This is a genomic window from Inquilinus ginsengisoli (assembly GCF_031453975.1).
GTDB lineage: Bacteria > Pseudomonadota > Alphaproteobacteria > DSM-16000 > Inquilinaceae > Inquilinus > Inquilinus ginsengisoli_A.
Genome location: NZ_JAVDPW010000009.1, coordinates 56464 through 280005, shown reverse-complemented (window position 1 = coordinate 280005; position 223542 = coordinate 56464). Strand labels below are relative to the sequence as shown.

The 223542-nt window shown below is 69.3% G+C and carries 223 protein-coding genes, 2 tRNA genes, 1 pseudogene and 1 riboswitch (2 of these 227 cut by a window edge); of the genes and pseudogenes, 92 read left to right on the top strand and 134 right to left on the bottom strand.

All coding sequences use genetic code 11. The features are described from left to right. The 3 genes from mutS to E9232_RS25350 form a co-directional block, all read right to left on the bottom strand. A protein-coding gene (gene mutS / locus E9232_RS25360; protein ID WP_309799086.1) for a DNA mismatch repair protein MutS crosses the window boundary here: on the bottom strand, positions 1-848 show its 5' end (the start). 1777 nt of this gene lie to the left of the window's left edge; 848 of the gene's 2625 nt are visible here — the first part of the coding sequence; the start codon lies at positions 846-848; its stop codon lies off the left edge, out of view. 396 nt (positions 849-1244) lie between these two features. Beyond that, positions 1245-1733, bottom strand: coding sequence for a GNAT family N-acetyltransferase (locus E9232_RS25355; RefSeq protein WP_309798777.1), 489 nt, complete (start codon positions 1731-1733; stop codon positions 1245-1247). Positions 1734-1862: 129 nt separating this feature from the next. After that, positions 1863-2024, bottom strand: a complete 162-nt coding sequence (locus tag E9232_RS25350) for a hypothetical protein (RefSeq protein WP_309798775.1) — start codon at positions 2022-2024, stop codon at positions 1863-1865. A 499-nt stretch (positions 2025-2523) separates the two neighbouring features. On the opposite strand from E9232_RS25350, the gene E9232_RS25345 reads away from it, so the two are divergent. From E9232_RS25345 to E9232_RS25330, 4 genes are all read left to right on the top strand, one after another. After that, positions 2524-4809 carry an NADP-dependent malic enzyme gene (locus E9232_RS25345; RefSeq protein WP_309798773.1) on the top strand — a complete coding sequence of 762 codons (2286 nt, stop codon included), beginning with the start codon at positions 2524-2526 and terminating at the stop codon, positions 4807-4809. A gap of 126 nt (positions 4810-4935) precedes the next feature. Next, positions 4936-5484, top strand: a complete 549-nt coding sequence (gene ppa, locus E9232_RS25340; protein ID WP_309798771.1) for an inorganic diphosphatase — start codon at positions 4936-4938, stop codon at positions 5482-5484. 79 nt (positions 5485-5563) lie between these two features. Next, positions 5564-8044 (top strand): bifunctional acetate--CoA ligase family protein/GNAT family N-acetyltransferase, encoded by a 2481-nt coding sequence (locus E9232_RS25335; RefSeq protein WP_309798770.1) that lies wholly within the window; start codon positions 5564-5566, stop codon positions 8042-8044. A gap of 148 nt (positions 8045-8192) precedes the next feature. Beyond that, positions 8193-9557, top strand: a complete 1365-nt coding sequence (locus E9232_RS25330; RefSeq protein WP_309798768.1) for a transglycosylase SLT domain-containing protein — start codon at positions 8193-8195, stop codon at positions 9555-9557. Between the two features lie 77 nt (positions 9558-9634). Here E9232_RS25330 and E9232_RS25325 read toward each other — a convergent pair whose 3' ends face one another. The 11 genes from E9232_RS25325 to hrcA all read right to left on the bottom strand — a co-directional run bounded on the left by E9232_RS25325 (position 9635) and on the right by hrcA (position 19121). Continuing rightward, a complete protein-coding gene (locus E9232_RS25325; protein ID WP_309798766.1) occupies positions 9635-10219 on the bottom strand; it encodes a class I SAM-dependent methyltransferase in 585 nt (194 codons plus the stop codon). 68 nt (positions 10220-10287) lie between these two features. Then, a complete protein-coding gene (gene phoB, locus E9232_RS25320) occupies positions 10288-10995 on the bottom strand; it encodes a phosphate regulon transcriptional regulator PhoB (RefSeq protein WP_309798764.1) in 708 nt (235 codons plus the stop codon). Next, positions 10992-11723 (bottom strand): phosphate signaling complex protein PhoU, encoded by a 732-nt coding sequence (gene phoU / locus E9232_RS25315; protein ID WP_309798762.1) that lies wholly within the window; start codon positions 11721-11723, stop codon positions 10992-10994. The genes phoB and phoU overlap by 4 nt, the downstream gene beginning before the upstream one ends. Before the next feature lie 26 nt (positions 11724-11749). Continuing rightward, on the bottom strand, positions 11750-12583 hold the full coding sequence (gene pstB, locus E9232_RS25310; RefSeq protein ID WP_441723187.1) for a phosphate ABC transporter ATP-binding protein PstB: 834 nt from the start codon (positions 12581-12583) through the stop codon (positions 11750-11752). A gap of 5 nt (positions 12584-12588) precedes the next feature. Then, entirely contained in the window at positions 12589-13452 is an 864-nt protein-coding gene (gene pstA, locus E9232_RS25305; protein WP_309798760.1) for a phosphate ABC transporter permease PstA, read from the bottom strand. Between the two features lie 6 nt (positions 13453-13458). Continuing rightward, complete coding sequence (pstC, locus tag E9232_RS25300) at positions 13459-14409, bottom strand: phosphate ABC transporter permease subunit PstC (RefSeq protein ID WP_309798759.1); 951 nt, start codon at positions 14407-14409, stop codon at positions 13459-13461. 114 nt (positions 14410-14523) lie between these two features. After that, positions 14524-15585, bottom strand: coding sequence for a phosphate ABC transporter substrate-binding protein PstS (gene pstS / locus E9232_RS25295; protein ID WP_309798757.1), 1062 nt, complete (start codon positions 15583-15585; stop codon positions 14524-14526). A 99-nt stretch (positions 15586-15684) separates the two neighbouring features. Then, positions 15685-17151 (bottom strand): ATP-binding protein, encoded by a 1467-nt coding sequence (locus E9232_RS25290; protein WP_309798756.1) that lies wholly within the window; start codon positions 17149-17151, stop codon positions 15685-15687. Positions 17152-17275: 124 nt separating this feature from the next. Further along, positions 17276-17416 carry a hypothetical protein gene (locus tag E9232_RS25285; protein WP_309798754.1) on the bottom strand — a complete coding sequence of 47 codons (141 nt, stop codon included), beginning with the start codon at positions 17414-17416 and terminating at the stop codon, positions 17276-17278. After that, entirely contained in the window at positions 17413-18006 is a 594-nt protein-coding gene (gene grpE, locus E9232_RS25280) for a nucleotide exchange factor GrpE (RefSeq protein WP_309798752.1), read from the bottom strand. The genes E9232_RS25285 and grpE overlap by 4 nt, the downstream gene beginning before the upstream one ends. A 14-nt stretch (positions 18007-18020) precedes the next feature. Then, on the bottom strand, positions 18021-19121 hold the full coding sequence (hrcA, locus tag E9232_RS25275) for a heat-inducible transcriptional repressor HrcA (RefSeq protein ID WP_309798751.1): 1101 nt from the start codon (positions 19119-19121) through the stop codon (positions 18021-18023). A 115-nt stretch (positions 19122-19236) separates the two neighbouring features. Between hrcA and rph the strand changes: the two genes are divergently transcribed. The 5 genes from rph to E9232_RS25250 all read left to right on the top strand — a co-directional run bounded on the left by rph (position 19237) and on the right by E9232_RS25250 (position 26133). After that, positions 19237-19956, top strand: a complete 720-nt coding sequence (gene rph, locus E9232_RS25270) for a ribonuclease PH (RefSeq protein WP_309798750.1) — start codon at positions 19237-19239, stop codon at positions 19954-19956. 204 nt (positions 19957-20160) lie between these two features. Continuing rightward, positions 20161-22629 (top strand): HAD-IIIC family phosphatase, encoded by a 2469-nt coding sequence (locus E9232_RS25265; protein WP_309798748.1) that lies wholly within the window; start codon positions 20161-20163, stop codon positions 22627-22629. A gap of 11 nt (positions 22630-22640) precedes the next feature. After that, entirely contained in the window at positions 22641-24125 is a 1485-nt protein-coding gene (locus tag E9232_RS25260) for an SDR family NAD(P)-dependent oxidoreductase (protein ID WP_309798747.1), read from the top strand. Further along, positions 24125-25435 carry a DUF4910 domain-containing protein gene (locus E9232_RS25255; RefSeq protein ID WP_309798745.1) on the top strand — a complete coding sequence of 437 codons (1311 nt, stop codon included), beginning with the start codon at positions 24125-24127 and terminating at the stop codon, positions 25433-25435. Before E9232_RS25260 ends, E9232_RS25255 begins: the two co-directional genes overlap by 1 nt. A gap of 92 nt (positions 25436-25527) precedes the next feature. Further along, positions 25528-26133, top strand: a complete 606-nt coding sequence (locus E9232_RS25250) for a hypothetical protein (RefSeq protein WP_309798743.1) — start codon at positions 25528-25530, stop codon at positions 26131-26133. Here the strand turns inward: E9232_RS25250 and E9232_RS25245 are convergent. Together E9232_RS25245 and E9232_RS25240 are read right to left on the bottom strand one after the other, a co-directional pair. Continuing rightward, the gene (locus tag E9232_RS25245) at positions 26130-26642 is read right to left on the bottom strand and encodes an Mpo1 family 2-hydroxy fatty acid dioxygenase (RefSeq protein WP_309798741.1); all 513 of its coding nucleotides are present in this window, start codon (positions 26640-26642) and stop codon (positions 26130-26132) included. The two genes, E9232_RS25250 and E9232_RS25245, sit on opposite strands and share 4 nt — an antisense overlap. 56 nt (positions 26643-26698) lie before the next feature. Further along, a complete protein-coding gene (locus E9232_RS25240; protein WP_309798739.1) occupies positions 26699-27562 on the bottom strand; it encodes an NAD(P)-dependent oxidoreductase in 864 nt (287 codons plus the stop codon). Positions 27563-27655: 93 nt separating this feature from the next. Between E9232_RS25240 and rdgB the strand changes: the two genes are divergently transcribed. The 4 genes from rdgB (at position 27656) to E9232_RS25220 (ending at position 30233) form a co-directional block, all read left to right on the top strand. Further along, positions 27656-28285, top strand: coding sequence for an RdgB/HAM1 family non-canonical purine NTP pyrophosphatase (rdgB, locus tag E9232_RS25235; protein WP_309798737.1), 630 nt, complete (start codon positions 27656-27658; stop codon positions 28283-28285). A 92-nt stretch (positions 28286-28377) separates the two neighbouring features. Beyond that, positions 28378-29550, top strand: a complete 1173-nt coding sequence (hemW, locus tag E9232_RS25230; RefSeq protein ID WP_309798736.1) for a radical SAM family heme chaperone HemW — start codon at positions 28378-28380, stop codon at positions 29548-29550. Positions 29551-29634: 84 nt separating this feature from the next. After that, the gene (locus tag E9232_RS25225; protein WP_309798735.1) at positions 29635-29925 is read left to right on the top strand and encodes a CopG family ribbon-helix-helix protein; all 291 of its coding nucleotides are present in this window, start codon (positions 29635-29637) and stop codon (positions 29923-29925) included. Beyond that, positions 29922-30233: a type II toxin-antitoxin system RelE/ParE family toxin gene (locus E9232_RS25220; protein WP_309798732.1), complete on the top strand. Its 312-nt coding sequence runs from the start codon at positions 29922-29924 to the stop codon at positions 30231-30233. Before E9232_RS25225 ends, E9232_RS25220 begins: the two co-directional genes overlap by 4 nt. Positions 30234-30280: 47 nt before the next feature. Here the strand turns inward: E9232_RS25220 and E9232_RS25215 are convergent, their stop codons facing one another. Together E9232_RS25215 and E9232_RS25210 are read right to left on the bottom strand one after the other, a co-directional pair. Then, on the bottom strand, positions 30281-30931 hold the full coding sequence (locus tag E9232_RS25215) for a DUF899 domain-containing protein (RefSeq protein ID WP_309798730.1): 651 nt from the start codon (positions 30929-30931) through the stop codon (positions 30281-30283). A 94-nt stretch (positions 30932-31025) separates the two neighbouring features. Then, positions 31026-31673: a dihydrofolate reductase family protein gene (locus E9232_RS25210; protein WP_309798728.1), complete on the bottom strand. Its 648-nt coding sequence runs from the start codon at positions 31671-31673 to the stop codon at positions 31026-31028. A 142-nt stretch (positions 31674-31815) separates the two neighbouring features. Here E9232_RS25210 and E9232_RS25205 point away from each other — a divergent pair, with 142 nt between their 5' ends. The 5 genes from E9232_RS25205 to E9232_RS25185 all read left to right on the top strand — a co-directional run bounded on the left by E9232_RS25205 (position 31816) and on the right by E9232_RS25185 (position 37853). Then, a complete protein-coding gene (locus E9232_RS25205) occupies positions 31816-32181 on the top strand; it encodes a VOC family protein (RefSeq protein WP_309798726.1) in 366 nt (121 codons plus the stop codon). Positions 32182-32630: 449 nt separating this feature from the next. Next, on the top strand, positions 32631-35405 hold the full coding sequence (polA, locus tag E9232_RS25200; RefSeq protein ID WP_309798724.1) for a DNA polymerase I: 2775 nt from the start codon (positions 32631-32633) through the stop codon (positions 35403-35405). A gap of 282 nt (positions 35406-35687) precedes the next feature. Continuing rightward, complete coding sequence (locus E9232_RS25195) at positions 35688-36290, top strand: fasciclin domain-containing protein (protein ID WP_309798722.1); 603 nt, start codon at positions 35688-35690, stop codon at positions 36288-36290. 65 nt (positions 36291-36355) lie between these two features. After that, positions 36356-37180 (top strand): SDR family oxidoreductase, encoded by an 825-nt coding sequence (locus tag E9232_RS25190; RefSeq protein ID WP_309798720.1) that lies wholly within the window; start codon positions 36356-36358, stop codon positions 37178-37180. Positions 37181-37238: 58 nt separating this feature from the next. After that, positions 37239-37853, top strand: a complete 615-nt coding sequence (locus E9232_RS25185; protein ID WP_309798718.1) for a LysE family translocator — start codon at positions 37239-37241, stop codon at positions 37851-37853. Positions 37854-37867: 14 nt separating this feature from the next. On the opposite strand, the gene gshB is transcribed toward E9232_RS25185, so the two are convergent. The 4 genes from gshB to rsmI are packed head-to-tail and all read right to left on the bottom strand — an operon-like array spanning position 37868 to position 40809. After that, the gene (gene gshB / locus E9232_RS25180; RefSeq protein ID WP_309798717.1) at positions 37868-38818 is read right to left on the bottom strand and encodes a glutathione synthase; all 951 of its coding nucleotides are present in this window, start codon (positions 38816-38818) and stop codon (positions 37868-37870) included. 8 nt (positions 38819-38826) lie between these two features. Beyond that, positions 38827-39645: a SirB1 family protein gene (locus tag E9232_RS25175; protein ID WP_309798715.1), complete on the bottom strand. Its 819-nt coding sequence runs from the start codon at positions 39643-39645 to the stop codon at positions 38827-38829. Between the two features lie 5 nt (positions 39646-39650). Beyond that, entirely contained in the window at positions 39651-40055 is a 405-nt protein-coding gene (locus E9232_RS25170; protein WP_309798713.1) for a YraN family protein, read from the bottom strand. Continuing rightward, positions 40045-40809, bottom strand: a complete 765-nt coding sequence (rsmI, locus tag E9232_RS25165; RefSeq protein ID WP_309798711.1) for a 16S rRNA (cytidine(1402)-2'-O)-methyltransferase — start codon at positions 40807-40809, stop codon at positions 40045-40047. The genes E9232_RS25170 and rsmI overlap by 11 nt, the downstream gene beginning before the upstream one ends. A gap of 251 nt (positions 40810-41060) precedes the next feature. On the opposite strand from rsmI, the gene E9232_RS25160 reads away from it, so the two are divergent. Genes E9232_RS25160 through E9232_RS25150 form a run of 3 tightly spaced genes read left to right on the top strand, consistent with a single transcriptional unit; the run spans position 41061 to position 44477 of the window. Continuing rightward, positions 41061-42179 carry a penicillin-binding protein activator gene (locus E9232_RS25160; RefSeq protein WP_309798709.1) on the top strand — a complete coding sequence of 373 codons (1119 nt, stop codon included), beginning with the start codon at positions 41061-41063 and terminating at the stop codon, positions 42177-42179. Between the two features lie 52 nt (positions 42180-42231). Continuing rightward, positions 42232-43833, top strand: coding sequence for a CYTH and CHAD domain-containing protein (locus E9232_RS25155; RefSeq protein WP_309798707.1), 1602 nt, complete (start codon positions 42232-42234; stop codon positions 43831-43833). Positions 43834-43844: 11 nt separating this feature from the next. Then, entirely contained in the window at positions 43845-44477 is a 633-nt protein-coding gene (locus E9232_RS25150; protein WP_309798705.1) for a nucleotide-binding protein, read from the top strand. Positions 44478-44513: 36 nt separating this feature from the next. On the opposite strand, the gene E9232_RS25145 is transcribed toward E9232_RS25150, so the two are convergent. The 3 genes from E9232_RS25145 to E9232_RS25135 all read right to left on the bottom strand — a co-directional run bounded on the left by E9232_RS25145 (position 44514) and on the right by E9232_RS25135 (position 46550). Then, complete coding sequence (locus tag E9232_RS25145; RefSeq protein ID WP_309798703.1) at positions 44514-44708, bottom strand: hypothetical protein; 195 nt, start codon at positions 44706-44708, stop codon at positions 44514-44516. 236 nt (positions 44709-44944) lie between these two features. Then, a complete protein-coding gene (locus E9232_RS25140; protein WP_309798701.1) occupies positions 44945-45757 on the bottom strand; it encodes an ABC transporter permease in 813 nt (270 codons plus the stop codon). 4 nt (positions 45758-45761) lie between these two features. Next, entirely contained in the window at positions 45762-46550 is a 789-nt protein-coding gene (locus E9232_RS25135) for an ABC transporter permease (protein ID WP_309798699.1), read from the bottom strand. 117 nt (positions 46551-46667) lie between these two features. Here E9232_RS25135 and E9232_RS25130 point away from each other — a divergent pair, with 117 nt between their 5' ends. The 7 genes from E9232_RS25130 (at position 46668) to E9232_RS25100 (ending at position 54410) form a co-directional block, all read left to right on the top strand. After that, positions 46668-47231, top strand: a complete 564-nt coding sequence (locus E9232_RS25130) for a RecX family transcriptional regulator (RefSeq protein WP_309798698.1) — start codon at positions 46668-46670, stop codon at positions 47229-47231. 90 nt (positions 47232-47321) lie between these two features. Next, on the top strand, positions 47322-48818 hold the full coding sequence (gene glpK, locus E9232_RS25125; RefSeq protein ID WP_309798696.1) for a glycerol kinase GlpK: 1497 nt from the start codon (positions 47322-47324) through the stop codon (positions 48816-48818). Between the two features lie 143 nt (positions 48819-48961). Next, the gene (gene ugpB, locus E9232_RS25120; RefSeq protein ID WP_309798694.1) at positions 48962-50263 is read left to right on the top strand and encodes a sn-glycerol-3-phosphate ABC transporter substrate-binding protein UgpB; all 1302 of its coding nucleotides are present in this window, start codon (positions 48962-48964) and stop codon (positions 50261-50263) included. A 146-nt stretch (positions 50264-50409) separates the two neighbouring features. Next, on the top strand, positions 50410-51294 hold the full coding sequence (gene ugpA / locus E9232_RS25115) for a sn-glycerol-3-phosphate ABC transporter permease UgpA (protein WP_309798692.1): 885 nt from the start codon (positions 50410-50412) through the stop codon (positions 51292-51294). Beyond that, positions 51291-52139, top strand: a complete 849-nt coding sequence (gene ugpE, locus E9232_RS25110) for a sn-glycerol-3-phosphate ABC transporter permease UgpE (RefSeq protein ID WP_309798690.1) — start codon at positions 51291-51293, stop codon at positions 52137-52139. The genes ugpA and ugpE overlap by 4 nt, the downstream gene beginning before the upstream one ends. A gap of 146 nt (positions 52140-52285) precedes the next feature. After that, positions 52286-53368 carry a sn-glycerol-3-phosphate import ATP-binding protein UgpC gene (locus E9232_RS25105; protein WP_309798688.1) on the top strand — a complete coding sequence of 361 codons (1083 nt, stop codon included), beginning with the start codon at positions 52286-52288 and terminating at the stop codon, positions 53366-53368. Between the two features lie 208 nt (positions 53369-53576). Further along, positions 53577-54410 carry a class I SAM-dependent methyltransferase gene (locus E9232_RS25100; protein WP_309798686.1) on the top strand — a complete coding sequence of 278 codons (834 nt, stop codon included), beginning with the start codon at positions 53577-53579 and terminating at the stop codon, positions 54408-54410. Between the two features lie 84 nt (positions 54411-54494). Here the strand turns inward: E9232_RS25100 and E9232_RS25095 are convergent, their stop codons facing one another. The 3 genes from E9232_RS25095 to E9232_RS25085 form a co-directional block, all read right to left on the bottom strand. Further along, complete coding sequence (locus E9232_RS25095; RefSeq protein ID WP_309798684.1) at positions 54495-55118, bottom strand: hypothetical protein; 624 nt, start codon at positions 55116-55118, stop codon at positions 54495-54497. Positions 55119-55260: 142 nt separating this feature from the next. Next, positions 55261-55506 carry a hypothetical protein gene (locus E9232_RS25090; protein ID WP_309798682.1) on the bottom strand — a complete coding sequence of 82 codons (246 nt, stop codon included), beginning with the start codon at positions 55504-55506 and terminating at the stop codon, positions 55261-55263. A gap of 23 nt (positions 55507-55529) precedes the next feature. Continuing rightward, complete coding sequence (locus E9232_RS25085) at positions 55530-56186, bottom strand: peroxiredoxin (protein ID WP_309798680.1); 657 nt, start codon at positions 56184-56186, stop codon at positions 55530-55532. A 145-nt stretch (positions 56187-56331) separates the two neighbouring features. On the opposite strand from E9232_RS25085, the gene E9232_RS25080 reads away from it, so the two are divergent. Further along, a complete protein-coding gene (locus E9232_RS25080) occupies positions 56332-56898 on the top strand; it encodes an ankyrin repeat domain-containing protein (RefSeq protein ID WP_309798678.1) in 567 nt (188 codons plus the stop codon). A 527-nt stretch (positions 56899-57425) separates the two neighbouring features. Here E9232_RS25080 and E9232_RS25075 read toward each other — a convergent pair. Further along, positions 57426-60575 (bottom strand): efflux RND transporter permease subunit, encoded by a 3150-nt coding sequence (locus tag E9232_RS25075; RefSeq protein WP_309798676.1) that lies wholly within the window; start codon positions 60573-60575, stop codon positions 57426-57428. Beyond that, positions 60572-61723 (bottom strand): efflux RND transporter periplasmic adaptor subunit, encoded by a 1152-nt coding sequence (locus tag E9232_RS25070; protein ID WP_309798674.1) that lies wholly within the window; start codon positions 61721-61723, stop codon positions 60572-60574. Before E9232_RS25070 ends, E9232_RS25075 begins: the two co-directional genes overlap by 4 nt. Positions 61724-62186: 463 nt before the next feature. Here E9232_RS25070 and E9232_RS25065 point away from each other — a divergent pair, with 463 nt between their 5' ends. Continuing rightward, the gene (locus E9232_RS25065) at positions 62187-62822 is read left to right on the top strand and encodes a TetR family transcriptional regulator (protein ID WP_309798673.1); all 636 of its coding nucleotides are present in this window, start codon (positions 62187-62189) and stop codon (positions 62820-62822) included. Positions 62823-62844: 22 nt separating this feature from the next. Here the strand turns inward: E9232_RS25065 and E9232_RS25060 are convergent, their stop codons facing one another. The 4 genes from E9232_RS25060 to E9232_RS25045 all read right to left on the bottom strand — a co-directional run bounded on the left by E9232_RS25060 (position 62845) and on the right by E9232_RS25045 (position 68282). Then, positions 62845-63960 (bottom strand): glycosyltransferase family 2 protein, encoded by a 1116-nt coding sequence (locus E9232_RS25060; protein ID WP_309798671.1) that lies wholly within the window; start codon positions 63958-63960, stop codon positions 62845-62847. Continuing rightward, positions 63960-65567, bottom strand: a complete 1608-nt coding sequence (locus E9232_RS25055) for a glycosyltransferase family 39 protein (RefSeq protein ID WP_309798669.1) — start codon at positions 65565-65567, stop codon at positions 63960-63962. Before E9232_RS25055 ends, E9232_RS25060 begins: the two co-directional genes overlap by 1 nt. A gap of 148 nt (positions 65568-65715) precedes the next feature. Next, positions 65716-66579 carry a 4-(cytidine 5'-diphospho)-2-C-methyl-D-erythritol kinase gene (locus tag E9232_RS25050; RefSeq protein WP_309799082.1) on the bottom strand — a complete coding sequence of 288 codons (864 nt, stop codon included), beginning with the start codon at positions 66577-66579 and terminating at the stop codon, positions 65716-65718. Between the two features lie 2 nt (positions 66580-66581). After that, positions 66582-68282, bottom strand: coding sequence for a tetratricopeptide repeat protein (locus E9232_RS25045; RefSeq protein WP_309798667.1), 1701 nt, complete (start codon positions 68280-68282; stop codon positions 66582-66584). 200 nt (positions 68283-68482) lie between these two features. Between E9232_RS25045 and fabA the strand changes: the two genes are divergently transcribed. From fabA to E9232_RS25025, 4 genes are read left to right on the top strand one after another with little or no spacing between them, the layout of a single operon-like run. After that, positions 68483-68998, top strand: a complete 516-nt coding sequence (gene fabA / locus E9232_RS25040) for a 3-hydroxyacyl-[acyl-carrier-protein] dehydratase FabA (RefSeq protein ID WP_309798665.1) — start codon at positions 68483-68485, stop codon at positions 68996-68998. Between the two features lie 19 nt (positions 68999-69017). Further along, on the top strand, positions 69018-70235 hold the full coding sequence (gene fabB / locus E9232_RS25035; protein ID WP_309798663.1) for a beta-ketoacyl-ACP synthase I: 1218 nt from the start codon (positions 69018-69020) through the stop codon (positions 70233-70235). Next, positions 70232-71065: an enoyl-ACP reductase FabI gene (gene fabI, locus E9232_RS25030; protein WP_309798661.1), complete on the top strand. Its 834-nt coding sequence runs from the start codon at positions 70232-70234 to the stop codon at positions 71063-71065. Before fabB ends, fabI begins: the two co-directional genes overlap by 4 nt. A gap of 46 nt (positions 71066-71111) precedes the next feature. Further along, positions 71112-71687 carry a pyridoxamine 5'-phosphate oxidase family protein gene (locus E9232_RS25025; protein ID WP_309798659.1) on the top strand — a complete coding sequence of 192 codons (576 nt, stop codon included), beginning with the start codon at positions 71112-71114 and terminating at the stop codon, positions 71685-71687. Between the two features lie 87 nt (positions 71688-71774). On the opposite strand, the gene E9232_RS25020 is transcribed toward E9232_RS25025, so the two are convergent. From E9232_RS25020 to E9232_RS25010, 3 genes are all read right to left on the bottom strand, one after another. Continuing rightward, complete coding sequence (locus E9232_RS25020) at positions 71775-73064, bottom strand: cystathionine gamma-synthase family protein (RefSeq protein ID WP_309798657.1); 1290 nt, start codon at positions 73062-73064, stop codon at positions 71775-71777. A gap of 67 nt (positions 73065-73131) precedes the next feature. Beyond that, positions 73132-74157: a cytochrome d ubiquinol oxidase subunit II gene (locus E9232_RS25015; RefSeq protein ID WP_309798655.1), complete on the bottom strand. Its 1026-nt coding sequence runs from the start codon at positions 74155-74157 to the stop codon at positions 73132-73134. A gap of 4 nt (positions 74158-74161) precedes the next feature. Next, the gene (locus tag E9232_RS25010; protein WP_309798653.1) at positions 74162-75553 is read right to left on the bottom strand and encodes a cytochrome ubiquinol oxidase subunit I; all 1392 of its coding nucleotides are present in this window, start codon (positions 75551-75553) and stop codon (positions 74162-74164) included. A 196-nt stretch (positions 75554-75749) separates the two neighbouring features. Here E9232_RS25010 and E9232_RS25005 point away from each other — a divergent pair, with 196 nt between their 5' ends. Both E9232_RS25005 and E9232_RS25000 read left to right on the top strand, forming a co-directional pair. After that, on the top strand, positions 75750-76556 hold the full coding sequence (locus E9232_RS25005) for a HesA/MoeB/ThiF family protein (protein ID WP_309798650.1): 807 nt from the start codon (positions 75750-75752) through the stop codon (positions 76554-76556). Further along, positions 76549-76956 (top strand): DsrE/DsrF/DrsH-like family protein, encoded by a 408-nt coding sequence (locus E9232_RS25000; protein ID WP_309798648.1) that lies wholly within the window; start codon positions 76549-76551, stop codon positions 76954-76956. The genes E9232_RS25005 and E9232_RS25000 overlap by 8 nt, the downstream gene beginning before the upstream one ends. Here E9232_RS25000 and E9232_RS24995 read toward each other — a convergent pair whose 3' ends face one another. Both E9232_RS24995 and E9232_RS24990 read right to left on the bottom strand, forming a co-directional pair. Further along, complete coding sequence (locus E9232_RS24995) at positions 76957-77616, bottom strand: hypothetical protein (protein ID WP_309798646.1); 660 nt, start codon at positions 77614-77616, stop codon at positions 76957-76959. A gap of 105 nt (positions 77617-77721) precedes the next feature. Continuing rightward, on the bottom strand, positions 77722-78324 hold the full coding sequence (locus E9232_RS24990; protein ID WP_309798644.1) for a hypothetical protein: 603 nt from the start codon (positions 78322-78324) through the stop codon (positions 77722-77724). 186 nt (positions 78325-78510) lie between these two features. On the opposite strand from E9232_RS24990, the gene E9232_RS24985 reads away from it, so the two are divergent. Both E9232_RS24985 and E9232_RS24980 read left to right on the top strand, forming a co-directional pair. After that, positions 78511-79752: an efflux RND transporter periplasmic adaptor subunit gene (locus E9232_RS24985; RefSeq protein WP_309798640.1), complete on the top strand. Its 1242-nt coding sequence runs from the start codon at positions 78511-78513 to the stop codon at positions 79750-79752. A 3-nt stretch (positions 79753-79755) separates the two neighbouring features. Next, positions 79756-82938, top strand: coding sequence for an efflux RND transporter permease subunit (locus tag E9232_RS24980; RefSeq protein WP_309798638.1), 3183 nt, complete (start codon positions 79756-79758; stop codon positions 82936-82938). A gap of 15 nt (positions 82939-82953) precedes the next feature. On the opposite strand, the gene E9232_RS24975 is transcribed toward E9232_RS24980, so the two are convergent. Continuing rightward, positions 82954-83616: a hypothetical protein gene (locus E9232_RS24975; protein ID WP_309798636.1), complete on the bottom strand. Its 663-nt coding sequence runs from the start codon at positions 83614-83616 to the stop codon at positions 82954-82956. 138 nt (positions 83617-83754) lie between these two features. Between E9232_RS24975 and E9232_RS24970 the strand changes: the two genes are divergently transcribed. Then, positions 83755-85464 carry a DUF4344 domain-containing metallopeptidase gene (locus E9232_RS24970; protein ID WP_309798634.1) on the top strand — a complete coding sequence of 570 codons (1710 nt, stop codon included), beginning with the start codon at positions 83755-83757 and terminating at the stop codon, positions 85462-85464. Between the two features lie 83 nt (positions 85465-85547). Here E9232_RS24970 and E9232_RS24965 read toward each other — a convergent pair whose 3' ends face one another. The 9 genes from E9232_RS24965 to E9232_RS24925 all read right to left on the bottom strand — a co-directional run bounded on the left by E9232_RS24965 (position 85548) and on the right by E9232_RS24925 (position 93566). Further along, positions 85548-85952: an SH3 domain-containing protein gene (locus E9232_RS24965; protein ID WP_309798632.1), complete on the bottom strand. Its 405-nt coding sequence runs from the start codon at positions 85950-85952 to the stop codon at positions 85548-85550. 151 nt (positions 85953-86103) lie between these two features. Then, a complete protein-coding gene (gene metZ, locus E9232_RS24960) occupies positions 86104-87318 on the bottom strand; it encodes an O-succinylhomoserine sulfhydrylase (RefSeq protein ID WP_309798630.1) in 1215 nt (404 codons plus the stop codon). Between the two features lie 40 nt (positions 87319-87358). After that, positions 87359-87435: riboswitch (SAM riboswitch) on the bottom strand. Between the two features lie 92 nt (positions 87436-87527). Beyond that, positions 87528-87884: a hypothetical protein gene (locus E9232_RS24955; protein WP_309798628.1), complete on the bottom strand. Its 357-nt coding sequence runs from the start codon at positions 87882-87884 to the stop codon at positions 87528-87530. Positions 87885-87888: 4 nt separating this feature from the next. Continuing rightward, positions 87889-88335 (bottom strand): aconitase X swivel domain-containing protein, encoded by a 447-nt coding sequence (locus E9232_RS24950; RefSeq protein WP_309798626.1) that lies wholly within the window; start codon positions 88333-88335, stop codon positions 87889-87891. Then, the gene (locus E9232_RS24945; protein WP_309798624.1) at positions 88328-89587 is read right to left on the bottom strand and encodes an aconitase X; all 1260 of its coding nucleotides are present in this window, start codon (positions 89585-89587) and stop codon (positions 88328-88330) included. The genes E9232_RS24950 and E9232_RS24945 overlap by 8 nt, the downstream gene beginning before the upstream one ends. After that, the gene (locus tag E9232_RS24940) at positions 89584-90066 is read right to left on the bottom strand and encodes a GNAT family N-acetyltransferase (RefSeq protein WP_309798622.1); all 483 of its coding nucleotides are present in this window, start codon (positions 90064-90066) and stop codon (positions 89584-89586) included. Before E9232_RS24940 ends, E9232_RS24945 begins: the two co-directional genes overlap by 4 nt. A gap of 11 nt (positions 90067-90077) precedes the next feature. Beyond that, complete coding sequence (locus E9232_RS24935; RefSeq protein WP_309798620.1) at positions 90078-90947, bottom strand: ABC transporter permease; 870 nt, start codon at positions 90945-90947, stop codon at positions 90078-90080. Continuing rightward, the gene (locus tag E9232_RS24930; protein WP_309798618.1) at positions 90944-91894 is read right to left on the bottom strand and encodes an ABC transporter permease; all 951 of its coding nucleotides are present in this window, start codon (positions 91892-91894) and stop codon (positions 90944-90946) included. The genes E9232_RS24935 and E9232_RS24930 overlap by 4 nt, the downstream gene beginning before the upstream one ends. Positions 91895-92066: 172 nt before the next feature. Beyond that, complete coding sequence (locus E9232_RS24925; protein WP_309798614.1) at positions 92067-93566, bottom strand: ABC transporter substrate-binding protein; 1500 nt, start codon at positions 93564-93566, stop codon at positions 92067-92069. Between the two features lie 145 nt (positions 93567-93711). Between E9232_RS24925 and E9232_RS24920 the strand changes: the two genes are divergently transcribed. Both E9232_RS24920 and E9232_RS24915 read left to right on the top strand, forming a co-directional pair. Then, positions 93712-94812 carry an anhydro-N-acetylmuramic acid kinase gene (locus E9232_RS24920; RefSeq protein ID WP_309798612.1) on the top strand — a complete coding sequence of 367 codons (1101 nt, stop codon included), beginning with the start codon at positions 93712-93714 and terminating at the stop codon, positions 94810-94812. A gap of 28 nt (positions 94813-94840) precedes the next feature. Further along, a complete protein-coding gene (locus E9232_RS24915; RefSeq protein WP_309798611.1) occupies positions 94841-95857 on the top strand; it encodes a serine hydrolase domain-containing protein in 1017 nt (338 codons plus the stop codon). Positions 95858-95891: 34 nt separating this feature from the next. Here the strand turns inward: E9232_RS24915 and E9232_RS24910 are convergent, their stop codons facing one another. Then, positions 95892-98261 carry a beta strand repeat-containing protein gene (locus E9232_RS24910; protein ID WP_309798609.1) on the bottom strand — a complete coding sequence of 790 codons (2370 nt, stop codon included), beginning with the start codon at positions 98259-98261 and terminating at the stop codon, positions 95892-95894. Between the two features lie 531 nt (positions 98262-98792). Between E9232_RS24910 and E9232_RS24905 the strand changes: the two genes are divergently transcribed. Further along, entirely contained in the window at positions 98793-100535 is a 1743-nt protein-coding gene (locus tag E9232_RS24905; RefSeq protein ID WP_309798608.1) for a M2 family metallopeptidase, read from the top strand. Positions 100536-100689: 154 nt separating this feature from the next. On the opposite strand, the gene E9232_RS24900 is transcribed toward E9232_RS24905, so the two are convergent. The 3 genes from E9232_RS24900 to E9232_RS24890 all read right to left on the bottom strand — a co-directional run bounded on the left by E9232_RS24900 (position 100690) and on the right by E9232_RS24890 (position 103673). Continuing rightward, positions 100690-102060 carry a glutamine synthetase family protein gene (locus E9232_RS24900; protein ID WP_309798605.1) on the bottom strand — a complete coding sequence of 457 codons (1371 nt, stop codon included), beginning with the start codon at positions 102058-102060 and terminating at the stop codon, positions 100690-100692. A 13-nt stretch (positions 102061-102073) separates the two neighbouring features. Then, entirely contained in the window at positions 102074-103429 is a 1356-nt protein-coding gene (locus E9232_RS24895; protein WP_309798604.1) for an aspartate aminotransferase family protein, read from the bottom strand. A gap of 170 nt (positions 103430-103599) precedes the next feature. Next, positions 103600-103673: transfer RNA gene (locus E9232_RS24890), tRNA-Gly, on the bottom strand. 150 nt (positions 103674-103823) lie between these two features. On the opposite strand from E9232_RS24890, the gene recR reads away from it, so the two are divergent. Further along, the gene (recR, locus tag E9232_RS24885; RefSeq protein WP_309798602.1) at positions 103824-104414 is read left to right on the top strand and encodes a recombination mediator RecR; all 591 of its coding nucleotides are present in this window, start codon (positions 103824-103826) and stop codon (positions 104412-104414) included. Between the two features lie 12 nt (positions 104415-104426). Here the strand turns inward: recR and E9232_RS24880 are convergent, their stop codons facing one another. Both E9232_RS24880 and E9232_RS24875 read right to left on the bottom strand, forming a co-directional pair. Beyond that, positions 104427-104900 carry an SRPBCC family protein gene (locus E9232_RS24880; RefSeq protein WP_309798600.1) on the bottom strand — a complete coding sequence of 158 codons (474 nt, stop codon included), beginning with the start codon at positions 104898-104900 and terminating at the stop codon, positions 104427-104429. Continuing rightward, a complete protein-coding gene (locus E9232_RS24875) occupies positions 104897-105253 on the bottom strand; it encodes an ArsR/SmtB family transcription factor (protein WP_309798598.1) in 357 nt (118 codons plus the stop codon). The genes E9232_RS24880 and E9232_RS24875 overlap by 4 nt, the downstream gene beginning before the upstream one ends. A 321-nt stretch (positions 105254-105574) precedes the next feature. Here E9232_RS24875 and E9232_RS24870 point away from each other — a divergent pair, with 321 nt between their 5' ends. Next, a complete protein-coding gene (locus tag E9232_RS24870; RefSeq protein WP_309798597.1) occupies positions 105575-108163 on the top strand; it encodes a M10 family metallopeptidase C-terminal domain-containing protein in 2589 nt (862 codons plus the stop codon). A gap of 89 nt (positions 108164-108252) precedes the next feature. Here the strand turns inward: E9232_RS24870 and E9232_RS24865 are convergent, their stop codons facing one another. The 10 genes from E9232_RS24865 to E9232_RS24820 all read right to left on the bottom strand — a co-directional run bounded on the left by E9232_RS24865 (position 108253) and on the right by E9232_RS24820 (position 117591). Further along, on the bottom strand, positions 108253-109257 hold the full coding sequence (locus E9232_RS24865; RefSeq protein ID WP_309798596.1) for an ABC transporter substrate-binding protein: 1005 nt from the start codon (positions 109255-109257) through the stop codon (positions 108253-108255). A 35-nt stretch (positions 109258-109292) separates the two neighbouring features. Beyond that, positions 109293-110246, bottom strand: a complete 954-nt coding sequence (locus tag E9232_RS24860) for an ABC transporter permease (protein WP_309798594.1) — start codon at positions 110244-110246, stop codon at positions 109293-109295. After that, on the bottom strand, positions 110243-111163 hold the full coding sequence (locus tag E9232_RS24855; protein ID WP_309798592.1) for an ABC transporter permease: 921 nt from the start codon (positions 111161-111163) through the stop codon (positions 110243-110245). Before E9232_RS24855 ends, E9232_RS24860 begins: the two co-directional genes overlap by 4 nt. 229 nt (positions 111164-111392) lie before the next feature. Further along, on the bottom strand, positions 111393-112208 hold the full coding sequence (locus tag E9232_RS24850; protein ID WP_309798590.1) for an ABC transporter ATP-binding protein: 816 nt from the start codon (positions 112206-112208) through the stop codon (positions 111393-111395). 9 nt (positions 112209-112217) lie between these two features. Next, positions 112218-113474, bottom strand: coding sequence for a Zn-dependent hydrolase (locus E9232_RS24845; protein WP_309798588.1), 1257 nt, complete (start codon positions 113472-113474; stop codon positions 112218-112220). Between the two features lie 27 nt (positions 113475-113501). Continuing rightward, positions 113502-114026 (bottom strand): hypothetical protein, encoded by a 525-nt coding sequence (locus tag E9232_RS24840; protein ID WP_309798587.1) that lies wholly within the window; start codon positions 114024-114026, stop codon positions 113502-113504. A gap of 99 nt (positions 114027-114125) precedes the next feature. Next, positions 114126-115406 (bottom strand): NAD-dependent dihydropyrimidine dehydrogenase subunit PreA, encoded by a 1281-nt coding sequence (gene preA, locus E9232_RS24835; protein ID WP_309798585.1) that lies wholly within the window; start codon positions 115404-115406, stop codon positions 114126-114128. Positions 115407-115482: 76 nt separating this feature from the next. After that, the gene (locus tag E9232_RS24830) at positions 115483-115920 is read right to left on the bottom strand and encodes a PIN domain-containing protein (protein WP_309798583.1); all 438 of its coding nucleotides are present in this window, start codon (positions 115918-115920) and stop codon (positions 115483-115485) included. Positions 115921-115930: 10 nt separating this feature from the next. Further along, positions 115931-116194: a type II toxin-antitoxin system Phd/YefM family antitoxin gene (locus E9232_RS24825; protein ID WP_309798582.1), complete on the bottom strand. Its 264-nt coding sequence runs from the start codon at positions 116192-116194 to the stop codon at positions 115931-115933. 38 nt (positions 116195-116232) lie between these two features. Then, on the bottom strand, positions 116233-117591 hold the full coding sequence (locus E9232_RS24820; protein ID WP_309798580.1) for an NAD(P)-dependent oxidoreductase: 1359 nt from the start codon (positions 117589-117591) through the stop codon (positions 116233-116235). A 195-nt stretch (positions 117592-117786) separates the two neighbouring features. Between E9232_RS24820 and E9232_RS24815 the strand changes: the two genes are divergently transcribed. Further along, entirely contained in the window at positions 117787-118353 is a 567-nt protein-coding gene (locus E9232_RS24815) for a putative glycolipid-binding domain-containing protein (RefSeq protein WP_309798578.1), read from the top strand. A 7-nt stretch (positions 118354-118360) separates the two neighbouring features. On the opposite strand, the gene E9232_RS24810 is transcribed toward E9232_RS24815, so the two are convergent. Further along, complete coding sequence (locus E9232_RS24810) at positions 118361-119290, bottom strand: bifunctional helix-turn-helix transcriptional regulator/GNAT family N-acetyltransferase (RefSeq protein ID WP_309798576.1); 930 nt, start codon at positions 119288-119290, stop codon at positions 118361-118363. Between the two features lie 213 nt (positions 119291-119503). Here E9232_RS24810 and E9232_RS24805 point away from each other — a divergent pair, with 213 nt between their 5' ends. After that, complete coding sequence (locus E9232_RS24805) at positions 119504-120205, top strand: TetR/AcrR family transcriptional regulator (RefSeq protein WP_309798574.1); 702 nt, start codon at positions 119504-119506, stop codon at positions 120203-120205. A gap of 70 nt (positions 120206-120275) precedes the next feature. Next, on the top strand, positions 120276-120881 hold the full coding sequence (locus E9232_RS24800; RefSeq protein WP_309798573.1) for a hypothetical protein: 606 nt from the start codon (positions 120276-120278) through the stop codon (positions 120879-120881). Positions 120882-120902: 21 nt separating this feature from the next. Here the strand turns inward: E9232_RS24800 and E9232_RS24795 are convergent, their stop codons facing one another. Then, the gene (locus E9232_RS24795) at positions 120903-121379 is read right to left on the bottom strand and encodes a YHS domain-containing (seleno)protein (protein WP_309798571.1); all 477 of its coding nucleotides are present in this window, start codon (positions 121377-121379) and stop codon (positions 120903-120905) included. Positions 121380-121467: 88 nt separating this feature from the next. Next, the gene (locus E9232_RS24790; RefSeq protein ID WP_309798569.1) at positions 121468-122496 is read right to left on the bottom strand and encodes a S1C family serine protease; all 1029 of its coding nucleotides are present in this window, start codon (positions 122494-122496) and stop codon (positions 121468-121470) included. A 188-nt stretch (positions 122497-122684) separates the two neighbouring features. Between E9232_RS24790 and E9232_RS24785 the strand changes: the two genes are divergently transcribed. Both E9232_RS24785 and E9232_RS24780 read left to right on the top strand, forming a co-directional pair. Further along, positions 122685-123164 (top strand): Lrp/AsnC family transcriptional regulator, encoded by a 480-nt coding sequence (locus E9232_RS24785; protein ID WP_309798567.1) that lies wholly within the window; start codon positions 122685-122687, stop codon positions 123162-123164. 100 nt (positions 123165-123264) lie between these two features. Next, the gene (locus tag E9232_RS24780; RefSeq protein ID WP_309798565.1) at positions 123265-123795 is read left to right on the top strand and encodes a peptidylprolyl isomerase; all 531 of its coding nucleotides are present in this window, start codon (positions 123265-123267) and stop codon (positions 123793-123795) included. Positions 123796-123864: 69 nt separating this feature from the next. Here the strand turns inward: E9232_RS24780 and E9232_RS24775 are convergent, their stop codons facing one another. After that, positions 123865-124560, bottom strand: coding sequence for a hypothetical protein (locus tag E9232_RS24775; protein ID WP_309798564.1), 696 nt, complete (start codon positions 124558-124560; stop codon positions 123865-123867). Positions 124561-124722: 162 nt separating this feature from the next. On the opposite strand from E9232_RS24775, the gene E9232_RS24770 reads away from it, so the two are divergent. Continuing rightward, a complete protein-coding gene (locus tag E9232_RS24770; protein ID WP_309798562.1) occupies positions 124723-125724 on the top strand; it encodes a dipeptidase in 1002 nt (333 codons plus the stop codon). Here E9232_RS24770 and dmeF read toward each other — a convergent pair whose 3' ends face one another. From dmeF to E9232_RS24750, 4 genes are all read right to left on the bottom strand, one after another. After that, positions 125725-126705: a CDF family Co(II)/Ni(II) efflux transporter DmeF gene (gene dmeF / locus E9232_RS24765; protein ID WP_309798561.1), complete on the bottom strand. Its 981-nt coding sequence runs from the start codon at positions 126703-126705 to the stop codon at positions 125725-125727. Positions 126706-126722: 17 nt separating this feature from the next. After that, the gene (locus E9232_RS24760; RefSeq protein WP_309798559.1) at positions 126723-126902 is read right to left on the bottom strand and encodes a hypothetical protein; all 180 of its coding nucleotides are present in this window, start codon (positions 126900-126902) and stop codon (positions 126723-126725) included. Positions 126903-126943: 41 nt separating this feature from the next. Further along, positions 126944-127237 carry a metal-sensing transcriptional repressor gene (locus E9232_RS24755; protein WP_309798558.1) on the bottom strand — a complete coding sequence of 98 codons (294 nt, stop codon included), beginning with the start codon at positions 127235-127237 and terminating at the stop codon, positions 126944-126946. A gap of 185 nt (positions 127238-127422) precedes the next feature. Then, a complete protein-coding gene (locus E9232_RS24750; protein WP_309798556.1) occupies positions 127423-128085 on the bottom strand; it encodes a hypothetical protein in 663 nt (220 codons plus the stop codon). Positions 128086-128259: 174 nt separating this feature from the next. On the opposite strand from E9232_RS24750, the gene E9232_RS24745 reads away from it, so the two are divergent. After that, complete coding sequence (locus E9232_RS24745; protein WP_309798554.1) at positions 128260-129042, top strand: SDR family NAD(P)-dependent oxidoreductase; 783 nt, start codon at positions 128260-128262, stop codon at positions 129040-129042. Positions 129043-129060: 18 nt separating this feature from the next. Here the strand turns inward: E9232_RS24745 and E9232_RS24740 are convergent, their stop codons facing one another. After that, positions 129061-129987 carry a TauD/TfdA dioxygenase family protein gene (locus E9232_RS24740; protein ID WP_309798553.1) on the bottom strand — a complete coding sequence of 309 codons (927 nt, stop codon included), beginning with the start codon at positions 129985-129987 and terminating at the stop codon, positions 129061-129063. Positions 129988-130347: 360 nt separating this feature from the next. On the opposite strand from E9232_RS24740, the gene E9232_RS24735 reads away from it, so the two are divergent. Further along, positions 130348-132009 carry an MOSC domain-containing protein gene (locus E9232_RS24735; RefSeq protein WP_309798552.1) on the top strand — a complete coding sequence of 554 codons (1662 nt, stop codon included), beginning with the start codon at positions 130348-130350 and terminating at the stop codon, positions 132007-132009. A gap of 16 nt (positions 132010-132025) precedes the next feature. Here E9232_RS24735 and E9232_RS24730 read toward each other — a convergent pair whose 3' ends face one another. Then, the gene (locus E9232_RS24730) at positions 132026-132355 is read right to left on the bottom strand and encodes a hypothetical protein (protein ID WP_309798550.1); all 330 of its coding nucleotides are present in this window, start codon (positions 132353-132355) and stop codon (positions 132026-132028) included. Positions 132356-132473: 118 nt separating this feature from the next. Between E9232_RS24730 and E9232_RS24725 the strand changes: the two genes are divergently transcribed. Then, a complete protein-coding gene (locus E9232_RS24725; protein ID WP_309798549.1) occupies positions 132474-133163 on the top strand; it encodes a phosphatase PAP2 family protein in 690 nt (229 codons plus the stop codon). Continuing rightward, entirely contained in the window at positions 133160-134047 is an 888-nt protein-coding gene (locus E9232_RS24720; RefSeq protein ID WP_309798547.1) for an AEC family transporter, read from the top strand. The genes E9232_RS24725 and E9232_RS24720 overlap by 4 nt, the downstream gene beginning before the upstream one ends. A gap of 5 nt (positions 134048-134052) precedes the next feature. Here E9232_RS24720 and E9232_RS24715 read toward each other — a convergent pair whose 3' ends face one another. Beyond that, on the bottom strand, positions 134053-134226 hold the full coding sequence (locus E9232_RS24715) for a hypothetical protein (protein WP_309798545.1): 174 nt from the start codon (positions 134224-134226) through the stop codon (positions 134053-134055). 70 nt (positions 134227-134296) lie between these two features. On the opposite strand from E9232_RS24715, the gene E9232_RS24710 reads away from it, so the two are divergent. The 5 genes from E9232_RS24710 (at position 134297) to E9232_RS24690 (ending at position 138259) form a co-directional block, all read left to right on the top strand. Further along, complete coding sequence (locus E9232_RS24710) at positions 134297-134920, top strand: SCO family protein (RefSeq protein WP_309798543.1); 624 nt, start codon at positions 134297-134299, stop codon at positions 134918-134920. Positions 134921-135024: 104 nt separating this feature from the next. Further along, the gene (locus tag E9232_RS24705) at positions 135025-135510 is read left to right on the top strand and encodes a hypothetical protein (protein WP_309798541.1); all 486 of its coding nucleotides are present in this window, start codon (positions 135025-135027) and stop codon (positions 135508-135510) included. 171 nt (positions 135511-135681) lie between these two features. Beyond that, positions 135682-136431 carry an electron transfer flavoprotein subunit beta/FixA family protein gene (locus E9232_RS24700; protein WP_309798539.1) on the top strand — a complete coding sequence of 250 codons (750 nt, stop codon included), beginning with the start codon at positions 135682-135684 and terminating at the stop codon, positions 136429-136431. Positions 136432-136448: 17 nt separating this feature from the next. Continuing rightward, complete coding sequence (locus E9232_RS24695; protein WP_309798537.1) at positions 136449-137387, top strand: electron transfer flavoprotein subunit alpha/FixB family protein; 939 nt, start codon at positions 136449-136451, stop codon at positions 137385-137387. Between the two features lie 71 nt (positions 137388-137458). Next, a complete protein-coding gene (locus E9232_RS24690) occupies positions 137459-138259 on the top strand; it encodes a cytidylyltransferase domain-containing protein (protein ID WP_309798536.1) in 801 nt (266 codons plus the stop codon). Between the two features lie 70 nt (positions 138260-138329). On the opposite strand, the gene E9232_RS24685 is transcribed toward E9232_RS24690, so the two are convergent. The 8 genes from E9232_RS24685 to E9232_RS24650 all read right to left on the bottom strand — a co-directional run bounded on the left by E9232_RS24685 (position 138330) and on the right by E9232_RS24650 (position 148641). After that, on the bottom strand, positions 138330-138836 hold the full coding sequence (locus tag E9232_RS24685) for a PRC-barrel domain-containing protein (protein WP_309798534.1): 507 nt from the start codon (positions 138834-138836) through the stop codon (positions 138330-138332). Between the two features lie 206 nt (positions 138837-139042). After that, positions 139043-140332, bottom strand: coding sequence for a DUF4167 domain-containing protein (locus tag E9232_RS24680; RefSeq protein WP_309798532.1), 1290 nt, complete (start codon positions 140330-140332; stop codon positions 139043-139045). 148 nt (positions 140333-140480) lie between these two features. Continuing rightward, positions 140481-141347 carry a peptide chain release factor N(5)-glutamine methyltransferase gene (gene prmC, locus E9232_RS24675; protein ID WP_309798528.1) on the bottom strand — a complete coding sequence of 289 codons (867 nt, stop codon included), beginning with the start codon at positions 141345-141347 and terminating at the stop codon, positions 140481-140483. Positions 141348-141349: 2 nt separating this feature from the next. Continuing rightward, on the bottom strand, positions 141350-142429 hold the full coding sequence (gene prfA / locus E9232_RS24670; RefSeq protein WP_309798526.1) for a peptide chain release factor 1: 1080 nt from the start codon (positions 142427-142429) through the stop codon (positions 141350-141352). 74 nt (positions 142430-142503) lie between these two features. Further along, positions 142504-143643 carry a flavodoxin-dependent (E)-4-hydroxy-3-methylbut-2-enyl-diphosphate synthase gene (gene ispG, locus E9232_RS24665; RefSeq protein ID WP_309798524.1) on the bottom strand — a complete coding sequence of 380 codons (1140 nt, stop codon included), beginning with the start codon at positions 143641-143643 and terminating at the stop codon, positions 142504-142506. A 181-nt stretch (positions 143644-143824) separates the two neighbouring features. Beyond that, a complete protein-coding gene (locus E9232_RS24660) occupies positions 143825-144886 on the bottom strand; it encodes a helix-turn-helix domain-containing protein (protein ID WP_309798522.1) in 1062 nt (353 codons plus the stop codon). A 238-nt stretch (positions 144887-145124) separates the two neighbouring features. Beyond that, a complete protein-coding gene (ptsP, locus tag E9232_RS24655; RefSeq protein WP_309798520.1) occupies positions 145125-147407 on the bottom strand; it encodes a phosphoenolpyruvate--protein phosphotransferase in 2283 nt (760 codons plus the stop codon). Between the two features lie 13 nt (positions 147408-147420). After that, a complete protein-coding gene (locus E9232_RS24650; protein ID WP_309798518.1) occupies positions 147421-148641 on the bottom strand; it encodes an aspartate kinase in 1221 nt (406 codons plus the stop codon). 138 nt (positions 148642-148779) lie between these two features. Between E9232_RS24650 and ubiG the strand changes: the two genes are divergently transcribed. The 5 genes from ubiG (at position 148780) to E9232_RS24625 (ending at position 153790) form a co-directional block, all read left to right on the top strand. Beyond that, entirely contained in the window at positions 148780-149529 is a 750-nt protein-coding gene (gene ubiG, locus E9232_RS24645) for a bifunctional 2-polyprenyl-6-hydroxyphenol methylase/3-demethylubiquinol 3-O-methyltransferase UbiG (protein WP_309798516.1), read from the top strand. Between the two features lie 18 nt (positions 149530-149547). Continuing rightward, positions 149548-150423 carry an NAD-dependent epimerase/dehydratase family protein gene (locus E9232_RS24640; RefSeq protein WP_309798514.1) on the top strand — a complete coding sequence of 292 codons (876 nt, stop codon included), beginning with the start codon at positions 149548-149550 and terminating at the stop codon, positions 150421-150423. Positions 150424-150562: 139 nt separating this feature from the next. After that, positions 150563-151705: a glycosyltransferase family 4 protein gene (locus E9232_RS24635; protein ID WP_309798513.1), complete on the top strand. Its 1143-nt coding sequence runs from the start codon at positions 150563-150565 to the stop codon at positions 151703-151705. Beyond that, on the top strand, positions 151693-152649 hold the full coding sequence (locus E9232_RS24630; RefSeq protein WP_309798511.1) for an NAD-dependent epimerase/dehydratase family protein: 957 nt from the start codon (positions 151693-151695) through the stop codon (positions 152647-152649). Before E9232_RS24635 ends, E9232_RS24630 begins: the two co-directional genes overlap by 13 nt. Before the next feature lie 64 nt (positions 152650-152713). Continuing rightward, complete coding sequence (locus tag E9232_RS24625) at positions 152714-153790, top strand: acyltransferase family protein (protein ID WP_309798509.1); 1077 nt, start codon at positions 152714-152716, stop codon at positions 153788-153790. Between the two features lie 524 nt (positions 153791-154314). Here the strand turns inward: E9232_RS24625 and E9232_RS24620 are convergent. The 3 genes from E9232_RS24620 to E9232_RS24610 all read right to left on the bottom strand — a co-directional run bounded on the left by E9232_RS24620 (position 154315) and on the right by E9232_RS24610 (position 157304). Further along, the gene (locus tag E9232_RS24620) at positions 154315-155265 is read right to left on the bottom strand and encodes a Wzz/FepE/Etk N-terminal domain-containing protein (protein WP_309798507.1); all 951 of its coding nucleotides are present in this window, start codon (positions 155263-155265) and stop codon (positions 154315-154317) included. After that, positions 155262-156752, bottom strand: coding sequence for a hypothetical protein (locus E9232_RS24615; RefSeq protein ID WP_309798505.1), 1491 nt, complete (start codon positions 156750-156752; stop codon positions 155262-155264). Before E9232_RS24615 ends, E9232_RS24620 begins: the two co-directional genes overlap by 4 nt. 108 nt (positions 156753-156860) lie before the next feature. Beyond that, the gene (locus tag E9232_RS24610) at positions 156861-157304 is read right to left on the bottom strand and encodes a DUF1178 family protein (protein ID WP_309798503.1); all 444 of its coding nucleotides are present in this window, start codon (positions 157302-157304) and stop codon (positions 156861-156863) included. Between the two features lie 38 nt (positions 157305-157342). Here E9232_RS24610 and E9232_RS24605 point away from each other — a divergent pair, with 38 nt between their 5' ends. From E9232_RS24605 to E9232_RS24590, 4 genes are all read left to right on the top strand, one after another. After that, positions 157343-157936, top strand: coding sequence for a class I SAM-dependent methyltransferase (locus tag E9232_RS24605; protein WP_309798502.1), 594 nt, complete (start codon positions 157343-157345; stop codon positions 157934-157936). An 84-nt stretch (positions 157937-158020) separates the two neighbouring features. Continuing rightward, positions 158021-159025 (top strand): Gfo/Idh/MocA family protein, encoded by a 1005-nt coding sequence (locus E9232_RS24600; protein ID WP_309798500.1) that lies wholly within the window; start codon positions 158021-158023, stop codon positions 159023-159025. Then, positions 159022-159711 carry a gamma-glutamylcyclotransferase gene (locus E9232_RS24595; RefSeq protein WP_309798499.1) on the top strand — a complete coding sequence of 230 codons (690 nt, stop codon included), beginning with the start codon at positions 159022-159024 and terminating at the stop codon, positions 159709-159711. Before E9232_RS24600 ends, E9232_RS24595 begins: the two co-directional genes overlap by 4 nt. Before the next feature lie 96 nt (positions 159712-159807). After that, a complete protein-coding gene (locus E9232_RS24590) occupies positions 159808-160368 on the top strand; it encodes a methyltransferase family protein (protein ID WP_309798497.1) in 561 nt (186 codons plus the stop codon). Positions 160369-160413: 45 nt separating this feature from the next. Here E9232_RS24590 and E9232_RS24585 read toward each other — a convergent pair whose 3' ends face one another. The 4 genes from E9232_RS24585 to E9232_RS24570 all read right to left on the bottom strand — a co-directional run bounded on the left by E9232_RS24585 (position 160414) and on the right by E9232_RS24570 (position 163678). Continuing rightward, entirely contained in the window at positions 160414-162300 is a 1887-nt protein-coding gene (locus E9232_RS24585) for an ABC transporter ATP-binding protein (protein ID WP_309798496.1), read from the bottom strand. A gap of 111 nt (positions 162301-162411) precedes the next feature. Continuing rightward, complete coding sequence (locus tag E9232_RS24580) at positions 162412-162879, bottom strand: MarR family winged helix-turn-helix transcriptional regulator (protein WP_309798494.1); 468 nt, start codon at positions 162877-162879, stop codon at positions 162412-162414. After that, positions 162876-163319, bottom strand: coding sequence for an EVE domain-containing protein (locus E9232_RS24575; RefSeq protein ID WP_309798492.1), 444 nt, complete (start codon positions 163317-163319; stop codon positions 162876-162878). Before E9232_RS24575 ends, E9232_RS24580 begins: the two co-directional genes overlap by 4 nt. Continuing rightward, positions 163316-163678: a VOC family protein gene (locus E9232_RS24570; RefSeq protein WP_309798489.1), complete on the bottom strand. Its 363-nt coding sequence runs from the start codon at positions 163676-163678 to the stop codon at positions 163316-163318. The genes E9232_RS24575 and E9232_RS24570 overlap by 4 nt, the downstream gene beginning before the upstream one ends. A gap of 331 nt (positions 163679-164009) precedes the next feature. On the opposite strand from E9232_RS24570, the gene E9232_RS24565 reads away from it, so the two are divergent. Beyond that, entirely contained in the window at positions 164010-167069 is a 3060-nt protein-coding gene (locus E9232_RS24565; RefSeq protein WP_309798487.1) for a hypothetical protein, read from the top strand. A 7-nt stretch (positions 167070-167076) separates the two neighbouring features. On the opposite strand, the gene E9232_RS24560 is transcribed toward E9232_RS24565, so the two are convergent. The 6 genes from E9232_RS24560 to E9232_RS24535 form a co-directional block, all read right to left on the bottom strand. Next, positions 167077-167751 carry a DUF2278 family protein gene (locus E9232_RS24560; RefSeq protein WP_309798485.1) on the bottom strand — a complete coding sequence of 225 codons (675 nt, stop codon included), beginning with the start codon at positions 167749-167751 and terminating at the stop codon, positions 167077-167079. A 10-nt stretch (positions 167752-167761) separates the two neighbouring features. After that, entirely contained in the window at positions 167762-168613 is an 852-nt protein-coding gene (locus E9232_RS24555) for a carbon-nitrogen hydrolase family protein (protein WP_309798483.1), read from the bottom strand. A 23-nt stretch (positions 168614-168636) separates the two neighbouring features. Continuing rightward, positions 168637-168906: a glutaredoxin 3 gene (grxC, locus tag E9232_RS24550; protein ID WP_309798481.1), complete on the bottom strand. Its 270-nt coding sequence runs from the start codon at positions 168904-168906 to the stop codon at positions 168637-168639. Between the two features lie 110 nt (positions 168907-169016). Beyond that, positions 169017-169769, bottom strand: a complete 753-nt coding sequence (locus tag E9232_RS24545) for a ComF family protein (protein WP_309798479.1) — start codon at positions 169767-169769, stop codon at positions 169017-169019. A 9-nt stretch (positions 169770-169778) separates the two neighbouring features. Beyond that, positions 169779-171503, bottom strand: a complete 1725-nt coding sequence (gene ggt, locus E9232_RS24540; RefSeq protein ID WP_309798477.1) for a gamma-glutamyltransferase — start codon at positions 171501-171503, stop codon at positions 169779-169781. Between the two features lie 123 nt (positions 171504-171626). Continuing rightward, entirely contained in the window at positions 171627-172370 is a 744-nt protein-coding gene (locus tag E9232_RS24535; RefSeq protein WP_309798475.1) for an SDR family NAD(P)-dependent oxidoreductase, read from the bottom strand. A 102-nt stretch (positions 172371-172472) separates the two neighbouring features. Between E9232_RS24535 and E9232_RS24530 the strand changes: the two genes are divergently transcribed. Next, positions 172473-173369: a methyltransferase domain-containing protein gene (locus E9232_RS24530; protein WP_309798473.1), complete on the top strand. Its 897-nt coding sequence runs from the start codon at positions 172473-172475 to the stop codon at positions 173367-173369. A 252-nt stretch (positions 173370-173621) separates the two neighbouring features. On the opposite strand, the gene rimI is transcribed toward E9232_RS24530, so the two are convergent. Both rimI and tsaB read right to left on the bottom strand, forming a co-directional pair. Continuing rightward, positions 173622-174092: a ribosomal protein S18-alanine N-acetyltransferase gene (rimI, locus tag E9232_RS24525; protein WP_309798471.1), complete on the bottom strand. Its 471-nt coding sequence runs from the start codon at positions 174090-174092 to the stop codon at positions 173622-173624. Further along, a complete protein-coding gene (gene tsaB / locus E9232_RS24520) occupies positions 174089-174772 on the bottom strand; it encodes a tRNA (adenosine(37)-N6)-threonylcarbamoyltransferase complex dimerization subunit type 1 TsaB (protein ID WP_309798469.1) in 684 nt (227 codons plus the stop codon). Before tsaB ends, rimI begins: the two co-directional genes overlap by 4 nt. 69 nt (positions 174773-174841) lie before the next feature. Here tsaB and ddpX point away from each other — a divergent pair, with 69 nt between their 5' ends. Then, positions 174842-175393 (top strand): D-alanyl-D-alanine dipeptidase, encoded by a 552-nt coding sequence (ddpX, locus tag E9232_RS24515; protein ID WP_309798468.1) that lies wholly within the window; start codon positions 174842-174844, stop codon positions 175391-175393. A 4-nt stretch (positions 175394-175397) separates the two neighbouring features. Here ddpX and E9232_RS24510 read toward each other — a convergent pair whose 3' ends face one another. The 4 genes from E9232_RS24510 to mutY form a co-directional block, all read right to left on the bottom strand. Continuing rightward, positions 175398-175997: a malonic semialdehyde reductase gene (locus E9232_RS24510; RefSeq protein ID WP_309798466.1), complete on the bottom strand. Its 600-nt coding sequence runs from the start codon at positions 175995-175997 to the stop codon at positions 175398-175400. 22 nt (positions 175998-176019) lie between these two features. Beyond that, on the bottom strand, positions 176020-176853 hold the full coding sequence (locus E9232_RS24505; protein WP_309798464.1) for a glucosaminidase domain-containing protein: 834 nt from the start codon (positions 176851-176853) through the stop codon (positions 176020-176022). A 239-nt stretch (positions 176854-177092) separates the two neighbouring features. Next, positions 177093-177650, bottom strand: a complete 558-nt coding sequence (locus tag E9232_RS24500; protein WP_309798462.1) for a NifU family protein — start codon at positions 177648-177650, stop codon at positions 177093-177095. 213 nt (positions 177651-177863) lie between these two features. Further along, on the bottom strand, positions 177864-178943 hold the full coding sequence (gene mutY, locus E9232_RS24495) for an A/G-specific adenine glycosylase (RefSeq protein WP_309798461.1): 1080 nt from the start codon (positions 178941-178943) through the stop codon (positions 177864-177866). A gap of 96 nt (positions 178944-179039) precedes the next feature. Between mutY and E9232_RS24490 the strand changes: the two genes are divergently transcribed. Genes E9232_RS24490 through E9232_RS24475 form a run of 4 tightly spaced genes read left to right on the top strand, consistent with a single transcriptional unit; the run spans position 179040 to position 184487 of the window. After that, positions 179040-179504 carry a DUF721 domain-containing protein gene (locus E9232_RS24490; protein ID WP_309798459.1) on the top strand — a complete coding sequence of 155 codons (465 nt, stop codon included), beginning with the start codon at positions 179040-179042 and terminating at the stop codon, positions 179502-179504. A 25-nt stretch (positions 179505-179529) separates the two neighbouring features. Next, positions 179530-180156, top strand: a complete 627-nt coding sequence (locus E9232_RS24485; protein ID WP_309798458.1) for a DsbA family protein — start codon at positions 179530-179532, stop codon at positions 180154-180156. A gap of 19 nt (positions 180157-180175) precedes the next feature. Further along, entirely contained in the window at positions 180176-183655 is a 3480-nt protein-coding gene (gene smc, locus E9232_RS24480) for a chromosome segregation protein SMC (RefSeq protein WP_309798456.1), read from the top strand. Between the two features lie 58 nt (positions 183656-183713). Then, entirely contained in the window at positions 183714-184487 is a 774-nt protein-coding gene (locus tag E9232_RS24475) for a hypothetical protein (protein WP_309798455.1), read from the top strand. A 34-nt stretch (positions 184488-184521) separates the two neighbouring features. On the opposite strand, the gene E9232_RS24470 is transcribed toward E9232_RS24475, so the two are convergent. Together E9232_RS24470 and E9232_RS24465 are read right to left on the bottom strand one after the other, a co-directional pair. Then, a complete protein-coding gene (locus tag E9232_RS24470) occupies positions 184522-184725 on the bottom strand; it encodes a phospholipase domain-containing protein (protein ID WP_309798453.1) in 204 nt (67 codons plus the stop codon). 61 nt (positions 184726-184786) lie between these two features. Then, a pseudogene (locus E9232_RS24465) lies at positions 184787-184978 on the bottom strand (phospholipase domain-containing protein); the annotation flags it as partial. 130 nt (positions 184979-185108) lie between these two features. Between E9232_RS24465 and E9232_RS24460 the strand changes: the two are divergent. Beyond that, positions 185109-186281, top strand: a complete 1173-nt coding sequence (locus tag E9232_RS24460) for an enolase C-terminal domain-like protein (RefSeq protein WP_309798452.1) — start codon at positions 185109-185111, stop codon at positions 186279-186281. A 136-nt stretch (positions 186282-186417) separates the two neighbouring features. On the opposite strand, the gene E9232_RS24455 is transcribed toward E9232_RS24460, so the two are convergent. After that, positions 186418-187716 (bottom strand): hemolysin family protein, encoded by a 1299-nt coding sequence (locus E9232_RS24455; RefSeq protein ID WP_309798450.1) that lies wholly within the window; start codon positions 187714-187716, stop codon positions 186418-186420. A gap of 326 nt (positions 187717-188042) precedes the next feature. Here E9232_RS24455 and E9232_RS24450 point away from each other — a divergent pair, with 326 nt between their 5' ends. The 4 genes from E9232_RS24450 (at position 188043) to dapB (ending at position 192865) form a co-directional block, all read left to right on the top strand. Continuing rightward, complete coding sequence (locus E9232_RS24450) at positions 188043-188669, top strand: rhomboid family intramembrane serine protease (protein ID WP_309798448.1); 627 nt, start codon at positions 188043-188045, stop codon at positions 188667-188669. 162 nt (positions 188670-188831) lie between these two features. After that, a complete protein-coding gene (gene dnaK, locus E9232_RS24445; RefSeq protein ID WP_309798446.1) occupies positions 188832-190748 on the top strand; it encodes a molecular chaperone DnaK in 1917 nt (638 codons plus the stop codon). Positions 190749-190881: 133 nt separating this feature from the next. Further along, complete coding sequence (gene dnaJ / locus E9232_RS24440; protein WP_309798444.1) at positions 190882-192015, top strand: molecular chaperone DnaJ; 1134 nt, start codon at positions 190882-190884, stop codon at positions 192013-192015. Positions 192016-192067: 52 nt separating this feature from the next. Further along, entirely contained in the window at positions 192068-192865 is a 798-nt protein-coding gene (dapB, locus tag E9232_RS24435) for a 4-hydroxy-tetrahydrodipicolinate reductase (protein ID WP_309799080.1), read from the top strand. A 36-nt stretch (positions 192866-192901) separates the two neighbouring features. Here the strand turns inward: dapB and E9232_RS24430 are convergent, their stop codons facing one another. From E9232_RS24430 to E9232_RS24420, 3 genes are all read right to left on the bottom strand, one after another. Beyond that, a complete protein-coding gene (locus E9232_RS24430) occupies positions 192902-193783 on the bottom strand; it encodes a methylated-DNA--[protein]-cysteine S-methyltransferase (protein ID WP_309798440.1) in 882 nt (293 codons plus the stop codon). A gap of 64 nt (positions 193784-193847) precedes the next feature. Beyond that, positions 193848-194747, bottom strand: coding sequence for a creatininase family protein (locus E9232_RS24425; protein ID WP_309798438.1), 900 nt, complete (start codon positions 194745-194747; stop codon positions 193848-193850). 17 nt (positions 194748-194764) lie between these two features. Then, positions 194765-195355: a DUF2244 domain-containing protein gene (locus tag E9232_RS24420; RefSeq protein WP_309798436.1), complete on the bottom strand. Its 591-nt coding sequence runs from the start codon at positions 195353-195355 to the stop codon at positions 194765-194767. Between the two features lie 16 nt (positions 195356-195371). Between E9232_RS24420 and nth the strand changes: the two genes are divergently transcribed. After that, positions 195372-196016 (top strand): endonuclease III, encoded by a 645-nt coding sequence (gene nth / locus E9232_RS24415; RefSeq protein WP_309798434.1) that lies wholly within the window; start codon positions 195372-195374, stop codon positions 196014-196016. A gap of 339 nt (positions 196017-196355) precedes the next feature. Here nth and E9232_RS24410 read toward each other — a convergent pair whose 3' ends face one another. Then, entirely contained in the window at positions 196356-197909 is a 1554-nt protein-coding gene (locus E9232_RS24410) for a calcium-binding protein (protein ID WP_309798432.1), read from the bottom strand. A 204-nt stretch (positions 197910-198113) separates the two neighbouring features. Continuing rightward, positions 198114-198995: an N-formylglutamate amidohydrolase gene (locus tag E9232_RS24405; protein ID WP_309798430.1), complete on the bottom strand. Its 882-nt coding sequence runs from the start codon at positions 198993-198995 to the stop codon at positions 198114-198116. Between the two features lie 138 nt (positions 198996-199133). Between E9232_RS24405 and E9232_RS24400 the strand changes: the two genes are divergently transcribed. The 4 genes from E9232_RS24400 to E9232_RS24385 all read left to right on the top strand — a co-directional run bounded on the left by E9232_RS24400 (position 199134) and on the right by E9232_RS24385 (position 201411). Next, positions 199134-199208, top strand: a tRNA-Val gene (locus E9232_RS24400). A gap of 265 nt (positions 199209-199473) precedes the next feature. Continuing rightward, positions 199474-200250, top strand: a complete 777-nt coding sequence (locus E9232_RS24395; RefSeq protein WP_309798428.1) for a DNA-processing protein DprA — start codon at positions 199474-199476, stop codon at positions 200248-200250. A gap of 427 nt (positions 200251-200677) precedes the next feature. Then, positions 200678-200935 (top strand): hypothetical protein, encoded by a 258-nt coding sequence (locus E9232_RS24390; RefSeq protein ID WP_309798426.1) that lies wholly within the window; start codon positions 200678-200680, stop codon positions 200933-200935. A 26-nt stretch (positions 200936-200961) separates the two neighbouring features. After that, positions 200962-201411 (top strand): thermonuclease family protein, encoded by a 450-nt coding sequence (locus E9232_RS24385; protein ID WP_309798424.1) that lies wholly within the window; start codon positions 200962-200964, stop codon positions 201409-201411. 218 nt (positions 201412-201629) lie between these two features. Here the strand turns inward: E9232_RS24385 and E9232_RS24380 are convergent, their stop codons facing one another. Beyond that, positions 201630-201920 carry a hypothetical protein gene (locus E9232_RS24380; RefSeq protein WP_309798422.1) on the bottom strand — a complete coding sequence of 97 codons (291 nt, stop codon included), beginning with the start codon at positions 201918-201920 and terminating at the stop codon, positions 201630-201632. 790 nt (positions 201921-202710) lie between these two features. On the opposite strand from E9232_RS24380, the gene E9232_RS24375 reads away from it, so the two are divergent. The 5 genes from E9232_RS24375 to E9232_RS24355 all read left to right on the top strand — a co-directional run bounded on the left by E9232_RS24375 (position 202711) and on the right by E9232_RS24355 (position 206360). After that, a complete protein-coding gene (locus E9232_RS24375; protein ID WP_309798420.1) occupies positions 202711-203289 on the top strand; it encodes a hypothetical protein in 579 nt (192 codons plus the stop codon). A gap of 885 nt (positions 203290-204174) precedes the next feature. Continuing rightward, entirely contained in the window at positions 204175-204465 is a 291-nt protein-coding gene (locus tag E9232_RS24370; protein ID WP_309798418.1) for a hypothetical protein, read from the top strand. 499 nt (positions 204466-204964) lie between these two features. Further along, a complete protein-coding gene (locus E9232_RS24365; RefSeq protein WP_309798416.1) occupies positions 204965-205381 on the top strand; it encodes a hypothetical protein in 417 nt (138 codons plus the stop codon). A 20-nt stretch (positions 205382-205401) separates the two neighbouring features. Continuing rightward, entirely contained in the window at positions 205402-205851 is a 450-nt protein-coding gene (locus tag E9232_RS24360; RefSeq protein WP_309798414.1) for a helix-turn-helix domain-containing protein, read from the top strand. Between the two features lie 2 nt (positions 205852-205853). Further along, the gene (locus tag E9232_RS24355) at positions 205854-206360 is read left to right on the top strand and encodes a hypothetical protein (RefSeq protein ID WP_309798413.1); all 507 of its coding nucleotides are present in this window, start codon (positions 205854-205856) and stop codon (positions 206358-206360) included. Positions 206361-206406: 46 nt separating this feature from the next. Here the strand turns inward: E9232_RS24355 and E9232_RS24350 are convergent, their stop codons facing one another. From E9232_RS24350 to E9232_RS24325, 6 genes are all read right to left on the bottom strand, one after another. Beyond that, complete coding sequence (locus E9232_RS24350; protein WP_309798411.1) at positions 206407-206574, bottom strand: hypothetical protein; 168 nt, start codon at positions 206572-206574, stop codon at positions 206407-206409. Beyond that, positions 206571-206840 carry a hypothetical protein gene (locus E9232_RS24345; RefSeq protein WP_309798409.1) on the bottom strand — a complete coding sequence of 90 codons (270 nt, stop codon included), beginning with the start codon at positions 206838-206840 and terminating at the stop codon, positions 206571-206573. Before E9232_RS24345 ends, E9232_RS24350 begins: the two co-directional genes overlap by 4 nt. A gap of 69 nt (positions 206841-206909) precedes the next feature. Continuing rightward, entirely contained in the window at positions 206910-207131 is a 222-nt protein-coding gene (locus E9232_RS24340; RefSeq protein WP_309798408.1) for a hypothetical protein, read from the bottom strand. Then, the gene (locus E9232_RS24335) at positions 207128-207577 is read right to left on the bottom strand and encodes a structural protein (RefSeq protein WP_309798406.1); all 450 of its coding nucleotides are present in this window, start codon (positions 207575-207577) and stop codon (positions 207128-207130) included. The genes E9232_RS24340 and E9232_RS24335 overlap by 4 nt, the downstream gene beginning before the upstream one ends. A gap of 44 nt (positions 207578-207621) precedes the next feature. Further along, positions 207622-207897: a hypothetical protein gene (locus E9232_RS24330; RefSeq protein ID WP_309798404.1), complete on the bottom strand. Its 276-nt coding sequence runs from the start codon at positions 207895-207897 to the stop codon at positions 207622-207624. Next, entirely contained in the window at positions 207894-208232 is a 339-nt protein-coding gene (locus E9232_RS24325; RefSeq protein ID WP_309798402.1) for a hypothetical protein, read from the bottom strand. Before E9232_RS24325 ends, E9232_RS24330 begins: the two co-directional genes overlap by 4 nt. Positions 208233-208248: 16 nt before the next feature. On the opposite strand from E9232_RS24325, the gene E9232_RS24320 reads away from it, so the two are divergent. Both E9232_RS24320 and E9232_RS24315 read left to right on the top strand, forming a co-directional pair. After that, positions 208249-208554 (top strand): hypothetical protein, encoded by a 306-nt coding sequence (locus E9232_RS24320; RefSeq protein ID WP_309798400.1) that lies wholly within the window; start codon positions 208249-208251, stop codon positions 208552-208554. 77 nt (positions 208555-208631) lie between these two features. Beyond that, positions 208632-208796, top strand: coding sequence for a hypothetical protein (locus E9232_RS24315; protein WP_309798398.1), 165 nt, complete (start codon positions 208632-208634; stop codon positions 208794-208796). A gap of 5 nt (positions 208797-208801) precedes the next feature. Here E9232_RS24315 and E9232_RS24310 read toward each other — a convergent pair whose 3' ends face one another. The 16 genes from E9232_RS24310 to E9232_RS24235 all read right to left on the bottom strand — a co-directional run. Beyond that, positions 208802-209614, bottom strand: a complete 813-nt coding sequence (locus E9232_RS24310) for a hypothetical protein (protein ID WP_309798396.1) — start codon at positions 209612-209614, stop codon at positions 208802-208804. Further along, entirely contained in the window at positions 209614-211992 is a 2379-nt protein-coding gene (locus tag E9232_RS24305; protein ID WP_309798395.1) for a hypothetical protein, read from the bottom strand. The genes E9232_RS24310 and E9232_RS24305 overlap by 1 nt, the downstream gene beginning before the upstream one ends. Before the next feature lie 2 nt (positions 211993-211994). After that, positions 211995-212552 carry a gp53-like domain-containing protein gene (locus tag E9232_RS24300; RefSeq protein ID WP_309798393.1) on the bottom strand — a complete coding sequence of 186 codons (558 nt, stop codon included), beginning with the start codon at positions 212550-212552 and terminating at the stop codon, positions 211995-211997. A gap of 191 nt (positions 212553-212743) precedes the next feature. Next, on the bottom strand, positions 212744-214855 hold the full coding sequence (locus tag E9232_RS24295) for a hypothetical protein (RefSeq protein WP_309798391.1): 2112 nt from the start codon (positions 214853-214855) through the stop codon (positions 212744-212746). Beyond that, a complete protein-coding gene (locus E9232_RS24290; RefSeq protein WP_309798389.1) occupies positions 214855-216825 on the bottom strand; it encodes a hypothetical protein in 1971 nt (656 codons plus the stop codon). The genes E9232_RS24295 and E9232_RS24290 overlap by 1 nt, the downstream gene beginning before the upstream one ends. A 9-nt stretch (positions 216826-216834) precedes the next feature. Further along, on the bottom strand, positions 216835-217698 hold the full coding sequence (locus E9232_RS24285; protein WP_309798387.1) for a hypothetical protein: 864 nt from the start codon (positions 217696-217698) through the stop codon (positions 216835-216837). Position 217699: 1 nt separating this feature from the next. Then, complete coding sequence (locus E9232_RS24280) at positions 217700-218080, bottom strand: hypothetical protein (RefSeq protein WP_309798385.1); 381 nt, start codon at positions 218078-218080, stop codon at positions 217700-217702. Next, positions 218043-218348, bottom strand: a complete 306-nt coding sequence (locus tag E9232_RS24275) for a hypothetical protein (RefSeq protein WP_309798384.1) — start codon at positions 218346-218348, stop codon at positions 218043-218045. The genes E9232_RS24280 and E9232_RS24275 overlap by 38 nt, the downstream gene beginning before the upstream one ends. Position 218349: 1 nt before the next feature. Further along, positions 218350-219816, bottom strand: coding sequence for a hypothetical protein (locus tag E9232_RS24270; protein ID WP_309798382.1), 1467 nt, complete (start codon positions 219814-219816; stop codon positions 218350-218352). Next, complete coding sequence (locus tag E9232_RS24265; protein WP_309798380.1) at positions 219816-220094, bottom strand: hypothetical protein; 279 nt, start codon at positions 220092-220094, stop codon at positions 219816-219818. The genes E9232_RS24270 and E9232_RS24265 overlap by 1 nt, the downstream gene beginning before the upstream one ends. After that, positions 220094-220708 (bottom strand): phage adaptor protein, encoded by a 615-nt coding sequence (locus E9232_RS24260; RefSeq protein WP_309798377.1) that lies wholly within the window; start codon positions 220706-220708, stop codon positions 220094-220096. The genes E9232_RS24265 and E9232_RS24260 overlap by 1 nt, the downstream gene beginning before the upstream one ends. Beyond that, entirely contained in the window at positions 220708-221028 is a 321-nt protein-coding gene (locus E9232_RS24255) for a hypothetical protein (RefSeq protein ID WP_309798374.1), read from the bottom strand. Before E9232_RS24255 ends, E9232_RS24260 begins: the two co-directional genes overlap by 1 nt. Positions 221029-221093: 65 nt before the next feature. Beyond that, entirely contained in the window at positions 221094-222032 is a 939-nt protein-coding gene (locus E9232_RS24250) for a DUF5309 domain-containing protein (RefSeq protein WP_309798372.1), read from the bottom strand. A 6-nt stretch (positions 222033-222038) separates the two neighbouring features. Then, positions 222039-223052 carry a hypothetical protein gene (locus E9232_RS24245; RefSeq protein ID WP_309798369.1) on the bottom strand — a complete coding sequence of 338 codons (1014 nt, stop codon included), beginning with the start codon at positions 223050-223052 and terminating at the stop codon, positions 222039-222041. Then, positions 223045-223302: a hypothetical protein gene (locus E9232_RS24240; protein ID WP_309798367.1), complete on the bottom strand. Its 258-nt coding sequence runs from the start codon at positions 223300-223302 to the stop codon at positions 223045-223047. Before E9232_RS24240 ends, E9232_RS24245 begins: the two co-directional genes overlap by 8 nt. Further along, positions 223299-223542, bottom strand: the 3' portion of a protein-coding gene (locus tag E9232_RS24235) for a hypothetical protein (protein ID WP_309798365.1). The gene runs 281 nt beyond the window's last position; the window shows 244 of its 525 coding nt (coding positions 282-525); its start codon lies off the right edge, out of view; it ends in the stop codon at positions 223299-223301. Before E9232_RS24235 ends, E9232_RS24240 begins: the two co-directional genes overlap by 4 nt.

Sequence of the window (223542 nt, the reverse complement as noted above, 5' to 3'; positions counted from 1 at the left end):
CGGCGGTCGCCCGATAGGGTGCGGGTCAGTTCGAGGTTGCGGCGGGTGGCGACGTCGATCTCCATCACCGCGCCGCGCGGCAGGCGGCGGGGCGGCGACAGCCGCGGCAGCGCCTTCTGGGTCAGCTGGATGTAGTCGACCAGGGCGCCGGCGGCGGCGACCTCGGCCCGCTCGAAGCTGCCGAAGGCATCGAGGGTGCCGACCCGGAACAGATCCTGCAGCCGGCGCCGCCCGTTCTCGCTGTCGAAGCGGGCGCTGGGCTGCGGCGTCAGCCGCATCTTCCAGTCGCCGAGCAGCTCGAACAGCGCCGGATTCTGCAGCACCCGCTCGGGCAGCAGGATCTCGCTGGGGTCGAACCGGGCCAGCGCGGCGCCCAGCCGGTCGGGCGCGGTCGGCTCGGTCACCAGGTCGCCGGAGGAGATGTCGACCGCGGCGATCGCCAGGGTGCCCGCGACCTCGGCCAGCGCCACCAGGTGATTCGCGCTGCGCGGCTCCAAGAGGCCGTCCTCGGTCACCGTGCCCGGGGTGACCACGCGCACAACCTCGCGCCGCACCAGCGTCTTGCCGGAGCGCTTGCGCGCATCGTCCGGGCTTTCGGTCTGGTCGCACAGCGCCACCCGGAAGCCCAGCCGGATCAGCCGGGCCAGATAGGCCTCGTGGCTGTGCGCCGGCACCCCGGCCATCGGGATGTCGCCGCCCTGGTGCTGGCCGCGCTTGGTCAAGGCGATGTCGAGCGCCGCCGCGGCCTTGACCGCGTCGTCGAAGAACATCTCGTAGAAATCGCCCATGCGGAAGAACAGCAGGCAGTCCGGATGGGCCGCCTTGGCCTCCAGATACTGCGCCATCATCGGCGTGACGGGCGGTTCGGTCGTCGCGGGGGTGCTGCTGTCGGGCAAGGCTGTCGACACGGGGCTCGGGGATCGGATGGGCGAAGGGCGGACCTTAGCACGCCTTTCCCACACTTCTCACGCCCTTGCGTCGCCTTGCGACAGGTGGGGTACCGGGGCCGGAACGCGGTTGCGCCGCAGGGTGGTTTTCCCGGCGGCGCCCCGCCCGATCCCCGCGCCGAAGCCCACCGACCACAGGCGGCCGGCGATCCGGAACCGGATCCGCGGCGCCCCCTCCCCCATGGCGGATGGCGCCGCTGCGACTCGGATCATACTAAGATTGATAATCACTCTCAATCTCCATTGCCGATCGACGGGATGCGACGCGTCCGGGGCCGCCGGACAGGCGGCCCCGGGTCAGCGTTGCAGCACCCGGCGCATCACCAGCTCGTCGCCGAGCATTTCGCCGGTCTCGACGAAGCCCTCGGCGGCGTAGAGCCGGCGCGCCACCAGGTTGGCCGGGTCTACGCCGAGCATCACCCGCTCGCTGCGCGGCAGGCGGTCGAGGATGGCCAGCGTGGCGCGCAGGGCGGCGCGGCCGAAGCCGCGGCCCTGGAACCGGGCGTCGATCATCAGCCGGTAGATCCAGCGCCGGCCTTCATCCGGGTCGAGCGCGTGCATGACGAAGCCGACGACCCCACCATTGGTGGCATCGCAGACCCCGAGCGGCACGCACCAGGGCATCTCATCCGCCTCGGCGATGGATTCGGCGTTGGAGGCGACGAAGCCCGCCTGGTCGGGCAGCACCCGCAGCGAGGCGAACACGGCGCGATCCTGCGACGTGACCATGGGGACAAGCCGCACCGGCGGCGCTGCCGGCAGGGGCGGCGCGCGATATGCGTACATGTGATTTAGTTCCTATATAGCGTCGATAACCCAAGCCTCGCGCCCGACACGGAGGTCGGGCACAGGCCGGTGGGATCTAGCGACGGGAAGCGGCGGGGCAGTGCCCGAAGGCCCCGCCCCGCTCCCGTTTCAAGATCTGAGCCCGACGTCGCGTCTGAGGTATTCGCTCAGCGAATCGGTGTCGCGGGGTTTTCGGCGCGGCGTCACGAGGACGCGACCCAGCTCCGCAAACGCGACGACGATGAGCGACAGCGACGGACGGAAGGCACGCTTCTCGTTCGAAACGAACATGATGGTCTCCAAATCGGTTTGGAGGTTGATGAACCGTCCGGCCGACACGGGTCGGGCCGATGAGGGTCGGACCTGTAGCGGTCGGACGGGGCGAATCCGTCACGCGGAATGCGGGACGGAATGGGGTGGAAGGTTGAAGGACGAGGATCGGATGCGGAGGCGTCGGAAACGGCCCGTTGGGGTCCGTCCGGCGGTGTCGGCAGCGATCAGGTCAGTGCAGGGAAGCTATCAGGTCGTGAGTCGACGAGATCTGATCGTGCAGACGTTCAGGCGGTCTTGCCGCGGTAGAGATGAACATTGGTCATTGCACGATCCTCCCTGGAATTGGAGTAGAGCCGAGAGATACGGGATTGCCGCTGCGTTGCGCAAGCGGCCTCTTTTGGGTGCAGTGCGAAGAGATCTTGGCGTTGCAGAAGAGCCACAGTCGGAAGGGCTTGACGGTCGGTTGCGGCGAAGGTCCAGTGATCGGCCCCGCATCCACCCAGCGCCGCCGGACATCATGACCACATCATCGCTCGATGACGACGCCCTCGCCTTCCACGCCCAGGGCCGCCCCGGCAAGCTGGAGATCAGTGCGACCAAGCCGCTGACCACCCAGCGCGACCTGTCGCTGGCCTATTCCCCCGGGGTGGCGGCGCCCTGCCTGCGGATCCATGCCGATCCAGCGGCGGCCTACGACTACACCGCCAAGGGCAACATCGTCGCCGTGATCTCCAACGGCACCGCGGTGCTGGGCTTGGGCGACCTGGGCGCGCTGGCCAGCAAGCCGGTGATGGAGGGCAAGGCCGTCCTGTTCAAGCGCTTCGCCGACATCGACGGCATCGACCTCGAGGTCGACACCCGCGACGTCGACGAATTCGTCAACTGCGTGCGCTTCCTGGGGCCGTCCTTCGGCGGCATCAACCTCGAGGACATCAAGGCGCCGGACTGCTTCATCATCGAGGCCCGGCTGCGCGAGCTGCTCGACATCCCGGTGTTCCACGACGACCAGCACGGCACCGCGATCATCGCCGCGGCCGGGCTGATCAACGCGCTGGAGCTGACCGGCCGGACCATCGGCGACATCCGCATGGTGCTGAACGGCGCCGGCGCCGCGGCGATCGCCTGCGTCGAGCTGTTCAAGTCGCTGGGCACCCCGGCGCAGAACATCATCCTGTGCGACAGCAAGGGCGTGGTCTACCAGGGCCGCACCGAGGGCATGAACCAGTGGAAGGCGGCCCATGCCGTCGACACGCCGCACCGCACCCTGGCCGAGGCGGTGGCCGGGTCCGACGTCTTCATCGGCCTGTCGGTCAAGGGCGCGATGACGCCCGAGATGGTCCGGTCGATGGCGGACAAGCCGATCATCTTCGCCCTGGCCAACCCGGACCCGGAGATCGCGCCGGACGCGGTCAAGGCGGTGCGGTCGGACGCCATCATCGCCACCGGCCGGTCGGACTATCCCAACCAGGTCAACAACGTCCTGGGCTTCCCCTACATCTTCCGCGGCGCGCTGGACGTCCGCGCCCGCACCATCAACGAGGCGATGAAGCTGGCCGCCGCCCACGCGCTGGCCCGGCTGGCCCGCCAGGACGTGCCGGATGAGGTCGACAGCGCCTATTCCGGCCGCCGGCTGCGCTACGGCCCCGAATACATCATTCCGGTGCCGTTCGACCCGCGGCTGATCGAGGAGATCCCGCTGGCCGTCGCCCAGGCGGCGATGGAATCGGGCGTGGCGCGCAAGCCGATCACCGATGTCGCCGCCTATCGCCAGAGCCTGCGCCGCCGGCTGGACCCGACCGTCGACAAGCTGCAGCTGATCTTCGACAAGGTGGCGTCGGCCGACACCCGCGTGGTGTTCGCCGAGGGCGAGGAGGAGCGCACCATCCGCGCCGCCATCGCCTTCCGCGCCGCCGGCTACGGCACGCCGATCCTGATCGGGCGCGAGGAGCGGGTGCGGGAGACCATGGCCCGGATCGGCCTGCCCGAGGCCACCATCGCCGAGCTGGAGATCCACAACGCCCGGCTGTCGCGCCACAACGAACGCTACATCGACTTCGTGTGGCGCCGGCTGCAGCGCCAAGGGCTGCTGCAGCGCGACGTCGCCCGCATGGTCAACCAGGGCCGCAACATCTTCGCCGCCTGCATGGTCGCGCATGGCGACGCCGACGCCATGGTCACCGGCCTGACCCGCAACTTCACCACCTGCTTCGAGGAGATCACCCGCGTCATCGACCCGGCGCCGGACCATGTGCCCTTCGGCCTGTCGATGCTGACGGTGCGCGGCGGCACGGTGCTGATCGCCGACACCACGGTGCATGAGCGGCCGGACCCGGAACTGCTGGTCGACATCGCGCTGCAGGCCGCGGCCAAGGCGCGGGCGCTGGGGCATGAGCCGCGGCTGGCCTTCGTCTCCTCCTCCAATTTCGGCCAGCCGATGCGGGAGTTCACCCAGCGCATCCGCGACGCCGTCACCATCATGGACGCCCGCGCCAAGGCCGGCGGGGTCGATTTCGAATACGACGGCGAGATGACCGCCGAGGTCGCGCTCGATCATGAGCTGATGAAGCGGCTGTACCCCTTCGCCCGCCTGTCGGGACCTGCCAACCTGCTGATCATGCCGGCGCTGAACGCGGCCAATATCGGCGCCAAGATGCTCCAGAAGCTGGCCGGCGCCTCGCTGATCGGGCCGCTGATGTGCGGCCTGGAGAAGCCGGCGCAGGTGGTGCAGATGGGCGCGACGGTGACCGAGATCGTCACCGCCGCGGCGCTGGCCGCCTACGACGCGCTGCCGCAGCGGCGATAGTTCCCTCGCTGCAGCGCACAAAAAAGATGGGGTGATCCGCATCGGCGGAACGCCTCGGCACTAGCCCTGGGGCGCGGTCCGCATTATGGTCCGCGCCCATACCCCTTCGGAACGACCAGGGCCGTCATGGATATCAACAAGATCCCGGTGGGCGTGAACCCGCCCTTCGACGTCAACGTCCTCATCGAGAACCCGATGGGCGGGGTGCCGGTGAAGTACGAGCTCGACAAGGAGTCGGGCGCGATGTTCGTCGACCGCTTCCTGCACACCGCGATGGCCTATCCCGGCAATTACGGCTTCATCCCGCACACCCTGTCGGGTGACGGCGACCCGGTCGACGTCATCGTCGTCGGGCGCGAGCCGGTGATGCCGGGCGCCGTGCTGCGCGCCCGGCCGGTCGGCGTGCTGCTGATGGAGGACGAGGCCGGCGAGGACGAGAAGATCCTGGCGGTGCCGGTGTCGAAGCTGCACCCCTACTACGCCAAGGTGCAGAGCTACGAGGACCTGCAGGAGATCCTGCGCGACCAGATCTCTCACTTCTTCGCCCATTACAAGGACCTGGAAAAGGGCAAGTGGGTCCGGATCATGGGCTGGGACGGGCCGCAACGGGCCGCCGAGATGATCGTCGCCGGCATCGAGCGCGCCAAGGCCGACAAGAAGACCGCCGCCGAGTAAGCACCCCGACCGACATCGTCCTTGAGCCGCCCGGCCTGCTGGGCGACTCTCAGCGCACGGCCCCTGCCGGGAGCGCGCGATGTCGGTCCGCAACCTGGACGCCCTGTTCCGCCCGGCCTCGATCGCCCTGATCGGGGCCAGCCGCCGTCCGGGCTCGGTCGGCGCCGTGCTGGCCCGCAACCTTTTCGCCGGTGGCTTCGGCGGGCCGGTGATGGCGGTCAACCCCCGGATCCAGTCCTTCGGCGGCGCCCCGTCCTACCCCTCGGTCGCCGCCCTGCCGGTCGGGCCGGAGCTGGCGGTGATCGCCACCCCGCCGGCCACCGTGCCCGGGCTGATCGCCGAGCTGGGCGCCCGCGGCACCCGCGCCGCCGTGGTCGTCACCACCGGCCTCGATGCAGGCCCCGAAGGCGCGGGGCTGCGCCAGGCCATGCTGGACGCGGCCAGGCCGCATCTGCTGCGCATCGTCGGGCCCCATTGCCTGGGCCTGATGGCCCCGCATCACGGCGTCAACGCCAGCCTGGGCCATGTCGCGCCGCTGGCCGGCGACATCGCCTTCGTCAGCCAGTCCGGCGACATCGCCGCCGCGGTGCTGGACTGGGCCACCCATCGCGGCATCGGCTTCAGCCACGCGGTGTCGCTGGGCGACATGGCCGATGTCGATTTCGGCGACCTGCTGGACTGGCTGGCCGCCGATGGCCGCACCCGGGCGATCCTGCTGCATGTCGAGACCGTCACCCAGGCCCGGAAGTTCATGTCGGCCGGGCGCATCGCCGCCCGCACCAAGCCGGTGGTGGTGATCAAGGCCGGCCGCACCGGCGCCCTGGCCGGGCCGGACGCGGTCTACGACGCCGCTTTCCGCCGCGCCGGCATGCTGCGGGTGTTCGACCTGGCCGAGCTGTTCGACGCGGTCGAGACCCTGGCCGGCGGCCTGCGCGTCGACGGCGAGCGGCTGGCGATCCTGAGCAATGGCGGCGGCATCGGCGTGCTGGCGGCCGAGGCGCTGGCCGATGCCGGCGGCAGCGTGGCGGCCCTGTCGCCCGAGACCCTGGCCCGGCTGGACGTGGCGCTGCCGGGCCACAGCCTCGGCAACCCGGTCGATGCCATCGGCCCGGTCGACATCCGCGGCGACGCCACGGGCGAGCGCTATGCCCGCACACTCGATGCGTTGCTGGCCGATCCGGGCAAGGATGCCGTGCTGGTGCTGAACGGTCCCAGCGCGCTTGCCGATCCGATCCCCGCGGCGCGGGCGATGGTGCAGTCGGTGGCGCAGGCGACGGCGCGCAACGGCCGGCGGCCGCCCGTGCTGACCAGCTGGCTGGGAACCGGCGCCGCCGCCGTCGCGGCCAGACGCCTGCTGGCCGAGGCGCGGATCCCCGGCTACGCCACCCCCGGCCAGGCGGCGCGGGCGTTCATGCACCTCGCCCGCCATCGCCGGAACCAAAAGTCGCTGATGGAGACGCCGCCGGCCCTGCCGGAGGATTTCGTGCCCGACACCGAGGCGGCCCGGGCGGCGATCGCGGCTGCGTTGGTTGAGGGCCGGTCGACCCTGGCCGAATCGGAGGCCCGGTCGTTGCTGGAGGCCTATCGGATCCCGGTGGCGCCGGCCGGCAGCGCGGCGGGGTCGGAGGCGCACCCGCTGATCCTGGCTATCGGCGAGGATCCGCTGTTCGGCCCGATCCTGCGCTTCGGCCAGGGCGGCGCCGCCGCCGGGATGCTGGGCGACAGTGCCGTCGCCCTGCCGCCGCTGAACGCCGTGCTGGCGCGCGAGCTGATGGCCCGCGCCCGGGTCTGGCGGCTGCTGCAGGGCTATCCTGGCCGGCCGCCGCCCGACCTCGACGCCATCGCCCTGACCCTGGTGAAGCTGTCGCAGCTGGCCGCCGACCTGTCCGAGGTGGCCGCGCTCGAGATCAATCCCCTGCTGGCCGATGCCGCCGGCGTGCAGGCGCTGGACGCCCAAATCAGGGTGCGGCCGCCGTTGCCGGTGGGCACGCCGCGATTCGCCATCCGCCCCTACCCGCAGCGACTGGTCGAGCGGCTGGTGCTGCGCGACGGGCGCGAGATCGTGCTGCGGCCGGTGCGGCCGGAGGACGAGCCGGCGATTCGCGAGATGCTGCAGCGATCGGCCCCGGCCGATGTCCGGCTGCGCTTCTTCAGCACCATGCGCAGCTTCAGCCACGAATTCGCCGCCCGGCTGACCCAGATCGACTACGACCGCGAGATGGCGCTGGTGGCCGAGGCCGAGGAGGACGGGCGCAGGGTGCTGCTGGGGGCCGTGCGCATCATCGCCGACCCGGACAACGAGACCGCCGAATACGGCATCATGGTGCGGTCCGACCTGAAGGGCCACGGGCTGGGGTCCCGGCTGATGACCGAGATCATCGCCTATGCCCGCAGCCGCGGCCTGAAGCGGATCTACGGCGAGGTGCTGCGTGAAAACGTCACGATGCTGCGCATGGCGGGAGAGCTCGGCTTCGCCCGCGAAGATGTGGCCGACGAGCCCGGCATCGTGCATGTGACGATTTCGCTCGACGACCTGCCCGCTCTCGGTCAGCATTCCTGACAATTGTTCGACCGTCTGGGGGACAGGCTGGTCGGCGTTTTGTACTTTGAATGAAGGACTTATCCGTATACGTTAATCGCCTGCGTTAATGTTGGGGCCTGCGGCGCCGCCGTCGGTCTTTGCGATTCGGGGGAGCATGGAGGGGAATATGCCAGGGACAACCCGCTGGACCAGGGCTGTTGCGGCCACCGCGTTGCTTGCCGGCCTGCTGGCCGCCTGCGCCGAGGCGCCCAAGCCGAAGCCCGTGGTCGCGAGCGGCCCCTGGGGTGCCGAGATTCACGAGGCGTCGCGTCGCTTCGACGTGCCCGAGGCCTGGATCCGCGCCGTAATGCAGGTGGAAAGCGGCGGCCAGACCCATTGGAAGGGTGGCCAGCCGATCACCAGCACCGCCGGCGCCATGGGCCTGATGCAGGTGATGCCCGGCACGTATGACGAGCTGCGCTACCAGCACGGCCTGGGCGGCGATGCCTACAACCCGCGCGACAACATCATCGCCGGCGCGGCCTATATCCGCGACATGTACGACCTCTATGGCTATCCCGGCTTCCTCGGCGCCTACAATGCCGGGCCGGAACGCTATCGCCAATACGTCGAGGAAGGCCGGCCGCTGCCGCGCGAGACCCGGCGCTACATGGACATCATCGCGCCGCAGATCGCCGGCATCCTGCCCGGCAAGAGCGCGCCCGACCGCATGACCCAGTACGCGGCGGCCCAGATCGACCGGCAGATCCCGGCGACCCGCAACACCACCGTGGTCGCGGCGATGAAGCCGATCCCCGACGGCTCGTCGATGCGCGGCACCACCGTGGTCGCAGCCATGCAACCCATCCCCGATGGCTCGTCGATGCGTGGTGCGACCGTGGTCGCAGCCATGCAACCCATCCCCGATGGCTCGTCGATGCGTGGTGCGACCGTGGTCGCAGCCATGCAGCCGATCCCCGATGGCTCGTCGATGCGCGGCACCACCGTGGTCGCGGCGATGCAGCCGATCCCCGATGGGTCGAGCGCCTACCGCGCCGTGCAGCAGAATCCGGTGGCCGCCCTGGCCGCCCGGACGGTGCAGCCGGCCCCGGTGCAGATGCGGCCGATCCCCGACGCCGGCGCCGTCCAGGTCGCCACCGTGGCCCCGGCCGCCCGCACCGTCGTGGTGCCGGCCCCGGTCCGCATGGCCCCGATCCCCGACGGCAGCAGCCAGGTGGCCGCGGCAACCCCGGTGACGCGCAGCGTGCTGCCGCCGCCGGCCCGCATGGCGCCGATCCCGGACGCCCAGCCGGTGGCCCGCGCCCCGGCGCCCGAGGTCCGGGTCGCGGCGGCGGTTCCGGCTGCGCCGCCGGTCCGCGCCACCGCCGCCCCGACCCGCATGGCGCCGATCCCCGACGCCCCGCCGGTCCGCGTGGCCTCGGCCAAGGCCAACCGCCCGGCGATCCAGCAGGTCGCCGACGCCGGCGAGCCGCGCCGCCAGACCAACGGCCTGCCGGCCGGCTGGTTCGTTCCCAGCGCGCCGGGCAAGTAGGCCGGCGCTCCCTGCTCCCCAAAAAAGCCCGCGATGCCGGTCCGGCGTCGCGGGCTTTTTGCTGTCCGAAGCCGGGATCAGGTCGCGTCGATCATCCCCTTGCCGTCGCGGCGATAGCTCCAGGCGCCCGAGGGCGGCAGGCTGCGCCAGACGAAGTCGACCAAGCGCCCGCGCAGCCCCAGTTTGCGCCGCGGCAGCGGCGACAGGATCTGGTTGGTGATCTGCAGGAACTGGCCGGCCCGGCCCATCCGGGTGAAGGCAGCGTCGATGATGCGGCGCTGCAGCTCGAGCGGGAACCAGATGATCGGCAGGGTCGACACCACCGTCGACAGCCTGATGACACCGGCCGCCTCCAGCATCGTGCCGATGTCGGCAACGTCGCCCTCCAGCACCCGCACGCCCGGGAAGCGGCGGCGCAGCACGGCGCACAGCTCCGGCATCTTCTCGACCACGATCAGCTTCTCCGGCGGCAGTCCGGTCGCCAGCAGCTCCTCGGTGATGCTGCCGGTGCCGGCGCCGAGCTCCAGCACCGGGTCCTCGACCCGCGGGTCGACATGGCGGGCGAAGGCCCGGGCCAGAGCGGGGCTGGAGGGCGCCCAGGCCGCGATCTTGAGCGGCGACCGGAACCACAGCCGAAGGAACAGCCAGGAATCCTTGTTCATGCGACGCCTCCGAATCCGGGGTCGAGACTACGGGTCGGCACGATCATAAGAGCCCGCCTGGCGGCGGATCAGGCCTGGGCCTGGACGTCCAGCGAGTAGCCGGCCGAACGGACGGTGCGGATCAGGTCGATCTCGGTGTCGTCGTTCAGCGCCTTGCGCAGGCGGCGGATGTGCACGTCGACGGTGCGCGGCTCGACATAGACGTCGTGGCCCCAGACGATGTCGAGCAGCTGCTCGCGGCTGAACACCCGGCCGGGATGCTGCATGAAGTGGCGCAGCAGGCGGAACTCGGTGGGGCCGAGATGGACGTCGCGGTTGCCGCGGCGGACGCGGTGGCCGCCGAGATCCATGCTGAGATCGGCGTAGCTGAGCATGTCGCCGGCGCTGGACGGCGAGGTCCGGCGCAGCACCGCCTTGATCCGGGCCAGGAGTTCCGGCGTTGAGAACGGCTTGGCGACATAGTCGTCGGCGCCGGAATCGAGGCCGCGGACGCGATCCCCTTCCTCGCCGCGCGCGGTCAGCATGATCACCGGGATGTCGCGGGTCTTGGCGCCGCGGCGCAGCTGCCGGCAGACCTCGATGCCCGAGAGATGCGGCAGCATCCAGTCCAGCAGCACCAGGTCGGGGCGCTGCTCGCTGGCCAGCAGCAGCGCCTCTTCGCCGTCATAGGCGGCCAGGACGCGGAAGCCCTCGCGCTCCAGGTTGTAGGTCAGCAGGGTGACGAGGTCGACTTCGTCCTCGACCACCAGAACCAGCGGCTGAATGCCGGCCCTCATGGGCTATCCTCCGACTTTGCCTCGGGGATGACGACGGTGAAGGAGGATGAGTCGCCCTTGGGGCGCGCATCCTTGATCGGCTTGCCGGTGAGCAGGAAGTGGATCAGCTCGGCGATGTTGGTGGCGTGGTCGCCGATGCGCTCGATGTTCTTGGCGATGAACAGCACATGGGTGCAGGGCGTGATGTTGCGCGGATCCTCCATCATGTAGGTGAGGGTCTCGCGGAACAGGCTGGTGTAGAGGTCGTCGACCGATTCGTCCTGGCGCCAGGCGGACAACGCCTTCTCCAGGTCGCGCTCGGTGTAGGCGTCGAGCACGTCCTTGATGATCTGCTGCACCATCCGGCCCATGCGCGGCAGCGTCGCCACCGGCCGGACCACCGGCACCTGGGCCAGCGCCAGGGAGCGCTTGGCGATGTTGGCGGAATAGTCGCCGATCCGCTCCAGGTCCGAGGCGATGCGCAGGGCTGAGACCACCTCGCGCAGGTCGCCGGCGAAGGGCTGGCGCAGCGCCAGGATCTGCACCACCTGGGCGTCGATCGAGGTCTCGTAGGCGTCCATCTGCTCGTCGCTGCGCACCACCCGGCCGGCGAGGTCGGCGTCGCGGCGGACCACGGCCTGGATGGCGAGCTCGAGCTGGCTTTCGGCCAGGCCGCCCATCTGCACGATGGTGCGGCGCAGCGCCTCGAGCTCCTGATCGAAGGATTTGACGATATGTTCATTAGCCATGGTGCGGACCCTTCCTGACCGGGAGCTCAGCCGAAGCGGCCGGTGATGTAGCTGTGCGTCCGCTCGTTCTTCGGGCTGGTGAACAGCTCCGAAGTCTCGCCGAACTCGACCAGCTCGCCGAGATACATGAAGGCGGTGAAGTCGGCGGCGCGGGCCGCCTGCTGCATGTTGTGGGTGACGATCGCGATGGTGTAGTCGGTCTTCAGCTCGTCGATCAGCTCCTCGATCTTCGCGGTCGAGATCGGGTCGAGCGCCGAGGTCGGCTCGTCGAGCAGCAGCACGTCCGGCCGCATCGCGATGGTGCGGGCGATGCACAGGCGCTGCTGCTGTCCGCCGGACAGGCTGGTGCCGCTCTTCTTCAGCTTGTCCTTGACCTCGTCCCACAGCGCGGCGCGGCGCAGCGCCGCCTCGACCCGGCTGTCCATCTCGGCCTGGTCCAGCTTCTCGTACAGCCGGATGCCGAAGACGACGTTGTCGTAGATCGACATCGGGAACGGCGTCGGCTTCTGAAACACCATGCCGACCCGGGCGCGCAGCAGGTTGACGTCCTGCTTCGGCGCCAGGATGTTTTGGCCGTCCAGCAGCACTTCGCCGGTGGCGCGCTGCTTCGGGTACAGATCGTACATCCGGTTCAGGATGCGCAGCAGGGTCGACTTCCCGCAGCCCGAGGGACCGATGAAGGCGGTGACGCAGCGCTCGTACAGCGGCAGGTTGATCTTCTTCAGCGCCTCATGGTCCTCGTAGAAGAAGGACAGGTTGCGGACCGTGACCTTCTCGCGGAGGTCGCGGCCGAGGCCGGTCGGGCGGTCGACATTGATGTTCATGTCGAGCGTCGTCACCTGCGCACCATTGCCTGTCATGACCGTCAGCCCTGCTTGCTGCCGAGCGAGGAGAGCGCCCGGGCGATGATGTTGAGGAGGAGAATCGTCACGGTGATCAGGAGCGCCCCGCTCCAGGCCAGCTCGACCGATCGCGGATCGGTGCTGTTCAGCGTCATCTGGTAGATCGTCACCGGCAGGTTGGCGATCGCCTGCCCCATGTCCGCGCTCCAGAACTGGCTGCTGAACGAGGTGTAGAGCAGCGGCGCCGTCTCACCGCTGATGCGCGCGATCGCCAGCAGGACGCCGGTGATGATGCCGTTGCGCGCGGCGCGGTAGCAGACCTGGGTGACCACCTTCCATTGCGGCGAGCCCAGCGCCGACGCCGCCTCGCGCAGGGTGTTCGGCACCAGCCGCAGCATGTCCTCGGTGGTGCGGGTCACCACCGGGATCGCGATGATCGACAGCGCCACCGCCCCAGCCCAGCCCGAATAGTGGCCGAACAGGCCCGCGACCAGGACCTGGTAGACGAACAGGCCGATCACGATCGACGGGGCGCTGAGCAGGATGTCGTTGACGAAGCGGATGACCTCGGCGAGGCGGCTGGTCTTCCCGAACTCCGAGAGGTAGGTGCCGGCCATGATGCCGACGATGGTGCCGATCACCGTGCCGATCAGCGTCATCAGGAAGCTGCCGTAGATCGCGTTCAGCAGCCCGCCCCCGTCGGAGCCCGGCGCCGGGGTCGATTCCGTGAACAGGGTCACGCTGAGCGACCCGACGCCGTTGATGAAGAGCGTCGCCAGGATCCAGACCAGCCAGAGCAGTCCGAACAGCGCTGCACCGAGGGAGATGGTCAGCATCACCGCGTTGGTCGCCCGGCGGCGGGCGTAGCGGGCAGAGGCGATCTGCATGGCGGTCTAGCTCCCTGCCTTGCGCTGCAGCCGCATGAGCTGGAGCTTGGCCAATGCCAGGACGATGAAGGTGATGACGAACAGCGCCAGGCCGAGGGCGAGCAGGGCCGAGTTCAGCAGTTCGCTCGGATTCGAATTGGCCAGGTTGGCGATGGTCGCGGAGATCGTGGTGCCCGGCGCCAGGAGCGACGCGTTGATCTTGATGGCGCTGCCAACCACGAAGGCGACCGCCATGGTCTCGCCCAGTGCCCGGCCGAGGCCGAGCATGACGCCGCCGACCACGCCGGTGCGGCTGTAGGGCAGCACGACCTTCCACATCACTTCCCAGGTCGTCGCGCCCAGCCCGTAGGCGGATTCCTTGAGCAGCGGCGGCACCGTCTCGAACACGTCGCGGGTGATGGCGGTGATGAAGGGCAGGATCATGATCGCCAGGACGATGCCGGCGGTGAAGATGCCCTGGCCGTAGATCACGCCGGAGAACAGGAAGCCGATGCCCGGAAGCTGGCCCAGCGTCGCCTTCAGGAAAGGCAGGATCGTCTGCTGCAGCACCGGCCCCAGCACCAGAAAGCCCCAGATGCCGTAGATGATGCTGGGGATGCCGGCCAGGAGTTCGATCGCGATGCCGAAGGGCCGCTTGAGCATCGGCGGGCACAGCTCGGTCAGGAAGACGGCGATGCCGAAGCTGACCGGGACGGCGATGATCATGGCGATGACCGAGGTCACCACGGTGCCGTAGATCGGCGCCAGGCCACCGAAGATCTCCTTCGGCGGCTGCCAGGTCGGATCCACGAAGAAGCCGGGGCCGAAGGCCTGGAGCGCCGGCAGCGCGCCGACGGTCAGCGAGACGATGGCGCCGCCGAGCAGGATCAGGACCAGTACGGCGAAGGACTGCGTGGCCAGGCGGAAGATCGTATCCGCCGTGCGTTGGCGCCGGGCGACCCCCGCACCGATCCGCATTCCGATGTTCTGCGACGTCGCATCCACCATAAATCACCTTGCCCGGGAAGCAGGCGGCACCGTGCGGCCGGTTGTGACCCGCACGGTGCCGTATCGATCAGGAACCGGCTGCGATCACTTGGACGCGGTCCAGATCGCCTTGCCGTCGGTGGCCTTGATGTTGTCGGCCCAGGTCTTGTGAACCATGGTCACAACCGCTTCCGGCATCGCCACGTAGTCGAGGCTTTCCGCTTCCGGGGTGCCCTTGCCGTAGGCCCAGGCGAAGAACTGCAGTGCGGTGGCCGCGGCCGCGGCATCCTGCGGCTGCTTGTACATCAGGATGAAGCTGGCGCCGGTGATCGGCCAGCTCTCGGCACCCGGCTGGTTGGTCAGGATCACGTAGTAGCTCTTAGCGTTGGCCCAATCCGCGTTGGCGGCGGCGGCCTGGAAGGTCTTGATCGTCGGCTCGAGCGTCTTGCCGTCCTTGTTGACCATCCGGGCATAGGTCAGCTTGTTCTGCTTGACGTAGGCGTATTCGACGTAGCCGATGCCGCCTTCGGTCTGCTGGACGGCGCCGGCGACGCCGGCATTGCCCTTGCCGCCGAGCCCCGTCGGCCACTGCACCGAGGTGCTGGCGCCGATGGTGTCCTTGAACTTGGCGTTCACGCTGGACAGGTAGTTGGTGAACAGGAAGGTGGTGCCCGACCCGTCGGCGCGGTAGGCCGGAGCGATGTCGGTGCCCGGCAGCTTGAGGTCCGGGTTCAGCTTCTTGATCTTCTCGTCATCCCACTTGGTGATCTCGCCGAGATAGATCTCGGCGATGGTGTCACCGTCGAGCACGAGCTTGCCCGGCTCGATGCCCGGGATGTTCACGACCGGCACGACGCCGCCCATGACCATCGGGAACTGGACCAGCCCGGCGGCATCCAGGTCTTCGGCCTTCAGCGGCATGTCGGAGGCGCCGAAGGTGACGGTCTTGGCCTTGATCTGGTTGATGCCGCCGCCGGAACCGATCGCCTGGTAATTCAGGCCGACGCCGGTCTCTTTCTTATACGTGTCCGCCCACTTGGCGTAGACCGGGGCCGGGAAGGTGGCGCCGGCGCCGGTGATGTCGGCGGCCATGGCGGTGCCCCCGAGGAGCATGGCGGCAGCGCCGATCACCGCGCCGCGAAGGGTGGATCGTGAAAAGAGCTTCACGGGGATCTCCTGTGGTGGGTGGCGGCGACCCGGAATGTCGCCGGTCGAACGGCGAAGGCCGTATCCGTCCGCAGGCTATAGACGCCGGCACCGAAGCTTTTACGACAATTCGGTTACAGTTTTATGAAGGGCCCGGCCGCCGGCCTTTGCGCCTGGTGCTGCGGGCAGGTGCACCGTGAAGACGCTGCCGCGCCCGACCTCGCTGTCGATCTCCAGCCGGCCGCGATGGCGGCTGACGATGTGCTTGACGATGGCGAGGCCGAGGCCGGTGCCGCCGACGGCGCGGCTGCGCGCCGGGTCGATCCGGTAGAAGCGTTCGGTCAGCCGCGGCAGGTGTTCCCTGGCGATGCCGTCGCCCTGGTCGGTGACGGTGACGACCAGGCCCGGGCGCCGCCCTTCCTGGACGGTGCGGGCGGAGATGCCGACCACCGAATCCGGCCGGCTGTAGTTGATCGCGTTGGACACCAGGTTCTGGAACACCTGGTACAGCTGGTCCGAATCGCCGACCACTGCCGGCAGGTCGGGCGACAGGTCGAGTTCGAGCCGCTGGTTCTTGCGCTGAGCCTTCAGCTCCAGCGCGTCGGCCACTGCCTGCAGCAGCGGGCCGATCGTCACCCGCCCGGTCGGCGGCACATGCTCGTCGAGTTCGATCCGCGACAGCGACAGCAGGTCGTTGACCAGCCGCGACATGCGTTCGGCCTGCGCCTGCATGATGCCGAGGAAGCGCTCGCGCGCGGCCACGTCGTCGCGCGCCGGGCCGCGCAGCGTCTCGATGAAGCCCATCAGGCTGGACAGCGGCGTGCGCAGCTCGTGGCTGGCATTGGCCACGAAATCGGCACGCATCTGCTCGATGCGCTTGGAGATGGTGAGGTCGTAGAGCGTGACCAGCAGCGCCGGCTCCGGCCCGCCGCCCGGCTCGCGATGGGCCGCCTCGGGCGGGACGATCTCGGGCGAGACCGCGGTGTCGCGGCGCTCGAAGCGCTGGATGCGGACCTCGAACTCCCGTTCGATCGGCACCGGCAGGTTCAGGGGCACGGTCTGCACCGCACCGCCGGCCAGCACCGCATCGACCGCCGCCACGATCTCGGGATGGCGGATGGCGTCCGCCATGTCGCGGCCTAGCAGCCGGTCGCCGAACAGCCGCCCGGCGGCGCCGTTGGCGCGCAGCACGCTGCGATCGCCGGCCAGCACCAGAATCGGGTCCTCCTGCGCCTCCAGGATCTCCGACGCGGTCTGCAGCTCGACCGCCAGGGTGCGCTCGCGGCCGCGGGCGTGGCGCTGCAGCCGCAACAGGTGCAGGAACAGCACTTGGCCGATCTCGGTCGACGGCCGCGGCGGCGTCTCCGGCGCCTCCACCGTCGATGCCGCGATGTGGCGGCGCAGCAGTTCGAGGTCGCGCAGCAGGCGCCAGGCGAACAGGCCGGCGACGGCGACCACCGCCAGCACGCCGGCCGCAGCCAGCCAGACGCCGATTCCCCCCGCCCCCGCCGACAGGAACAGCGCCGCGATCACCAGGACGGCGATCGCGCCGATGCCAAGCAGATGACGGTAGATCGGACCGGCCATGCACGCGCCTCGAGCAGCGAGCCTAGGATACCGCGATCATGCGGGGGACGGCGAAGCTACGTGAGGGCGGTGACAGTTTCGTGTCGATTCCCTGCGGCATGCGGACCGCAGGGATGCGCCCGCCTCAGGATGGCTTGGACATGCCGGCGCCGACGCCGACATAGGGGCCCTGGGCGGGCTTGACCGCCGGGTCGCAGGCGGCGGCGAGCACCGCCACCGCGATCAGGGCCGACGCGAGACCGAGCCGCCGGTTCTTCATCGTCATTCCCCCTTGGCCACGCCGACCATGGCCGGGCGCAGCAGGCGTCCCTGCAGCACATAGCCGGGCTGGATCACCTGGATGATGGTGCCGGCCGGCTTGCCGCTGCCCGGCAGTTCGAACATCGCCTGGTGGAAGTTCGGGTCGAACACCTCCCCCACCGGCTCGATCCGGGTGACGCCGTTGCGCTCGAAGGCGGCCAGCAGCTGGCGCTCGGTGGCGGCGACGCCGTCCATCAGGGTCGCCAGGGCCTGGTCCTGCTCCACCGCCTCGGCCGGCACCGCATCGATGGCGCGGCGCATGTTGTCGGCGGCGTCCAGCAGCGACTTGGCGAAGCTGGAGATCGCGAACTTCGCCGTGTCCTCGCGCTCGCGCTCGGACCGGCGGCGGATGTTCTCGGTCTCGGCCAGCGCGCGCAGCGCCTGGTCCTTCAGCTTGGCGGTCTCGGCCTCCAGCGCGGCGATGCGGTCCTGCGCCTCGGCCAGTGCCGCCCCATCGTCACCGGCTTCGGATTCGGTCGCGGCGACACCCTCGACCGCGGGCTCCAGGCCCTCGGTCTCCGGCTCCGTCGCGTCCGGGCGGGGCTCGGGGGACATCGTCTTGCTCTGCATCATGCTACCTGGTTCGTGTTCTCGTTGGTCCACAGGAGACGCCCTATCATCTTCGCGGTGTAATCCACCATCGGGATGATGCGGGCGTAGTTCAGCCGCGTCGGCCCGATCACGCCGATGGCGCCCACCACGCGCTGGTCGCCGCCCTTGTAGGGGGCGATGATCATCGAGCAGCCGGTGTGGCTGAACAGGCCGTTCTCGGCGCCGATGAAGATCTGCACGCCCTCCGCGGCGTTGGCCGCGTCGAGCATCTTCAGCATCGACTCCTTGGTCTCCAGCACCTGGAACAGGCCGCGGATGCGATCGAGGTCCTCGAGCGCGGTGACGTCGCTGAGCAGGCGGGACTGGCCCTTGACGATCAGCGTGCCGCCCCCGCTGCCGCTCCAGGTGGCGAGGCCGGCCTCGACCACCTTGGTCGAGAGGGCGTCGAGCTGGGTGCGCTGCGCCTCGATCTCGGCCGTCACCTCGGTCCGGGCCTCGGCGATGGTGCGGCCGACGATGCGGGCGTTGAGGTAGTTGGTGACGTGGACGAAGGTCGAGGCCGGCAGCCCGAGCGGCACCTCCAGCACGCGGTTCTCGACCATGCCGTCCTCGGTGACCAGGACGACCAGCGCCCGGCCCGGCGACAGGTTGACGAATTCGATGTGCTTCAGCGGGCGGTCGGCCTTGGGCGCCAGCACCAGCCCGGCGCAGGCGGACAGGCCGGACAGGGTCGACGTCGCCTCCTCCAGCATCTCGGCGACGCCGCGGCCGGCCTGGGCGCATTGCGCCTCGATCGAGGCGCGCTCGCTCTCGCCGACATCGCCCAGCTGCATCAGCCCGTGCACGAACAGCCGCAACCCCGCATCGGTCGGCAGCCGGCCGGCCGAGGTGTGCGGCGCGTAGAGCAGCCCGGCCTCCTCGAGGTCGGCCATGACGTTGCGGATGGTGGCCGGCGACAGCGAGGCGCCGAGCCGGCGCGAGAGGGTGCGGCTGCCCACCGGCTCGCCGGACTGGACATAGGCGTCGACGATCAGGCGAAAGACCTCGCGGGATCGCTCATTGAGCTCCCGGAAGGCCTGGCCCGTCGATCGGGTCGAGAAGTCGTTCAATGCGTTCATGGCTGTCGCCACGCTATGTAGGCGCCGTTCGGCCCGAATCAACGCCCCGGGCTTTACGGGCAGGACCTGCGAGGATAGCGTGCGCGACCCTCGCCGAGAAACAGAAAGCCATCCCATGCGACCGTCCGGACGCGCCATCGACGCGCTGCGCGCCATCCGCCTCGAAACCAACGTCAACAAATATGCCGAAGGCTCCTGCCTGGTGAAGTTCGGCGACACCCATGTGCTGTGCACCGCATCGGTCGACGACCGCGTGCCGTCCTGGCTGAAGAACGGCGGCAAGGGCTGGGTCACGGCGGAGTACGGCATGCTGCCGCGCGCCACCGACCAGCGCACCGACCGCGAGGCCGCCCGCGGCAAGCAGACCGGCCGGACCCAGGAGATCCAGCGCCTGATCGGCCGGTCGCTGCGCGCCGTCACCGACCTCAAGGCGCTGGGCGAGATCCAGATCAAGGTCGATTGCGACGTGCTGCAGGCCGATGGCGGCACCCGCACCGCGTCGATCACCGGCGGCTATGTCGCGCTGGTGCTGGCGCTGCGCCACCTGGTCCAGATCCGCAAGCTCAAGGCGCTGCCGCTGATCGACAGCGTCGCCGCCATCTCCTGCGGCCTGTACCAGGGCCAGGCGGTGCTGGACCTCGACTATGCCGAGGATTCCAGCGCCCAGGCCGACGCCAACTTCGTCATCACCGGCAAGGGCGGGCTGGTCGAGGTGCAGGCGACGGCGGAGCAGACGCCGTTCACCCGCGCCGAGTTCGACGCGCTGATGGGCCTGGCGGAGCAGGGCACCGCCGAGCTGGCGGCGCTGCAGCGCGCGGCGCTGGGCGAGGCGTAAGGCCCACCATAGGCTTGGCCGACGACTCCCGGGGCTGGCCGACACGCCGGCCCCGTTCTCGTTCCCGCCCTGTCCCCTGCCCTGTTTTCGACAACGTCTCGGGGTAGTTCCGTTTCTGGCCGTTTGTCGTGTATTGAACTGCGGCCCCGGTTTCGGGCACCGTCGAGCCGGTATCCCTTCCCGATACTCATCGAGGCGCAGGCCATGCGTCAGGCATTCTTGCAGGCATTGCGCGACGTCCTGGGGCCGACCCCGGGCATCGCGGTGATCCATTCCTCGCTGGCCCGGCTGGTGCCGCCGCCGGGCTTCGGGCGCTGGGACGCGCTGTACGGCCTGCGCGCCCTGATCGATTCGGGTTGGACCGTGGCGCTGCCGTCCTTCACCTTCAGCTTCTGCGGCGGGCGGCCCTACCACCACGCCGACAGCCCGTCCGAGACCGGGGTGCTGGCCGACTGGCTGCTGACCGGCGATCGCAGCGCCCGGCGCACCGCCCACCCGATCTATTCCTTCGTCGTCGCCGGGCCCGAGGCCGAGCGCATCGCCGCCTGCCCGACGACCACCACTTTCGGCGCCGATTCGCCCTTCGGCCTGTTCGCCCGCGAGGACGCGACCACCGTCATGGCCGGCTGCGGCTGGGAGTACTGCACCCAGTTCCACCAGCCGGAGGAGACGGCCGCCGTCCCCTACCGCTATTTCAAGGACTTCGCCGGCACCGCGGATTATGGCGACGGCGCCCATGACGTGAAAGCGCGGATGTTCGTGCGCGACCTGGCGCTGAACCCCCGCAACGACTTCACCCCGGTGGTGGACCGCCTGCGCCGCGACGGCGCGATGGCCACCGCCTCGCTGTGGCGCGGCACGGTCGAGGCGGCGAGCACCGCCGCGATCGAGCGCATCTGCGACACCATGCTGGCCGCCGACAAGTTCGCCTTCGTCGAGAACGGCGCCGAGCTGGCCCATCGCCACGCCAAGCTGAAGCAGGCGGCGAAGCAGCCGCCGCTGCGGCTGGCGGTGCTGGGCAGCGCCAATGTCCACCACCTGACCGCCGCCCTGGCCGACCAGCTGTCGACCCTGCTGCCGGACCGCACCGCCGAGATCCACGAGGTGCCCTACGGCCAGCTGCGCCAGGCCCTGCTGGACCCGCGGTCGGAGCTGCGGCGCTTCGACCCCCAGATCTCCGTGTTCTGCGACCGGCTGGAGGACCTGGCCGGGCAGCCGTCGCTGGACGGGCTGGCCCCCGACCTGCTGCTCGACCTCGCGGCGGGCTATGCCGAGATGATCGCCGGCCATCACGCCGACAACGGCGGCTGGGTCGTGGTCCATCGCTTCGCAGTGCTGGGCCGCATGGCCGGCGGCATCGGCGACAAGGATGCGGCGGCGCTGATCGCCCGCGCCAACGCCATCCTGGACGAGCGGCTGGGCGGGCTGGACCGGCTGGTGTGGCTGGACCTGGCGGCCGAGGCCGGCGCCGCGGCGGTCCCCGTGCTCGACGCGCGGCTGTGGTATCTCGGCCGCTTCCCATTCTCCGAAGCCTTCAACCAGCGCCTGGCCGGGCGCTGGGCCGGCATCGCCCTGGCCGTGCTGGGCAAGAGCGCGCGGCTGGTGGTGCTGGACCTCGACAACACGATGTGGGGCGGGGTGCTGGGCGAGGAGGGCATCGCCGGGGTGCGCATCGGCGGCGACTATCCCGGCAACGCCTTCCTGGCCTTCCAGAAGGCGGTCAAGGCGCTGACCGAGCGCGGCATCGCCCTGGCGGTGTGCAGCAAGAACGACGAGGATCTGGCGCTGCAGGCGCTGGAGACCCTGCCGGCCATGCAGATCCGGTCCGGCGACATCGTCGCGCACCGCATCAACTGGCGACCGAAATCCGCGAACATCCAGGAGATCGCGGAGGAGCTGAGCCTGGGCCTGGAATCGGTGCTGTTCGTCGACGACAACCCGGTCGAGCGCGAGGCGGTGCGGCGCAACCTGCCCGGGGTCAAGGTGCTGGACCTGCCGGCCGACCCCGCGCTCTACGCCGACGCCCTCATGCGGTCGCCCTGGCTGGAGGTCGCGGCGGTCACCGCCGAGGACCGCAAGCGGGTCGGCAGCTACAGGGCGCGCCGCCAGATCGAGCAGCAGCGCACCACCGCCGCCAGCCTGGATGATTTCTACGCCAGCCTGCAGATGAAGCTGCACCTGCAGCCGCTGGACGACAGCCGCATCGCCCGGGCGGCGCAGCTGTGCCAGAAGACCAACCAGTTCAACACCACCACCCGCCGCTACGACCAGCGCGAGCTGCGCCAGATCGTCGACCAGGGCGGCGACGTCGTGGTGCTGGGGCTGGAGGACCGCTACAGCGAGCTCGAGAACATCGGCCTCTTGATCCTGAAGCAAGACGACGGCGCCCCCGGCGCCGGCGTGGTCGACAACTACCTGCTGTCCTGCCGCGTGCTGGGGCGGGGGCTGGAGACCGCGATCCTGGACTGGGCCGTCGGCCGCGCCGCCCATCGCGGCTGGTCGGTGCTGCGCGGGCCGATCATCGAGACCGAGCGCAACACCCCGGTGCGCAACGTCTTCCAGGATGCCGGCTTCGCCCGCGCGGATGACCGGCCGGACTGGGCCCGGCCGGTGACCGGCACGCCGGTGATGCCGCCCTGGCTGACCATCGTCGACACGACGACCCCGCAGTGACGGATCCCGCCATGACCACAGCTTCCCCCCGCGGCTTCGAGCAGTTCGAGGTCGGCGACACCGTCGTGTTCGACCGGGCCTTCAGCGCCGAGGAATGCGCCACCTTCAGCGCCCTGAGCGGGGACCACAGCCCGATCCACAATGATCCGGTCTATTCCGCGACCACGCCGTTCGGGCGGCCGATCGTGGCGATGCACCTGACCATGGCGCCGCTGTCGATGATCGCCGGCATGGTGTTTCCGGGGTCGTCCTCGCTGTGCCTGGGCGAGGAGGTCCGCGCCGTCGGCCCGGTCTATTTCGGCGACAGGCTGCGCTATTCCGCCCGGATCATCGGGGTGAACGCCAGCCACCATGTGCTGACCATCCGGGTGCTGGCCCTGCGTGAGGCCGAGGTGGTGCTGGACGTGACGATGCGGGTCCAGTCCCGCGATCCCACCGAACTGACGATTCCGGCCCTGCCGGTGTCGAAGGGCACCCAGCCGTCGCTGGCCGTGGTCACCGGCGCGACCGGCGAGATCGGCAGCGAGATCGCCCTGGCCCTGGCCCAGCGCGGCTGGTCGCTGCTGCTGCAGGGCCGCGGCGACGCAGCACGCCGCGACAAGCTGGGCCAGGCCTTGGACCGCTTCGGCATCCACACCGAATTCGTCGCCGCCGATCTCGCCACCGCGGCGGGACAGGGCGCGCTGGCCGAGGCGGTCACGCGGCAGGACCGCATCGGGCTGGTGGTGCACGCGGCGTCGCCCGGCGTCACCGCGCCGGTCGAGGAGCTGGTGGCGGTGAACTACACCGCGCTGAAGGCGGTGGCCGACGCCGCCTTGCCGAAGCTGCTGGAGCGGCAGGGCGGGGCCGTGCTGCTGCTGGGCACCCGCGCGGTCGAGATGTCACTGCCCGGCTGGGAAGCCTGTGCCGGGGCCAAGAGCATGGCCACCACCCTGGTCAACGGCATCGAGCGCCGCCATGCCGGCTTCGGCGTGCGCGGCCTGACCCTGTCGCCCAGCCTGGTGGCGACCCGGTTCTCGGCGGCGTTCCGCGACGATGCGCCGTCCCTGCTGCCGGGCGAGGTGGCCGAGGCGGCGGTGGCGATGGCCGAGGATCTGACCGCCACCGGCAACGCGGTGATGATGGAGCCCGGACGCAGCACGCGCGGGCAGTTCGGCTTCCACACCGCCCGCGCCGCCGAAGCGCCGGCGCCGGCCGCCTCGGCCGCCACCGCGACGCCGACAGCGGCGGCTCCGCAGCCGGCCGCGGCGGCCGCCTCTTCCTCCGCCGTCGCCGGCATCGTGCGGCGGACGCTGCGCCTGCCGGCCGGCGAGGACGTCAGCAACGCCGCCCTGGGCGTCACGCCGGGCTGGGATTCCCTGAAGCACATCGAGCTGTTGCTGCAGCTCGAGACCGGGCTGGGTATCCGCTTCAGTTCGGGCGAGATCAGCACCGTGCAGCGCTTCGGCGAGCTGGACGCCATCTGCCGCCGCAAGCTGACCGAGGAGGCCGCCTGATGGCCGACATCTCCGTCGCCACCCCGACCGCCACGGCCGAGGCCGGCCAGGGGATGCACGACTTCATCCGCGACCTGTTCCCGATCTGCCGCAGCCTGACCGGCGACGGCGTGCGCGAGACCCTGGCCTATATCAAGGGCCTGCTGCCCGGCCTGACCGTGCACGAGGTGCCGTCCGGCACCCAGGTGTTCGACTGGACCGTCCCGGACGAGTGGAACATCCGCAGCGCCCGGCTCATCGGCCCGTCGGGCGAGACCGTGGTCGATTTCGCCGAGCATAATTTGCATGTCGTCGGCTATTCCGAGCCGGTCGATGTCGAGCTGTCGCTGGAGGAGCTGCAGGCGCATCTCTACTCCACGCCCGAGCAGCCCGACGCCATCCCCTACATCACCTCCTACTACAAGCGGCGCTGGGGCTTCTGCCTGCCGCACCGGCAGCGCGAGGCCCTGCCGCAGGGCCGCTACCGCGCGGTGATCGACGCCACCCTGGCCCCCGGCCACCTGACCTATGGCGAGCTGATCATCCCGGGCGAGAGCGACCGCGAGATCCTGATCTCGACCTATGTCTGCCACCCCTCGATGGCGAACAACGAGCTGTCGGGCCCGGCGGTCACCACCTGGCTGGCGCGCTGGCTGTCCGAACGGCCGCGCAAATACACCTATCGCATCGTCTTCATCCCGGAGACGATCGGGTCGATCACCTACCTCTCACGCAACCTGCCGCAGATGAAGGCTGCGACCATCGCCGGCTTCAACGTCTCCTGCGTCGGCGACGACCGCTGCTATTCCTACCTGCCCAGCCGGCGAGGCGGCACCCTGGCCGACCGGGTGGCGCTGCATGTGCTGAAGCACATGGCGCCGGACCACCTCACCTACAGCTTCCTCGACCGCGGCAGCGACGAGCGGCAGTACTGCGCGCCGGGGGTCGACCTGCCGGTGTGCACCATCATGCGGTCGAAATACGGCTGCTATCCCGAATACCACAGCTCGCTGGACGACCTGTCGCTGGTGACCCCGACCGGGCTGCAGGGCGCCTACGACGCGCTGAAGGCCTGCCTGGTCTGCCTGGAAGGCAACACCACCCCCCGGGCCACGGTGCTGTGCGAGCCCCAGCTGGGCAAGCGCGGCCTGTACCCGACCCTGTCGGTGCGCGGATCGGCCATCATCACCCGGAACCTGACCAACCTGCTGGCCTATGCCGATGGCGACCACGACCTGCTGGCGATCGCCGACCTGATCGGCGCGCCGATGTGGGACCTGATCCCGTCGCTGGACGACCTGCGCAAACATGAGCTGATCACCGAGGCCTAGCCGCCCGCCGCGGCACCGCCTCAATCCCATCGGAAGGTGGGCCATGGGCTGGTGGCGGCCGGGCCTCGGGCCGCTTCGGACGGGAGGAACAGTTGGGCGCAGTTTCGCTCTGGCACTGGCTGATCATCCTGATGCTGTCGGGGCCGCTCGGCGCGGGCCCGGCCATGAACCGCGCCTTGTCCGAGACAGCCGACGCCCTGCGGATGGTGGCCCAGCTGCCCAACCCCGAGCGCCTGATCGACTATTCCCCGGGCAGCAGCGGCCTGGTGCTGTACCGGCTGCCCGGGAATACCTGCTTCCTGCGCAGCAACCTGCAGCCCGGCCAGACCAGCTGGATCCGGCGCGACGACCAGGGCCGGATCGAGATCACGGTCTCGGCCCCGGCGCTGGCCCGCACCGGCCGCCGCTTCGACCCCGCCGACGGGACGGCCCGGCTGCGGCTGGGCGGCAAGCCCGTCGCGGTGCCGGTGGCGTCGCCCGGCGCCCCGACCTGGCGCTTCACGCTGGACGACACCCCGGCGCTGCAGGCAGCACTCGACGCCGACACCCCTGAGGACCTGAGCTTCACCGCCATCCGCGGCGGCAAGCCAGTGTCGGACGAGACCCTGGCCGTCGCCACCGCCGACCTGTTCCAGGGCCTGCAGGGGCTGGATTCCTGCGCCATCGGCGCCGAACTGCCGGGCGTGGTCGGGCCTTAGGCGCGCGCTGCCGCCAGCGCCTCGACCCGGTGCTTCAGCCCGGGGCGCAGGCCGAGGGCGAAGGCGGTTTCGGCCATCAGGAACATCGGCCCGATCAGCAGCTGGAACAGGTTGGACAGGAAGGCCGGCCGCTTGCCCTCATAGGCGTGACCGACCAGTTGCAGCGCCCAGCCGCCCACGAACAGCACCGCGGCGACGGTCCAGGTGACCCAGGCCGCCCCGCCATCGACCACGAGATGGGCGATGATCAGCCCGGGGATCACCAGCACCGCCATGGCCAGGCCGAGGCCGAGGTCGAGCGCGATCCACAGCAGCCAGATCAGCAGCCCGACCAGATCGGCCAGCGTCACCGGCCAGCCGGCGACGGCGCCCAGCGGAACCGTGGCCAGCGCCACCAGCACCGCCAGGATGATCGCCGGGATGCCGAAGAAATGGGTCAGCCGGTTGCGGCCGTCGCGGTGGAAGCTGGTGTACATCGCCATCTGGCGATCGAAGAGATCCGAAGCCATGCGCGATCCTCCCCGCCAGGACGATAAACCCAAAGCGGGGAGTCGCGCGAGGCTCGTCAGTCTTGGAGGGCGAGCAGCAGGCTTGAGGTGTCGACCCGGCCGCCGGCCTTGGCCTGGACCGCGGCGTAGAACTGGTCGACCAGCGCCGTCACCGGCAGCCGGGCGCCGTTGTGCTTGGCTTCCGCGAAGCAGATGCCGAGGTCCTTGCGCATCCAGTCGATGGCGAAACCGAAGTCGAACTTGTTCTGCAGCATGGTCCGGCCGCGGTTTTCCATCTGCCAGCTCTGGGCCGCGCCCTTGGAGATGACGTCGAGCACCAGATTGCCGTCCAGTCCTGCCTTCTGGGCGAAGTTCAGCCCTTCCGACAGCGCCTGGACCAGGCCTGCGATGCAGATCTGGTTGACCATCTTGGTCAGCTGGCCGGCGCCGGCCGGGCCCATCAGGGTGCAGGCGCGGGCATAGGCGTCGATCACCGGCTTGGCCACGGCGAAGACCGGCTCGCGCCCGCCGCACATCACCGTCAGGGCGCCATTCTCGGCCCCGGCCTGGCCGCCGGAGACGGGGGCGTCGATGAAGCCGAAGCCGAGCTTGTCGGCCTCGGCCTCCAGCTCGCGGGCGATGTCGGCCGACGCGGTGGTGTGGTCGACCAGGATGGCGCTGCCCGACATGCCGGCGAAGGCGCCGTCCGGCCCCTTGACCACCGAGCGGATGTCGTCGTCGTTGCCGACGCACAGGAACACGATCGCGGCGTCCTTGGCCGCCTCGGCCGGGGTCGGCGCCGCGGTGCCGCCGTGCTTCTCGGCCCAGGCCTCGGCCCGCGCCGCGGTGCGGTTGAAGACGGTGACCTGGTGCCCCGCCTTGACCAGATGCCCCGCCATTGGCGCGCCCATCACGCCCATGCCCAGGAATGCGACCTTCATCGTGCTCGTCCACCCGTCATGCATTGGAGAGGACACAGTGCACCAACCGCGGCCTTTGATTCCAGCGTCGGGCGCGCGTATCTGATGTCCATCATGACGAACGCCGCCTCCCCCGCCCGCCGCTTCACCGGCGACCACCTGGTCATCGCCAGCCACAACAAGGGCAAGATCCCCGAGATCGCCGCCCTGCTGGAGGGCCGCGTGCCGCGCCTGACCTCGGCCGTGGAGCACGGCGTGCCGGAGCCGGAGGAGACCGGCGACAGCTACATCGCCAATGCCGAGCTGAAGGCCCGCTTCGTCACCGAAGCCACCGGCCTGCCGTCGCTGGCCGATGACAGCGGCGTGTCCGTCGGCGGCCTGGGCGGCGCGCCCGGCATCTATTCCGCCCGTTGGGCCGAGAAGCCGGACGGCAGTGGACGCGACTTCGCCTATGCCATGGAGCAGGTGCGGCTCAAGCTGGGCGACAACCCCGACCGCAGCGCCCGCTTCGTCTGCGCCCTGTCGCTGTGCTGGCCGGACGGCCATTGCGAGACGGTGGAGGGCGAGATTCGCGGCCAGCTGGTGTGGCCGGCGCGCGGGACCAAGGGCTTCGGCTACGACCCGATCTTCGTGCCGGACGGCCACAGCAGGACCTTCGGCGAGATGGAGTCGGCCGAGAAGCACGGCATGAGCCACCGCGCCGACGCCTTCCACAAGCTGGTGGCCCGCTGCTTCGCGCCGTGAGACAGAAGAACCCTCACAAACTTGACGTCATCCCCGCGAAAGCGGGGATCTCCTCGCGCCTGGGTCCGAAAGAGATTCCCGCTTTCGCGGGAATGACGGCGGAGGATCGGTCAACGGCGCCCGGCTTCGCCCTCTATGTCCACTGGCCGTTCTGCAAGTCGAAATGCCCGTATTGCGACTTCAATTCGCATGTCCGGGAGCAGGTGGAGCATGACCGCTGGCGCCGGGCGCTGGTGGCGGAGCTGGACCATTTCGCCGATCTGACGCCGGGGCGGACCCTGACCTCGATCTTCTTCGGCGGCGGCACCCCGTCGCTGATGCAGCCGGCCACGGTCGCGGCGGTGATCGACCGCGCCGCCGAACGCTGGGGCCTGGCGCCCGGCATCGAGATCACGCTGGAGGCCAACCCGACCTCGGTCGAATCAGGGCTGTTCGCCGGCTTCCGCGGCGCCGGAGTCAATCGCGTCTCGCTCGGCGTCCAGGCGCTGGACGAGCCGTCGCTGCGCTTCCTCGGCCGCAACCATTCCGCCGATGAAGCGCTGGCCGCCGTCGGCCTCGCCGCGCGCCATTTCGACCGCTTCTCCTTCGACCTGATCTATGCCCGGCCCGGCCAGACCGTGGCCGGCTGGACGGCGGAACTGCGCCGCGCGCTGGACCACGCCGTCGGCCACATCTCGGCCTATCAGCTGACCATCGAGCAGGGCACCCGCTTCCACACGCTCTATTCCCGCGGCGAGCTGGTGCTGCCGGACGAGGACACCCAGGCGGCCCTGTACGAGGCCACGGCCGAGGTGCTGGATACCGCGGGCCTGCCCGGCTACGAGATCTCGAACCACGCCCGGCCCGGCGAGGAATCACGCCACAACCTGACCTATTGGCGCTATGGCGACTATGTCGGCATCGGCCCCGGCGCGCATGGCCGGCTGACCCTCAACGACGGCAAATGGGGCACCCGCACCCACCGCGCGCCCGAGGTGTGGCTGGAGCGGGTCGAGGCCGCCGGCCATGCCGAGCACGGGCGCGAGGCGGTGCCGCCCGAGGCCCGGCGCGACGAGATGCTGATGATGGGGCTGCGCCTGGCCGAGGGCGTGGCCAAGTCCCGCATCGCCGACGAGATGGGCCGGCCCTTCGCCGAGGCGATCGACCGCCGCAACCTGGACCGGCTGATCGGCCACGGCTTCCTGGTCGAGGACGAAGCCCGCCTGACCGCTACCCCCGCCGGCCGCCAGCGCCTGGACGCGGTGCTGGCGGCGCTGCTGGGGTAGGACGAAGGGGTCCGAGGCTTGCCCGATGCCTGGGCCTACCCCATGTGTTACAGTGCACGCACTGGTAAACACATGGGTGCAGCGATGACCGACGCCACATTCACCTTCCGCGTCGACGATGAGTTGAAGGCCCGGTTCACGGATGCCGCCAAGGCGCAGGACCGCACCGGAGCCCAGTTGATCCGCGACTTCATGCGCGATTACGTCAAGCGCCGGGAAGACGAGGCCGAATACGACGTCTGGTATCGCCGGCAGGTGCAACTCGGGCTGGACTCGGCCGATGCCGGCCGGCTGGTGCCGGCCGACGAGGTGGAGGCCGAATTCGCCCGGCGCCGCGCCGAGACCGGGCGCAAGTTCGATGATGCCGGCTCGTGAGGCTGGCCTGGACGCCGGAAGCGATCACCGACCGCCGCGCCGTCTATGATCATGTCGCCGCTGCCAACCCACGCGCCGCCCAGGACCTCGATCGGCTGTTCCAGCACAAGATCGGCCGCCTGCTGTCGCATCCGCTGATCGGGCGACCGAGCCGGCGGCTGCAGGGCACCCGGGAGCTGGTCGTCCATCAGAACTATGTCGTCGCCTATGACGTGCGGGACGAAGTCGTCCGCATCCTGCGACTGCTCCACACGTCGCGCCTCTGGCCGCCTGCTCCGCCGGATGACGAGGACGATCGACAGGAGTGAGAAGCCGAACGGTGCCCGGCTGACAGAGGCAGGGACGGTCCGACCCCTCAATACTCGTCGTGCAGCCGGGTCCGGCTGTGCGTGGGGTCCTGCGGCCAGCCCTGGGGTGAATCCTCCCAGGCCTCCTGGCGGCCCCAGGGCGTGATGTCGAGCAGGCCGAAGGTGTTGGCCGGCTGCTCCACGCCGCGCCCGGAGGTGAAGTAGGTCCGGAAGATGCCGTCGTCCCGGCGCAGGAAGACGGACAGGCCGAAGCTGCTGCCACCGACCATGTCCTGATGGAAGGTCGTGCCGAAGCAGGAGACCCAGGGGAAACTCCATCCCATCCGGGCCTTCACCCGCTCGATCTCGGGCACCGTGGCCCGCGACACCACGACGAAGCTGGTCCGCCGCGCCCGCAGATGCTCGAGATTGCCGATATGGTCGCAGTACAGCGAGCAGCCGGGGCAGACATGGTCGGACCCGTGGTCCAGCATGTTGTGATAGACGACCAGCTGCGACCGCCCGTCGAACAGGTCGGCGAAGCTGAGCTCACCCGCGGTCGACTGGAAGGTGTAGGCCGTGTCGATCCGGGTCATCGGCAGGCGCCGGCGCCGCGCGTTGAGCGCATCCTGCGCCCGCATCAGCGCCTTCTCTTCCCTCAGGAAGGCGTCGCGCGCGGCCTGCCAGTCTTCGCGGGACACGATTTCGGGATAGGTCATCGGTTTCCTCCATCGGCAGGGCTCTTCACGGCCCTGGCTGTCGAGAAACGGTGAATTCGGCGATCCGGTCCCGAGATCGCGTCGGAATGTGCCGTCAGCCCTGCTTCGTGATGGTGAGATGGGTGGCGCGGGCCGAACTGACCTGGCCGGTGCAGGCATAGCCCAGGACGGCGAGATCGAGCCCGGCGAACAGGTTCTCGCCGCTGCCCAGCAGCACCGGCGCCTGGGCGAGGTGCATCTCGTCGATCAGCCCTTTGCTGAGATACTGCCGCACGGTGGCGACGCCGCCGCCGACCCGGACGTCCTTGCCATCAGCCGCCTCCCGCGCCTGGCGCAGCGCCGAGTCGATGCCGTCGGTGACGAAGTGGAAGGTTGTGCCGCCCTGCATGACCAGCGGCGCACGGGCGTGGTGGGTCAGGACGAAGACCGGCGTGTGATAGACGGGGTTGTCGCCCCACCAGCCCTTCCAGCTGTCGTCCGGCCACGGCCCACGGATCGGCCCGAACATGTTCCGGCCCAGGATCCAGGCGCCGATATTCTCGAAGCTGCGCGCGGCGAAATCCTCGTCCACGCCGGTCTCGCCGCCTTCCTTGCCGAACATCTTCTGGAAGGTGCGGGTGGGGAAGGCCCATTGCGGCAGCACCATGCCGCCCTTGCCGAACGGGTTCTCGAGGCTCTGCTCCAGTGCGGCGCCGTAACCGTCGACGGACAGGGAGAAGGCGCGGACAACGAGCTTGGACATGATGGCGTTTCCCCTCAAGTGACGTTGCTAACCAGTTTCTTATTATAACTAGTTATATAGTGCAATCAGTTTTCTCGCGTACTGTCCCTGCCCCCGCTGTCTGGGCTATCCTCTCGGTCGAACTCACCGGGGAGGCAATCCCATGCCGACGGTCCGGTACATCGTCCACGACGTCGACCAGGCGGTCGCGTTCTATAGGGACAGCCTGGGGTTCCGGCTGCAGCAGCAGTTCGGGCCGAACATGGCGATCCTCGAGCGGGATGGGCTGACACTGTGGGTCGCCGGCCCCGGCGCCTCGGCCAGCCGCCCGATGCCGGACGGCCGCAAGCCCGAATCCGGCGGCTGGAACCGATTCGTGCTGCAGGTCGACGACCTGACGGCCCTGGTCGCCGATCTGCGCGGGCGCGGCGTCCGGTTCCGCAACGACATCGTCACCGGCCCCGGCGGCCAGCAGATCCTGTGCGAGGATCCGTCCGGGAACGTGGTCGAGCTGTTCCAGCCGGCCTGAGCGGACGCCCCGACCGGCTGGCCGTCGCTCACACCCTTGCGCAGATGAGCCGCCCGCCGTTGTTGTGCAGCCCGTCCTTGCGCCGAGACAGGTAGCGTCGGTTCAGATCCTCCGGCTCTCAGCTCTCGACCTCGCGGAAGCCAGAGGGCGAACAGCCGCTCCCGCAGCACGGCCGGATCGAATGAGGTGATCATCGGCTCACCGAGCGCAGCTGAGGCCCTGGAACGTGGAACGGGCGGATCGGAACTCGGCGGCGGTTTGCTGGTCGGGTCGCGATCAGCCTCGTCCCACCCTCATAGCCGACACACGAAGAACGGCAAACAGGCCCGGGCTGCGGCAACCTGACGGTGCCGTTCCGACGCGGCGGAACGGGGGCCCGCCCGACCGGGTGGACACCCGCGGCCCGGCGCGGCATGGTCGCGCTCTGTTCCCGTGCCGGAGATCCCGCGATGTCGACCACGCCGAAGACCTATTATCTGATCGACGGCTCCGGCTACATCTTCCGCGCCTTCCATGCGCTGCCGATGATGATGCGCAAGTCGGACGGGCTGCCGGTGAACGCGGTCTATGGCTTCACCAACATGCTGATCCGCCTCTTGGCCGATCTCGACGCCGACCATCTCGCGGTGATCTACGACGCGTCGGAGCGCGGCTTCCGCAACGAGATCTACCCCGCCTACAAGGCCCAGCGCCCCCCGGCGCCGGAAGAGCTGGTGCCGCAGTTCCCGCTGATCCGTGCCACCAGCGAGGCCTTCAACCTGCCGGGCATCGAGGTCGACGGCTTCGAGGCCGACGACATCATCGCCACCTACGCCCGGATGGCGCGCGAGGAGGGGTCGCGCGTCGTCATCGTCTCCTCCGACAAGGACATGATGCAGCTGGTGGGCGACGGCGTGACCATGCTGGACCCGATCAAGAACAAGCCGATCGACGCCGCCGAGGTGATGGAGAAGTTCGGCGTGATGCCGGACCGGGTGGTCGACGTGCAGTCCCTGGCCGGCGACAGCGTCGACAACGTGCCGGGCGTGCCCGGCATCGGTATCAAGACCGCGGCGCAGCTGATCACCGAGTACGGCGACCTCGATTCGCTGCTGGCCCGGGCCGGCGAGATCAAGCAGCCGAAGCGGCGCGAATCGCTGATCGAATTCGCCGAGCAGGCACGGATCAGCCGCCAGCTGGTGCGGCTGCGCACCGACGCGCCGGTGCCGGTCGGGCTGGAGGGCCTGGTGGCGCGGCCGCCGAACCGGCAGAAGCTGATCGGGTTCCTGGAGGAGATGGAGTTCCGCACCACCCTCGCCCGGGTCGAGGCGTCGTTCGACAAGCTGGGCGACACCGGCGGCGGCGAGCCCGACCTGTCGGCCCCGGGCAAGCCTGAGGCGATCGCCCAGGCCTATGAGCTGGTGCAGGATTCGGCGGCGCTGCAGCGCTGGGCCGATGCCGCGGTCCAGGCCGGGGTGCTGGCGATCGACACCGAGACCAATTCGCTGGACGCCGAGGCCGCCGTGCTGTGCGGCATCTCGCTGGCCACCGCGCCGGGCCGCGCCTGCTACATCCCGCTGGCCCATGTCGGCGGCGACGGCGACGGGCTGGCGCTGGGCGGCGACGCGCCGGCGCAGATCGCGATGGACGAGGTCCGCCGCATCCTGGGCCCGGTGCTGGTCGACCCGTCGGTGCTGAAGGTCGGCCACAACCTGAAATACGACGCCCATGTGCTGGGCCGGCCGCATGTCGGCCTGCCGATCACGCCGTGGGACGACACCATGCTGATCTCCTACGTCCTCGACGGCGGGGCGCATGGCCACGGCATGGACGAGCTGTCGGAGCTGCACCTGCAGCACCGCACCATCCCCTATTCCGCGGTCTGCGGCACCGGCAAGACCGCCATCACCTTCGACAAGGTGCCGCTGGACAAGGCCCTGGCCTATGCCGCGGAGGATGCCGACATCACCCTGCGGCTGCACATGCTGCTGAAGCCGCGGCTGGTGGCCGAGCGCATGGCGACGGTCTACGAGACCATCGAACGGCCGCTGGTCGGCGTCATCGCTGACATGGAGATGGCGGGGATCAAGGTCGACCGCACCACCCTGTCCCGGCTGTCCGGCGAATTCGCCCAGCGCATGGCGGCGCTGGAGGCCGAGATCCACGTCCTGGCCTTGGGCGCGTTCAACGTCGGCAGCCCGAAGCAGCTGGGCGAGGTGCTGTTCGAGCGCCTGGGCCTGCCCGGCGGCAAGAAGAGCAGCAAGACCGGCGCCTATTCCACCGATTCGAGCGTGCTGGAGCTGCTGGCGGCCCAGGGCCACGACATCGCCACCAAGATCCTGGAATGGCGCCAGCTGGCCAAGCTGAAGGGCACCTACACCGACGCGCTGCAGGCCCAGATCAACGAGCAGAGCCAGCGGGTCCACACCTCGTTCTCGCTGGCCGCGACCAACACCGGCCGGCTGTCCTCGAACGAGCCGAACCTGCAGAACATCCCGATCCGCACCGAGGAGGGGCGCAAGATCCGCTACGCCTTCGTGGCGGAGCCGGGCAACCGGCTGATCTCGGTCGACTACAGCCAGATCGAGCTGCGGCTGGTGGCGCAGATCGCCGATGTGTCGCTGCTGAAGCAGGCCTTCCTCGACGGCACCGACATCCACGCCATGACCGCGTCCCAGGTGTTCGGCGTGCCGCTGGCGGAGATGACGCCGGATGTGCGGCGCAAGGCCAAGGCGATCAATTTCGGCATCATCTACGGCATCTCCGGCTTCGGCCTGGCGGCGCAGCTGGGCATTCCGCAGGGGGAGGCGGCCGCCTTCATCCGGGCCTATCTCGACCGGCTGCCGGAGCTGAAGGTGTGGATGGACGAGACCAAGCGCATCGCCCGCGAGCGCGGCTGGGTCGAGACCCTGTTCGGCCGCAAATGCCACATGCCCGGGATCAAGGACCCCAACCCGGCCCGCCGCGCCTTCGCCGAGCGCCAGGCGATCAACGCCCCGATCCAGGGCACCGCGGCCGACATCATCAAGCGCGCCATGGCCAGGCTGCCCGGCGCCCTGGCAGCGGAAGGGCTGCAGGCCCGCATGCTGCTGCAGGTGCATGACGAACTGCTGTTCGAGGCGCCGGAGGCCGAGGCCAGGCGCACCGCCGAGGTGGCGCAACGGGTGATGCAGGGCGCCGCCGTGCTGGACGTGCCGCTGATCGCCGAAGCCGGCATCGGCCTCAGCTGGGCCGAGGCGCATTGAGGCTGCGGGCCGGGGCGGCGTCCTTTGTACTCCCGACTCCACTCCCAAGCTGTCATGCCACGGCTTGACCGTGGCATCCAGGGGCGGCCAGAGCCACAGGTTGGAGAGGATTTGGGGGCCCCTCGGCGCCGCAATAATATTACTCAGACGCGGCAGAATCCGTCTTTCTTGAAGCGCGCGCCATCCGGTACCAACCCGCCCGCGTAACCCCTGCCGACGAGTTTCTCGTCCGCCCGCGGCGCAACGCCGCCGGACGCGACCGAACCAGGGATGGAGACAACCATGAAATCCGCAATGAAGGCGTCCGTCTGCGCCGTCGCGCTCGCCGGCCTGTTCGCCATCGCCGGCTGCTCCGGCAAGATGACCAACCCAGCCTCGGCGACGACCACCGAGAAGACCGTGACCGTCGGCGGCGCGCCGATGTACCCGAGCAAGACCATCGTCGAGAACGCGGTCAATTCGGCCGACCACACCACGCTGGTCGCGGCGGTCAAGGCCGCCGGCCTGGTCGACACCCTGAACAGCCCCGGGCCCTTCACCGTCTTCGCCCCGACCAACGCCGCCTTCGACAAGCTGCCGGCCGGCACGGTCGACACCCTGGTGATGCCGAAGAACAAGAAGCTGCTGACCAGCATCCTGACCTATCACGTCGTCCCCGGCCGCTACGATTCCGCGGCGCTGCAGGGCCTGATCACCCAGGGCGGCGGCTGGGCCAAGCTGCCGACCGCCGACGGCAAGCACATGCTGACGGTGAAGCCGGCGATGGGCGGCGGCATCGAGATGGTCGACGAAAAGGGCGGCGTGTCGATGGTCACCATCGCCGACGTCACCCAGTCGAACGGCGTGATCCACGTCGTCGACACCGTGCTGATGCCGAAGAAGTAGGTCGGGTGGAGGGGGCCTGACGCGGCCCCTTCCCTTTCCGACGCCGCCCGCCTTAGGCTGGCGGCATGACCGACACCATCGACTTCGCTGGCCAGGCGGTCTTCGTCGCCGGCGGCACCAGCGGCATCAATCTGGGCATCGCGCTGGGCTTCGCCCGCGCCGGCGCCCGCGTCGCGGTGATGAGCCGCAGCCCGGAGAAGGTGGAGGCCGCGGTGGCGCAGCTGCGTGCGGCCGGGGCCGAGGCCCTGGGCGCCGCCGCGGATGTCCGCGACTACGCCGCGACCGAGGCCGCGCTGCAGGCCGCGCATGACGCTTTCGGCGACCTCGACGTGCTTGTCTCCGGCGCCGCCGGCAACTTCCCGGCCCCGGCGCTGGGCATGTCGGCCAACGGCTTCAAATCGGTGATCGACATCGACCTGCTGGGCAGCTTCAACGTGCTGCGCGCGGCGCACGCCTTCCTGCGCAAGCCGGGGGCGTCGGTGATCAACATCTCGGCCCCGCAGGCCGAATCGCCGATGCTGATGCAGGCCCATGTCTGCGCCGCCAAGGCCGGCGTCGACATGCTGACCCGGGTGCTGGCGATGGAATGGGGCCGCGACGGCATCCGCATCAACTCGATCATCCCCGGCCCGATCCACGATACCGAGGGCATGGCCCGGCTGGCGCCGACGCCGCAGGCCCGCGCCCTGGTCCAGCGCAGCGTGCCGCTGGGCCGCATGGGAACGGCCGACGACATCGCCCGCGCCTGCCGCCTGCTGTCCTCGCCGCTGGCCGCCTACATCACCGGCACGGTGCTGCCGGTCGACGGCGGCTGGTCGCTGGGCGGCGCCAGCGCCTCGATGGGCGTGATCGCCGAGGCCGCGATGGCGGCGGCGGCCAGGAAGCCCTGACCTCTTTCCTGCCGATGCGCGCCTTGATACCGTGACGGACATCGGTCCGGAGGATTCCATGTCCGTCGAGATCTACCTCACCTATATCGCCGCCTGCGTCCTGATCGCGATCATCCCGGGGCCGTCGGTGTCGCTGATCATCGCCAACAGCCTGACCCACGGCACCCGCGCCGGCCTGTTGAACATCGCCGGCGGGCAGCTCGGCCTGCTGGCCATGCTGGGCGTCCTGACCGTCGGCCTGGCCGCGGTGGTGGAGGCGATGGGCGTGTGGTTCGACTGGCTGCGCCTGGCCGGCGCCGCCTATCTGGTCTGGATCGGCTGGAAACTGCTGCGTGCGCCCGACGCCCTGGCCGAGGGCACGCAGGCCAAGCCGCCGCGCGGCGGCTTCTTCCTGCAGGGCCTGCTGGTGGCGCTGAGCAACCCGAAGATGCTGCTGTTCTTCGGCGCCTTCATTCCCCAGTTCGTGCAGCCCGGCGGCAACCAGTCCGCCCAGGTCCTGCTGCTGGGCGCCACCGCCCTCGTGGTCGCGGCACTGTCCGACGGCATGTACGCCGTGCTGACCGGGCGGGCCGGCAAGATGCTGTCGCGCCGTCGGGTGCGGCTGGTGTCGCGCACCGGTGGCGTCTGCCTGATCGGCGGCGGCGTCTGGCTGGCCCTCGCCCGGGCGCGGTAAGCGAGGCCCCCGCCCTACCCCATCGCCGCCCGTCGCGCCTCGATCGCGTCCCACAGGATCGCCTCGATCTTCACCCCGTCGAGGCGGTTGATCTCGTGGATGCCGGTCGGCGACGTCACGTTGATCTCGGTCAGGTAGTCGCCGATCACGTCGATGCCGACGAAGATCTGGCCGGTGGCGCGCAGGTCCGGGCCGATGCGGGCGCAGATCTCGCGCTCGCGCTCGGTCAGCACGGTCTTCTGCGCCTTGCCGCCGACATGCAGGTTGGCCCGCGCCTCGCCCTCCGACGGCACGCGGCTGACGGCGCCGACCGGCTCGCCCTCGACCAGGATGATGCGCTTGTCGCCCTTCCGGATTTCCGGGAGGTAGCGCTGGATCATGATCGGCTCGCGGTACATCCGCTCGTAGAGCTCGAGCAGCGAGACCAGGTTCTCGTCGTCGGCGCGGATGCGGAACACCCCGGCGCCGCCATTGCCGTAGAGCGGCTTGACGATGATGTCGCCATGCTCCTGCCGGAAGGCGCGGATCTCGTCGCGGTCCGAGGTGATCAGGGTCGGCGGCATCAGCTCCGGATAATGCGTGACCAGCAGCTTTTCCGGCGCGTTGCGCACCTCCTTCGGGTCGTTGACCACCAGGACGCGGCGGGAGACGTGCTCCAGCATGTGGGTCGCGGTGATGTAGCCCATGTCGAAGGGCGGGTCCTGCCGCATCAGGATGACGTCGACCGCGCCGAGGTCGACCGTCTCCCATTCCGCGAACGTGAAGTGGTTGCCGCGCACCGCCTGGACGGTCAGCGGTCGCGCCTTCGCCGTCAGCCGTCCGTCGCGCAGGCTGAGCGCCCGCGGCAGGTAGTGCCACAGCCGGTGCCCGCGCGCCTGGGCCTCCAGCGCCATGGCGAAGGTCGAATCCCCCGAGATGTCGATGCTCTCGATCGGGTCCATCTGGATCGCGACGGCAAGGCTCATGGTCGCTCTCAATTGAGGCTGGTGCGGAAGGATTGAAGCAGGATGGCGGCCTCGTGCCGCTGGGTCTCGGGTTCGCCGGGGGCGGAGACGTAGCGGTCGAGCGCATCGATCGCGGCCCGCATGTTGCCGAGGCGGGCGTGCAGGATGCCGGCCTCGCGCAGCAGCGGCGCATGCGCCGGCGCGACATGGCGCATGCCCTCGATCACGCCCAGCGCCTTGGCGAAGTCGCCGGCGCGGATGTGCCGGACCTTCAGGTTGTTCTGCAGCCGCAGCAGGATGTCGCGGTCGGTCACCGGCTCGTAATGCTCCGGCGCCAGCTCCGCCCCGACGTCGAGCACGGCCTTCAGCAGGTCGCGCAGCTCGCCCGGGCCGCGGGTCATGCCGGCATGGAACGGGTCGAGGATGGTGCGGGTGCCGGCGGCGTCGAGCCGGACCAGGAAGTGGCTGGGGAAGTTCAGCCCGACCATGGTCCAGCCCTGGGCCCGGGCGACATGGAGGTAGAGGATGCCGAGGGTGACCGGCAGGCCCTTCCGCCGGTCGATCACCCGCATCAGGTTGGCGTTCTGCAGGTCGTCGTAGCTGTCGACGTCGCCGGCATAGCCCCAGCGCCGGGCCAGCACCGCGGCCATGGCCTCGGCCGGCGGCATCTCCGCCGCCGCCTGGGTGACGTCCGACACCAGCTGGGCCAGGTGGCGGCGATACCAATGGAAGCCGACCCCGCGCGGACGGTCGAGCGCCGCCAGCGCGAGTCCCGCCTCGGCGAGATCGATGGCATCATCCGGCTGGGCGCCGGCTCGGTCGAGAATCGACTGGATCGTCGGGTCCATCCGCCTCAATTAGCCCGATCGCGCCGAGGATGCCACACCCGATCGACCTGCCAGGCGTCGGCAATATGGACGGGCCAGCGCCAGGGCCGGATCACCACGAGATCGAAGCGCAGGTCATGGCCCTCGGCGTAGCGCGGCTGGCGGGCCAGGAACAGCGCCGCCGCCCGCTGCAGCCGCTGTTGCTGGCGGGGCTGCAGCGCCAGCATTCCGGCGGCCAGGTCGGGCCGCGCCTTGACCTCGATGAAGGCGACGGTGCGGCCGCGCCGGGCGACGATGTCGATCTCGCCGAGCGGCGTCTTCAGCCGGCGCTCCAGGATGCGCCAGCCCTTGGCGCGCAACAGCAGCACCGCCCAGCCCTCCGCCGCCAGGCCGAAGGCCTCGGCCCGGCGCCGTGATTCGTCAGTCCCCATCGGCGGTCAGGTCGAGCGCCAGGCGGTAGATCTCGCGCTTCGGCTCCCCGGTCGCCGTCGCCACCGCCTCGACCGCGTCGCGCAGGCTCATGCCGGCCAGCGCCCGGCGCAGCTGGGCCGACAGGTCCTCGCCGGTCGGCCGCGCCGCGGCGCCCGGCGGGGCGATGACGATGACGATCTCGCCCTTGGGCGGCCCGGCCTCGGCGTAGTGCGCCGCCAGCTCGGGCAACGGGCCGCGGCGGACCTCCTCGAACAGCTTGGTCAGCTCGCGCGTCACCGCCGCCTCGCGGTCGCCGAACACCGCCGCCAGGTCGGCGACGCATTCCGGCAGCCGGTGCGGCGCCTCGAACAGGATCAGGGTGGCGGCAATCGGCGCCAGCTCGGCCAGGAAGGTGCGGCGGGCGGCGGATTTCGGCGGCGGGAAGCCAGCGAACAGGAAGCGGTCGGACGGCAGGCCCGACAGCAGCAGCCCGACCAGCGGCGCCGAGGCGCCGGGCAGGCAGGTCACCATCAGCCCCTCGTCCCGCGCCGCGCGGGCCAGCTTGTAGCCGGGGTCGGAGATCAGCGGCATGCCGGCGTCGGAGACCAGCGCCACGGCCTGGCCCTCGGCGATGCGGCGCAGCAGCTGCGGCCGCATCTCGGCGGCGTTGTGCTCGTGATAGGCGATCAGCTTGGTGGCGATGCCGTAGATCGACATCAGCCGCCCCGTGGTCCGGGTGTCCTCGCAGGCGATCACGTCGGCGTCGCGGAGCAAATCGAGCGCCCGAAGCGTTATGTCCCCGGCATTGCCGATCGGCAGCGCGGTCAGATACAGGCCGGGCGCCGGTTTACTCGGGAGCGCCGCGCCGGTAGGGTCGACAGCATTCGGCCGCCGGTGCCTGGATCCGGTGGGTTGTCGAGAGTGAGGGGGCGTCCGTGACAAGACTTGCGGCAGTCGCAGAAAAGTCCTTGGGGAAGGGCCGTGCGAGGCTGGATCGCCTCGTCCGGGTCGCAGGCGCCGTCGCGATGGTAGCCGCGCTCGCCGCCTGTACCCAGACCGTACAGAGGCCACCCCCGATCGCGCAAGCGCCGACGCCGGGACCCAGCGCGCCGACCCGCCCCAATGACGGCATCCTGCGGGTGGGCCTGCTGCTGCCGCTGAGCGGAAGCAACGCCGCGCTGGGCACGGCGATGCAGCGCGCGGCCGAGATGGCGGTGTTCGACACCGGCACCCAGGTCCAGCTGCTGCCGCGCGATTCGGGCGACGGCGCCGCCAGTGCCGGCGAGGCCGCCCGGGCGGTGATCGCCCAGGGCGCCAACATCATCCTCGGCCCGCTGTTCAGCAAATCGGTGCCCGCGGTGGCGCAGCAGGCGCGCGGCGTCGGCATCGACGTCGTCGCCTTCGGCACCGACACCAGCCAGGCCGGCGGCAACGTCTTCCTGCTCAGCTTCCTGCAGCAGCAGGCGATCGACCGCATCGTCGGCTATGGCGTCAACCACGGCATGCGACGCTACGCCTTCCTGGGGCCGAACACGCCCTTCGGCCAGCTGATGGGCAAGGCGATGACCGCGGCCGCGGCCAAATACGGCGCCGAGGTCCCGGTGGTCGAACTCTACGACAGCAAGCTGAGCGACCCGAGCCAGCTGGCGCAGAAGCTGCAATCCTCTCCAGTCGACGCCGTGGTGCTGGCCGATGTCGGCCCCCGCCTGAACGTGGTCGCGCCGATGCTGGGCTATTCCGGCATCACCGCGAAGCTGATGGGCACCGGCCAGTGGGACGACGCGGCGGTCAACCGCCAGCAGTCCCTGGCCGGCGCCTGGTACGCAGCCCCCGACCCGTCGCGCCGCGCCGATTTCGAGAGCCGCTACGCCCAGCAGTTCGGCGCGCCGCCGCCGCGGCTGGCGACGCTGGCCTATGACGCGGTGGCCCTGACCGCGGCGCTGGCGAACCAGCCGGCCTCCGGCGGCAACCCCTTCACCACGGCGGCGCTGCAGGACCCCAACGGCTTCGTCGGGATCGACGGCATCTTCCGCTTCGGCCAGAACGGTCTGGTCGAGCGCGGCCTGGCCGTGCTGGAGGCGCAACCCGGCGGGCCGACCGTGGTCGAAGCGGCACCGGACAGCTTCTCCGGAGCCGCGTTTTAGGCTAGGAACGGTGGTTCCGACGCCGTTGGCGTCGTGATGCCGGGAGATGCCGATGTCGATCGTTCAGCCGCGCCGGCCGAACGAGCAGCCGGGTGGGGGCGAGGAGCCCCCGCAGGCGCCTGTCGAGATCGAGCTGAAGCTCAGCGCGACGCCTGAGGATCTCGCCCGGCTGCGCGGCGCCGATCTGCTGGGCCGGATCTCGACCGGCCCGGCCACCACCCGGTCGCTGACCTCGTTCTACTACGACACCCCGGACTGCGCCCTGCAGCGCCGCGGCGCCACGCTGCGCGTCCGCCGCATCGGCCAGCGCTTCGTTCAGACCCTGAAGACCGAACGCCGCGGCGACGGCCTGGCCCGCGGCGAGTGGGAGGTGGCGCTGCCGGCGATGAGCCCGGCGATCGACGCCTTCGACGACCCCGAGGCGCGGGCGCTCCTGGACGGCATCCCGGCCGAGGCGCTGTCCCACCTCTTCACCTCCCGCATCCAGCGCGAGACCCGGATCCTGGCGGTGCCGGACGCCGTGGTCGAATGCGCCTTCGATATCGGCACCATCGAGACCCGTGAGGCCAGCGACCCGGTGGCGGAGATCGAGCTGGAGCTGAAGGAGGGCCGGACCGCTGCACTGTACCGCCTGGGCCTGAGCCTGCTGGACGAGATCCCGCTCAGGGTCAGCGAGGTCACCAAGGCCGAGCGCGGCTACCGCATGGTGGCCCGGCGGCCGCCGGGCGTGGTCTACGACCCGAAGACACCGCTGGTCTCCGGCATGACGGTGGACGAGGCCATCGCCACCATCCTGGCCCGCTGCCTGCGCCACTGGACCGCCAACGAGGCGGCGGCGGAGGATGGCGGCGACCCCGGCGGCGTGCACCAGATGCGGGTGGCGCTGCGCCGCCTGCGCTCCGCCCTGGCCCTGTTCAAGAAGACCGTGCCGTCGCCGACGCTCGACTGGCTGCGCGACGAGAGCAAATGGCTGGCCGGCGCGCTGGGGCCGGCGCGCGACTGGGACGTCTTCCTCGGCGCCACCGTCGAGCCGATCGATTCGCTGCGGCCCGACGATCCCGGCATTGCCGTGCTGCGCGCTGCGGCGCAGCGCCAGCGCGAGGCCGGCTATGCCGCGGTGCGCGCGGCGCTGGCCGACCCGCGCTGCGCCCGGCTGCACCTGACCCTCGGCGAGTGGCTGGAGCGGCGGGGCTGGCGCGACCACGCCTCGACCGCGACGCTGACCGCGCTGGTGGAGCCGATCGACGGGCTGGCGGGGCGGATGATCGGCCAAGCCCACCGCAAGGTCGCCCGCCTCGGCCGCCATCTCGGCCAGCTCGAGCCCGCCCAGCGGCACGAGGTGCGGATCGCGCTGAAGCGACTGCGCTACGCCATGGACTTCTTCCGCCCGCTGTTCGCCGAGAAGCGGGCCAAGCCCTTCGCGGCGCAGCTGTCGAAGCTGCAGGACGCGTTCGGCCATCTCAACGACGTCACCACGGCGGAGGCGCTGCTGCTGCGCCTGACCGGCGATTCGACCGACACCGCCCTGCACCGCGCCGCCGGGCTGGTGCTGGGCTGGCACGCCCGTGGCGGCGAGGCCACCGAGCCGGAACTGCTGGCCCAGTGGGACGCCTTCCGCGCCATCAAACCGTTCTGGACCGGCCCCCGGAATTGAAGGAAGCCGCCATGATCTCCGTGCTCGTCGCCAACACCAAGGGCGGCTGCGGCAAGACCACGATCGCGACGACGCTGGCCTCGGCCTTCGCCGGCCAGGGGCATTTCACCGTGCTGGCCGATGTCGACCGCCAGCATTCCAGCCTGGACTGGGCCAAGCGGCGGCCCGACGGCGCCCCGGCCCTGGCCGGGATCGACTGGGCGAAGGAGGAGTTCGCGGTGCCGAAGGACGCCGAGCGCCTGGTGATCGACGCGCCGGCGGCGCTGAAGATGAAGCAGGTCGAGGCGCTGCTGAAGCTGGCCGATGTCATCGTCCTGCCCGTCCTGCCCTCGGCCTTCGACGAGGAGGCGACACGGCGCTTCCTGGCGCGGCTGGAGGAGCTGAAGCCGATCCGCAAGAGTCGCGCGGCGGTCGCCATCGTCGGCAACCGGATGCGGGCGCGGACCCGGGCCGCGGCCCAGCTCGACACCTTCCTGGGCGGGCTGGGGCACAAGGTGGTGTCGCGGATCCGCGACAGCACGGCCTACACCGAGGCGGCGGCCGACGGCCTGAGCGTGTTCGACCTGCGCGGCCGGCGCGCCGAGGACCTGCGGGAGGACTGGGCGCCGCTGCTGCGCCACATCGCCGAGGCCAGCGAAGCCTGACCGCGCCCGGCCGGCATCGCGGGCCGCGGCACGGAGTCAGTGCCGTGCGTGATGGTCGCGCAGCACGTCGGCGATGAAGGTATTGGCGAGGTCGGACGAGGCTTCGGGATGGCGCCTGCGGAATGCGTCGAGGGCGGCGTCGCAGGCCGCCCATTCGTCGGCGCCGGCGGCACGGCGGGTCTCATACGCGCTGATCACGATGTCACTGGTTGAGGGGGTCGCCTGTCGCACGGAACCTCTCCCTGGATGAAATATCTGTGCCTGCCGTGGCTAACAATCTGGCGGGCGAAGCTGATAACATTGCACTGCACAAAAAGTTCCTTGTCCAGCCGAATCTGGAGGAACCGCGGCGATCAACACAACGCGGAAATAAGTATAATTTTGTCTAAAGCACTATAGTCCGATCGGACAAGCATACATCTGAAATGCCCAGCATCCGCCGGAGGCAATATCGTGTCGTTGGGCACTTACGGCTTGATGCGCCAGCCGCGGGCGATCAGCACGGCGGAGCAGGCCCACAGCGCCGCGCCGCTGGCGGCCAGCACCGCCAGGCTGCGGCCCACCGGCTCCGCCCCCACGCCGCCGAAGGCGATGCGGGCGGCGTCGATCGCGTAGTAGATCGGGTTCAGCGCCACCAGCCCGGCGAGCGGCCCGGGCAGCAGCGCCACCGGGGCGAAGACGCCGGACAGGAAGGTCACCGGGATCAGCAGGAAGCCGAAGAAGGCGGCCGCCTGGTCCCATTTCTGCGCCCACAGCCCGACCAGCGTGCCGGCGGCGGCCAGCAGGAAGGCGCCGAGCAGCAGCGCCAGGCCGAGCAGAGCCGGGTCGGCGATGCCGGTCCCGGCGAACAGCAGCATCGCGACCAGGCAGGGCAGCCCGGTGACGAGGCCGGCGGCGGTGCCGGCCAGGGCGTAGCCGGCCGCGATCTCCCAGGAGGCCAGTGGCGGCATCAGGATGTCGCCGAGCAGCCGCTCGATCTTGAAGTAGGTCAGGCTGTAGACCGTGGTCTCGGCGGCGCGCAGCACCACGACATAGATCACCAGCCCCGGCGCCAGGAAGTGCGGCAGCCCGCCCGGCCCAGCCCATTCCACCGGGTCCGGGCCGGCCGCCAGCGCGAACACCGCGACATAGATCAGGGTGGAGAAGGTCGGGGCCACCACCGTCTCCAGCCAGTCCTTGAGATAGGCCCGGAACTCGCGCCGGAACAGCGTGGTCAGGCCGAGCCAGTTGACCGGGCCGTAGTGCCGGATCGGACGGGCGGCCCCGGGCGGGAGCGCCACCGTCTCAGGCCTTCAGCTTGTAGCCGGTGGCGAGCATGCGCAGCAGCAGCGCGGCCAGCGCCGCATCGGCCGCGACCATCACCAGGATGCCGGTGCCCAGCGTGCCGTCGCTGGCGCCGATGAAGCCGTAGCGGAACCCGTCGATCATGTAGAAGAACGGGTTGAGATGGGCGACGAAGTGCCAGGATTCCGGCAGCCGGTCGAGCGAGTAGAAGGTGCCGGACAGGAAGGACAGCGGCGTGACCACGAAGTTGGTCACCGCGGCGATGTGGTCGAACTTCTCCGACCAGATGCCGCCGATGGCGCCGAGCAGCGCCAGCAGCATCGACGCCGCGATGGCGTGGAACAGGACGTAGCCGGGGTGGATCGGGTCGATCGGCACGAAGATCCGGATCGCCACCCAGGTCACCGTCCCGACCAGGAGGCCGCGGACGATGCCGCCGAGGACATAGCCGACGGCGAGTTCGGCCGGCGCCAGCGGCGGCATCAGCACGTCGACGATGTTGCCCTGGATCTTGGCGATCATCAGCGAGGAGGAGGTGTTGGCGAAGGCGTTCTGCGCCATCGCCATCATGATCAGCCCGGGCGCCAGGAACTGCAGGAACGGCACCCCCGCCGCCTGCCGCGTCACCCCGCCGAGGGCGAGGGCGAAGATGGCGTAGAACAGCAGCGTGGTGATGACCGGGGCCGCGATCGTCTGGGTCGCGACCTTGAGGAAGCGGTGGACCTCCTTGGAGGTGAGGGTCCACAGGCCGACCCAGTTGACGCGGCCGATGATGCGGGGTTGGGGCATGGGCGTTCTGAAGGCTGGCGGGGGCGCGACCATAGCCCGGCGATGCGAGGGCGGGCAAACGTCCCTTGGCGCAGACGGCGCTTGGCAGGCCCGGCCCGGACGCGGCAGTGTCGCACCATGCCCCGACCGCCCCGCCGACCGCCCGCGCTCGATGCCGCCGCCCTGGAACGGGCGGCGCTCGACTATCTCGGCCGCTACGCCGCCTCGACCGGCCAGCTGCGCCGGGTGCTGCAGCGCCGCATCCGCCGCGCCGCCCAGGCCGGCGCCGAGGTCGACGTCGCCGCGGTGGAGGCGCGGATCACGGCGCTGCTGGAGCGCATGACCGCCGCGCGCCTGCTGGACGACAGCCAGTTCGCCGAGATGCGGATCGCCGGGCTGGCCCGGCGCGGCACCTCGACCCGGGCGATCCGGATGAAGCTGCGCGAGGCCGGGCTCGACGAGACTGTTGCGGATGAGGCCCTGTCCCTGTATGGCGGCGCCCCCGGGGCGGATCCGGAGCGGGCGGCGGCGATCCGGCTGGCGCGGCGTCGGCGGCTGGGGCCGTTCCGGGCCGAGGCCGACCGGGCGGCGCACCGGATGCGCGACCTGGCCACCCTGGCCCGCGCCGGCTTCGCGCTGGGGCTGTGCCGGACGGTGGTGGATGCGCCGGACGGCGCCGCGCTGGAGGCGGCGGAGGATTGAGGCCGTTTGAGCCCTCTCGCGGGGTCGATTGACGTTCGGAAACGCGCTTCGGATAGTGCGATCCGAAAATGGACATGGAAGGGGAAGCGGATGCGGCGTCGCACGCATGTCCTGGCGATCGACCAGGGCACGACATCGACCCGGGCGATCGTGTTCGATCCGCAGGGGCGGCCGGTGGCCACCGCGCAGCGCGAGCTGCGCCAGATCTATCCGGCCGATGGCTGGGTCGAGCACGACCCGGAGGGCATCTGGTCGGACACGGTGTCGGCCTGCCGCGACGCCATCGCCCGCGCCCGGCTGACCGCCGACCACATCGCCGCCATCGGCATCACCAACCAGCGCGAGACCACGGTGCTGTGGGACCGCGGCACCGGCCGGGCGCTGCACTACGCCATCGTGTGGCAGGATCGCCGCGCCGCCGCCCTGTGCCGCGAGCTGGTGGCCGCCGGCCATGAGAAGGCGGTGCAGGCCAAGACCGGGTTGGTGATCGACGCCTATTTCTCGGCCACCAAGCTGGCCTGGCTGCTGGACAACGTGCCCGACGCGCGGCGCCGGGCCGAGGCCGGGGAGCTGGCCTTCGGCACCATCGACAGCTTCCTGCTGTGGCGGCTGACCGGCGGGCGGGTGCATGCCACCGACGCCACCAATGCCAGCCGCACCATGCTGTTCAACATCCGCACCCAGGATTGGGACGACGAGCTGTTGTCCCTGTTCCAGGTGCCGCGTGCGGTGCTGCCCGAGGTGCACGACAACGCGCATGAGTTCGGCGTCACCGACAAGATCCTGTTCGGCGCCGCCATCCCGATCACCGGCATGGCCGGCGACCAGCAGGCGGCGACCTTCGGCCAGGCCTGCTTCCAGCCCGGCATGATCAAGTCGACCTACGGCACCGGCTGCTTCGCCCTGCTGAACATCGGCGACAAGCCGCGGACCTCGAAACACCGGCTGCTGACCACCACCGCCTACCGCCTGAACGGCAAGCCGACCTACGCCATCGAAGGCGCGATCTTCAGCGCCGGCGCCACCATCCAATGGCTGCGCGACGGGTTGAAGATCATCAAGACCGCGGCCGAGAGCGAGACCCTGGCCCGGTCGGTCGAGGATTCCGCCGGGGTCTACCTGGTGCCGGCCTTCACCGGCCTGGGCGCGCCGCATTGGGACCCCGAGGCGCGCGGCACCATCCTGGGCCTGACCCGAGATTCGACCTCGGCCCACATCGCCCGCGCGGCACTGGAGGCCGTGGCCTACCAGACCCGCGACCTGATGGAGGCGATGGCGGCCGATGGCGGCGCCAGGCCCCAGGCCCTCAGGGTCGATGGCGGCATGGTGGCCAATGACTGGCTGTGCCAGATGCTGGCCGACATGCTGGACACCCCGGTCGAGCGGCCGAAGGTGATCGAGACCACGGCGCTGGGCGCCGCCTACCTGGCCGGCCTGACCGCCGGGGTCTACCCCTCGGTCGAAGGGGTGGCCGAGGCCTGGCAGCGCGACCGGCGGTTCGAGCCGGCGATGCCGGCCAGCACCCGCGCCCGGCTGTACGAGGGCTGGCAGAAGGCGGTGCGCCGCGCCCGCGGCGTCGCCCGCTGACGCCTACCGTCCGGGATCGCTCCGCTCGGAAACGCGCATCGAAGCGCGGATGCGAAAAGCTGTCGCAAAACTTTCATGTCGCTGTCATGTTTTGCAAATGCCGCGCCTGTAAGAGCGCCGGGTACCATTGGGGGGATTTCGCCATGAGACTGCATCTTGCCGCGACCGTATCCGCCGCGATCCTGAGCTTCAGCCTGCCCGCCCTCGCCGCCACCGAGATCCAGTGGTGGCACGCCATGACCGGCGCCAACAACGAGGTGGTCGAGACGCTGGCCAAGGAATTCAACGACAGCCAGTCCGACTACAAGGTGTTGCCGGTGTTCAAGGGCACCTATGCGGAGACGCTGAACGCCGGCATCGCCGCCTTCCGCGCCGGCCAGCCGCCGCACATCCTGCAGGTGTTCGACGCCGGCACCGGCACCATGATGGCCGCGTCCAGCGCCGTGGTCCCGGTGGCCGACGTGCTGAAGACCGACGGCGTCACCTTCGACAAGTCGCAGTATCTCGGCGGCGTGATCAGCTACTACAGCTCGGCCGATGGCGAGCTGCTGTCCTTCCCGTATAACAGCTCGTCGCCGATCCTCTATTACAACAAGGACGCCTTCAAGAAGGCCGGGCTGGATGAGAACGCACCGCCCAAGACCTGGCCGGAGCTGTTCGACGCGGCCAAGAAGATCAAGGCTGCCGGCTGGTCCTGCGGCTTCACCTCGACCTGGCTGACCTGGATCCAGCAGGAGAATTTCGCGGCCTGGAACAACGTGGCCTACGCCACCGACCAGAACGGCCTGGCCGGGCTGGAGCCGAAGCTGCTGATCAACAGCGACCTCGATGTCCGCCACTTCCAGACCATCGCCGACCTGCAGAAATCAGGCGTGTTCTCCTATGGCGGCCGCACCTCGGAGGCCAAGACCAAGTTCACCAGCGGCGAATGCGCCATGCTGACCGAATCCTCGGGCGGGCTGGGCGACGTGATCAAGTCCGGCGTCAATTTCGGCACCAGCACCCTGCCCTACTACCCCGAGGCCGCGGGCGCTCCGCAGAACACCATCCCCGGCGGCGCCAGCCTGTGGGTCCTGGCCGGCCATCCCCAGGCCGAATACAAGGGCGTGGCGAAGTTCTTCGAGTTCCTGTCGCAGACCGACATCCAGGTCCGGCTGCACCAGAAGTCGGGCTACCTGCCGATCACCATGGCCGCCTATGAGGCCACCAAGAAGTCCGGCTTCTACGAGCAGAACCCGGGCCGCGAGATCCCGATCCTGCAGATGATGGGCAAGGCGCCGACCGAGAACTCCAAGGGCGTGCGCATCATCAACCTGCCGCAGGTCCGCGACATCATCAACGAGGAGCTGGAGTTGATGCTGAACGGCCAGCAGGACGCCAAGACGGCGCTGGACAAGGCGGTCGAGCGTGGCAACGCGGCGATCAAGGAAGCGGCATCGCTGTAAGGCACGGAAGGGGCGGACACCCGCCCCTTCCCTTCGTCATCCCCGCGAAAGCGGGGATCTCTCCATGCTCTCGAACCCGATGAGGTTCCCGCTTCCGCGGGAATGACGGCCCAGGGGAAGGCGAGCTCCGCAATGGCACCAGCCCCATGAACCGCCGCGCGATCTTCCCGAACACGGTCCTGCCCTATCTGCTGGTGGCGCCGCAGATCGCGATCACCCTGGTCTTCTTCTTCTGGCCGGCGGGCCAGGCGATCCGCCAGTCGATGCTGCGCGAGGACGCCTTCGGGCTGAAGAGCCGCTTCGTCGGCCTCGACAACTTCGCCCGGGTGCTGGCCGATCCCGCCTATGTGAACTCGCTGCAGGTCACCGCCGTGTTCTCGATCGCGGTGGCGATCTCGGCGCTGGCCGTCGCGCTGCTGCTGGCGGTGATGGCCGACCGGGTGGTGCGCGGCCAGGGGCTGTACCGCACCCTGCTGCTGTCGCCCTACGCCATCGCCCCGGCGATCGCCGGCATGCTGTGGCTGTTCCTGTTCAACCCGTCGATGGGCACGCTGGCGGTGCTGCTGCGCCAGGCCGGGTTCGACTGGAACCCGCTGCTGAACGGCGGCCAGGCCATGACCCTGGTGGTGGCCGCCGCGGCGTGGAAGCAGATCAGCTACAACTTCCTGTTCTTCCTGGCCGGGCTGCAGGCGATCCCGAAGAGCCTGATCGAGGCGGCGGCGATCGACGGCGCCGGGCCGGCCAAGCGGTTCCGCACCATCATCTTCCCGCTGATCTCGCCGGTGTCGTTCTTCCTGCTGGTGGTGAACTCGGTCTACGCCTTCTTCGACACCTTCGGCATCATCCACGCGGTGACCGGCGGCGGCCCCGGCAAGGCGACCGAGATCCTGGTCTACAAGGTCTACAATGACGGCTTCGTCAACCTGAAGATGGGCGCCTCCGCCGCCCAATCCGTGATCCTGATGATCCTGGTGATCGGGCTGACCTTCGTGCAGTTCCGCTATGTCGAGCGCCGGGTGCACTACTCATGATCGAGAACCGCCCGTTTGGCCGGCTGGTCGCGCATTTCATCCTGATCGTCGGGATCGTGCTGGTCGCCTTCCCGATCTACTACACCTTCATCGCCTCGACCTATCCGACCCAGGCGATCCTGTCGCCGCCGCTGCCGCTGCTGCCGGGGGACCAGTTCCTGCAGAACTACAGCGATGCGCTGTTCGGCGGCGCCCGGTCGGTCGGCAGCGTCAGCATGGGTCGGATCCTGCTGAACACCACCGTCGTCGCGCTGGCGATCGCGGTCGGCAAGATCACGATCTCGCTGCTGTCGGCCTACGCCATCGTGTTCTTCCGCTTCCCGCTGCGGATGGTGTTCTTCTGGATGATCTTCGTCACGCTGATGCTGCCGGTCGAGGTGCGCATCGTGCCGACCTACCAGGTCATCGTCGACCTCGGCCTGATCGACACCTATGCCGGGCTGACCGTGCCCCTGATGGCCTCGGCCACCGCCACCTTCCTGTTCCGCCAGTTCTTCCTGACCGTGCCGGACGAGCTGGTCGAGGCGGCGCGGATCGACGGCGCGGGGCCCTTGCGCTTCCTGCGCGACATCCTGCTGCCGCTGTCGAAGACCAACATCGCGGCGCTGTTTGTGATCACCTTCATCTATGGCTGGACCCAGTATCTCTGGCCGCTGCTGATCACCAACGACAACTCGATGAACACGATCATCATCGCCCTGCGCAAGATGATCTCCTTCACCGATGCCGACACCCAGTGGAACCTGGTGATGGCGACCACGATCCTGGCCATCCTGCCGCCTGTGGTGGTGGTGGTGGCGATGCAGCGCTGGTTCGTGAAAGGCCTGATCGAGAGCGAGAAATGAGAGTCCTTCCGACAATGCTACTGGCGCGGCCGCCTGACGGCGGTTTCTCCGCTTCCGGTGCTCACGGACCCAAACGTCCGCTGCGCTCCGGTTCTCGAAACCACCGCCAGTCGACTCACGCCAGCGCATTCTCGAAAGGACTCTGAATGGCCACCGTCGAGATCCGCGGCGTGCGCAAGACCTATCCCGGCGCCGCGCAGGAGACCATCAAGGGCATCGACTGCCGCATCGCCGACGGCGAGTTCCTGGTCATGCTGGGCCCGTCCGGCTGCGGAAAGTCGACCCTGCTGCGCATGGTGGCGGGGCTGGAGAGCATCGGCGCCGGCGAGATTTCGATCGGCGAGCGGGTGGTGAACCGGCTGGAGCCGAAGGACCGGAACATCGCCATGGTGTTCCAGAACTACGCCCTGTACCCGCACATGTCGGTGTACGACAACATGGCGTACGGCCTGCGCATACAGGGCCTGTCGAAAGCGGATATCGACACCCGGGTGCGCCAGGCGGCCCAGACGCTGGAGCTGTCGGCCCTGCTGGAGCGTAAGCCGCGGCAACTGTCGGGCGGCCAGCGCCAGCGCGTGGCCATGGGCCGCGCCATCGTGCGCGAGCCGGCGGTGTTCCTGTTCGACGAGCCGCTGTCCAACCTGGACGCCAAGCTGCGCACCCAGATGCGGATCGAGATCAAGCGGCTGCAGTCGCGCCTCGGCGTCACCAGCCTGTACGTCACCCATGACCAGGTCGAGGCGATGACCCTGGCCGACCGCATCATGGTGATGAATGGCGGCGCGGCCGAGCAGATCGCCCCGCCGCTTGAGGTCTATCTGCGGCCGGCTTCGATGTTCGTGGCCGGCTTCATCGGGTCGCCGGCGATGAACTTCCTGGCCGCGACGGTGACCGCGGACGGCACCGGCATCACCCTGCCCGGCGGCCAGCGCGTCGCCACCAAACGCGCCACGGGGCTGGCCGGCCGCAAGGTGGTCGCCGGCATCCGGCCGGAGCATATGGCGCTGGACGGCCCGACCGACCCGGAGCACCGGCTGAGCATCGAGGTCGAGCTGGTCGAGGCGCTGGGCGCCGACACGGTGGTGCATGGCCGGCTGGGCGACGGGGTGGCGCTGCTGGCGCGGCTGCCCGGCGTGGCGCCGGTGCGCGACGGCGACCGGCTGGCCCTGGGTGTGGCCGAGGATCAGCTGCACCTGTTCGACCCCGACACCGGCCGCGCCCTGGGCTGACCGCATGCGCCGCACCGGTGGCGAGCGCGATTCCGCCGCCGGGATCAGGCGTCCACGGATGGCCTGGACTCCGGCCATGCTCATTGTCCAGGTTTGTCAAGATCACGGATTTTGAGGGATTGCCCGAGGACCTCCCGGTCTCGATCCTGGTCGCATCCCCCATGGCCTGCGCCGGCCGCGGGGCCACCCGCGCGACCGGAGAACGATCATGGCCACCGCCGCTACGACGACCCCGCCCCCACTCGACCTCGCAGCCGTCAAGGTCCGCCAGCAGGGAGCCTGGTCCTCCGGCGACTATGCCGTCGTCGGCACCACCCTGCAGATCGTCGGCGAGGAGCTGTGCGAAGCCCTCGACCTGCGGGCGGGCCAGAGGGTGCTCGATGTCGCCGCCGGCAACGGCAATGCCTCCCTCGCCGCCGCGCGGCGCTGGTGCGATGTCGTCGCCACCGACTACGTCCCGGCGCTGCTGGATCGCGCCAGCGAGCGGGCCGCCGCCGAACGGCTCGTCATCACGGTCCGCGAGGCCGATGCGGAGGCCCTGCCGTTCGCCGACGGCAGCTTTGACGCCGTCGTCTCCACCTTCGGGGTCATGTTCACGCCCGACCAGGACCGCGCCGCCGCCGAGCTGGTCCGGGTCTGCCGGCGCGGCGGCAAGATCGGCCTCGCCAACTGGACGCCGGAGGGCTTCATCGGCCAGCTGTTCAAGACCATCGGCCGGCATGTGCCGCCGCCGCCCGGCGCCAGGTCGCCGGCGCTGTGGGGCACGCGCGCCCGGGTGGACGAGCTGTTCGGGCCGCACGCGTCGTCGGTCGAGGCGACGTCGCGGCATTTCACCTTCCGGTACCGTTCGCCCCGCCATTGGCTGGAGATCTTCAGGACCTATTACGGGCCGGTGCTCAAGACCTTCGCGGCTCTCGCGCCGTCGGCTCAGGACGGGCTTGAGCGCGACCTGATGGACCTGATCGCCCAGTTCGATCGCTCTGGAGACGGCTCGATGGTCGTGCCCAGCGAGTACCTGGAGATCGTCGTCACCCGGCGCTGATCCTATCGCGTCCGCGCCATCAAAAAGGGGCCGCGCAAGCGGCCCCCTTCAGGATGGATCGGCAAAAATGTGAAGCCTTGAGCCTTACGGCTTCTTGGTCTTCGGAGGCGTTGCCGCCGCCGCTGCCTTGTCGGCCGGCGCCGCCGCGGTCTGGGTCTTCGACCCGACCTCGTTGTAGCGCGTGTGCAGCAGGTCGTAGGTCTTGTTCAGGTAGTCGTCGAGCTGCTGCGGGTTGTATTTGACGACTTCGGCGAACTGGTCCTGGCGGGCCAGGCAGTAGGCGGCCTGGGTCATGCGCTGCATGCGGCCGGACTCGTCGTTCGCCATCTTCGTCCGGTAGGTGTCGAACAGGCGCGCGCCGTTGCCCTTGCTGTACTTCCCGAGCAGCTTGCCGAGCTTGTCCTGGGTCTCCAGGATGCGGTCGTCGTTGTTGACCACCCACTGGCTGAAGGTGCGGAAGATGATGGGGTCCTTGAACTCTTCCTTGCAGCTGAGACCGGTGACCATCATCTCGGTCTGCAGCTTGACCAGCAGGTCGTAGCGCACTTCCGTCGGCGACAGCTGGGCCTTCGGCGGCAGGTTCACCGGCTGGTAGTTGCCGACATCAGGGAACAGACCGCCCGTCTGGGGCGGCTTCGGTGCCTCCTGGCAGGCTGCCAGCGCCAAGGCGGCCACCGCGACCGCTATAAAACTCTTCATCATCCTCATCGGTACCCCCGCAGATCCATCGCCCGCACTCTAGCCCAGAAGCTCCGCCGACAGAATCCGAAATGCGCCGACCCGCCGCAACGGCTTATATGGTGCTTCAAGAGAGACCCTTATCTTATTGTGTTGCATCAGTAAAGCGCGATCAGTCTCGGCTCAGTTCCAGTGCCTCGGCGCCGAGATCGGTCAGCTGCCAGGACGGGTCGGCCGCATCGGGATCGAGACAGGCCACCAGTTTCGCCCGGCCGGTCTCGCGCAGCGTCGCCCTCACCCGCCAGACCGGCAGGCCGGCGGCGGCGGAGAGCTGCGCCACGGTGTGCGGCACGGCGAGCAGGCCAAGACTGCGCTTCGCCACCTCCGTCAGGGTGCCGTCGGGGTTGATGCAGGCCATCGTCTATGCCCGGGCGGCCCGGATCAGCCCTTCACATCGGTCTTGCAGTACCACCAGTCGGTGTACTCGTAGCCGGCCTTGGCCCGCGCCTCGGCATCCTCGATGGTGCGCGGTGCCGGCACGATCACCTTGTCGCCGGGGCGCCAGTCGGCCGGGGTGGCGACCTTGTGCTTGTCCGTGGTCTGCAGCGCGTCGATCAGACGCAGGATCTCATCGATGTTCCGGCCGGTGGTCAGCGGATAGTAGATCATCGCCCGCACCACCCCGGTGGGGTCGATCACGAAGACGCAGCGGCTGGTCTCGGTGCCCGACTGCTCCGGCATGATCATGCCGTAGAGCGTCGCCACCTTGCGATCGCCGTCGGCGATCACCGGGAACGGGATCCGGGTGTCGAACAGCTCCTCGATCCGCTTGGTCCAGGCGAGATGCGCGTAGATGCTGTCGATCGACAGGCCCAGCAGCTCGACCCCGCGCTCCTTCAGGGCCGGGGCGATGCGGGCGAAAGCGACGAATTCGGACGTGCAGACCGGGGTGAAGTCGGCGGGGTGGGAGAACAGGACGACCCAGCTGCCGCGGAAATCCTCGAGCGCGATGCGTCCATGGGTGGTCTCGGCCTCGAAGGACGGGGCGGTCTGCCCCAGGCGGGGCAGGCTCGGCAGGGGTGATGGCTCAGCGGTCATGACGGGCCTCGTTGTCGACGGGCGGGTGGCGACGTTTGCCGCAGGATAGTCCAGGCACCGGCGGGGGCCAACCGCTGGCCCGTCGCAGGCCCCCTGGTATAAGGTCGCTGCCGAACCCCTTGGCGGGACCTGTCGGAGACCGAAGATGAAACGAGGCGCGCGCATCGCGGCGGCCGCGGCGATGCTTCTCACCCTCTGCGGCCCGGCTGCGGCCGAGATCGACGTGCTGCGCCGTGCGCCCGACCTGATCCAGGCGGTGCAGCGCAACGATATCGACCAGACCCGCACCCTGCTGCTGGGCGGGACCTCGCCCAACACCACCGACGCCCAGGGTCGCACGCCGCTGACCATCGCGGTGGGCAATGACAGCCTGGCCATGGTGCGCGAGTTGCTGCGCTTCGGCGCGGCGCCGGACCAGACCGATTCGCTCGGCAACACGCCGCTGTACTGGGCGTCGGATATCGGCGACGCCGGCATCGTCAAGGCGCTGCTGGACGCCAAGGCCAATCCCAACCGCGCCAACCGCCAGGGCATGACCCCTTTGATGGCCGCCGCCCGCAACGGCAGCCTGCCGGCGGTGGAGGCCTTGCTGGCCGCCAAAGCGAATCCGAATCAGCAAGACTTCACCGGCCGCTCGGCTCTCGGCTGGGCCGACAGCAGCCGGGCCCGCGCCATCGCCGCGCGGCTGCGCAAGGCCGGGGCGACGGACTGAGGCCCATCGGGGACTGCGTCGACAGGGACCAGTCGTCGGGGGAGAGTGAGGATGCGCTGCGCCCGATGCAGCCGGAGACTCTGTCTGCAGGGTTTCGCAGCTGGCGTCGGACAGGGCGCGGTTGCGGTCCGCGCCCTGTCCGGCTAGGAGTCCCGATCGTCGAGGGGCAGCGATGACGACCAGGACCGAGGCGGGGCTGTGGGGCAGCCCCGCCTCACCGATGCCGCCTGGGGGAAGGCAGGCACCGTTTCGGCGAAGACGCCGGGCGGGGCGCGGTTGCGGACCGCACCCCGCCCGGCTGGTAATCCCGATCGTCGAGGGGCAGGAATGACGACCGGGACCGAGGCGGGGCTGTGGGGCAGCCCCGCCTCACCGATGCGCCGCCTTGGGGGAAAGCGCGCACCGTTTCGGCGATAGCGTCGGACGGGGCGCGGTTGCGGTCCGCACCCCGTCCGGTGTGGCGTCCCGATCGTCGAGGGGCAGCGATGACGACCGGGACCGAGGTGGAGCTGTGGGGCAGCGCCACCTCACGGATGCTCCGCCTGGGGGAAGGCGGGCACCGCTTCGGTTGCCGGCTTCTTCTTGGGATCGCGCCAGGCGATCAGCCGGTAGAACAGCGGAATGAAGAAGGTGGCGATCAGCGTGGCGGCGAGCATGCCGCCGATCACACCGGTGCCGATCGAATGGCGGCTGGCCGAGCCGGCGCCGGAGGCGATGGCCAGCGGCAGGCAACCCAGGATGAAGGCCAGCGAGGTCATGACGATCGGCCGGAAGCGCAGCTTGGCGCCTTCCAGCGCCGCCTCGGCCGCGCTCATCCCCTCCTGCCGCTTCAGCACCGCGAATTCGACGATCAGGATGGCGTTCTTGGCGGCCAGGCCGATCAGTGTGACCAGGCCGATCTGGAAGTAGACGTCGTTCTCCAGCCCGCGCAGCCACACCGCCAGCAGCGCGCCGAACAGGCCGAAGGGCACCGCCGTCAGCACCGCGATCGGCAGCGTCCAGCGCTCGTACTGCGCGGCCAGGATCAGGAACACCATGACCAGGCCGAACAGCAGCGCCTGGTTGCCGGAGCCGCCGGCCGCCTGTTCCTGGAAGGCCGAGCCGGTCCAGGCCAGCGCGTAGCCCTGGGGCAGCGCCTCCTTGGCCACCGCCTCCATCGCCGCGATCGCCTGGCCCGAGGAATAGCCCGGGGCCGGGTCGCCCATGACCTTGGCGGCCGGGAAGATGTTGAAGCGCTCGACCTGGTCCGGCCCGACGATCCGCCGGGTCTTCACCAGCGCGTCGATCGGGATCATGGCGCCGTCGCCGCCGCGCACGAAGACATAGCGCAGGTCCTCCGGCCGCTGCCGGAAGTCGCCCTCCGAGGCGAGGCTGACCCGGTAGTTGCGGCCGTAGAGCGTGAAGTCGTTGACGTAGAGGCTGCCGAAGGTGGCCTGCATCGCCTCGAAGATCGAGGTGATCGGCACGCCCAGCGCCTTGGCCTTCTCGCGGTCGACGTCGATCTTGTACTGCGGGATGGCGGTGTTGAACATCGAGCGGACGCCGGCCAGCTCCGGCCGCTTGGCCGCCGCGGCGGCCAGCGCCTGGGTGGCCTGGGCCAGCGCCGCGTAGCCGGCACCGGTGCGGTCCTGGACATAGACCTCGAAGCCGCCGGTGGTGCTCATGCCCATGATCGGCGGCGGGTTGAAGGCCAGCACCATCGCGTCCTTGATGCCGGCGTTCAGGCCCATGAACGGGCCGGGCAGGTTGCGCGCGTCCAGCGCCGCATCGGTCCGCTCGGACCAGTCCTTCAGCGGCACGAAGGCGACGCCGGCATAGGTCTTCTGGGCGCCGGACAGCAGGTCGAAGCCGGGCACGGCGATGACCTCGCCCGTCGCCGGATGGGTCAGCAGGTTGTCGGTCGCCGCGGCCAGCGCCGCCTCGGTCCGCTCCAGCGACGCGGCCGGCGGCAGGAAGGCGGCGACGATCAGGTAGCCCTGGTCCTCCTGCGGCACCAGCGACCCCGGGATCTTCTGGAACAGGGCGAAGGCGGCGCCCGCCATGGCGACGAACAGCACGATCGCCACGATTGCGCGCTTCAGGAAGAAGCGGACGCCGGCGGTGTAGGCCGCGGTCAGCCGGTCGAAGGCGCGGTTGAACAGGCGGAACGGCAGGGCCGGCTCGCGGTGGCCGGGCTTCAGGATCAGGGCGCACAGCGCCGGCGTCAGGGTCAGCGCGACGATGCCGGAGATGGTGACCGACACCGCGATGGTGACGGCGAACTGGCGGTACATCTCGCCCACCAGCCCGCCCATGAAGGCGACCGGCACGAACACCGCGCACAGCACCAGAACGATGGCGATGACCGGGCCCGAGACCTCGTCCATCGCCTTCCGCGCCGCCTCGCGCGGGGCCAGCTTCTCGGTCCGCATGATGCGCTCGACATTCTCGAGCACCACGATGGCGTCGTCGACCACGATGCCGATCGCCAGCACCAGGCCGAACAGGGTCAGCAGGTTGATCGAGAAGCCGAGCATGTACATGCCGGCGAAGGTGCCGAGGATCGAGATCGGCACCGCGATCACCGGGATCAGCGTCGCCCGGAGGTTCTGCAGGAAGACGAAGACCACCAGCACGACCAGGATCATCGCCTCGATGAAGGTCTTGATGACCTCGTCGATCGAGACCTGGACGAACTTGGTGGTGTCGTAGGGGATGATGTAGGAGACGCCCTCGGGGAAGCCCTGCTTCAGCTCCTCCATCCGCGCCTTGACCGCCTCGGCGGTGTTCAGCGCGTTGGCCCCCGGCTGCAGGTAGATCGGGATGCCGGCGATCGGCTTGTTGTTGTCGAAGGCGGTGGAGTTATAGGTCTGGGCGCCGAGCTCGACCCGAGCCACGTCCTTCAGCCGCAGCGTCGCCGCGTTGCTGTCGGACCGCAGGATGATGTTCTCGAACGCCGCGGCGTCGGGCAGGCGGCCGTCGGTCGTCGCCGAATAGGTGTAGGCCAGGCCGCCGCTGTTGGGCTCGTCGCCGAAGCGGCCGGCGGCGAACTGGGCGTTCTGCTCCTGGATCGCGGCGGAGACGTCGGTCGGCGTCAGGTTGTACTGCGCCAGCTTGTCCGGCCGCAGCCAGACCCGCATCGAATAGTCCTTGCCGCTGCCGAACAGCGAGGCGTCACCGACGCCGGGCACGCGCTTGAGGTCGTCGATGACGTTCAGCAGCGCGTAGTTGTTCAGGTAGATCGGATCGGCCCGGCCGCTCTTGTCGGTCAGGATGATCGCCATCAGGATCGAGCTGGATTTCTTCGAGACGCTGACGCCGACGCGCTGCACCTCCTGCGGCAGGGTCGGCAGCACCCGCTGCACCCGGTTGTTGACGTTGATCGTCGCCTGGTCGGGATCGGTGCCGATCTTGAAGGTGACGGTCAGCGACATGGTGCCGTCGCCGGTGTTGGTCGACCGCATGTACAGCATGTTGTCGACGCCGTTGATCTGCTGCTCCAGCGGCGCCGCCACGGTCTGCGCCACCGTCTCGGCGCTGGCCCCGGAATAGGAGGTCGTGACCGAGACCTCGGGCGGCACGATCTCGGGATACTGCGCGATCGGCAGCACCCGCATCGCCACCAGCCCGGCCAGGGTGATGACGATCGACAGGACCGCGGCGAAGACCGGCCGGTCGATGAAGAACCGCGAGATCACGGGTCCACCTGCGCGACCTTGGCGAGGGACGGCCGCACCGGGCTGCCCGGGCGCACCTTGATCACGCCTTCCGTGATGATGCGGTCGCCCGGCGTGACGCCGCTGTCGACCAGCCAGCCGCCCTCGACCTCACGCCCCAGGGCGATCGGCCGGATCTCGGCCTTGTCGCCCTCGGCCAGGGCATAGACGAAGGGTCCCTGCGGGCCCTGCATCACCGCCATCGGCGGCACCACGATGCCCTGCTTCAGGGTCAGCCCGCCGACGGTGACGCGGACGAACTGGTTCGGCACCAGCAGGCTGTCCGCGTTCGGCAGGATGGCCCGGGCCCGGATGGTGCCGGTCTGGGTGTCGACGATGCTGTCGGTGAAGTTGATGGTGCCGCCCTGGGCGTAGATCCGCCCGTCGCCGAGCTTGACCGTGACCGGGAAGCGGCGGTCCTTCGGCCCGTCGGCCTTGCCCTCGTCGAGCAGCCGCCGGATCTCGGCATAGTCGGCGTCGCCGAAGGAGAAGCTGACATAGGCCGGATCGAGCTGGGTGATCCGGGTCAGCAGGCCGTTGGCGCTGATCAGGCTGCCTTCCGGCACCTCCTCGATGCTGGTCATGCCGCCGAGCGGTGCCGTCACCGAGGTGTAGTCGAGGTTGAGCTGCGCGGTCTGCAGCTGCGCCACGGCGGCGGCGACCGCCGCCTCGTCGGTCCGCACCTGCGCCATGGTGTCGTCGCGGTCCTTGGCCGACCCGGCGCGGCTGGCGAACAGCTTGGCGGACCGGTCGGCGTTGACCCGGTTGTTGGCCAGCTGCGCCTGCGCCTGCTGCAGCTGCGCCTGGCTGCGCGCCACCTCGGCCTGGTAGGTGGCGGGGTCGATACGGGCCAGCCTCTGCCCCTCGGCCACCCGTTCGCCTTCGGTGTAGTCGCGCTTGAGCAGGATGCCGCCGACCCGGGCGCGCACCTCGATCTCGCGGAAGGCGGAGACGCGTCCGGCATAGGTGTAGGTGATCGGCACCGGCCTGGCCGCCAGCTCCTGCACCGTCACCTCGGGCGGCGGCGGGGCGGGTTGCGTCTGGGCCTGGGCTTCGCCGGTGTTTTCGTTGCAAGATGCGAGCAGGGGAGCTGCCGCGACCGACGCGAGCAGCAGGGCGACACGAAGCAAGGGGGACGTGATCGCGGCGACCGTATCCGTGCGAGCGGTGTTTTTGCACCGCACAACAGCGTCAGAGCGCATGTCGGATCGCGCGACACGATCACATACATACTTGAACGTATGTAAAGAAAAAGCCACGATACCCCCCGCCAAGTCTGATCCGGGCCTCGGATCCGCCACGAAGGCGACGATTCAGAATGCCTGTTCTGGGCCGTTTAGGCAATGGCGACAGCAAAAGGCGCCGCCACGCACGGCCGGATGCCTGCTACCGGGTCAGGCGCGAAAGGCTGTCCGCGAGGCGATCGCGCCCGCTCAGAAGGTGTTCCGAATCGAGGATGGACACGGTCACGACACCCCCTTCTCGCCTGTCGAATTCTTGCACCGCACAAACACCCGGGCCTCGGGAGACATGATGTGCGGATTGATTTATATACATGCCTGAACGTATGTAAAGGGGGGAGAGGAGACGATCATGGCCCGTCGCACCAAGGCTGAAGCGGAAGAGACCCGGCAGAAGATTCTCGACGCTGCGGAACGCCTGTTCTTCATCGACGGCGTGTCGCGCACGTCGCTGGAGCACATCGCCAATTCCGCCGGCGTGACCCGCGGCGCGATCTATTGGCACTTCAAGAACAAGCTCGAGCTGTTCGAAGCGCTTCACGAACGGGTGAAGCTGCCGGCGGAGGAGATCGTCGAGCGGGCGATGGCCGACGGCCACCCCGATCCGCTGGCCCTGGTCGAGCAGGCGATGGTCGAATCCTTCGTCGCGCTGACCGAGGACGAGCAGCGCCAGCGGGTGTTCACCATCCTGACCTGCCGCTGCGAGTATGTCGGCGAGATGCTGGCGGCACTGGCCCGCCAGCGCGAGGCCCACGACCATATGCGCGCCACCATGAGCCGGGCCTTCACCCTGGCGCAGGAGGAGGGCCGGCTGAGCCCGGCCTGGCCGCCGGATGTCGCCGCCAGCACGCTGACCTGCCTGATGGGCGGGCTGATGGCCGACTGGATCCGTTTCGGCCGCCGCTTCGACCTGATCGAGGTCGGCACGCGCAGCGTCGGCGAGCTCTTCCGGGCGTTCCGCCGCGAGGTCGAGCCGGCGCTCTGCTGACCGCAGGCGCAGGCCCCCTCGCCTACTCCCCTGCGGCTTGCGGCCGGACGCGCTGCCGCTTGCTCCAGGTGAAGGTCGAGGTCACGCCGAAGTTCCACACCGAGGACAGGGCGGCGCCGAGGATGCTGGCCAGCGCCCAGGGCATGGCGCGCTCGTACAGGAACTCCGACACCTGCAGGTTGATCAGCGCGCCGATGGCGCAGGCGGCGTAGAAGGACAGCAGGCCGCGCAGGAAATCACGGCCGCGCAGCTGCTTGTCGCGGTAGGTGATGCGGTTGTTGAGGGCGAAGTTGGTGGACATGGCGACCACCGTCGCCGCCGCCTGCGACCAGTAGAAGTCCCAGCCGAAGCCGTGCAGGAACAACCCGACCAGCGACAGCTGCACCGCCACGCCCGACAGCCCGACCATGACGAACAGGATGAAGCGGGCCGGGATCGCGCCGCCGAGCAGCTTGTCGAAGATCAGCATCAAAAATTCCAGGCTCACGGCGAAGTCCAGCTTGCTCTCGCCGCTGTGCCGGCTGCGGAACACGAAGGGCAGTTCGGCGAAGCGCAGGGGGCGCCCGGCCGAGGCGAAGATGTCGAGCAGGATCTTGAAACCCTGTCCGTTCAGCCGGTCCGCCACCTCTTCGATCAGCGGCCGGCGCAGCATGAAGAAGCCGCTGAGCGGATCCGTCAGATCGGAAGGCACCACCATCTTTGCAAGCCTGATGCCGAGACCGGACAGGCGCTCGCGCTTCTCCGAGAAGCTGCCGAGGTCGCTGCCGGGCAGGAACCGGCTGGCGACGACGATGTCGAGCGTATCGGCCTTCAGCCGCTCCAGCATGCGCGGCAGCAGCGTCTCGTCGTGCTGCAGGTCGGCATCCATCACCGCGAGATAGGGCGCGCCGGTCGCCATCATGCCCTCGACCGTGGCCGAGGACAGGCCGCGCCGGCCGATGCGCTTGAGGCAGCGGACATTGTCGCGGGTCTCGGCCATCCGGTAGACCGCCTCGGCGGTGCCGTCGGTCGAATCGTCGTCGACGAAGATCACTTCCCAGGCGATGCCGGCCAGCGCCCGGTCGAGCAGTTCGACCAGCTGCCCGACATTGCCGACCTCATTCAGGGTCGGGACCACGACCGCGAGTTCGTAGCGCATCACGGCGTCGATCCCTGGGGCTTCGGCGGCAGGGGGAGAGGCCACGGCGCCTTGAAGCCGCGGGCGGTGAAGACGCGCAGGGTCAGCTCGGCCCGGCCGCCGCGGTGGATGATGATGTCGGGCTGCGGCTCGACCGAGGCGAAATAGGGCCGCCAGCGCTCGTCGAACTCCTTCAGGAACTCGTCCTGGCCGATGATGACCGCGTCATGGCCGGCGAAATCCATCTGGTCCCAGCCGAAGGCCAGGTTGCGCGGGTCGCGGCACAGGCACAGCACCGGCAGCCGGTCGCCGAGCTGGACGTCGATCTTGCCGGCCTGGTGCCATTGCGTGCCGACGATAAACAGGCCGGGCTGGTCGTACCAGCCGCGCTGCTGCGCCGCCTGGCGCAAATCGGTCCAGTCCAGCCCCTCCAGCGTCGGGTCCCAGATCTGGTCGGCGTGCAGGCCCGGCACGATCCGCATCCAGCCGGTCGCCGCGTGACTGCCCAGCACGACCAGGACCAGCACCGTGCCGATGGTCGATGCCTTCAGCCAGATTCGGGTGGTGCGGTCCCCGGCCGACAGCCGCCGGGCCACGGCGGCGCCGAGCAGCGGGAACAGCATCAAGTAGCCAGGGGCCTGCCAGTGGAAATGGGCGCCGACCTTGGCCCAGGCGGCGACGGCGGTGAACAGCACGATCGGGATGATGCCCAGGCTGCACAGGAACCAGCCGCGCAGATCCTTCGGCCCGCGTATCAACCCGGCGATGAAGACCCAGATCATCGGCAGCCAGATCCAGGGCAGCAGCCAGATCGCCTGGCCGCCGATGTTCTGGGCCAGCCAGTCCAGCCGCACCCGGCCGCCGCCGCTGCGACCGGTCTGGAACAGGAACGACACCCACTGGTTCTCGGCGTTCCAGATCACCACGGGGGCGAAGATCGCAAGCGCGACCAGGACGGCGATCCATGGCGCCGGCCGGGCCAACCAGACCCGCCGGCCCTTGGTGGTCAGCAGGAACACCAGGAGGCCGGCCATGATCAGCACGGCATGGTATTTCGACAGCAGCGCCAGGCCGAAGCAGACCCCCGCGGCCAGCCACCAGCCCCAGGCGGCGCCGGGCGAGATCTCCTCCGGCTCCGGCACCACCACGCGGGCGGTGCAGTAGGTGGCGGCCAGCAGGAACAGGAACAGCGGCCCATCCGGCTGGACCCAGCTGCCGACGCTGACGAAGAACAGGGCCGAGAGGTTCAGCAGCAGCGCCGCCCACACCCCGGCCCAGGCCCCGAACAGGAAGGCGCCGAGCCGGTACATCACCCAGGTCGAGACCGCGAACATCAGGACATAGGGCAGCCGCAGCCACAGCTCGGCGTCGCCCAGCCCGACCATCGCATGGGTCAGCCACAGGAACAGCGGCGGCTGGTCGAAATAGCTCAGCGCGAAGAAGCGCGCGGTCGCGATGTAGTAGGATTCGCCGTTGCCGTAGCCGATTGCCCAGGACAGGGCAAACCGCAGCAGCCCGCCCAGCAGGATCAGCCACAGCATCGCCCCTTGGGGGGTGTCGAGCCGCGGCCAGCCGGCGGACCCTGCGGATCCGGGCCGGGACTTCGCGGCGGGAAAAGCGTCGGTCATCGGAATTCCCAGCGGCCCGGCCCCGAGGGTCGAACCGCAACCTTAACGAGTTGTGGATCCGGCGATCCACCGGCGCGCGACCGCGCTTCATACCAGCCCGGGCCGTGGTCGCCCAGCAGGATCATTCCGGCCAGGACGCGCCGCCTCGTCAGAGCAGCGCCCCCGCCGCCGCCCACCAGCCGTGGCCGGCCAGAACCGATGCCGCCGCCCGCGCCGCGGCCGGACTGTCGAACAGCCCGAAGCAGGTGGCGCCACTGCCCGACATGCGGGACAGCCGGCACCCCGGCTGCGCCGCCAGGGCCGCCAGCACCTCGGTTACCGCCGGCACCAGCCTCCCGGCGGGTTCGGCCAGGTCGTTGCCACGGTCGGCGAGCAGCCGGCACAGCCGGTCCAGGCCGGGCCGCGCCTCCGCGAACCGGGCCTCGGGCGAGAAGCCGCCCTGCCGGGCCTTGAACACCGCCGGCGTCGACAACGGCACGCCGGGATTGACCAGCAGGATCGGGATGCCCGCCAAGTCCGGCCCGGGATCGAGCCGCTCGCCGACGCCGCCGAGCCAGGCGGTGCGGCCATCGAGGCAGACCGGGACGTCGGCACCGAGGCCCGCGGCGACCTCGCGCAGCCGCGGATCATCCGCTGCCAGATCCCAGATCCGGGCGAGGCCGCGAAGCACCGCCGCGGCGTCGGCCGAGCCGCCGCCGATCCCGGCCGCCACCGGCAGTCGCTTGTCGAGGGTGATCGCGATGCCGTCCGGATGGCCGGTGGCGGCCGCCAGCCGCCGCACCGCGCGCAGCACCAGGTTGTCGTCGCCCGCCGGAACCGCGCCGGCGAAGGGCCCGCTGACCGCCAGGCTGGGTGCGTCGGCCCGGGCCAGGGTCAACGCGTCGCTGACATCGGCGAACACCACCAGGCTGTCGAGCAGGTGATAGCCGTCGTCGCGCTTGCCGACGACGTGGAGATAGAGGTTGACCTTGGCCGGGGCGGTGCCTGACCAGACCTCGCCGCCCTGCGCCATGCTCAATTGGCGGTGACCGGGGCCGGGGCGTTCGCCGGCAGGCCGTCGGCCAGCTTCTGCTCGATCTTCTCCTTGGGCGGATCGCCCTCGGTGGTGCGCAGCGCCGCCTCCCACTGGTAGCGGGCCTCGACCTTGCGGCCGGCCCGCCAGTAGGCGTCGCCGAGATGGTCGTTGATGGTCGGATCCTCGGGCTTCAGCGTGATCGCCTTCTCCAGCGTCTCCACCGCCTTGTCCACTTGGTTGGTCCGGTAATAGACCCAGCCCAGGCTGTCGATGATGTAGCCGTCATCCGGCGTCAGATCGACCGCCTTGCGGATCAGGTCCTCCGCCTCCTTCAGGTCCTTGCCGCGGTCGAGCAGGGAGTAGCCGAGATAGTTCAACAGATTGGCGTGCTGGGGGTTGAGGGCGATGGCGCGGCGCAGATCCTGCTCCGCCCGATCGAACCGGCCGCTGCGCTCCAGCGCGATGCCGCGGCGGTAGAGGAAGGTCCAGTCGATCTCCTCCAGCCGCTTCTGCCGGCGCGCCGCGTCGTCATAGGCGACGACCGAGGAGGCGAATTCCTGCTTGGCCCGATAGAGGTCGCCCAGCCGGAGATAGCCGGCGGCGCTGTCCGGCCGTTCCGACACCAGGTCGCCGGCCAGCGCGATGCCCTGGTCGTAATCGTCGAGCCCTTCGAGCGCGAGGGTCTCGCGCAGCCGCGCCATCCAGCCGGCCGGGGTGTTGTCCGGCAGCGCCTCATAGGCGGCGATCGCGTTCTTGTACTGCTCCTGCCCGGCCAGGATGTCGCCCAGCAGGATCTGCGCCACCGGGAAGTCCGGCCGCAGGTACAGCGCCAGGCGGGTGTAGATGAGGGCGGTGTCGCCGCCATCGGCCTGCCGGTCCTGGCTGACCGCGCTGGCGATGTAGAACAGCGCCTCGGCCAGCCCGTCGCTCGGGCTGCCGATGATCGGCTGCGCCCGCTCGCCCTTGTCCAGCCGCTGCGTCGCCGGCTCCAGCAGCAGGTTCTCGCCGTTCTGGTCGGCGAAGCTGCTGTAGAGGGCGCGCGCCTTGTCGCGCTGGCCTTGGCGCTGGTAGACGCTGGCCAGCCCTTCGACCAGCCGCACCGTCTTGCCGACGTCGCCCAGTGCCTCGTAGGCCTTGGCGGCCCCGTCGAGATCGCCGAGGTAATCGAGCAACAGGGCCTTCTGGATCGCGCCCAGCGCATCCGGCCGGGCGCCCTTCAGCAGCGGATCCAGGCTGGACAGCGCCGCCTTGCCGTCGCCCGCCCCGATCCGCAGCCAGGCCGAGATGATCGGGGTGATCGACTTGGCGGTGCCCGCCGTCTCCACCGTCTTCAGCCGCGTCAGCGCGTCGCGCCACTTGCCGGCCTTGACGTCGTGCAGGATCAGGGTGATCCGCACCAGCTGGTCGGCGGTGTCGGCCGTGTCCAGCCGGAGGGCCAGCTTGGCCGCGCCTTCGACGTCGCCGCCGGCGAGGGTCAGGGTGAAGCTGCGACGCAGCAGGCCGAGATTGTCCGGGTCCTCGGCCAGCACCTGGCCGAAGAACCGGCCGGCGCTGGAGAGGTCACGCGCCACCAGCGCATGGCTGCCCGAGAGATAGGCGCCCGACACGGTGCGGGGATCGGTGGCGGCCTGCGCCGCCATCGGCCCGAATGCGGTCGCCGCGAGACAAGAGGCCAGTAGGGTGGTCCGCCAGACGGTCATGCGCGTCCAATTCCGCCAAAAGGGCATTGATCCCCCGAAGCTAGGGTGCCCGGAGGTCGCAGGCAATCCTTGTTCGCCGCGACCATTGGGCCCATCCGCCCCCGAACGACCGGGCGGGGCGGCCACTGCAGCCTTGTGCCCCCTTAAAAAAACGCTACAGTCGCGCCCGTCGGTGAGACAATGAAGGCACCCGCGCGGCCGTGACCGGTAAATCGAGCTACACCTACGAAGACCTGCTGTCCTGCGCCCATGGCGAGCTGTTCGGGCCGGGCAATGCCCGGCTGCCGCTGCCGCCGATGCTGATGATGGACCGGATCACCACGATCAGCGACCAGGGCGGCGCCCATGGCCGCGGCGAGGTCGTGGCCGAGTTCGACATCCGGCCGGACCTCTGGTTCTTCGCCTGCCATTTCGAATCCGATCCGGTGATGCCCGGCTGCCTCGAGCTCGACGCGCTGTGGCAGCTGCTCGGTTTCTTCCTCGGCTGGACCGGAGCGCCGGGCCGCGGCCGGGCGCTGGCAACCGGCGAAATCAAGCTCACGGGCCAGGTGCTGCCGAGCGCCAAGCTCCTGACCTACCGGCTCGACCTGAAGCGCGTGATCAACCGGAAGCTGGTGCTGGGCATCGCCGACGGCAGCGTCGCCGTCGACGGCAAGACGATCATGGAAGCCAAGGATCTGCGGGCCGGCCTGTTCACGTCGACCGAAGCGTTCTGACGTACGGCGGAGAATGATCATGCGACGCGTAGTCGTCACCGGGCTCGGCGTCGTCTCGAGCATCGGCAACAATCAGGATGAGGTCACGGCCAGCCTGCGCGACGGGCGGTCGGGACTCGTCGCGGCGCCAGAATACAAGGAGCTGGGCTTCCGCTGCCATGTCCACGGCACGGTCAAGCTCGACCCCGCCGACCACATCGACCGGCGCGTCCTGCGCTTCATGGGGCCGGGCGCCGCCTACAACTACATCGCCATGGCCCAGGCCATCGCCGATGCCGGGCTGGAGGAGAGCGACGTCTCGAACGAGCGCTCCGGCCTGATCATGGGCTCCGGCGGCCCGTCGACCTCGAACCAGGTCGATGCCGCGGACATCACCCGCGAGAAGGGGCCGAAGCGCATCGGCCCCTACATGGTGCCGCGCTGCATGTCGTCGACCAATTCGGCGACGCTGGCGACGCCGTTCAAGATCAAGGGCGTCAACTACTCGATCTCCTCCGCCTGCTCGACCTCGGCGCATTGCATCGGCAATGGCGCCGAGCTGATCCAGTGGGGCAAGCAGGACATCGTCTTCGCTGGCGGCGGCGAGGAGCTGCACTGGACCCTGTCGGTGCTGTTCGATTCGATGGGCGCCTTCTCCTCCCGCTTCAACGATACGCCGCAGACGGCCAGCCGGGCCTATGACCGCGACCGCGACGGCTTCGTCATCGCCGGCGGCGGCGGCACCGTGGTGCTGGAAGAGCTGGAGCACGCCAAGGCGCGAGGCGCCAAGATCTATGGCGAGCTGGTCGGCTACGGCGCCACCTCGGACGGCTACGACATGGTCGCGCCGTCGGGCGAGGGTGCTGTGCGCTGCATGCGCCAGGCGCTGGCGACGGTGGACGGCCCGGTCGACTACATCAACACCCACGGCACCTCGACCCCGGTCGGCGACGTCACCGAGCTGGGCGCGATCCGCGAGGTGTTCGGCGACAAGGCGCCCAAGATCAGCTCGACCAAGTCGCTGTCCGGCCATTCGCTGGGCGCCGCCGGGGTGCATGAGGCGATCTACAGCCTGCTGATGATGAAGCACGACTTCATCGCCGCCAGCGCCAACATCGAGAACCTGGACCCGGCGGCGGAAGGGTTCCCCATCGTGCGGCAACGCATCGACAATGCCGGGCTGACCACGGTCCTCTCCAACAGCTTCGGCTTCGGCGGGACCAACGCGACGCTCGCCTTCAAGCGGTACGCTGCATGACCACGACCTCGACCGAGACCCGGACCACCGGGCTGATGGCCGGCAAGCGCGGCCTGATCATGGGCGTCGCCAACAACCACTCGATCGCCTGGGGCATCGCCTCGTCGCTGGCGCGCGAAGGGGCCGAGCTGGCCTTCACCTATCAGGGCGACGCCTTTCGCAAGCGGGTGGAGCCCCTGATCCAATCGATCGGCGCCAGTTTCCTGGCGCCTTGCGACGTCGAGGACGACGCCTCGATCGCCGCCCTGTTCGACCGGCTGGCGGCGGAATGGGGGTCGATCGACTTCCTGGTCCATGCCATCGCCTATTCCGACAAGGAAGAGCTGAAGGGCCGCTACCTCGACACCACGGCCGACAACTTCAGCCGCACCATGCGGATCAGCTGCTACTCCTTCACCGCGCTGGCGAAGCGGGCGGCGGCGATTATGCCGAACGGCGGCAGCCTGCTGACGCTGACCTATCTCGGCGCCGAGCGGGTGATGCCGAACTACAACGTCATGGGCGTGGCCAAGGCGGCGCTGGAGGCCAGCGTGCGCTACCTCGCGGCCGATCTGGGCCCGCAGGGGATCCGGGTCAACACCATCTCGGCCGGGCCGATGCGGACCCTGGCCGGCAGTGCCATCGGCGACGCCCGCTACGTGTTCCGCTTCAACCAGCAGAACAGCCCGCTGCGCAAGAACGTCACCCTCGACGAGGTCGGCGGCGCAGCCCTGTACCTGCTGGGGCCGCTGTCGACCGGCGTCACCGGTGAGGTGCACCATGTCGACGCCGGCTACCACGCCATCGGCATGCCGCCGGCGCCGCGCAACAGCGAGGCCGCCGAGGTTTAGTCGCGCCAGGGCGGGCTTCCCCACCCGCCCCACGGGAGGAGGAGCCATGGCCAAGCAGTTTCCGGAGATCTCGCCGGCGCTGCAGGAGTTCATCCTGCGGCAGCGGGTGTTCTTCACCGCCTCCGCCGCCACGACCGGGCGGGTCAATGTCTCGCCCCGCGGCACCGATATGCTGCGGGTGCTGGGACCGAATGCGGTCGTCTATCTCGACCTGACGGGCAGCGGCAACGAGACCGCGGCGCATCTGCGCGCCACCGGCCGGCTGACCGTGATGTTCTGCGCCTTCGAGGGCGCGCCGATGATCCTGCGGCTGTACGGCGCCGGCCGGGTGCTGCGCCGCGGCGGCCCGGACTACGCCCGCCTGCTGGCAACGGAATACGGCGGCACGGAGCCGCTCGGCGCCCGCCAGATGGTGCTGCTGGACATCGATCTGGTCCAGACCTCCTGCGGCTTCGGCGTGCCGCTGTTCGACCATGCGGGCGAACGGCCGACCCTGGCGCGCTGGGCCGAGGCGAAGGAGAAGCAGGAGGGGCTGGAGGCCTATCGCCGGCAGAAGAACACCCGCAGCATCGACGGGCTGCCGACCGGCCTGTTCGAGGAGGACCCGGTTCCGGTCGGGTGACGTTCCCGCAGGTCGGGTTCGCAATTGCGAACCCGACATCGATCCGTCGGCAAGACGTTGGGTTCGCAAGGCGAACCCAACCCATGTTCACCCCAGGCTCGCCGCCAGCGCCTGGGTCAGGTCGGCGATCAAATCCTCGGTGTGCTCGATGCCGATCGAGACGCGGATGGTGGCGTCGGAGATGCCGATCCGCTCGCGCGTCGCCTTGGGCACGCCGGAATGCACCGTGGTCGCCGGGTGGCAGACCAGCGATTCGGTGCCGCCCAGGCTGACCGCCAGCTTGAAGATCTGCAGCGCGTTGAGGAAGCGGAAGGCCTCGGCCTCGCCGCCCTTGATGTCGAAGGAGAAGGTGGTGCCGGCGCCGGTGCATTGCCGTTCGAACACCGCCCGCTCCGGGCTGCCCGCCGGCAGCAGCGAGGGGTAGTAGACCTTCGCCACCTGCGGATGCTCGTGCAGGAACCGCGTCACCGTCTCGGCGCTGCGGCAGGCCGCGTTCATGCGCAGCGACAGGGTCTCGAGCGACCGCGCGATCATCCAGGCCGAATGCGGGTCGAGCTGGGTGCCGATGGCGCCGCGCAGCAGCTTGACCTGGCGCACCTGGTCGCGGCGGCCGAGCACCGCGCCGGCGACGAGGTCGCTGTGGCCGCCGACATATTTGGTCAGTGAATAGACCACGATGTCGGTGCCGTGCAGGATCGGCTTCTGGAAGATCGGGCCCAGCAGGGTGTTGTCGCAGACGATCACCGGCATATGGCCCTGCTTCGCCCCGATCTCGTCGGCGATGCGGCGCATCAGGTCAAGGTCGACCAGGGTGTTCAGCGGGTTCGACGGCGACTCGACCAGGATCACCGAGACCCGGCCCTTGGCCATCGCCGCCTCGGCGCCCTCGCGCACCACCGCCTCGTCGACCCCATCGGCGAAGCCGATCGCGTCGATCTGGAACGGCAGCAGGGTGCGCGCGATCAGCGTCTCGGTGCCGCCATACAGCGGCTGGCTGTGCAGGATCACGTCGCCCGGCCGGGCGAAGGCCAAGAGGGTGGTGGCGATCGCCGACATGCCGCTGGAGAAGATCCCCGCCGCCTCGGCGCCCTCATGGATCGCCAGGCGGTCCTCGACGATCTCGCTGTTGGGGTGGTTGAAACGGGTGTAGACGAGGCCGGCATCGGCGCCCGGTTTCGGCTCGCGCCGGCCTGCCGTGTAGTCGAAGAAATCCCGCCCGTCCTCGGCCGATTTGAACACGAAGGTCGAGGTCAGGAACACCGGCTGCTTGACCGCCCCTTCGGACAGGGTCGGGTCATAGCCGTATCCGAGCATCAGCGTCTCAGGATGCAGCTTGTGGTTGCCGATGCGGTCCTTGCGGTAACCCGATCCGGCCATGGTTTCTCTCCTGAAAAGGCGGCGTTGGCGCGGAGACTACCCTGGCCGCCGATTCCGCAACAGCGGATCAGTGATAGCCGTCGCCCGACTTCACCTTGCCGCGGAACACCCAGTAGGAATAGGTGGTGTAGGTCAGGATCAGCGGGATCAGGAACAGGACGCCGACCAGCAGGAACAGCTGCGACGAGGCCGACGACGCCGTGTCCCAGATGGTCAGGTTCGGCGGCACCAGCTTCGGGAACAGGCTGATGGCCAGGCCGGTGTAGCCGAGCACGAACAGCCCGAGCGTATAGAGGAACGGCGCGTAGTCGGAGCCGCGCTGCAGCGACAGCCACAGCCGCCAGGCCAGCAGCACCACCAGGATCGGCACCGGCACGAAATACGCGATGTTGGGCCAGGTGAACCAGCGCTCGGCGACGCTCTGGTCCAGCAACGGCACCCACAGGCTGACCACGGCCATGGCGGCCAGCACGGCGAGCAGCACCCCACCCATGGCCCGGCGGGCCCAGGCCTGCAGCGTACCTTCGGTCTTCATCACCAGCCAGCCGGCGCCGAGCAGCCCGTAGCCGAAGATCAGGGCGACGCCGGTCATCAGGCTGAACGGCGAGACCCACAGGAACGAGCCGCCGGCGTAATGGGTGCCGACCGTGGGGAAGCCCTGGACGAAGGTGCCCAGCACCACGCCCTGGAAGAAGGTCGCGAACAGGCTGCCGCCGCTGAACGCCACGGTCCACAGCCATTTGCTGCTGTGGGCCTTGAACCGGAATTCGAAGGCGACGCCGCGGAAGATCAGCCCCATCACCATGAAGGTGATCGGCAGGTACAGCGCCGGCAGGATGATCGAGAAGGCCAACGGGAAGGCGGCGAGCAGGACGACCCCGCCGAGCACCAGCCAGGTCTCGTTGCCGTCCCAGATCGGCGCCACCGACCCCATCATCAGGTCGCGGTCCTCCTCGCTGCGGGCCCAGGGGAACAGGATGCCGACGCCGAGGTCGAACCCGTCCATCAGCACATACATGAACACACCGCCGGCGGCGACCGCCGCCCAGATCAGCGGCAGGGCGGTGGCGATGGTCCAGACTTCCGGCATCATGGCGTCACTCCCCGGATTCGAGAGAGGCGTCCGGCAGCGAGAACGGCCGCGCCGGGGTCTTGAAGGTTTCCTCGCGGTCGGCCTCCGGCGCTTCCGGCCCGATCCGGATCAGCTTGACGATGTAGTAGACGGCGGAGCCGAGCAGCATGGCGTAGATCAGCACGAACAGGACCACCGACAGCAGCACGCTGCCGCCGCCGACCGGCGAATGCGCGTCCTCGGTGCGCAGCAGGCCCTGCACCACCCAGGGCTGGCGCCCGATCTCGGTGGTGTACCAGCCGGCGATCACGGCGACGAAGCCGGACGGGATCATCGCCACCATGATGCGCTGGAACCAGCGGCTGTCATACAGCCGGCCGGTGGCGCGCAGCACCAGGCCGAGGACCCCGGCGCCGAGCATCAGGAAGCCCAGCCCCACCATGACGCGGAAGGTCCAGAACACCGTGGCGACCGACGGCCGGTCCTGGGGCGGGAAGTCCTTCAGCCCCTGCACCGAGCCACCCCAGCTGTGGGTCAGGATCAGCGAGCCGATATGCGGGATCTCGATGGTGAAGTCGTTCTTCTCGCCGGCCTGGTCGGGCCAGGCGAACAGGATCAGCGGCACATCGCCGCCGGTCTGCCAATGCGCCTCGATCGCCGCCAACTTGGCCGGCTGGTGTTCGCGGACCTCCAGCCCCGACTGGTCGCCGAAGAAGATCTGCAGCGGCGCCAGCACCGCGATCAGCCACAGGCCCATCGAGAAGGCGCGGCGCGATTCGAGCACGGCGCGGCCACGCAGCAGGTACCAGGCCGAGACGCCGATGATGACGAAGGCCGTGGTCAGGTAGGCTGCGGTCACCGTGTGCAGGAAGCGGATCGGGAAGGATGGATTGAACACGATGGCGAACCAATCGATCGGCTCGACCACGCCGTTCACCAGCTCGTAGCCCGCCGGGGTGTGCAGCCAGGAATTGGCCGACAGGATCCAGAAGGCCGACAGCGCGGTGCCGACGGCCACGGCGACGGTGGCGGCGAGATGGACGGCGCGCGGGACCTTGTCCCAGCCGAACAGCATGATGCCGAGGAAGCCGGCCTCAAGGAAGAAGGCCATCACCACCTCATAGCCCAAGAGCGGGCCGAGGATGCTGCCGCCGATCCGCGACAGCTCGCTCCAGTTCGTGCCGAACTGGTAGGTCATGACGATGCCGGTGACGACGCCGACGCCGAAGGACACGGCGAAGATCTTGATCCAGAACTTGTACAGCGTGCGGTATTCGGCGTGCCCGGTCTTCAGCCACAGCGCTTCCAGCACCGCCAGCCAGCTCGCCACCCCGATGGTGAAGGCCGGGAACAGGAAGTGGAACGACATGACGAAGCCGAACTGGAACCGCGACAACAGGACCGGATCGAGATCCATGGCGCTTCTCCTCTGAAACCGGCTTGGCGGGAACCGGCCTGGCAACGGTTCCTGTATTTCTCAGGTCGGCAAAGAATATGCCATAGACCGATGGTATCGCTCACGCGCCTTCGCGCGTGCCATAAGGCCCCAGCCGGTCGACACGCCGCAGCGCAACGGGCTCGCGGATCATGATAGACGCCGCTATTCTGCGGCGATGAGCTTTACCGACGCCCAGATCAAGCGCTATGCGCGGCACATCCTGCTGCCCGAGGTCGGCGGCAAGGGCCAGCAGAAGCTGCTCTCCGCCCGTGTGCTGGTGATCGGCGCCGGCGGCCTCGGCTCCCCTCTCCTGCTCTACCTCGCCGCCGCCGGCATCGGCACCATCGGCATCCATGACGACGACGTGGTCGAACTGAGCAACCTGCAGCGCCAGGTGGTGCACGACACCACGACGCTGGGCCAGCTGAAGGTCGACAGCGCCATCGTCCGGCTGCAGGCCCTGAACCCCGAGGTGCGGGTCGAACGCTTCGCCGACCGGCTGACCGCGGCGACAGCGCTGGATCGCGTCGGCGTCTTCGACATCGTGGTCGACGGCAGCGACAACTTCGCCACCCGCTACCTGCTGAACGACGCCTGCTACCTCGCGGGGCGGCCGCTGGTCTCGGCGGCGATGCTGCGCTTCGAGGCGCAGCTGTCGACCTTCAAGGCGCATCTCGGCGACCCGCACCCCTGCTATCGCTGCCTGTTCCCGGCGCCGCCCGAGCCGGGCACGGTGCCGACCTGTTCGGAGGCCGGGGTGTTCGGCGCCCTGCCCGGCGTGCTGGGGTCGATGCAGGCGATCGAGACGATCAAGGAGATCCTGGGCATCGGCGAGGGCCTGTCCGGCCGGCTGCTGCTGTATGACGCGCTGGAGGCGCGGCTGCGCGAGATCGCCCTGCCGCGCGACCCGGGCTGCCCGCTGTGCGGCGACCATCCCACGCTGACCGACCTGGCGCATCACCATGGCACGGCCCATGACTGACGGCCCGGCCGGCATCGGCGCGCTGTCGATCGTGGTGTTCGACGGCCGCTTCGACCGGGTGCACTACGCTCTGGTGCTGGCCAGCGCCGCGGTGGCAACCAACCGGCCCGCCACCCTGTTCTTCACCGGCCAGGCGCTGCGGGCGCTGCTGCCCGAGGGCTGGCGGCGGCTGGACGGCGACGCCGAGGCGCGGGAGGCCGATTTCGCCGCCCGCCGGGTCGCCACCTTCGCCGAGCTGCTGGACGCCTGCCGGGCCCTGGGGGTGCGCTTCATCGCCTGCGAGATGGGCTTGCGCGCACTCGGCCTCGCCGCCGCTGACCTCGCCGTCCCGGCCCAGATCGCCGGCGTCGTCACCCTCCTGGCCGAGACGCCGCGCGACGGCCAGCTGCTGTTCGTCTGATCATCGGGAAGGGGCACCGGTCCAAGATCGCAGGTTCACCGGAAGGCTGAACTGGAACGAGGGTATGTCGGTCATCCGGTCGGTCGGGCTGCCGAGCGCGCGGTTGATCGACAGCCGCAGCCACCGCGCCCGCCGATCGATCCCGCCGACAAAGACCAGCTTTCCCGCGAGATGCGAGGCCGGCGGAATCCAGATCTCCGGGTTGTCGATCGGTGGCAGGAAGGAATAGGCGCCGCCGAGATCGTCGAACAGTTGCAGGCTGCCTGATGGGTTGAGCAGGTTGCGCGCCGCAGCCGGGTTGAAGATCTCGATCTCGACCACGACGCTCCGCGGCAGGTACGTTATGGTCTCGACCGAAATCGTCACGCCGTTCGGATGCGTCTTCCGCTGCTGCACGCGCGTTGCGACGGTCCCGGCCGGATCGACCGGCGGGGCGGCCGGCGCCGGCTGCCCGATCCTGGGTTCCGGCGGCGGCAGCCCCGGCTTGACGATAGGGTATGTCGGGGTCGGGGTTCCGAGCGTATGGAATTCCGGGATCGAAACCTCGGGTGAAGGCTGCGCCCATGCCGAGCTCGCCAGAACGGCAGCTAGCATCGCGGCGGCACCCAGCGGCATCCTCGTGATCCGGGATTGTCCTCCGCGGCAGGCGAAATCGGTCATAGCGACCCAATCTCCGCCGCCGTGACCGGCACTCGCAATTTGGCGAATCGGGTGAGCCCACCGTCATCCGACCGATGGACGCCGTCGCGCGCGCAGCCGCCGCGTCTAGGACACCGGCATCCGGAACAGGAACAGGGGGGCCGCGGTCAGCCGGTCGACCCGGCTGCCGATCTGCCCGTTGGTCGCCAGCTGCACCGACCGGGCTTCGGCGTCGATCGGCCCGACGAAGACGAAGCTGGCCGAGACCTGCGATTGCGGGGCGATCTGCACTTCCGGATTGTCGGTGGGCGGCACGAACCGGTAGCTGCGGCCGAGGTCGTCCGCCAGCGACAGGGTGCCATTGCGGTTGAGCCAGGCGGCCCGGCCGGACGGATTGAGGATGCTGGCCGCGACCACGATGCTGTCGGCCCTGAACGTGATGCTGGTCAGCGTCACCACCACGCCGTTCGGATGGACCTGGCGCTGATCCAGCTGGATGATGCGGCCGGGCCCTTCCTGCCCGCCCAGATTGGCGGCCGGCGCCGCCGGAGCCGTCAGCTGCGGCTCCGGCCGGGACGGCAGCCCGGGCGCGATGAGCGGCTGCGCAGGAGTCGGGGTCGAGGGCTGGACCGTCGGCGGCAGCCCCGGCTGGTTCAGCAGCCCCTGCGCCTGGGCACTTGCCGCGGCGGCCATGACCGCCATCGCGACCAGGCTCGGCCGAAGTCTCATCGCACGTCTCCCCAGATCTCGTTCATCCATCAACCCGCGGCCGGCCCGACTGTTCCGCAACCAGGCGCTTCGCCCGGGCCAAAAGAGTGATACCGTGCGGGAAAGCTGTGCGAATCATGTGGAATACTGTTCGGAATACTGCATAGGCGGCGTCGCCGAACCAGAGCCCAAGGAGACAGGCCAGTCATGTCGGGATCCCGGACAACACGGCAGTATCGCGGGCTTCTCGCCGCATCCCTGGGCCTTCTCCTGCTCGGCGCCTGCAACGAGTCGGGCGACAAGCAGACCGGGGCGCCGCAGATGCCGCCCCCGGCGGTCGGCGTCGTCACCGCGGCCAAGCGGCCGGTGACCGAGGGCACCAGCTTCATCGGCCGGGTCCAGGCGATCAACAAGGTCGACCTGGTGGCCCGGGTCGAAGGCTTCCTGAAGCAGCGCAACTACACCGAAGGCCAGGAGGTGAAGGCCGGCGACCTGCTGTTCGTGCTGGAGAAGGACACCTACCAGGCCGCGGTCGACCAGGCCCAGGCCAACCTCGCCAGCGCCCAGGCCACTGCCGACAATGCCAAGGTCCAGGCCGACCGCGCCCGCGAGCTGGTCAAGAACCAGAACGTCTCCCAGGCCACGCTGGACGACCGCGTGGCGACCGAGAAATCGTCCGCCGCGGCGGTGCAGCAGAACCAGGCGGCGCTGGAGCAGGCGCAGATCAACCTCGGCTACACCCAGATCGCCGCGCCCTTCGACGGCCGGGTCGGCATCTCCACCTACAGCGTCGGCGCGTTGGTGGGGCCGAGCACCGGTGCCCTGGCCACCATCGTCAGCCAGGACCCGATCTACGTCACCTTCCCGGTCAGCGACCGCTTCATCCTCGACGTCCAGGCCCGCGCCGGCAAAGGCGGCGTGGCGCCCGAGGACGTGGTGGTCAAGCTGACCCTGGCGAACGGGTCGGATTACGGCCATGACGGCAAGATCAACTTCACCGACGTCAAGGTCGACCAGAACACCGACACGCTGAACGTGCGGGCGGAATTCCCCAACCCCGAGCGGCTGCTGATCGACGGCCAGTACGCCCGGGTGACGGCGGGACCCAAGGACCCGGTCGAGGCGCTGGCGATCCCGCAGCGCGCCATCCTGAGCGACCAGAGCGGCAACTACGTTCTGGTGGTCGGCGAGAGCAACAAGGCCGCCACCCGCCATGTCACCACCGGCTCGACCCAGGGCGCCGACGTGGTGGTGACGGAGGGGCTGAAGGATGGCGACGTGGTCATCGTCGACGGAGTGCAGAAGGTGCGTCCCGGCCAAGTGGTGAACCCGGCGCCGGTGGTGGACACGCCGACCGACCAGACCGCCGGCGCCAAGGGCGCGGCGACAGCCCCAACCCCAGCACCGGCTGCTGCCCCAGCCGCGCCGGCCAAGCCGGCGGGGAACTGATCCATGCTGTCCTCGATCTTCGTCGATCGGCCCCGCTTCGCGATCGTCATCGCCATCGTCATCACCCTGGCCGGGCTGATCGCGATGAGCGCGATCCCGATCGCCCAGTTTCCCGACATCGTGCCGCCGCAGGTCTCGGTCAGCGGCGCCTATCCCGGCGCCAGCGCCGACACCGTCGAAGCCACCGTGGCCCAGCCGATCGAGGCCCAGGTCAACGGCGTCGACAACATGCTGTACATGTCGTCGACCAGCGGCAGCGACGGCTCCTATTCGCTGAACATCAGCTTCGCCGTCGGCACCAACCCCGACATCAACACCGTCAACGTCCAGAACCGCGTCGCCCTGGCCGAGCCGAAGCTGCCGGCCGAGGTCACGGCCCAGGGCCTGACGGTGAAGAAGCAGTCCTCGGCGATCCTGCAGCTCGTGACGCTGTATTCGCCCGACAAGACCCAGGACGACCTGTTCCTGAACAACTACGCCATCATCAACCTGGTCGATACCCTGGCCCGGGTGTCCGGCGTCGGCCAGGCGTCGCTGTTCGGCACCCAGAACTACGCGATGCGGATCTGGTACAACACGGACTCGCTGACCAGCTTCAGCCTGACCCCGAACGACATCATCAAGGCGGTCCAGAGCCAGAACATCCAGGCGGCGGTCGGTCGCATCGGCGCCCAGCCGATGCCGGACGACCAGCAGATCCAGATCAACCTGCAGACGCTGGGCCGGCTGACCGACCCGAAGCAGTTCGAGAACATCATCCTGCGCGCCAACCCCGACGGGTCGGTGGTGCGCCTGCGCGACGTCGCGCGGCTGGAGCTGAACGCCCAATCCTACGACACGGTGGGCCGGCTGAACGGCGCGCCGGCCGCGGTCATCGGCGTCTACCAGTCGCCCGGCTCCAACGCCGTCGACGCCGCCGCCGGCGTGCGCAAGGCGATGGAGGCGCTGAAGCAGCGCTTCCCGCAGGGCGTCGACTACAAGATCACCTACGACACCACGGTGTTCGTCAGCCAGACCATCGACGAGGTCATCAAGACGCTGGCCGAGGCCTTCGTCCTGGTGGTGATCGTCGTCTTCATCTTCCTCGGCAACCTGCGCGCCACGATCATCCCGACGATCGCCGTGCCGGTGTCCCTGATCGGCACCTTCGCCGTGCTGCTGGCGATGGGGTTCTCGGCCAACACCATCTCGCTCTTCGCCATGATCCTGGCCATCGGCATCGTCGTCGACGACGCCATCGTGGTGATCGAGAACGTCGAACGGGTGATGGAGGAGACCGGCCTGCCGGCCAAGGAGGCGACCAAGCTGGCGATGCGCGAGATCACCGCGCCGATCCTCGCCATCACCATGGTGCTGCTGGCCGTGTTCGTGCCGGTCGGCTTCATCCCCGGCATCACCGGCGAGCTGTATTCGCAGTTCGCCGTCACCGTCTCGGTGGCGATGCTGATCTCGGCGCTGAACGCGCTGACGCTGAGCCCGGCGCTGTGCAGCATCTTCCTGAAGCCGCACCAGCCGGGGCACAGCAAGGGGCTGTACGGCCGGGCGATGGCCAGGATGTCCGCCGGCATCGACAAGGTGCGCGACGGCTATGCCTGGATCGTCACCCGGCTGGTCCGCGTGGCGGTGCTGTCGGTGCTGCTGGTGGCCGGCTTCGGCGGCCTCGCCTATGTCCTCAACTCGGTGACCCCGACCGGCTTCCTGCCGGAAGAGGACCAAGGCCTGTTCTTCATCGAGATCAAGCTGCCGCCCGCCGCCTCGGTCAGCCGCACCACCCAGTCGGTGCAGCAGGTCGAGGATCTGGTCAAGGACATCCCCGGCGTCGGCGACATCACCGGCATCATCGGCCGCAGCTTCATCGACGGTCTGGCCGAGCCCAATGCCGGCTTCCTGGTGGTCGCCCTCAAGCCCTTCGAGGAGCGGACCGCGCAGGGCATCACCGTGTTCGACGTGATCCGGCAGGTGGCGGTGCGCACCGCCGGCGTCCGCGACGCCCTGGTGATCCCCCTGAATCTGCCGCCGATCATCGGCCTGGGGTCCTCCGGCGGCTTCCAGTACCAGCTCGAGGACCTCGAGGGCAAAACCCCGAACGAGCTGGCGGCGGTGGCCCAGGGCCTGGTGGTGGCGGCCAACCAGACGCCGGGGCTGGCCCAGGTGTTCACCACCTTCAACGCCAACACGCCGCAGATCTACCTGAACCTGGACCGCGAGAAGGCGCAGACCCTGGGCGTGCTGGTCAGCGACATCTTCAACGCGCTGCAGGCGACGCTGGGCGGGGCCTACATCAACGACTTCAACCTGTTCGGCCGCACCTGGCAGGTGATCGCCCAGGGCGAGGCGAAGGACCGGCGCACGGTCGACGACATCTACCGCATCTATGTCCGGTCGAGTTCCGGCCAGATGGTGCCGATGCGGTCGCTGGTCGAGGCCCAGCTGCAGCTCGGGCCGCTGTTCATCACCCGCTACAACAACTACCGGTCGGTCAGCATCCTCGGCAGCGCGGCACCCGGCGCCAGCTCCGGTGACGCGCTGGCGGCGATGAGCCGGGTCTCGGCCCAAACCCTGCCGCCGGGCTACGGCTTCGAATGGACCGGCACCGCGCTGCAGGAACTTGAGGCGGCCGGCCAGACTGGCTTCATCCTCGGCCTCGCCGTGCTGTTCGCCTATCTGTTCCTGGTGGCGCTGTACGAGAGCTGGTCGATCCCGATCGGCGTGCTGCTGTCGGTCACGGTCGGCATCGTCGGCGGGCTGGCGGCGCTGTGGATCGCGGGGCTGTCGAGCGACATCTACGCCCAGATCGGCATCATCGTGCTGATCGCCCTGGCCAGCAAGAACGGCATCCTGATCGTGGAGTTCGCCAAGGCCAAGCGCGAGGAGGGCCTGTCGATCACCGACGCCGCGATCCAGGGCGCCAAGCTGCGGTTCCGGCCGGTGATGATGACCAGCTTCGCCTTCATCCTCAGCCTGGTGCCGCTGGTGACGGCGGTGGGCGCCGCCTCGGCCAGCCGGCGCGGCGTCGGCACCTCGGTGTTCGGCGGCATGATCGCGGCCTCGGCGATCGGCATCTTCCTGATCCCGATGCTGTACGTCACGCTGCAGCGCGTCCGCGAATGGGTGCATGAGAAGCTGCTGGGCGGGTCGATCGCGCCCAAGCCCCCGGCCGAGACGCCGGCGGCGCCCGCGGAATAATGAAGGGCGGCTCCCTCAGGAGCCGCCCTCTTCCTTCTTGGGCCACTGTTCGTCTTCCGGACGCAATGGGGTGCGGTACCAGTCGAAAGCTTCGAGCAGCGCTTTCGCGTCGCCGTCGAAGGCCGCGCGATAGTGGTGCTCGTGCTCGAAATCTACCCCTGGCCTGCCCTCCCGGAATCCCAACCCGCGCAGCACTGTCACGAAACGGTCGGTGGGGCCGTAGGCCCAGATCAGGTTGTGCCGGTCCCAGACCACCGTCGCCTTGTCATCCGCAGAGCGGACCCAGAGATCAAAGCGGCTATCGTTCCGGAGATAGTCACCAAAGCGTTCCAGGAAATCGCGGAACTGGTCCTGCGAGATGTCGGGACTCATATAGCGACCGGTTTCGCCCTCGCCCCGCGGCGTATGCAGAACGTAAAGCAGCAAGGGCGGCATCAGACAGCCAACCAGCGATCGAAAAATCGTCGGATCGCCGCCCGGCGCGGTAGCGGTCAGGCGGGGCGGCCCATCCTCGGCCTCTCGCAGTTCGAGTATCGGCGGATGGGAATGTTCGATCCACTCCCCTTCGACGCAATGGGAAAGCTTCGACATGATCCGATCGACCGCCGCCCGCTCTTGATCCAGATCGATTGCGCCAGAAGCGGACCTGGATGTCGAGGTGGCGCTGAAGGCAACCATGCCCCGACGCAGGGCTAACCCGTTCGAGAGACAGCCCGATTCCCGACAAATTCATATAATATCAGGCCAGTCATGGGGTCTCGGGAGTGGGAAATGGCAAAAACCGGATCGGAGCGGGGCGGCAGGATCATGAGACCGGTGGCGATCGCCGCCCTGGTTCTCTGCGCTCTGATCGGGTGGGTGTCGCCCGGCGTCGCCCAGACCACCGGCACATCGAACCCCTATGCCGCCCCGACCGATCCCGCGGCCCTGGAAGACCTGCTGAACGTGCATGAGAAGAAGCTGCTGCAGGAAGGCCTGATCTGGCTCGGCTTCTACAATGGCTGGGCGGACGGGGCCTTCGCCCGCGGCACCCGGGACGCGATCTGGCGGTGGCAGCAGGAGAACGACGCAACGCCCACCGGCCATATCGACGGGCCCCAGGCCCTCAAGCTCGCCGGCGTCGCGCTTTCGATCCGGGACAGCCTGGGCTGGGAGGATCTGTCCGACTCCAGAAGCAAGATCACCCTGTCCTATCCTTCCAAGCTGCTGGTGAAACGCCAGGATTCCGACAATGGCGGGCTGCTGCTGGACAGTTCGGACGGCGGCATTTCGCTGATGACCCTCCGGCTGACCGACATCAAGCCGGGCCAGATCGACAACCTGTACAATTCCCTCGCCAATGATGAGAAATCACAGGTTACCTACAACTTCAAGAAAACCGATCTGTTCATCATCAGCGGCAATCGGGGCACAGGCAAATTCTACGCCCGCTATGAGCAGCGCGGCTCCGAAATCCGCGGCTACGACCTGATCTGGGAAGGCGATCGCGACAAGGACATGGGTCCGATCTCGGTCATGATCTCGAACAGCTTCTACCCGTTCGGTTACGACGAGCCGCAGGAAGACCCGACCTATCCGACCCTGCAGGCCCTGCTGCAGAGCGAGGATCAGAAGCGCGGAACCTCGCAGTCCGGCGGGTCGGCCCCCCGACAGCAGCCTGCCGAGGGCCAGGGGAGCGGGCAGGCTGCCGGGGCCACGGACCCCCGGAAGGGCGGGACCGTGTTCACCTATGACTACCAGCCGCCGAAAAGCCCGGAGCTGCAGCGCGCCTACGAGTTCGTGAAAGAGACCGACGCCCTGCGGCAGATCCCCGAGATCAGCGCCATGGACGGCATGTTCAAGATGCCGCGCCCGCTGCAGTTCGTCGCCGGCGAATGCGGGACGGTGAACGCCTTCTACTCACCCGACAATTCGGCCATCGTGCTGTGCTACGAAATGGTGGATTCCCTGGTGCGGGAAGGCCATGCCCTGGCCAAGAAGACCGGCGGCGGCTCAGACTTCCAGACCGCCTATGTGAAGCAGAATCTCCGCTTCATCATGCTGCACGAGACCGGTCACGCGCTGATCGACATCCTGGCCCTGCCTTCGACGGGTCGGGAGGAGGACGCGGTCGACCAGCTGGCGGCGGTGGTGATCATGCTGAACAACTGGGACCAGGAATCGACGGACCAGGTCGTCGCCAACCTCAAGCTGGTCGCGCTGTGGTTCTCGCTCCAGGGTGGCGGGGGCCAGGACGACGGCATGGCGCGCTACGCCGACGAGCATTCGCTGAGCGAGCAGCGCTACTTCAACCTGCTGTGCATCCTGTACGGGCGGGACCCGGAACGGTATGCCGAGATCGTGCAGAACGGACTGCTGCCCGAGGCGCGGGCGGGGCGCTGCCGCGCCGAGACCGTCAAGATCTTCGAAGCCTGGAGCACCCTGCTGATCCCGCATTTCGCCTCGGGCGTCCAGGGCGACACGGCCGAAGCGCAGCCCCAGCAGGAGGCTGAGCCGGAAGACCCGTACAAGACGCTGGGGAAGTAGATCCCCAGCCCGACAGTCCTACTGTCCATGCAAGGGCGGCTCCCGCAGGAGCCGCCCTTTTCATCGGTACGGGTAGCGACTGGTTACCGGTGGCCCCAACGGTCATGATCGGTGAACCAGGGACGACCATGATAGTGGTCGCCCCAGTAATGGCCGAAGTCGAACGTGATCAAGGGCACCCCGATCTGCGGGGCGACCTCGACCAGGCCACGGCGGCGGCTCTGGAAATCGGCCTGCAGGAAGCGTCCGGATACCCAGCCACGATCCGGCCCAACGCCGATGTCGCACCAGTCCCAGCCTCGCTGGCAGCCGAAGATCTCGACCGGCGTACCGGGCCGCAACCTCAGGACCGCCGGGTAGTCCCGCCCGGGGCCGGCCCGCAGGCTGAGCGAGGTTGTCGTGTATCCAGGCGCCGCATTCGCCGCCGGCGCCGCCAGGGCGGCGACGGCCAGCCCGGCAGCGGCGGCCAGGGCAAGCTTCCATCTCATCATTCGAACTCCAGGGATGGGATATCCCCCTTCGTTCGTCACAACGCAGCAGGACGCCGATCCGGTCGCCGGGAACTGCGGACGCGGCGCCTTGCCTCACCCTGCCCGCCCGGCCCTTTGGGCCGGCCAGTCGAATCAGCAGTCGGGCCGGTCAACCGGCTCGCTTGGCCGCGTCCAGGCCGCGGGACAGGTCGCGCTCGAGATCCTCGACCCCCTCCAGCCCGACCGACAGGCGCACCAGCCCTTCGGTGATGCCCATGGCGGCGCGGTCCGCCGCCTCCATCGCCCGGTGGGTGGTGGTGGTCGGGTGGGTGGCGAGCGACTTGGTGTCGCCGAGGTTGTTCGAGATGTCGACCAGCCGCAGCGCGTCGAGGAAGGCGAAGGCGGCGGCCTTGGTGCCGAGGTCGAAGGCGATCAGCGTGCCGCCGTTCTTCATCTGCCGCCGCGCCAGCGCGTGCTGCGGATGGCTTTCCAGCCAGGGATAGCGCACCGACTTCGCGCCGGGATGCGCCTCGACCAGCCGGGCCAGGCGGTCGGCGTTGGCGACCTGGCGCTCGACCCGCAGGCCCAGCGTCTCCAGCCCCTTGACCAGCACCCAGGCGTTGAACGGCGACATCGCCGGGCCGGTGTGCCGGTAATAGGGCAGGAAGTCGTCGGTCAGGAACTTCTTGTCCGACAGCACCGCGCCGCCCAGCACCCGGCCCTGGCCGTCGATGTGCTTGGTGGCGGAATAGATCACCACGTCGGCGCCGAGTTCGAGCGGCTTCTGGCCCAGCGGCGTGGCGAAGACGTTGTCGATGAAGACGCGGGCGCCGCCGGCATGGGCGATCTTCGACACCGCAGCGACGTCGACGATGTCGAGCGTCGGATTGGCCGGCGTCTCCAGGAACACCGCCCGGGTGTTCGGCCGCATCGCCGCTTCCCACGCCGCCAGGTCGCCACCGTCGACGAAGGTGGTGGTGATGCCATAGCGCGGCAGGATGACGTTGAGGATGAAGAAGCAGGACCCGAACAGCGCCCGGCTGGCCACCACATGGTCGCCCCCGCGCAGATGGCAGAACAGGGCGGTGAACACCGCCGACATGCCGCTGGCGGTGACGTGGCAGCCCTCGGCGCCTTCCAGCAGCGCCAGCCGCGTCTCCAGCACCTCCAGCGTCGGGTTGGCGTAGCGCGAATAGACGAAACCCGGCTCGTCCCCGGCGAAGCGCGCCTCGGCCGCGCCGGCGGACTCGTAGACGAAGCCCGAGGTCAGGAAGATCGCCTCGGAGGTCTCGCCATACGGCGTTCGTCGGACGCCGCCGCGGATCAGCGCGGTTTCCGGTCCGAATTCGTCTTCGGGCAGCTGCGGGGCTTGGTCTCGATCCATTCACCGACTCCTCGACTCGACCGGAGGCGGTGCGTGCGGGATCTGCGCGCAACCGACCTTTTAGCGAAGATTAGCGTGGCCGCAAGCCGGTCGGCTCAAATCACCACGGCCGTCCCGAAAGACGGCGAACCCAAGACTTATCGGCAAATCGGCGCCCGGGCAATGCGTTTCGCAGAACACCGTTGCGGCGACCGGACGCAGCCCGAGACCTAGGCGCCTGCCCTTTCCCTGCGCCGACACGCGGCGACCAGGATGACGAGCGCGGCGACCGCCACGGCGAGGTAGGCCAGCCCGATCGTCATGGCGCTCGAGCGGCTGCGGCAGGTGAGCACCGTGACCGTCGCGCTGCCGGAGTATTCCGCGGCGGTGGGAGTGTCCCAGGGGCTGACGGTGCCTGGGACGCAGTCACCGATCGCGAAGGCCGCCGCCCCCGGCAGCGCCGGTTCGACCATAGCGGCCGGATTGCCGGGGTCGGCCGGCGTCCAACCCCGGAGGTCATGCCGCAGGAACAGGACGGCCGCGGTCAGCACGAGGCCGATAAAGGCCAGCACGCCCCATGTCTTCATCGTCCTATCCCCCGCGCCACGAGACGGTAGCGGTGCCGCCCTCCTCCGCCTGCACCGTCAGCTCGGCCCCCACCTGTACCAGGCGCGGCCAGTCCTCGGCCGCGACCACCGCGATCGGCACCACCAGGCCGTACAGCTCACGCGCCACGATGGCGCCCAGCGCGATGATCAGGTCGCGCTCCAGCATCACGATGGCGGCCGGACCGGTGCCGTTGCGGATCGCCTCGGCCAGCACGCTGCTGCTGGAGCTGGAGCCCTTGGCGCGGGTCATCAGCAGCACCCGGCCGCGCAGCGACGCGCCACGATCGGGGTGGCTCTCCTCGATGATCACGCCCTTTGCGGAATCATAGCCGCCCCAGAAGCTGAGCGGCGCGGACAACGCCAGCGGCAGCCCCCGCGCCTCTCCGGCCTCGACCGTCGCGGCCGGGATGCGGGTCACCGGGTCAGTCATCGAAGACCACCGTGCCGCGCAGGGCCGAGGCGACGCATTCGGCCATGCTGCCATAGGCCACGCGCACGCCGATATTGGCCGGGGCGTAATGGGCCCATTTGCCGGAATTGGTCATCGCCACCCCGCCGACCTGGCGCAGGATCGGGGTGATGTAGGTGCAGGTGTCGGTCACCAGCTGCACGCCCCGCGCCTGCAGCGCCGCCAGGCGGCCGGACCGCTCCAGCGCCTGCAGCACGAAGCGGCTGGTGTTGACGTAGAAATCGCAGCGCAGCGGCCCGGGATGGGCATCCAGCAGCCGCCCCAGCGTGTCGAACTCGGCTTCGGAGAAATGCGGCGTGCCGAGGCAGACGGCTGACAGCCGTTCGCCGCTCTGTGCCGCGCTGAGCCTGCGCCGCATCGCCAGCAGCTCGGCCGGCGCGACCCGCACGGTGCGCTGTGGCGCCCTGTCGCCCAGGGCCGCGGCGAGGCTGGGCGCCTCCGGCGTCACCCCGACGGCGTGAAACAGCGCCACCGCGCCGGCCGAGGCAGCGGCCGCGCCCAGCGCCTTCAGCTCGTCCTCGGTGCTGTCGGCGGGCAGGCCGGTCAGCACCGGGATGGCCGCGCCGGTGGCGCCGCCGACGACCAGCCCGGCCAGGGCGAAATAGATGTCGTGGCCGACGCCCACCACGGCCGGATCCGGCAGCTCGAACACCGCCTGGCCGAACCGGTTCGCCGCGACATGCAGCCCGGCATGCGGCGCCCGGCCGGTCAGCGCGGCGCAGAGGTCGACGAAGTCGCCATAGCGGTTGGTGCGGGCGCCGAGCACCGAATTGGCGAAGACGATGGCGTTGGATTCGGCCCAGGCGATCTGTTCGCCCAGACCCGGGCGATGGTGGTGCTGGTAGGGGGCGCAGGTGAAGGTCGGCTCGCAGCCCAGCGCCAGATGCGCCTCCATCAGCCGCCGCCCGGCCGTGCCCAGCGCCGCGTCGCCGCGGAACAGCTCGGGGTGGATCAGGTCGAGCGAGCCGACATTGAGCGTGGTGGGGATGCGCACCCTGCCGCCGGCGCCGACCAGGCGGTCGACGAAGTCCAGGCTGGCCCGGCCGTGATACAGGCAGCCGTCGATATGGGCGCGGGTAACGTCGATCAGCTCCGTCGCGCCCATGACGGCGGCGGCGCGCGACAGGATCCGCATGGCCAGGGCCGCCGCCTCGCCTTCCGCGCCGTCCAGCATCGCCCGGTCGGATTGCGAGAGGACCAGGCGATCCGTCACGCCGGGCATCCGTCCCGTTCGAGCGCGTAGAGCACGAAGGGCAGTTCGATGCCCTCATAGATCCGGCGATGGCCGCGGCACAGGTGGAAGCCGCGCGCCTCGTAGAAGCGGCGGGCGCGGTCGTTGTCGGCAAAACTCTCCAGCGTGCGGCAGCCGCGCGCCACGGCGTCGGCCAGCAGCGCCGATCCCACCGCCCTTCCCTGCGCCGCCGGGTCGACGAACAGCATGTCGAGATGGGCGCCGGTCATCAGCGAGAAGCCGAGCGGCGGCCCGTCCCTGCCGGCGACGGCGATGCGCAGATCGGCCAGGCGCGCGGCGAAGCGGCAGGCGAAATCCTCCGGCCGCTTGCGGTCCAGGATGTCGGGCGGAAGGATCGGGGCGAAGGCGGCCCGGGTGCTGCGCCACGCCACCTGCGCCAGCGCCGCCAGGTCGGCCGCCGCCGGTGGCCGGATCGTCAGCGTCCCCGTCTTGGCCCTCACCGATGCATCCGTCATTCGCTGCCCCGCAGCCTGGGGTCGAGCGCGTCGCGCAACCCATCGCCGAGCAGGTTGAAGCCGAAAGATGCCAACAGGATGGCAAGGCCGGAGAAGATCGAATCCCAGGGGCTGAGCAGCAGGTAGCTCCGCGCCTCCGCCAGCATCCGGCCCAGCGACGGCGTCGGCGGCTGGGTGCCGAGGCCGAGGAAGGACAGCGAGGCCTCGACCAGGATCGCGGTCGACAGCGCCAGGCTGGCCTGGACCAGGATGACGCTGGCCAGGTTCGGCAGCACGTGGCGGCGCAGGATCCGCACCTCCCCGGCGCCGATGGCGCGGGCGCCGAGCACATACTGGCTGCTGACGATCACCAGCGCCGGGCCGCGCAGCAGCCGGGCGAAGACCGGGACGTAGACGATGCCGATCGCCAGCGCGGTGGTGGTCGCGCCCGGCCCCAGCACCGCGACGATGCCGATCGCCAGCAGGATGATCGGGAAGGCGAACAGGATGTCCATCAGCCGCATGCCGATGCGGTCGACCAGCCCGCCGCGCAGCGCCGCGGCCACGCCCAGCCCGCCGCCGACCAGCAGGGCCAGCAGCACGGCGCTGGCGGCGGCGGCCAGCGAGGCGCGGTAGCCGTAGAGGATGCGCGACAGCACGTCCCGGCCGAACTGGTCGGTGCCGAGCCAGGCGACGGCGCCCGGCCCCTTCATGCGCTGGATCACATGCTGGGCCAGCGGGTCGTCCGGCGCGATCCAGGGCGCCAGCAGCGCCGCCCCGACCTGCAGCAGGACCAGGATCCCGCCGATCCAGACCAGGGGATGGCGCGGTGCGGCGATGCGGCGGCGCGACAGCGGAGCCAGGGTCTCGGGCAGGGGCGCGGTCATCTCAGGCCGATCCTGGGGTCGAGCACCGCATAGAGCAGGTCGGTGACGAAGTTGATCACCACGAATCCGGCGGTGACCAAGAGGATGGCGGCCTGGATCAGCGGGTAGTTGCGTTCCGCGATCGCGCCCAGCATCAGCCGGCCGAGGCCCGGCAGGGCAAACACCTGCTCGACCACGATGGCGCCGCCGAACAGGTAGCCGGCGGAGATGCCGAGCGCGGTGACGAAGGGGATCATGGCGTTGCGGAAGGCGTGGTGGAACACCACCGACCGCTCGCTGACGCCCTTGGCCCGGGCGGTGCGGATGTAGTCCTGCCCCAGCGCGTCGAGCATGGCGGAGCGGACGATGCGCGACAGCGAGGCCAGCACCGGCACGGCCAGCGCGATGGTCGGCAGCAGCATGCGCTGCAGGTTGCCGGCGGGGTCGTCGGCCAGGGGCACGAAGCCGATCGCCGGGAAGGCCGGGAAGACGCCGTGGAACAGGTAGATCAGCAGGGCGCCGAGCCAGAAGGACGGCATGGTGACGCCGGCGATGGTGATCACCCGCACCAGGTAGTCGCGGGCCGAGTTGCGGAAATAGGCCATCAGGCAGCCGGCCGGGATCGCCAGCGCGACCGAGACCGCCAGCGCCAGCACCGTGATCTCGATGGTCACGCCGATCCGCCCGCCGATCTCGCCCAGCACCGGCCGCCCGGTCCACAGGCTGGTGCCGAAATCCCCGGTCAAGAGCCCGCCGAGCCAGCCGAGATACTGGGTCACCATCGGCTGGTCGAGGCCGAGGCGCTGGCGCAGCGCCTCGATCCGGTCGGGCGTCACCTCGCTGTTGGCGCCGAGCATGATCTGCACCGCGTCGCCCGGGATCAGCCGGATCATCAGGAAGGCGACGATCGAGACGCCGAACAGCACCACCAGCAGGTCAACCAGCCGGCCAGTCAGGAAGCGGACCACGGCGATGCCTCCTGAGCTCGGCGGATTGCTTTCATTCCTGTCATTGCCCGGCTTGACCGGGCAATCCAGGGGCCATCAAGAGCCGCTCTGGCCGCCACTGGATGCCACGGTCAAGCCGTGGCATGACAAAGAAAGGACGGTCGCGCACCTTCATCTTCACTGCCCCACCCCATCACTGCGCCAGCGACGTCTGGCGCAGCGAGCGGGTCGAGCGGTTGCCGACGATCTGGTAGCCGGTGACGCCGTCACGCACCGCGGTGAACAGCTGGCCATAGACCAGATGCGCGATCGGCCCGTCGCAGGCCAGGCGCTTCTGCAGATCGGCGTAGATGTCGCGGCGCTTCGCCGGATCCAGCGTCGTCCGGCCATCGTCGAGCAGCTTGTCCACGGCCGCATCCGAATACTTGAACACGTTGGTCGACCCGGCGGTGTGGAAGGTGCGGAACAGGTAGCCGTCCGGGTCAACGCTGCCGCCATTGACCGAGGCGAAGATCTGGAAGTTGGAGTTGCGCCAATCCTGGATGAAGCTGCCCTGCTCCTGCACGTTCAAGGCGATGTCGAAGCCGGCGGCGTTGAGCTGGGCCTGCACCACCTGGGCGACGTCGACCACGTTCTGGTTCGACCCCAGCACCTTCATCTCCGCCTTCAGCGGCAGGGCGATACCCGCCTCGGCCAGCAGCGCCTTCGCCTTCTCCGGATCCGCGGCGTAGCAGGGGTAGTCGGCGACCGGCACCGCCCAGTCCTTCAGGGCCGGCGACAGCGGCCCGCCCGGCTGGCCCTTGCCGAAATAGGCGGCCTGGACGATCTGGGCCCGGTCGATCGCGGTGTTCAGTGCCTCGCGCACCTTCGGGTTGTCGAAGGGCGGCTTCGACACGTTCATGCCGACCAGGGTGTAGGACAGGTCCGGCGTTTCCAGCAGCGTGACGCCGGCCGTGCCGTCCAGCGTCGCCGCCGTGGTCGGGTCTACATTCGGCAGCATTTGGTAGGTGCCGCCGGAGATGCCGACCTGGCGGGTCGAGGCTTCGGGCACGATGTTGAACTTGACCGCGGCCAGCTTCGGCAGCCCCGCCTGCCAATAGGCGTCGTTCTTGGCCAGCAGCAGATAGGTGTCGGGCACCCATTCCTGCAGCTTGAACGGGCCGGTGCCGTCCGGCTTGCGCTGCAGGTCGACCCCGCCGGTCACCGCCGCGGCCGGCACGATCGAGATCTGTGGCAGGTTGGCGAGGAAGGGCGCCGAGGGCGTCGACAGCGTCACCGTCACCTGGCGGTCGCCGGTGGCGGCCACGTCCTTCACCATGTCGATGCGGCTGGCATAGGGCGAGCCGGTCTTGGGGTCGCGCACCCGGGCGAAGCTGGCGGCCACGTCGGCCGGCGTCACCGCCGACCCGTCATGGAACTTCGCCCCCGGCCGCAGGGTGAAGACATAGGTCAGCCCGTCGGCCGAGACGGTCCAGGATTCGGCAAGGTCGGGAACCACCTTGAGGTCCTTGTCGACCCCGGTCAGCCCCTCATAGATCACGCTGTTGACCAGCACCGTGGCGAAGGAGGTGGCGACATGCGGGTCCAGCCCGACCGGCGACTGGTCGGTCGCGATCTCCAGCGTCTGCGCCCGCGCCGCCGGAACCGCCATGATCGCCGCCGCGGCCACGGCCGCCAGAACCATCCGACCCATTTCCCTGCCTCCCCCGAATGCTGATTTCGAGCCAGTAAGGCGGGTTCGCCCGGCAAGGTCAACGCCCCGCCGGGAACCTTCCCTCTTCTAGGCCGCCCGCCTTCGGCGCTATCGTCGGGTGAATCGAGCGAGGAAGGCGAACACCATGACCGCAGCCCGGCGAATCGCGATCGGCCTGATGAGCGGCACCTCGATGGACGGGGTCGACGTCGCGGTGATCGAGACCGACGGCGACACCGTGTTCGCGCGCGGCGCCGCCTCGACCACGCCCTACACCGACGATGTCCGCAACGCCCTGCTGGCGGTGGCGCGCGACCCGGCGCGGGCCGAGCACGAGGCGCTGGCCGAGCTGTCCGCCGCGGTCACAGACCTGAACGTGGCCGCCGTGCGCCGGTTGCTGAACGAGGCCGGGCTGAAGCCGGAGGCGGTCGACGTGGTCGGCATGCATGGCCAGACCGTGCTGCACCGGCCGGAGCGCCGCTTCACCCGCCAGCTTGGCGACGGCGCCCGGCTGGCCGCGGCGCTGGGCATCCCCTGCGTCAACGACTTCCGCTCGGCCGACGTCGCGGCCGGCGGCCAGGGCGCGCCCTTCGCGCCGCTGTACCACGCCGCCCTGGCGAAGGGCCTGCCCCGGCCGGTCGCGGTGCTGAACCTGGGCGGCGTCGGCAATGTCACGGTGATCGAGGACGGCGCGATCACCGCCTTCGACACCGGCCCGGCCAGCGCCATGATCGACGACTGGGTGCAGCGCCACACCGGCGCCCGCTACGACGAGGACGGCCGCATCGCCGCCGGCGGCACGGTGGCTGAAGACCGTCTGGCCGCGCTGTTGGCCAACCCCTATTTCGACGCCCCGCCGCCGAAGTCGCTGGACCGCAACGACTTCCCGTTGGGGGCGGTCGACGGGCTGTCCCTGGCCGACGGCGCCGCCACTTTGGCCGCCTTCACCGTGGCCTCGGTGGCAGCCTCGCGCCGGCATTTCGCCGCCGCCCCGAAGCGCTGGCTGGTGACCGGCGGGGGCCGGCACAATTCGACGCTGATGGCCGGGCTGCGCCAGGCCCTGGGCGTGCCGGTCGACCCGGTCGAGGCGGTGGGCTGGGACGGCGACGCGCTGGAGGCGCAGGCCTTCGCCTTCCTCGCCGTGCGCTCGCTGGACGGGCTGCCGCTGAGCCTGCCCACCACCACCGGCGTGCCCCGGCCGATGACCGGCGGCGTGCTGCACCGCCCCCTGCCCCGCGCGGCGTGACCCTGCCCCACCAGTTGGACCGCACCGAATGACCCTCACCGCCGCGGCCGATGCCGCCTTCGCCCTGGTCGACGAAGCCATCGATGCCGGCCGCATCCCCGGCGCCGTGCTGGGGCTTGTCACACGCGAGGGCGACCGCGCCATCCGCTTCGGCGGCCACGCCGCCCTGGTGCCGGACCGGGCGCCCATGGCCGAGAATTCCCTGTTCGACCTGGCCAGCCTGACCAAGGTGATCCTGACCACCACCGAGGTGCTGCGGCTGGTGCAGGAGGGGCGGGTCGACCTGTCCGACCCGCTGGCGCTGCACCTGCCCGACCTGCGGCAGTACCAGCCCGACCATCCGGTGCGGCAGATCACCATCCGCCAGGCGCTGTCCCACCGCTCCGGCCTGCCGGCGGTGGAGCCGCTCTACACCTGGGGCAGCGACCCGGAGACGCTGAAGGCGCTGGTGCTGCAGAAGGACTGGGTGCTGGGCGCCGACCTCTATTCCGACGTCAACTACGTGCTGCTGGGCATCCTGGTCGAGCGGCTGCGCGGCAAGCCGCTGCGCGACCTGCTGCCACCGGGCGACTTCGCCGTCAGCCCCGGCCCGTCTTCCCGTGCCGTCGCCACCGAGCGCTGCACCTGGCGCGGCCGGGTGATGCGTGGCGAGGTGCATGACGAGAACGCCTTCGCCCTGGGCGGCATCGCCGGCCATGCCGGGCTGTTCGGCAGCGCCGCCGCGGTGCTGGACTTCGCCGAGGCCTTCCTGGCCGGCAAGGTGCTGCGCCCAGCCACGGTCGCCGAGGCCGGCCGCAGCCAGGGCGGGCCCCGCGGGCTGGGCTGGGAGGTGCGGTATGACGGCTGGTCCGGCGGGTCGCTGTGTTCGCCCGACACCATCGGCCACACCGGCTTCACCGGCACGGCGCTGTGGATCGACCTCGACCGCGGCCATGCCTGGACCCTGCTGACCAACCGGGTGCACCCGTCGCGCCATGTCGAGACCGGCATCCGCACCCTGCGCCGGTCGGTGTCGAATGCGATGGCGGCAGCCTGGCCGTTCTGAGAGACCGAGGCTGCCGCCCGGGCGCCGCCCTCGATTACAGCACGAAGTCGGCGGCGACCAGGGTCAGGGCGCCGGTCAGCGTCACGCTGAAATCGGCCACCCCGTCGCCATTGACGTCGCCGGCGACGGTGGTGACGGCGCCGGCCACGGTCGCCCGCAGCTCGCCGGCATGGTGGGTGAAGGCGGCCGCGCCGATGAAGGCGAAGGCCTGGTCGCCCGCCAGCGTGGTGTTGGCGTCGATCCCCGCCAGGTCGATGCGGTCGACCTGGGCATGGCTGAAATCGGTGATCAGGTCGGCGCCGGCGCCGACCGGGCTGTCGCCGATTGCGGCGTAGACGAAGCGGTCGGCCCCGATGCCGCCCGTCAGGCTGTCCTTGCCGCCGGCCCCGGTCAGCACATCGGCGCCGTCGCTGCCGAGCAGTGCGTTGGCCCCGGCATTCCCGACCAGCACGTCGTTGCTGCGGCTGCCGATCAGATTCTCGATGTCGGTCAGGGTGTCGCCCTGGGCGTTGCCGCCGACGCCGGTCCTGGTGGCCAGGTTGACCGTCACCCCGAGGACGCTTTCGCTGTAGATCGCCAGATCGGTGCCGATACCGCCGTTCAGCACATCGGCGCCAACGCCGCCGCGCACGGTGTCGTCGCCGAGCCCTCCGTTCAGGGCGTCGTTGCCGTTGCCGCCGTCGATGCGGTCGGCGCCGTCGAGGCCGTTGACGGTCTGCCCCTCGGCAATGCCGGTCAGGACGAGCGTGTCGGCGCCCGAAGAACCGCGGATCTCGTCGATGCCCGCGACCACGGCGCCGGTGAGATCCACGGTGCCCGGGGCCGACAGGATCAGCCGCTCGGCGCCGAAGCCGCCGATGATCCGGGTGAAGCCGTCGAGCTGCGCCGCCGTCAGGGTGACGTCGTTGCTGGCCAGGTCCAGCTCCTCGACATTGGCGATGATGGCAAGGCTGAGATTGACCGGCCCGGTGGCGCCGTTGACGGTGAAGTCGATCCGGTCGACATCCGCGCCTCCGTCGATGCGCTCGGCCAGGCCGCTGATGTCCGAGACCTGGTGGAAGGCGAAGACGTCGTAGCCGATGCCGCCGCTGAGCGTGTCGGCGCCCTGGCCGCCATCGATGGTGTCGTTGCCGTTGCCCCCCGCCAGCGTGTCGGCGCCGTCGCCGCCGCCGAGGACGTCGTTGCCGTTGCCCCCTGTCAGCATGTCATTGCCGGCCACGCCGTTGACGGTCTGGCCATTGGCGACCGCCGTCAGGGTGACGACGTCGTTGCCGGCCGAACCGCGGATCTCGTCGATCCCGCCGATCGCGGCGCCGGTCAGGTCGGCGGTGCCGGCGGTGGACAGAATCAGGATGTCGGCGCCGAAGCCGCCGGTGATGGTGGCGAAGGCGCCCAGCTGCGCCGCCGTCAGGGTCACCGTGCTGCCATTGCCGGCGGTGTCGAGCTCCTCGATCCCGGTCAGCACCGCGAGGCTGAGGTCGACCGCCCCAGAGGCGTTGAAGGTGGCGAAATCGAGCCGGTCGGCATCGGCGCCGCCATCGATGTGCTCGGCCAGGCCGCTGATGTCCGAGGCCTGCTCGAAGGCGAAGCTGTCGGTGCCGACGCCGCCGGTCAGCGTGTCCGCCCCCTGGCCGCCACGGATGGTGTCATTGCCGTCGCCGCCGCCGATGATGTCGACGCCATTGCCGCCGACCAGGGTGTCGCCGCCCGCGGCCCCCGTCAGGACATCATTGCCGTCACCGCCATTGAGGCTGTCGGCACCGTCGCCCCCGGTCAAGGTATCGTTGCCGCCGACGCCGTTGACGATCTGGCCGTTGGCGACGCCGGTGAGGATGACGATGTCATTGCCGGCGGTGCCGCGGATCTCGTCGATCCCGCCGATCGAGGCGCCGGTCAGGTCCGCGGTGCCCGCCGCCGACAGGATCAGCCGCTCGATCGCGAAGCCCGCGGTGATGGTGGTGAACCCGCCCAGCTGCGCCGCCGTCAGAGTGACGACGTTGTCGTTCAGCGCCAGCTCCTCCACGCTGGTCAGCGTGGCGTGGCTGAGGTCGATCGGGCCGCGGGCGCCGCCGACGGCGAAGTCCAGCCGGTCGATGTCGGCGCCGCCGTCGATCTGTTCGGTTAGGCCGTCGATCTCGGATGCGGCCTCAAAGCTGAAGACGTCGTAGCCGACACCGCCGCTGAGGCTGTCGGCACCCTGGCCGCCGAAGATGGTGTCGTTGCCGCTGCCGCCCGAGATCGTGTCGGCGCCGTCATCACCATAGATCAGGTCGTTGCCTTCGGCGCCGGAGATGGTGTCGGCGGCGGTGGTCACGCCCGTCACCTCATGGCCGCCATTGCTGATGTGCCCGTCGCCGGCGCGATGAATGAAATCGCCGGCGGAAGTCCCCGTTACGGTCGCCATGTCGAAATCCTTTCAAGGGCTATATTGCCGTCATCGGCACATCGGGGGCTTCGGCAAATGGCCGACGGCCCGCACGGTCGATGTCCCGAAGGTGTTTCGACCATAACGACTGCGGTAATCGCGGGCAAATCGGCCAGATGTCCTAAGACCAGTCCTAGGACCCGTGACATCAGCAATCTCTGTACAATGGGAACGAGATCAAATAGCGCGCATTTTGAATCTTTCGTCCAAGAATTGCTTGGGTCCGCAGCGAGTGGATGGCGGCGATACCGTCCCAGGCCGAATCATGCAGAGATCGTCATAGAATTTCGTCCTACGAATCGCCGGAGGCCCGCCCCTGCCCTGGCGCGGCGACACCGCGATTGACACCCGATTCCGGCAGCTTCTTCCATGGGGGACAATCGAACCGGCGCCTGGAGAAAGCCGGGTTTTTGTCCTGAATTGACCGTATCGAAGGGGGAACGTCGCATGAGATCCCGTCTCCTGACGGCCGGCGCCGCCGCCGCTTGTCTGCTCTGGAGTGCGCATGCCATGGCCGACACCAAGACACCCACGCCGGACGAGGCCCGGGCCTTCGTGGCCAAGGCCGAGACCGATCTGGCGACCCTGAGCGAATACCTCAACAAGGCCTCCTGGGTCCGCGCCACCTTCATCACCGACGACACCATGTGGCTGGAGGCCAAGGCCAACGGCGAATGGACCGAGAAGACCACCGCTTTGGCCGAGCAGGCCTCGCGCTTCGACAAGGTCCCGCTGGACCCGGTGACGCGGCGCAAGCTCGACATCCTGAAGCGCAACCTGGTGCTGCCCGCGCCCAGCCGGCCGGGCGCCGCGCGCGAGCTGGCGGAGCTGAGCACCAAGCTCGATTCCACCTATTCGACCGGCGCGTTCCCATACCAAGGCAAGACCCTGACCCTGAGCGACGCCGAGGACATCCTGGCCGCCTCACGCGACCCGGCCGAGACCCGGGCGGTGTGGGAGGGCTGGCACAGCATCTCGCCGGTGATGAAGCCGGACTACGCCCGGCTGGTGGCGCTGGCCAATGAGGGCTCGAAGAGCCTGGGCTATACCGACACCGGCGCGCTGTGGCGGTCGGGCTACGACATGCCGGCCGACGACTTCGCCGTCGAGACCGACCGGCTGTGGGGTCAGGTCGTGCCGTTCTACAAGAACCTGCACTGCTATGTCCGGGGCCGGCTGAACGCCAGATACGGCGACGCGGTGCAGCCCAGGACCGGGCCGATCCGCGCCGACCTGCTGGGCAACATGTGGGCCCAATCCTGGGGCAACATCTACGACCTGGTGGCGCCGAAGGACGAGGTCTCGGGCTACAGCCTGGACAAGCTGCTGGTCGACCACGGCTACGACCCGACGAAGATGGTGAAGACCGGCGAGGCCTTCTACACCTCGCTCGGCCTGCCGCCGCTGCCCGACACCTTCTGGAAGCGGTCGCAGATCGTGCGGCCGGAGGGGCGCGACGTGGTCTGCCACGCCTCGGCCTGGGACCTGGACGACCGCGACGACATCCGCATCAAGATGTGCACCAAGGTGAACGGCGAGGATTTCTACACCGTCCACCACGAACTCGGGCACAACTTCTACCAGCGCGCCTACAGGGACCAGCCCTACCTGTTCAAGAACGGCGCCAATGACGGGTTCCACGAGGCGATCGGCGACTTCATCGGCCTGTCGGCGCTGACCCCGACCTACCTCAACCAGATCGGTCTGCTGGACAAGGTGCCCGGCGACGAGGGCGACATCCCGTTCCTGCTGAAGATGGCGCTCGACAAGATCGCCTTCCTGCCCTTCGGCCTGCTGGTCGATCGCTGGCGCTGGGAGGTGTTCGCCGGACAGGCGACGCCGGACCGCTACAACGACGCCTGGTGGACGCTGCGCCTGAAGTACCAGGGGCTGGTGCCGCCGGGGCCGCGCCCGGCCGATGCCTTCGACCCCGGCGCCAAGTACCACATCCCCGGCAACACGCCCTACACCCGGTATTTCCTCGCGGCGATCTACCAGTTCCAGTTCCAGCGCGCCGCCTGCAAGCAGGCCGGCTGGACCGGCCCGCTGCACCGCTGCTCGACCTACGGCCAGGCGGAGGTCGGCAAGCGCTTCGCCGCGATGCTGGCGATGGGCCAGTCGAAGCCCTGGCCGGACGAGCTGGAGGCCTTCACCGGCGAGCGGAAGACCGATGCCAGCGCCGTGGTCGAATACTTCACGCCGCTGAACGACTGGCTGACCGAACAGAACAAGGGCCAGAGCTGCGGCTGGTGATCCTCCCGCAGCCTTGCGATCGCCGTTCCTTTTCCTGTCATTGCCGGGCTTGACCCGGCAATCCAGGGGCCACCAAGAACTGCTCTCGAAAGCCCCTGGATCCTCGGGTCAAGCCCGAGGATGACAGAGAAGGACGGCGGGGCCTCTCGCCCCCTCACACCACCTTGACGTACCAGTCGAAATCGAGCGGTGGGACCTGGGCGTTGAAGCGGCGGTATTCGGCCAGCTTGATCTTGGCGAAGGCGTCGACGAAGGCGTCGCCGAGATAGTCCCGCATCAGCGCCGAGGCGCGGAAGTCGCGGATCGAATCCAGCCAGTTCGGCGGGATGTCCGACGCCGGCGTCCCGTAGCCGTTGCCGGTCACCGGCGGTCCCGGATCGCGCTGGTCCAGGATGCCCCGGTGCATCCCGGCCAGTGCCGCCGCCAGCGCCAGATAGGGGTTGGCGTCGGCGCCTGCCACCCGGTGCTCGACATGCTTCGCTGCCGGCGGGCCGATCGGCACGCGCAGCGCCACCGTGCGGTTGTTGACGCCCCAGGTCGGCGCCAGCGGCGCGTAGCTGAGGGTCTGGAACCGGCGGTAGGAGTTGGCGTTGGGCGCGAACACCAGCATGCCGTCCCGGATGGTCGCCCCCATGCCGCCGATGGCGTGGCGCAGCAGGTCGTCGCCGCCCTCGGCCGCGAAGCGGTTGTTGCCCTCGCCATCCGCCAGGCTGATGTGCAGATGGGTGCCGTTGCCGGATTCCCCGGCATAGGGCTTGGCCATGAAGGTGGCCTCCATGCCATGGCGGCGGGCCACGGCGCGGACCACGCGCTTGTACATGATGGCGTCGTCGGCGGCGCGCAGCGCGTCGGGGCGGTGCTTCAGATTGATCTCGACCTGGCCCGGCGCGTATTCGCTGATCGCGGTGTCGGCCGGCAGGCCCTGCACCGCGCAGCTGGCGTAGAGGTCGGCGAGGAAGTCGCCGAGCTCGTCGAGATCGGCGATGCCGTAGGCCTGCTTGCCGGTGCTGGAGCCGCGCGGCGGGATCGGCCGCCCGGTCTCGCGCCACGACCCGTCGAACAGGTAGAACTCGAGCTCCACCGCCACCACCGGGTGCAGGCCGTCCGCCGCCAGCCGCGACACCACCCGGGCCAGCACCTGGCGCGGGTCGTAGGCCGACGGGCTGCCGTCGAGTTCGAACAGGGTCAGCAGCACCTGGGCCGAAGGCTCGGCCTTCCACGGCACCGGCACCAGCGTGCCGGGGATAGGCCGGGCGCTGCGGTCGGCATCGCCGTCCTCCCACACCAGGCCGGTCTCCTCGACATCGGCGCCGGTGATGTCGAGGCTGATGATCGAGCCGGGCATGAAGCGCCCGCTGCGCCAGATCCGTTCCAGCTCGCCGACCGGGATGCGCTTGCCGCGCTGCACGCCGCAGGCATCGGTCAGCAGGATGTCGACGAAGCGGATGTCACGGTGCCGGGCCAGAAAGTCGAGGCATTCCTGGGCGGGATCGGCGGCGCTGGTCTTCGAGGTCGCGTCGGGCATGGCCGATCCTCCCTCAGGCGTGGCCGGCCAGCGCCGCGGCGCAGGCGTCGAAGGCGTGCAGGAAACGGGCGATCTGTTCCTCCGTCGTGGCCGGGCTGGTCAGCATCATGTTGTGGAACGGGGCGATCAGCACGCCGCGGTTGATCAGGAACAGGTTCACCAGCTGCTCCAGCTCGGGCCGCATCGCCGCCGCGGCCTCGCCGCCGTTGCGGTAGGGGGCCGGGGTGAAGTGGAACTCGACCCGGGCGCCGATCTGGGTGACGTGCCAGGCCAGGCCATGGCGGGCGATCGCCGCCTCCAGCCCCCGGGCCAGGTGCCGGGCCAGCGCGACCATGCCGGCATAGGCGGCATCGGTCATCACCTCCTCCAGCATCACCCGCAGGGTGCGCATGGCCAGGGCATTGGCCGACAGGGTGGTGCCCATGCCGCTGTGGCCGTGCGGCACGCCTGCCTGGACATGGCGCATCCGCGATTCGACCGCGGCGGTGAAGCCGTAGACGCCGCAGGGGATGCCGCCGGCGATCGGCTTGCCGAGGGTCAGGAAATCGGGCTCCAGCCCATGGGCGCGGGTCCAGCCGCCGGGGCCGGTGGAGATGCTGTGGGTCTCGTCGATCACCAGCAGCGTGCCGTGCCGGCGCGTCAGATGGCGCAAGGCGGCGTGGAAGCCCTCGTCGGGCAGCACCATGCCGATATTGGTCAGGGCCGGTTCGGTCAGCACGCAGGCGACATCGCCCGGCGCCAGCGCGGCCTCCAGCGCCGCCACGTCGTTGAACTCGACCACGCGGGTGTGGTCGGTCAGGTCGATCACCTGGCCCAGCAGGCCGGGCCGGTGCACCGGACGGCCGTCGACCAGCCGGACGAAGGTGTCGTCGACCGTGCCGTGGTAGCAGCCGTTGAACACCAGGATCCTGGACCGGCCGGTGATGGCGCGGGCCCAGCGCAGCACGAAGCGGTTGGCGTCGGTGGCGGTGGTGGTGACCTGCCAGAACGGCAGGCCGAAGCGGCTGGCCAGCGCCTCGGCGGCGGCGATCCCGTCCTCGGTCGGCAGCATGGCGGTGACGCCGCGGGCAATCTGGTCGGTCACCGCGCGCACAACGGGTTCCGGCGAATGGCCGAACATCGACCCGGTGTCGCCCAGGCAGAAATCGGTGTAGCGATGGCCGTCGGCGTCGACCAGCTCCGCGCCCTTGGCTTCGGCCATGAACAGCGGAAAGGGCGTGGCCCAGTCGCGCATCCAATGCAGCGGCACGCCGCCGGGAAAGGCCTCTGCCGCCCGGTCTGCCAGGCGCCGCGAGACGGGGTTCGCCGCTGTGTAGCGATCGAGCTCCGCCCGCATCAGGCCCTCGATCACCTTGCCCGCATGGTTCATGTCCTGCCTCCCTCCTCGGTGTGTTGGCGCCGGAGAGATTAGGGGGAGGCGGGGACGACCGGAACCACCCCATGGCGCGGGACGGCCACAGCTTCGGCTGCATGGCTCCGCCGCCCGCCATGCGGGAATCACCGGCGTCCTGCGGCACGCATCGAATCAGGGGTGAGGGCTGGAGCGGGTGAAGGGAATCGAACCCTCGTCGTAAGCTTGGGAAGCTTCTGCTCTACCATTGAGCTACACCCGCAGCGCCGTCGGTTATAGGCGAAGCGCCGAGGACGTTCAAGGCGGGAACTCCACGACTTCGCGTTGCCTCTCGCGCGTGGCGGGAGAGGTCGGACACCGTTAGGATGCCCGGGTGAGGGCCGGCACCGGCCCGGACAGCCATGGGATTGGGATGAGCGGCGAGATCGCGGTGATGATGGACCTGCTGGCGCGGCTGCCGGGGCTGGGGCCCCGGTCGGCCCGCCGCGTCGCGCTGCACCTGCTGCGCCACCGCGACACGGCGATGCGCCCGCTGGCGGCGGCGCTGGACGCCGCGGCGCGGGCGATCGTGCCCTGTTCGATCTGCGGCAACCTCGACACCAGCGACCCCTGCCCGATCTGCACCGACCCCACACGGGACATCGGCGTGATCTGCGTGGTCGAGCAGGTGGCCGACCTGTGGGCGCTGGAGCGGGCGCGCGCCTTCCGTGGCCGCTACCACGTGCTGGGCGGCACGCTGTCCGCGATCGACGGTATCGGGCCGGACGACCTGTCGGTGCCGCAGCTGGTCGCCCGCGCCCGCGAGCCCGGGGTGACCGAGGTGATCCTGGCGCTGAACGCCACGGTCGACGGCCAGACCACGGCGCACTACCTGGCCGAGAAACTGGAGGGCACCGGCCCCGCCGTCACCCGTCTGGCCCATGGCGTGCCGGTGGGCGGCGAGCTGGACTATCTCGACGACGGCACCCTGGTCGCCGCCCTGCGCTCGCGCCGAGGGCTGTAGCCCGCCGGTCCGTCAGGCGGCCGCCGAGGCGCGCCGCAACTCGACGTCCAGATTGCCGAGCATCTCGGTCCAGCCGGCCTTGTGGTTCTCGGGCAGGTCGTGGCCGTCGAGGAAGGCGCCCTGTTCGGTGAAGACCAGGCGGCAGCCGGCACCCGCGGGGTGGAACTCCACGGTGGCCAGCCCGGCGAACAGCCGCTTGTCGCCGCAGGTCATGGTGTCGGCGGTAACGATGCGGCGACCCGGCACGATGTCCTGGTAGCGCGCGTCGTTGACATAGACGTCGCCGCCGGCCGGGCCGAAGCGGCAGATATTGCCGCCGCCGACCCGGAAGTCGAAGCGGTCGAAGCCGACCTGCCAGCCCTCGCCGGGCGATCCCCAGCGCAGCAGCGCCTCGGCCGTTGACCAGGCGGCGAAGACCCGGGCCGGGGTGGCGTTGTAGGTCCGCTCCAGGACGAAGGTGGAATGGGTGACGGATCGTTCGGTCATGGCGTGCCTCCTTGCTTGGGGTCTTCCGGGGTTTCGTCGAGAAAGTCACCGAGACGGTCGAGGCGGCGCTCCCACAGCGTCCGCCGGTCGCCGATCCAGGATTCGGCCGTGCGCAGCGCCGCCGCCTCGATCCGGCAGGTGCGCACCCGCCCGGCCTTCTCGGACCGGACGAGGCCGCTGGTCTCCAGCACCGCGAGATGCTGCATCACCGCGGACAGGGTCATCTCCAGCGGCTTGGCCAATTCGCTGACCGAAGCCGGCCCGTGGCACAGCCGCTCCACCATCAGCCGCCGACCGGGATCGGCCAGGGCCTGGAACATGAGATCGAGCGGGGCGGTTGATTGGTAAAGCATATTCTTAAGTATCATGGCCAGCAGCAACCCGGCAAGAGATAGTTTAGGAATTGCTTTAGTGTTCGCCGATGGCGATCGGCGCCTTAATCGCCTGGGCGGGGCGTCCTAGGACCGGATCAGGCGAAAGCCCTGCCGGGGACACAGAGAAGCCACCATCGGCCGATAATCGAGGACTTGTGTCCGATCAAGACGCATCCCGGCCCAGGGCCGTGGCGGATGCGCGCCGCAGCGACGGCAACGGGCTGACCTGTCCGCTTCGCGAATTGCCCGCGGGTCGGACGTGCGTCACATTCACCTCAAATGCAATGGAGGGGACCAAGCATGACGACCTACACTGGTACCGACAGTTCCGAGACGTTCGTCGGCGGCGCGGGCAGCGACACGTTCATCGGCCGCGGTGGCAACGACACCCTGACCGGCGGCGGCGGCAACGACGTCTTCGTCTATGACACGCGGGAGTTCGGCAGCGACCGGATCACCGACTTCAACGCCGGCGACAAGCTCGACCTGTCGTTCCTGAAGGTCGCCGACCTTGCCAGCCTGGCGCCGTTCATGACCCAGGACGGCTTCGATACGGTGATCACCCTCGGCTACGATTCCTCGACCGAAGTCATCCGGCTGGTCGACGTAAACATGAACTCGCTGACCGCGGCGAACTTCGTGTTCAACACCTCGGCCACAGCGCTGAACCTGACCGGCACCGGCTTCCGCGACGTGCTGTTCGGCGGCAACGCCGCGGACCGCATCGCCGGCGGCAACGGCAGCGACACGCTGGTCGGCGGCGCCAACAACGACCTGCTCACCGGCGGCGGCGGCGAGGACGTGCTGTTCGGCGGCGCCGGCAACGACATCTTCATCTACAACACCCGCGAATTCGGCGCCGACACCATCCGCGACTTCACCGTCGCCGGCGACCGGATCGACCTGTCGGCGCTGAACGTCGCCGACCTCGCCAGCCTGCAGCCATTCATGAGCCAGGACGGGGCCGATGTCGTCATCACCCTCGGCTTCAACTCCTCGACCGAGAGCATCCGGCTGGTCGACGTAAACATGAACTCGCTGACCGCGGCGAACTTCGTGTTCAACACCTCGGCGACGGCGCTGAACCTGACCGGCACCGGCTTCCGCGACGTGCTGTTCGGCGGCAACGCCGCGGACCGCCTGGCCGGCGGCAACGGCAGCGACACGCTGGTCGGCGGCGCCAACAACGACCTGCTTACCGGTGGCGGCGGCGAGGACGTGCTGTTCGGCGGCGCCGGCAACGACACCTTCATCTACAACACCCGCGAATTCGGCGCCGACACCATCCGCGACTTCACCATCGCCGGCGACAAGATCGACGTGTCGGGCCTGAATGTCGCCGACCTCGCCAGCCTGAAGCCGTTCATGACCCAGGACGGCGACGATGTGGTGATCACCCTCGGCTTCAACTCCTCGACCGAGAGCATCCGGCTGGTCGACGTCAACCTGAACGCACTGACGGCGGCGAACTTCGTGTTCAACACCTCGGCGGTCGCGCTGAACCTGACCGGCACCGGCTTCCGCGATGTCCTGTTCGGCGGCAACGCCGCGGACCGCCTGGGCGGCGGCAACGGCAGTGACACGCTGGTCGGCGGCGCCAACAACGACCAACTCACCGGCGGCGGCGGTGAGGACGCCCTGTTCGGCGGCGCCGGCAACGACATCTTCATCTACAATACCCGCGAATTCGGCGGCGACACGATCAAGGACTTCACCGTCGCCGGCGACAGGATCGATGTGTCGGGCTTGAATGTCGCGGACCTCGCCAGCCTACAGCCGTTCATGACCCAGGATGGGGCCGACGTCCTCATCACCCTCGGCTTCAACTCATCGACCGAGAGCATGCGGCTGGCGGGCGTCGGCCTGGCCCAGCTGACCGCGGCGAACTTCGTGTTCAACACCTCGGCGACGGCGCTGAACCTGACCGGCACCGGCTTTCGCGACACCCTGTTCGGCGGCATCGGCGCGGACAAGCTCTCCGGCGGGTCCGGCGACGATACCCTGGTCGGCGCGGCGGGCAACGACACCCTCACCGGGGGCGACGGCAACGACCGGCTGTTCGGGGGCGCCGGGGCGGACATCCTGAACGGCGGCATCGGAACCGACACGGCCAGCTATGCCACCAGCAGCGCCGGGGTCACGGTCGGCCTCGCCGGCGCCGCCGGCATCGGGGGCGACGCCCAGGGCGACACCCTGACCGCAATCGAGACCATCGTGGGCAGCCGGTTCAATGACATCCTGACCGGCGACGCCGGGGCCAATGTCCTGACCGGGGGCGACGGCAACGACGTGCTCCGCGGCGGGGCCGGGGCCGACCGGATCGAGGGCGGGGCGGGCACCGATTCGGTCCAGTATTCCGAGAACACCGCTGGCATCGGCATCAATCTGGGCACCGGCGTCGGCATCGGCGGCACCGCCCAGGGCGATATCGTGACCGGGATCGAGAACGCCTATGGCGGCAGCGGCAACGATGCGCTGATCGGGTCCGGCGGCAATGACGGGCTGGTCGGCGGGGCCGGCAACGACGTGCTCAACGGCGGCGGCGGCGCCGACACGCTGATCGGCGGGGCCGGGGCCGACCGCTTCACCTATGGCAGCGTCGGGCAGAGCCAGGTCGGGGCCGGGGCCGACCGGATCACCGATTTCAGCCACGCCCAGGGCGACCGCATCGATCTCGCCGCGGTCGACGCGAACTCCATCGTCACCGGCAACCAGGCCTTCGCCTTCATCGGCACGACCGCCTTCACCCACCATGCCGGCGAGATGCGCTTTGCCGTCTCCGGCGGCAACACCGTCGTCTCCGGCGACGTCAACGGCGACGGTGTCGCCGACTTCAACATCGTCCTGACCGGCGCCATCACCCTGGTGGCGGCCGACTTCGTCCTGTAGAAGCGGCGTGGCCGGCCCGAAATCGGGCCGGCGACAAAAAAGGGGCCGGCTGAATGCCGGCCCCTTTCGTTTGAGCACTGGCGGACCGGCTATTTCATCCCCTTGTCCCAGGCCGCATGGGTCCAGGCCGCGTCGCCCGGATCCTTGGTGATCACAGGGTCGCTCTTGCTCGACAGCAGCACCTGCACCGTGCGCTTGTAGGCCTCGGGGTCCAGCCAGCCGATCTTGTCGTCCGACACCGTGATCAGCTTGGCGATGTTCTCGGCCATCCGGGTCTGCACCGCATCGGTGGTGGCGCCGGATGCATCGGCCTCGGCCACGATCTTGCCGGCCTCGTCCGGATGCGCCTTGGCATAGGCCCAGCCCTTGGCCGAGGCCTTGAGGAACCGCCCCAGCCGGTCGACATAGGCGGGGTCCTTCAGCTTGGAGTCGAGGGCGTAGAGCCCGTCCTCCAGCGTGGCCACGCCCTGGTCCTCGTAGTAGAAGGTGATCAGGTCGCTCTCCGGCACGCCGGCGTCGATCACCTGCCAGTATTCGTTGTAGATCATGGTCGAGATGCAGGCCGCCTGGTTCTGCAGCAGCGGGTCGACGTTGAAGCCCTGGCGCAGCACCTTGACGTCGGGGTTCGAGCCCGAGGTCGACAGCCCCAGCTTGCCCATCCAGGACAGGAACGGATACTCGTTGCCGGCGAACCAGACGCCGAGGGTCTTGCCCTTGAAGTCGGCCGGCGACTTGATGCCGCTTTCCTTCTTGCAGATCAGCATCATGCCGGAGCGGTTGAAGATCTGCGCCACATTGACCAGCGGCACGCCCTTCTCACGCGCCGCCAGCGCCGCCGGCATCCATTCGACGATGACGTCGGCCCCGCCAGCCGCGGCCACCTGGGGCGGCGCGATGTCCGGCCCGCCCGGCTTGATCGTGACGTCCAGCCCGGCATCCTTGTAGAAGCCCTTGTCGGCGGCGACGTAATAGCCGCCGAACTGCGCCTGGGTGACCCATTTCAGCTGGATGGTGAAGGGGTCCGCCGCCTGCGCCGTGCCCAGCCCGGCAAAGATCGCCGCGGCCGCAGCCAATCCCAGAATTGCGTGTTTCACGTGAAACCTCTCCCGTTGGTTCGACGCCCTGTTGGTCAGTGCGTCGTTTCCCGCATCGAAGGATGCCAGAAGGTGGTCGCCCGCTCCACCAAAGCGAGCAGCCCGTAGGAGGCGGAGCCGGCGATGGCCGCGACCAGGATAGTGGCCCAGACCATGTCGACATTGAGCCGCGCCACCTCGGTCGAGATGCGGAAGCCCATGCCGTAGATCGGCGTGCCGAAGAACTCGGCCACGATGGCGCCGATCAGGGCCAGGGTGGCGTTCAGCTTCAGCGCGTTGAAGATGAAGGGCAGCGCCCCGGGCAGCCGCAGCTTCAGCAGCGTCTGCCGGTAGCTGGCGGCGTAGGACCGCATCAGGTCGCGCTCCATCGCCCCGGCGGATTCGAGGCCGGCCAGCGCGTTCACCAGCATCGGGAAGAAGGTCATGACCACGACCACCGCGGCCTTGGAGTGCCAGTCGAAGCCGAACCACATGATCATGATCGGGGCGATGCCGACGATCGGCATGGCCGAGACGGCGGAGCCGAGCGGCAGCAGGCCGCGCTGCAGGAAGGGCGACCGGTCGATCGCCACCGCGGTCAGGAAGCCGGCGCCGGAGCCGATGACGAAGCCGGGGATGGCGGAGCGGATGAAGGTCTGGAAGAAGTCGACCCACAGCGTGTCGAGGCTGCCGATGAAGCGGGCGCCGATCATCGACGGCGACGGCAGCAGGATCTGCGGCACCTGGAAGCCGGTGACCAGCACCTGCCACAGCCACAGGATCAGGGCGCCGAACAGCACCGGCACGGCGATGCCCGTCACCCGGCCCGGCACCGGCGACAGGCCGGCCAGGGCCAGCCAGACCGCGGCCACCGTGGCCAGGATCGGCAGCGCGATCCAGGCGGTCGCGGCGGTGAAGACGCCACCGTCGCCGATCCACCACAGGACGAAGCCGGCCAGGACCAGGGCGAGCACCAGCCAGCCGAGACTGCGGAGAACGGCGCGGTTCATCCCCGCCCTCCCTGGCTGGCGATGACGGCGCGTTCGGTCAGGGTGACAGCGGTGACGCAGAGCAGGGCCAGGATCGCGGCCATCACCAGGGCCGACCACAGCTGGATCATCTGGCCGAAATAGGAGCCGGTCAGCAGCCGCGCCCCGATGCCGGCCTGGGCGCCGGTCGGCAGCTCGCCGACGATGGCGCCGACCAGGGCCAGCGAGATGCCGATCTTCAGGCTGGGGAACAGGAACGGCACCGCGGCCGGCCAGCGCAGCTTCCAGAACACCTGGGCGCCCCGCGCCGAATAGGTGCGCATCAGGTCGAGCTGCAGCGGGTCGGGCGAGCGCAGGCCCTTGACCATGCCGATGGTCACCGGGAAGAAGCTGAGATAGGCCGAGATGATCGATTTCGGCACCACCCCGGTCAGCCCGATATTGCCCAGCACCACCACGATCATCGGCGCGATCGCCAGGATCGGCACGGTCTGGCTGGCGATCACCCAGGGCATCAGCGACCGGTCCAGCGTCGGCACATGGACGATGCCGACGGCGAGCAGGATGCCGAGCAGGGTGCCGAGCACGAAGCCGACCAGGGTCGAGCTCATCGTCACCCAGGCGTGGTAGATCAGGCTGCGGTTGCTGGTGACCGGGCGTTCGACCGTGCTTTTCCACAGGTCGACCGCGACCTGGTCCGGCGTCGGCAGCAGCGGCCGGTCGAGCGCCCAGATGGCGCCGACGAACTGCGAGGTGGTCCAGTCCGGCCCGGCGCGGTTCAGCCGCTCCACCGCCGCCGGCGCGTTGAGCCAGAGCGACCCGAGATACCAGATGACCAGGACCACGCCGAGCACCGTGGCCAGCGGCAAGGTCCGCCCCGCCTTCAGCCGCGCCCAGGCGCCAGGCCGCGCCGGCAGCGGTTCGGCCAGGGCGGTCATGGGGCCCTCCTGAAGCAGAGAGCCTGCCTATCCGAGTCCCCCCTCCCCTTGCGGGAGGGGGGTAGGGGGAGGGGGTTGCCGATCGAAGGGCGGAGGACCGGCCGACCGACGTTATTCACCTTCGCCCGAAAACCCGATGCCGGCGCTTGCGGCTGGAACCCCCTCCCCCTACCCCCCTCCCACAGGGGGAGGGGGGACAAGAAAGAGGACGTCCTGCGCAGAAGGGGATTCATTCGTAGGAGTGCCCGGCGCGCAGGCCTTCGCGGACCTGCTGGGCGATGGCGAGGAATTCCGGGGTCTCGCGGATGTCGAGGTCACGGTCGCGCGGCAGGCCGCTGTCGATCACGTCGAGGATCCGGCCCGGCCGCGGCGACATCACCACGATCTTTGACGACAGGAACACCGCCTCCGGGATCGAATGGGTGACGAAGATCACGGTCAGGTTGGTGCGGTTCCACAAATCCAGCAGATGGACGTTGAGGTTGTCCCGCGTGATCTCGTCCAGCGCGCCGAAGGGTTCGTCCATCAGCAGCAGCTTGGGCTGGAAGCCGAGGGCGCGGGCGATCGAGGCCCGCTGCTGCATCCCGCCGGACAGGTGCCAGGGGAACTTCTTCTCGAACTGGCCGAGCCCGACGGTGGCCAGCGCCTGGCGCGCCCGGTCCTGCCGCTCCGCCGCCGGCACGCCCATGATCTCCAGCGGCAGCTCGACGTTGCGGCGGACATTGCGCCAGGGGTAGAGCGCCGGCGCCTGGAACACATAGCCATAGGCGCGGGCCAGCCGCGCCTGTTCCGGCGTCATGCCGTTGACGGTGACCGACCCGGAGGTCGGCTGCACCAGGTCGGCCACCACCCGCATCAGCGTGGTCTTGCCGCAGCCGGACGGGCCGATCAGCGACACGAACTCACCCTCGCCGATGGTCAGGTCGATGTCCTGCAGCGCCACCACCGGCGCGTCGGCGGTCTGGAAGGTCAGGCCGAGGCGCCGGGCCTCGACCACCGGCGGCGCGGCGGAGGCCGCCTGCGGGGACTGTCGGACCGCCGACACCACCATGCCTCAGGCCGCCTTTCCGGGCTGCTCGAGCGAGCGGTCGTAGTCGAGCACGGCGCGCAGCAGCACATTGGCCCCGGCGGCAGCGTGGTCGAACTCGATGCTCTCCTCCTCGTTGTGGCTGATGCCCTCGCGGCACGGCACGAAGATCATCGCGGTCGGCGCCACCCGGGCGATATAGGCCGAATCATGCCCGGGGCCGGAGACGATGCGGCGATGGCTGAAGCCGTTGGCCTGGGCCGCGGCCTCCACCGCATCGATGCAGGCCGGGTCGAACTTCACCGCCGGCGAATCCCAGATCGCGTCGAGCTTGACCTCGAGCTTCAGCTCGGCCGCGATCCGTTCGATCGCCGCCCGTGCCGCCGTTTCCATCACCCCGATCTTCGCATCGTCGGGATGGCGGTAGTCGATGGTGAAGAACACCTCGCCCGGGATCACGTTGCGGCTGTTCGGCCGCACCTCGACCAGGCCGACCGTGGCGACCGCATCCGCGGTGGCGTCGCCGACCGCGATCACCGCCTCGATCATCCGGGCGGCGCCGCGCAGCGCGTCGCGCCGCAGCCGCATCGGGGTCGAGCCGGCATGGCTCTCACGGCCGGTCACCGTCACCTCGTACCAGCGCATGCCCTGCACGCCGGTGACGACGCCGATCACCTTGTCCTCGTTCTCGAGGATCGGACCCTGCTCGATATGCAGCTCGAAATGCGCGCCGAGCTGGCGCTGGCCGACCGGGACCGGGCCGCGATAGCCGATGCGGTCCAGCTCGTCGCCGAAGCGCAGGCCGTCGCGGTCCTCGCGGCTGTAGGCGTAGTCCTTGGTGAACACCCCGGCGAAGACGCCGGAGGCCAGCATCGCCGGCGCGAAGCGGGAGCCCTCCTCGTTGGTCCAGTTGATGACCTCGATCGGGGCGTTGGTCTCGTAGCCGGTGTCGTGCAGGGTGCGCAGCAGCTCGAGGCCCGAGAGGACCCCGAGGATGCCGTCGAACTTGCCGCCCGTCGGCTGGGTGTCGAGATGGCTGCCGATGCAGATCGGCGGCAGCGAGTCATCCCGGCCCGGCCGGCGGGCGAACATGTTGCCGATTTCGTCCACCGTGACGATGCAGCCGACCGCCTCGCACTGTTGCCGGAACCAGTCCCGCACCTGCTTGTCGAGATCGGTCAGGGTCAGGCGCTTGACCCCGCCCTTGACCGTCTTCCCGAACTCCGCGGTTTCCATGATCGCGTCCCAAAGGCGCTGCGGGTCGATCTGGATATTCTGCTGCATCGTCACTCCTTGGACGGATCGCCGCGATCAGGCCGGCTTGCGGATGAATTCACCCTCGATGGTCGAGGCCGGCTGGCCCGCCACTTCGCGGGTATAGGCCAGCTTCAGATGGGTGCCGTCGACCAGGGTGCGGCGGTAGAGCTGGCGCTCGACCTTGCCGTCCTGGGTGGTGCCGACGACCTCGACCGTCAGGGTCGGGCCGGCCAGGCTGGCGGTGGCGTAGGCGCGGTCGGCCGGGACCGTGGCGGTCCAGAAGTTCGGCCGGGTCGAGGCCTTGAAGGCCAGCTCACGCTCGCGGAACTCGAGACCCTCGCCGGGCTTCTCCCCGGCCTGGACGTTGCGCCAGAACAGGCGGAAGCCGCCATCGGCATGCGCCTCCAGGATCACCGCCGCGGCCCGCTGGGTCTCCTCCTGGCTCGACCCGATCCAGGATCCCGCGAAATCGTCGATCTTCGCTTCCGCCACCGGCGTGTTCGCCGGCCCCTTGCCGGCACAGCCGGCCAGCGCCGCGGCCATAATCCCCACCAGCACCGCGCGTCGCTTGAAAGCCATCATACCCCTCGCCTCATCGTGTCGAATGGTCGGAAAAGGGGGCCATCATGACCGATCACCCCCATGCCGACGAATCCAAATCGTATCAAAGTGAAGGGGCTATTCCGCAGCGTCCTTACGCATCGGGTTGTTGGGGTGGTGCTGCCAGTTCAGATAGGGCCGGCCGGTGTCCACCGTCTCCATGGTGATGCAGTCGTCGACCGGACAGACATGCATGCACAGGTTGCAGCCGACGCACTCTTCCTCGTTGATCTCGTAGCGCCGGCCGCCCTCAGGCGTGCGCAGGGCGAAGATCGACTGGTGCGAGGTGTCCTCGCAGGCGATGTAGCACTTGCCGCACTGGATGCAGGCGTCCTGGTTGATGTTGGCGACGGATTTGAAGTTGATGTTCAGATCCTGCCATTCGACGAAGTTCGGCACCGCCAGGCCCTGGAAGGCGCGGGTGCCGGCATAGCCCTTCTCGTCCATCCAGTTGGCCAGGCCGGACGACATGTCCTCGACGATCTTGAAGCCGTGGGTCATCGCCGCGGTGCAGACCTGGACGTTCGTGGCGCCCAGCGCCATGAACTCGGCCGCGTCGCGCCAGGTCGAGACGCCGCCGATGGCGGAGATCGCCATGCCCTGGCATTCCGGGTCGCGCGCGATCTGGCCGACCATGCGCAGCGCGATCGGCTTCACCGCCGGGCCGCAATAGCCGCCATGGGTGCCGCGGCCGTCGACCGTGGGCGTCGGCGCCATCAGGTCGAGGTCGATCGAGACCACGGACTGGATGGTGTTGATCAGCGACACCGCGTCGGCGCCGCCGCGTTTGGCCGCCCGCGCCGGCCCCAGGATGTTGGTGATGTTCGGCGTCAGCTTCACGATCACCGGCATGCGGGTGTACTGCTTGCACCAGCGCGCGACCATCTCGACATATTCTGGCACCTGGCCAACGGCGGAGCCCATGCCGCGTTCGGACATGCCGTGCGGGCAGCCGAAATTCAGCTCGATCCCGTCGGCGCCGGTGTCCTCGACCAGCGGCAGGATCGCGCGCCAGCTCTCCTCCTCGCAGGGCACCATCAGCGACACGATCATCGCCCGGTCCGGCCAGTCGCGCTTGACCTGCTTGATCTCGCGCAGGTTCAGCTCCAGCGGCCGGTCGGTGATCAGCTCGATGTTGTTGAGGCCGGCGACCCGGGTGCCGTTGTAGCTGACCGCGCCGTAGCGGGAGGAGACGTTGACCACCGGCGGATCCTCGCCCAGCGTCTTCCACACCACGCCGCCCCAGCCGGCGCGGAAGGCGCGGACAACGTTGTATTCCTTGTCCGTCGGCGGCGCCGAGGCCAGCCAGTACGGGTTCGGGGAGCGGATCCCCAGGAAATTGTTGGTCAGATCGGCCATCACAGCCTCCAGCTGGTGTTCCGCGGCTCTGCCGGCCGCTTGTAAAATCGTCATCCGACCGGCGGTGCCGGCCGGGTCAAACCGTCAACAGCGCCTCGATCTCGTCCGGCAGTTGCGCACCCCGGAAGGGGTTGCGCACGGTGACGCCGCCCAGCGCCACGCCGTCCACCATGTCCTCGCTCAGCAGCGTGGTGCAGCCATGGCTGTCGGCCGTCGCCAACATCATGGCGTCCCAGTAGCCGAACCGCTTCGCGGCGGCTTCCCGCGCGGCCGTCACGACAGTCAGCTCAACCGAAGCAGCCGTTGCGAACAGCTCCACCCAGTCGCCGATCTGGGCCGCGGCGTCGGCCGCCGGCAGCAGGCGGCGGCGCTGCGAGGTGACGTAGAACTCCCCCAGCGCCTGGAGCGTCAGGACGCAATCGGCCCGGGCCGCGCGCTCGACGATCTCCCTCGCCCGCCGATGCTTGTCACCTTCGGCGCTGTCGATCGCATAGACGAGGATGTTGGTGTCCAAGGTGAACCGCCTATCGGTCATGCAGCGCGTCGCGGTCGAAAGGCTCCGGCGATGCGCTGCGGTAGCCATGGGCCATGCGCGCCCGGGTTCGCTCCAGCGCTGCCTCCTGGGACGGGGTCAGGACGCGCCGGCGCGACATCGGCACGACCCGCGCCACCGCCTGGCCCCGCCGGGTGATGACGAATTCCTGGCCGGATTCGACCGCGCGGATCATCTCGGCGAAGCCCTGGTTGGCCTCGCGCAGCGTGATGGTGGTGCTCGATCCATCGCTCATCGCATCACTCCTCCGAATGCGCTACTAATGTAGCACATTCAGCGCCGCAGCGCCCGGTCGATCGACAGCGCCGCCAGCTTGCCGTCCTGCACGGCGCTGACGGTCAGGTCCTGGCCCGGCACGCAGTCGCCACCGGCCCAGACGCCGGACAGCGAGGTCTGCCGCTCTTCGTTCACCGCGATGCGGTTGCCGGCCATATCGAGCGTCTCAGCTTTATTCGCGAATGCAGACGGCACGAGGTACTGGCCGATGGCGGTGAAGACCTGGTCGGCCAGCACGGTGAAGCGGTCGCCGGTGCCGGCCAGCCGGCCCTGGGCGTCGAGCTGGGTGTGCTCGAACTCGACCTCCTTCACCGACGGACCGCGGCCGTTGGCCGGCCAACCCAGGATGCGGCGCGGCTGCGCCCAATGCCGGACGGTGACGCCGTTGACCTGGGTCCAGTCCTGCTCCTTCCAGGTCGCGGACATCTGTTCGGCGCCGCGGCGGTAGACGAGGGTGACCTCCTCCGCCCCCAGCCGCTTGGCCTGGGTGGCGGCGTCGATCGCGGTGTTGCCGCCGCCGATCACCACGACGCGCCGGCCGACCGGCACCGAGGCCTTGTCGTCGGCCTGGCGCAGTCGGGCGATGAAGTCGACCGCGCTCTCGACCCCGGCCAGCGCCTCGCCGTCGCAGCCCAGCGCGTTGACCGCATTGTGGCCGAGGCCGAGGAAGACGGCGTCGAAATCCTGCCGCAGCTGGGCCAAGGTGACGTCGCGGCCCAGCATCACGCCGGTGCGGATCTCGATGCCGCCGATCTCGAGGATGTAGGCCAGCTCGGCCTGGGCGAAATCATCCGCCATCTTGTAGGCGGCAAGGCCGTATTCGTTCAGGCCGCCGCCCTTTTCCTTCGCCTCGAGGACGACCACGTCATGGCCGAGCACGGCGAGGCGATGGGCGCAGGCGATGCCGGCCGGCCCGGCGCCGACCACGGCGATCCGCTTGCCGGTGGCGGGCGCCCGGCTGAACAGCTGGATGTCGCGCTGGAACACATGGTCGGTGGCGTAGCGCTGCAGCGCGCTGATCGTCACCGGCTTCTCTTCCTGGTGGTTGCGGACGCAGGCCTCTTCGCACAGCTCCTCGACCGGGCAGACCCGGGCGCACATGCCGCCCATGATGTTGGCGGTCAGGATGGTCTGCGCGGCGCCCTTCACATTGTCGGTGGCGATGCCCTTGATGAAGGCGGGGATGTCGATCCCGGTCGGGCAGGCCTCGATGCAGGGCGCGTCGTAGCAGAAATAGCAGCGGCTGGATTCGATCAGCGCGGTGCGCCGGTCCAGCGGCGGGTGGATTTCCGCGAAGTCGTCGGCGATGCGGTCGGCGCCCAGGCGTCCTGCCGCGATGTCGGATCCCGTGGTCATCCGTCAGTCTCCCCATGGCCGCCGGTTCCGGATTCCCGGATTCGATCGTCGGCACCGCCTCTCCTGGCCTCGACGGTATCGAGAACCTGACCAAATGGTCAACTCAATTTTCAATTGATAGTCACTCTCATTATCGATTGTTGCGCAGCGGCGAATCGTGCTAAGAACGTTTCAAGAACGATGAGGAGTGGGCACATGGACCGACATGTCCGCTGGGCGCCGGCCGAGGGCACCGGGCTGGAGCATCTGCGGCTGCACCGCAGCGGCGCCTGGATCCAGGCCGACAGCGTCGTGATCGGCGGCGATGCCGACCACCCCGGCGGCGGCGTGCAGTGGGCGCTGACCTACACCATCGTGCTCGACGCCGAATGGCGGGTGCGGTCGGTGGCGGTGACCGATCATGCCGGCGACCGCCGGCTGCGGCTGATCGCCGATGGCGGCGGCGCCTGGACCACGGGGGACGGCACGGCCCTGCCCGACCTCGACGGCTGCATCGATGTCGACCTGGTGGCGACACCCTTCACCAACACCCTGCCGATCCGGCGACTGCGGCTGGAACCCGGCGAGTCCGCGGTGATCAAGGTTGCGTACCTGCCGCTGCCCGACCTGGTGCCTTTCGCGACCGAGCAGCGCTACACCGCCCTGGCGGCGCGGCGCTGGCGCTACGAATCGCTCGACGGCAGCGGCTTCAGCGCCGAGATCAGCACCGACGCCAACGAGCTGGTGCTGGACTATCCCGGCCTGTACCGCAGGGTGGAGTAAGGGGCCGTCACAACTCCAGCTCCCAGGTCTCGCCGATCATCTGCGGCCCGAAGTCGAGATGCGGCCGGGCATCGACCAGGCGGAAACCGGCGGTCTCATAGATCCGCCGGGCCGAGACCAGCACCGCGTTGGTCCACAGCGTGATCTTGGAATAGCCGGCCAGGCGGGCGAAGCGGATGCATTCGTCGACCAGTCGGCCGCCGATGCCGTGGCCGCGTGCCTTCGGCTCCACCAGCAGCAGCCGCAGCTTGGCCACGCTGTCGGATTGCCGCACCAGCATCACCGACCCGACCGGTTCGCCGTCTAGCTCGGCGATCCAGCAATGCTCGCGCCGGGGATCGTGCCCGGCCAGGAACTGCGACGCGATCTCCGCCACCAGCGCCTCGAAGCGGTCGTTCCAACCGAAGTCGCGGACATAGAGCACGGCGTGGCGCTGGACCATCCAGCCCAGGTCGCCCGGACGGTGCGACCGCAGCAGGGTGGACGCGCCGCGCTCGCCGGCGCTGTCGAGCAGCCCTTCCACGGTGCGGAACGCCTCGCTCAGCCGGGCCTGCTGCGGCGACGTCAGGCCGCGCAGCAGCCGGGCGATGGCTTCGCGCGAGCGATCCTCGAGCGGCTCCAGCACCGCCCGGCCCGCCGGGGTCAGGGCCAGCAGGCTCTGCCGCCCGTCCTGCGGCGACGGGCTGCGGGCGATCAGTCCCTGGCGTTCGAAGCCGCCCAGGATGCGGCTGAGATAGCCGGGGTCGAGCCCCAGCGCCCGGCCGAGATCGCTGGCGCTGGGGCCGTCGCGATGCGCCAGCTCGTACAGCACCCGCAGTTCGGTCAGCGAGAACGGGCTCCGCAGCAGCCCTTCCTCCAGCACGCCGATCCGCTGGGTGTAGAAGCGATTGAAGCGACACATCGCGGCGACGTGATCCGCCAGGTCGATTTCGGCCATGCCATCCTCATCGAAAGCATGGCAACGTCAAACAGTTGATTGACGGAGTCAACTAAATGCGTTCAGCCTTTCGCTGGCAAAATCGCCGCGCCTCGGCGGCCGGTGCCGCAATCGCCCATCTGGCACCAGCCCCGGCCGCCACGGCGCAGCGGCCGCCGGAACCTGACCGGATCCGCTATCGACGCGGCCGGTGTTCCGACCGATGATGCCGGCATGAACGACGCCGAGACGCTGGACCAGCCGGACGAGACCGACGAGACCCTGGGGTCGCTGTCGCGGCCCGGCGCGGTGTCCGGCGGCCGCCTGCGCCGGGCCCGCGAGGCGCAGATCCTGGACGCGGCCGAGGGCGTGTTCGCCGAGGCCGGCTTCTCCGGCGCCACCATGCAGGGCATCGCCGAGCGCGCCGGCCTGCCCAAGGCCAACCTCCACTACTATTTCGGCACCAAGGAGACGCTGTACCGCGCCGTGCTGGCCCGCATCCTGGACCTGTGGGTCGACGCCTTCGACCATCTGGTGCCGGAACGCGACCCGGCCGAGGCCCTGGCCGCCTATATCCGCGACAAGATGCACTGGTCGCGCACCCGGCCGCTGGCCTCCAAGGTCTTCGCCAACGAGATCATCCACGGCGCGCCGCAGGTCGCCGACTACCTCTCGGGCAAGCTGAAGCGGACGCTGGACGAGAAGACGCGGGTGATCGAGGGCTGGATCGCCGCCGGCCGGATGGCGCCGGTCGACCCCCGCCACCTGGTGTTCACCCTGTGGGCCGCGACCCAGACCTATGCCGATTTCGAGGCCCAGATCCGGGCGGTGCTGGGGCGCGAAACCATGGATGACGACGTCTTCCTGGTCGCCAGCCGGCACGTCACCGGGCTGATCCTGCGCGGCTGCGGCCTGAAGCCGCCGCGCGGCGGCTGAACCGCCCGGCGTGATGCTGCGGCGCCACGCGTCGATGGCGGCGCGCCCCGCTTTGCGCTAAGGAAAGGCCATGCTGCTGCGTGCCCTCACCCCGCTGGTCCTTCTCGCCCTCGCCGCCTGTGCCGCGGAGCCGCCCCAGGCGGCCCTGCCGCCGCTGGTGCTGCAGGATGCCGCCGCGCCCGGCCAGGCCGGATTCGACCAGAGCCGGGGCGAGGCGCTGCTGGCCCAGGCCAAGGCGGCCGAGGCCCGGAACCCGGCCCAGGCCAAGGACCTGTACCGGCAGGCCGGGCTGGCCTGGCCCGACCTGACCGACGCCTGGGACGGGCTGCGGCGCGTGGCGCTGAAGCAGAACGACATGCCGGAGGCCCAGGCCGCCGGCTTCATGTCCGAGCGGGTGAAGCTGTATCCTGGCACCGCCATCGCCTCGCAGCGCGAGGTCAACATGGCGTTGCAGAGCTATGTCCGGGCCCAGACGCAGCAGCCGACCGACGGGCCGCAGCAGGTGGCCTATGCCAAGCGGCTGGGCGAGTACTACGACGCCCAGTACGCCCGTGCCGGCTTCTATACCCGCGAGAAGGACATCGGCAACATCGAGGCCCACGACCTGCCCGGCGTGGTGCTGATGGGCGGCGGCATCGGCGGCTACGCCGTCAGCCTGGCCACCAAGTTCGAATAGCGCGGAGGCGGCGCCCGCCCGCTACTTGATGTCCTTGGCGCCGAGGCTGGGCCAGTTGGCGCTAGCCTTGTCGATGTTGCCCTTGATGTCCTTGGCCCAGGTGTCGCGGACGCCGAGGTCGTAGTTGAGGTAGAGCCGGCCGTCGACGATCGACCAGGCCTCGGGCTCGATCTTGACCAGATAGCCCCGCGAGGTGCCGAAGGCGCAGAAGCCGCCGAAGGCCGGCATGTACTTGTCGGGGTCGGCCGCGAACGCGGCCTTGTGCTCGGCGCTGGCGAACCACCAGGTGGCGCCGTCCTGCTGCACCGCGAATTCCGGCTTGCCCTGGCGCGGCCCGCCATCGGTGAAATAGGCGACCGGGTCGTAGCCGCGGATCGCGACATTGTCGGTCGAGCCGAGGGTGTTGACCGGGTGCGGTGGCGCCTCGGCCGCCACGGCCGGCAGCGCCGGGACGGCCAGCAGGCCGATCAGCAGGAGAAGGGTGCGACGGTCGAGCATGGGTGGGCCTCCCGGGGAGCCACGGATGGTTGTCCTGTGACTCCCCTACGCAGGGGAGGCGCCGTCCGTTACAGCGCCGCCGCCCGATTCAGCCCAGCCGCTCCTGCGGCGTCACCGTCGCCTCCTGGGCCCGGCCGTCGCGCAGCAGGCGCAGGGCGGTGGCGATGCCGACCCGCTCGACCCCCAGCAGCCGGTGCAGCGCATCGACGCCGTCGACCGCATGCCCATCGATCGCCAGGATGACGTCGCCGACCCGCAGCGCCGCGGCCCCGGCGCCGCCGGCCAGCACCTCGGCCACCCGCACGCCGGCGGCTTCGGGCAGGCCCAGCGCCAGCTGCATCGGCCGCGGCAGCCGCACCGTCTGGGCGGCGATGCCGAGCGAGGCCCGGCGCACCCGGCCGTGGCGGATCAGCTCCGACGCCACCACCACGGCGGTGTCGCTGCCGATGGCGAAGCACAGGCCCTGGGCGCCGGCGATCATCGCGGTGTTGATGCCGACCACCCGGCCGGCGGCGTCGACCAGCGGCCCGCCGCTGTTGCCGGGGTTCAGCGCCGCGTCGGTCTGCAGCACGCCGTCGATCTGGCGCCCGGACAGGCCGCGCAAGGACCGGCCGAGGGCGCTGACCACGCCGGCCGTCACCGTGGCCTCGAAGCCGAGCGGGTTGCCGATGGCGACCACCAGCTGGCCGGCCTGCAGCGCGGCGGAGGACCCGAACGGCGCCCAGCCGGGCACCACGTCGTGCAGCCGCAGCACCGCGAGATCGGTGTCGGGATCGTCGCCGACCGGCCAGGCGACGACGACGCGGCCGTCGCTGAGCGTGGCGGTGATCGAGGCGGCGCCGCGGACCACATGGCTGTTGGTCAGCACGAAGCCGTCGGGGGTGAAGATCACGCCCGAGCCGCTGCCGCGCGGCACCGGCGTGCCGTCCGGCCCCTTGCCGGAGACGCGGAGATGGACCACGGCGGGCGCGGCGGCGCGCACCGCGTCGATCACGGTGCGGGAATAGGCGTCGAGTGCACCAGACCCCGCGGGAGCATTGGCAGGGGCGGATGGTGTCGAGGCCTCGGGCCCCGGCGCCGCGGCGTCGAGGAGGAAGCGGGTTTCGTATCCGGGCATGACTGGACCTTGGGGTGGAAGGGGCGGCCACCCGGCGCGCCCCGCTTCCAAGATGTGGGCATGCCGGGATGAGAACCCAAGGGGAACACCGTGAGGTGGGCGCAGGGCTGACGAGGACGGCGGTCCGACGTATGGTTCGGGCGCGGCATGCGCGATTCGCGCAGCGCCGGCTTCGGGGACGACCGGATATGGCGACAGACGCGCTGGATGCCTTCGACTGGCGGATCCTGGCCGCGCTGCAGGACGATGCGCGGATGAGCAACATCGCTTTGGCCGAGCAGGTGCTGCTGTCGCCGTCGCAATGCGCCCGCCGGCTGCAGCGGCTGGAGGAGGCCGGGGTGATTCGCGGCTATGCCGCGCTGCTGGACCCCGACCGCATCGGGCTGGCCGTCGCAGCCTACATCTCGATCACGCTGGAGAAGCACGGCGCCTTCACGGCCGAGGCCTTCCGCGAGGCGGTGCAGCGCCACCCCGAGATCGTCGAATGCTGCGCCGTGACCGGCGACGCCGATTACGAGCTGCGGGTGGTGGCGCCGGACCTGAAGGACCTGTCGCGTTTCATCATGGACACGCTGATGCGGATCGACGGCGTCTCGGCCATCCGCTCGCGCATCGTGCTCGACACCATCAAGGACAGCCGACGGCTGCCGCTGCGCCCCGCGCCCTGACGGCGCCGGATCTGGGCCCACATGCCGCACCGGGTTGTCTCGCGGCCCGACCCGTGCTTGTCTGCGCCACCTTTCGCGACCCGTCCGGAGCGCCCAGCGCATGACGCGTTTCTTCAAACTTCTCGGGAGTCTTCTCCTCGCCATGACCATCGCCAATACGGCTTCGGCCCGCGATCTCGAAAACACCCTCTACCTCGACCTGACCTATGGCCGGGTGGTGATCGAGCTGCGCCCCGACCTCGCCCCCAAGCATGTCGCCCGCATCAAGGAGCTGGTGCGCCAGGGCTTCTATGACGGCATCGTGTTCCATCGCGTGATCGAGGGCTTCATGGCCCAGACCGGCGACCCCACCGGCACCGGCATGGGCGGCTCGGGCCAGAAGATCGACGCCGAGTTCAGCAAGGAGCCGTTCAAGCGCGGCACCCTGGGCATGGCCCGGTCGCAGAGCCCGAACAGCGCCGACAGCCAGTTCTTCATCATGTTCGCCGCCGGCGACTTCCTGAACGGCCAGTACACCGTCTGGGGCCAGGTGGTGGAGGGCATGGAGTTCGTCGACAAGATCAAGCGCGGCGAGCCGCCGGCGAACCCGGACAAGATCGTCAAGATCCAGGTCGCGGCCGACGTCAAGTAAGACCGGCACCGATCGATCGACACGAAGCCCGGCCCCGCCTTTCAAAGGTGTGGCCGGGCTTCTTTCGTTTCAGCGGAAGCGGAAGGCGATCAGCGGCATCTTGTAGGTCTCGCGCACCTCGGAGATCGGCTTGCCGTCCTGGCGCAGCACGATGGCGCGGTTCTCGAACAGCGAGGTCGCGGGGTCGTAGGCCAGGGCCGGCGCGGTGGCGGCCCAGGCGGCCAGCTGGCCGGACGGCTGGCGCTCCCACCCCTCGGGCAGGGTCTGCCACAAGAGGGTCGAGGCCAGGGTACGGCGCGACGGGACCAGCGGCCGGATGGCGCGGCCGAACGGCGTCTCGGTCTCGGTCAGCTGTTGGTTGATCTCGGGGGTCAGCCGGTTCGGCAGGTACCAGTTGTCGGCCTCGGACAGCACCTGGTCGCCGCAGGTCAGCTGCACCCGGCGGTAGACCACCGGCTCGCTGGCGTCGATCTCCAGCCGCGCCCTCTGCTCCGCGGTCAAGGGCACGTCGCCGGGCACCCGCTTGGCGACGATCTTCCCCACCGGGGCCAGGCCGTAGCGGCCGCACCAATCCTCCAGGAACAGGGTGGCGCTGTCGGTGGCGCCGAGGCCGGCGCGCAGCGACTGGACCAGGGCGGTCAGCGCCAGCCGGTCGGACAGGCCGGCGGCGCCGGGGTCCTGGGCCTGGGTGACTTCGGCCTGGGCGCCGACCAGCGGTGCGGTCAGCGCCAAAGCGGCGGCGGCGAGGATCGGCAGGCAGCGCAAAACGGGTCTCCATCTCCGGGCCGGCCGGTCACGGACAGCCCGGCGCAGCATGGTGACATAGCGGCCGGAAGGCACCACGGCAATCGGCCGCAGGGCCGATCGGGCTTGACCGCGGCGGCGGCGCGGAGTGGGCTGGACGGATCCCGGTGACCGGAGCCCGCCATGCCCGCCGATGCCATAGCGCCCGATGCCAAGGCCCTGCTCGACCGCGTCTTGGTGTGGGACGCGCACAGCTGCCTGCCGCTGCGGCCCGACGCCGATGTCTCGCTGCTGGCCCGGCACAAGGCGGCGGGGATCGACTACGTCTCGATCAACATCGGCATGGACATGACGCCGCTGGCGCAGGTGGTGCGCACCATCGCCCATTTCCGCGACTGGATCCGCCGCCACCCCGGCGACTACGCCCTGGTCGGCAGCATCGCCGGGATCCGCGCCGCCAAGGCGGCCGGGACGCTGGCCGTGAGCTTCGACCTGGAGGGATCGCTGCCGCTGCTGGGCGACCTCGCCATGGTCGGGCTGTACCACGACCTCGGGGTGCGCCAGATCCACTTCGCCTACAACCGCAACAACTCCGCGGCCGGCGGCTGCCACGACCAGGACATCGCCCTGCCGGCCTTCGGCCGCGCCCTGGTGGCCGAGGTCAACCGCGTCGGCATGCTGATGGACTGCTCGCATACCGGGCACCGCACCAGCCTGGACATCATGGCGGCCTCGACCCGGCCGGTGGTGTTCAGCCACGCCAATCCGCGTGCCTTGGTCGACCACCCGCGCAACGTCACCGACGAGCAGATCCGCGCCTGCGCCGCCACCGGCGGGGTGGTGGGCATCAACGGCATCAGCCTGTTCCTGGGCGACGCCAGCAGCGAGACCGTGGCCCGCCACATCGATTACGTCGCCCAGCTGGTCGGCGCCGTGCATGTCGGGATCGGCCTCGACTTCCTGTTCGCGCCGGAGGTGGACGACGCGCCGCCCGGCCGCGACCGCGATTACTGGTGGCCGCCCGCGGCCGGCTACGGCACCGCCCACAGCGGCATCGCCCTGGTGCAGCCGGAGCAGCTGCCGGAGCTGGCGGAGATCCTGCTGCGCCGCGGCTATGGCGAAGCCGACGTCACCGGCATCCTGGGCGGCAATTTCCTGCGCGCGGCCGAAGCCGCCTGGGGCTGATCACGCCGCCCGGGCGTGGCCGTGATCGCAGGGATTCACTTCCACCGTCACATGCGACAGCCCTGAAAGGCCGCCGAGCCGGGCCTTGTATTGGGCCGGCGGCAGCGGCCGGTCGCTGACGACGGAGACGATCGCCGCGGCATGGCCGGGGCCGACGCGCCACAGATGCAGGTCGGCGATGCGGTCGCCGTCGGTCTCCAGCCGGCCGCGGATGGCTTCGGCGAGATCGGGGTCGGGCACCGCGTCCAGCAGCACCGCCCCCGAATCGCGCAGCAGGCCCCAGGACCAGCGCGCGATCATGATGCCGCCAACGATGCCCATCAGCGCGTCCATCCAGGCCCAGCCATAGAACCGGCCGGCGAGCAGGCCGAGAATGGCGCCGACCGAGGTCACGGCATCGGCCAGCACATGCAGGTACGCGGCGCGCAGGTTGTTGTCGCGGCCATGGGCGTGGTGCCCATGGTCGTGAGCATGGCCATGGTCATGAGCGTGGTCGTGGCCATGGTGGTGATGACCGTGGTGATCGTCGTCGCGCAGCAGCCAGGCGCTGGCGATGTTGACGGCGAGGCCGACGACCGCGATGACGATCGCCTCGTCATAGGCGATGGCGACCGGGTTCAGCAGCCGCACCACCGATTCCCAGCCGATGCCGACCGAGACCACGGCCAGGACCAGGGCGCTGGCGAAACCGGCGAGGTCGCCCAGCTTGCCGGTGCCGAAGGCGAAGCGCGGGTCGCGGGCGTGGCGGCGGGCATAGCGATAGGCCAGCGCCGCGACGCCGAGCGCGCCGGCATGGGTGGCCATGTGCAGCCCGTCGGCCAAGAGCGCCATCGACCCGAAGGCGAGGCCGCCGGCGATCTCCGCCACCATCATCGCCGCGGTCAGCACCACCACCCAGCGGGTGCGGCGTTCGTTGCGGGCGTGGTCGGCGCCGAGGAACAGATGCTCGTGCCGCCAGGAATCGAGGGAATGGCTGTGCATTCGGATCTTCCGGAAGATCAGTGCAGCAGGGCCGGATGCCCGGTCCAGTCGCGCACCTCGCGCGCCGCCAGCTCCACCGGCACGTCGGGGTGGTTGTGGCGGTACAGGGTCAAGGCGGCATCGAAGGCCCATTCCGGCGGTTCGGCCCGGGCGCACAGCTCGCGATAGACCCGTTCGACGGCGACACGGCAGCACATGGCAGTCTCAACGAAATTGGGGGCTCAACGAAATTGGGGGCTCACAGATACTTGGTGATCTCGCGCAGCGAGGCCAGCCGGGCATCACGGTCTTCGGCCGCCATCCGGGCATCGCGGCCCTCGCCCGCGCCGTTGCTGAGATGCGCGACGCAATGGTCGACATGGTCGAGGATCAGCATGGTCTTGGCCTTCTCCACCGCCTTGACCACGGCCTGCAGCTGCTGGGCGATGGCGAGCCCGTCGGTGCCGGCCTCGACCATGCGCAGCGTGGCGGCGAGATGCCCCTGCGCCCGCTTCAGCCGGCCCAGGATCTCGGGGTTGTTGGCATGACTCATGAGACGATCCTATCCCCCTGGAGGGGATAGGGCAAGGGACGACGAGCCGCGAACCGAGCGAGGGGCCTTCGGGGCCTTCACGTCAGTTTGTCATTCCCGCGAAAGCGGGAATCCCCATCAGCACGAGCGGCGACAAGATCCCCGCTGTCGCGGGGATGACGGAAAGGAGAGCAGGAATGAAACCTTCAACTGCTGTCCGGCGTCCATGGCTTCGGCAAAGCCCGGCCGGCGGCGGGCTCATCCGGCGGCCGAGGCCAGGCTTCCGCGGATCGGCGTCCGGCGATCCCCGCCGGCGAAACCTCGACAGCCGTCGCCTCGACGCCGTCGTCCCAGCCCTGCGGCAGCCACGCCGGATCCGGCGGGCGGCCGATCTTGCGGCAGACGGCCCGCACGAAATCCTGCGGCGACAGCATGTCGATCTGCGCGTCCAGGACCTCGTCCTCGGCCAGCGTCTCCCGCACCATCGACCGCATGGTGTCGGCGTCCTCGACATCGCCGGGCTGCGCCATCGCCGCGGCGGCGGAGTCGACGGCCTGCTCTCGCCGCTTCTGGCGGCGCTCCTGCTCGCCCGACTCCTCCCGCCCGTCCCGGCGCGCGAGATAATCCGCCCGGATCCGTTCGGTCATCGCGATCGACAGCCGAATCGACCGGGACAGGCGCGACTGCATCAGCGCGTAGTCCGGCGTCTCCGGCTCCGCCGATCCCCGCGACTGCTGGTCGGCGGTCATCCGCTTGGTGCGGCTGTCGATCTCGACCGCCTCACGCAGCCGGTCCAGCGCCCATCCCGTCCATTTCAGGTCGGGGTCGGTCGGCCGGATCTCGCCGGAGTCGGATTGCGTCATATCCATGGAACGTATCATGAACAAAAAACGCGGATTAAACTATATACATCGTGTTTACGCACCATCGGAGCTTGCGCCGGCCTTTCTCCCGCTCGCCGACCTGCCTGCGCTACCGGACCGAGTGGGACCATGCCATGGTGGCGTCGGACCGGCAGCGACGCGCAGAGATGGGGGCTTCGGATGGGACTGGCGGATTGGTTCGGGCTCGACGGCAAGCGGGCTCTCGTCACCGGCGCGAGCCGCGGCCTGGGCCGCGAGATGGCGCTGGCCCTGGCCGAGGCCGGGGCGGATGTCATCATCACCGGGCGCACCCAATCGACGCTCGATGCGGCCGCCGCGGAGATCCGCGCGCGCGGCCGCCAGGCCTGGACGGTCAAGGCGGAGATGGCGGTGCCGGAGGAATGCCAGTCGGCCTTCGAGCGCATCCTGGCCGAAACCGGGCCCGTCGACATCCTGATCAACAATGTCGGCAACCGCGAGGTGAACGTCCCGATCGAGGCCGAGACGCTGGAGACCTGGCGCGAGATGATCGACCTCAACCTGACCAGCTGCTTCCTGGGCACCCGGATCATCGGCACCGCCATGCTGGCCCGCGGCCAGGGCGGCCGGATCATCAACATCGCGTCGATCAGCGCCCTGATCGCCAATCGCGACATCGGCGGGCGTCACTACGAGACCGGCAAGGCGGCGGTGCTGCATTTCACCCGCTGCGCCGCGGCCGATTGGGCGCCGCACGGCATCACCGTCAACGCCATCTGCCCCGGCCTGTTCATGACCGACGCCAACCGGGCCTGGAACGAAACGGCGCCCGAAGTGATCGAGACCTTCGTCCGCAACGTGCCGATGGGGCGGCCGGGCAACCCGCCGGAGATCGGTCCCCTGGCCGTCTACCTGGCCAGCCCCGCCGCCGCCTATGTGACCGGGGCGGCCTATGTCATCGACGGCGGCTACACCCTGTGGTGACCGGCGGCCGGTGACGGCCTATGCCGCCACCGGCTCGGCCTCGCGCGCCGCCTTGACCCGGGTCACGCTGCGGCGGCCGTCGATGGCCACCGGCACGTCGCCGGCGATGGTGGCGCGGCGCACCACGCGGCGCTGGTCGCCATAGTCGTTGACCGCGTAGTGCTGGGTCGCGCGGTTGTCCCAGATCGCCACGTCGCCCACCCGCCAGCGCCAGCGCACCGTGTTCTCCGGCCGCGTCACATAGGCCTGCAGCGCCGTGAACAGCTGCGCCGATTCATTGGCCGACAGGCCGAGGAAGCGGCGCACGAAATGGCCCAGCACCAGCGTCCGCTCGCCGGTCGCCGGATGCACCCGCACCACCGGATGCTCGGTCTCGTACAGGGTCGAGGCGAAGACCTCCCGGTGGTAGCGCAGCCGCTCCGCCGTCGCCTCGGGATGCGAGGCGGCATAGTCGTAGTCGTTGCTGTGCAGGGCCCAGAGCTGGTCGGCCAGGCTGCGCAGCGGCGCCGGCAGGTCGAGATAGGCGGTGGCGGTGTTGGCCCAGATGGTGTCGCCGCCGAACTCCGGCAGCACCACCGCCCGCAGGATCGAGGCCTGGGGGTAGGCGTCGACGAAGGTGACGTCGGTGTGCCAGGAGTTGGCGCGCTGGCCGCGGGCGGAATCGAGCTCGAGCAGGAAGTCGGCGCCGCCGGCCACCGGCTGGGTCGGATGCGCCACCGGGTCGCCCAGCGCCCGGGCGAAGGCCTCCTGCCCGGCATCGTCGAGCCGCTGGTCGCGCAGGAAGACCACCTTGTGCCGGTGCAGCGCCGCGCGCAGCCCGGCGAGGGTGGCGGGGTCGAGATCGCCCGACAGGCGGAGCCCGCGGATCTCGGCGCCGATCCGGCCGGCGAGGGGGTGAAGGTCGAGGCCGGACTCGGCCGCGCGATCCTGGCTGGGGTCGCCCATGCTGCACTCCTGTTGATCTACGTATCGGGCCCGCATTGAATTTTAATAACGCATTTATCAGTAGATCAATTTTATAATAAAACACAAATTGTACGCTATTTAAGATTGCGATGCCGGATTTGGACTGCACCCGGATCTCAGCCTTCGCGCAGGCTCGGCCCGCCATCTGCCGCACCGGTCGGCAGCGAAGCCCTTGCCCCCGGCCGAGCCGCGGGACAAGCTCAGCCCATCCGGACCTCTGGCGCAGAGCGAACAATGGCGCGATTGCTTTCAGTCAATGTCGGCCTGCCGCGCGATATCGCGTGGCGTGGAAAGACGGTCCGGACGGCCGTCTGGAAAGAGCCGGTCCAGGGCCGGCGCATGGTCCGGCGCCTCAACATCGATGGCGACGGCCAGGGCGACCTCGCCGGCCATGGCGGGGAACATCGGGCCGTCTTCGTCTATCAGCTCGACTCGTATCGGCACTGGCAACAGCGGCTCGGCCGGGCCGAGCTGGGCTACGGACAGTTCGGGGAGAACTTCACCGTCGACGGCCTGTCCGACGACGATGTCCGCATCGGCGATCGCTATCGCATCGGGCAGGCGGTGTTCGAGGTGACCCAGCCGCGCGTCACCTGCTACCGGGTCGGCATCCGCCTGGACGAGCCGCAGATGGCGGCCATGCTGGTGGCGGAGGGCCGGCCGGGATTCTACCTTCGCGTCCTTGAGGAGGGCGAGGTCGGGGCCGGCGACGAGATCGAGCAGCTTGCCGCCGGCCCGGAGCCGCTGACCGTCGCCCAGGCCAACGCCCTGCTGTACCTGCCGGGCCATCCGACCGGACAGCTGGAGCAGGCGCTGCGCATCCCGGCTTTGAGCGCGGGCTGGCGCACCTCGTTCGAGGCGCTGCTGCGGCAGCGCCGGGAGGGCGGCGGAACCGCAGCGGGCAATCCCGGGCTGGGTCCGGCGACTGCCCCGCCCCCGGCCTGGCCGGGGTTCCGGCCGCTGCGGGTGGCGGGCAAGATCCGCGAGAGCGGCAGCGTGACATCGCTGGTGCTGGAACCCGTCGACACCCATCCGCTGGCGCCGGCATCGCCCGGGCAGTTCGTGGTGCTCCGGCTCAAGCCCGCATCCAGCGCCGCCCCCCTGCTGCGCAGCTATTCGCTGTCGGGCGAGCAGGGCACGTCCCATTATCGCGTCAGCGTCGGCGTCAACGCCCATGGCGTGGCCGGGAGCTACATCGACGGGCAAGTCCAGATCGGGGATGTCGTCGAGGTCAGCGCCCCGCGCGGCGGCTTCGTGCTGCAGCCGGGCGACGGCCCCGTCGTCCTGCTGAGCGCCGGGATCGGCGCCACCCCTGTTCTCGCCATGCTGCATGCCCTGGCCGCCGATTCATCCACCCGGGAGGTCTGGTGGATTCAGGGGTCCCGCAACGGCGGGGAGCACCCGTTCGCCGCCGAAGTGCGCACGCTGCTGGCGGCCCTGGCGCATGGCCGCAGCCATATCCGCTACAGCGCGCCCGGCCCCGCCGACCGGCCCGGGCGCGACTTCGATGCCCCCGGCCGCCTGAGCGTGGGCGTGCTGCAGGAGCTGGGCGTGCCGCGCGACGCCGATGTCTATCTGTGCGGGCCGGCCGCGTTCATGAGCGAATTCACCAGCGGCCTCGCGGCCTGGGGCGTGGCCGCCGGCCGCATCCACACCGAGGCGTTCGGGTCCGGCCCCTCGATGACGCCGGGCGTGGCCGCCGGTGCGAAGCGCCCGCCGCACCTGCCGGACGGCCCCGCGGGCACCGGGCCGCAGGTCACCTTCGCGCGCAGCGGCCTCGCCGTCCGCTGGCGGCCGGATGCCCACAGCCTGCTCGAGCTGGCCGAGGCGTGCGATGTCCCCGTCCGGTGGTCGTGCCGGACCGGCGTCTGCCACAACTGCCAGACCGGGCTGGTCGCCGGCACCGTCGACTACCAGCCCACGCCGATCGACCCGCCGGCCGACGGCACAGTGCTGATCTGCTGCAGCCGCCCCACGGAAGACCTCGTGCTCGATCTGTGAGGACACGGTTTCGCGCTCACGGCTTCAAGTCCCGCTCGCCACCTTCCCGGCGATGAAGCTCCTGCAGTGCGAACATCAGGTCACCGCAGAAGGAGACGCCCGACAGGCGGCCGTCGACCTCCTCAGCGATGCCGAACTCCTCCTCTACGTCGTCGAAGAACACAACGAAGCGGGCGCCGCGCGCGACAATGAAGGCATTCTCTTCCTTGCCGAACCGCATCAGCAGCGCGGGAGACGGCTCCACAAGGTAGTGACCGAGTCTCGACTGGAGGACAGGATCGGCGCCAGTCCAATCCCTCCGGAGCGCCTCTTGGACGTCCTGTCTGGTTGCCGGCGTCCATTCCATGCGCCTCTCTCCCCTTTGGGGAAAGGATAGCCTCCTATCTTCGCGCTGAACAACGACCGCAACGGCGCTTCCCGCCCCTGCCATTCCGTCGTAAACGACCGATGCAACGGAGGGGCGCGTGGGGCTGTCGGAGATCATTGCGGCATCGAGGCATCGCCTCGCCGGGCGGCCGGTGCTGGCCAGCTTCCTGGCCGTCCTGGTGCTGTGCCTGCTGCTGGTCGCCTTTGTCGACCGGCCCGCGGCGCTGTGGTTCGAGGCCCATCGCCGGTCGGCGGCGATCGCCGCGATCAAGGTCTTCACCGATATCGGCCTGGGGGTGTGGTGGTACGCCCTGGCGATCCTGGGCTGGCTCGGCTGGCGCGTCGCCGCCTTCCTGGCCGCCTATGGCGACGTGCGGGCCCGACGGCTGCGGCAAGCCCGCGGCTTCGGCTTCATGCTGGCGGCGCTGGTGGCGACCACCGTGGCCAACTGGCTGCTGAAGGCCGCGATCGGCCGGCCACGGCCGCGCCACCTGTTCCGCCAGGACGCCTTCGCGCCCCACCCCTTCGGCTGGGACCTGTTCTCGAACAGCTTCCCGTCCGGCCACGCCCAGACCATGGCCACGGCGATGACCGCGCTGTGGATCCTGTATCCGCGCTGGGGCTGGGCCTTCGCCGTCCTGGGCGGGCTGGTGGCGCTGAGCCGGGTCGTCGTCACCTCGCACTACCCCGCCGACATCGTGGCCGGCGCCTGGCTGGGCGTGGTCATCGCCCTCCTGGTCCGGCGCTGCGCCGAGGCGACCGGCGGGCCGGTGGCGCCGCGCCGATGATCGCCCTGATCGAAGCCCTGGTCCCGGTGCTGGCCCCGGTCTTCGCCGCCGCCGGGGTCGGCTATGTCTGGGCCCGGTCGCGCCATCCCTTCGACCTCGGCTTCGTCACCCGGCTGGTGACCTATGTCGGGTCGCCCTGCCTGGTGTTCTCGGCCCTGACCAAGTTCCATGTCCCGGCCGGCGAGATCCTGGGCCAGGCCGGGCTGGCCTTCCTGGCGGTGTTCGCCTGCGGCCTGGTCGGCGGGCTGGCGCTGCGGCTGTCGGGCCATGCGGTGCGGCCGTTCCTGCCGACGGTGATGCTGCCCAATGCCGGCAATCTCGGCCTGCCGATCGCCTATTTCGCCTTCGGCGACGAGGGGCTGGCGCTGGCCCTGCCCTTCTCCGCCGCGATGACCATGCTGCAGTTCACCGTCGGCGTCTCCTGCGCCTCCGGCCACAGCAAGTGGACGGAGCTGCTGAAGACGCCGACGATCTACGCCATCCTGCTGGCCATCGCCTTCGCCGCCGCCGACATCGAGGCGCCGCGCTGGCTCGCCAACGCCACCGAGCTGCTGGGCGGCGTCACCCTGCCGCTGATGCTGATCGCGCTCGGCGTCTCGCTGGCCAGCCTGCGCATCGCCAATCTCGGCCTCAGCCTGTGGCTGGCCGGGCTGCGCCTGGCGCTGGGCCTCGCCGCCGGCATCGGCGTGGTCTGGCTGTTCGACATCCCGCACCAGACCGCCAGCGTGCTGATCCTGCAATCCGCCATGCCGCCGGCGGTGTTCAACTACCTGTTCGCCGCCCGCTACGGCGGCCCGGTGCAGGAGGTGGCGGGCGCGGTGGTGGTCGGCACCCTGATCAGCATCGCCACCCTGCCGGTGCTGCTGGCGGTGCTGATGGGGTAGCGGCCTCAGCCCGCCTCGATCTCGCGCTTCCGGGCCAGATAGGTCGCCTCGTCGATCAGCCCGCGTCGGCGCATCACCTCCAGCGCCGCCAGCGCCTCGCGGCGGTCGTCGCCGCCGGCGGTGCCGCTTTCCGCATCCGCATCGCCGGTCGCCGCCGCCGGCCCTTTGCGATCCGCCATGTGTCCCCCTCGATCCGTGCGACGCAGCGCGCCCTTCCGCGGCGGCCGCGCCGCGCCTATGACGGGGATCATGACGCGAGGGGGAAGACCGGTCGAGATGTGGAAGAAGCGGATCCTGCGCATCCTGGTCCTGGCGGTGCCCGCCATCGCCATCGCCGCCGCCGTGGCCTTCTGGCTGGGCCCGCCGGGCGGGCGCGGCGGGGTCGGCCAGTTCGGCTCGGTCGGCGGCCCGATCGCGCTGGTCGACCCGGCCGGCAAGCCGGTCACCGAGAAGGACTTCGCCGGCAGATACGCGCTGGTCTTCTTCGGCTACACCACCTGCCCCGACGTCTGCCCGACCGAGCTGTCGGCCATGGCCACCGCGCTGGACCAGCTGGGGCCGAAGGCCGACAAGGTGGTCCCGGTCTTCGTCACCGTGGACCCGGAGCGCGACACGCCCGAGGTGGTCGGCCAGTACGCCCAGGCCTTCAGCCCCCGCATCGTCGGCCTGAGCGGCACGCCGGAGCAGATCGCCAAGGCGGCAAAATCCTTCCGCGTCTACTACCAGAAGGCGCCGCAGGGCGACGGCGCCACCTATCTGATGGACCATTCCGCCTTCACCTACCTGATGGGGCCGGAGTGGACCGTGCTCGACATCCTGCCGCCGCAGCTGTCGCCGCAGGACATGGCGCAGCGCATCGCCCGGCAGCTCTAGGGCCCCGCATTGCCCAAAGCCGGGGGCGACGAAGCCGGCTCGCGATCGCGCCGGCCGTGATATCGTGGTCTAAATCTGTCGTCCTGCCCTCGGAGTCGTTGTCCATGTCCCTTCGCCACGCCGTCCTGGCCGGGCTCGCCATCGTCGCCCTCACCGGCTGCGCCGAGCGCGCCGCCCGGCAGCAGCAAGCCCTGACCGCGCAGACCGAACTGGTCGGCACCAGCCAGGCCCAGCTGCTGTCCTGCGCCGGCACGCCCAACCGCACCCGCAACGTCGGCAACACCCAGTACCTGACCTATCAGAGCGCGGGGATGAGCGCGGACGAGGCGGCCGGCGCCGGCAGCTTCGGCACCGGCGGCCCGGGCGCCAGCATCGGGGTCAGCCCGGTCAATGCCGGAGTCGGCTTCCCGATCGGCACCAGCGCGCTGGACCCCAACTACTGCGAGGCCACCTTCACCGTGGTCGACGGCCGTGTCGCCGAGGTCCGGTACCGCACCTCCGGCGGCTACCAGCGCACGGCGCAATGCTCCGACATCGTCGCGCCCTGCATGGGCGGCCCGACCTTCGACCCCGGCCTGCCGAAGCCGTAACCTGCCCGCCGTCGGCGGCGGGCTACAAACCGTCGCGGATCGGATGGACCCGGGGCCCGGAATCCGGGTCTCTGTGCGCTATCCGCCCCGGGGCGGTTGCCGATCCCGTCCCTGGGCCCTAAAAGCGTCATACCGCAGCGTAAAAAGCGCCGTCCGATGGAGTGCGAGCCGATGAAGATCCTGGTCCCGGTCAAACGGGTGATCGACTTCAACGTCAAGGTCCGGGTCAAGGCCGATGGGTCCGGCGTCGACCTGGCCAACGTCAAGATGTCGATGAACCCCTTCGACGAGATCTCGGTCGAAGAAGCGATCCGGATCAAGGAAGCCGGCAAGGCGACCGAGATCGTCGCGGTGTCGATCGGGCCGGCGCAGTCGCAGGAGACGATCCGCACCGCCCTGGCCATGGGCGCCGACCGCGGCATCCTGGTCCAGACCGATGTCGAGCTGCAGCCGCTGGCCGTGGCCAAGCTGCTGAAGGCGCTGGTCGACAAGGAACAGCCGCAGCTGGTGATCCTGGGCAAGCAGGCGATCGACGACGACGCCAACCAGACCGGCCAGTCGCTGGCCGCCCTGCTGGGCTGGGCTCAGGCGACCTTCGCCTCGAAGCTGGTGATCGAGGACGGCACGGCGCTGGTGACCCGCGAGGTCGATGGCGGGCTCGAGACCATCCGGGTCAAGCTGCCGGCGATCGTCACCACCGACCTTCGCCTGAACGAGCCGCGCTACGCGTCGCTGCCGAACATCATGAAGGCGAAGAAGAAGCAGCTCGACACCATCACCCCGGCCGGTCTGGGCGTCGACCCGGCGCCGCGGCTGAAGACCCTGAAGGTGGTCGAGCCGGCGAAGCGCAAGGGCGGCGTCAAGGTCGGCAGCGTCCAGGAGCTGGTCGCCAAGCTGAAGACCGAAGCGCGCGTGATCTGAAGGCGGGGATGAAAGACATGTCGATCCTGATCGTAGCCGACCACGACAACGCCACGCTGAAAGCCGCCACGCTGCACGCCGTCACCGCGGCCCAGAAGATCGGCGGTGACATCCACATCCTGGTGGCCGGGTCCGGCGCCCGCCCCGCGGCCGAGGCTGCGGCCAAGATCGCCGGCGTGACCAAGGTGCTGCTGGCCGAATCGCCGGCCCTGGAGCACCAGCCGGCCGAGACGGTGGCCCCGCTGGTCGCCGACCTCGCCAAGGGCTACGGCCATGTGCTGGCCACCGCCACCAGCGCCGGCAAGAACCTGCTGCCGCGCGTCTCGGCCCTGCTGGACGTGCAGCAGATCTCCGACATCACCGCGGTGATCGGCGCCGACACCTTCGAGCGCCCGATCTATGCCGGCAACGCCATCGCCACGGTGCAGTCGAGCGACCCGATCAAGGTCATCACCGTCCGCGGCGCCGGCTTCGACGCCGCGCCGGCGGAAGGCGGGTCGGCCGCGATCGAGACGGTCGAGGCCAAGGCCGATGCCGGGCTGTCGAGCTTCGTCGGCCAGGAGCTGACCAAGTCCGAACGGCCGGAGCTGACCTCGGCCCGGATCATCATCTCGGGCGGCCGGGCCATGGGGTCGTCGGAGAACTTCAAGATCCTGGAAGGCATCGCCGACCATCTCGGCGCCGCGATCGGCGCCAGCCGCGCCGCGGTCGACGCCGGCTTCGTGCCGAACGACTACCAGGTCGGCCAGACCGGCAAGGTGGTGGCGCCGGACCTCTACATCGCCGTGGGCATCTCCGGCGCGATCCAGCATCTCGCCGGGATGAAGGATTCCAAGGTGATCGTGGCGATCAACAAGGACGAAGAGGCGCCGATCTTCCAGGTCGCCGATTACGGCCTGGTCGGCGACCTGTTCAAGCTGATCCCGGAGCTCGAGGCCGAGCTGAAGAAGGGCTGAGCCGGAACGGACGGTTCAACGGGCGCATCCCGGCGGATGCGCCCGTTTTTTGATCGACAGGGAGTCCTTCGATGGCGGTGACGGCTGCAATCATCCAGGCCCGGATGGGATCGACGCGGCTGCCCGGCAAGGTGATGCAGCGGCTGGGCCGGCGCACCGTGCTGGAGGAATGCCTGACGCGTTGCCTGGCCATCCCCGGCATCGACGTGGTGTGCTGCGCCACGGTCGATACCGCCGAGGGCGAGGTGATCGCCGAGGCCGCCCAGCGCGTGGGCTGCACCGCCTTCCGCGGTTCCGAAAGCGACGTGCTGGCCCGCTACGCCGGCGCCGCCCGCCTGGTGGGGGCCAGCCAAATCATGCGGGTAACCTCCGACTGCCCCTTCATCGACCCCGTGCTGTGCGGCGATGTGGTGGCGCTGCAGCGCGAGGCCGCGGCCGACTACGCCACCAACTGCGCCCCGTCGAGCTATCCGCACGGCCTGGACTGCGAGATCATGACCGCCGACTGGCTGTTCCGGGCGGAGCGGGAGGCGACGCTGACCCCGGACCGCGAGCATGTCTCGCCCTACATCCGGCGGCATCCCGACTGCGACCGCGTCAACCTGCAGGCCGCGCCGTCCGACACCGGCCACGCCGCGCTGCGGATGACGGTCGACTATCCGGAAGACCTGGAGTTCGCCCGCGCCCTGGCCGCGGCGCTGGAAGCCCGGGACGCCCCGCAGGACTGGCATTCGATCGTGGCCGCCCTGGCGGAGACGCCGGCCCTCGCCGCGATGAACGCGGCCCGGATCGACCATGCGCGCCTGAGCGCGCCGGCCCCACTCGGCTTCCGCCAGGTGCGCGGCACGCCCGGCCACTTCACCCCTCTCTGACGCCGACGGCAAAAGGCCGGCGCTCTTCGGAGCGCCGGCCCGCCGAGACCCGAGCAGTGTCCCAGCCGCATCAGCCGCCGGATGTGGTGCCGGTGGTCGAGCTGCCGCCCATGGTGCCGCCGGCCGGCGGCGGGGCTTCGGCCTTGCGGCCCTCGAAGGCCGGCAGCGCCTCCAGCTGCTCCTTGGTCATGGCGGTCTTCACGCCCTGGTCCGGACGCGCGCCGATGGTCAGCTGCTCCAGCGGGATGGCGACGGATTTCGAGCCGATGCCGAGGAAGCCGCCGACATCGATCACCACCGCGTCGACCGTCTTGCTGTCCTTGGTGACCAGCACGTCGGAGGTCTTGCCGATCGAATCGCCGTTGGCGTTGGTGACGCTGGCGCCGATCAGGTCGGAGCCGAGGATGTGGCTGTCGGGCAGCGTCTGTTCACCCGCCGTGACCGCGGGGGCGGCCGTCGTGGCCGCGGGCGCCGCGGTGGTGGTTGCCGGCGCCGTCGTGCCGGTCGTGGTCTGCGCCATGGCCGGCACAGCCAGAAGGGCCAAAGCAGAAGCGGCAGCCATCAGGGTGGTTCGCATGATCTATTCTCCTGTCCAGCAAGGCATCTCGCCAGGGATACCTCGACAACAGAAGGTTTCGGGATCGGGTTCCCGAATCTCTACCGCGGTTTCATCGACTTATTGGATTTTGGTGAGGAAAGCGTTTCGCTGCGAATCGCTTCACCTGTGGCCTGAAAGCAGAAAACCCGGCCGAAGCCGGGTTTTCCTTTGGATCTGCAGAACGATCACTCGCCGCTTGGTTCGCTGCCTTCCACCGGCTTGACCTTGCGCGGCCGGCCGGGCCGGCGCTTCGGCGCCGCGGGCGCCTCGTCACCCGCGGTCACGCCGGGCAGGGCCGGCTGGGCCGATGCTTCGGGCGGAGCCACAGGGGCCGGGGCCGGTTCTGGCGCCGGAGCCGGCGCGACGGGCGCCGGAGCTTCGGCCGAGGGTGCGGCGACTTCGGCCGGCGCCACGGCGCGCGGCGGACGGCCACGGCGCGGACGGGCGACGATCGATGCCGGCAATGCCAGTTCCATATCGACGCTGCTGCCGACGGTGCTGTCTTCCTGGTCCCGCGGGTCGGCGCCGAAGCTGGCCGAGGCCGGATCTTCGAGCGCGGGCGATTCGAGCGGGCCCGGAACATGCGGCTGCGGCGCGTTCAGGTCGCGCAGCGAGGGCTGCTGCCGATCGTTGCGATAGTCCGGCCGGCCGTCGCGCTGGCCGGCGAAGCGCTCGCCGCGAGGCTGGCCCTGCTGCTCGCGGTTGGGATCGCGGGCGTTCTGGTCGCGGTCGCGCGGCGGACGGCCGTCACGGTCGCGATAGTTCTGCTCGCGCGGCGGCCGGTCGCCGCCCTCGTTGCGCGGCTCGAACTCCCGCCGCGGCGGACGCTCGCCATTCTCGCTGCGCGGCTCGAAGTCCCGGCGCGGCTGCTGCTGGCGATCGCCATTCTCGCCGCGGGCTTCGTATTCGCGGCGGGGCTGGCGGTCGTTGGTCTCGCCGCGCGGTTCGAAGTCCCGGCGCTGCTGGCCATTGTCGCCCCGCGGCTCGAAATCGCGGCGCTGCTGCTGCTGCGGGCGATCGCCACCCTCGCTGCGCGCCTCGAATTCGCGGCGCTGGGGCGCCGGGCTGGTCAGCGGATCGTAATCGGAATCGACGCCCGGCTGCTCGCGGCTGCCGTCCGGCGACGGCTGCTGATGCGGCGGCTGGCCATAGGCCTCGTTCATCGCATTGATGATGCGGACGTAATGCTCCGCGTGCTGCTGGTAGTTTTCGGCCATGACGCGGTCGCCCGACGAATGGGCGTCGCGCGCCAGACCCATATACTTGTCATAGACCTGGAAGACATTGCCGCGGATGCGGATATCCGGGCCGTTGCTGTCGATGGTCTGGTTGCGGTTGGGCAGGCTGTTCGAGCGCCGCTGCGGATTACCACCGCCGCCGCCCCCGCCTCCTCCACCACCACCGCCACCCCCGCCGCCGCCGCCCCCGCCGCTATTTCTGCCGCGCGCACGCCGTGAATTCGGTCCTGGTCTCATCAGCCTTGCTTCTGCAGATCGCTGTTTGCCACGCTGCCGTGCCACAATGCCGCCTGATGCGGCAGGGCCCAGCGTCCTCGTCCCTTCCAACGCCGAATCGGCGGCCGCCTCGTGCGGTCAAGTCCGGAATGAACGGAATAGCTGAACCCTAGCGGCATTCCGACGCCGGGCCAAATTCTTTTTTCGCCACGAGGCAGCGCGGAATGCCTGCGAGATCGTGCGGCGTGGCGGCAATGTCAAGGCCGGCGGCCCGGAACAGCGCCGCCACATCGGCCGCCTGCCCGATGCCCAGCTCGACCACCGCCGTGCCGCCGGGGGCCAGCAGGCCGGGCAGTGCCGCCGCCAGCGCCCGATAGGCGTCCAGCCCGTCGGCGCCGCCGGACAGGGCCAGATGCGGGTCGTGGTCGCGCACCTCGGGGTCCAGCGCGGCGATCTCCGCCTCCGGAATATAAGGCGGGTTGGACAGCACGAGATCGAAGCGGGCGTCGAGCGCCGTGGCCCAGTCGCCGACCAGGAAGGCCGCCCGGTCGGCCAGGCCCAGCGCCCTGGCGTTGGCGCGGGCGGTGGCGGCGGCGGCTTCGCTGCGGTCGACCCCGAGGCCGAAGGCGGCCGGCCGGTCGTGCAGCACGGCCAGCAGCAGGCAGCCGGTGCCGGTGCCGAGGTCGAGCACGCGCAGCGGCCGGTCCGGGCAGGCGGCCAGCGCCGCCTCGACCAAAGTCTCGCTGTCCGGGCGTGGGTCCAGCGTCGCCGGGCCGAGCGCGAAATCGAGGCTCCAGAACTCGCGGTGCCCGAGGATGCGCGACACCGGCTCATGCGCCGCCCGCCGCGCCAGGAAGCCGGCATAGCGGGCGGCCGCCGCATCCGGCAGCGCCTCCGCCGCGCGCGACAGCAACCCCGTCCGATCGCAGCCGAGCGCCGCCATCAGCAGGATGCGGGCGTCGGAGACGGCGCTGTCGATGCCGGCTGCGGCCAGCCGGGCGGTGCCGTCGCGCAGGGCCTCGGCGATTCTCACCACTCTCAGGGCTGGTCGGCGAGCGCGGCGAGGCGGGCCGCCTCGTCCTCCGCGATCAGCGCCTCGACCAGCTCGTCCAGCGCCTCGCCCGCCAGCACCTTCTCGATCTTGTAAAGCGTCAGGTTGATGCGGTGGTCGGTGACCCGCCCCTGCGGGAAGTTGTAGGTGCGGATCCGCTCCGACCGGTCGCCGGAGCCGACCTGGCTCTTGCGGTCGGCGGCGCGCACCGCGTCCTTGGCCGCGCGCTCGGCCTCGTACAGCCGGGCGCGCAGGATCTTCATCGCCTTGGCGCGGTTCTTGTGCTGCGATTTCTCGTCCTGCATCACCACCACGATGCCGGTGGCGAGATGGGTGATGCGGACCGCGCTTTCGGTCTTGTTGACGTGCTGGCCGCCGGCGCCCTGGGCCCGGAACACGTCGATGCGCAGATCCTTGTCGTCGATCTGGATGTCGACCTCCTCCGCCTCCGGCAGCACCGCCACGGTGGCGGCAGAGGTGTGGATGCGGCCCTGGGTCTCGGTCTCCGGCACGCGCTGGACGCGGTGGGCGCCGCTTTCGAACTTCAGCCGGGCGAAGACGCTGCGGCCGTTGATCTCGGCCGAGGCCTCCTTGTAGCCGCCCAGCGGCGTCTCGGCGATGTCGAGCACCTCGAAGCGCCAGCCGCGGATCGCGGCGTAGCGCTGGTACATCCGGAACAGATCCGCGGCGAACAGCGCCGCCTCGTCGCCGCCGGTGCCGGCCCGAACCTCGAGGATGGCGTTGCGATCGTCGGCCTCGTCCTTGGGCAGCAGCAGGACCTGCACCCGCCGCTCCAGCCCCGGCAGGCTGTCGCGCAGGGCGAACAGCTCGTCCTGCGCCAGGGCCTTCATCTCCGGGTCGGTCTCGGTCGCGGCCAGCGTCTCGAGTTCGGCCAGCTCGGCCCGGGCCCGGTGCAGCGCCGAGATCTCGTCGGCGATCGGCTCGAGCTCGGAATATTCCTTGGAGAAGGCGGTGAACTGGTCCGGCGTCAGCTTGCCGGTGCCCATGCCGTCGCGCAGCTCCGCGACGCGGGACAGGACACGGTTCAGGTTTTCGTCGAGATGCACGGGATGCTCAAGTCAAGGGAACGGGGCCGGTCGGAGAGGGGACCGGGCCCGCTAGCGGCCGGACAGGCGCCGCATCACTCAGCCGCCTGGGCCGCTGCCGCCTCGGCGATCGCCCGCTCGGCGTCGATCTGGCGGGCCTTGTCCTCGACCAGCGAGACCAGGTGGTCGACGATGCCCTCATCCTTCAGCCGATGATTCGGCAGGCCGTTGATGTAGACCTGATGGGTGCCCTTGCCGCCGCCGGTGAAGCCGATGTCGGTCATCGTCGCCTCGCCCGGGCCGTTGACGACGCAGCCGATCACCGAGACCGTCATCGGGGTGGTGATGTGGGCCAGCCGCTGCTCCAGCACCTCGACGGTCTTGATCACGTCGAATTGCTGCCGGGCGCAGGACGGGCAGGAGATGATGTTGACGCCGCGATGGCGCAGGCCGAGCGACTTCAGCAGGTCGAAGCCGACCTTGACCTCCTCGACCGGATCGGCGGAGAGCGAGACCCGGACGGTGTCGCCGATGCCGGCCCACAGCAGCATGCCCAGGCCCACCGAGGACTTCACCGTGCCGCTGCGCAGGCCGCCGGCCTCGGTGACGCCGATGTGGAGGGGATAGTCGCAGGCCTCGGCCAGCGCCTGGTAGGCGGCGACGGCGAGGAACACGTCCGACGCCTTGCACGAGATCTTGAAGTTGAAGAAGTCGTGGTCCTCGAGGATGCGGATGTGGTTGAGCGCCGACTCGACCATCGCCTCCGGGCAGGGTTCGCCGTACTTCTCCAGCAATTCGCGCTCCAGCGACCCGGCATTGACGCCGATCCGCATCGAGCAGCCGTAGTCCTTGGCCGCCTTCACCACCTCGGCCACCCGCTCCTTCGAGCCGATGTTGCCGGGGTTGATGCGCAGGCAGGCGGCACCGTTCTGGGCCGCCTCGATGCCGCGCTTGTAGTGGAAATGGATGTCCGCGACGATCGGCACGGTCACTTCCGGCACGATGAACTTCAGCGCGGCGCTGGATTCCTCGTCCGGGCAGGAGACGCGGACGATGTCGGCCCCGGCGATCTCGAGCTGGCGGATCTGGTCGATCGTGCCCTGGATGTCCGTCGTCCGGGTGTTGGTCATGGACTGCACGGTGATCGGCGAATCGCCGCCCACCGGCACCTTGCCGACATGGATCACACGGGACTTGCGGCGTTGGATCTGGCGATAGGCGCGGACGGCGCTCATGACAGGACCTTAGGTGATGCGTTCGTTTGGCGGCGAGATGGCGTTTCGCGACAACATGGCCCCATGGCGGCGTTCCTGCAATCCGCGGGGCGCCGCTGCGACCAAACGCATGATAGCCCGGCGCCGGCCGCATCCCAAATCCGATGGGATCCGGCCTGGGTCGAACGAGCGCCGCCCAGGGTCAATTGGGGGTCGCCGGACCACCGCGGAGCTTCTGTGCATCGAGCGCGACGTTGCGCACGACCTGGCCCGGGGCGCCGAGGGCGGTGGCCGGCTGGCCGTCGACCTCGATCTGCAGCCCGCCGGCGTTGCCGGTGGTCAGCCGCTGGCCGTCCTGCGACGGCACGGCATAGGTCTCGCCCGCCGCCATCACCCGGGTCATCACCAGCCCGCCCTGGCGGTCGCGGACCTGGACCCAGCTGTCGGCGGTGGCGCGCAGCACGATGTGGCCGTCGCCCACGACCGGGGCCGGCGGCTCGTTCGCCAGGGCCGCGCCGAGCGGGCGGTCAAAGGCGGTCAGCGGTGCGGCCGGGGCCGGCGGCGCGACGGTCGCGGCCGGGGGCAGCGCCGCGCCCGGGGACGGCGGCGCGAGCGCCGCGCTCTGGGCCTCGGCCGGCATCGGCAGGGCCGGCGTGCCGGCCGGGGCGGTCGGGCCCGGCACGATCGGGCCGGCGGTCATCCGCTCGCCCGGGCCGGGTTCGGCCGCGGGGGCCGCCGCCTGCAGGTTCGGCGCGCTGTTCGGGGCGGCCGGCTGCACCACCGGCCCCGGATTCGGGTTCGGCTGGGTGTTGCCGTCGAGCAGGGATGCGAAGCGCGAGGGCAGGGCCGCGATCTCTTCCGCCACGTCGCGGTTGGCGGAAGAGAGATAGTACCAACCGGCATAGGCCAGGCCGCCGATCAGCACCGCGATCATCAGGATGGCGCCGCCCGGGATGCGGCTGCCCTCGGGCACCGGCGCCGGGAACACCAGGTCGGGCTTCTTCTTGACCGCGGTCGATTCCTGCTTGTAGCGGGCCACCATCTGGTCGCCGTCGAAGCCCAGGAACTCGGCATAGGTGCGGATGAAGCCGATGGCGTAGACCGGGCCGGGCAGGTCTTCGTGCCGGCCATCCTCGATCGCCTGGAGCAGCCCATGGCGAATCCGCAGCGTCGCGGCCACGTCATAGAGGCTGTAGCCGACATGCTCGCGCGCCTGGGCGAGGATGCGGCCGACCGGGGCGTTCATGTCGATCACGTCGTCCACTGGCGTCGTGTCTGGGTGACCGTCGGGGGACTCCGCCGCTTCAGGAACCACGGCGAGATGTTTGCGGTTGCTTTGGGCCATGTCGTTCGAGCCGCTTTGTGCTGACCGAAGATGTTGCAGAGGAAAGCCGGCACGCCGTTCTGTCATGATGTCGAGGCCCACTCCCCCCACGACAGAGACGACAGTCTTTATTTAGACGATTCCATCCGGACGGCAAAACGAATCCGGATCCTTCGCACTATATTACGACATCATGGTCGCGCGCATAGTCCCGTATTGCGGGGCGGAGCGAGCCGCGGGAGGCGACCCGCACCCGCGCCAGCCAGCGCGAGAATTCGGCCAGATCGAGGCTGCGGACCATGGTGCGCACCGCGCCGATCGCCGTCGCCGGCATCGACAAGGATCGAAATCCCAAGCCCAGCAGCGTCATTGCCTCGATCGGCCGCGACGCCATCTCGCCGCACAGGCTGATCCTGCGGCCGGCGGCATCGCAACGCGACACCGCCTCGGCCAGGGCGGCCAGCAGGCCGGGCGACAGCGTGTCGTAGCGCGCGGCGACGCGGGTGTTGGTGCGGTCGGCGGCGTACAGGTACTGCATCAGGTCGTTCGACCCGACGGCGACGAAATCGACCGCGGTCAGCACCTGGTCGAGCTGCCACAAGAGCGACGGCACCTCGAGCATCACCCCGACGCGGAGGTCGGACGACACCGCCACGCCCTGCGCCGCGGCCCGCGCCAGCTCGCGGTCGAACAGCGCCCGGGCGTCATCCAGCTCACCGACATCGGCGACCATCGGGAACATCACCCCGAACGGCCGTCCGGCGGCACCCTGGATCAGCGCCCGCAGCTGCTGCCGCAGCATCGCCGGCCGGTCGAGGCCGATGCGGATGGCGCGCCAGCCCAGGGCCGGGTTCTCCTCATCCATCTCGGCGAAGTAGGGCAGCCGCTTGTCGCCGCCGACATCGAGGGTGCGGAACACCACCGGCCGCCCCTCCGCCAGGTCGATGACCCGGGCGTAGAGATCGGTCTGGGTGGCGACGCTGGGATATTCCGACCGCACCATGAACGGGATCTCGGTGCGGTACAGGCCGATGCCGTCGGCGCCGACCGCGTCGAGATGCGGCATGTCGGAGAGCAGGCCGGCGTTCAGCAACAGCGAGACCGCGACGCCGTCGCGCGTCACTGCCGGCAGCCGCGCTTCCTCGGCGTAGAGGCGGCGCTGCCCGACCTGGGTCTGGATCGCCTTGGTGATGGTGTCGATCACGTCTTCCGACGGACGCACGAAGACGTTGCCATGGTCGCCGTCGACCACGATCGGGTCGAGCGGTTCGATCAGCCGCATCGCCTCGATGCAGCGGCCGACCACCGGGATGTCGAGGGCGCGGGCGATGATCGCGACATGGCTGGTGGCCGACCCCTCCTCCAGCACCAGGCCGCGCAGCTTACGCCGGTCATAGTCGAGCAGCTCGGCCGGGCCGATGGCGCGGGCGATCAGGATCATGTCGTCGGGCAGGGTGCCGAGCGCCGCCGCCGAGGTGCGGCCGGCCAGGTGCAGCAGCAGGCGGTTGGCCAGGTCGTCGAAATCGGCCAGCCGCTCGCGCAGATAGGGATCACCGACCCGGGCCATGCGCGCGGCCATGTCGTTCTGGACGCGCTGCACCGCCGCTTCGGCCGACAGGCCGGTGTCGATCGCCTCGTGGATCCGGTTCAGCCAGCCGCGGTCCTCGGCGAACATGCGATAGGTCTCGAGGATGTCCTCGCCCTCGCCGATGCCGCCGGCGCGGTGGTCGGCCACCAGGTCGTCGAGCGAGCGGTGCATGTACTCGACCGCCTGGCGCAGCCGTTCGACCTCGGCCACCGGATCGTCGGCGATCATCTGCCGCACGGTGATCTGGGTCCGGTGCAGCACCGCCAGCCCCTGGGCCAGGCCGCCGCTGAGGGCGAGGCCGTGCAGCCGGGTGGGCAGCGACACCGCGGTCGGGCTGGCCACCTCGCCCGGGCGCGCGATCTCGCCGCCGACGATCAGCTCGGCCACCACCATGGCGATGGTCTCGAGCGTCTCGACCTCATCCTCGGAATAGTTGCGCCGCATCTGGTTCTGGATGATCAGCACGCCGCGGACCTTGCCGCCGCGCAGGATCGGCACGCCCATCCAGGATTCGTAGGGGTCCTCGCCGGTTTCCGGGCGATAGGCGAATTTCGGATGGCTGGGCGCGTTGGCGATGGCGAGCGACCGCGCCGTCGTCGCGACCTCGCCGACCAGGCCTTCGCCCACCCGCAGCCGGGTGCGGTGCACCGCATCCGGGTTCAGGCCGATGGTGGCGAACAGCTCCAGCACGTCGCCCGGACGGGCGACGTAGCAGGAGCAGACTTCGGCCACCATCTCGGCCGCGATCAGGGTGACGATCTTGTCGAGGCGCGCCTGGGCCGTGCCCGACCCCGCCATGACGTCGCGCAGGCGGGCGAGCAGACGGCGCGACGGTCCGATGCCCGGGGCGGGCCCGCCCGCCGGCCGGGTCATCAGGCCGGCCCCATCAGGCCTTGTCCAGGCCGTAGGCAGTGTGGAGCGCGCGGACCGCCAGCTCGGTGTACTGCTCGGCGACCAGCACGCTGATCTTGATCTCCGAGGTCGAGATCACCTGGATGTTGATCCCGTTCTCGGCCAGCGCCTTGAACATGCGCTGGGCGACGCCGGCATGGCTGCGCATGCCGACGCCGATGACCGAGATCTTGACCACGTTCTCGTCCGGGATCAGGTGGCTGTAGCCGAGCCCGTCCTTGAACTGGGACAGCACCTTGACCGCACGCTCCAGGTCCGCCTTGCCGACGGTGAAGGTCAGGTCCGTCGCCTGGCCGTCCTCGGAGATGTTCTGGACGATCATGTCGACGTTGATGTTCGCGTCGGTCAGCGGGCCGAAGATCGACGCCGCCACGCCCGGCCGGTCCGGCACGCGCACGACGGTGATCTTGGCCTCGTCCCGGCTGTAGGCAATCCCGCTGACGACCTCTTTCTCCACGATCTCGTCCTCGTCCACGACCAGGGTTCCGGGCACGTCTTCGAAGCTGGACAGCACCTGGACCCGGACCCGATGGTTCATCGCCATCTCGACCGAACGGGTCTGCAGCACCTTGGCGCCCAACGACGCCATCTCCAGCATCTCTTCGTAAGTGATCTTATCGAGCTTGCGCGCCTTGCGCACGATCCGTGGATCGCATGTGTAGACGCCGTCGACGTCGGTGTAGATGTCGCAGCGGTCCGCCTTCAGCGCCGCCGCCAGGGCGACCGCCGAGGTGTCCGACCCGCCGCGGCCCAGCGTGGTGATGCGGCCGGCGGAGGAGACGCCCTGGAAGCCGGCGATCACCGCGACCTCGCCGCGCGCCATCGATGCCTCGAGCTGCGTCGCGTCGATGTCCAGGATCCGGGCCTTGGCGTGGGCGCCGTCGGTGTGGATCGCCACCTGCCAGCCCTGGAACGACCGCGCCGGCAGGCCGATCTCCTGCAGCGCCAGGGCCAAAAGGCCCGACGTCACCTGTTCGCCCGAGGCGACCACGGCATCGTATTCGCGCGGATCATGCAGGGGCGCGATGTCGTTGCAGTACTTCACCAGTTGGTTGGTGACGCCGGACATCGCCGACACCACGACCGCGACCTGATTGCCGCGCGCGACCTCAGCCTGGACGCGACGTGCGACATTCTTGATCCGCTCGACATCGGCGACCGAGGTGCCGCCAAACTTCTGAACAATGCGCGCCATTGGCCGCCGCGGGTTTGAGGTGACAGGGGCGCCCCGCGCCGGAATGCCGGCATTGCGGCCGCGAAGCCCGCTACCCATACTGCGTCGCACGGACCGACGCAACCGCCCGACGCAACTCAGAGACGAGGACCTTCCGTGATGGCGCAAAGCCCGGCGGCGACGGTCGATTCCGCCGAGATCGCCCGCTTCGAATCGATGGCGGCGGATTGGTGGGACCCGGACGGCAAGTTCCGGCCGCTGCACAGCATGAATCCGCTGCGCATCGGCTACATCCGCGACCGGCTGTGCGCCCGGCTGGGGCGCGACCCGCTGGCGCCGAAGCCGCTGGCCGGCCTGCGCGTGCTGGACATCGGCTGCGGCGGCGGCCTGCTGTCGGAGCCGATGGCCCGGCTGGGCGCCGAGGTCACCGGGGTCGATGCCGGGGCCGAGGCGATCGGCGTCGCCCGCGCCCATGCCGCCGAATCCGGGCTGGCGATCGACTACCGCCACGGCAGCGCCGAGGATCTCGCCGCGTCCGGCGCCCGCTTCGACGCGGTGCTGGCGCTGGAGATCGTCGAGCATGTCGCCGATGTCGACGCCTTCTGCGGCGCCCTGTCCACCCTGCTGCGGCCCGGCGGCACCCTTGCCATGTCGACCCTGAACCGCACCAGCCGCAGCTGGACCTTCGCCATCCTGGGCGCGGAATATCTGCTGCGGATGATCCCGCGCGGCACCCATGACTGGAAGAAGTTCCTGAAGCCGCACGAGCTGGCAGCAGCGCTGCGCCGGTCCGGGCTGGCGGTCGGGGACATCGCCGGCATGGTGCCGGATCCGCGCCGCGGCGACTGGCGCCTGGCCCCGCGCGACCTGGCGGTGAACTACATCCTGACCGCGGCGAAGCCGGGCTGACATGATCGTCCTGCCCCCATGATCGTCGTCACCGGGGCCGCCGGCTATCTCGGATCGCGCATCGCCACCTCGCTGCTCGGCGCCGGGCCGGTGGCCGGGATCGACCGGATGGAGGCGCCGACCGTCACCCACCGCGCCGACATCCTGGACCGCGCCACCCTGGCCCAGGCCTTTCGCGGCGCCCGGGTGGTGATCCACACCGCGGGCCTCAACGGCGGCCCCGGCGCGCCGGCCTCGGTCGACCAGATGCGCCAAACCAATGTCGGCGGCACCGAGGCGGTGGTCGCGGCGGCGCGCGCGGCCGGGGTGCGGCGGCTGGTGCTGACCAGCACCACGGCGCTGTACGGCGCCGCGATACGATCCGCCACGGCGGCGGTCTGGGTGACCGAGGCGCTGCCGGTGGCGCCGGAGACCCTCTATGAGGAGACCAAGCGCGATGCCGAGGCGCTGGTCCTGGCCGCAGCGGCTGAGTTCCCGGATGGCTGCGTGGTCCTGCGCTGCGGCCGCTTCTTCCCGGCGGCGGCGAACGAGACGGTCAACGACCGGCTGTACCGCGGCGTCGACATGCGGGATGTCGCCAGCGCCCACATCCTGGCGGCGGAGCGGCCGATCCCCGGCAGCCCGATCCTGAACATCGCCGCGGCCAGCGCCTTCACGCCGGAGGATTGCCCAGGCCTGCGCCAGGACCCGCTGCCGGCCCTGCGCCGCCGCCATCCCTTCGTCGAAGGGGCCTACCGCCAGCTCGGCTGGCGGCTGCCGGCGGCGATCGACCGGGTGATCGCGATCGACGCGGCGCGAAAGATCCTGGGATACGCCCCGCAGTACAATTTCCGGGAGGCGCTAGCGGAACAGCTGTGGCTGGAGGCCTGGCCCCAGCGGCCCAGGGGCGGCTGAGGCCCCCGCCGGCCCGCGCCTGAGGGCGGCGGATTCGGCCTTTCATCGCCAAACGTGGCCGTGTTATCCAGTTGCCAAATTAAGGACAAAAAGAACATAGACACATGACGTATTGTGATGCTGCTCGTTGGTGCCCGGAATGAACATCGGCATTTTCACGGAACTGTATCCGCCGAGCATTGGCGGACAGGAAATTCGCTTTGCCGAGCTTGCGCAGGTGTTTCGGGAACGGGGCCACAATGTCTCGGTCTATTGCATCTCGCACAAACGGATTCTGCCGGCGCGCGAAATTGCCGACGGTATTGAGGTGCATCGGTTCCCGGTCGACGAGCACTACCAGAGGCCGCAGTCCCGGCTGCTGCCGCGCAATCCGATTACCATCCTGAGATATGCCTGGTGGGTCCGCGGCGTGCTGAAGGCGCGCAGCTTCGACCTGACCCTGTTCAACCAATGGCCGCTGGCGCACATCGCCTTCGCGCCGCGCCGTGCCCGCAAGACCGCCATCCTCGACTGGTGCGAGGTGCGCAACGCCGGGTTCTACCGCTTCCTGCAGCGCACGCTGCCGCGCCTGAGCGGGCAGAACATGGGCGTCGGCCTGGCGGTGTGCGAGCAGATCGGCGCCGCGTCCGGACGGCCGGTCTTCTACATCCCGAGCGGCATCCGCCGGACGGCCTATCGCAGCCAGCCGGCGGATGACCGCCGCGGCATCCTCTATCTCGGCCGCGTCACCGAGCACAAGAACTTGTCCCTGCTGATCGACGCCTTCGCCCGGCTGGACACCGCCGGGGATGACGGCCGCGGCAAAGCCGGTCTGGATGAGCTGGTGATCGCCGGCGACGGGCCGGAGCTTCCGGCCGTGCGCGCGCATGCCGCCGCCTCGCCCGCCGCCGCCCGCATCCGCATCCTCGGGTCGGTCACCGAGCGGCAGAAGATCGACCTCTTGTCCTCGGCCCGGCTGCTGGCGATCCCGAGCCGGCGCGAGGGCTTCCCGCGCATCGTCGCCGAGGCGATGGCCAGCGGCCTGCCGACGGTGACCGCCAGCTTCGCCGAGAACGGCACCAGCGCCATCGTCGACCACTATGCCTGCGGCGTGGTCACGGCACCGGATGTCGACGCCTTCGCCCGCGGCCTGGTCGCGGCTTCGGCAGGATGGGACGACTTCTCACGGCAGGGCCTGTCCCGCGCCGACGAACTGGATTGGCAGGCCCTCGCGCAGCAGCTCGAAGGCCGGGCCGGCACCGACATCTCCAAACCAAAGGTTCAGGACTCATGCGCATTCTGATCACCGGCGCCGCGGGCTTCATCGGCAGCCAGATCACCCGACGCCTGGCGCGCGACGGCCACGAGATCCTGGCGATCGACAACCTGTCCTTCGGCCGCGAAAGCTCCCTGCCGGCCGAGGCGACGCTCAAGCGCCTCGACCTCGGCACCTGCGCCGGCCCGGAGCTGATCGAGACGGTGGAACGGTTCCAGCCGGACGGGGCGATCCATTTCGCCGCCATCCACTTCATCCCCTACTGCATGAGCCATCCGGACGAGACCTTCGCCACCAATGTCCGGGGCACGGAGCTCGTCCTCCGCGCCCTCGAGCGGACGCCGGCGCGCAAGATCGTCTTCGCCTCGACCATGGATGTCTACGCGCCGCTCGACGTGGTGCATCGCGAGGCCGACCAGCCCAGCCCGGTCAACGCCTACGGCCTGTCGAAGCTGCTGGGCGAACACCTGCTGGCCTATGCCACGCGCACCAACGACAAGCTGTCCGCCGTCGCCCTGCGCTTCGCCAACGCCTTCGGCCCCGGCGAGACCAACCCCCACCTGATCCCCGACGCCCTGGACCGCATGCGCGACCGGTCGCAGCCCGAGATCAAGATGGGCTATCTCGGCGCCACCCGCGACTTCATCCACGTCTCCGACATCGCCGATGCCGCGATCGCCGCCCTGTTCAAGGACACCGGACGATTCGAGGCGTTCAACGTCGCCTCGTCGATCCCGACGCCGGTGCGTCACGTGGTCGAGACCATCAAGCGCTTCGCCGGCGACCCGCGGCCGATCATCGAAGACCAGAAGCAGTTCCGGAAGTTCGACCGGCCGTCGCTGTCGGCCGACACGACCAAGATCCGTGCCGCCCTGGACTGGGCGCCGAAGTTCACGCTCGAAGAAGGCCTGGCCGATCTGGTAAAACAGACGCTGGGAACCGAAGCCCGGCAGCCCACCCCCATCGCGTGACCGACATGCCCGGCCAGGGACGCCATCGGCGGCAACGCCGCGCCAACGAAGGACATCTCGTCCCATGAAGCCGGGCCGTCTCGCCTATATCGACTCGATGCGCGGCATCGCGGCCCTGCTGGTCGTGTGGATGCACAACTTCCAGCCGATCGCGACCGGCGCGCTGCGCGACCTGATCTACGATGTCGTCGACCCGGGCAAGGTCGGCGTCATCGTCTTCTTCGCGATCAGCGGCTTCGTGATTCCCTACAGCTTCCCGCGCGGCCCCGCCCCGATCGCGCGCTTCACCGTCTCGCGCATCCTGCGCCTGTACCCGGCCTACTGGCTGTCGATGGTGGCCTGGATCGCCCTGATGGCGATCGCCGGCGAGGCCCTGCCATCCGCCCGCACCATCCTCGCCAATGTGACGATGGCGCAGACCGCCCTCGGGCAGCCCAACATCATCGGCATCTACTGGACCCTGTTCATCGAGCTGCTGTTCTACGTCTCATGCGCGGTCGCCTTCGCGCTCGGGCTGCTCTATTCCGCCCGGTTCGTCTTCGCCGCCAGTATCGGCTTCCTGGTGATCGCACTGCTGTTGGCCGTCGCCCGCTTCTACCTGGAGCGGAAGGCCCCGGTCGCGGTGCCGCTGTCGCTGTCGATCATGTTCTGGGGCACGCTGTGGCGCGAGGCGACGCTGAACCAGTCGGCCCAGCATCGGCGCTACGCATATTGGATGCTCGCCCTCTACCTCGTGGCGATGCCGCCCATCAGCCTCCTGGCCTACGACATCGACCTCGGCCTCGAGGAGTACTGGGTGCGGTACATGCTGTCGTACTACATCGCCCTGGCCCTGTTCATGCTGCTGTCCACCCGGATCCGCATGGAGGGCCGCACCGCGGTCTGGCTGGGGCGGATCAGCTATTCGCTCTACCTGTTCCACAACCATGCGAAGAAGGCCATCGACCTGGTCGCCGATGCCTTCGCCCCGGGGCTGAACGCCCTGGCGAGGATCGCGCTGGCCGTCGCGCTGTCGCTGGTGCTGGCCCACGCCATCTTCCATGTGCTGGAAAAGCCGGCGATCGAGCTGGGCAAGCGGATCAACCGGGCCATCGCCGACCGGGCGCCGCGGGGTGCCGCGCCCGTCTCGCTGGACCCCTGAGAGGAGGCGCGGCTTCCCGGAAGCCGCCGCGATGCTTGGAGCATGATTGTTTCGGGTGGAATCGGGCCGGCGCGCTCGGCCGAAGAACGACAGGATGCCAAGCGTCTTCTGCGTGGCCTCTCTCGCCTGGCGGGACCTTTTCAGAAATCCTCGATTCGTCATCCGCGCGAAAGCGGGGATCTCGTAGACCGTTGATCTGCAAGAGATTCCCGCTTTCGCGGGAATGACGGCGGAAGGGTGGAAGGCCGTTCTGAAAAGGTCCCGCCTAGCGGGAGAGGCAACGCCAAGTGCAAGCCCTTCTAGCGTGACCTGACCTGAAATCAGCCGGCGCTAGCCCGTATTTCCCACACTCCCTGCGTCCCGCGCCGGTTCAAAATGCCGACGGGCAGGAGAGCGGCGCAGTGCGATGCGGTGGCATCCAACCAGCCGTTCGACGCACCCAACCGATACGCTTTTCGCGTCCCGCCCCCCATCCGTCTCGCCACAAGGCGACGCATGAGGCAGGGAAAGTGGGGAATACGGGCTCAGGCCCGGCGCTTGCGCTCGCGGCGGTAGGCGATGCCCATCCCGACGAAAAGGCCGATCACCGCCGAGAGCGCGAGGATGCGGCCCTTCTTCGGCGAGCTCGGCTCCGACAGGATCTCCGGCTGCTCCAGCGCCTCTGCGGCGAAGGGCAGGTTCGGCTGGATCAGCATCAGGATCTTTTCCTGATCGAGGATCAGGCTGATCAGGGTCTGCCGGTAGTCGTTGACGGTGACGCTGGTCAGCCGCCGCTGCAGATATTCGAGCTTGCTCTGGGTCTGCTGGTAGATCGACTGCTTGATCTGGTCGTCGCTGTACTGGTACAGCGAGTTCAGCGCCTGCTTCGCCACCTCGGCGTCCTGGGCGTCGATGGACAGGGTCATGATCGGCGAATCCCGGTCCTGTTCCTGCGCCAAGGCCTTGCGCAGGAATTCGGCGACGACCTGCGCGCTGGTGTCCACCGAGGTCTCGAGACCGAGGGCCGCCTTGATCGGGGTGGTGAACGACGTGCTCTCCCAGATCTTCTTGTCGTCGTTCCAGCGCAGATCCATCAGGTTTTCGACGAGGCCGGGATGCGTCTTCAGCGCCGTGGCGGTGCCGACCGCGGTCAATTGCTTGGTGAAGCGGTCGAAATAGGTGACCTGCTCGCTGCCGGTCAGGCTGCCCAGGGAATTGGCGATCACCGATCCCCCGGCATTGCGGAGGAGATCCGAGAGCTGCTGCGACGCCTCGGTCGGCATGATGACCAGCCGCGAGGTGTAGCGGACAGGCGAGATCATGACGAAGCCGACACCCAGGGCGATGGCGATCACCACCACCAGCGCCACCAGCCAACGGCGCGCCCAGCCCGCCGCAACCAGGTCCTGCGCGAAGTTCGCGTCGGTCCTGTTGCGCGGGGCGGCGTCCGCGATCTCATGGTCCATGCCGAGAGGGCTTTGGGTCGTGACGTTCATGCCACACTCGCATTCGGTTGTTCGCGCGCATCCAGGGCATGGAGCAGCGTCATGAAGCCATCGGTCAAGGCGGCGATGTTGCCCTCGGCCATGGTGGCCGGATCGCTCCTCAGGTCACCGGCGCGGCCGGGGAAGGATTGGGCCTGAACCCAGGCCAGGAAGCTGACCGGATCGATCCGGCCCCTGGTGTCGTTCCGCTCCATCAGGCGGTCGAAATCCGCACGGCTCAGCGACGGAAGATCGATGGTGCCCGGCGTCATCACCGGGTCGAAGAACATCGGCGCGAAGGTCGCCGATTTGCGGCCGAGCAGGCCGGCCTCGAAGCACACGGTGCCGGATGGCGACAATACCAGCTGCGACGCTTCCATCAGCTGGAAGGTGTCGGCATAGGGGTCGATCAGGCGCACCGCCGGAATCTGCCGCAGCTCGTCGTAGAACTGCGGGGGGCGGAAGCCGATCGCGTTCGAATGCTCCTTGGCGTAGATCTCCCAGCCATGCGGGATCACCCGCGACAGGGCCCGGATGTTGTCGAGCTGGTCGGCCTTGCGCGGCGCCATGACATCGATCGACGATTCCGGCTGCATGTGCAGCGTCACCAGCACGAAGGGCCGCTCGCCCACCACCAGGTCGCGCTCGAAGGGCTTCTGCCAGCGGGTGCGATAGGTGTTGACGATCCGCTTGAGGCGCCACTTGGCACGGCGGGTGAAGGGCGGCAGGGTCTCGTCCCCGGCGCTGACCTTGGAGGACAGCTGCAGCGCGATCTCGCCCAGCCAGTGCCGGCGGAAGAACTGGATCTTGTTGTTGATATGGAAATAGTACGGCCGGTAGGAGCGGCCCTTCAGCTGCTCGAGGATGCCCTCGGCCGCCTCGCGATCCGCCCGGTCCGGCTTGCGGAACTCGAACAGCTCGACGTTGTTGTGGCCGATGAAGAAGCCGAACCGGTCGGCCGGGACGCGCACGGTGAACGGGGCGAGATACAGCCGCCCCAGGGCCTTGCACAGCAGTGCGGTCGCCACTTCGAAGGCCCAGGTCTGCTCGCCGAAGGCCGCCCGGATGTCATGGGCTTCGAGGAAGCGGGAGATCTCACGCGCGATCACGGCCAGGTAGGCCTTGGCATAGGGCTGGTAGCGCAGCTCCCGGTCCATCATGATCACTTCGTTGGCGCCGACCCCGCCCGCCTCCAGCAGCGTCAGTGACGGATCGGCCGGATCGGACGCCCGGCCCTGCTTCCATTCATCCTTGAAGTCGGCGAGGCACAGAATCCTGTCGGCAGGCGTGCCTATCCCGATCAGGGTGTCGGCCCAGCGCCGGCTGGATGCGATCCAGAAGACCCGGGTCCCGTTCTTTTCGAGACCGCGCGCGATCTTCTCGAACAGCAGGGTCCGGTAATTGTTCGCTAAAAGACATACGTTCATTATACCGCGCCATCGGTCGTGGGCACGCCCCGGCGACCATCGGTCGAACCCCGAGCGATCGTCGATGGACAACCCAGTAGCGGCTGGCGACGGCGGTGACAAGATGCGAACCGCACGGGCGCGGTCAGCAAGACACCGTCATGAAACCGCCAGAATTGAAGGAAGCCGCCGCGGACCTGGTCAGGAATCGGTGCGAGAAACCCAGGGAATGCGGGCGACGCCGATCCCTTCCTCTTCCAACTCACGGGCCTCGGTCTCGGTCGCTTCGCCATAGATATCGCGATGCGCCGCTTCCTCGTAATGAATCTTGCGCGCTTCATCGGCGAAGCGATCGCCGACATACTCGCAGTTCTCTTCGATCTTCTGGCGCAGGGCCTCGAGCTCGCGGCGCGCATCGGCCATGGTGGTGTGGGTGCGACGCGCATTGCCGTCACCGCCGGACCGCTTGGCGATCGCCGGCGCCATCAGCGCCTTCTCCACCGCGGCGCTGCCGCAGACCGGGCAATTGACCTCGCCGGCCGCCACCTGCGCATCGTAGGTGCCGCTGTTCCGGAACCAGGCCTCGAAGCCGTGGCCGGCCTCGCATCGCAACTCGTACAATATCATTCGCGTTCCATGCTCCATAATTGTCATACGATGCTCCACCGCCAGCCGCAAAGAAAATGACGCTCCCAGCCCCGCCGCTGCTGCATATCCCCCTCGTTTCTCCCTGGGTCGCCCGCTTCGCCCCGCTGGTGCCGAGGACCGCGCCGGTGCTGGACCTGGCCTGCGGCGGCGGCCGCCACCTGCGCCATTTCCGGGCCCGCGGCCATGCCGTGACCGGCGTCGACATCGACCTGCAGGGCGTCGGCGACCTCGCCGGCACCGAGGGCATCGAGATCGTCGCCGCCGACATCGAGGCCGGGCCCTGGCCCTTTGCCGGGCGGCGCTTCGCCGGCATCGTCGTCACCAACTACCTGCACCGGCCGCTGCTGCCGGTGCTGGCCGACGCGCTGGCGCCGGGCGGGGTGCTGATCTACGAGACCTTCGCCCAGGGTCACCAGCGCTTCGGCCGGCCGGCGACGCCGGCGCATCTGCTGCAGGCCGGCGAGCTGCTGGAGGCGGTGCGCGGCCGGCTGCAGGTGGTGGCCTATGAGCATGGCGAGGTGGCATCGCCGCGGGCCGGGGTGGTGCAGCGGCTGTGCGCCGTCGCCGATCTCGCGCCGGTCGCGGCGCTGGCCGGGTCGCCCGAACCGCATCCTGTGCCTGCGCCCTGAGCGCTCCTCCGCGATGCCGAGACCGTCTAGGATCGTCGCGGATGTGTGAAACGTCGGGCTTTTCCGATCGAGAGGAGACAGGGCGTGGCCGTAGGAACGATCGTCTGGGGCGTCTTGGGCGCCGCCAAGATCAACGACAAGGTCGTGCCGCCGCTGACCCGGGCGCCGCATTGCCGGGTCAAGGCCATCGCGTCGCGATCGGCCGGAAAATCCGCCGCCGCCGCCGCGAAATACGGGCTTCCGGTCGCCTATGACAGTTATGAGGCGCTGCTGGCCGACCCCGAGATCGACGCGGTCTACATCCCGCTGCCGAACCATTTGCATGTCGAATGGACGATCAAGGCGGTCGAGGCCGGCAAGCATGTGCTGTGCGAGAAGCCGATCGGGCTGAACGCCGACGAGGCGAAGCAGCTGATCGCGGCGCGGGACAAGAGCGGCCGCCGCATCCAGGAAGCCTTCATGGTGCGCACCCACCCGCAATGGCTGCGGGTGCGGGAGCTGGTCCAGGACGGCACGATCGGTGAGCTGCGCGCCATCACCGGCGCCTTCACCTACCGCAACATCGACCCCAACAACATCCGCAACAAGGCGGATATCGGCGGCGGCGGACTGCTGGACATCGGCTGCTACCCGATCACCACCGCGCGCTTCGTCACCGGGCGCGAGCCGCGCCGCGTGGTGTCGCTGCTGGACCGCGACCCGGTGTTCAAGGTCGACCGGCTGGGCAGCGCGCTCTTGGATTTCGACGGCATCCAGGCCAGCTTCGTCTATTCCACCCAGCTTCCCGGCTACCAGCGCATGCACTTCCTGGGCACCAAGGGCCGGATCGAGGTCGAGATCCCGTTCAACGCCCCCAACGACCGGCCCTGCCGGCTGCTGGTCGATGACGGGTCGAGCCTGTTCGGCGAGGGCATCAAGCCGGTCGAGATCCCGGTCTGCGACCAGTACGGCCTGGCGGCCACCGCCTTCGCCGAGGCGATCCTGAACAAGAGCGAGCAGCCGGTGCCGCTGGAGAACACCCTGGCCAACATGCGGGTGATCGACGCCGTCTTCCGCTCCGCCACCTCGGGGCGGTGGGAGACGCCGTGAGCGACGCCCCGTCGGTCATTCAGACCACCGCCATCACCCGTGAGACGTTGAAGGACGGCGTGCTGCAGCGCATGGTCGCGGCCGGCGACCCGACGGCCAAGCTGCTGTCCTTCGAGGCGCTGGCGGACTCACGCCGGGCGATGCTGGACGCCGAAGGGGCGACCGGCGACGTCTGGGTCTTCGCCTATGGCTCGCTGATCTGGAATCCGGCCTTCCATTTCGTCGAGCGCCGGACCGGCCTGATCCATGGCTGGCACCGCCGCTTCTGCCTGTGGACGGCGCTGGGCCGCGGCACGCCGGATCGGCCGGGGCTGGTGCTGGGCCTCGACCGCGGCGGCACCTGCCGCGGCGTGGCCTTCCGCATCGCCGCCGACGCTGTGCATGAGGAGCTGGACCTGATCTGGCGGCGCGAGATGGTCACCGCTTCCTACACCCCGCGCTGGGTGACGGCCGCCACCGAGGATGGGCCGGTGCGGGCCATCACCTTCACCATCAACCGCACCCAGCCGCGCTACGCCGGCCGGCTGTCGGAAGACGAGACGGCCCGGGTGCTGGCCGGCGCCTGCGGCCAGCTCGGCAGCTGCGCCGAGTACTTCCGCTCCACCTTCGAGCATCTGGCCGAACTCGGCATCCGCGACCACGGGCTGGAGGCGCTGGCCCGGCGCATCGCGGCGATCGGCGCGTAGGCGGCTTCACGCCTCGCCGCAACCGAGGTCGCGGCCGGCTGGCCGCGGACAGCCGGTTTGGCTAGCATCGCCCGACGATTGAGCACGGAGGATGCCGTGGCGATCCTGATCAACGGCCTGTGGGCGGCCTGGCTCGTCTACTGGTTCCTTGCCGCCTTCGGCACCAAGCCGACGGCCCGCCGGGAATCCGCGGCCTCGCGCCTGTCCCACATCCTGCCGCTGGCCCTGGCCGTCGCGCTGCTCGTCCAGCCGGCCATGGCCGGCCCGGTGCTGGCGCTGCCGATCCTGCCGCGCATGGCCGGCTTCGACATCATCGGCGCCGTGCTGGTGGCGCTCGGCCTCGGCTTCGCCGTCTGGGCGCGGCTGCGCCTGGCCGGCAACTGGAGCGGCACGGTCACCGTGAAACAAGGGCACGAGCTGGTCCGCAGCGGTCCCTACGCCCTGGTCCGCCACCCGATCTACACCGGCATGCTGCTGGCCGCGGCCGGTTCCGCCATCGCCATCGACCGTTGGGCCGGGCTGGTGGCGCTGGCGCTGATGGCCATCGCCTTCATCCGCAAGACCGCGATCGAGGAGCGGTTCATGGCCGAGGCCTTCGGCCCGGCCTATGCCGCCTACAGCCGCGCCACCGCCCGGCTGGTGCCGTATCTGTGGTGATCCGGCCGCCCGCAGCCCCCGAAAGCTGCGGGCGGCCGACACCCGTCAGAAGCTGGCCTGCACCCGGTAGAGGCCGGCATAGGCGCCGCCGGAGGCCAGCAGCTCGGCATGCGTCCCCTGCTCTACGATGCCCTGGTCGCTCAGGACCAGGATGCGGTCGGCGTGGCGCACGGTGGACAGCCGGTGGGCGATCACCAGCGTCGTCCGGTCCCGCGCCAGGTCCAGCAGCGCCGCCTGCACCGCCCGCTCGCTCTCGTTGTCCAGCGCGCTGGTGGCCTCGTCGAAGATCAGCACCGCCGGGTCCTTCAGGAAGGCCCGGGCGATGGTCAGGCGCTGCTTCTGGCCCCCCGACAGCTTGACCCCGCGCTGGCCGATATCGGTGTCGTAGCCGTCCGGCAGCGCCGTGATGAAGTCATGCGCATTGGCCGCCCGGGCCGCCGCCACGATCTCCGCCTCGGTCGCGTCCGGCCTTCCATAGCGCAGATTCTCCGCCACCGTGCCGGCGAACAGGTAGACGTCCTGCTGCACCACCCCGACGGCCCGCCGCAGCGACGCCAGGGTGACGTCGCGGATGTCGGTGCCGTCGATCAGGATCCGGCCCTCGGTCGCCTCGTAGAATCGCGGGATCAGGGCGCACAGCGTGCTCTTGCCGCCGCCCGAGGCGCCGACCAGGGCGACGAACTCGCCGGGCCGGATGTCCAGCGAGAGGTTACGGAAGACATGCGGCCGGTCGTCCTCGTAGCGGAAGCCGACGTCGCGGAACGAGATCGCGCCGCGCGGCCGGGCCAGCACGGTGGCGCCGGGCCGGTCCTGGATGTCCGGCTCGATCTCCAGGATCTCCATCATCCTGGTGAAGCCGGTGTAGCCCTCCTGCCAGAGCCGGGCGAAATTCGCCAGCCGCTTCACCGGGTCGACCAGCGCCGCGACGCAGAGCAGGAAGGTCAGCATGTCGGCGATGGCGAGCTGCCCTTCGGCGACCCGGACCGCGCCGGCCACGATGATGACCACAGTGATCAGCTGCGGGAAGGTCTCCGTCCCCATCGAGAAGAAGGCCTCGCTGCGATAGCCGGCGCGGCGGCTGTCAAGGAAGGCGGCGTTCTGCACCTCGAAGCGCCGGTTCTCGACATCCTCGTTGGCGAAGGACTGCACCACGCGGATCCCGGCGAGCGAATCCTCCACCCGCTCGTTGACCGCCGCGATGCGCTGCTTGCTGAGCTCGAGCGCCCGGTTCATGCGGCGGTTGAAGTGCAGCGCGTAGACCACCGCGAAGGGCAGCACGGCCATGATCATCAGGGCCAGCGGCAGGTCGATCCAGGCCAGGATGGCGATGGCGCCGGCGAATTTCAGCACCGCGATCGCCAGGTCCTCGGGCCCGTGGTGGTACAGCTCACCCAGCGAGAACAGGTCGTTGGTGATCCGGCTCATCAGCTGCCCGGTACGCTCGCGGTCGTAGAAGCTGAAGGACAGCTTCTGCAGGTGCCCGAACAGCTCGCGGCGCAGGGCGCTTTCCATCTTCGCGCCCATGACATGGCCCTGGTAGTCGACGAACAGGTCGGCAAGCGCCTGGAGCAGGACCACGGCGAGCATCGCCGCGCCGAGGATGTAGACCTCGTCCAGCGCCTGCGGGGCGGCATCCAGGCCGGTCAGCCGCCGGGTCACGATGTTGGCGCCGAGCGGCAGGATCAGCGCCGTGGCCGAGACGACGACGGCACAGAACAGGTCGGCCGCCAGCAGCGGGATGTGCGGGCGGTAGGCGGACAGGAACTTGCGCAGCCGCGCCCGGGCGACGGCACGCGGGACGTCGCGGTCGGTGCGGCGCGTCAGCGGAGAGGCGGGCTGGACGTCGTCGGCAGCGGTGCTGTGCGGGAGGAGAGCGAGGTCGCTAGAGGCGGCGTCTCGACGCGCCGGCGATCTCCGAATTCGGGACAACATGAATCGTCATGTCCTTGCAAGAGGCGGGAACTCCTTTCTGCTGGGACATGAACGTCGTCATCTTGCTCTCCTGGGATCGGTCAGCGCCGCAGTATGCGGGAGCGGCGGGCCTCAGGCAACCTCGCCGGCCGGCGATCCCAGCCGGCGCAGCAGGGCCAGCGCGTCGCCGGCACGGTCGCCCAGCCGCGCGAAGAACGCCGCATCCGCCGCTTCGACCGCCGGCACCGCCTGGCGCAGCAGGTCCGCCCCGGCCTCGGTCGGCGCCGGAGATTTGGCCCGTTCGTCGGTGCCAGGACGGCGGCTGACCAGGCCCCGGCGCTCGAGCCCCTTCAGCACCTGCGACACGGTGTTGGCGTCGAGCCGGATGAAGCGCGCGATCTCGACTTGGGCGACCGCCGCGCCGTCCCGCGTCAGCCAGCCGGTGACCGCCAGCACGACGAATTGCGGATGGGTGAGGTCGAGCGGCGCCAGCGCCGCCTCGACCGCCCGGCGCCAGGCGGTCGAGGCCTGCCAGAGCAGGAAGCCGGGGCTGTCCTCCGGCCCGGCATGGCGGGTGATCCCGGTCCAATCCGTGGTCATGCGCCCTGCCCCTCCCTTTCGGCCGGGACCGCCATCGCCGCGGCGATGCGCTGGAAATCCGCCTCGGGCACCGCGAAGCAGCCGCGGCGGAAGGGATAGCCCCAGCGCTGCTTGTCGGGCAGGAAGGACAGGTCCGGCACCAGCGGCGCGATCGGCGCCTCCTGCACCGGCTGCCAAGCGACGTCGCGGCGGTACGCGTGGAAGTCCGGCGTCATCTCGACCTGGTAGGGCACGCCAGGGGCGATCCGCCCGAGTGCTACGAAGGCGCGGCAGGGATCCGGCCCACCCCGTGTGTGGGTCGGCGCGTAATAGACGATCCAGTCGCCCTCGGCCATGCGCGCCAGCGGCCCGGCCTTGCCGTGGGACACCTGGGCGAAGCCGCCCGCGACGCCGCGCCGGACATGATCGCGGCTGGCCACGGCGACCCAATGCCGGGTCATGGAGCGAACGGGACCAGGACCCGCAGGCGGTGGCCGTCGGGATCGAGGGCGACGAAGGTGCGGCCGAAATCCATGTCGGTCGGCGGCTGGGCGATGGCCAGCCCCCGCCGCACCCAATCGGCATGGACGGCGTCGGCGTCCTCGGCGATGAAGGCGATCTCACCGCCACCGCCCGCGGCCTGGGCCGCCGGCTCGACCGTGTGGCGCGACCACAGGCCGAGCATCACGCCCTCGCGCAGCGGGAACATGGCGAAGGTCGGCGAGGTCTCGACCGGCTTGCGGCCCAGCAGGTCGGCATAGAACACCGCGCTGGCGGCCGGGCTGTCGACATAGAGGAGGATGAAACCGAGTTCGGGCATAGGACATCTCCATTAGTCACAACACGTATACTATGTATTGTGACCAGCCTGCAAACCGATTTCCCTGCTGCGCCGATTCAATGGAATTCGGCCGATCCTGTCCGAAATTCGATCAAATCCAATATTTCTCGGCCGCACCGAGGCCAACCGGCGATCGGACGACAACACGGCACAGGCCAATCATCCAGCGGATGCTTGGCCTTGATCATTGGCCGGAAATCTGGATGATCGGAATTGTTGCAGTTTTGCTGCCGCCTCGGAGATCTCGGCCCGGCGTCGTCTTTGGCCCGATCTCCCAAGCCGTATCCCAGCATGGGAAAGGAAGGTCGCGATGGTGTCTCCGATCGCCGAGAAGCCGCGGTATCCCTGGCTGCTGCAGCAGCCGGCCATCAAGCGCGACCAGCCGACCTTCGACCTGGCGGTGCAGCAGGCGAAATACGCCCCGGCCGATCCGCCCCAGGTGCCGCCCGTCACCGCCCCGGTGACGCCGAAGCCGGGCGACGACGCGGCCGACAACGTGTTCGGCCCGGACGAGCCGCCCGCCGGGATCGCCACCTATCATCCGCTGCATGACGGGGACAATCCCTACAACATCTACCGCCGCGCCGGCGTCGACCTGAGCCAGGACAACGACGATTCGCTGCTGCGCGCCAACTTGGCCGCGACCCCGACCCTCGACCTGCAGGCCTTCGGTAACCGCCCGGCCAACCCGCCCGAGGCGTCGCACCACCTGCAGCCGGGCGACAAGGGCGACACCATCCTGGTGCTCGATCCGACGCGGCTGGGCTTCCTGGAGCAGCAGCGCAAGGAGCTGGCCGACGCCTCGATCAAGGTGCTGGCGCCGGAGAGGGCGGCCGAGCTGAAGGGCGACCTGACGGCGACGATCGTGCAGGAGCTGCAATATGCCGGCACCCAGCAGGCGGTGCCCGATGTCGCCGCGCTGGCGGCGCCGATCGCCGCGCGGGCCCCGAACGACCCGGTGTTCAAGGACGCCGTCGCCGACGCCGAGAACCTGTATTCGCGCCAGCTGATCGGCCAGGGCCGGACCGAGGACCAGCTGGGCAAGCTGCTGCAGACCGCCAAGTCGCCGACGCCCTATGACCCCAAGGCCAAGGATTCGGACCCGACCTACAACGCCTTGCGCAAGGAGGCGGCGGCCCAGTTCATCGCCGCCGCCGACGGCCAGACCGGCAGCACGGCGCTGGGGTCGATCACCGGCCGCACCGGAGTCTACATGACCTATACCGGCGGCGACCCGCGCCTGGCCGACGCGATCAGGCAGGGCAGCCTGGACGCGCAGCAGGAGGTGCTGGTCAACCGGCCGGCCAAGGCGGTGGCCGACGCCTACAGGCAGGGCGGCGCCGATGCGGCGGCCAAGAAGCTGAACGAGGTGACCGACCCGAAGACGGCGACGCCGGCCCAGGTCATCGCGATCATGAACGACCCGACGGTGCAGTCGACCGCGCAGTCGATCGTGCACGATGTGTCCAAGTACCCCCAGGCGATGGTGATGTCGCCGGGCAGCCCGGAGGTGCAGCACGCCTCGCGGGTCATGGCCGACCTGGCCGCGGCCTGCCAGCACGCGACCTATGCCGATGGCGGCAAGAAGGGCGACGGCCGGGCCGCGGTCGACCGGATCGCCGGCTATGTCGTGGCGGAATCGAAGCAGCCGGTGCAGCGCGGCGCGCAGCAGAACGTGTTCCAGCTGCCCTTCGGCTACTACCAGACCGCGCTCGACGCGACCAGCAAGGGCGATGTGGCCCTGTCGCTGTCGATCGCCGCCCAGGCCAAGGACAGCAACCCGCTGCTGTCGCAGGGCGCGCTGTACACCGCCACGGAGGGCATCACCAAGTTCAACGGCTCGATCGAGTCGCTGAAGAATACGGCGCTGGACCACGCCAAGTTCCTCGGCGTCGCCATCCGGGACTGGGGCGGGAACAGCGACAGCGCCCAGATCGACAAATACATCCAGACGGTGCTGCAGAAGCACCCGAAGGAGACCGACCAGATCGAGAAGGACGGCCAGCAGCTTCAGGACAAGACCGAGATCGCGCAGAGCATCGCCGCCACCGTTGCCGGCTATGACGACGTGCTGAAGGGCACGCCCGGCTTCGACAGCAAGGGCGGCATCAAGAACGGCCCCGATTTCGGCAACCTGAAGCAGAACAGCGTGAAGGCCGCGGTCGCCGCCACCCCCGCCGCGGATCTGAGCGGCAGCGGCAGCCAGGTGACCCCGACCAACACGCTGTGGGTCCAGCGCTCGGTCCGCAACGTCGTCTACCAATCCACCAAGCTGGTCACCAACATCGCCCTGGCCGACCCCAAGATCGCAAGCAGCCCCGCCAAGCAGGCGCTGAAGGGCCTGGTCCTGGGCAAGGAGTTCACGGTCCAGCCCGACGGCAGCTTCAAGGGGCCCAACGGCGAGCATTTCAACGCCCGGGCGCTGGGGCGCCTGTCATCGAGCGTCAGCGGCATCATGTTCGGCGAGAACGCGGTCTTCGCCGCCGCCGGCTTCGCCCAGAGCGGCAACCTGCTGGCCGACGGGTCCTACGCCATCATGCACGGCCTGATGTCGGTGTCGCAGCTGGGCAACGCCGCCCTCGGCGACGGCTGGTTCAAGGGCCGGTTCACCCCCGGCGGCGACAACAGCCTGATCCGGCAGAGCTACAACCGGCTGGCCGGGCAGGTCGACGGGCTGTCGATGCCGGACAAGCTGAAGAACGGGCTGAAGCAGGGCGTGCTGAGCCCGATCCTGCGGGACATGGCCGATTTCGCCTATTTCGGCCTCGATACCGCCAATGCCGTGCAGTACTGGAATTCGGACCAGACGCCGGAGAAGATCCGCGGCCTGGCCTACACCTTCAGCGCGGCCGGGGATCTCGCCTTCCTGATGGGCCCCGGCGCGATGGAGGCCGGGGTCTCGGCGGGGGTCGGCGCGGGCGCCGGCACCATCCTCGGGCTCAGCGCCGCGGCCTGGACCGGGGTCGGCGCCGTGCTGATGCTGATCGCGGCCGGCATCAATTACGGCGTCGGTGCCTATGAGCATTCCCATGAGTTCGACGGGGCCGACAGCGACTGGCTGCAGGCGATGAATGTGAGGCCCGAGATCGCCGAGCAGCTGGCCAAGCACGCCACCTCGACCGACGACGACCCGCCGACGGCCGGCCCGTTCCTGACCAAGTCGTTCAAGTATCTAGGCCTGTCCGAGCAGAAGATGGTCGGCTGGCTGAACGCCCTGTCGCCGAGGGATGCCGACCGGGTCGCGACCCTGATCAAGATGCATTACGAGGAGTGGGACCAGCATCCGATCAAGGAAAGCGTCAAGGCGCTCAACGACGCCCTGTTCCAGATGGGGATCCAGCCCTTCAACCTGGTGCTGGCCGGCAACTGAACGGCTGTCAGTCCTGCAGCCTGCGCTGCCGGGCGCGCACCGGCTGGCGCGGATGCCCGGTGGCGTCGTCGGTGCGCCAGGCCTGGGACTGGAACTTGAGGAACAGCGCCGACCAGCGCCCCTGCGGGAAGGACACCAGCACGGCGCCGTCCTGGCCCAGGCCGTTGTCGCCGAGGAACCGCCCCTCCGGGCTGCCCTGGTTCATGTGGACGTCGTGCATGCCGCGGGACGGCGTGAAGCCGAAGGTGCGGTCGGTCACCGGGTCCGGGCCGAACGGCTCGCCGAAGGCGTAGAGCATGGCCCCGGGTTCGCCGATGGCGCGGGCGACGATGCTGTCGATCTTCTCGTTCAGGTCGTTGTCCGGCCCCGGCCGCGTCGCCGGCAGCGGCCGCATGTGCGAACGGTCGAACAGCGCCTGGCGGACATAGTCGAGACCCAGCCCGGGGGCGATCAGGGTGAGGCCCAGGGGCAGCGCCGCGACCTGCGCGGTCAGCACATGGTCGAAATCGGTGTCGAGAAGGTATTCGACCAGCGACGGCCAGGACGAGCCACGGACATTGATGGCGATGCGATGGTCGCGGGCGCCGTCATCGACCCGGATCTGGTAGTGGTCGGAGTCATCGGTGGCGAGGCGGCGGTCGACCGGCCGCCCCTTGAGCACGCCATAGCGTTCGATGGGCATGGGCCGGGGGCTACCCCGCGGCCGCGCGCAACGGTGGGCGCGGCGGCGCCACGCGACGGTCGTGCAGCAGGGCGGGCACGGCGCTGCGCGCCTCCGCCACCCGCGCCAGGTCGATCTCGGCGGTGACGAAGCCGACATCCTCGCCGGCATCGGCCAGGACCTCGCCCCAGGGGGCGACGATCAGCGAATGCCCGTAGGTCAGGCGGCCCTTGTCATGGGCGCCGGTCTGGGCCGGGGCGATGACGAAGCTGCCGGTCTCGATCGCCCGGGCGCGCATCAGCACATGCCAATGCGCCATGCCGGTCTTGCGGGTGAAGGCGGAGGGCACGCTGAGGATGTCCGCCCCGGCCTGGGCCAGCGCCCGGTACAGATAGGGGAAGCGCAGGTCGTAGCAGACGGTCAGGCCGAGCGTGCCGCCGCAGGGCAGCGGCGCGACCACCGCCTCGTCGCCCGGGTCGAAGATCGCGCTCTCGCGGTAGCGTTCGCTGCCGGCGAGGTCGACGTCGAACATGTGGATCTTGTCGTAGCGCGCCAGGATCTCGCCCGACGGGCCGAACAGGTAGGAGCGGTTGGCGACCTTGCCGCCCGGCAGCCTGATCCCGAGCGACCCGACCAGCAGCGTCGCCCCGGTCTCGCGCGCCAGCCCGGCAAAGCAGGGCAGGCCGGGATGCTGGGCCTCCGGCAGGGCGCGGGCCAGGATGGCGTCGCGGCCCCGGACGATGAAGTCGGTGTTCTCCGGCGTCGCGATCAGATCCGCCCCGGCATGGCGCGCCCGCCGGATCAACACCCCTGCCTGCTCCAGATTCGGCTCGATCTCGGTGCCGACATTGAGCTGGACGCAGGCGGCGGTGAAGCGGGTCATGCGGCGCCCTCGGAGCGGGACGGTCAGGCCGGCGCGGTCTCGGCGAGAAGCGGGTCGAGCCTGCCGGCGCGGTCCAGCGCCTGGAGGTCGTCATTGCCGCCGACATGGGTGGCGCCGATGAAGATCTGCGGCACGGTGTTGCGGCCGCCGGCGCGCTGGCGCATTTCCTCGCGCCGCGATGGTTCGGCCACCACATCGATCTCCTCGAAGTTCACGCCCTTCTGGGTGAGCAACTTCTTGGCCATGTAGCAGTAAGGGCAGAACGGGCTGGAGTAGACGGTAACGTCGGGCATGCGGTTCCTCCGAAGAGTCCTCCGAATATGAGGATTTTCGGCGGCGGATGCCAGTGGTTCCGCCAGCGGCGAATAGCCCCCATTCGCTGGACGCGGCCTCAAGCCCCGTTTTACCCGCCCGGCGGAGGCACGCGGGCGAGGGTGACGACGTCGATGCCGGCCGCGCCCTGGCGCCGCAGCACCCGGGCGCATTCGTCGATGGTGGCGCCGGTGGTCAGCACGTCGTCGACCAGCAGGATGCGGCGCCCATCCACCAGGGATTCACGGCCGGGCCGCACCGCGAAGGCCCCGGCGACGTTGCGGCGCCGGGCGTTGCGGTCCTGGCCGCCCTGGCTGGGCGTCGACCGGCGGCGCTGCAGCAGGTCGGGGGCGACCGCCCGGCCGGCGATGCGGCCGAGGGCCAGCGCCAGCAGCGCCGCCTGGTTGTAGCGCCGCCGCAGCAGCCGCCAGCGGTGCAGCGGCACCGGCGCGATCAGGTCGATCTCGGCCAGGAATGGTGCCGCGGCCCGGGCCAGCATGTGGCCGAAGGCCGGTGCCGCATGGGTCTGGTCGCCATGCTTGAAGGCCAGGATCAGCTTGCGGCTGGCATCGTCATACAGGACGGCGGCGCGGGCCCGGTCCCACAGCGGCGGATGGGCGAGGCAGCCGGCGCAGACCGGATCCTCCCCCGCCCCGGCCGCCGCCGCATGCTCGAAGGGCAGGCCGCAGCAGCGGCATTGCGGCGGGCCGAGAAAATCCAGCTGGGCCCAGCAGGTGGAGCACAGCGCCCCCGGCGCCGCGATCTCGGCGCCGCAGGACAGGCAGCGCAGCGGCAGCACCGCATCGAGCACCGCGGTCCCGGCCTGCCGGAGCCATGGGCGCATCGCCGCGGCTCACTTGCCCAGCGCGACGCCCTCGCGCCGCGGGTCGGCGCCGCCGACCAGGCCTGACTTGGTGATCTCGATGCCCTGCAGCCCGCTGCTCTGCTCCGTCACCGTCACGTCATGGCCGCGGGCGGCGAGCGCGTCCTTCAGCCCCGCCACCGGCGTCCCGGCCTCGAGCTCGGTGCGGCCGTTGAGGTTGACGACGTGGCCGAGGTCGATCGCCTGCTGCATGTCCAGCCCCCAGTCGAGCACGCCGACGATCGCCTCGGCGACATAGGGGATGATGCGGGCGCCGCCGGGCGACCCGATCACCAGCACCGGCTGGCCCTCGGCGTCGAGCACGATGGTCGGCGCCATCGAGCTGCGCGGCCGCTTCCCCGGCTCCACCCGGTTCGCCACCGGGCGGCCATTGGCCTCGGGCAGGAAGGAGAAGTCGGTGAGCTCGTTGTTGAGGAGGAAGCCGCGCACCATCAGATGCGAGCCGAAATTGCCCTCGATCGTGGTGGTCAGCGACACCGCGCTGCCGTCGGCGTCGACGATCGAGACCTGGCTGGTGTCCGGCGGCTCGGCAGAGGTGTCGGAGGTCCATTCCTGCGCCTTGCGCCAGGGCGGGTTGCCCGGCGCCACCGGCACCGCCGCCGCGCGGTCGAGCGAGATCGCCTGCGCCCGCGCCGTCAGGTACCCGTCGTCGATCAGCCCCGGCACCGGCACCGAGACGAAGTCGGCATCGGCGACATAGCGGTCGCGGTCGGCATAGGCCAGCTTCCCGGCCTCGGCGAACAGGTGCCAGGCATCCGCCGTGTCCGGCCCGATCGCCTTCATGTCGAAATGCTCGAGCAGGCCGAGGATCTGGCCCACGGCGATGCCGCCGGAGCTGGGCGGCCCCATGCCGCAGACCTGCCACAGGCGGTAGGCGGTGCAGAGCGGCTGGCGCTCGACCACGCGATACGCCGCCAGGTCCTCCGCCGCCAGCCGGCCGGGATTGCCCGCGGCGCCCTGCACGGCGGCGACGATGTCGGCACCGATCGGCCCCTGGTAGAAGGCCTTGCCCCCGTCGCTCAGGATCAGCCGCAGGGTCTCGGCGAAGGCCGGGTTCTTCACCACCTGCCCGGCCTGCAGCGGCTGGCCGCCGGGGAAGAAGTAGTCGCGCGCCGTCGGGTCGGCCTTCAGCCGCTCCACCGTGTCGCCGGCCAGCAGCCCGGCCAGGCGCGGCGAGACCGCGAAGCCGCCCTCGGCGAGGTCGATCGCCGGTTGGAACAGCCGCTCCAGCGGCAGCTTGCCCCAGCGGTGATGCGCCTCGAGCAGCAGCTTCAGCGTGCCGGGCGTGCCGACCGACCGGCCGCCGACCACGGCGCCGTAGAAGGGCAGCGGCTGGCCGTCCGGCCCAAGGAACATGCGGCTGTCGGCCGCCCGCGGCGCGGTCTCGCGGCCGTCGAGCGTCTTCAGGTCGCCGGTCACCCCGTCGAAATGCAGCAGCAGCGCGCCGCCGCCGATGCCGCTCGACTGCGGCTCGACCAGGTTCAGCACCAGCTGCACCGCGACCATGGCGTCGACCGCGGTGCCGTCCTCGGCCAGCACGTCGTAGCCGGCCTGGGCGGCCAGCGGGTGGGCGGTGGTGACCAGGAACTGTTTGGCGACGACGGCGGATGTGTCCGCCCATCCCGACGCGGCGGGCAGCACGCCGGCCCCGAGGACGCCGCACAGCAAAAGGGCCCTCGAGCCGGTCCAGCGCATGCTCTCTCCCCGATCCTCGCCGCGCCCGAGTATTCCACGGCCGGGCACGGCTGCCCAAGACATAGGCACGCGAAAACGCGGCGTCATGGCTCTCATGTGCTTTTCACATCCCGGATGCCGGCCTCACATCAGGTTCAGGCCGCCATCCAGCATCACGACCTCGCCGGTGACGTAGTCGGAGCGGACCAGCGAGAAGACCAGGTCGGCGACATCCTCCGGCCGGGCCGCGCGGCGCATCGGCGACCCCTCGGCCCACAGGCGCTGCGCCTCGACCCAGCTCGCGGTCATCGGCGTGTCGACCAGGCCGGGGGCGACGGCGTTGACCCGGATCGCCGGCGCCAGGGACTTCGCCAGCAGCCGGGTCATGTGGTGCAGCGCCGCCTTCGACGCGGCATAGGGGATCGAGGCGCCCTTCGGCCGGGTCCCGGCATGGGACCCGATATTGACCACCGCCGCCGGCCGGCCGCGCGCCGCTGCCTCGCGCAGCGCCCCCTCGGCCTCGGCCACCAGCAGCCAGGGGGCGATGACGTTGACCTGGTGCAGCCGGCGCCAGATTTCGGCGGTCGCGCCCTTCAGGTCGGCATGCGGCACCGTGGCGGTGATGCCGGCGCTGTTGACCAGCACGTCGAGCCGGCCGTGCCGCGCCAGCACGGCCCGGACCAGCGCGGCCGGGCCGTCATCCGTCGCCAGGTCGGCCGCGGTGTAGCTGGCGCCGAGCTCCGCCGCCAGCGCCTCGCCGGCCGCGGCGGAGGCGCGGGAATGCAGCGCCACCATATGGCCTTCCGCGGCCAGGCGCCGGGCCACCGCCGCGCCGATCCCCGAGGTCGACCCTGTCACCAGCGCCACCGGCCTGTCGCTTCCGCCCATCGCCCGTCTCCCTGCAGCCCCCCAATCGGTACAGATCCGGGCTGCGCCCGTCGAGCGCCGCGCGGCTCGCGGCCCGCAGCGGCTGCCCCTATAGTGCGCGCCATGACGACTTCCGACGGCATGATGGTGTTCGACCGGGCGCTGGTGCGCCGGCGGCGCGACCGGGCGGCGCCGGGCTTGGCCGAGCATGGCTTCCTGTTCGACCATGTGGCGGCGATGCTGGCCGACCGGCTGCTCGACGTCAGCCGCCGCTTCCCGGCGGCGCTCGACCTCGGCTGCCATGACGGCGCCGTGGCCCGCGCTTTGGCCGGCACCGACCGCGTCGGCACGCTGGTCCAGGCCGACCTGTCGCCGGCCCTGGCCGGCCGGGCCGCCGCCAACGGACGGCCGACCCTGGCCTGCGACGAAGAGCTGCTGCCCTTCGGCGAGGGCTCGCTGGACCTCGTGCTGTCCAACCTGTCGCTGCACTGGGTCAACGACCTGCCCGGGGCGCTGCTGCAGATCCGCCAGTCGCTGCGCCCGGACGGGCTGTTCCTGGCGGCGATGCTGGGCGCCGGCACCCTGGCCGAGCTGCGCGTCGCCCTGACCGAGGCGGAGACCGAACTGCTGGGCGGCGCCAGCCCGCGCCTCTCCCCCTTCGCCGACCTGCGCGACGCCGCCGGGCTGCTGCAGCGCGCCGGCTTCGCCCTGCCGGTGGCCGATGCCGAGACGGTGACGGTGACCTATGAGAACGCCTTCCGCCTGTTCGCCGACCTGCGCGGCATGGGCGAGACCAATGCCGGGCTGAACCGCAACCCGGCGCCGCCGCCGCGCGGCTTCTGGCCCACCGTGGCCGCCCGCTACGCCGAGCGTTTCGCCGAGCCCGACGGGCGCATCCCGGCCAGCTTCGAGGTGCTGTTCCTGGCCGGCTGGTCGCCGCATGACAGCCAGCAGAAGCCCCTGCCCCGCGGCAGCGCCACCCGGTCCCTGGCCGAGGTGCTGCGGCCGACCCGGCAGTAGCCCTTTACGTCGCCTCGACTCGCGGCGCGGCTCAAAATAAGTCCCCCCTCCCCTTGCGGGAGGGGGGTAGGGGGAGGGGGTTTCCGCCGCCCGAGCCGGCTCGGGCACTGGCAATCCTGCTCAGCCTAATCTTTTGAGGCCTTCGCGCGGACGCGCGCAGACCCCTCCCCCTACCCCCCTCCCGCAAGGGGAGGGGGGACAAAAGAAGAGCCGCCTCCGATTATTTTGAAGAGGTCCTGCAAGCGGGAGAGGCTACGCGCCGTTGCCCGGCGCCAGCTCCTGCCGCATGACCAGCGCATCCACCGCGGCGTCACCGACCTTGTAGTAGCCCTTGCGCCGCCCGGCCTCCTGGAAGCCGGCGCGGCGGTACAGGGCCAGCGCCGCCGCATTGTCGACCGCGACCTCGAGGAACAGCGCCGCCGCCCCGGCCGCGGCGCAGCGGGCGACCAGCGCGTCGAGCAGCAGCCGGCCGCCGCCCCGGCGGCGTTGCGCCGGCAGCAGGGAGATCGACAGGATCTCGGCCTCGTCCGCCGCCACCCGGCCCAGCGCGAAGCCGACCGGCTCATCGGCCACATCGAGCGCGATCAGGGCGAAGACGCCGGGGCTGGACAGCAGCCGGGCCAGCTCCTGCGCCACCCAGGCCTCGCCGAAGCCGGCCTCGTACAGGGCCGACAGCACCCCGGCCTCGGCCGCACCGGCCGGGACGACCCGCAGTGCGGTCACGGTTTCGACACGCGGTCCGCCAGGGGCACCGCGTCGGGCGGGCGGACATAGAGCGGCGGCGGCGGGCCTTCGCGCGCCTCGTCGGCCCGCGCCTCGGCCAGCCGGGCCACGGTGGCGGGATCGATCGCCGGCGGCCCGGCGCGCCGCACCCCCGCCCGCCCGGCCACCGCCGGCAGCAGCAGGTCGGCGCCGTCGCCGGCCACGGTCAGGGGCCCGGGCGGGATCAGCGCCGCCAGATCGGCGGCGGGCAGGCACAAAGGCCCTGCTAGCGCCCCTAGCAGCGGCCGGCCGGCGGCATCGAACATCCGGGCGAAGGGTTCGGTGCGGCGGCCGTTCAGGGCCACCAGGATGGTGCCGTCGGCGACCGGATCGAGATCGGCCAGCACGGCATCGAAGCTGGGGATGCCGACGATCCGCCGGCCGGCGCCGAGTGCCAATCCGCCGACCGTGGCCAGCCCGACCCGCAGCCCGGTGAAGGAGCCGGGGCCGGTGGTGACGCCGAACAGGTCGATCTCCGCCACCGCCACCCCGGCTTCGGCCAGCACCTCCAGCACCAGTGGCACCAGGCGCACGGCATGGCCCTGGGCCATCGCTTCGGTGCGGGCGGCCACCACCCGGCCGTCGCGCCGCACCGCCACGCCGCAGCCGGCGCCGGCCGCGTCGAGGCCGAGCACGATCACGCGCCGCCTCCCGCGCATCCGCCCGGCGTGCTAGCCCTTCTGCCGCCCGCCGCCCTTGCTGGACCCATCATGCTGCTCACGGAAATTCGTCCTGAAGCCTACGACGTCGAGATCGATCTGCGCTATGCCACGCCGGACAACCTGACCGGGCGCATCATCTACCGCCGGGCGGCCTGCTATCTCCACCCCGAAGCGGCGGCGGCGCTGCGAAAGACCGCGGCGGCGGCCCGGGCGATCGGGCTGCGCCTGCGGATCCTCGACGCCTTCCGGCCGATCGAGGCGCAGTGGCGGTTCTGGGAGGCACTGCCCGACCCGCGCTATGTCGCCGATCCGCGCGGCGGGTCGAACCACAATGCCGGTGTGGCGGTCGACCTGACGTTGCAGGATCCGGACGGGCGGGTGCTGGACATGGGCACGGGCTTCGACGAGATCGACGAGCGGTCGCATCACGCCAGCCCCGACATCCCGGCCGAGGCCCAGCGCAACCGGGTGCTGCTGGCCGGGCTGATGGCGGTCACCGGCTGGGAAAGCTATGCCTTCGAATGGTGGCACTACCAGTTGCCGGGCGCCGCCGCCTATCCCCGGCTGTCGGACAGTGCGCTGAACCCGGGGATGCTATAGTCGCTCATACGATCCGGCAGACGTCCTCGAACTCCAGCCGCGGGCGGCGGGGGAATTCCTTGCTGCGGTCGACATAGCCGATGTCGACCAGCAGGCTGGAGCGCCAGCGGGTGCCGGACAGGAAGGCGGCGTCGACCTTGGCGCGGTCGAATTCGCCGACCAGCCAGCAGCCGAGCCCGACGCCGCGCGCCGCCATGATCAGGTAGGCCGCCTGCATCGCCGCGCCGCGCTGCGCCGTATCCTGCGCCATCTCGGGCTGGGCGGCGAAGCGCGCCGCAGCCTGCGGCTGGTCCGGCAGCAGCCGCGGCAGCTGTTCGTGGAACGCGGAATCGTAAGCCACGATCGCCGTCACCGGTGCTTGCAGCGTCGCCCCGACCACGTCGGAATCCAGGGCCGGACCCAGCGCTGACCGCAGCGCCGCCCGCCCCGGCTCGGAGGTGACGAAGACGATCCGGGCCGGGCTGGAATTGACGGCGGTCGGGCCCTGCTTCAGCAGGTTGTAGACCGCCCGCAGCGTCGCCTCCGGGATCGCCTCGTCGAGAAAGGCACACCTGGCGCGGGCTTCGCGGAACAGCGTGTTGAGAGCGGTGTTGTCGAGCGCCATGCCGGCCCTGCTGCAGAAAATTTCAGCTGGCGGCAGGTAAGCCGATCGCGCGGTCCGCGGCAAGCCGGGCGGAATCGAGCTCGACCAGGTCGTTTCCGCGGATCATGGCCCGAACATCCCGGATATAGGCCGTGCCGCGGCTGGAATAGCGCGTGAGGGTCGACGCCAGATCATAGCCGTCAAGCTTCTGCCGCGCGGCTCGCTGCGCTGCACGCTGCGCCCGGAAGGCGGCATAGGCCGGATGGGTGTTGAGATTGCGGGCGTAGGAGGCGACTCCGTCGATCAGCCGTTCGAAGGCGGCGTAGCGCACCGCGGACCCCGTGGTCTGGCCGAACAGGGCGTTGCGACGCTGGGCGCTGTACGAGGTGCCCCAGCCGGATTCGACCGCCGCCTGGGCCAGCGCCAGCGAGGGCGGCACCACATCGACCCGCAGCAGCAGCGCGTCGATGTCGCCGTCGGCGACGCCGTAGCGCTCGCTCAGCGCGCTGAGCCAGGCCGCCGCCTCGCCCCGCGGCTCCAGGCCGAGGCGTTGCAGCCTCTGCAGCGCCAGCAGCCGGTCGCGGTCGTGCCGGATGTCCTCGTTCACCCGCAGCACCAGCGGCAGCAGCGCGTTGAAGAACACGTCCTTGCGCAGATCGAGGGAACCGAGCCGGCGCAAATCGTCGGGCATCGCCTCGACCAGCAGGCGCGGAACCTCGGCCTCACCGTCGCGCACATCGGCGAGGGTGTAGTCGACGCTGTCGAAGATGTCGCTGAGCTTGCCCGCGCTGTCGACCCTGAGGACGACGTCGGAGGTCTTGTCGATCGGCGGCACGGCCGAGGCCGGTGCAGCCAGAAGCGGCGGCAGATCTGCCACTTGTTGATCGACGATCGCGGGGGGTGGGGGTGCCGGTGGCTCGGCGGCTGCCACGGCAAGGGGCACGATCAGCAAAAGGCCGGCCAAGGCGGCGGCCGGTCGGAACAAACGAACCTGCATGGACCTCGTTCACGGTTGCGCCCGGATCAGCGACCCCGGGCGCCCCGCCTATCGGCACGACCGGGTTCGCGGACGCTCCTATGTCTCAGGAGCGCCGCCGGGGGGAGCGCAGCCCGCCGTCAGGCGACGGCGCGCACCTCCGTCACTTCGGGGATGTAGTGCTTGAGCATGTTCTCGATGCCCGCCTTCAGCGTCATGGTCGAGCTGGGGCAGCCGGAGCAGGAGCCCTGCATGTGCAGGTAGACCACCCCTTCCTCGTAGCCTTGGAACACGATGTCGCCGCCGTCCTGAGCCACGGCGGGCCGGACGCGGGTGTCGATCAGCTCCCGGATCTGGGCGACGATCTCGGATTCCTCGCCCGTGGCGGCATCGGAGCCTTCCGCCGCCGTCTCGGCCACCAGAACCGGGCGGCCGGCGGTGAAATGCTCCATGACCGCGCCGAGGACCGACGGCTTCAGCACGTACCAGTCGACCGGGTCGGCCTTGGTCACCGTCACGAAGTCGGTGCCGAGGAAGACGCCGGTGACGCCGTCGATCTCGAACAGGCGCTGCGCCAAGGGCGACCGCGCCGCCGTTTCCACCGACGGGAAGTTGGCGGTGCCCGCATCCATCACCGCGCGGCCCGGCAGGAACTTCAGGCTGGCCGGGTTGGGTGTCTGCTCGGTCTGGATGAACATGGACACGGTTTCCTTACGATCGCGCGCAGCCTCATGGCCAGCGCGCCGGCAGGGTGAAGAACAAAGGCCCGGAGATCAAGACGAAACGGGGCGCCACAGAGTCGCACGCCAATCGCCGCTGACCGGCCCGGGCCGATACTTGCGCAACCGCACCGTCCTGACGAGGTCGGATCAGGGCCGGTGACTAAGGCTGATTTGAGGCGCCGGACCCCGTCATTCAAGATGCCGCAGGGCATGGCGGGCGATCTTCCACATCGCGGTCGGCAGCCCGGCCTCGCCCAGCTGGTCGGGCGCCATCCAGATCCCGTCCAGGGAACCGCGGCTCCGGCCCGCCGCCACCGTCAGCTCGAAGTCGAAATGGGTGAAGCCGTGGCGCACCAGTCCCGGCAGGATCCGCCAATCTGCCGCCCCCGGCGCCTCGCCGCGCACCGCCGCCAGATCCGGCATCGGCTGCTCCAGCCAGGCGGAGGACGGGAACTCCATCATCCCGCCCAGCATGCCCTTCGGCGGCCGGCGGCGCAGCAGCACTCGGCCCTGGTCGTCGGTCAGCCAGAAGGCGACGGCGCGGCGGGTCGGCTTCGCCGCCTTGGCCAGCTTGGCCGGCAGCGTCTCGGCGATGCCGCGGCGGCGGGCCCGGCACGCCTCGGTCCACGGGCACAGGATGCATTTCGGGCTGCGCGGGGTGCAGATGGTGGCTCCCAGGTCCATGACCGCCTGGGCGTAGTCGCCCGGCCGGCGCCGCGGGGTCAGGGCGGCGGCATGCGCCTTGAGGGTCGGCTTGGCGGTGGGCAGCGGCGTCTCGACCGCGAAGATCCGCGCCATCACCCGTTCGACATTGCCGTCCATGACGGCGGCCGGCCGGTCGAAGGCGATCGCCGCGATCGCCGCCGCGGTGTAGTCGCCCACCCCAGGCAGCTGCCGCAATTCCGCCTCGTCCGACGGGAACACTCCGCCATGGCGTTCCACCACCAGACCGGCGCAGCGATGCATGTTCCGAGCCCGCGCGTAGTAGCCCAGGCCCGCCCAGGCGCGCAGCACATCGTCGAGATGCGCGGCGGCGAGGTCGGCCACGGTCGGCCAGCGCCCGGTGAAGTCGAGGAAATAGTCCTTCACCGCCGCCACGGTGGTCTGCTGCAGCATGATCTCGCTGAGCCAGACCCGGTACGGGTCCGCCTTCTGCCCCGGCAGCGCGCGCCAGGGCAGGACGCGGCGATGCCGGTCGTACCAGGCCAGCAGCGAAGGGGCCAGATCGGGCCCCGGATGGGATGGGGTGGACGTGGCTGTGTCAGGCATGGCTTGCGTTGCCGCTCCGGTGCCCATGGCGTAACACTAGGGGCACGAGTCCCGCAATTCGATCCGGTCGCAGCACCCCGCCCCGAAGGCCTGTTGATGAGCTATCCGAGATCCATGGCCGCCCTGGTTCCCGCCCTGGCCCGCAAGGCGCTGGGCGGCGGACGCAGCGCCATCGGCAGCCTGTTCGCGGACTGGCCCGCGGTGGTGGGCGACCATTGGGCCGACCGCGCGGTGCCGGAGAAGCTGACCTTTCCCGCCGGGCGGCGCGACGGCGGCACGCTGGCGCTGCGGGTCGACCCCGCCGACGCCCTGCTGCTGCAGCACGACCAGGACCGGCTGATCGAGCGGATCAACGGCCATTTCGGCTACGCCGCCATCGTGCGGATGAAGCTGGTCCAGGCGCCGCTGGCGCGCCGGCCCGCGACACCGCGCCGCCGTGCCCTGACCCCGGCGGAAGAGGCAATGCTGGCGCAGTCGCTCGATGCGGTCGACGACCTGGAGTGGAAATCCCGACTTGCGGCGTTCGGCCGGGCGCTTTATGCCCGAACGCCGCCGCGATAAGGCCTGAATGCATGGAGACCATCGGATGCTGAAGACCCTGTTCGCCGGCCTGGCCCTCGCCGCGGCGACGTTCATGACCGGTTCGGCCTCGGCCCAGGCCTGGGACCCGAAGATCACCGACACCGACTATGTGCTCGGCAAGGCCGACGCGCCGGTGACGATGCTGGAATTCGCCTCCTTCACCTGCCCGCATTGCGCCGCCTTCGCCAATGACGTGCTGCCGCAGATCGAGAAGACCTACATCGACAGCGGCAAGGTGAAGCTGGTGTTCCGCCAGTTCCCGCTGAACGGGCTGGACCTGCGCGCCGGCATGATGGCGCGCTGCGCCCCGCGCGAGCAGTACTTCAACATCGCCAAGGTGCTGTTCCAGACCCAGACCAGCTGGGCCACGGCCAAGGACCCGATCGCGGCCCTGGCCCAGATCGGCGGCATGGCCGGCCTGCCCAAGGACAAGTTCGACGCCTGCCTGGCCGACAACAGCGTCGCCGACGCCATCGTCAAGCTGGGCCAGGACGCCACCACGGCCTACCAGGTCAACGCCACCCCGACCTTCGTCGTCGAGGGCGAGAAGATCGAGGGCGAGGCCAGCTTCGACACCTTCAAGGCGCTCTTCGACAAGAAGCTCGCCGAGAAGGGCGTCGCGACCAACTGACGGTCTGGGACCCGCCGCCGTGCATTTCGCCCGGCTCCGCCTGTCGGGCTTCAAATCCTTCGTCGACCCGACGGACGTGACGATCGAACCCGGCCTGACCGGGGTGGTCGGGCCGAACGGCTGCGGCAAGTCCAACCTGGTCGAGGCGCTGCGCTGGGCGATGGGTGAGAACTCCGCCCGGCGCATGCGCGGCCAGGAGATGGACGATGTGATCTTCGGCGGCACCACCGGCCGGGCGGCGCGCAACCTGGCCGAGGTGACGATCACCCTCGACAATGCCGACCGCGGCGCGCCGGGCTGGGACCACGCCGACAGCATCGAGATCACCCGGCGGATCGAGCGCGGCACCGGGTCGGACTACCGCATCAACGGCAAGCTGGTGCGCGCCCGCGATGTCCAGCTGCTGTTCCAGGACAATGCCTCCGGCCCGGCCTCGCCCGCCCTGGTCAGCCAGGGCCGGATCGCGGCCATGATCTCCGCCCGCCCGGCCGAGCGGCGGCAGGTGCTGGAGGAGGCGGCCGGGATCACCGGCCTGCACAGCCGGCGCCATGAGGCCGAGCTGCGGCTGCGGTCGGCCGATGAGAACCTGCTGCGGCTGGACGACGTGCTGGTGCAGCTGGACGCCCAGCTCGGCGGCCTGCGCAAGCAGGCGCGGCAGGCCGTGCGCTACCGCACCATCTCCGAACAGATCCGCCAGATCGAGGCGGTGCTGCTGCACCTGCAGTGGACCGAGGCGGTGACGGTGCTGGCCGCCGCCCGCCAGGCCTATGACGCCAATGAGCGGATCGTCGGCGAGCGCATGATCGCGGCGACCCGCGGCACCACCGAACAGGCCGAGGCCGCCGCCGCCCTGCCGCCGCTGCGCAAGACCGACGCCGATTCGGCCGCGACGCTGCAGCGCCTGCTGGTTTCACGTGAAACACTCGAGGCCGAGGCCGGCCGGCTGAGCCAGGCGATCCTCGACACCAACCGGCGGCTGGAGCAGGTCAAGGGCGACCTGGTGCGCGAGCGGTCACTGGCCACCGACGCCGCCCAGGCCCTGGCCCGGCTGGCCGAGGAGCGCGAGCGGATCGACCGCCAGAGCGCCGGCGAGGCCGATGCCGAGGCTGAGGCGCGCGCGGCGATCGACACCCAGCGCGAGGTGGTCGACACGCTCGACGGCCAGCTGACCGCGCTGACCGAGGCCGCGGCCGGCGACGAGGCGCGGCGGCAGAGCCTGCTGAAGCGCCAGCGTGAGCTGGAGGGCCGGCTGCTGGACCTCGCCCGCCGGGACGAGGATGCCCGGCGCCAGATCGCCCTGGTCGAGGCCGAGCTGGCCGGCGCCGACGGCGCCGAGGCCGCCGCCGCGGTGCTGGCCGAGGCCGAGGAGCGGCTGGAGGCGACGCAGGAGGCGGTCGACATCGCGGAGGACCGCAAGCAGGCGGCCGATGCCGCGCTGGCCGCGGCGCGCGATGCCTCGCAGGCGGCCGAGGGCGCCGCCACCCGGCTGAAGGCGGAGGCCGACGGCCTGCGCGCGGCCCTGGGCAACAGCAAGCCCGGCGATGCCCGGGCCCCGATCCTGGACCTGCTGCGGGTCGATCCCGGCTGGGAGGCCGCGCTGGGCGCGGCGCTGGGCGACGAAGCGTCGGTTCCGGCCGACCGCAGCGCGCCGCTGCATTGGGCCGAGCTGCCGGGATACGACTCGGCCGCACCGCTGCCGGAGGGCGCCGAAGCGCTGGCCGGCCATGTCACCGCCCCGGCGGCGCTGGCCCGGCGGCTGAGCCATGTCGGCGTGGTCGCCGATGCCGCCGCCGCCGAGGCGCTGCTGCCGGCGCTGGCGCCCGGCCAGGCGCTGGTGACCAGGGCCGGCGGCCGCTGGCGCTGGGACGGGCTGGTGGCCCGGCCGGGCGCCCCCTCCCCCGCCGCGGCGCGGCTGCAGCAGCGCAACCGGCTGGAACAGCTGGAGGCGCAGCTCGAGACCGCCGCGGATGCCGCCGGATCGGCGCGCCGGGCGATGGATACGGCCCGCCAGGCGGCGCAGACCGCCCAGGACACCGACCGCGCCGCCCGGCGCAGCCAGCAGGAGGCGGTGGCCGCCATCGGCCGGGCGCGCGAGGCGCAGAGCAAGGCGGCCCAGGCCGAGGCGGCGCGGCGCAGCCGGCTGGCGGCGCTGACGGCCCAGGCCGAGCGGCTGTCGACCGACCGCGACGAGGCCGGCCGCGAGCGCGAGGACATCGCCGGCGAGATCGAGGCCCTGCCGGATGGCGAGGCCCAGCGCCGGGCGGTGAGCGAGATCCGCTCGTCACTGGCCGAGGCCCGCTCGGCGCTGGGCGCCCGGCAGTCGGGGCTGGAGCGGCTGCAGCGCGAGGCCGGCGGCCGGCGCAACCGGCTGCGCACCATCGAGAGCGAGGTCCAGGGCTGGGACAGCCGGGCCCGCGGCAGCGCCGACCGGCTGGCCGAGCTGGAGGCGCGGCTGGAGGAGGCGCACGCGACGCTGGTCGAGCTGGACGCCAAACCGGCCGAGATCGCGGCGCGGCGCGAGACCCTGATCGGCCAGATCGACACGGCGGAGCGGGCGCGCCGGCTGGCGGCCGATGCCCTGGCGGTGGGCGAGCAGCGCCAGGACGCCGCCGACCGCGCCCTGCGCGCCGCCGAATCGGCCCTGGCCGAGGCGCGCGAGGGCCGGGTGCGCGGCGAGGCCGCGGTGGTCGCCGGCCAGACCGCGGTGGACGGGCTGAAGATCCGCATTGCCGAGCGGCTGGACTGTGAGCCCGAGGCCGTCGCCGCGCTGGCGGGTCTGGACCCTGACGCCCCACGGCCGGATGCCGAGGAGATCGCCCGCAAGCTGGACCGGCTGAGCCGCGAGCGCGAGACCATCGGCCCGGTCAACCTGCGGGCCGAGGTCGAGATCGTCGAGATCGAATCCCAGCACACCCGGCTGGCGGCGGAGAAGGAGGACCTGACCGCCGCCATCGCCAAGCTGCGCCAGGGCATCGCTTCGCTGAACCGCGAGGCGCGGGAACGGCTGGTGGCCAGCTTCGACGTGGTCGACGGCCATTTCCGGGCACTGTTCACCCGGCTGTTCGGCGGCGGCAAGGCCCATCTGGCCCTGACCGACACCGAGGACCCGCTGGAGGCCGGGCTGGAGATCTACGCCAGCCCGCCGGGCAAGAAGCTGCAGCACCTGTCGCTGCTGTCGGGCGGCGAGCAGGCGCTGACCGCCGCAGCGCTGATCTTCGCGGTGTTCCTGACCAACCCGGCGCCGATCTGCGTGCTGGACGAGGTCGACGCGCCGCTGGACGACGCCAATGTCGACCGGCTGTGCACGCTGCTGTCCGAGATGGCCGAAAGCGGCCGCACCCGCTTCCTGATCATCACCCATCACCGCATGACCATGGCGCGGGTGAACCGGCTGTACGGCGTGACCATGATGGAGCGCGGCGTCAGCCAGCTGGTCTCGGTCGACCTCGAACAGGCCATCCGCCACGCCCAGCCGCACCAGCGGGAACTGGCGGTGTAGGATCGGGCATCGGTCGGCGCAACGGCCTGGCAATCGAAGGTGAGGGGGGCTTCGCATCATGATGGGAATGAAGGCCCGGGCCGGTCTGATCGCCGCGCTGATTCTGACCGGCGCGCCCGCAAAGGCCGATATCGATGCCTTGGCCGGTGCCCTGGCCGCGAGCCAAGCCGCCTTCGACGCGTTCAGAAAGATGGCTCCCACAGGCACCGATGGAAGCGGCATTCCGGGCATGGCCGATCCAGCCGCAGCCGCAATATTGGATGCTGCATGGAATTTGGACGTCCTGCAGATCGCGAATCCAGTCGAAGCAAGGGATCTTCAAGCTCTAGATAAAATTTGCCTAACCGGAATGATCATATGGAAGTCTTATGTTTTTGAGCGTCTTGATGGACTAGAGATTCTAGATACGAAGATATTAAAAAGAATAGTACAGCATCAGACTGAGATTGGGTCGGGGATGGCTTTTTCAATTCGTTGCGCTGCTGCATTCATTGACGCCTACGAGACCGCCGCTCCCGAGGCCGCGGTCGACCAGAAGGGCACCTATCAATTCTGGATCGAAAAGGAGGAGGGATGGATCGTCTCGTCCTTTGGTGTCGTGTGCGCGGGGATCTTCGCTGCCGACAATTCCCACCCCCTCAACGACGCCTTGCACGCTGTGCTTCCAGGACTGCTCGCCCCGGGTCGCCAGACCCTGGACCGCGACGCCCTCTTGAGGTCGACGCACGACGCCATGACGGAGACTCCGGTCATGCCCGGAGCCAGAGACCTGAAAGGCTGCAGTGACCTGGAAGCACTGCTGGCACCCAGGCCTGGAGGCGAAGCCCGCTGACGGCCCGACGGATGCGGCGGGCCGCCCCTGCCCCTCAGATCGCCAGATGCAGTGCCATGGCCGGGTCGCTGACGCCGGGCCGGCCGGTTTCGAGGCGGCCGGCGAAGCGGCGTTCGAAGCCGTCGGCGGCGATGGTGAAATCGTACCAGCCGGCGCTGTCCGCCCGGCTCCAGCGCCGGCTCGCGGTCGCGCCCGGCGCCACCGTCAGCGTGCCCTGGTCCCCCGCTGGCATCGGCATCCCAGCCATCCTCGAGCCGCTTGCCGGCCTCGACCGTGTAGCGGCGCGGGATGCGGTCGAGATGCAGATTGTCGTAGACGCGAAACACCGCCCCTTGGGCGCCGGTGTTGGCGAAGTCCAGCGTCACCCGGCCGCCGGCCGCGACGCGGGCATTCACATGCAGCTCGCAGGGCAGCGCCCGCGACGGCCGCGTCCCAGCCTCCTGATAGAGCGGCTGCGGCGTATCGGGCGTGGTTCTGGCTCGGCCTCGCATCCGGCTGGAACGGCGGGCCGGCATCCTAGGCGATCAAGATGACAGACAGACGTCGCGGAGACGAAGAGCCGATGCGGCCCGACCCCTTTGATCATATGATTCGTTCAACGACATCGTGAGGGACGGCCGAGTGAAGATCACCGCGATCGAGACGCATGTCGTCAATGCCGGGCTGCGCAACTGGGTGTTCGTCCGGGTGCTGACCGACCAGCCCGGCCTCTACGGCTGGGGCGAGGCGACGCTGGAATGGAAGACCCGCGCCGTCACCGGCGCGGTCGAGGACATCGCGCCGCTGCTGATCGGCCGCGACCCGCGCGACATCGAGGCCGCGGTGCGGGCGGTGAAGAAGCAGGGCTTCTGGATGCTGGGCGTGATCGGCATGACCGCGCTATCGGGCGTCGAGATCGCGCTGTGGGACATCCTGGGCAAGGCGCTGGGCGTGCCGGTGTGGCGCCTGCTGGGCGGCAAGCTGCGCGACCGGGTGCCGGTCTACACCCATCTCGGCATGGGCGAGATGAACGCGGTCTACGGCACCATGGAGGCGGGCCCGCTGGTCGAGCGCGGCCTGGCCGTGGTCGAGGCCGGCTACGACGCCTTCAAGATCGTCAACGTGCCCTACACCCACTACACCGCCGGCGTCGCCCAGATCGACAGCCTGGGCCGGGCCATGGCCGATCTGCGCGCCGCGGTCGGACCCGGCGTCGAGATCATGGTCGACTTCCACGGCCGCCCCGCCTCGCCCACCGCCGCCCTGGCCTATATCGAGGCGCTGGCCCCGGCCCGGCCGCTGTTCGTGGAGGAGCCGATCCCGCCCGGCGACGTGGCGTCGATGAAGCAGATCGCGGCGCGATCACCGGTGCCGGTCGCGGCCGGTGAGAGGCTGACCAGCGCCCTGGAATTCGCGCCGCTGCTGGATGCCCGTGCCATCGCCATCGCCCAGCCCGACCTGTGCCATTGCGGCGGGCTGACCGAGGCGCGGCGGATCGCGGCGCTGGCCGAGGTCGCCGGCTGCGGCATCGCCCCGCACAACCCGCTGGGGCCGATCGCCGGGGTGGCGGCGCTGCATTACGACGTGGCGACGCCGAACTTCGTGATCCAGGAGGAGATGACCGGCGCCGTGCCCTGGTATTTCGAGGTGGTCCAGGGCCCGATCCGGCGCGAGGGCAGCGCCTGGGCGGTGCCCGAGGCGCCGGGGCTGGGCGTCGAGGTCGACCTCAAGGTCGCCGCGAAGCATCCCTTCGAACAGGAACCCTTCCCGACCCGCGACGCCGTCATGCCCGACGGCACCGTGGTGGACTGGTGACGCGAGGAGGGCGCCTGGCACTGCACCCGCGCGGTGCTGCCGTCGATGCTGGAGCGCAGCGGACGTTCGGTCCGTGAGCACCGGAAGCGCAGGAACCGCCATCAGGCGGCCGCGCCGGCGCGTTTCCAAACGGTCTCTAAGGCTCGGTCATCTCGACCCGCACCAGCACCTTGTCGATGCGGTTGCCGTCCATGTCCATGACCTCGTAGCGCATCCCGTTCTCGACGAAGCTCTCCGCCACCTTCGGCATGCGGCCGAGGTGCCAGAGCACGAAGCCGGCCAGGGTGTGGTAGTCGTCCTCCGGCGAACGCAGGCCGCGCAGGCGCAGCAGCCGCTCGACCTCGTCGATCGGGGTCATGGCGTCGACCAGCCAGCTGCCGTCTTCGCGCCGCACGATCGAATAGCCGTCGGCGTCGATGCTGAGGTCGCCGACCTCGCCCGCGATCGCCGACAGGATATCGCTGGGCGTCACCAACCCCTCGACGCTGCCGTATTCGTCCACCACCACCGCGAGGTGGATGGCGGAGCTGCGGAAGGTCTGCAGCAGCTTCAGCGCCGGCGTGCCGTCCGGCACCACCAGCGGCGGGCGCATGGTCTCGGCGATGTCGAAGGGCCCGCCCTGCAGCATGCGGTCGAGCATGTCCTTGGTCTGGACCATGCCTTCGAGCTCGTCCAGCGAGCCGCGCGCCACCGGGAACCGGCTGCACCCGCTCGACGAGATGGTCTTGCGGATCTCGTCCGGGCTGTCGTCGAGGTCGATCCACACCATCTCGTGCCGCGGCGTCATGATCGAACGCACCGACCGGTCGGCCAGGCGCAGCACGCCCTCGATCATCTCGCGCTCGGCCTCGACGAAGACGCCGGCCTCGGTGCCCTCGGCGATCAGCGACTTGACCTCTTCCTCGGTCACCGTCTGGCCCTGGACCGAGGAGATGCCAAGCAGGCGCAGCACCAGCTCGGTCGACCGCTGCAGCAGCCACACCACCGGTGCGCCGACCGAGGCGATCCGCTGCATCGGCCGAGCGACCCGGGCGGCGATGGTCTCGGCGTGGTTCAGGGCGATGCGCTTCGGCACCAGCTCGCCGACGATCAGCGAGAAATAGGTGATGGCGAACACCACCAGGGCGAAGGACAGCCCGTCGGCCCAGGGCCCGACCACCGGCTGGGTCGCCAGCCAGTCGCGCAGCGGCACCGACAGGGTGGCGCCGCCGAAGGCGCCGGCGAAGATGCCGACCAGGGTGATGCCGACCTGCACGGTGGACAGCAGGCGGCTGGGATCTTCGGCCAGGGTGAGGGCGGCGCGGGCGCCGCGATGGCCCGCCTCGGCCATGCCTTGCAGGCGGGCCCGGCGGGCGTTGACCAGCGCCATCTCCGACATCGCGAAGAAGGCGTTGACCAGGATCAGCAGCACGACGATGACGATTTCGACGATCATCGGCGGATGCTAGACGGAGGTTCGTCCGTCTCTTCGGTTTCGGCAGGCATGATGCCGATGAGATAGCCGGTCAGGCGCCCCCGCGTCCACCGTCACGGCCGTCATCATCCGACAGGCCGGCGATCAGCGCTGCCACGAAGGGCGCGGCGATGGCATCCCCGGGGTCGACGGCGCCTCGATGATGGCGAATCCGGTCATCCTGTCCTTCAGAACGGGATCATGGGCCGAATCGATCCCGGGATCCCGGCCTGCGCGGCACCGCGCGGGCTTCCGGTCCGGCCCCCGCTCCTGTATGAGGCCGGGATCCCCATGAGAGCCGAGAGGCCATGTCGCGCCAGCCGATCTTCAACGTCCCGCCGATCACAATGTGGCTCAGCGTCGTCCTGGTCGCCGTCTTCGCCGCGATCCACCTGCTGCCGGAGACGCTGTGGGGACCGATCATCAACCGCATGGTCGTGGTCCCGGTTTACTTTGAGGAACTCGACCGGTGGACGGCACTGGATGCGCTGACGGTCATCTCCTCGCTGGTGTTCTACGCCTTCATCCATGTCGAGCCGATCCACCTGGTCGCCAATCTCGGCTTCTTCCTGGCCTTCGGCAGCGTCTGCGAACGCCAGTTCGGCAAGCGCCGCTACATCGTGCTGCTGCTGGCCACCACGGTGGCGGCGGCGCTGGTCCAGGTCGCCGCCAGCTGGGGGCAGGAGATCCAGCTGTACGGTGCCTCGGGCGCGGTGTCCGGCTGCATCGGCGCGTTCTGCCGGCTGATGCTGGCGACCCACGACCCGGCCCGGCGGCGGCTGGCGATGAACCTGATCGGCTTCACCGTCATCGCCAACGTCCTGTTCGCCCTGCTGGGGGGCGGGCTGATGGGGCTGGACGCCCAGATCGCCTGGCAGGCCCATATCGGCGGCTTCCTGGCCGGCATCCTCCTCGGCACGCCGAAGCGCGCATAGGCCCGGCGTCACAATCCTGAAGACTCGACGTTGCAGCCCGTGGACGCCCCGCCTATATGACCGTGGGAGCGACGCTGCCCGCGGGCGGCATATCATTGATTGGGGGTCCCGGCGGTGCCTCACCGAGGGCCAGACGCGACCTGCTGAAGGAATGAGGAAGAGATGAGCAAAGTCATCGGTATCGACCTCGGCACCACGAATTCCTGCGTTGCCATCATGGACGGGGCGCAGGGCCGTGTGATCGAGAACGCGGAAGGCGCGCGCACCACGCCGTCGATCGTCGCCTTCACCGAATCGGGTGAGCGGCTGGTCGGTCAGGCGGCCAAGCGCCAGGCCGTGACCAACCCCGAGAACACCATCTTCGCGGTCAAGCGCCTGATCGGTCGCCGCTACGACGACCCGATGACCCAGAAGGACAAGGACCTGGTGCCGTACCAGATCGTGTCCGGCGACAATGGCGACGCCTGGGTCCAGTCGCGCGGCGAGAAGTTCGCCCCCAGCCAGATCAGCGCCTTCATCCTGCAGAAGATGAAGGAGACGGCCGAGAACTTCCTGGGCGAGAAGGTCACCCAGGCGGTCATCACCGTCCCGGCCTACTTCAACGACAGCCAGCGCCAGGCCACCAAGGATGCCGGCCGGATCGCCGGGCTGGAGGTGCTGCGCATCATCAACGAGCCGACGGCGGCCGCCCTGGCCTACGGCCTGGACAAGAAGGCCAGCGGCACGATCGCGGTCTACGACCTCGGCGGCGGCACCTTCGACGTCTCGGTGCTCGAGATCGGCGACGGCGTGTTCGAGGTGAAGTCGACCAATGGCGACACCTTCCTCGGCGGCGAGGATTTCGACGCCAAGATCATCGACTATCTGGCCGACGAGTTCAAAAAGGAGCAGGGCATCGACCTGCGCAAGGATCGCCTTGCGCTGCAGCGCCTGAAGGAAGCGGCCGAGAAGGCCAAGATCGAGCTGTCCTCTTCGGTGCAGACCGAGGTCAACCTGCCCTTCATCACCGCCGACGCCACCGGGCCGAAGCACCTGAACATCAAGCTGACCCGGGCGAAGCTCGAGGCGCTGGTCGACGACCTGATCCAGCGCACGGTCGAGCCATGCCGCGCCGCGCTGCGCGACGCCGGGCTGAAGGCCAGCGAGATCGACGAGGTGATCCTGGTCGGCGGCATGACCCGCATGCCCAAGGTCATCGAGACGGTGAAGCAGATCTTCGGCAAGGAGCCGAACCGCGGTGTCAACCCGGATGAGGTCGTGGCCATCGGCGCGGCGATCCAGGGCGGCGTGCTGAAGGGCGAGGTCAAGGATGTCCTGCTGCTCGACGTCACCCCGCTGTCCCTCGGCATCGAGACGCTGGGCGGCGTGTTCACCCGGCTGATCGAGCGCAACACCACGATCCCGACCAAGAAGAGCCAGACCTTCTCGACCGCCGAGGACAACCAGACCGCGGTGACCATCCGCGTGTTCCAGGGCGAGCGCGAGATGGCGGCCGACAACAAGCTGCTGGGCCAGTTCGACCTGGTCGGGCTGCCGCCGGCCCCGCGCGGCATGCCGCAGGTCGAGGTCACCTTCGACATCGACGCCAACGGCCTGGTCAATGTCAGCGCCAAGGACAAGGCGACCGGCAAGGAGCAGGCGATCCGCATCCAGGCCTCGGGCGGCCTGTCGGACGGCGACATCGACAAGATGGTGCGTGACGCCGAGGCCAATGCCGTGGCCGACAAGGCGCGGCGCGAGGTGGTCGAGGCCAAGAACCACGCCGATGCGCTGGTCCACACCACCGAGAAGCAGCTGGTCGAGCACGGCGACAAGGTCGATGCGGCCGAGAAGGCCGCGGTCGAGAGCGCGATCGCCGAGCTGAAGACGGCGCTGACCGGCGAGGACGCGGCCCAGATCAAGGCCAAGACCGACGCGCTGGCCCAGGCCGCGATGAAGATCGGCGAGGCCATGTACAAGGCCAGCCAGGAGACCGGCGCCGCCCCCGAGGGCGAGCAGGCTTCGGCGAAGCCGGAAGAGGGCGTGGTCGACGCCGATTTCGAGGAAGTCGACGACGACAAGAAGAAGAAGTCGGCGTGACCGCGACTCGGTGATCGCGACACACGATTGAGGGCAGACACCGCCCCCGCGAGGTCCCCGACGGGGCCGCGCGGGGGCGGTTTTCATCCGGGCCGGGGCCGTGCGGCTCTCCCGGTGCGGCACGAGGATGCGGATGGCGAAGCAGGACTTTTACGAGCTCTTGGGGGTTGCGCGCGGCGCCGGCGCGGACGAGATCAAGAAGGCCTACCGCAAGCTGGCGATGCAGTTCCACCCGGACCGCAACCCCGGGAACAAGGACGCCGAGCACAAGTTCAAGGAAATCAGCGAGGCCTATGACGTCCTGAAGGACGATCAGAAGCGCGCCGCCTATGACCGCTTCGGCCATGCCGCCTTCGAGGGCGGCGGCGGTCCGCGCGGCGGCGGCGGGCCCGATTTCGGCTCCGGCGGCTTCGCCGACATCTTCGAGGAGATGTTCGGCGACTTCATGGGCGGGCGGCGCGGCGGTGGCGGCCAGCGCGCCCAGGCCGGCCGCGGCGCCGATGTCCGCTTCAACCTCGAGATCTCGCTGGAAGACGCGTTCCAGGGCAAGCAGGCCACGGTCAAGGTGCCGTCCTCGATCGCCTGCGAGGTCTGCGACGGGTCGGGCGCCGAACCCGGCAGCCAGCCGGTGACCTGCCCGACCTGCGGCGGCGCCGGCCGGGTCCGCGCCTCACAGGGCTTCTTCACGGTCGAACGCACCTGCCCCGGCTGCGGCGGCCAGGGCCGAGTGATCAAGAACCCCTGCCGCGCCTGCAGCGGCTCGGGCCGCACCCGCAAGGACAAGACGCTGAAGGTCGACATCCCGCCGGGCGTCGACGACGGCACCCGGATCCGCCTGTCGAACGAGGGCGAGAGCGGCGCGCGCGGCGCCCCGCCCGGCGACCTCTACATCTTCCTGTCGATCCGGCCGCACGCGCTGTTCCAGCGCGACGGCGCCGACCTGTTCTGCAAGGCGCCGATCCCGATGGCGACGGCGGCGCTGGGCGGGCCGATCGAGATCCCGGCGATCGACGGCGGCCGCGCCAAGATCACGGTGCCGGCCGGCACCCAGTCCGGCGCCCGCTTCCGGCTGCGCGGCAAGGGCATGTCGGTGCTGCGCTCGCCCGGCCGCGGCGACATGTATGTCGAGCTGCAGGTCGAGACCCCGGTCAACATCAGCAAGCGCCAGCGCGAACTGCTCGAGGAGTTCGAGCGCGAGGGCGGCGGCGGCAGCAGCCCGGAAAGCCAGGGCTTCTTCGCCAAGGTGAAGGAATTCTTCAAGGAATGAGGATCGCGACCCGATGACCGCCGGCGACACCCCGCGCCCGATCGAGGGCGCCCTGAAGCTCGGCATCACCGGGGCGGCCGGCCGCATGGGCCGGATGCTGATCCAGACCGTGCTGGATGTCACCGACGGTTCGGTGGTGCTGCACGGCGCCATCGCCAATGAGGGCAGCGCCGCGGTCGGCCAGGATGCCGGCCTGCTGGCCGGACGGGCGGCCTGCGGCGTCACGGTCGGCGACGATCCGGTGCAGCTGTTCGCCACCGCCGACGCGGTGGTCGACTTCACTCGGCCCGAGGCCTCGGTGCGCTTCTCCGCGCTGGCGGCGCAGGGCAAGGCGGTGCATGTGGTCGGCACCACCGGCTTCTCGGCCGAGGATCTGGCGGCGCTGGGTCGTGCCGCGCGGCACACACCGGTGGTGCAGTCCTACAATATGGGCCTGGGCATCAACGTGCTGGCCGCGCTGGTGCGCCAGGCGGCACGGGCGCTGGATGCCGGCTGGGACATCGAGGTGGTGGAGATGCACCACCGCCACAAGATCGACGCCCCCTCCGGCACCGCGATCCTGCTGGGCCGCGCCGCCGCCGAAGGCCGCGGCGTCGACTTCGATGCCGCGCGCGCCGTCGACCGCGACGGCAGGCGCCCCGACGGCGCCATCGGCTTCGCCACGCTGCGCGGCGGCGACGTGGTCGGCGAGCACACGGTGATCCTGGCCGGCGCCGGCGAGCGCATCGAGCTGGCGCACCGGGCGACCGACCGCGGCATCTTCGCCCGCGGCGCGCTCAAGGCCGCGCTGTGGGGCCGCGGCCGCGCCCCCGGCCTCTACTCCATGACCGACGTGCTGGGCCTGGGCTGACGCCCGGATTTCGCGGCCCGCGGCCGACCCGAATCCCTAAGCCGCGGCGCTGGTCCGCGCCGCTTCCCAGGCCAGCAGCGCCTGTTTCTTGTCGGCGCCCCAGCGGTAGTTGTGGATGACGCCGCTGGAGCGGATGACGCGGTGGCAGGGGATCAGCACCGAGACCGGGTTGGACCCGACCGCGCCGCCGACGGCCCGGCTGGCGGACGGGCGGCCGATCGCGGCGGCGACGTCGCCATAGCTTGCGACCCGGCCGGAGGGGATCGACAGCAGCGCCTCCCACACCTTGACCTGGAAGTTGGTGCCGCGCAGCAGCACCGGCAGCGGCAGGCTGCCTGTCGCGGGGCCCGCGACCGGCGCGAACATCCGCGCCGCAACCTCCGCCGTCGCCGCCTGGTCGCGCACCAGTTCGGCCCCCGGCCATTCGCCGGCGAATTCGGCGATCGCCGCGGCCTCGCCGCCGACCACGAAGCTGAACCAGCACACGCCGCGGTCGGTGGTGCCGATCAGGCTGGGGCCGAACGGGCTGGCATGGAGGCCCCAGCGGATGGTCAGCCCGGCGCCGCGCCCCTTCCAGTCGCCCGGCGTCATCGCCTCGCAGGTGACGAACAGGTCGTGCAGCCGCGACGGGCCGGACAGGCCGGTGTCGAGCGCCGCGTCGAGCAGGCTGGTCGGCGCGCTGAGCAGCCGCTTGGCGTGGTCGAGCCGCAGATACTGGACGAAACGCTTCGGGCTGATGCCGACCCAGCGCGAGAACACCCGCTGGAAGTGGTGCGGGTGCAGCCCGACCTCGGCGGCCAGCGCGGTCAGGTCCGGCGGATCCTCGCGTCGCTCCACCAGGATGGCGATGGCCCGGGAGATCGCCTCGTGGAAGGGCTCGTCCTCCTCGGCCGGGCTGGATGCGGGATGCGTGCTCATGGCTGTCAATGTCGTGCCGGCGGCCGCCGCCAACAACCCGGTTCTTGCGATCGCGGCCGGAGGCTCAGCCCTCCTCCGCCGCCAGCCAGTTGAGGTGCCAGCGGCTGTCCGGCGGCACCGTCCGGTCCAGGCCGTAGCCGTCGCGCTGCATGGTCAGGAAATTCGGCAGCGCCGGCGCCACCACAGTGTCCCACAGCCGCTCGACATCGCGGAAGCCGAGCAGCCGGGCCGTCGGCCGCACCGCGTCATGCGCCGCCAGTAGTTCACGCGCCTTCGCCGCCAGCCATTCGGCTTGGCGCGCCACCATCGCCTCGCCGTCGCGGCGCCGGGCCCGGGCCGCGTCCGGCCCCATGGCGAAATGCGGTCCCGGCGCATCCGCCGGCGGCAGGCGCGAGCTGTCGACGCAATCCGGCTCGATCGCCCAGAGCTGCGAGGTCTCGATCCGCCCGGCATGGTCGCCGCCGGCGCGGCCGTCGCCGTCGAAGCCCGCCGGATCGGCCTCGAAATCCGGCAGGGAGTGCAGCCGGGCCCCGACGAAAGGCTGCACCAGCCCGACCATGGTGGCGAGGTCGCGGTAGTTCTGGCCGTAATGCCCGGTCAGCAGGATCACCGCCTTGAAGCCGATGCGGTCGGCGGCGCGCAGCTGGTAGCAGATCGATTTGAAATGGTGCCAGGGCGGCACCGCCGTCATCCAGTCGCGCGCCACCTCGCCCACCGTATCGCGGGCCCAGATCGCGTAGTCGCCGACCTCATGGATGTGCCAATGGTCCGGCGGGGCGACGATGCCGCCGCCGAGTCGCGCCGCGGCACAGGCGATGCCGTGCGCCTTCAGGGTGTCGAGCCCGACCGCGTTGTGCGGGCCGTGCGGTTCGCACAGCCCGTAGGTCAGGTACAGCACCGGCGATTCGGCGAAGCGGCGTTCCAGCTGATCCGGAAACATCCGCTCCCAGCGCACCTCGTCCATCAACCTCTCCTTCGGCGTCAGTCTTCGTCCGGCCCGGCCCCGCCGCGCAGCCGGTCCAGCGCCGCCGACAGGTCGCGCGCCAGCCCGGCGCGGTCGGCCGGCGCCAGGAAGCCGCCGATGCCGATGCGCTGGCCGTGGCTGGCCAGGGTGATGCGGTTCTGCCCGACCTCGCTGCGGTCGACCGCGACGCGCAGCCAATAGGGCTGCAGCTCGATCCGGTGCGACACGCCGCGATGGTCGCCATGCTCGATCACCAGCCGCTCCGCGGTCAGGCGGATGGTCTCCCAGCTGCGCTCGGCCCGGCGCAGGTTCAGCCGCATCAGGAAATACAGCAGCAGCGCGTCGAGGCCGTAGAAGCCGAACACCGGCCAGGCGCCGAGCGCCAGGAACAGCAGGCCGTTGAACAGGCTGGTGGCGCCGACCACGCCGATGACGATCCAAAACCCGACCCGGCCGAGGCTGCGCTTGGGACGCAGCAGGCGTTCGAACAGGATCGGACCGGGATCCGCGACGGCGCCGGTGGCGCCGATCCGGGTGAGGCTGCTGCTGCGCATGCCGAAAGCATAGTGCTGGCCCGCCGCATGGCAATGGTCGAAGCGCCCTCGCATCGCTAGGCTGCGCCGCATGAAGCCCGCCGCCATCGACGATTTCTACGCCCGCCTCGCCGCCCGCACGCCGGAGCCGGAGACCGAGCTGATCTATCACAGCCCCTTCACCCTGCTGGTCGCGGTGGTGCTGTCCGCCCAGGCGACCGATGTCGGGGTGAACAAGGCCACCGGCCCGCTCTACGCCGTCGCCGACACGCCGGAAAAGATCGCGGCGCTGGGGGTCGAGGGGCTGTCGCGCTACATCCGCACCATCGGCCTTTACAACACGAAGGCCAAGAACGTCATCGCGCTGTCGCAGATCCTGCTGCGGCAGCATGGCGGCGAGGTGCCGCGCGACCGCGCCGCGCTGGAGGCGCTGCCGGGCGTCGGCCGCAAGACCGCCAATGTGGTGCTCAACGTCGCCTTCGGCGAGCCGACCATCGCCGTCGACACCCATATCTTCCGGGTCTCGAACCGCACCGGCCTGGCCCCCGGCAAGACGCCGGACGCGGTCGAGAAGGTGCTGGAGCGGGTGACGCCGGACCGCTGGAAGCGGCACGCGCATCACTGGCTGATCCTGCACGGCCGCTACACCTGCAAGGCGCGCAAGCCGCTGTGCCCCGGCTGCGTGGTCACCGACCTGTGCGCCTGGCCGGACAAGACGGTCACGCTTCCCGCCTAGCCCGCATTTCTCACACTCCCTACACCCTGCGTCGTCTTGCGGTGAGTCGGATGCGGGGCGGGCCGCCGCAAGACGACCCTTCGGGCCGGTTGAAAATGCCGACAGGGTGCGTCGAACGGCTGGCCCGATGCCACCGCATCGCGCTGCGCCGCTCTCCTGCCCCGTCGGCATTTTGAACCGGCACAGGACGCAGGGAGTGTGAGAAATACGGGCTGGATCCCGAACGGAAGCTCCCCCCACCCGGGAAGGGATGGGGGAATCCCATTCCGGGGTGGGGGGAGCCATGCCGAGTCGCCGAACCTCAGGCCCATCGCGGTGGGGGGAGCACCGCGAGGGGCGTCAGACGAACACGAAGTCCGCGGCCGTGAGGTGGGCGGCCTCGACATGTTCCAGGGTGACGTGGTTGCCGCCGCCGAGATCCAGCACGGCGCCATCCGCGCTGTCGCTGAGATGCGCCAGCGGGTCGAAACCGTGACCGAAGCCGACCAGGCTGATCCGGTCCTGGTTCACGTTGAAGTCGGTGATGGTGTCGTTGCCGGCCTGAAGATTGTGGAAGGTGAAGGTGTCCGCGCCGCCATTGCCGGTGAGGATGTCGTTGCCGGCGCCGCCCTCGATGTGGTCGGCCCCGTCGCCGCCGATGACCCGGTCGTTGCCGGCGTCGCCGAACAGCTGGTCCCCGGCGGTGGCGTTCGCCGCGGTGGTGGTGAAGGCCTGGACCAGGTCGTCGCCGTCGCCGCCATGGCTGATGTCGGACGCGGTGTCGCTGCCGATAATCTGGTCGTTGCCGGCACCGCCGAAGACGGTGTCGCCGGTGGCGTCGTTCCACTGGATGACGTCGTCACCGCCGTCGCCGAACACGGTGTCGTGGCCGGCCATGCCGCCGATGTGGTCGGCACCGTCGCCGCCATGGACGATGTCGTCGCCCGCGCCGGTGTTGATGGTGTCGTCCCCGGCCCCGCCGTTCAGGTGGTCGGCACCGTCGCCGCCGCTGATATTGTCATTGCCGTTGCCGCCGTCGATCCGGTCCGCGCCGCTGCCGCCGATGATCGTGTCGTTGCCGTCGCCGCCATCGATCCGGTCGGCACCGGTGGCCGCCGCGGCGGTGGTGGTGAAGCCCTGGAGGACATCGTCGCCCGCGCCGCCGAAGATCACGTCGGCCGCGACGTCGCTGCCGGTGATGGTGTCGTTGCCGTCGCCGCCGAAGACGGTGTCCCCGGTCGGGTCGTTCCAGGCGATGACGTCGTCGCCGGCATCGCCGAAGACGGTGTCGTGGCCGGCCATGCCGCCGATGTGGTCGGCACCGCTGCCGCCATGGACGATGTCGTCGCCCGCGCCGGCGTTGATGGTGTCGTCGCCGGCCCCGCCGGAGAGGTGGTCGACACCGCCATTGCCGGTGATGGTGTCGTCGCCGTTGCCGCCCTGGATGACGTCGTTGCCGTCGCCACCGATCAGGGTGTCATTGCCGTTGCCGCCGAACAGGTGGTCGCCCGCGGTGGCGTTCGCGGCGGTGGTGGTGAAGGCCTGGATGACGTCGTCGCCATCGCCGCCATGGCTGATGTCGGCCGCGGTGTCGCTGCCGATGATGTGGTCGTTGCCGGCACCGCCGAAGACGGTGTCGCCGGTCGGATCGTTCCAGGCGATCACATCGTCGCCGGCGTCGCCGAAGACGATGTCGTGGCCAGCCATGCCACCAATGGTGTCGTTGCCGGTGCCGCCATGGACGATGTCGTCGCCGGCGCCGGTGTTGATATTGTCGTCGCCGGCCCCACCGAACAGGTGGTCATTGCCGGCATTGCCCGCGATGGTGTCGTTGCCGTCCTCCCCCAGCACCAGGTCTGCTGAATCGGAGCCCGTCAGAACATCGTCGCCGTTGGTTCCATGCAGAAGGCTCATCGCCTTGCTCCCGCAGATGTTGTTGAGGTTCTGAACCTCGGGGAGCCGGGTTACCCGATGATGTCACGCGAGATCTATCGGGTGACATATGAAATCTTTGGCAATTCAGAGATTGCCCAACAAATTCTTAAGGATCCCGATTTGGCATCTTATGCAGCAGACCGCATCACCTGTCCGCGATCGCTCAGCACCTCTCCTGCGGCGTCAGCGCAGCAGCGCCTCGGGCTCGATGGCGCCCAGGGCGGCGACGAAATCCGTCATGTCGGCCGTCAGCCGGGCGAGGCCCTTGGTCGGGGCCAGCGTCGCCTCTTCCATATACAGCGCCCGGTTCAGCTCGATCTGCAGCGCATGGACGCCCGCGCGCGGCCGGCCGTAATGCCGGGTGGTGAAACCGCCGGCATAGGGGGTGTTGCGGGTGACGGCGTAGCCGCAGCCGGTCAGCCACTGCTCGGCCGCCTCGGTCACCGCGGGGGCGCAGGCGCTGCCGTAGCAGTCGCCCAGCACGATGTCGACCGAGCGGCCGCCGGGCGTGCGCGAGGCGCCCTGCGACGGCATCGAATGCGCATCGAGCAGGATGGTGCGGCCGAATTCGGTCCGGGTCTCGTCGACCAGCCGGCGCAGCGCGGCGTGATAGGGGGTGTAGTAGCGCTCGACCCGCTCCACCGCCTCGGCGAAGCGCAGCTTGCCGCGGTAGATGTCCTTCCCCTGGGCGACGATGCGGGCGATGGTGCCGAGCCCGGCGACGACGCGCGGCGAGCGGGTGTTGACCCAGCCCGGCAGCGCATCGTCGAACATCTCGGGGTCGAGCTCGAAGGCCTCGCGGTTGACGTCGAGGAAGGCGCGCGGGAACAGCGCGCGCAGCAGCGGCACGCCACGCGCCGGCACCTCGCCGAAGATCTCGTCGACGAAGCCGTCCTCGGACCGGCGCAGCGTGTGCGGGTCGAGCCGCGCGGCGTCGAGGAACGCCCTCGGGTAGTCGCGGCCGCTGTGCGGCGAGGCGACGACGACGGGAAGGCGGGGGCCCGACGGCAGGGCGATCGCCACCGCGTCGGACGCCGGCGACTGCGAGGCGAGTTGACCATCCATGCCACCGTCATATCCCAGCGCCCGAGGGCTGTCGACGGTGCCAGTTGAGCTATATGGTTTGACGCTTGCACCCTCCAGGGGATGATGCTACATCGGCGCTCCCGCGGACGACCGGCTTCGGTCGTCCTTCCCGGTGCCGGGCGCGTAGCTCAGCGGGAGAGCACTACGTTGACATCGTAGGGGTCACAGGTTCAATCCCTGTCGCGCCCACCACCGGACCTCCAGGAAATCAAAGGCTTAGAGAGCCATCCCCTCCCGGGGGACCCGCAGAGTCATGCAGAACAGCGCAGGAACGTGCCAGGAGATTGGCACAACTTTGACACACGGATGTTCCCGGTAGGTTCGTTCAGCGCGAGAAAACGTGCTCGATGCGCAGAGACCTTGACAACGCAAACTCTAGTTGCATATGCGACCCCGAAATGCAGAATGTAGTGATTCGACGCAGGTGCGCGGTCGCCAGGCGGAAGAGGGGATGCCTATGGCGGTTACATTGGCCCATGCTGCGGGACATTCAGTGAAGCGAAGCAAATATACGCCTCCTTCAACCGTCCAGGACGTGTCGCTCAATTCCCTGATTCGTGGAACAAATCGCCTCAATGCGAAGGTGCGCCAGCTCAAGCTTGGCGGCGATCTGCAGAGAGGCGATTACGGCGACCAAATCCTCCACTGCGCCGGAGATCTCAGTTTGGCGGCCGCGCCGTCAGTAGCGATCATCGGTACTCGCGAGGTATCCTTTGAGGGCGCTGCACGAGCGCGACGGATTGCAAAGGAATTGGTTCCTTACGGCATCGTCGTCGTCTCAGGCTTGGCCCGCGGCGTTGATACAGAGGCAATGACCTCGGCCATCCGGCACGACGGCAGAACGATCGGTGTGATTGGCACTCCGATCACGCAAGCGTATCCTGCCGAGAATTCGGAACTTCAGGAGACAGTTTATTTAGATCATCTCTTGATCTCGCAGTTCGGGGTCGGGGCTTCCGTATTCAAAGCCAATTTCCCCACTCGGAACAGGTTAATGGCAGTGATGTCGGACGCCACTATCGTTATAGAAGCTTCAGATACTTCTGGAACTCTTCATCAGGCTGCAGAATGTATGCGCATTGGTCGACCACTATTCATTGCCAAGGCTGTGGCAGAGAATAGGTCCTTGAGCTGGCCGGGCAAGTTTGTCGGCAAGCCAAATTGCTATGTGCTTGAACGAACCGATGACGTTTTGGCGGTATTGCGGGCGAGCAACATTTTAGATGCCGATTAAGATACATGCGTTTTGCGCGTCGCGTACCTGGACGGACGGTGTCAAGTGGCGCGACGAGGATTATTCAGCAAACTTCTTTAAGAAGACCGTAAAGGGAGAGAGGGTAACTCGTGAGTACAAATTCCCGGTTTCTGGAATAAAAATCGGAATCGGCCCCGGAAACTCTGATGTGGTTCTGGGCGAATTCGCTCGATGGGCCGTTGGTCGCTTACGGCGCATTCACGATCGCCCGATCACGCTTGTGCCGATCCCCAATTCTAGTGCTGTAGTCGGCAACAGCACCCCATTCCGAACGGCGATCTTGGCGGAAAGGGTGGCGCAGGCTTCAAATGGGGACGTCCAAATGCTTCCATGCCTTAGATGGGCAAAGGCGATGGACCCCTCCCATAAGGGAGGGTCACGCGACCCCTACGCTTTGAAGGCACAGATGAGGCTGACCGGGGACCCTAAGGGCCAAATTGTCCTGTTTGATGATGTGGTGACTACGGGCTCGCATTTCATTGCCGGCTACAATTTGCTGCGAGAAAATGGGTACTCAGTTCGAGGAGCAATCGCCGCCGTGCGAAGCCTGCTCCCCGAAGACGAACAGCCTGTCGTGTTCAACATCGAACCGTTCGAGATCAGGTTGCCGGAGGATTGGTTTGGTGGAATCTCCCTCCAGGATTTTCTTTCATCAGGCAACTGAGATCTGCATTAGCTTTGCGCTCGATATTGATCCTCATTGCTCTGCTCCTCCCTTCCCCCGCCCTCGCCGCGGTCCAGGTCGTCGACGGCGACACGATCCGCCTCGACGGCGAGCGGATCCGGCTTTGGGGCTTCGATGCGCCCGAGCGCGGCCAGACCTGCATGATCGACGGTCGCGAGCGCGCGATCGGCGCCGAGGCGACCGAGGGGCTGACCGCCATACTCGCCGGCGGCGAACTGAGCTGCCGGACGCGAGACCGGGACCGATACGGACGGACCGTCGCTGAGTGCTGGGCCGGCCGGCAGAGCATCGGCGACGCCATGGTGCGCAGCGGCTGGGCTTGGGCATTGCCGCGGTACAGTCGGAACGCCTATCTGCCGGCGCAGGAGGAGGCCGAGCGCGCCAAGCGCGGCGTCTGGGCCGGGGATGCGAACTGCGAGGCGCCGGCACGGTTCAGGCAAGAGGGCCGGCACTAGGACACCGCCCTCTCATGGCGGTCTCTCGATGTATGAAAAGATCTAGCGGCGAGCACTCCCTAAGGAACCGCTGCACCGAGCTTGTTCCCGGATTTTCAATCCAGCTGAATCAATGGCTTGGCCGGATCGGAGGCGTTACCGCCGTGATCAGAAAGGGAACGAACCGGCACAAAATCCTGGCTCGCGTTTTGGATTTGTTCCGTCCTGGCGAACGCGGCTTAGGCTGCGCGATACAGCAGCCCCCTAACGTCCAATGCGATCTTGACCGCGTCGCGGCGCGCGGCGGTCCCCAACCACAGCTTCTCAAGCCGACTGCGCTCGATCGGTCCGACCAAGTCGGATGGCCGGCTGAGCAACCGGGTTCCAAAAGAGGGACGTCCGTCGGCATGGAGGACCATCCACGGCTCCCATCCGAGGCCAATCATTCGATCGATGAACGCATCGGCGTCGATTTCGGCGGGGTCGCAGGGGGCTTTCGTGAGAGGCTGGGCCTTCGCTGCGACGCTCATACCTCGGCCTCTCTGCGGCCAAGAGTACGGCCGCGGCCAAACGCCATGTTGAAAAGCGTACCCAAACTGGGCACATTGGCAAGCGTCATCAATGGCTCCAGAAAAGCCGTTGTTGGAAGGTCCCGGCTGCTACCGGGTCCGTCGATTTGGCGGCGGGGCTGCGCCTCAGAAACACACCCCGCCGCTGCTCCTCATATCAACGCATCATATGCGATAGCCAATGGCGGTGGCGAGGGGCAGGCGCGGTCCCGGGCGCAATCCAGATGAAATTCCCAAAACGCCCGGTCTTCGTCCGGTCCGCTGTTCGTCCCAGTGGACGGCTCCTACCTCCTGATGATTATGGCCACCTTGAGTGCTGTTCAGGAAGCGCCGGGAAGGGTCAAACCATTGGCGTTTTGGATCATATTCTGACCGCTCGATGGCCTACGTGAGAATCGTCCGAGCCGGCTCCTAAACCCCGACGCTTCCTCTTGGAACGGATTATAGGACCGGAGCGCGCGGATAATACTACTGCATTAAATATAATTTGGGCCCTGAGCAGCGCCTATCGAGGTCTTGGCGCATCCTGCCCGCGGCCAATGCGAGCGCGTCTCCTACCAGGGTGCGCCCGGCTCGCCGCCAACTTGCTTCCGATCCGTCTCTGACGCGGAGCTGGCGCCGGATTTAGGCCGATCAATCAACGACGCTGATGGGGCGAAAGACTGCCAGCAACGCGGTCGATGGATCAGCCATCACGCCGTGGCGTACATGTCCGCCCTCGTTTAGGCTGATTTCGGGCAGGAGGCAGCCGATGCGCGTCGTTAGCGAAACGCCGGAAGAAGAGATCGAACGCCGGCGCGCGGAGAAGGTCCGCGTTCGGGCCGAGCAACAAGTGCGCCTCGCTCTACAGCACCTTGCCGCGAACGCCATGCGGATCACCCGTGGGGCGGGAGATGCTGAGGAGTTGGAACTCGCTGCCCGAGAGTATGTAAAGACGCTCGACGCATATCGGAAGGTCGCAAAGATCGGGCCTAGCGTCGACAAGGTCAGGCGCATGCTCGATGTGGGGATGGATTACGATGCGCTGGAGCGCATGCAGTATCCCGACCGGACCAAGACCGAGGGCGAAGAGATGATAGTCCGCGGCTCGCTGCAGGTTGCGGCCTCGCGGCTGATCGGACAGCGACTGCAAGAATTGGCGGGCCGCGACGAGATCCAGCGAGGCCTGGGGTTGCTCAAGGAGGCTCGCGAGGCTCGGGAAGAGGAGCGCCGATTGGAGCGCATGGAAGAAAAAGCCGCTCACAAAGCCGGCAGACCGTCCCGGGTGGTACGGAACGTGAGCCCGCCGAAGGGCTACTTCAGGTCGACGCGACAGAAGAAGGCACACTGACGGCCTCCCAGGTCGATCTCAGGCGATCGGCCGGCGTCATCGTCCGGCAATGTGGTTCGCGGGCGCCGGCGGAAGCCAGGAAGCGAATGGAGCGACTTCGACTCGATGGCGATGAAGATCGGCGGAGGCCTGGCGCCCCCCGGAATTGGATTAGACTTCGGGTAAGCGATCTGAGATTATCCCCTATTCTCGGGGGAATATTATGCCGTCGTCGTCAGACGACTCGTGGGAACTGCTGCTGCTGATCCCGCTGATTTATGGGATATGGTCAATATTCGGCAGCCCGAACACCACGATAGCAAACTGGATCTGGCCCAACGATCCAGCCCCATGGGAATACGTTGACGCATTCTACTATCCTTATAGAGAAAATCTGACCATAGATCAGAGGCAGATGGACGTCGGATCGGTGGACAACTGCAGAATTTGGGCTCGGATTAGATCTTTGGAGCACAAGGATCAGAATTGGATCCGGGGAGATTATGAATGCGGTATAGGTCGACAGGATAAGTGGGGCGATCTATGGATATATCGCCTTACGGTTCGCTAGCAGGTTTTTATGAGGCGACGGCCCCGGGGCTCCATGCCCCGAACGACTGACTAGACGTTCCCGCCTCGGAATGTTCGAATGCCGCTGGTCGCCAGAGTTCCCCCACCGCGGCGGCCCGAGGCCCGGCCTGTGTCGGATCGCGCCGCACCGGCTGGGCCTTTGGAGAGAGCCGCGAAGGACGCTGTGTTTCAGATGGTGAAGGGGTAGCCGGCGTGGCCGGCTACTGATCGTGCCATGATCACCGCGCGAACGAGGCATCTCGACGTCGATCACAGAGACTCGTGGCGGGATCTCACGACGCGCGATCCGTTGCAGTCTCCTTCGGAACCAATTCCTTGAACGCCTCATTCAAACATGGCGCCTTGTTGGATGGGGGGATCATGGCCAGCGGGTATGACAAGGCAGACTGGACGGTTGTGTTGCAACCACTGGGCCGCGGCGGATCGGTCCTCTGCGGAACAGTTCATGGAGTCTTCGGCGGTCGCACTTCAGACGATTCGCTGCATATCAATTACGTCGGATCGAACTGGTCCGAAGGCGCCGATTTCGAACGGATGCGCCAAGCCGCCGAAGCGGCCGCCAGGGATGCGCTGGAGAACGCTTGTCAGGGCGACCGCGGAGGGTGACCAAGCCAACGGCTTTGACCCCGCCGACTGGGCGGTGAAATGGGACGGCTCCGAGGGGACCGTCGCCTGCCCGCCGTATAGCGCCCGGTTCAAGGTCTCTCGAACTGGCGTGATCCAGCTCATCTGGAAGATCGGTCCGGAACCAGGGCCAGATCACACCTCAATCGAGCGGGCTGCCAAGGCCGCGGCGGAGGCAGCCGTCGAGGGGTAGGGCCGCACGGCGGCGCACCCTGCAGGAAGTCACTTCCTACCCCCTTCGGATCATCACCCGCTCCACTTTTGGCGACATGATCCACCAACCGGTTGATCATAGCTGATGTACCGTTCTATCATTTCGCTCGAATGTTGCGTAGCGCCGACCCAAAACAGCGTCAGTCGACGCGTTCGTATATCCGGACGGGTCGATCGTTTCCGACGCTGCGGCATGTTCGACGTGAATTCCGTCTTGCCCTTTTCCCGCCCCATAGAGTTAATATATTCCTTAACAGAACCGGCTAGAATGGCGCCCCGAAAAACCGACCTCATTGCGGCACTAAAGCCGCTGCGCGTTGGCACCGTGATGTCCATCCTGGTCACCACCGAGGTCGAGGCTGCCATCGACGGTCTCGACACAAAGCGCAAGGGCCGTCTGAAAGGTATCATGGGCAAGTTGGCCGACTATGGACCGCAACACCTGCCGAACAAGCAGTTCGCGAACGAGGGCAGGTGGCCAACTGGCGAAACCAACGGCCGAAAGATCATGATCGAGGCTCTCAAGGTGCGGCAGTTTAGGGTCTATGGGCATCAGATGACTATTGACAAAAATCGGTATTTCATCGGCGTTTGCGTCGACCCCAGCAAGAAGAATAACGCCGCAGACCAGGCGTTGCTTGCGAAGGCGGCCCATTCTATGCGCCAGATTTGTGAAGCCGTGTGATTTTGGGGAGGAATAGTGCGATGGGCAAGATGACGTCGACCGATAGAGCTGAGATCATCGAAGCCGAGGAGGCGTTCGTCGTCGATGTGCAGTTCTGCATCCAGACCCTCATGAACGTGAAGGGCTGGACCCAGGCGGATCTCGCGCGCGCGCTCGACGTGTCGCCGGCCCGCGTCTCGCAGATGTTCGCTGACGATGCGCACGATCTGCGCCTGCGCACCGTGGCGCGCATCTTCGCGGCGATGGGCGAGACCTGCCGCCTTTCCAACCCCACCGTCGAGGATCGGCTGGCGAGCGATCGCGAAGCCTATGAGGCTGAATTCGGCGACACTGCGCCCCAACGCCGGCAGACCAAGGGCGGGTTCGAACTCTGGATTGAGATCGCGCGCCTGTCCGACGGCAGGTCCAGCTGGCGGGAAGGTCCCGGCAACGACAACGGTGCGGACGAGTGCCTCACGGACGCCGCCTGAGGATGGCCCGCACGCCCAAGCCCAGCGAGCCGGAAGCCACGGTGCCGGAAACCACGGCGAATGTCGAAGCGCCGGTGGAGCCCGTATACACCCGCGACGACTATAACGCCGTCGCGGGCTCTGCGGAGCTTGCACAGATCATCCTTGTCTCCAGCGCCTTCGACGTGAAGCCTGATTATTGGCGCTGCATGAAGGAACGCCCGGACAGCCTTAAACACGGCTATGACTGGGACCTCGTCAATTATAGCTATAGCCCCGAGCAAGGCGCGGCGATGTCGAACATCGATTTCAAGATCGATGTTCGCTGCAAGAGAAAGATTGTCCTGAGCGTTGACTGTTCCTATCTTGTCATCTACTCCGGCATCAAGGAGATGAACAAGGCGGCCGTCGAAGCCTTCATGCGCAGGATCGGCCGGTTTGCCGCCTATCCCTACTTCCGTGCCCATGTGAGCCAGCTGAGTTGGGAGTCGAACACCGGCCTGCCTGTTCTGCCGACCATCAGATCCTGACGGCCGCGCCGGTGGAGCCCGGCTGACGCCGCGGCCACTCACCAATTCACATCCCGCGCAGCCTGGCCCAGTCCTCCAGCGTCCGCACCGCCTCCGCCTCATGCTCCTCCCGGATGCGCCTGTGCCTGCGCCGCCTCGACCAGCCGCAGCACAGCACCGCAGCCCCGACCGCGCACAGCAGGAGCAGGGCCACGGCGAGTGCGATGCGGATCACGGCGTCGGCTTCACTTCGGCGGTCGACGCCAGCTTCTCCCTCGGCAGATAGCCGCCGATGAAGGCGCCCAGCGCGGTCCCGATGACAGCGGCGACGGAGACAGGCATCTCGGCGCCGGTACCGGCCAGGCCGGCCACGCCGTTCCACAGCCAGAGGATCACCTGATCCAGGCCCGACACGGTCGCGGTGCCGGCGACGATCGCCCCGGCCACGGCGCCGATGACCTTGCGTGAAAGGTCGGTCCAGTTACGGGTCACGGTCTCCATGAGAGCCCTCCTTGGGCAGCAAAAAGCCCGCTCGAGGCGGGCGGGTTGAACGGATCGGTGGGGGAGCGGTCAGGTGTCCAGCTTCGGGTTCCGCCGGACCTCGCCGAGATATAAAGCGTTCTGCATGTAGGTCTTCTTGCTGGCGCCCTGCTTATAGAACTCCCAGGCGGCGCCGGTCCGGTCGAGCCAGTAGAAGTGCAGCCGGCCGGCCGGGTTCCTGCATTGGCGGAAGCGCCTGCCGCAGATCGCGGCGACGACAGCCGCCAGCAGGCAGTTGCCCGGGAGCCTCATGCGTCCGGCTTCACCCCGGCCAGCACCAACCCCTTACCGAGCACGGCCGGCGCATACCGGAACCCGGAGTTCTCATGCGCGATGATGGCGGCGACGAGCGCTGCCGCGGTTGCGTAGTGCCGCACGTCGACCGTGTCGTCGGGCCCGACACCCACGCCCTTCGCGACCGCGGCGACATATGCGCTGGTGACGTTCTCCGACGGCGGCGCCCAGCGGTCGATGATGCTGCGGACGGTCTTCAGCCCGTGCTTGGACTGATAGGTCTGGAGCAGTTTGGCCAGCGCCCGGATGCCGTACTCCGGCGAGCGGAAGACGGCGAACCGGCTCTCGGCCTTCTGTTCCGGCGTCATCTCGGCCGGCGACGCCAGGCCAAGCCACTTTGTCGGCGGCTTGCCTCGATCGATGTTCCCCGGGTTGTTGTTGCGGATGCCTCGGGCGGCGGTCATGACGGCCTCCTGAAATGGAAAGCCCCGCTTGAGGCGGGGCTGGTTCACTCGGTGGCGCCGAGGCGCCTAATATGCCGGACGGCCCTGGACCTCCGCCCGTCGCATGTCTCGATCGCTTGGCGCGCCGCTTCCCTGTCGCGCTGCCGGCCCTCGACCTGCTCCGCCGTGGTGGTCGGCAGCACGATCGGCTCGAACTCGACGGCGCACTGCAGGGCGATGCCGCGCGGTGCCCGCGGCATGTCCACCGGCGCCATAGTGGGCGGCGCGGTCGCGGCGTCTCCGCAGGCGGCGAGAGCGAGCAGCAGCAGGAGCGCCCTCATCGCGGCCGCGCTGGCTTGACTAGGCTGTTGACGGTGGTCTCCATCGTGTCGACGCGGCCGGTCAGCTTGTCGACATCGCTGCGCAGCGTCCCCACCTGCTCGCCGGTGGCGAACCCGGACTGCGTGCGCTTCATCTCCTCCTGCGCCTTCTTCACGTCGTCGACCGACACCTTGAGCGCCGTCTGGTCGTCGCCGATCTTGCGGACCTGGCCCGGCAGGCTGCCCAGCGTCTCGACCTTCTCGCCGATCCAGTTCACCCCCCACCCAATGGCGGCCGTCATGACCACCATGAGGATGCGGTAGCTCCAATCGGCCTTCTTTCCGGTGTCTGACATTCAGGCCCCTCCGCACATGAAAAAGCCCGCGCCGGGATTGCCGGGCGGGCTGGTGGTGATAGACTGTCGCTATTGGCAGAAAATATTGATGGAGCGATTTCTCATGGGCGGGATCTACGTCAAGTGCCCTGTGACAGGCCTCGACTTCCACACAGGTATCAACACCAACAAGAAAACGATGGAAGGCGACAACAGTTACAGAAACATGGAGTCGCAATGCCTGCATTGCGGTCAGGACCACAAGTGGTCTTCAAAGGATGCGTTTATCAAGGAGATCCCGGGCCCCGCCTCCCGCCACGACGGTAATGACACCGTGAACTAAGCGCCGCAGTGGGTATTGGCTATTTCGACTTGGCGTCGCCGATCTGCGATCATCCGGCCATTTCATGGGAGGATTTAATGACCATCGTGAAGCGCCAAACCGTGGCCGAGCGCCGTGCTGCGATGACACCAGAGGCCCGTCAGATCGAAGCATTGGAGGCCATGGCTGACGATTTGCGCCAAATACGCTTGGGCATCGAGGTTCTGGTGAAGCAGGCAATCAAGGAGCCGCAGAAGCGATAGGCAGTTCAGCGCCCGCGGGCTGCGCGGATGGCGCTCAGCGCCTGGTCGATGACGCTGAGCTTCGCGTTGGTCACGTACTCGGTATAGACGGTGAAGCCCTCCAGCGAGAGGTCGCCACGGGTGTAGCTGACGCTCGCGCTGCCCGCCGTGTGCTTCATGTTCGTCTGCACCACGGAGGAGGCGTTCGTCACCATGCCGGTCTTGTTGACGTCGGTCTTGCTGATCGTCGAGACGATGGTGCCACCGCGCATGAAGATGGCGTCGGCAGTCACATTGCCGTCGAACCGCAGGCAGCACGTCACCATGGAGGTGTAAACGAGCCCAGGAGCTGACGGGCCGCCTGTGACGCCGCCCTGTGTGGCGTTCACGCTCTGGCGGATGGTCGCGGTAACCGGCGTCGTGCTGGTGGGGTAGCTCGTGCCGACCGTCTGGTAGACGATCATGCCGCGGGTCGTGGTCTGCTCGCAGCCGATGAACATGCTGGTCCACGGCGCGGCGCCGGCAGGGTTGGTCGGCTGGTTGACCCTACCCTGCCAGATGGCCGACCACGGCGCCGTCCAGTCCACGGTGGGGCCGGGAATATTGGCGGTCGCCTTGATGTTGATGCCGCCATTGGTCAGCAGCGACACGGCATCGAGAGAATCGCCGCCGAACGCCGTGGCGGTCGTGCCGCCGGCCGGAGCCCAGTTCTTGATGTTCGAGGTCGAGTCCGTCCCGTCGAAGAGGTACAGGCCTGCCAGGTTGGACAGCGGGAATCCACGGACGCCGTCAATGGGGAGATCGGTGCGGGTCGCGGCGATGGACGAGATGATTTTCATTACAAGATCTCCACATCGAGGTCGGTTGAGAGCCAGTTCCACATCGGATACCGCTGCCCGGCCCGCGTGCCGTAGGCGCTGTCGCTGAAGGTCAGCGGGCAATACTCGTTGTCGCTGTCCCGGATGTTGCCGTAGGGGTCGCCGCGCATCGGGCAGATGATGTCGCCGGGCAGGAAGGCGGCCCCGACGCCGAGTTCGTTGACCTGCCCGATCAGTTTCGTCTGCCCCGCGACCTCCTGGACGTCGCGAATGATCAGGGCGCGGTTCATGACCCGCGGCGCGGTCGTGTTGTTGGCGTAGAAGCACCCCTCGTTCACCAACGGCTGGAGGGTCGACTTGATCAGCCCCGCGAACACCAGCTCCTTGGTCGCATACCCGAAGATGGCCCCGAGGCCGTCCTGGTAGGCCAGGAGCGGCAGGGCGATCGGGTCCGTTGTCGCCAGCCTGGCGTAGTGGAGATGCGGGCTGGCAGGCAGAGCCCCCGCGAGCGTCAGCTTGAGCTGAGCCGGCCCGGCGACCTCAACCTTGGTGACCGCGACGTTAAGCGTCGCCGTTTCCCCAACGCCCGACCAGATGGAGAACCCCATGGCGGCGGTCTGCGCGGGTAGCCAGGTCGTATCGATCACGACGGGAGGCCGCGGGACCTGCAGGTCGACGAGGATCTGGTTGGAGCCGATATAGCGCGCCCCGGTGATCCGGTGCGGGATGATCCGCTCGCCGTGGAGATATTGACGCGCAATCCATTTGCCATGGCGGCACCCGATCAGCCGCGTGCCATCCGCCGCGCGGTGGATCTCGTTGCCGTGAACGACCGGCGACCCGTAATGGCTGTTGAGCGCCGTCGGGGTGTCGTAGTGAGGCCCCACGACCTGGACCAGGCCCGGCTCGGCGTCGCCGGCCATGATCTGGGCATGGCTGGTGACCGGGCCCTCGGTCAGATACGACACCAACGGGATCCGGCCAGCCTGGCCAGTGATCGCCTTGATGTCGGTCTCCATGTCGGTGCGGAACTGCAGCAGCTGATCGCGGTACTGTGGCCAGAACGTCGCCCAAGGGAGGATCGGCCCACCACGGACCATCTGGGGGTTGCCGTTGGCCTCGCCCTGTCCGAAGTCGACCAGGAGAACCGCGTAGGACTTGCCCAGAAGCTGCGCGGCAGTGAAGGCCCGGCGGACGTCATCGATCGCCGTGGCATAGTAGGCGCCGAGGCCGTCCGGAACTGTCGGCGTCTTCCGGATCTCATCCAGGAGCCGGCCGCCCTGATCGGCGAAGCTGCAGAGGATCTGTTGCCCGGCGCTGCGCGAGCCGGTCTTGTAGTGACCAACGATCATGTCTTTGAGCTGCGCGACCAACCCGCTGGCGATCGTCTCGCCAACCCCGCTGCTGTCGCTCTCGGCCAGCGGCACCAAGTTGAACTTGGCATCCGGGCGCAGCGTGGGGTCGAGCGGGGAATCAATGCCCCAGGTCCGGACGCCGTAGCCCCCGAACATCAGGCCGCCATAGCCAAGCGCCGGCGTCGACACGGCCGGGATGGACTCTGCACCCTGCCAAAGGCTCTGGCCGCGCAGGATGATATGGACGATGTCGGCGCCAAGCGCAGGCGGAGCCGCCGCGGTCGTGCCGCCCGAGCCGGGGATGAAGTCCGAATGGCCGTCGGCCGAGATGCGCAGCGCCACGTTGCCATTCAGATCGTTGACCTGAAAGATGACATTCGGGTCGGTCGACGCGCCGATCTGCTCGCCGCCCTGCGTGTGCAGTTTGGAGAAGAACCACCAGTCGAGATTGCTGTCCAAGCCGCCAGCGACCAGGCCGCCCACGTCCTTGAAGATCGTCCCGAACGTGCCCTGCGGCAGTGTCGTGGTGTCGGTCGGCTTGATGTTGGTGGTGAACGGCACCAGGGTTGCCGTGTTGGCGTCGATGCCGGCCTGCATGGGAGACAGCCGGTCGACGCTCTGAGCCCACGATCCCGTGCCGCTCGCGCCGACCTTCCGCCAGATCGTGGGGTTGTTGAATGCCGGCGTCGGATCGTTCGTCAGGATGGCGCCCGTATCTGGATCGTGAGCCAGGTCCGCGTCCAGCGCCGCTTTGGTGGCGCGGTAAATCGTGTCCGTCCCGGGCGGCGTCGCCTCGATCGCCGTGACGCGGTTGCTCAGCGTGCCGACTGCGGCGTTCGTCGAACTGATGCTGGACGCGTTGATGGCGATGGACGACTCAGCGGCGTTGATGTCCGCTTCGTTTGTCGTGATGCGGCCGGACAGCGTCGTTGCGGTGCCCTGCAGCGTCTCGATTTCAGCCTTGGCCGCCGCGAAGTTGTCGCGAACGCTCTGCGTGGTCGCCGCGCCGGTAGCCGGCTTGGTCGGATCAATGGAAGAGGACATGCTCAGACCCCCGGGCCGATGGCGATGTAATTCACGCGGAACAGGGCGCTCGGCGTGCTGGGATTGGCCACAAACTGGAATGAAGACGCGCTAAACCCGAGGACACTCAGGCTGGTATTCGGTCGCGACCCCGCCTCGCCATTGCAGACAATCACAACGGGATTGGCAGAAAAGGCAGCCGGGAAGACCACCGTTCCCACTCCAGATCCATTGGTCGATACCGTGATTGACTGCCAGAGGAACTTGACGCCATTGGGCAACGTCATCGTCGAATCTGTAGCGGGGGCGATGCTGTCGGTCCAAATCTTGCCCATTGCCCCTGAGTCGACATGAGCGAGGAGGCCGCTGCCGTCGAGGGCCAGTCCGATATGGACATCGTTGTCCGCCATCCCAGCGGACCCGCCCTGTTTGACGGTGTTGTCGCCAAGGATGCGGGTCACTGCCATGTGGTAGCGCATGGCATCGTTCACCGACGAAGGCGGCATGCCCTCCGGGGCGCCGACCGGCGGAGGGGTGTTGTTGTCGGCCGGGACGGCGCTGTAGTCGGTGTAGACTGGCATGGCCCCTCTCAACGCAAAAAGCCCGCTGCTGAAGGCGGGGCGGATGTGCTAGATTTTACGGATGCCCGACAACCAAGCTGAACCGAAGCCGTTCCGCCTCGGCGACTTGTCAGTGTTCGCCAAGCCGCGTGATGAACACCCGCAGCACTTCATCGTCGACTACGACGACAAGTTGCGTGATGACTGGCTGGTCAACGGTTGGCTGTTGGGGCGGTATATGATCCCAGTAGCCCTGGTATCGCTACTCGCGCTTCTCCTGAAAGCAGCCCTGCGATAGGCCGCTGCGGCTTCGGCGTGAACATCTGCTGCTGAAGCTGCTGCATGACCTGCGCGCGGGCTGCCGGATCGCTCGCCAGCAGACGCTGGGCCAACTCCTTCGAGACCGGCTCGCTCATACCCTGTGCGCGCCTGGCGGCCACGCCGATCCCCGTCCGCGCAATGCGCATGGGGTTCATCGACAGCAGGGATTCACCGATCTGCGCCATCTCGCCGAGGTTGGCGAGCTGCGCGCCCTGATCGGCATCCTCGGTCAGGCGCTCCGCCGTCTGCGAACCCGACCGCGCCGCCCTGTCGGTCCCGACCATCTGGCTCTCGCGACGGACCGCGTCCTCAAGCGCCTCGTAGCTGGCGCGATCTGGGAAGATCGCCTCGAGGCGCCCCCGCATCTGCGGCGACAGGAAGCCCAGCGCCTGGTTGCGCGTTTCGCTGCCGCGGCTGACCATCTCGGCGAGCTGGCGCGCGACGCCCAGGCGCGCCATGTCCTTATCGGCATCGGACAGCTTGCCGAACTTGCGCAGGAGTGGCTCAAGGTCGCCCCCACCCTTGGCGATGTCGCGCCCGAGCCAAAGCGCATCCTGGCTCTGCGCCGGGCCGGCAAAGGCGCCGCGGGCCTGACGGTAGAGGGAGGACGCAGGATCCCCCGGGCTGGCCGACGTTACGGCGTCCATTTCGTCGATCAGGTCACCCCGGACCCGGACGATATCGCGGACCTCGGACGGGATCTTGCCGGAGATGGGGTCGCGCGCATCCTCGATGATGTTGTCCAGGCTGCGCTTGACCTGGTCCAGCGCCTCGAAGTTCGGGATCTTCGTCACCTTCAGCATCGTCTCGCCCGTCGCCGGATCGGTGACATTCTCCAGAAGCTGCGGGAAAGGCTCGCGCAGGTTCTTCGCCCGCTGCTCGGCAGCGTTGATCGCGCGCATACCGGCCGGCGTGTTGAGGATCTCCTTCATTTCGTCGGTGTTGAAGGTCGCCGGATCGGCCTTGCGGAGCGCGTCATAGAGCGGCTTCGCGTTGGCGCTCTGGACCTTCTGCAGGCTGTCGATCGTCGAGTAGAAGTCGTCCTGGTTGCCGAAGCTCTGGCGGATGATGTCGCCCAGACGCTGCGGCCGAAGCGCGCCGCGTGCGTCCAGTAATTCGCTGATCTGCGCCCTGCCCTGCCCGGGCGCGCGATAGGCTGAACCGAGCAGGCGCTGCATGTTCGGGCCGAGGTCAGCGGGCGCCACCGGCTGGTCGCCGGCCTTCGCCATCTGCGCGCTGGCTGTGGTCGGATCCAGGCTGTCACGGCGCAGGGCGGTAGCCATCAGGCGGTTGGCCTGCTCCTCAGCCGGCCGCATGCGGAACAGCGTCTTGAAGGCATCGGAGCCCTTGCGCACGAGCGCGCCAGTGGCGGGGATGGCGGCGCCAAGGAGGCCGCCGACAGCCGCGCCAGTGCCGGCGCCTGCCAGACGGCTCTCTATGCCGCCCTCGCCGCTCAGGAAGCCCGCGGTAGCGCCTGCCCCGCCGCCAAGGAGCGTGCCCTGCAGCAACTTCATGGCGAGGCCCGGCGCCTGCTTCAGCGCACCTGCGAACGGTGCACCCAGCAGCAGCCCGCCCCCGACCGTCGCGCCAGCCGAAAGGCCAGGATGATCCTGCTCGAACCCGTGGACATTCTGACGCTCCAGGTCGACGCCCTGGCCGATGTTTTCGCCGAGCCGGCTGATGGATGGCGCACGGCCGTTGATCGCGTCCCCGATCGTGCCGCCGATGGCGCCCGCGATGCCACCCAGCGCCTCATCCGCGCCGCCGAGCGTGGCGCCCTGCATCACGGCGCTCTGCATCCGCGGATCGATCAGACCGCGCATCTGATCCTTGCCGGCCTCCACCCGCTGCGCAAACATCTGCGCCTGGCGCTCGCGCATCGCATCGAGCGGAGAAACGGCCGGGGCCTCTTCCTGCGCTGGCGCAGCGGCGTACTTTGCCCACGGCCCAGCCTCGACGGGTGCCGTCTGCGGCTGTGCGTATTTCTCCCAAGGACCGGCCATTACTGGACCTTCTCCCAGGAGTTCGGATCGGCCGGATTGCCGCCCTTGAAGCGGTATCCCATCTCGACCGTGCCCGGCACAGGGCCTCCCGAAGGCGCCGCCGGCATCGGAACAGGCGCAGCGGGAGCCGACGGCGCGGCTCGCAGGGGCGCGGCGCTCGACGGGGCCCCGCTGATCGCCACGGGGTTGCCGCCGCCCTTGGCAGCCAGCACCCCCTCGCGGGAGGCGATCAGGTCAGCCTCCAAGCCATCCAGCTTCGACTTGATCGTGGTGGCACCGTCGGTGGACGTCGGCAGATACCGGCCGACATACTCATCGACCTCGGCCGCGTTCATGCCGGCGCCGGTCAGATTGCGCCGCAGGGCATCCACACCGGTCTGAATGCGCGCCACGATGCGGCCTGGAGTGCCGGCGCCCAGGGCCATCTGCGCCCGAGAGCCCAGCCCCTCCAGAGCCCCGGCGTCGATCTGCTTGCGGATCTCCGGCAGGTCGTTGTCCAGGAACTGGTTGCCCAGCCCGAGGCGGGCTCCGATCTCCGCGGGGAAGTTGTTGACGGTGACGCCGCCGGTTTTGCCCATGGCGCCGATCCTCGCGTCGTATTCAGCGATGCGCGGGTCGCCCGGCGGCAAGGCCGCACGCTCAGCCTGGAGTTTGCCCAGTTCAGTGGACTCCGGAGGTTTGGCGCGGATGCTCTCCGGCGTGACGTCCTGGACGCCGGTCGGGCCGACCTGCACCAGCCTGCCACCGACCTCGCGGTACTCCGGCTTGTCCGGCTTCTGCGGAGTGATACCGCCCATCTGCAGGCGCTGCTCCGGCGTCAGGGTCGACGGATCCACCCCCAGCGCCTGCAGCGTGCGGATGGCCTGCGGAGCCTCCGGAGGCGGCGCCTCGGTCACGAACTGCCGCGTGTTCGGGTCGTACACCCGACCGCCGACGTTCATCATGGTCTGCGGATCGCCCGGAATCATCTTTTTCGCGAGGACCTGCGCGAGCATCTCGGGACCGCCAAGAGCCGCGATGGCGCCCAACTGCGGGTTGGCCGCCACAAGCGACTGCATGGCCTTGTCGCTGCGCCCGCGCTGCCCCTGCGCCCGACGATCGCGATAGGCAGCCTGCATCGCCTGAGAGCCGGCAGCGCCCCAATTCTGTCCGCCACCAGACGAAGCCAGCGCCCCGCCCGCGCCGGACAGCAGCGCCCCCACCTTGTCCTGCCATGTCGGCTCGTACGAACCGAGAAGCCCTTGCGTGACCTCCGGCGGCAGATTGAGCAAGCCCTGTCCGGCCATTCCATTTCCTCCCGCCGCTTGAGGCGCAATCTTGTCCTGGCCGACGCCGCCGATCGCCGTGTCACCGCCGGTACTGCCACCGACACCCGCGCCCATGCGCATATAGTCGCCGACCGATGTCCCGTTTTTGTCGCTGCGATCATCGCCGCCGGTCAGGAATGCCTTGACGCCCCCGGGCCCGCCGATATGCATCCCCGTCAGCAGGCCCTCTCGTGTCACCGGGACGCCGTTGACGGTCTGGCCGATGTACTTGTCGAGCCCGAGCCGCTTGGCCTCGTCGTCGAGATAAGCGGTCCACATGCCGAATGCGGAGCGCTGTGCATCAGGGCTGGAAGCGAAATCCTGTGCCGTCCGGACCTGAGGGAAGCCGGGAACGTTGAAGGTCCCCTGCCAGGCGTTCTTCCTCTCTCCAGGTGCAGGTGTGTAGAAGCCCGCGTCCGAGGCGGCCGGGGTACCGAACTGATAGAGCCCGAAATAGCCCAAGTCGTTCTTGGCGCCCGGATTGAATCCGCTCTCCCGCTTCTCTAGGCGCCGCTGCCAGTCGGGGATGACGGCCGGCGCATCAGCCATCGGGATGGCGCCGGGGCGCGGAACGCCGGGAGCCAGAGACTTGTTCGGCTGATAGTCGAGCGGGATCGGTGCCGCATTCGGATTGCGGTCGACCAACCAGTCCAGGAGACCCATGTCACCGCCTCAGACGAACATCGCCGCGCCCTGCAGCCCCAGGCCAAGGGCCTGCAGCCACGGGTTCTGCCCGGGCTGCTTTGTCGTCGAAGTGCCCCCGGCGCCCATGAGCGGGGCCAGCCCCCCGACGTACTGCTGCCCCAGGTTCAGCGACCACTGCTTCTGAGCGTTCTGCGCATCCATCTGCTGCTGACCGATCTGCTGCAGGATCCCGCCCGGCAGCGTCGACAGAGCCGGGGCCTGCTGCATGGCCGCATTCTGCCGGGCGCGCTCATCGCCGTAGTTCTGATAGGCCATGTTGCCGGCCGTGCTGGTCAGGTTCCTGGCCAGCGCGTCGTTGCTGTCCGCCAAGTACTGCGCCTGGTTCGACTGCGCGTCGCTGAACTGGCGCGCGACATTGGTTTCGCCCTCGTTCCGGGCGTTGGCGAACAGGCCGGATCCCAGCCGCCCGCCGGCCGCAAACTGCGCATCGATTCCGGGCGAGATGGCGTTCTTCCACTGCGACAGATTCTGATCCATCTGGCTTTGGTACTGTCGCATCGCCGGGTCGACCGCGCTGCTGTAGGCCCGCGTCGCCTGGTCGGCAGCCCCCTGATACGCCTGCTGGAAATACGGGTTGCCGGCGCTGAGGTAGTTGCCCTGGACGGTATTGTTGGCCAGCCCGAGCGTGTTGTTCAGCAGCGAGCCCTGGTTGTTGACCTGGCCCGCAATGGCATCCCATCCCTGCTGCATGTACGGCGACGTGGGCGTCGGCCCCGCCGCATAGGCATCACGCCATCCGTGCTGCACCTGATTGGCGGCATCAGACAGTTCACCCTGGATTGGCTTCCACGGCGCCGACTCCGTCTTGCTCGTCTGGCTGCCACCACCCATTTTACAACTCCCTCGTCAGCACGACGCCGCGGCACTCGTAGCCGCGCAACGCCCGCTCCCATCCCCGCCGCCCTTGAATCTCGATGCGCGTGCATCCCTGCTCGCGCGCCCATGCCTCAATCGGCTCGTCCAGCGCCTTCAAGGCGGACATCTCGCCGCCGCCGAGCCAGTACCGGCAGATGTTCGCGAGGGGCGTCGGCACGAGCTGCGTGACGCCCGCGGCGTCCTCGTTGGCCCACAGCTGCGCGTGACCCGAGATGACCAGGTCCAGCACGTCCGCCGGACGATGCGTGCCGCCCATTTCGATCGCAGGAACAAGCCAGCCGACAACGCGCCGCCACTCGCTAGCCAAGTGCTGCGTATCGGAAGCTTTGATCCGCACTGACAGTGCTCGCGTGTGTCAGGGTGAAGGTCCCGCTGTCCTGCGCGGAAACCCAGGTGGTGGCATGTGCCGCCGCGGCATCGGCCGTCAGTGGCATCAGCAGGATGACGGTCTCGATCGACACTCTCGGATCCAGCACGACGGTCGCCGTCGCGCTCGGCGTCAACGTCACCGTCCCCGTTGCATTGATTTTGCCGTCGCGAAGCTCGTTGCAGATCTGCGCCAGGTCGCGAGGTGACGCGCCGGCAACGGAAGCGAGGCGGAACACGTCAGGTCTCCGACGTCGGAACGAAGGTGAAGTCCACGCCCTGCGCCACCGTCCAGGGACCGCCGATCGTCAGCTTCATCGAATGAAACCGCGCGTCCACGTTGAACTTGCAGTCCCCGGCCCGCGTCGGCGTCTCTGCCGTCGTCTCCTGCTGGGGCCCCCACTGGTCATCGCGGTGCTTGACCACCACAGACGCCTCGCCGTCGCACAGGGGACGCACAGTCTGGACACGAGCCTTGACGCCGCCGCCCAATGCGGCCTCTCCGGTCTCGATCTCCGCGACCAGCGCCGGCCCGGCGAAAGCCGAGAATTTGAGATCCTGCGTAAACGCCCCGAGGTACGGCACGCCGCCAGACCACAGGCGGCTGTCCAGCGAGGCCGGCAGCACATCCAGGTTCATCGATACGGTGTCCAGGTCTTCCAGGGTAAAGACCGTAGACAGGAGCCGGACGAGAACCAGTGCTGGCTGCCGAATGATGGTCCACCGATCCGAAACCCAATTGTACTGCAGTAGCGTATCCGGCTGGCCGTTCGGGGAATCCTTCGACGTGAACAACAGCACGTACAACTGTCGCGTGGCGTCTATTTGCGCCGACATGGTCGGGAAGCTCGATGGGGCGACATTATCTTCGAACCACCGATTGATCTTGCCAACGCCGATTGGCGTCAGGGCGACGCCATTGAAGATATAGAACCCGTCTTCGGCGTAGAACACCGACATCGTGCCATCGGTGGCAAGGGACCCTGATGCGGCGCACCCGTGGTTGCGGACCACCTCATCGAACTGGAAGGCCAAAGGCGGCCCGACGAAGGTCATGCGGTAGATGGCTGACCGGCAGATGATGGCGCCGTACTCGCCGCCGACCAGCCCCATGATTTCATCGCCGGTCGTCAGGTCCTGGAAATCCGTTTGCAGCGTGGCGTTGGGCGTCCAATCTCCACTCGGGTTGCCGAGCGGCGACCACCGCACGCGCAGGGCGCGCTGGCCGTCCGTGTCAGAGGTGTTCCCCGTCACCAGGAAGTCACGCACCACGGCAAGGTGGCGCGCCCGCGGCGCAGTCGCCGACATGTCTGCGAATTTGGTGGACGTGCCGATCGTGAATTTCTGGATCGCGTCGCTGTAGTTGGTCGCGATGATGTCGTAGCCATATGGCACGAAGCGCCAGACTTCCGGCGTGGCCGTGGAATAGCCGCCAACCCTGCTGACATCGCCCCAGGTCGATGCCTGAAGCCGGTACAGCTTCGTCATGTCGCCGGCGAAGCTCATGGCCTTGCCGTCGTTGCTCTTGCCGGCGACGCCGCCGAGGGGGGCGCCGGACAAGGCATTGCTGATCGGCGTCAGCGCGGGCCAGGACCGGTAGTAGCCGGTCGCGCTCGACTGCGGCGAGACGTTGGTTGCCGTGACCAGGCCTGTTCCGTCCAGGGGCGGCTCGTCAGGCGTCCACGGGCCAAAGGGAATGCGCGGCATCAGTTGACCCCCGGCGGCCTGAGGGTCCAGTTTTCGCCATGCCCATCGCCGTCCCATTTCGTGCGCTTTTCGCCGGCCAGGAGCACCACGTTGACGTCCCACACCGAATGGCCGTCATCCCAGGTCGGGCCGCCATCGTCCCAGTTGGTCAGGCCCACCCAGTTCAGGTAGTTGCTCGGGTCGATCAACGAGAAGTCGAAATCCCAGGCCGTCGCGCCGCCATCCCAAACCGTCTCATCGCTGCCGGGGGGGCGCTTGACCCAAGTCTCGATCGACATCAGCGGCACCTGGTCTGGAGCGGCGAGCCGTTCATGGACATGTCGGATCCGGCGTGCTCCAGCGAGGCCACCGCCTCCTCCAGCAGGCTCCTGTAGAGCGAGATGTCGCTGGCGTTGCGGTAGTAGACCGAGGCCTGAAACAGCGCGCCGTAGAGGTAGACGTCCGGCGCGTCCCGCAACAGCCAGTTGGTCGGGTTCTCGGCGCTCAGCCCCGGGATCCGCGCCCAGTAGATGGCCTCGAAGGTGTAGTTGATGTCGGGGACCGGTCCGAGCTGCCATTCGCTGCCGAACTGGGCGTAGTGCTTCGGCCGGCCAGGCATCGAGCGGTAGAAGCCCCGCAGCCAGTCAGGCGTCGCATACTGCAGTTGCTCATTCGGCTGGCTGTCGTGTGTCAGGACGCGGATGGCCAGCATGTCGGTTGGCACGGACAGGTAGGCGTCGCCGGCCGCGATCGACGTGGCGGCGCGCGATTCCATCTGCGGGACGCGAAGCTCGCGGTTGAACTTCGCCTCGGTAAGCGTGATGAAGTCGTCGGCACGGCCGCCCGTGATGCTGTTGCGCGCCAGCCAATCAGCGACGGCGGCGATCAGGTCGGTATGGGTCGCGAGCGCCATCAGATTGTGCCCTCATTCGTGCGCAGAAGCGACCATTCCGGATCGTTGAGAAGCCGGATGACCGCGGGCATGTGATCTTGGTTCCACGCCTCGATGCCGTAGCGCTGGAACCACATCAACTGGACCACCGGGGGGATGCTGGCGACGTGCTGCAGCTCGCGCGACGAGCCCATGCCGCTGGGATTGTCGTTGCGCAGCCGCTTGTTGGCCTCCAGCGTCGGCTCGACGTCCTGGATGGTCTCAACGGCGAAGTCGCCCTCGGGGGCGAAGTGAAGCCGCTCGATCTTCGTGCCGTCGGCGTCGAGTAGCAGCCCGCTCATGACGGCCCTCCAAAGAAAAGGGGCGCCCCGAAGGACGCCCCATCGACCAGCCTGGATTGCTCTGCTTACGAGGTCAGCAGATCGGCGACGATGCCGCTCGCGGCCTCGTTCCGGCTCTCCAGGGTGTACTCGGTGATGATCATGGCCTTCTCGGCGTCGCCGGTCTTGGCCAGGTCCACCGTCTTCGGCGCGCGCAGGGTCGCCAGCGCCCACATGCTGGTGTCCAGCACATGCGCGTCGCGGTCGCGCGAGAAGCGGTTGGCGACGATCTTGTGGGTGCCGAAGTCGCTTCGGTACACGTCGATATTCGCCGACAGCTTCTGGTTGGACGTGTCCTGGTACTTGGTCACGTTGCCGGTGAAGGTGGAGATGACGGTCTTGTTGAACGGCCCGACCATCACCAGGCCGGGATCGCCGCCCGCGGTCCAACAGGACTGCAGGACGCCCTTCAGCAGGGTCTCCGTCAGCGCCCGCTGGGTTCCGTCGGTCGCCGCCGTGGTGGCGGTGCCGTCCGCGCCGCCGGCGCCGCGACTGTCGTTGGTCGCATACCACGAGCACAGCGGCCGAAGCTGCCGAGCGGTGGTGGTGTTGCCGACGACGGGCGCCTGATTGCCGGTCAGCGTGGTCTCCATGTCGCGGCGGAGCTCCTTCGACCGCTTCATGAGCTGGTAGGTCATTTCACGCTGGCGGCCAGCCTTGTCGACGGCAGAGTCCTGCGTGCCGGAGACGATCGCTTCCTTGCGGCTGATCTGGCAGCGGTTGCCGATGCGGACGGTCGGGGTCGCGGCAGCGAACGCGACCTCGTCGCCTTCGAGCTGCGCGTTGGTCCCGGGCGCGGCCAGGGCGTCGGTCTGCCACTCGTGCAGCACCGCAGAGGACTTGGTCTTGCCGATGGTCGCCATGAACGGCGTATCGGTCGGCGAGATGTTGTAGATCACATCCGCCAGGTCTTCCCGGTTGCCGATCGCCGAGAAGGTGGTGAAGGTGTTGGCGACGATAGCCATGTCGAATTACCTCGTGTTCAGAGCCGCCAGCACGAATTCCGCTCTTCCGCGGAGATCATCGGTGGCGAGCGCGCGTTGCTTCATGGCAGCGAGGTTCGCGGCTTTCGGCGAGGTTGCAGCAGCACCCGGCTTCATCGTCGGCGGCGCCACGGGCGGCACCAGCTTGGCAGCCGGCTTCTGTGCCATCAGGCGGTCGTACAGCATCGCCTTGCGGGCGATCTGCACGGCACGGGCATCGGCGACGGCGTCGACTTCCTGGCGGCTGTAGCCGGTGGCGGTCAGGAACTCAGCGATCTCCCGCTGCTCCTTGGTCCGCTTCCCCACGTCGCGCCATTCGGGGATCTTCTCGTCCAGGATCTTGCCCTGGTCCGCGAGATGATCCTGGAACGCCCTCTCCCGATGCTCAGCCTCCTCGGCCTGGACACGCTGCATCTCTGCCTGCGTGGCCTGGAACTGGCCCAACACGTGATCGAACTGCGCCTTCTGGGCGATGTATTTCGCCGGGTCGGACGTAGCCAATGCCGGATCGGGCGGCTTCGGAGCCGTCTGCTGGATGTTCTGCAACACCTGGCCGAGGGCCTGCGTATAACGCTGCCGCTCGGTTGACACCGCCTGACGCTCGGCCTCTGCGGCCTTGCGCTGTTCGGCGGCTTCCTGCACGGATCGGCTGTGGTGGCTGTTCCGCTCGCTCTCCCGGGCCGTGATGTACTCACGAACGTCGGGTGGGAGCTGCTTGAACGCCTCCGCCTTCTCCGCACTCCAACCGATCGGCAACGCGATGGCAGGCTCTGCAGCCTGTTCGGTTGTGGTATCGGCTTCATCACCGCTGGCCGGGTCTCCCGGTGCGGCTTCGGGCGCGTCGCCCAAATTCTGTTCGGGCGCGGCAGCCTCATCGGCCGGCGCCTCGGTGGACGCGAACCGCCCCTGCCCGTCGCGCGTGGGTTCTGCCTGCAGCAGGCCCATGACATAGTCGGCGCGATCGTCGATGTTCTCGGGGGCGGCGTCGGTCACATCAGTCACGGTTTGATCTCTCCAGTTCGGCCGCTGCGATCTTGCCGTCGCCGATCATGGCGGCGAACTCGTCACGGAACTGCTGCACGGCCTTGAACATGCGGTACGCCAGCTCGCGCCCTTCCGCGTCAGCGACCGGGCTGGCAACGATCGCGTCGACCCACTTCCGCTCGATCCCGTCGAGCACGGCGGCCACGAGCGGATCGTTGATGATCTGCTCGGCGTTCTTGGCGCGGGCCAGTGCGGCTTCGGCGTTCATTGGCGCGCTCCCAGCAGCCCGACCGGCGTAGGCTGCACGCCCTCCGGCAGCCGCAGCCGGCTTTCCGGCTCGGCTCTTGCGAAATAGGCCTGCAGCGCCTCTGGCGGCGTCATGCGCAGGTTGAACGGCGATGCCGCGAACTCCCAAGCCTTGCCGTTCTGCACCCACTTGCCGCCCGGTGTATCAGGGCTGCTGTATTGGCTCTCTTCGGAGAAGGTCGGATGGTTCGGCTTCTTGTAC

Bases quoted from the DNA above. Each gene is read 5' to 3' on its own strand.
- E9232_RS24605 (WP_309798502.1), top strand. From the start codon at position 157,343: ATGACGCTCCCAGCCCCGCCGCTGCTGCATATCCCCCTCGTTTCTCCC.
- E9232_RS24285 (WP_309798387.1), bottom strand. From the start codon at position 217,698: ATGGGTGGTGGCAGCCAGACGAGCAAGACGGAGTCGGCGCCGTGGAAG.
- E9232_RS24450 (WP_309798448.1), top strand. From the start codon at position 188,043: ATGTCGCGCCAGCCGATCTTCAACGTCCCGCCGATCACAATGTGGCTC.
- E9232_RS24980 (WP_309798638.1), top strand. From the start codon at position 79,756: ATGCTGTCCTCGATCTTCGTCGATCGGCCCCGCTTCGCGATCGTCATC.
- grxC (WP_309798481.1), bottom strand. From the start codon at position 168,906: ATGCCCGACGTTACCGTCTACTCCAGCCCGTTCTGCCCTTACTGCTAC.
- E9232_RS24255 (WP_309798374.1), bottom strand. From the start codon at position 221,028: ATGAGCGGGCTGCTACTCGACGCCGACGGCACGAAGATCGAGCGGCTT.
- ubiG (WP_309798516.1), top strand. From the start codon at position 148,780: ATGGCGCAAAGCCCGGCGGCGACGGTCGATTCCGCCGAGATCGCCCGC.
- mutY (WP_309798461.1), bottom strand. From the start codon at position 178,943: ATGCCTGACACAGCCACGTCCACCCCATCCCATCCGGGGCCCGATCTG.
- E9232_RS25205 (WP_309798726.1), top strand. From the start codon at position 31,816: ATGCCGACGGTCCGGTACATCGTCCACGACGTCGACCAGGCGGTCGCG.
- E9232_RS24720 (WP_309798547.1), top strand. From the start codon at position 133,160: ATGATCGCCCTGATCGAAGCCCTGGTCCCGGTGCTGGCCCCGGTCTTC.
- E9232_RS24425 (WP_309798438.1), bottom strand. From the start codon at position 194,747: ATGGACGAGGTGCGCTGGGAGCGGATGTTTCCGGATCAGCTGGAACGC.
- E9232_RS24685 (WP_309798534.1), bottom strand. From the start codon at position 138,836: ATGCGAACCACCCTGATGGCTGCCGCTTCTGCTTTGGCCCTTCTGGCT.
- E9232_RS24910 (WP_309798609.1), bottom strand. From the start codon at position 98,261: ATGGCGACCGTAACGGGGACTTCCGCCGGCGATTTCATTCATCGCGCC.
- E9232_RS25085 (WP_309798680.1), bottom strand. From the start codon at position 56,186: ATGACCGCTGAGCCATCACCCCTGCCGAGCCTGCCCCGCCTGGGGCAG.
- E9232_RS24390 (WP_309798426.1), top strand. From the start codon at position 200,678: ATGAGGCTGACCGGGGACCCTAAGGGCCAAATTGTCCTGTTTGATGAT.
- E9232_RS25090 (WP_309798682.1), bottom strand. From the start codon at position 55,506: ATGGCCTGCATCAACCCCGACGGCACCCTGACGGAGGTGGCGAAGCGC.
- E9232_RS24455 (WP_309798450.1), bottom strand. From the start codon at position 187,716: ATGATCGTCGAAATCGTCATCGTCGTGCTGCTGATCCTGGTCAACGCC.
- E9232_RS24695 (WP_309798537.1), top strand. From the start codon at position 136,449: ATGTCGATCCTGATCGTAGCCGACCACGACAACGCCACGCTGAAAGCC.
- E9232_RS24325 (WP_309798402.1), bottom strand. From the start codon at position 208,232: ATGTCAGACACCGGAAAGAAGGCCGATTGGAGCTACCGCATCCTCATG.
- E9232_RS24240 (WP_309798367.1), bottom strand. From the start codon at position 223,302: ATGAACGCCGAAGCCGCACTGGCCCGCGCCAAGAACGCCGAGCAGATC.
- E9232_RS24620 (WP_309798507.1), bottom strand. From the start codon at position 155,265: ATGAACGTCACGACCCAAAGCCCTCTCGGCATGGACCATGAGATCGCG.
- E9232_RS25195 (WP_309798722.1), top strand. From the start codon at position 35,688: ATGAAATCCGCAATGAAGGCGTCCGTCTGCGCCGTCGCGCTCGCCGGC.
- fabB (WP_309798663.1), top strand. From the start codon at position 69,018: ATGCGACGCGTAGTCGTCACCGGGCTCGGCGTCGTCTCGAGCATCGGC.
- E9232_RS24535 (WP_309798475.1), bottom strand. From the start codon at position 172,370: ATGGGCGGAAGCGACAGGCCGGTGGCGCTGGTGACAGGGTCGACCTCG.
- E9232_RS24820 (WP_309798580.1), bottom strand. From the start codon at position 117,591: ATGACCACGGGATCCGACATCGCGGCAGGACGCCTGGGCGCCGACCGC.
- E9232_RS24485 (WP_309798458.1), top strand. From the start codon at position 179,530: ATGCTGAAGACCCTGTTCGCCGGCCTGGCCCTCGCCGCGGCGACGTTC.
- E9232_RS25170 (WP_309798713.1), bottom strand. From the start codon at position 40,055: ATGGGGACTGACGAATCACGGCGCCGGGCCGAGGCCTTCGGCCTGGCG.
- E9232_RS25000 (WP_309798648.1), top strand. From the start codon at position 76,549: ATGACTGACGGCCCGGCCGGCATCGGCGCGCTGTCGATCGTGGTGTTC.
- fabI (WP_309798661.1), top strand. From the start codon at position 70,232: ATGACCACGACCTCGACCGAGACCCGGACCACCGGGCTGATGGCCGGC.
- E9232_RS24570 (WP_309798489.1), bottom strand. From the start codon at position 163,678: ATGCCCGAACTCGGTTTCATCCTCCTCTATGTCGACAGCCCGGCCGCC.
- E9232_RS24355 (WP_309798413.1), top strand. From the start codon at position 205,854: ATGGCCCGCACGCCCAAGCCCAGCGAGCCGGAAGCCACGGTGCCGGAA.
- E9232_RS24810 (WP_309798576.1), bottom strand. From the start codon at position 119,290: ATGGCCGAAATCGACCTGGCGGATCACGTCGCCGCGATGTGTCGCTTC.
- E9232_RS25015 (WP_309798655.1), bottom strand. From the start codon at position 74,157: ATGATGCCGGAAGTCTGGACCATCGCCACCGCCCTGCCGCTGATCTGG.
- E9232_RS25355 (WP_309798777.1), bottom strand. From the start codon at position 1,733: ATGTACGCATATCGCGCGCCGCCCCTGCCGGCAGCGCCGCCGGTGCGG.
- E9232_RS24840 (WP_309798587.1), bottom strand. From the start codon at position 114,026: ATGGCTTTCAAGCGACGCGCGGTGCTGGTGGGGATTATGGCCGCGGCG.
- E9232_RS24310 (WP_309798396.1), bottom strand. From the start codon at position 209,614: ATGAAAATCATCTCGTCCATCGCCGCGACCCGCACCGATCTCCCCATT.
- E9232_RS25210 (WP_309798728.1), bottom strand. From the start codon at position 31,673: ATGTCCAAGCTCGTTGTCCGCGCCTTCTCCCTGTCCGTCGACGGTTAC.
- E9232_RS25325 (WP_309798766.1), bottom strand. From the start codon at position 10,219: ATGAACAAGGATTCCTGGCTGTTCCTTCGGCTGTGGTTCCGGTCGCCG.
- E9232_RS25335 (WP_309798770.1), top strand. From the start codon at position 5,564: ATGTCGGTCCGCAACCTGGACGCCCTGTTCCGCCCGGCCTCGATCGCC.
- E9232_RS24500 (WP_309798462.1), bottom strand. From the start codon at position 177,650: ATGTTCATCCAGACCGAGCAGACACCCAACCCGGCCAGCCTGAAGTTC.
- E9232_RS25005 (WP_309798650.1), top strand. From the start codon at position 75,750: ATGAGCTTTACCGACGCCCAGATCAAGCGCTATGCGCGGCACATCCTG.
- E9232_RS25240 (WP_309798739.1), bottom strand. From the start codon at position 27,562: ATGAAGGTCGCATTCCTGGGCATGGGCGTGATGGGCGCGCCAATGGCG.
- ggt (WP_309798477.1), bottom strand. From the start codon at position 171,503: ATGCGCTGGACCGGCTCGAGGGCCCTTTTGCTGTGCGGCGTCCTCGGG.
- E9232_RS24530 (WP_309798473.1), top strand. From the start codon at position 172,473: ATGACGACTTCCGACGGCATGATGGTGTTCGACCGGGCGCTGGTGCGC.
- E9232_RS25285 (WP_309798754.1), bottom strand. From the start codon at position 17,416: ATGACGATGAAGAACCGGCGGCTCGGTCTCGCGTCGGCCCTGATCGCG.
- phoB (WP_309798764.1), bottom strand. From the start codon at position 10,995: ATGAGGGCCGGCATTCAGCCGCTGGTTCTGGTGGTCGAGGACGAAGTC.
- E9232_RS24650 (WP_309798518.1), bottom strand. From the start codon at position 148,641: ATGGCGCGCATTGTTCAGAAGTTTGGCGGCACCTCGGTCGCCGATGTC.
- hemW (WP_309798736.1), top strand. From the start codon at position 28,378: ATGACGGCGGAGGATCGGTCAACGGCGCCCGGCTTCGCCCTCTATGTC.
- E9232_RS24895 (WP_309798604.1), bottom strand. From the start codon at position 103,429: ATGAACCATGCGGGCAAGGTGATCGAGGGCCTGATGCGGGCGGAGCTC.
- E9232_RS24395 (WP_309798428.1), top strand. From the start codon at position 199,474: ATGGCGGTTACATTGGCCCATGCTGCGGGACATTCAGTGAAGCGAAGC.
- E9232_RS24785 (WP_309798567.1), top strand. From the start codon at position 122,685: ATGGCGACAGACGCGCTGGATGCCTTCGACTGGCGGATCCTGGCCGCG.
- E9232_RS24360 (WP_309798414.1), top strand. From the start codon at position 205,402: ATGGGCAAGATGACGTCGACCGATAGAGCTGAGATCATCGAAGCCGAG.
- E9232_RS24845 (WP_309798588.1), bottom strand. From the start codon at position 113,474: ATGCAGCAGAATATCCAGATCGACCCGCAGCGCCTTTGGGACGCGATC.
- hrcA (WP_309798751.1), bottom strand. From the start codon at position 19,121: ATGAACGCATTGAACGACTTCTCGACCCGATCGACGGGCCAGGCCTTC.
- E9232_RS24270 (WP_309798382.1), bottom strand. From the start codon at position 219,816: ATGCCGCGCATTCCCTTTGGCCCGTGGACGCCTGACGAGCCGCCCCTG.
- E9232_RS25185 (WP_309798718.1), top strand. From the start codon at position 37,239: ATGTCCGTCGAGATCTACCTCACCTATATCGCCGCCTGCGTCCTGATC.
- E9232_RS25265 (WP_309798748.1), top strand. From the start codon at position 20,161: ATGCGTCAGGCATTCTTGCAGGCATTGCGCGACGTCCTGGGGCCGACC.
- E9232_RS24330 (WP_309798404.1), bottom strand. From the start codon at position 207,897: ATGAGGGCGCTCCTGCTGCTGCTCGCTCTCGCCGCCTGCGGAGACGCC.
- dmeF (WP_309798561.1), bottom strand. From the start codon at position 126,705: ATGCACAGCCATTCCCTCGATTCCTGGCGGCACGAGCATCTGTTCCTC.
- E9232_RS24795 (WP_309798571.1), bottom strand. From the start codon at position 121,379: ATGCTCGACCGTCGCACCCTTCTCCTGCTGATCGGCCTGCTGGCCGTC.
- E9232_RS24630 (WP_309798511.1), top strand. From the start codon at position 151,693: ATGCGCATTCTGATCACCGGCGCCGCGGGCTTCATCGGCAGCCAGATC.
- E9232_RS24735 (WP_309798552.1), top strand. From the start codon at position 130,348: ATGGTCCGGCGCCTCAACATCGATGGCGACGGCCAGGGCGACCTCGCC.
- E9232_RS24950 (WP_309798626.1), bottom strand. From the start codon at position 88,335: ATGACTGACCCGGTGACCCGCATCCCGGCCGCGACGGTCGAGGCCGGA.
- E9232_RS25055 (WP_309798669.1), bottom strand. From the start codon at position 65,567: ATGACCGACGCTTTTCCCGCCGCGAAGTCCCGGCCCGGATCCGCAGGG.
- E9232_RS25290 (WP_309798756.1), bottom strand. From the start codon at position 17,151: ATGGCCGGTCCGATCTACCGTCATCTGCTTGGCATCGGCGCGATCGCC.
- E9232_RS24430 (WP_309798440.1), bottom strand. From the start codon at position 193,783: ATGAGCACGCATCCCGCATCCAGCCCGGCCGAGGAGGACGAGCCCTTC.
- E9232_RS24915 (WP_309798611.1), top strand. From the start codon at position 94,841: ATGACCCTCACCGCCGCGGCCGATGCCGCCTTCGCCCTGGTCGACGAA.
- E9232_RS24920 (WP_309798612.1), top strand. From the start codon at position 93,712: ATGACCGCAGCCCGGCGAATCGCGATCGGCCTGATGAGCGGCACCTCG.
- E9232_RS24640 (WP_309798514.1), top strand. From the start codon at position 149,548: ATGATCGTCGTCACCGGGGCCGCCGGCTATCTCGGATCGCGCATCGCC.
- E9232_RS25245 (WP_309798741.1), bottom strand. From the start codon at position 26,642: ATGGCTTCGGATCTCTTCGATCGCCAGATGGCGATGTACACCAGCTTC.
- E9232_RS24335 (WP_309798406.1), bottom strand. From the start codon at position 207,577: ATGACCGCCGCCCGAGGCATCCGCAACAACAACCCGGGGAACATCGAT.
- E9232_RS24740 (WP_309798553.1), bottom strand. From the start codon at position 129,987: ATGGGCGACCCCAGCCAGGATCGCGCGGCCGAGTCCGGCCTCGACCTT.
- E9232_RS25080 (WP_309798678.1), top strand. From the start codon at position 56,332: ATGAAACGAGGCGCGCGCATCGCGGCGGCCGCGGCGATGCTTCTCACC.
- E9232_RS24405 (WP_309798430.1), bottom strand. From the start codon at position 198,995: ATGGATGGTCAACTCGCCTCGCAGTCGCCGGCGTCCGACGCGGTGGCG.
- E9232_RS24300 (WP_309798393.1), bottom strand. From the start codon at position 212,552: ATGCCAGTCTACACCGACTACAGCGCCGTCCCGGCCGACAACAACACC.
- rdgB (WP_309798737.1), top strand. From the start codon at position 27,656: ATGACGAACGCCGCCTCCCCCGCCCGCCGCTTCACCGGCGACCACCTG.
- E9232_RS25045 (WP_309798667.1), bottom strand. From the start codon at position 68,282: ATGACCGTCTGGCGGACCACCCTACTGGCCTCTTGTCTCGCGGCGACC.
- E9232_RS25330 (WP_309798768.1), top strand. From the start codon at position 8,193: ATGCCAGGGACAACCCGCTGGACCAGGGCTGTTGCGGCCACCGCGTTG.
- E9232_RS24690 (WP_309798536.1), top strand. From the start codon at position 137,459: ATGGCGGTGACGGCTGCAATCATCCAGGCCCGGATGGGATCGACGCGG.
- ptsP (WP_309798520.1), bottom strand. From the start codon at position 147,407: ATGACCCGGCCGGCGGGCGGGCCCGCCCCGGGCATCGGACCGTCGCGC.
- E9232_RS24700 (WP_309798539.1), top strand. From the start codon at position 135,682: ATGAAGATCCTGGTCCCGGTCAAACGGGTGATCGACTTCAACGTCAAG.
- E9232_RS24315 (WP_309798398.1), top strand. From the start codon at position 208,632: ATGACCATCGTGAAGCGCCAAACCGTGGCCGAGCGCCGTGCTGCGATG.
- E9232_RS25150 (WP_309798705.1), top strand. From the start codon at position 43,845: ATGATCTCCGTGCTCGTCGCCAACACCAAGGGCGGCTGCGGCAAGACC.
- E9232_RS24365 (WP_309798416.1), top strand. From the start codon at position 204,965: ATGGCGCCCCGAAAAACCGACCTCATTGCGGCACTAAAGCCGCTGCGC.
- E9232_RS24870 (WP_309798597.1), top strand. From the start codon at position 105,575: ATGACGACCTACACTGGTACCGACAGTTCCGAGACGTTCGTCGGCGGC.
- E9232_RS24965 (WP_309798632.1), bottom strand. From the start codon at position 85,952: ATGAGATGGAAGCTTGCCCTGGCCGCCGCTGCCGGGCTGGCCGTCGCC.
- E9232_RS24990 (WP_309798644.1), bottom strand. From the start codon at position 78,324: ATGAGACTTCGGCCGAGCCTGGTCGCGATGGCGGTCATGGCCGCCGCG.
- E9232_RS24320 (WP_309798400.1), top strand. From the start codon at position 208,249: ATGAAAAAGCCCGCGCCGGGATTGCCGGGCGGGCTGGTGGTGATAGAC.
- E9232_RS24375 (WP_309798420.1), top strand. From the start codon at position 202,711: ATGCGCGTCGTTAGCGAAACGCCGGAAGAAGAGATCGAACGCCGGCGC.
- E9232_RS24995 (WP_309798646.1), bottom strand. From the start codon at position 77,616: ATGACCGATTTCGCCTGCCGCGGAGGACAATCCCGGATCACGAGGATG.
- E9232_RS24715 (WP_309798545.1), bottom strand. From the start codon at position 134,226: ATGGCGGATCGCAAAGGGCCGGCGGCGGCGACCGGCGATGCGGATGCG.
- E9232_RS25225 (WP_309798735.1), top strand. From the start codon at position 29,635: ATGACCGACGCCACATTCACCTTCCGCGTCGACGATGAGTTGAAGGCC.
- E9232_RS24250 (WP_309798372.1), bottom strand. From the start codon at position 222,032: ATGGCTATCGTCGCCAACACCTTCACCACCTTCTCGGCGATCGGCAAC.
- E9232_RS24760 (WP_309798559.1), bottom strand. From the start codon at position 126,902: ATGTGCTGCCGTGTCGCCGTCGAACGGGTCTATCGCGAGCTGTGCGCC.
- E9232_RS24705 (WP_309798541.1), top strand. From the start codon at position 135,025: ATGTCCCTTCGCCACGCCGTCCTGGCCGGGCTCGCCATCGTCGCCCTC.
- E9232_RS24380 (WP_309798422.1), bottom strand. From the start codon at position 201,920: ATGAGCGTCGCAGCGAAGGCCCAGCCTCTCACGAAAGCCCCCTGCGAC.
- E9232_RS24470 (WP_309798453.1), bottom strand. From the start codon at position 184,725: ATGCCGATGCCAGCGGGGGACCAGGGCACGCTGACGGTGGCGCCGGGC.
- E9232_RS25175 (WP_309798715.1), bottom strand. From the start codon at position 39,645: ATGGACCCGACGATCCAGTCGATTCTCGACCGAGCCGGCGCCCAGCCG.
- polA (WP_309798724.1), top strand. From the start codon at position 32,631: ATGTCGACCACGCCGAAGACCTATTATCTGATCGACGGCTCCGGCTAC.
- dnaK (WP_309798446.1), top strand. From the start codon at position 188,832: ATGAGCAAAGTCATCGGTATCGACCTCGGCACCACGAATTCCTGCGTT.
- E9232_RS25100 (WP_309798686.1), top strand. From the start codon at position 53,577: ATGGCCACCGCCGCTACGACGACCCCGCCCCCACTCGACCTCGCAGCC.
- E9232_RS24305 (WP_309798395.1), bottom strand. From the start codon at position 211,992: ATGTCCTCTTCCATTGATCCGACCAAGCCGGCTACCGGCGCGGCGACC.
- E9232_RS24555 (WP_309798483.1), bottom strand. From the start codon at position 168,613: ATGACCCGCTTCACCGCCGCCTGCGTCCAGCTCAATGTCGGCACCGAG.
- E9232_RS25050 (WP_309799082.1), bottom strand. From the start codon at position 66,579: ATGGCGCAGGGCGGCGAGGTCTGGTCAGGCACCGCCCCGGCCAAGGTC.
- ugpE (WP_309798690.1), top strand. From the start codon at position 51,291: ATGATCGAGAACCGCCCGTTTGGCCGGCTGGTCGCGCATTTCATCCTG.
- E9232_RS25350 (WP_309798775.1), bottom strand. From the start codon at position 2,024: ATGTTCGTTTCGAACGAGAAGCGTGCCTTCCGTCCGTCGCTGTCGCTC.
- E9232_RS24880 (WP_309798600.1), bottom strand. From the start codon at position 104,900: ATGACCGAACGATCCGTCACCCATTCCACCTTCGTCCTGGAGCGGACC.
- E9232_RS25105 (WP_309798688.1), top strand. From the start codon at position 52,286: ATGGCCACCGTCGAGATCCGCGGCGTGCGCAAGACCTATCCCGGCGCC.
- E9232_RS24710 (WP_309798543.1), top strand. From the start codon at position 134,297: ATGACGCGAGGGGGAAGACCGGTCGAGATGTGGAAGAAGCGGATCCTG.
- E9232_RS24410 (WP_309798432.1), bottom strand. From the start codon at position 197,909: ATGAGCCTTCTGCATGGAACCAACGGCGACGATGTTCTGACGGGCTCC.
- E9232_RS24975 (WP_309798636.1), bottom strand. From the start codon at position 83,616: ATGGTTGCCTTCAGCGCCACCTCGACATCCAGGTCCGCTTCTGGCGCA.
- E9232_RS25095 (WP_309798684.1), bottom strand. From the start codon at position 55,118: ATGAGGATGATGAAGAGTTTTATAGCGGTCGCGGTGGCCGCCTTGGCG.
- E9232_RS24745 (WP_309798554.1), top strand. From the start codon at position 128,260: ATGGGACTGGCGGATTGGTTCGGGCTCGACGGCAAGCGGGCTCTCGTC.
- E9232_RS25130 (WP_309798698.1), top strand. From the start codon at position 46,668: ATGCCCCGACCGCCCCGCCGACCGCCCGCGCTCGATGCCGCCGCCCTG.
- E9232_RS24575 (WP_309798492.1), bottom strand. From the start codon at position 163,319: ATGACCCGGCATTGGGTCGCCGTGGCCAGCCGCGATCATGTCCGGCGC.
- E9232_RS24750 (WP_309798556.1), bottom strand. From the start codon at position 128,085: ATGGATATGACGCAATCCGACTCCGGCGAGATCCGGCCGACCGACCCC.
- E9232_RS24420 (WP_309798436.1), bottom strand. From the start codon at position 195,355: ATGCGAGGGCGCTTCGACCATTGCCATGCGGCGGGCCAGCACTATGCT.
- E9232_RS24770 (WP_309798562.1), top strand. From the start codon at position 124,723: ATGCCCGCCGATGCCATAGCGCCCGATGCCAAGGCCCTGCTCGACCGC.
- E9232_RS25025 (WP_309798659.1), top strand. From the start codon at position 71,112: ATGGCCAAGCAGTTTCCGGAGATCTCGCCGGCGCTGCAGGAGTTCATC.
- E9232_RS24825 (WP_309798582.1), bottom strand. From the start codon at position 116,194: ATGAGCGATGGATCGAGCACCACCATCACGCTGCGCGAGGCCAACCAG.
- E9232_RS24295 (WP_309798391.1), bottom strand. From the start codon at position 214,855: ATGGCCGGTCCTTGGGAGAAATACGCACAGCCGCAGACGGCACCCGTC.
- metZ (WP_309798630.1), bottom strand. From the start codon at position 87,318: ATGGATCGAGACCAAGCCCCGCAGCTGCCCGAAGACGAATTCGGACCG.
- E9232_RS24265 (WP_309798380.1), bottom strand. From the start codon at position 220,094: ATGTCGATCGAGACTTGGGTCAAGCGCCCCCCCGGCAGCGATGAGACG.
- E9232_RS24545 (WP_309798479.1), bottom strand. From the start codon at position 169,769: ATGCGCCCATGGCTCCGGCAGGCCGGGACCGCGGTGCTCGATGCGGTG.
- preA (WP_309798585.1), bottom strand. From the start codon at position 115,406: ATGGCCGATCTGACCAACAATTTCCTGGGGATCCGCTCCCCGAACCCG.
- E9232_RS25020 (WP_309798657.1), bottom strand. From the start codon at position 73,064: ATGGCCGGATCGGGTTACCGCAAGGACCGCATCGGCAACCACAAGCTG.
- E9232_RS25255 (WP_309798745.1), top strand. From the start codon at position 24,125: ATGGCCGACATCTCCGTCGCCACCCCGACCGCCACGGCCGAGGCCGGC.
- E9232_RS24815 (WP_309798578.1), top strand. From the start codon at position 117,787: ATGGACCGACATGTCCGCTGGGCGCCGGCCGAGGGCACCGGGCTGGAG.
- dnaJ (WP_309798444.1), top strand. From the start codon at position 190,882: ATGGCGAAGCAGGACTTTTACGAGCTCTTGGGGGTTGCGCGCGGCGCC.
- E9232_RS25010 (WP_309798653.1), bottom strand. From the start codon at position 75,553: ATGGATCTCGATCCGGTCCTGTTGTCGCGGTTCCAGTTCGGCTTCGTC.
- E9232_RS24755 (WP_309798558.1), bottom strand. From the start codon at position 127,237: ATGAGTCATGCCAACAACCCCGAGATCCTGGGCCGGCTGAAGCGGGCG.
- ddpX (WP_309798468.1), top strand. From the start codon at position 174,842: ATGCTGCTCACGGAAATTCGTCCTGAAGCCTACGACGTCGAGATCGAT.
- E9232_RS24340 (WP_309798408.1), bottom strand. From the start codon at position 207,131: ATGAGGCTCCCGGGCAACTGCCTGCTGGCGGCTGTCGTCGCCGCGATC.
- E9232_RS25260 (WP_309798747.1), top strand. From the start codon at position 22,641: ATGACCACAGCTTCCCCCCGCGGCTTCGAGCAGTTCGAGGTCGGCGAC.
- E9232_RS24585 (WP_309798496.1), bottom strand. From the start codon at position 162,300: ATGTTGTCCCGAATTCGGAGATCGCCGGCGCGTCGAGACGCCGCCTCT.
- pstA (WP_309798760.1), bottom strand. From the start codon at position 13,452: ATGCAGATCGCCTCTGCCCGCTACGCCCGCCGCCGGGCGACCAACGCG.
- pstC (WP_309798759.1), bottom strand. From the start codon at position 14,409: ATGCGGATCGGTGCGGGGGTCGCCCGGCGCCAACGCACGGCGGATACG.
- E9232_RS25155 (WP_309798707.1), top strand. From the start codon at position 42,232: ATGTCGATCGTTCAGCCGCGCCGGCCGAACGAGCAGCCGGGTGGGGGC.
- E9232_RS24800 (WP_309798573.1), top strand. From the start codon at position 120,276: ATGCTGCTGCGTGCCCTCACCCCGCTGGTCCTTCTCGCCCTCGCCGCC.
- E9232_RS24730 (WP_309798550.1), bottom strand. From the start codon at position 132,355: ATGGAATGGACGCCGGCAACCAGACAGGACGTCCAAGAGGCGCTCCGG.
- E9232_RS25190 (WP_309798720.1), top strand. From the start codon at position 36,356: ATGACCGACACCATCGACTTCGCTGGCCAGGCGGTCTTCGTCGCCGGC.
- E9232_RS25345 (WP_309798773.1), top strand. From the start codon at position 2,524: ATGACCACATCATCGCTCGATGACGACGCCCTCGCCTTCCACGCCCAG.
- E9232_RS24610 (WP_309798503.1), bottom strand. From the start codon at position 157,304: ATGGAGCATGGAACGCGAATGATATTGTACGAGTTGCGATGCGAGGCC.
- E9232_RS24790 (WP_309798569.1), bottom strand. From the start codon at position 122,496: ATGCCCGGATACGAAACCCGCTTCCTCCTCGACGCCGCGGCGCCGGGG.
- E9232_RS24260 (WP_309798377.1), bottom strand. From the start codon at position 220,708: ATGGCGCTCGCGACCCATACCGACCTGATCGCCGCCGTCGCTGATTGG.
- E9232_RS24565 (WP_309798487.1), top strand. From the start codon at position 164,010: ATGGTGTCTCCGATCGCCGAGAAGCCGCGGTATCCCTGGCTGCTGCAG.
- E9232_RS24875 (WP_309798598.1), bottom strand. From the start codon at position 105,253: ATGCTTTACCAATCAACCGCCCCGCTCGATCTCATGTTCCAGGCCCTG.
- E9232_RS25060 (WP_309798671.1), bottom strand. From the start codon at position 63,960: ATGCGCTACGAACTCGCGGTCGTGGTCCCGACCCTGAATGAGGTCGGC.
- E9232_RS24560 (WP_309798485.1), bottom strand. From the start codon at position 167,751: ATGCCCATCGAACGCTATGGCGTGCTCAAGGGGCGGCCGGTCGACCGC.
- E9232_RS24290 (WP_309798389.1), bottom strand. From the start codon at position 216,825: ATGGGTCTCCTGGACTGGTTGGTCGACCGCAATCCGAATGCGGCACCG.
- E9232_RS24955 (WP_309798628.1), bottom strand. From the start codon at position 87,884: ATGAAGACATGGGGCGTGCTGGCCTTTATCGGCCTCGTGCTGACCGCG.
- nth (WP_309798434.1), top strand. From the start codon at position 195,372: ATGAAGCCCGCCGCCATCGACGATTTCTACGCCCGCCTCGCCGCCCGC.
- ugpB (WP_309798694.1), top strand. From the start codon at position 48,962: ATGAGACTGCATCTTGCCGCGACCGTATCCGCCGCGATCCTGAGCTTC.
- E9232_RS24635 (WP_309798513.1), top strand. From the start codon at position 150,563: ATGAACATCGGCATTTTCACGGAACTGTATCCGCCGAGCATTGGCGGA.
- E9232_RS24935 (WP_309798620.1), bottom strand. From the start codon at position 90,947: ATGACCGCGCCCCTGCCCGAGACCCTGGCTCCGCTGTCGCGCCGCCGC.
- E9232_RS25065 (WP_309798673.1), top strand. From the start codon at position 62,187: ATGGCCCGTCGCACCAAGGCTGAAGCGGAAGAGACCCGGCAGAAGATT.
- E9232_RS24925 (WP_309798614.1), bottom strand. From the start codon at position 93,566: ATGGGTCGGATGGTTCTGGCGGCCGTGGCCGCGGCGGCGATCATGGCG.
- E9232_RS24345 (WP_309798409.1), bottom strand. From the start codon at position 206,840: ATGGAGACCGTGACCCGTAACTGGACCGACCTTTCACGCAAGGTCATC.
- phoU (WP_309798762.1), bottom strand. From the start codon at position 11,723: ATGGCTAATGAACATATCGTCAAATCCTTCGATCAGGAGCTCGAGGCG.
- E9232_RS25160 (WP_309798709.1), top strand. From the start codon at position 41,061: ATGGTAGCCGCGCTCGCCGCCTGTACCCAGACCGTACAGAGGCCACCC.
- gshB (WP_309798717.1), bottom strand. From the start codon at position 38,818: ATGAGCCTTGCCGTCGCGATCCAGATGGACCCGATCGAGAGCATCGAC.
- E9232_RS24475 (WP_309798455.1), top strand. From the start codon at position 183,714: ATGATGGGAATGAAGGCCCGGGCCGGTCTGATCGCCGCGCTGATTCTG.
- E9232_RS24900 (WP_309798605.1), bottom strand. From the start codon at position 102,060: ATGCCCGACGCGACCTCGAAGACCAGCGCCGCCGATCCCGCCCAGGAA.
- ispG (WP_309798524.1), bottom strand. From the start codon at position 143,643: ATGAGCGCCGTCCGCGCCTATCGCCAGATCCAACGCCGCAAGTCCCGT.
- E9232_RS24680 (WP_309798532.1), bottom strand. From the start codon at position 140,332: ATGAGACCAGGACCGAATTCACGGCGTGCGCGCGGCAGAAATAGCGGC.
- E9232_RS25215 (WP_309798730.1), bottom strand. From the start codon at position 30,931: ATGACCTATCCCGAAATCGTGTCCCGCGAAGACTGGCAGGCCGCGCGC.
- E9232_RS24490 (WP_309798459.1), top strand. From the start codon at position 179,040: ATGAGCTATCCGAGATCCATGGCCGCCCTGGTTCCCGCCCTGGCCCGC.
- pstB (WP_441723187.1), bottom strand. From the start codon at position 12,583: ATGACAGGCAATGGTGCGCAGGTGACGACGCTCGACATGAACATCAAT.
- E9232_RS24985 (WP_309798640.1), top strand. From the start codon at position 78,511: ATGTCGGGATCCCGGACAACACGGCAGTATCGCGGGCTTCTCGCCGCA.
- E9232_RS24860 (WP_309798594.1), bottom strand. From the start codon at position 110,246: ATGAACCGCGCCGTTCTCCGCAGTCTCGGCTGGCTGGTGCTCGCCCTG.
- E9232_RS24780 (WP_309798565.1), top strand. From the start codon at position 123,265: ATGACGCGTTTCTTCAAACTTCTCGGGAGTCTTCTCCTCGCCATGACC.
- E9232_RS24580 (WP_309798494.1), bottom strand. From the start codon at position 162,879: ATGACCACGGATTGGACCGGGATCACCCGCCATGCCGGGCCGGAGGAC.
- E9232_RS24805 (WP_309798574.1), top strand. From the start codon at position 119,504: ATGAACGACGCCGAGACGCTGGACCAGCCGGACGAGACCGACGAGACC.
- ppa (WP_309798771.1), top strand. From the start codon at position 4,936: ATGGATATCAACAAGATCCCGGTGGGCGTGAACCCGCCCTTCGACGTC.
- E9232_RS25135 (WP_309798699.1), bottom strand. From the start codon at position 46,550: ATGCCCCAACCCCGCATCATCGGCCGCGTCAACTGGGTCGGCCTGTGG.
- E9232_RS24905 (WP_309798608.1), top strand. From the start codon at position 98,793: ATGGCCGACACCAAGACACCCACGCCGGACGAGGCCCGGGCCTTCGTG.
- E9232_RS24510 (WP_309798466.1), bottom strand. From the start codon at position 175,997: ATGGCGCTCGACAACACCGCTCTCAACACGCTGTTCCGCGAAGCCCGC.
- glpK (WP_309798696.1), top strand. From the start codon at position 47,322: ATGCGGCGTCGCACGCATGTCCTGGCGATCGACCAGGGCACGACATCG.
- recR (WP_309798602.1), top strand. From the start codon at position 103,824: ATGAGCGGCGAGATCGCGGTGATGATGGACCTGCTGGCGCGGCTGCCG.
- grpE (WP_309798752.1), bottom strand. From the start codon at position 18,006: ATGTCCCCCGAGCCCCGCCCGGACGCGACGGAGCCGGAGACCGAGGGC.
- E9232_RS24625 (WP_309798509.1), top strand. From the start codon at position 152,714: ATGAAGCCGGGCCGTCTCGCCTATATCGACTCGATGCGCGGCATCGCG.
- E9232_RS24855 (WP_309798592.1), bottom strand. From the start codon at position 111,163: ATGACCGCCCTGGCCGAACCGCTGCCGGCGCGGCCTGGCGCCTGGGCG.
- ugpA (WP_309798692.1), top strand. From the start codon at position 50,410: ATGAACCGCCGCGCGATCTTCCCGAACACGGTCCTGCCCTATCTGCTG.
- rph (WP_309798750.1), top strand. From the start codon at position 19,237: ATGCGACCGTCCGGACGCGCCATCGACGCGCTGCGCGCCATCCGCCTC.